A 230,215-nucleotide genomic window follows, 5' to 3' on the forward strand; every position below is an offset into this window, starting at 1 on the left:
CGAGCAGCCGACGCACCCCTCCTCCCAGTCCGGGCCCAGCATGAAGTGATAAACGATCAGTTGGCTGCGGCCGTCGAACAGCTCCGCGAGCGTCTTGCGGCCTTCCGGCGTATCGAACGTATAAACCTTGTCGACCTTGACCCACGGCAATTCGCGGCGCTTGCGCGCGAGTTCGTCGCCGGCGCGCATATGCGCTTTTTCGTCGGCGAGCAGCGCGCGGCTCGCGGCAAGCCACTCTTCCCGGCTGCCGATGCGATGTTGCGGTTCCATCTGCGTCTCCTTTCCTGCGGATGCAGGGCTTGACCTCAAGGTTAAGGTTTAGAGACGCTGACGTGAAAGTCAAGGAGCCGCAACGAAACTCAGATCGCCCAGCCGCCGACATAAAACCCGACCAGCACGACTGCGATCGCCACGGTCCCGACATTGAGCTTGCGATACTCGCCGCTGACGACGCGTCCGATCACGAGCGTCGCGAAGCCGAGCATGATGCCGGTCACGATGTTCGCGGTCAGCACGATGAACACCGCACACACGAGCCCCGCCATCGCGTCGACCATGTCGTCCATATGCAGCTTGCTGACGTTCGACAGCATCAGCAGCCCCACGTACATCAGCGCGGGCGCGGTCGCATACGAAGGCACCAGCGCGGCGAGCGGCGAGAAGAACATCACGACGAGAAACAGCAGACCGACGACCGCCGCCGCCATCCCGGTCTTCGCGCCCGCCGCGACGCCGACCGTCGACTCGATATACGCGGCCGCCGGCGCGCCGCCGAGCAGGCCCGAGAAGATCGAGCTCAGCGAATCGGCGGTCAGCGCGCGGCCGCCGTTGATGATGCGGCCGTTCTCGTCGAGCTGCCCCGCCTGGCCCGCGACCGCGCGGATCGTGCCGGTCGCGTCGAACACGGCGGTCATCACGAGCGCGAGCACGCTCGGCAGCACCGCCATCGACAGCGCGCCCTTCACGTCCATCGCGCCGATTAGCGACGCATGACCCGGCGCACTCAACGACGGCACCGCGAAGATGCCGTGAAACGCCACGGCCGGATCGATCGCGAGCCCGATCGCCGAGATCGCGACGATCACGATCAGGATCGAGCCCGGCACCCGGCGTCGCACGAGCCCGACGATCGCGGCGAGTCCCGCCACCGACATCAGCGCCGGCAACGCCGTAATATTGCCGAGCGACACCGGCAGCCCGGCGCCCGGATTCTTGACCACGAGCCCGACGTCGTTCGCGGCGATCAGCAGCAGGAACAGGCCGATGCCGATCCCGGTGCCGTGCGCGATGCCGACAGGCAGGTTGCGCAAAATCCACGAGCGCACGCCGGTCACCGAAATCGTCGTGAACACGACGCCCATCAGGAACACCGCGCCGAGCGCAACGGTTGGATGCAGGCCCTTGCCGAGCACGAGGCCGAACGCGGTGAACGCGGTCAGCGAGATCGCGCAGCCGATCGCGATCGGCAGACGCGCCCACACGCCCATCAGCAGCGAGCCGAACGCCGTGGTCAGACACACGGCGACGAACACCGCGCTGGTATCGAAGCCCGCCTTGCCGAACATGCCGGGCACGACGAACACGGAATAGACCATCGCGAGGAAGGTCGTGATGCCCGCGACGATCTCCTGGCGCTGCGTGCTGCCGCGCGCTGAAATGTCGAAGTAGCGGTCGAGAAAGCCCTTGCCGCGGAATGATTCGGTGTCGAAGGATTCGCTCGCGACGTCGGAATTCGCGAGGGCCTGGGGTTCCATCATGATGAGTGCCTCCTTTATCAGCGCGCTGAAACGGCCGCTAGAGCGGCCGTCATCAGGTTCGTCTCGTGGATTTGTTGGTGTGGGTAACGCTTTTCTGAGTCGAAATGTAGGTGAAGCGAGCTATGTGTCCAATCGCATGAATGGCATGCCGGACATGTCGCGCGACTTATATCTTTTGCGCGACGGTCGCTCGCGCGAGCGCTGCGCGCGTTTACACCTACGGCACACGAGCAGCCACGAAACGCGCCGATCCCACCTCGGCGATCGCGTTCCAGGCACGCGGCGTGCATCCATATAACGACAGTGCATCGGCGAAACCGCCCGCAACGCAACCGGCGAAAGGCTGCCCGCGCGGCAGCGCAGGTTAAACTCTGGGCCGTACCCCATCCAACCGCGGCGGCTCATCGCGCCCGTCCGCACCTGCCCGTGGAGTTTTTCCTGATGACTGGCGGTTTTCCGCGCCCCGCCGGGCGCCTGCCGATTGTCCCGTTTGGACCGCTTGGATCGCTTCGCCCGCTCGATTCGCCTGATTCGCTCGATGTGCTTCGACTGTTCCGCTGGCTGTGCGCCGTGGTCGCGCTGTTCGCGCTCGCCGCGCTGTCCGGCTGCAGCAGCCTGCTTTGGGGTACGCACCAGGCGCCGATCGTCGAGGCGACGGTGATGCCTGTCGAGCCGGCAAGCGCGCCGGTCGCCGCGTCCGCGTCCGAGCCGGTCGAGAGCGAGGCGAACGAGGGGCCCGAGGAGCCGAAGAAACCGAAGAAGCCGGTCGTGAAGCCGCACAAGGTCGAACCGCCGCCGCCCGTCGTCGTGCCGGCTCCGCCGCCGCCGCCGCCGCCGCCCCCGCTGATCGTGCTGCGCACGATCGAGCGCAGCGACGCGCACGCGCTGCTCGACAGCCAGGTGCAGAAGCCCGACGGCAAGGTGGTCGGCCGCGCGGTCGACTTGATCGCCGACGCGGCCGGCAAGCCGCGCGAAATGGTCGTCAATCTGCAGGGCTTTCTCGGCGTCGGAGCATCCGCCCCAATAGCCGAAGCTCAGTGACACGGATGGTCCGCCCCACCAGGCGGGCCAGCCGTAGTACGGATACGCGACGGGGTAATACGCAGGCGCGACGAAGACGGGCGCGGCTGGTGCGATATAGGTGTTCGTCGATGCAGTTACATCTGACGCGGCCGCACTGGTCGCAGCTGCGTCGGTCATCGAGAAAGGATATTGCTGCTGCGGCGCTGCCGCCGGCACTTCGCCGTACGGAACGTAGCCGTAGGGCATGTAGTAGTAGCAACCGGACAAAGCTGCGGACAGGACCACCACCGCAACGACGCCGCCCGCGCGCGACGTTGCATCCAGCGTCTTCATGACCAGCTCCCGGGTCTGATGCGACGTAACCTGCGCCGCGCCTTTAATACAGTTAGCTTACTTCAGCAAGCAGGATGCCTAGCGTCGCGGGTTCATGCGCATCTGGTTGCGGCCGCCGGGAACGGTCGCGAAACTTTCCTTAACGCTAAAGGGGCCTCAGACGTTCGAGTGAGCTATGCTCCTATTGGACTTCAACGCTGAGAACATTGCGCAACAAGTATTGTTTCGTCAAAGCCGACCAATCCAAAACCGTGGCGAGGACCTGTTGCGTACTTCCCGAGATTCAGACAAAAGGCTTCAAATCGCTGCAGGACAACCAGAAGGTAAGCTTTGACCTGAAGCAAGGCCCGAAGGGTAAGCGGGCGGCAAAAATTTATCCGAGCTGACACCTGAGCGCAACTCGCTGACACGCAAAAGAATGGCCCGCCTCGGCGGACCATTCTTTCTTCAGCTATGTGCCGTGACACGGTCTCCCCGGGTGTGTTGGTCCCGGCGCGAGACTGGTAACAGACGTGGGCGGACATGACGTGCGTCCCAACGACCGACCACCGCACACGAGAGCTGGGCTTGTCCGGTCGAGGCCAGGTCGCATGTGTGGCTAGGCGCGTTAGCTCGCCGCGCCGCGCGACCACGGGTTCAACGTTCCTTCAAATTATTGCTTCGCAGCTTTTGCTGCTTTCTCGACTGCCTCGTCAGCCGCTTCGGTCACCTCCGATGCGGCTTTTGTTGCAGCGTCCAGGTTACTTTGCGCGACTTCGACTGCCTGCTTCGTGGCCTTTTGCACGCTTTCCTGAGTGGTGTCGGCCAGCGTAATAGCTTGTTTCAGAAATGCGATTGTGGCTTCGGAGCCGACCGGGGCGTTTTGCGCGAGATTCTCGACGAACGATTGAACCTGGCGGCTGACCTCCTGGTACCGCGCATTGACGACCTCTGCCAGCTGCGTTTGCGTGGTCGAGGCAATCTCCGCAACCTGACGTTCGTACTTCAGGACCTTCTCCGCCGAGTGCAGCGCCAGCGCGTCTTGCAGACCGGTAACTTCCTGTCGGTCCATTTTCGCCAGCCCGTCCTGCTCGCGTTGCTGCCAATCGGCAAGCGTCGTTCTCGCCGTATCCAGATTCAGTCTGACGAGCTTTTCCTCGCCCTCCAGCATTCTGCTGGCCAGGCCAAAAAAGAAGTCAAGATTGGCTTGCTGGACTGTAGCAGCCTGTCTCTGAAAATCAGTCATGTTCGCCTCCAGGAGATGTATGCGCAACGCCCAGCATGTTCGGCAACGGTGACCAACTGATGAAGCGCGTCGTCTGGAAGCTCCCGGGTCGGCTCCATTTTCGACACCGGCTCCGCAGTCGTATTGGTCTCAGCCGCGAGCCCGTACAACGTCCCCAGCGCTGGGCTGCGTAAGGGGTGCTCTGCGGACGTCGACAGATGCAGGAACTGCAAACGACAAAGTTAAATTACAGGACGGTGGCGGTCGGGGCGCCAATTGAATCTGTCTATCCGGGACACCCTTGAAGAAGGGTGTTTTCTCTCTCGGCGCCACCTGCTGGATGCGTCTGCGTCCTTATTACGATGGCGCTTTCGCCGGAGACCATCATCGCGATGGGCGACGAGGTCGTGGAACAGCACGCCGCTCTTTTCCACGCAAGCAGATATTTCGCCAGTGGAACTTCCGGGACCCGCGGGTGACCAAAGCCGGTGATGCACGAACAGGTGCCGACCTTCGAGTAAGTTTTTTCAGACGGACCTACGTCTGCGAGCGTTGTCATTGCGCTGCTACTTCACTCGAAGAAAGCGGCGGAGTGACTTCTGGCCGTGTACGGGATAGGAAAACGGCATCCGGGTCGATTACTCCGGGCATTTAAAACGTTAACGCAGAGAGGGGAAGAGGCGCCCTGATGGCGTTCGACTACAAGCATCAACCTCGAAGTCGTGTCACATCTTCGTAGCCTGAAGTACCTAGGTTGGGTCACGATGAGTTACAGGAGCATTGCACGTCATGAATCGTCGTCTGAATCTTGATGTCCATCTGCAAGGCACACTCAAACACAACGGCCCCGGGCGGGGCCTTCGCTGCACGACTGGACATGACCATCAGGCGCGCCAAGGTAACCTCCGGTCGGGTGGCCAGGTCACTCGGCGTATCGGAACACGAGGTGACCCTTTGGCGCGCCGGAGTTACCGTTCCAAAGAGTACGGATTGTGCGCGCCTGTCTGAACTTCCCGGCGTGGACGTCGTCTGGCTATGCGCAGGTCAAGCGTAAGCGACAGCATGTCATGGCAGTTCTCATCGGACACGGCCTCGCACGCGGTTCGGCTTGTCGCCACTCACTGGCACCTCGGTCGGGTCACGTGCCTGGCTCCTGCCATTGGCCGGCAGCACGGTCGAAATGGCATGTTTGAAAACAAGTTGCGCACCCGGACCGGACTCGAGCAGAACTGCAAACTGGTCAAAGGCGGCCAGTTGACCGCTCAGTCTGATGCCGTTCACGAGGAACACGTTTACGGTGGTCTTGTCGTTCAGGAGCATCTGCAAAAAATCGTCTTGTACGCTTGGGCGTTCGGCCATGTTCGAAGTCACAGCGATAGGTCCTTGGATTGTACCGGCGATACCTGAAACCGCCAGCCTTTCCGATTTTGGACACGATGATGGCAACCGGTACCGTAAAGTGGTTCAATGCTGCGAAGGGTTTGGGTTTCATCACGCCGGATGGCAGGGGTGAAGACCTTTTCGCTCATTTTTCGGAAATCAGCGCAGAAGGGTCCAAGTCGCCCCAAGAGAATCAGGAGGTCAGCTTCGGCGTGAAGATGGGGCCGAAGGGCAAGCAAGCTGCGAATATCAAGCCAGTCCAGGAGATAGGCTGTCTCTTTGCCGCCTACGGCGCCGGTTCGTCCGGCGTCGTACGTTCAAGGTGGAGTCGAGCAGGAGCGCCTGTCGAAAAAGCAGAATCCGCCACTCAGCGCCGAGATTGGAAGTCAATGCGAAGCGCGCGGTGGCGTCATCACGCATGACTCGGACGCCAATTGCTTCGACCCGTTCGTCGGCGTGGGTCTGTCTGCTCCCGCATCGACGCTTTCACCTTCCGCTGTGAAACTGGCACGCGGAGCAACTTCACGAGTAGCTGCTCGCGAAAAATCTCTGGAGGATTGAGCAATGGACAACGTTTCGCGGGAAGAGAAGATTCGTGTACGGGCCTACGAGCTCTGGGAAAAAGACGGCAGCCCCGACGGTCGCGCCGACGAGTGTTGGGAGCAAGCCCGCGCACAGATAGAAGAGGAAGAATCCGAGGCCGACGGGAGCGGAGCCGACCTGAAGGGTCGGCTGCCGCTGTGACGAAAACTGGAATGGCGCTGACGAAGAGCCGCCATAGACCACATAGTCGAGTCGCAATTATTGAAGGCGGAGCGACAGCGGCGCAATGCTCGCAAGGAGCCTCTTCGGTGTCGCTTTGCGCCGACCACTCGACGTTGCGGACGCTATCCAGCGTCGCTGGTGTCCTGCCGCACCACGCTCCTGACCGCGAGGCTGACCTGGCAGGTTAAACAGCGTGCCTCCGCAGCGACACCCTTCTCAGTAAGTCTTCTTCATTCCGCTGCTGTCAGAGGCGGGCGCATTCATTCCCCCCTTCTTCTGCATTTTCGGCTTCATCTGTTTCTGCGACATCTCCCCCGACTTACCCATGGTGTTGGCGCCGGACGCGCCAGATGGTGACTCTGTAGCGCCGCTCGCATTCGGGGTTCCCATTCCGGTGCCACCCTGGCCTGCACCGGCGCCCCCTCCACCCCCTGTTCCCGCACCCTGCGCGCAGACGGCGCCGGACAGACTCAACATTAACACCGAAGCAAGCAGGATTCCTTTCGCCGCGACTCGCATGATGGTTCCTCCGTATGCAGAGCGACTGGCTGCGACCCAGGTCGGTGCAGCCCGTCGTCCTGGTTACCGCATTTCCCGTGCCGCTTCTGGCCTTGGCATAAGGTCCTTGATTTCATCGAACGGTAACAGCCCAGCTATCGTGGCGCAGCACCCGAGGAGGTTCCCAGCGCGCTCGCGTTTTCAGGGCGGTGAACACAGCGTCTGCAGAATCGGCGGGCGCTGACGAGGAATCACGCCGTTACATGCCGCACCTCATTTCACGGGCGGACATTGTTCACCACCGGTACTGCAGCCGTCTGCCGGCCAAGCTTGTCCTGTGAATCTGGGCGCCGACCGCCTCCCACGAGCCGGCTGACGTCACAGTCACGGCATGTCGTGCGCAAAAAGGGCTTTCGCCGTGGCATGCGCGTTGCGAGCTTCGGGGCATCCCTTTTCAGGAGCGGACAATCCCCGACCCCAAAATACCGTCGCGGACGGGCGGTTCCGGTGCGAACATCGCCGGCGGTGGAGCGGGTGCAGGGCCGGGGCCGGAGGTGATGCAGCGTCGACTCTGGATGGCAACAAGGTGGTCTCGTCGGACGGAGCAGAGATTGGCAAAATATCCGACATCATGCTGGACGTGCGCAGCGGCCATGTCGCATATGCTGTGAGGGGGCTTCCTCAACATGGGAAGCTTCCTGCACGCGATTCCGTGGAGTGCGCTGACACTGGACACTGACGAGCAGTGCTTCTTAGTCGACATAACGGCCGAGCAAATCAAACATGAGCCTGGTTTCGACAAGGACCACTGGCCATCCACGGCGGACGCGCAATGGAGCACCACGGTTCATCGTTAATGCAACCGGGACCCGTACTGGTCTGCGCCCCGCGCTGTTTGCGAAGGAGACGTAACCGACATTTAAGAGTTCCGTCCGCGGTCGGCGGCATACGAAGCTGCCGCCGCCTGTCAGCCAGTCGGACAGGCAGACCCGGTACATCGGGTCGTTGCCTCCCTCACGGAGGACACCATGACGAATCGACGAAAGAGACAGACGCGCGACGTGCGCCGCGACGATGCCAACGATGAGCAGCCAGGCGACGCCCCGAACGCCTCTAGCTCACCGGTGCCTGACAGCGCTCCCCCTGTCCTGCAGTCAGAGGACGATGACTCATTGGTCGACGAAGACGCGCCGGGACAGGAGTCGCCGGGGCGCGGTGTTGCGCCGGAACAGACCGTTTCCAGCCAGGCACGCAACGAGAGGAGATAGCTGCAGTGGACGACCGATTTGACCGACGCGAACCGCTGCTGCACCTCGGGGACATGCTCGAAGTTTTGAGCTGTTTAGCCGGGACTGGTCGGCCGGATGCGCTGGTAGTGGAGCTTGCGAAGGAACAGGATTTGTTACAGGACTTTGAGTTCCTCCGCGCACTTGCGCGGAAGATGACAGTGGGCGAGGTCAGCGCACGCGTCGCTAGTGCGTTCTTCCTGTGGCCAAAGGAGCTGCTCGATACTGAACTCAACCGCAATGCGCTCGCGTCAACCGTTCAGCATGACCTCTTTGACGGCAACCCTGACGGCTGGAAGGCGTACGTCGCTCACATGCAGAAGAAGGTGAAGTGGTTTGGGACCGGGCTTCCCCAGCTGAGAAGGGACGCGTGGGCCGAGCCGTTGCACGACGTCCAGTCGGGGTCGCTTCGCCCGCGGAGCGGGATGCGCCCGGCGAGCTGAAGGGCGGGCCTTGTCCCGAACCAAAGCCGACGACCTGACCGATGCCGTCGCGACGTTTCTGCCAGACTCAAGGTCAACCAGCGCGCCCCGGCTCAGCCTTGGCGACATCATCGTCAACGACGAAGTCTGTCTCGTGAAACGAACCGGCGACAAATTTGACGACCCTTCCGCGGGACGAAGCCGTCGACTGGTCCACGCGTTCACCGAGCCTGCAGGCATGCGCTAGTTGCTTGTCGAGTGAGCCTGTCGCGATGTTAACGCCGCGTGCAGTCCGCTGTTACCACTACTGGCTGTTTTCTTTTGGGCCGTACCGTGGTCTGTTCACGTCGCTGTTCGCGCCGCTACGGGTGCCCATATTCAGACCATTGGCCTTCCCGCGGTTAGAACGTCCGGTCGGAGGGCTGCTCTGCATCGCACCGACGCCACCGCGCGTGACATCCGGCGAACCGTATCCACTGTCGTTCGGGGCTGTCATCGAACCGACCCCCGGTCTTAACGTCCCGCCAGCAGTGCCGCCCGCGTGCGCGTATGTGATTGCCGCCAGCGCCATCACGAGAGCCGAAGCGCAAAACGTCCTATTGTTAAGTTTCATGGTTCACCTCCGAAGAGGGATGTCTGAAAGCGACTGCCGCTGACGAACGAAGTGCTGCAAGGCCCGTGCCTAGGGCCGCTGATTCGTCGCTTTGCAACGGCAGGTAGGCGATAGAACAGACAACGGACGCTCATTCCGTATCCGAAAATGCCCGCCCTCACAACGCCCCTTCGCATAGCTGGCGCTCCGCGGCGGCCTGCCGTGCAGCGGTGTCATTTTTTTGCTTTGCCGTGCCTACAGCAACGCTTGGTGCTCCCGGTACCTTGGCGGCGGAGGCAGAAGTCACCCAGTGCCGCCGTATGCCAAACGGCTTGGGTGAGGACCTCTTTTTTCCTTGCGTTACCTACGCCTGCTTCCTATCCTCTGAACAATGGAATTAAGGAGCTTCTTGTGTCTCAGATAAGAAAAAAGATTTCCGTGATATTCACTGCTGCTCGCCTGAGTGCACTCGACGACCGTTCGGCAAGCCGGTTTCGAGGTCGGGTCGGGCAGGTCATAGCGCATGAGCCCACGGGAAAGCACGTAAGCGTCGAATTCCCGGTGGATGGTGAGCGGCGGCCTGAACGGCTTGAGCGGGTTCCGCTGGAATACCTTGAGGTCGTTCATGCGCACTCTGGCGCGGCAGCCCCCTCTCCGGCACACTCACCGCACGCTAATGCAGCTCGAATGCAGCACTCGGCAAGGTTTAAGCGAGACACCTGACGCTTTCATTAGGCCTTGGAGCCACCGCGCTTGCACTTTCAGGGGCAGCGGTGGCTCACGTCGATGTGGGACAAACTATCGGGTTTCCGGCAGCCGTTTATGTGGCGCCCACCTGTGTATGCGCCACCGCTACCTCTGCCGTCTATGAGCAGCCCGCCCGTACGCGCCAGCGCGAGTCATCGCGGGCCCTGAATAAGTCATCGGCTGGAATGGTGACGGGTGTTGGGACGGACATCGTTACTGGAATAGGTGCGATTGGTGCGCGCGCGGATATCAGCACTATCGCTGCGGCTAACTCGCTCCTCAGGTCAGTTAAGCGACAGGACCACGACCGATGCGACAGTACGAGGTCAGCGTCGAAATGCTACGATGGTCGATGGAAGAGACATTATAAAATAGTTGCAGTTCGCTCAGGACACTCAAAAGCCCGGCAGGTCAAGCGTAAGCAACCTCTTGAGACTGGTCAGATGAGGATGCGCTCCGATTGCGCCGTCTTGCGCCGGTTCTCGATGACGTGCTTAATGCAGGAGAGGTCGAACACGCAGACCAGGCCATGGACCTCGCATTACTGTCCCGGTTATGCTCACAGTTGTTCGACACGTATGACGAGCGACACCGGGTGCAAATTGCGCAAGCGCGAGCCGACGCCGTTGAGTCGCAGTAGCACATACCTGTGGACTGGCTGTTGATTCCCGCTACGGCGTTGAGGGTCGCACTGCACGAGTTCCTGACCGTCATTCGAAAGTTGCCGGCGTCAAGGAACTTTCCATCAGTGCGGCAAAAATCTGCAGGCCGTTCGCGCCAATATCGAAGAAGACAGTGTCCGTCGTAAAAACCGTGCCCAGGCTGGCTGCATTGTCGTAGTTGCGTTTCGGCGATAAACCGGTGAGGGTCTTCACAATCGATTCCCGGCCCAGTACGGTTGCGCGCACCCCGCAATATCAGGTCGGCAAACGTCGTGGCACCTTCGACTGCCTCAAGCCGAAACGCCCGTTTGAAGGCGGCGCTCGCATCACCCAACACATCCTCCGCGCCATACGTCGCCACAATTAGCGAACCGTGGGCCAACGCGCGAACCAGTGCATCCGCCGGCCCGGAACCAGACAGCACGGCGGCTGTTGGGTCCATATTGGCGTAAGGTGAGTCAGCGCGGAGTAGCCAGTCGTGCGCTGCGTGGAGGTTGAGTCTCGCAAAGTTATGTCAATAGGTATCCTAACGATATTACACCTTTTTATGTCGATTTAATTCTTCGGTTTAAGAAGCAGTCAAGACGTTTCTTGACAATGTCTTCAGGCAGAGCAAAAACTGAAATCTCGCGAACCGCATTGACCCATGTGCGCGAGTTACACCCATTGCCAGCCGGCGATTCGTTATCGTCGAAGTTACCGGTGCTGCCCTCAAAGAAGGATACGGAAACTGTGCACCGGCAGCCCGTGTCGACCGGTGCGAATCCCACGCAGGAACGATGGTCATTGGCTGTGCATCAGCCGCGCGGGCTATCGCCTTGGGGAGAATCCCTGCTCGCAAGAACATCAGCCAAACGCCATACCTGACATGGCCTGCGGCACAGGCCGTCGAATCCGGGAAGTCTTGCCTCGTAGGCGTCGCATCCGGCCATGCACCGGTCACGGTAACGACGAGGGCACCGCCATATGCCGGGTCGTCGCGTGCTTTCCGGACGAGCCGGAAGTCGTCGCTCCTGCAAAACCGAATGTCGATTAGCCGCGCGCGGCTTCCCGTTTTCAATCATGAGCTTGAGGGTTTGGAGACTTGGCGCATGTCTAGGCTTTTCACGCTACTGCCATCCAACCCGCGTTGGTCGGAAATCCGTATCGTGGCGGCGACCGGCATAGATGAGAGACAGCAACGACGAACAACGGAAGCCGGCGGATTCGCCCACATGTTGTGCAACACCGCCTCACAGCCAATCGAATCGCCGTTGAAGGGGCGGCGACTCGCGGCAGCGCAAAAAAAGCCCGTTCAACGAACGGGCTGCGAGCAACTGCCCGAAAGTGACAATAGGACGTAGTTTGTGCGGATGCAATATTCGGCGGGCGGATTGTCCGGGAGATGCTACGCGACCTAGCCGGCTTGAAGTGCAATCCCGCCGACCACGATAGCAGCAGCGATGGCGTGCGGGCCGCGCCCTGTTCTGCTCAAACATATCTCCGCTTGTCGATTACCCAATCACACGCGTTCCGCTCGCCTATTACCAAGCGCACGCGCACCCGAATGACTGCGAACGCGGAACGCCACTTGCGTGTACGTTGGACACGTACTTCGGAGTCCACCATGGCGAACCAGCTAAAAGAGCAGCGCGTTCCTGACGACAAATCCGAAAAAAACGTCGACGATGCCGTCGAAGACACGTTTCCGGCAAGTGACCCGCCGTCGACCGGAGGCGTGACTCGAATCGGGTCGGACGACGAAGCTATGGACCCGACGGCTGATGAGCAGAGCGACGTTCCCGGCACCGAGCCGGACGAGGACGTTCCGGACGAAGAAACGCCTGCCGAACCGTCTCCTGGCGACGTACCGCCGGACAAGGAAGCGCCTCAAGGCGATGCACTTGAATGAAAGCACTGATGGCCCTACCGACCTGAGGCGAGCTCTTTCCAGCAACGGCTGCGGTGACTCCGTACAGAGGCACCGCGGTCATTATTTGGTGCGCGCCGAACTCGAGTGATAAGACTAATGGCGTCACGTTTTCAATCTACGAAGAGAAATTTGCCGCCCAGGCTAGGCGTCCGACCAACGACGCTCGTCCGCAGAAGTCAAGCTTGTATCCATGGGTTTCAATAATTTCCGGTTGCGCCCACTCCTTTTCGGGACAGCCCGCGACTCCTTCCTTCGAGAAGGAAAATACGATTTGCAATCTGTCGGTTCGTTGGCCGTGATGCACTACCGTGGAATCGGCTCGCGAACTCGGAGTGCCAAGTTTTCCCATCCGGCAAGGGCTTAAAAACCTGCATTTGCTGTCCTCGCCGCAGACATGCTCGGACTCAATCGGCTAAGCCGGCGGCATCGGCGCATGTAGCCGCATTTATTCCTTTGCCTTCGGTCGCGGGCTGCATACGTTTGCTGTGACAGCCGCGCAGGATTGTCGAATTGACAGCGACATATGCCGTCGTTTAGTGGCTCGACGACTGGGCGACAATGGTATCCATCGTTCGGAAAGACCACTGCGTGGGATGAATGCCCGTGCGCAGTGACGTTGACTAAGTCCGAGCCCTGTTCACGGCGGCCTCGAGGAGGTCACAGCACGGCTTGAAATGTCGCGTGACCTCAGGGGCGCAGTGAGGCACGCATTCATCGCCGGCACCGGCGAACCACTTCGGGGTTCGGCCGTCCAGACTAGCGGTTAACGCTGGGTCAATGCGTTGACCCAGCGCGAAGAACCATGCGGCTAATGGTGACGCGTCGGACGGTCCTTCGCCGCTTCCTTGGCGTCACCGGCGTCTTTCCTGGCTTGTCCCGCGCCTTGCTGAACGTCGCCCTTCAGTTCCCGGGCCGGCCTACCCGTGACCTTGCCCATTGCCTCGTTAACCTTGCCCTTAACCTTGTCAGCAACGCCTTTGACCTGGTCCTTGTTCATGATGCCTTCCTCCGAGTATGCGACCGACGTCGCGATAGTCAAGTCGCGACAAATTCAGTATAGGAAAAGCGCGTCGTTCGCGGACCTTTCGTTCAATTGCGAGCGGATGTTCAGGTCACCGTTGCGGGCATACTCGTTGCGCGCCCTTAGAGCCCTGTTTTGTTATGGAGGTGCATGATGGGCTCAATTAACCCACAAGGCGGTAGTCAAGGCGGCGCTGACATCGTCGGCGTCGGTGTTGGAGAAGGTCCGGGGCCAGAGGTGATGGCTGCAGCGACGCTCGATGGAACGAAGGTCGTGTCTTCGGACGGCGAACATGTGGGAAAGATTACGGACATCATGCTCGATGTCCGTAACGGTCGCATCGCTTATGCAGTACTTTCCGAGGGCGGCTTCCTCGGAATGGGTTCTAACCTGCACGCCATCCCGTGGGGTGCGCTGACTCTCGATACGGACGAGAAGTGCTTCCTCGTCGATATTGCGGCGCAGCGCCTCAAAGACGACCCCGGCTTCGACAAGGACCACTGGCCCGCCATGGCGGACGCGAAGTGGGCAAAGTCAATGCACAGCTACTACAACCGGGAACCGTACTGGTCAGCAACGCAGGACGTGGTGGAAAACGACCCGACCTTCCGGCCGAGCGAGCACTGAGACAGACTAACCGTGAGCTGTCCACGGCATACGGGCAGTGCCACTCCTGGCGCGGATGCCATCGCGGTGGCATCCGCGCATAGCTTCGGCGACCAGCCACGCGGAAGCCGCCATCGCTACAGTCGCCGCATTAATCCGGGCATAGGGAGGCCGTCGCTGGACCGCTCGTGAGCCAGCGCACTTGCGGCGTGCACGTTCACGCAACAGGGCGGCAATTCCGGTGCAGCATTCGGCGCCGTTCGTGGAATTCGGCGACGTTAGTTCACCGGACCCGCTCATCACTAGGGCCAGCAGGGGGAGTCGACCCGCTGCCAGCGCCGGGCCGGCCGGTCCGATTGGTGTTGGTGCCCGGCGTCGCGCTCAGCCGCTGCGCAACGAAACAGTCAAGCGCACGCAACAACGCGGACGGGTCCACTGGCTTGCGGAGATACATTGTCCAGCACGGCGGCCCAACCGTCGGTTCAGGCGCCGCCGACATGAGGGCAATCGGTAGCTGTGCGAACACCGGCTGGCACCGCAACCGTCTGCACAGTTCCGCTCCATCCATCTCCGGCATATCGAGGTCGGTGACGACGAAGCTTGCGGGTTCGTGGGCGAGCCTTCGCAGCGCTTCGCCTGCGCTTTCTGCAAGAAGAACATGATGGCCCTAGGCCCTCCAGCGCAAGCTGCAGCGCCCAGAGACTTTCCAAATCGTCATCGACGAGCAGCACAATGGACATGGCGCAAGCGATACGGTGTCACGTATGCGAGGCGCGCAACCACCGTGCCAAGTAATGCGAGGCGCACTTAGGAGGGCACCATGCCAGACACGTTCAAACCCGGCGAAATCGTCAGGACGTCAGGTATCTATTCGGGCATTCTTGAAGGTGGCGACAACGAGGGCCGTACATTTAACGCCACCTGCGTTGAGGGCGACCGCTTTCCGGGAACACGGACGGGCGCCGGCGCGCACTACGAGCTGAAGTACGGGGCCCCCTATTCATACCGGCACCCGGAGTTGAATCCGGGCAGGTAACGGACATTTGGACGGAAAGCCGTATCGTGAAAATGCATAGATTTGAAGGCAGCGAAGCAATAACTTGAGGAACGTTGAAGCCCATGTCGTCGCGCGGTGCGGCGCTCCGTTGAGGCAGCGATGTGCCGAAGTTGGCGTCGGTGCAATAGGCGTCAGCAGCGAGATGCCAGGCGCATCGCTAAATGCCTCCCGTAACTCCGCCTGAAGGCTCAATCGACTGCAGCGGTCGTCGAATGTTCGGGTCGTCATCACATCGGTATAGGGCTCGCCGCGCTGCCTCAAAACCGATTGATGCACGCGTCAGTAACCGCGCGAGGCTTTCCGCTGTTTCAATGAGTTATCCACCGTGATGCGTGCCTGGCACCCGAGGTGGTCCCGCCCGCGAAAGCGTCGCCGGGGCGCGCCGCATCGGGCTTTTTACGCAGTCAGCAGGCAGCACTGACAGCCGCGCTGCCAGGCTCAAGCGGTCATTGCTGGCTGACAGCGGCGGGATGCCTTTCCATATCCCTCTCGCGACTCCCTCAGCCATTGACCCGGGCATGCGGAGGCCACAGGGTCGCTTGCGGCGTGGGTACACGCTCGCATAAACAAGGTCGTTTTACTGACGCAGCCAACGGCCGTCCGGATGCCCACCCACGCTCCGCGCACGCCGCTCAGGCGGGGCCCTTACGATGAGAACACCGAAGCCGGAGGGATGCGCGGCAGGCAGTTACCAGCATGGACAGGGCATGTCGAATAACAATTATCTTTTCCGCGCAGTTTTGACCTGTTCAACAGCCTGCTGGGTCGCTTTGTTTGTGGCGGAAGTTGCTGCCTCAATGTTGTCTTCGGCAGTTTCCCCTGCTTGTTCGGCGGCCTTTTTTCCGGCTTCAATTGTCGCGTCCGTCGCCTCACTGGCGGCAGTAACAGCCGATTGCATCGCACTCACAGCGGCTTCGCTTCCCGCCGGTGCATTGCTCGCGACCGTGTCTACCAACGCCTGCGTCTTCTGCTGTTGCTGCTTCAGTTGGGCCTCGGCGCTCGCGGCCAGTTCGGCCTGGGTGCTGTACATGATGGTGCTCACGTGCCGCCAGTACGACTGCGCTTCCTGCATGGCGGCTTGCGCACGCCTTGCCTGCAGGGCGAACAGTTCCTGCGGGTCTTTCGTTGACAATGCCAGGTCTGCGATTGCCTGATTTTCGGCAAGCGTCGATTTGACCGCCCGCAGGTTCAGTTCGGTCAGCTTTTCGATGCAGCCAAATGCCTTGGTCCATACATCGGACAGCGTTTCCAAACTGGCTCTTTGCAAAGCAACCATTGGTTGACCAGAAAGACTGCTCATTACAACCTCCATCTGGGTAAGGTAGCGGGTAATCCGGAAGCCATTCTTCTATGGCCGCCCCGAACAAGACTACTGGGCCGGAGTCTGGTTGCGAGCAAGGGCTGGTCCGGGGAATCCGTGCAATGTCAGCTATCCTGAGAATCATAACCGGCAAAACCAGCGGCGCGCCATACAGACCGCTGGCAGGTACAACGATGCACGCGAAGACAGCTGGCATACGAACGGCAGATGTCGTGTTGGCATGCAACTGGGCAAGACTCAGCATCCTGGGCGACACAGGCCGTTGCCGCTGGGCCGGCTCCGGCGCGAATGCCAAGAGCGACGGCCCAACGGCCTTTGTACCTGCGCGCCTTCCTGCGCGTTTTTCTTCGCACAAAGCAGTGCGCGCCGCCGCTGCGAGCCGCCCCTCAGGCTTCGTACTTGAATGACAAAGATACGCGTGCGCGATACTCGACGACTTTGCCGCCATCGACCCTCATGTCGAGCTTGCAGACTTCGGCAACGCGCAAATCTCGTAGTGAATTCGCAGCGAGTTCCACAGCATTCTTCGCGGCATCTTCCCAGGAGTTCGGGCTGGTGCCGATAATCTCTGTGACGCTGTAAACGCTGCATTCAGTGTCCTGCGTGGCCATGATTTCCACTCCTCTCGGTTAGGAGGCGCGATTCCCCACCTCGGTCATTTCATCATAGGCCCCGACGTGCGAACCGTCGTCGCTGCCCTCGGAGCCGCGCGTCTCGGCTGGTTAGCAGCCGGTGGAGATTTTTCGGATGTTGTGCGCCCGTCACCTATATCGCAGGCGTTTGTTCCTAACGAAGGCCGGCGCTCAATGCTCGTGGAGCGATTGGCCTCGTTCCGAGCGCTGTACAGGCAACTATCGCCACTTTTCCCAACGTGATGTTGCCAAGGACGGAGCCGAAACTCTTCGCTCGAGTCGGCATTACCCTTCAAATCTCTACCTGCGCTCCCAGTTCGATGACCCGATTGGGCGGAATCTTGAAGTAATCAGCCGCGTCGCGAGCGTTGCGAGACATCGCGGAATACAAGGCCTCCCGCCATAGCGCCATGCCGGCTTTCGGCGTGGCGAGGACTGTCTGGCGGGCGATAAAGAAGGAGGTTTGCATCGGGTTAATCGAGAGTCCAGCATGCCGACCTTTTTGCAAAGCGCGCGGTATGTCGCGCTCATCCGAGAACCCATAGTAGACGTTGACTTGATAGCAGTTGTGTCCAAGCGGGACCACCTTGATGCGTTCCCTATCCGGAACTCTGGGGATGTCGGTGGCGTACACAGTCAAAAATATCGTTCGTTCATGCAGCACTTGGTTATGCAGTAGGTTATGCAACAGCGCATGGGGTACGCCGTCACCTTCTGCACGGAAGAAGACGGCCGTACCAGGCACGCGTAGCGGTGGATTGATGAAGAGCGACTGGAGGAAGTCGTCGAGAGGGATGAGTTGGCGTTGGAGGCTTTGGAATACCAGTTCGCGCCCCCTTCGCCACGTCAGCATGAGCATGACCATCAGCGCACTGATTGTTAGAGTAAACCAGCCGCCGCTAATGATTTTCAAACTCGTGGAAGAGAACAAAGCGACGTCAATCATCAAAAAGAATCCGGTCGCTGCGACCGACAGCAACAGCGGAAATTTCCAGCCGAAACGAACAACGAAGAACGTCAGCAGCGTCGTCGTCAACATCGTAGCGGTCGCAGCAATGCCATAGGCCGAAGCCAGATTGGAAGACGAGCCGAATCCCACAACGGCCAATATGACAGCCGTGAGCTGGAGCCAATTGACGAGTGGGATGTAGATTTGCCCCTTTTGACTTTCAGAGGTCTGGCGGATGCGCATACGGGGCAGGAAGCCCAGCGCAATAGCTTGCTGAGTCACTGAAAATGCACCAGAGATTGTCGCCTGCGATGCGATAACGGTCGCCATCGTCGAGAGCACTACGAGCGGATAAACGCTCCAAGGGCCAAGTTGCAGAAAGAAAGGATTCGAAACCGCTGCCGGATTCGATAACAACAAGGCGCCTTGCCCGAGGTAATTGAGTGCCAGCGCGGGAGCGACGATAGAGAACCAGGCCAAGCGAACTGTCTTCTTGCCAAAATGGCCCATATCAGCATACAGCGCTTCCGCACCGGTGAGCGCCAGGACAACCGCACCGAGGGCGACGAAGGCCAACCACCCGTTGTGGATGAGAAAGCCGAGGGCGTGGAGCGGATTGAAGGCAATCAGAATGACCGGGTTCTTAGCGATATTAGCAACGCCCATCGCAGCAAGCGTAATGAACCAGACCAGCACAATCGGGCCGAACCATTTTCCGATACCGGCTGTGCCCCTGCGCTGCAACAAGTACAGTGCAACCAGAACGGCCAATGTCACAGAGATAACATACGGCTTAAGAGCCGGCGCGGCCACTTCCAACCCTTCAATGGCCGACAAGACTGAAATGGCTGGCGTAATCACACCGTCGCCGAAAAACAGCCCTGCGCCGACCATGCCAAGCAGCATCACCGGATAGTACCAACGGGATTTCTGAGTGACCGACGATAGCGCTAACGCGGTCATCGCCATAATGCCGCCTTCCCCTCGGTTGTCCGCCCGCAAAACAAGAGTTACGTACTTGAGCGAAATCACGATTATGAGGCCCCACAAAATCAGCGAGACCACCCCCAGCACATTGACAGGGACAAGCGAAAGACCGTGATGTTTCGCGAATACCTCCTTCATTGTGTAAAGCGGACTGGTTCCAATGTCGCCGTACACAATTCCAATGGCAGCCAGCGTCAGCGCAGCAATGCTACTTTTATTGGAGTCTGTAGTCACGACGCCGCCTCATTGTTGAGCCTCAAAGCATGTAACTGCGGAGCAAACTGCTGCTCCAGCTCACTACAACTTCTGCAACCGTCGCATCGCATCCGACCGCAACCGACCTCCGCTTACGTTCCGGCAGTTCGCCGCGACGGCGCTTCCCACCTTGTGATAGTCATTATAGGCGGGTGCCATTCTTGCCCGCTCCGAATCCGTAGCCGCGAAGTTCGCGCAAGTCTATGCATTCGGGTTGGCAGGACGCTGCATGGAAGTATGCGCACTCTAAAGCAAGACGTTGGCTTGCTGATAACTCATGGCGGTGATGGAGGTCTTCTCGGGAGCCCTTTATTAGCAATACGGCTCCGGACTGGTACAAACAAGAGCTCGCATCTCAATTGAATTCCATTCGACAACTGGTCGCAGCTCAGCCGTCACTTTCCGTGACGGCCCAGACCGGCACGAGCCTGGTCCCGGGCACGCTTCGGGCGCGGACGGATACGCGTCGTCCGTAGGTGACTGACAAAACAGCAGGCGTGCCTCCTGGGGACACCGGGGGAATGAGCGTTCCCGCCGCGCTGACAAACTGGTCACCACCTCCGATTTCGTAGCACCTGCGCGCCGTGCGTATGGCGTCGGCGTCCCCCGCCGAGAGCGTGTCCTGGACCGCAAGAGACTCAATTGCCGACCGTTGGTCGGCAATTTTCATGGGTGCGGCTTAGCCGCCCCCGCCAGCACCCGTTCGAGCGCCATCGACCTGGCCGCTTCCTCCGCTTGCTCGGCCGTATCGAACACACTGCCCGACACATACACCCTGTGCCACTCCGGGTTATCAGACGCGTCACGGAAAATGCGAAAGCGCGCGCAGTAGCCACGTGGCGTAGCCGGTATCACGTCGATGTCGACGGACGCACCTTCTATCTGATGCCTGACGAAGCCGTCCATGCCACCCTCCTGACGCCTGCGTTGTACGCAGAAATCCTAGCATGATGGTCGCGATGCGGTAGGTGCGTTGCAGCAAATCACCGGGCATCAAATCAGACGCTCGATGACTTGCACACTCGTTCGACTTGATTGACATCGGTCCACAAGAAGGGCGCGAAGGAGTTCACACTGCCCGGTCTGCTGAAGGTTGTGGCTCAGGGCGTGCCCGCCACGAAGAAGCGCTTCGGCAAGGACCCGTTCACGGGTGAAGACAAGTGGTTCGCCGCGAAACCTGCTTCAATGCGTCTGAAAGTGCGGCCGCTGAAGAAGCTGAAGGACGCCGCACTGTAAGCGAAAGTGTTCCGACGTGATAGCGCCCCTCGCGACCAAAATCCGGGGGGCGTTTTGATTTGCGACGCACGACGTCGGCGTAGCAATTGGATAGCGCGTCGTTTTGAGTGAACCGGTTCTGGTTGAGCGCCCTCCATTTCCTTCTGAAGGACCAGCTCGCGCGTGAGTATGACGCACGACACTTCTCGTCCGGGCCGAAAGCCTCACTACGGTGCGACGTCATTCGACGGCGGCAAGCCTGGCGATGAAAAGCCTTCAGGCCAGCTCTTTAACCTGTCGCGTCGCCTCTCAAGGCAACGGTCAGGTCGGCACGTTAGCACGCTGTGACCCATGACACTGGCTCAAATCCGATGTGTCTTGCAGCTCAAGGCGAGACACGCGCTGGCCGGACTGTTGTCGCCAATGCCAGCTTGACCCGCATGCCGTAATGCGGACGACCAGTTAGATTGGGCCGCGACGCATCGATGCTGGAGTCTTGGTTTGATGCAGGTAGGCCAATCCGCTGTCGGCATGTGCGTCAAAATCATTTTGGCGTCGACAGCAAATCTGCTTGTTCCCTCCCCCTGAGGTTACCGCGTCGTTTTGCCAAAGTACGCCGCTCAGCCGCTTAGCCTCCTGCCAGCGGGCGTCGTGTATTATCGGTGAACACCGACGTTGCCCCGAAACAGGTTTTCCGCACAGGAGGCGCCAATGGACGTATCTTTTCTCATCGACCCACTGCGCGAGACTGTGACAAGTGTCCCGGATGGCTACGCGCGAGCCGCTGAACTGATAGGCACTGATACGGCGAGCGGCTCGCCGCTATGGTCGGAGGCGACTGACCCGGATGCCTCTGTCGAGGTGATTACTGCGGACGACAGCCTGACAAACGAGCCCCTTTCGCGTGGCTTTTTCATGGTCACCTTGACCAGGGACGGTGTACCTTATGAACGCGTATTTGCGGGCAAGGCAATTCTGAACGCCTATGGCAACCCGCCGTCGGACATCAAGGACCAAGTGAAGACGCTGAAAGCTGCACGAGAGCGCGTCAGGTTTCTCGGCTCGGAAGATGCCCTCCTTTGGTTCGAGCAGCACGCAGGTGGTGCCCCCTTCAACCTCGACGGGTCCACGGAAAACTGATTCTCAACGCCGAGCATTTTTGAGTCTGTCGGAGACAGCCCTCGCTATACCTGTAGGTCACCAGGACCCTTAGTGAGGAACTCTATGTCGGCTATTCCTCAGCGAGCGCCGAGATTCCGCGTCACGCGAAGCTTGGGTACAGGCGGCGCCAGCTTGGACTGTCATCGCGGTCGCACGAAGCGGCAACGAAGGAACACCACGCGAGCACCGCGCCGCCGTGCAGTTCGCCAGCAAGAGGAATGTAGTGGCCTGGGTTATGGCTCGGCCACGCACTCAACGGCGTGGCTACTCCTCAGCGCTAGCCGGTTTTCGTCACCCTGGCAGCCGGCCCTTCGGGCCGTCTCCGTTGTCGTCGGCTTCTGATTCTTCCTCATCTATCTGAAACCGCGCTTTTCCCAATACTCGTCGGCGCGTCCCTCCGGGCTGCCGTCTTTTTCCCAGAGCTCGTAGGCCCTTGCACGAATCTTCTCTTCCCGCGAATCGTTATCCATTGCATGCCTCCTGGTAGGTTCCCCACGACCAGCTACTCATCAATTTGCACAGCGACCCTTTCGATGGCAGAAGGCGAGCAAGAGCGAACGAAAGAACAGACCAACTCAAAGTCGGCGAACATATGAAAGCGTTCCGGACGCTATCCTGCGCTCCCGGCAACCTGCCGCGTAACGCTCCCTAACCGCGAGCCTGACCGTGCAGATTGCTGGGTACACGTCCAACAGCACCACCTCGCATCCGGGTTTTCGCTTTCGCGCCCATCGTCCGCATTGTCGCGCAGCATCCCTGACCTTTTCCAGACCGCATATGAAAGTTGACGACCCGGGATGGGACGCCTCAAACCCGACCAATGCGAGCAGGCACCGTGCTTATTGACCGCCATACTCCGCGTTTATGCGGTCGAGTTCGCCCGATTTGCGCGCTTGCAGCAACTCCTGCTTGACCTGGGCCCGGGTCTTTCCCGTTGGAGCGCCAGCGTCACTCCTCGTGGCGGGCACACCACCCAGCGAATCTGACGAAGACACGGTGGGATTTGTGGGCTGCGTTGCAGGTGCCATATTTTGCGCGTGGGCATATCCGAATGCGAGAACGGCGGTGATAGCTGCCGCGACTTTGAGCGGTTTCATATCCATGTACTCCACAAAGTTCGATTGGTTTGGTTTCTTTGAACCGACCACCAGAACCGCTATTTCAAATACGGTCTCCTGGGACTATCCCGTCACGGGCAAAGCGGTCGGACGATAAGCCGCGGCATGACGCTCCCCGGCTGCGCTCTGACTTAATTGCCCAAAAAAACGTCGCACTGAGGCCTCGGCTGACCCACCTACCGCTTAAAACGAGACTCGAGCAATAACGACTCGCTGTCCAATTACGGTGTGGTCATCCAAATTTCCGCATGCGGGTCAAGCTGGCATCGGCGACCTCAGGCGTGCTAGCTGCCCTGATAGATATCGCAGGACAGGCCCACCGTGCACGAGGCACCGTTTCTGGCTTTGCCGCTGCCGCTGCTTCCGCCGGGCTGGGGTCCGTATCCCAGGTCAGGGGTGCGGTCCATAGTCGTGGCCGACTGGGCAGTTGTCATGGGCTGCTGGGCAGACGACGGGTCAGTTGTGCCCGACGGTTGCATTTGCTGCGAGTGGGCGGCGCCGGTCGCAGTGAGCAGGGATACTGCACTGACTACAGCTAAAAGTTGCACTTTCATCTCGTCACCTCTTTTTCGTCAACGGGTTGCGAATAGCACGACCCCGGAATAACAGGGGACTGGCATCCCCACGAGCGCGCGATGGTTGCACTAGACCTTTTCTCGCTCCTTGCTGATTCCTGCTTTCGCTTCACCAAATGCCATACAGCGTCGTCTCCGACGCCGTTTAGCCGAGCAAATGCGAAGTTGGCTTGTGGCACCGTTTGTGCCCAAAGCCGGACTTATTCGATGACTACCTGGGTAATGACGCGAGGCTGGTACCGGGCGGGGCAGAAGTATGCGCAATGAGTGCGCCGGTGACAGGACGTTGTACGCCCATTGACCAATAAGACCGCTGCTGCGTTTATGTTATAGAACGCCAAGGTCATGATTGACAGCGGAATCGACAATCGGCAAATCAGGGGGGCGACAGTCGCGCCTGGTCGCTCGCACGGCCATCGGAAGCAGCGACACACCTGTCACCCCCCGCATCCAGCTACCCGAGGCCCCCGTATATGCAGTCAACGCAGCGCAATCCGTCGCGTCATGAGGAAACCGCTCATGAAACACACCGCTTTTCTCGTTGCTGCCGCGTTGTCAGCCGCAGGGTCCGGGTTTTCGCGGCTAGCGATACCGTCACGGCGGACGGTGCGGCGACGTATCCCGTTGAAGGCATTGTGGACATCGCGATAAATTCGACGGACCACACCACGCCCGTCGTCGCAGTTAAGGCAGTAGGCCTCGTGGGTACGCACAAGCGTGTTGCGCGCCTTATCGTTTTCGCACCGGCCAATGAAGCATTTGCAGCATTGCCGCCGGCCACGGTCGACAGCCTCATCAAACCAGAAAACAAGCCGATGCTGACCTGTATCCTTCCCTGTCCCGTTATCCCGGGGCGTTACGATTTTTAGAAGCTCGACCAGCCCATCAGGGAAGGTGACGGCAAGGTGGAACTTAAAACCGTGAACGGCGAGACGCTCACGTCCCCGGACGGACCACACAACATCGTGCTATTGGACGCTGCGGGGGCACACGGCAGACATCTCGGCCTACGACGTCATCCAGGGTAACGGCGAAGTCGTGATGGTCGACAAGATACCGACGCCGAAGCAGCAGGACCGGCGCGCACGGTCAACTGTTCGAATCCAGCCCGGCTCTGTCATTTTCGGCGCCGAACCACGACTTATCTGCATGCCTGGCGTCCGGATAAGGCAACTGTCTGCCCTGTTCTGGCCCGAGCGGCTGCTTGCGCTTCGCCGCTGCGCAATCAGTCATCCAACGGTCAGGCGTTAGCGGTGCATGAAACTTCGACGCGGCTACAGCACGCGCCGAAATCGCAGGAGCAATGTGATGGAAAAGGTAACGCGGAAAGTCGTGCTGGCGTGCGTCGCTGTCGTCTCACTCTGCGCCTCGAGCGCGACGTTTGCGCAGGGTGGAGGGAATGGGAACGGTGGAAGTGGGGGCGGCGGTGCTCACGGTGCCGCAACAGCAGGGATGACATACCACAGCGAGCCTGTCTCGAGCCCGTGGAACGCGAGACCGGGCAAAATGACAAAGAACACTGGCTCGACCGATACAGGCATGCATAGTATGTCGCCGGACGACGATGTTATGCCGGCAAAAACAGGGCAGTAGTGCCCGCTGCCAGTAAAAGGCTGGCGCGTTTCATACAGTTCTCCTGTCCCGCTCACTGCTGGCGGGTACATGACAGGAGGGAGCGGCTGGGGCTGTACGGGTGGCTCGCCGGACCAGGTAAAGCCGAAACGCGCATTCTGGCCGGCAGCCCCCCGCCGGTCATGTCGGCTTTCACGATGAATCCGACGCCGTCAGAAAGTCGTCGGCGACGTGGACTCGCTCACCAATCTGCAGGGTCGCTGCGAGTCACGGTTAGCACTGGCGTCAAGTCGTCCGCGTACCACGCCAATACTTATTCCTGCCGCGGGCAACGAGTCTGCGCGATGTGCCTCATAGCGTGCTGGCAGCATCTTGCGCTTGGCAAGGGCGGCAGTTGCACCACACAAAACACAAGCGAAGGAAGCCACGCGCGAAAGACGGGTTCAGCGTCTGCGACTCACGACGAGAGGAGTAACGTACGCCATCCCCTTCACGCGTAACGTCTACATCGGCAACGGCGTGATGACGGCAGCAGCGTATGCTACAGGGAGTGTTCAGGAGACGACCATGACCCTTGCCGGCAAGACCATATTCATGTCTGGTGGCAGTCGCGGCATCGGACTCGCCATTGCACTCAGAGCCGCACGTGACGGAGCCAATATCGTGATTGCGGCGAAGACCGGCGACCGGGACCCGCGTCTCGAGGGCACGATTTATACGGCAGCGGCGGCTGTTGAAGCCGCTGGCGGCACGGCGCTCCCGCTTGTTGTGGATATTCGCGACGAAGAACGCGTGAAAGCCGCGGTTGCCGAGACCGTTGGGTTGTTCGGTGGCATCGATATCCTCGTGAACAATGCCAGCGCCATTCGACTGACTGGCACGCTAGACACACCCGTCAAACGGTACGACCTGATGCATGGGGTCAATGGCAGAGGCACGTTCGTGTGCGCGCAAGCGTGCCTGCCGCATCTCCTCAATTCGCCGAACCCGCACATCCTCACGCTGTCACCTCCGTTGGTCCACGACGCAAAATGGTTTAGCGACTTTCCGGCATACACCATTGCAAAATACACGATGAGCCTGTTCACCTTAGCGCTTGCCGGGGAGTTCAAAGACCGAGGTGTCGCAGTCAATTCGCTGTGGCCGCGAACAGCTATCGCGACCGCGGCTGTGCGAAATGAGATTGGTGGAAAGGACATGATTGCAGCGTGTCGCAAGCCTGAGATAGTTGCCGACGCGGCCCACTATATCCTGACGCGCCAAGCCAGGGAGTGTTCGGGAAACCTCTTCCTCGACGACGAGGTTCTGCTGGCAGCGGGTGTGCGCGACTTTGCACAGTACGACGTGCAGGCTGGGGCTGCATTGCAAGCAGATTTCTTTGTGGAGGCCCTGCCGGGCATGTTGCCGGCGGACAATATGACGAAACGTCCATCCCGCAGTCCCCTCCGCTAAATAGCTAGGATGTGCGGAAACGGACTGACGGCACGGCATACGTAGCTACTCTAGTCCCTGTTGAATCCGGAGGAACCATGAATCGAACTGAGACAGCGGTGATTGTGGGCGCAGGCAAGGGATTAAGCGCCTCCCTTGCTCGCCTGTTTGCGGCAGAGGGCATGCAGGTTGTACTCGCTGCCCGCGACACCGGCAAGTTGACAAACCTCGTCGACGAGACGGGCGCTCTCGCCTTGAGTTGCGACGCTAGTCGAGCGGACGAGGTTGCAGCACTCTTTGACCAGGTAGAACGCGCCTTTGACGTCCCCGACCTCGTTGTCTACAACGCGAGTGGCCGCTATCGCGCGGCAGTTGAAGCCATCGAGGCAGAGAGACTTGAAGCCGCCCTTAGGGTCACTGCATTCGGCGGCTTTCTCGTCGCGCAAGCCGCAGCCGTGCGCATGCTGGCCCGCGGCCACGGCACCATCCTGCTGACCGGTGCTACGGCAAGTGTGAAAGGGCTAGCCGGTTCGACACCGTTTGCCATGGGAAAATTCGCCCTGCGGGGAATGGCCCAGTGTATGGCGCGAGAGCTTGCCCCAAGGAATCTCCACGTTGCGCATTTTGTGATTGACGGCGGCATTGCCAGTAGCTGGGCACAATCAGACGATGGCGGGACGGACGACAAATGGTTGAACCCTGACGCGATAGCGCGGGAATACCTTCACGTTCATCGTCAGCACCGCAGCGCGTGGACGTGGGAGGTGGAACTCCGACCATGGGTGGAGAGATTTTAGGAAACACCGCTCGCCTCACAACGCTGCGAAGTTGGCCGCTATGCCAGCCGTGGTCTCCCTGAAGAAACAGTGAGATACACCTCGCCATTCTTTCAAGGACTTCGCATGGACGCTGACGACGAAGATGGGATGCCTGAGACTCGGCTCGTTCGAGTACGCGGTCAGGTACAGGGCATCGGCTATCGGGATAGCGTGCGTACGCCGGGCTCAAGCGCTCGGCGTCTCCGGCTGGGTGCGCAACCGGATGGACGGTTCGGTAGAAACGATGCTGCAGGGCTCATCCCGTGCAGCTTGCCGAAAATGTGCGCCTGGTTGAGCGGCGGGATGTCTGTAGCGCTTGTCGACGAGCTTGAGGTGACCGGGGTTCAGCCGGCGTTTGCCCGCTTAGACCACTTTGAGCGATTGTCCACGCTGTAGTGGCGAGCGAGTTTCGCGAAATTGCTCGACGCTGTGTACGCCGAGTTCTACAGCTGCCCGCCGATGCTGCGCCCCACTTTCTGCGGCGGTCGGACTGTGGCCTACGTTAGTTTTGAAGGAGCACGGGAAAAAGAAAGCGAACTTCCGTGTCGGCAATGAAGTCCTTCGTCGCGTCGTCATAGATGGCCCGATATGGCTTCTCGGGCTGCTCGCTGAGCCATTCGTCTCGGGTGCCGTTCCAAACTTCGAATAGAACCAGTTCGTCCGGTGCCTCCGGGTCTTCGCTGAGCACCGCACTGACGAAAGCTGGTTCTTCGGCCATCGTCTTCATGAGCTCCGCAAGATGTGGCACGAACAGTGACCTGGTCGAGGGGTAAAGCTTGAAACGTACGTAGAGAGACAGCATTTAGCGTGTCCTTAATGTTTGCTACGCAGGGTATGACTGGCGAGCGCGAATGTCTCTGGAAGGTCAACTTGTGGAGCATTCGACGAGTGGAAGTCCTAAGGTGACGGCCGCGTTTGCTCGTTCGCGGCCGTTCACAGCTGGGTCCTATTGACGCTTAGTTCTCGAACTGGCGAATCGTCGCGTTATACGCCCGCGCGGCCATCTCTTCTAGCGGCAGCTTGCGCTCAACTTCGGACAGGATTTCCACGCCCCACGGACCATCGAAGCCGGTCGCCTGGACTGCCTTGATGAAGCCGCGCACGTCGAGTACGCCTTCGCCAGGCAAGCGGCGTTTGTGGCAGGTGTCCATCCACAACGGCTCGATTGCGTAGCGGTCCGCGTCGTCGAGTTCGATGCCCTTGATGAATTCCGGCTTGATTGTGGCAATTTCCTTGAAGTCGACATTGCCGCGACTCAGGTGCCAGATGTCGAGCAGCAGGCCAGAGTTCGCCTTGTTCGCCCCTTCGACAATGGCTTTACCGGTTTCAATCGTACGCACGTTACTGAAGGGCATGATTTCCAGCATGACTTGCGTACCTCGCTTCTCCGCGTCATCGGCCAACTTGCCGAACTCGTCGACCATGAGCGGGACGTTTGCGGTCTCTTCGCCGATGCCCGGGCCGACTTTCACGATGCGCGCGCGGAGTTCTTCTGCAGCCTTGAGGTAGTAGTACCGCATGCTGTCCGACGTGCGGCGGCGCTCGCCAGTTTGATACCAGTCGACCAGGAACTCGAACTCAACGTGCTTGATGCCATTAGCTTCGAGGATTTGGCGCATCTCGCGGAAGCCAATCTTGTCGGCGGTAGCGTAGATGTCCGAGTGAATCAGACCGATACCATCCCAACCTGCTTTCGCTGCCGCTTCAACGCGGTCCTTGAAGCTGAAGGGGCTGATTTCGGTCGGACCAAACGGAAAAACGTCGCCAGACAGAGTGAAGTAAGCAGCAACAAGTTCGACCTTAGATTTGGACATGTAACCCTCGTGAAGGAAGTAGCGACAAGCCCGACGCGGGTATCGCATGAAGACTATGTCCGAACTATTACGTAGAAACGGCGACGGATAAACAGCCCTGAAATCGCCTCACCGAAGAATAAAAATCTACAGTGCCGCCTCCGGCGACTTGGCGGGCTTGTCGGGGGTCAGAAAAAGTGGCGCGCCGCTTGATTGTTCAAAGGCCGTGGGTCTACCGCAGTTCAGGCGCGTTAATTTTTCCGGTGAGTGGAAATAACTTTTCGTTCTGTCGCATTTTTCTTTCGCATAGCAAGCCTTACTGTGCCTCCTCGAGAACACTAAAACCCGGCTCATCCATCTCAGGGCCCTTCAGGAGACACAGCATGAACATCCGCAAATCCGTTATTTCTTGCCTCATTCTCAGCGCTATCGCCAGCGCTTTCGGCAATGGCGCCCAAGCCGCGGACCAGCCGCGCGTCGCTTTGCTCATGCCGACGCAGAGCGTTGAATACTGGGCGCTCTACGTCAAAGGCTTCGAAAAGGAAGCTGCGGCACAAGGCATCAAGCTCGATGTGAAGGTCACCAACTACGACCCGAATGAGCAGGCAACCCAGGTCGACCAGACGCTCGCGCAGAAGCCCGATGTCATCGTCCTTGTACCGGTGGATTCGAGCGCAATGGTCCCGTCGATTCGCAAGATTGACCAGGCGAAAATCCCGCTCGTCATCTCCAACTCGATGCCAGACCAAAAGTACTCGCGGTACTGGAAGGTTTTCACGGGCCCGAACGACATCAGCAACGGCGAGGTCGCGGCGAAGACGATGATTCAGGGCTTCAAGGAAAAGGGATACGGCGATAAGGGCAAGGTTATCGTCATCAACGGGCCGATGGGCACGCCGCCCCAAGTCCAGCGCTATCAGGGCTTCGTCGATGGCCTCAAGAAGAACGCACCCGGCATCGAAGTCGTTGGCTCGCAGCCGGCCGACTGGGATGCCGTGAAGGCGGAAGCCGCAGCTTCGGCACTCTTCACGCAGTTCAAAGACGTGAAAGGCGTCTACACCGAGAACGACTCTCAACTTCGCGGCGCTGTGACTGCCGCGCAGCGACTCGGACTCGACCCTTCGAAGCTCGTCATCGTCGGACATGGGTGCGACTCCGGCGCGGTTGAGGCTATCTTGGCTGGAAAGGCGTACGCCACCGTCGAGCAATCTCCCTTCGATGATGGCGCTTATGCCGCGAAAGCCGCGAAGGAACTTGCCTCCCACAAGTCGCCGCAAGCCGTGCAGTACCTGCCGAACCCGGCGGCTACCAAAGCTACGCTGAATGTCTGCTATTCCCAGAAGAAGTAAGTTGCGCGCCGGCTACTCAGCCTCTGCGTAGCCGGCTGAACGCACGTGCGACCCTGCGGGGTCGCTGTCGCTTTGAGAAGGAGACAGGTATGAGGCGAGAGATTGGCGTTGCGGTGATTGGAACTGGCTTCATGGGTAAAGCGCACGCGCTTGCGTACCGGGCGGTGCCGAATGCTTTCTCTAACTCGTTGAAGCCGCGACTGGTGGCGGTCGCCGATGTAAGCGAGGCAGGTGCGAGGCAAGCGGCAGAGCAATTTGGCTTCGAGCGTGCGACGTGCGACTGGCGTACGCTCCTTGACGACCGTAACGTTCAAGTCGTCTCAATCACGACGCCATGCAGTTTGCATCGGGAGATGGCATTGGCCGCAATCGCTGCTGGGAAGCATGTGCATTGCGAGAAGCCGATTGCGCCGTCCGCATCCGACGCTCACGAGATGATGAGGGCGGCCGAGTCCGCGAACGTCGTCACGCAAGTGGGTTACAACTACATCAAGAATCCCATTCTCAAACTGGCGCAAGAGATGATTGCGTCTGGCGAACTGGGCGAAATCACAAGCTTTCGCGGCATCCATGCGGAAGACTACATGGCCGACCCCGAGATTCCCTACAGCTGGCGAGTCGACCCTCAAAACGGGGCTGGCGCGCTGGCTGAAATCGGCAACCACATTGTCGGAATGTCGCGATTCCTTCTTGGTCCGATTACCCACGTGAACGCACAACTCGAGACCGTCAACAAGACGCGCCCGGCGTCAGTTGGTTCGCCCGAGCGCCGGGAGGTCAAGGTCGATGACATTGCAAGATTGATGATGACCTTCGACCGTGGGTGTTCAGGCTCAATCGAAGCGAACTGGACCGCAACCGGCCGCAAGATGCAGCTTGAGTTCGAGATTTATGGAACAAAGGGTGCGCTGTGCTTTTCCCAGGAGCGCTTCAATGAGCTTCGATATTTCAAGGCCGGCGGCGACCCTCGGACATCGGGATTCACCCGAATTGAAGCCGGCCCGGTTCATCCTCCCTACGAAAACTTCACGGTAGCTGGCGGGCACCAACTGGGTTTCAACGATTTGAAAACTATTGAGATGGCGGAGTTCATCGCGGCAATCGAACATGGGACGCCTACTTTCCCGGACTTCCGGGAAGCGTGGGAAATTCAACGGATTGTTGACGCCGCCATCCGGTCTTCGGCCGAGGCACAGCGAGTCTCTCTGTAAAAGACCAGCAGGCTCCAAGGTTAACGCGCGGTTTGGCAGGCGTCACGTCCTGACTTCCGCGCGTTTTTTTACGACTCCCGCCGGACGCCGATATTTCCGGTGACTGGAAATATCATTTCGCGGCCACGCATTTTTCTTTTCCTGGCGAACGAATAACCTGTGTCTCAACGATAACGAAGCCGCTGAAGCGAGTTTCTGCTGGAGACGACATGCATTCCTGCGCACGCAGCGATTCCTTGCGAACTCCTCTCCTCCTCGACCAACAGCAGCATCACTGATGCGGAAGCGCCCCATGGTTCGTCGCGAGCCTTGGCAAGCATCCGCTTCAGCTTCGATGCAAGCCTTCGCTATTCGAAATGTATGTGTCACCCAGTGTGAGCAATCACGCGGATGAGCCAGGTGACGGTGACGGGGCATCAACCCGTGGCAGCGGACGACCGAAGAGTGTCCGCGTATGGAGGAAGACAATGCTGCAAGACGCTAAAACAGGCGGCGAGACGCTCGCCGCTCAGAGTCTGCTCTGCGCTCGCAATCTAACCAAACACTATGGTGGCGTGAAGGCGCTTACCGGTGTCAGCCTCAAACTGGCACCTGGTGAGATTCACGCACTATGTGGCGAGAACGGTGCGGGCAAAAGCACGTTTATCAAAATTCTCGGTGGCCTCGTGCACCCGGACGACGGCGAAATTACCGTCGACGGACATCAACTGAAACTCGGGCATCGCACAGACCCCAGACTTATCTCCATCGTTCACCAGGAGCTTGCTATCGTCCCGACGCTGTCGGTGCTCGACAACATTCTTCTCGGTGGCGCGGACCAGAGCGAAATCTACCGTCGCAGCCAATACCGGGATTCTGTTCGCGAACATCTGGATTCGGTCGGACTGTCGCATATCAAGCTCGATGTGCCTGCCTCGCGGCTCAGCCTCGCCGAATGCCAGCTCGTCGAAATCGCTCGGGGCATGTCGCGTCAAGCGAAGGTCCTGCTCCTGGACGAACCTACCGCGACCTTGTCGGATGCAGAGATTGTCCGGGTCTTTGACGTCGCGCGCAGGCTTCGTGACCAGGGGACCGCGATGATTTTCGTCAGCCATCGACTCGACGAAGTGTTTGCGCTCACGGACCGGGTAACGGTCTTCCGCAATGGACAGCATGTGCTCACGCAGCGCACCGCGGATATGACGACCGCAGAGGTGGTCAAGGCAATGATTGGTCGCGAGCTGGTGCATAGCAAGGTCATGCCGGCGGAGAACCGCGGCAACATCACGCCGCGTCTCTCGATTTTCAACCTGACGGTCGCGGACAAGGTCAAGGAACTCTCACTGAACGTCGCGCCGGGGGAAATCCTCGCCGTGGTCGGCCAGTTGGGTTCGGGAGCGGAAGTTGTTGTTGAGGCCCTCGCTGGCCTTCGCGGTGATATTTCCAGTGCTGTGAAAATGGACGGTCAAACCGTCAAGCTCGACAGCATCCGGAACTCGCTGCGAGCTGGTATCGCTTACGTGGCGGAAGACCGCGCTGACAAAGGCGTTTTCCTGGATGCGCCGATTGCCATCAATATCACCGCGTCCGTCATGGCGAAGTTCACCCGAGCGGGAATCATGCGGCGAGCCGGTGAACAGGAAGAGGCACGACGCCTGGCCTCAATGTTCACCATCGACCCCAAGCGCCTTCCGCACGAGGTATCCACACTCAGCGGCGGCAACCAACAGAAAGTCTCTCTCGCCAAGGCAGTGGCACTGGCGCCTCGTCTGTTGCTTCTGAACGAACCTACCCGGGGCGTTGATATTGGCGCCCGCAGCGAAATTTACGCGACGCTGCGCAAGATGGCGGATGAAGGGTTGGCGATTGTCTTCTACTCGACGGACCTCGAAGAAATCCTGGAGCTCGCGGATACGGTTCTGACAGTATTCAAAGGCCGGATGGTCCGTCATAAGCCGCGGTTCGAAATAAGCGGCGACACGCTTCTGCATGACATCGTGGCAGGCGACGGCGATGCATCTCATGCCCATGTCTCTTTCCGAAACCAGCCTGTGGAGGTGGGTAATGCATAAGACAGCTCTTGAGCCTACCGCGCAGGTATCAACAACTGCGCTACGACGTTGGGCCGCAGCATTGTTTGGCACGACGAGTATTCACGCTGCGTCGATTCGCATCGCAACCCTTGCTCTTATCGTGGTCGCTGCGGCTATCGTTCCGCACTTCACCGAATTCGGAAACGTGCAGTCACTAATGTACTCGGTGGCCGCGGTCGGCATTGGCGCTATCGGGATGGCGCTCGTGACCCTCAGCGGAAATCTGTTCATGCTTTCAATGGGTGCGACAGCGGCCGTCTCCACTGTGATGTTTGCCGCGCTCATTCATCTGGGCCTTGGCGCAACGCTGCTGCTCGTCGTGCTGAGCGGCCTTCTGATGGGGGCTGTCCAGGGTGGAATCATCGCATTGGGTAAAGCGAATCCCATCATCACCACGATTGCCACCTCTTCAATCATCGTTGGTGCTGGTGTTATCTACACCGGAGGGCTGACAGTCATCGGAAAGGGTGACGCTACGTGGCTCGGTCAAGGAAGGTTGTGTGGCTGGCTGCCGAATCAAATCCTGGTGCTGGCTATCTTTGCGGCCATCGCAAGCTTCATCCTGCAGAAATCTCGTATCGGGCGGGAAATTAGACTGATTGGTATGCGAGCTGAAGTTGCACGCATCGCGGGACTTCGGTTGATGGCAGCAACGCTCGTTTGCTACGGATTCGCTGGTGCCGCAGCTGCGCTTGCCGGTTCGTTGATTTCTTCGTCGTCGGCTCAAGGAAACCTGACCTACGGCATTGACCTGGACTTCAACGCAATCGCTGCCGTGCTCGTCGGTGGAATCTCGATTCGTGGCGGACGCGGACAAATCTCGGACGCGGTCACGGGCGCAATCTTCCTTGCCGTCATAAGCAATATCCTCCTGGTCAGCGGTGTGAGTTACGAGTACCAGTTGGTAGCGAAGGGCATCGTGGTTCTCGCGGCCGTCGTGTTCGGAGCGTTGCTCGCCCGACTCGGCCCGGGACGGAAATAACAGGAGCTTTGAAAATGGAACAGTCTCAACGACTTCTCAATTTGGCCATCCGCCTCGTACTGCTCGTGGGAATGCCTGTTATCTTCGGTCTCTGCGTCGACCACTATTTCTCGCAGGCGAACCTCTACGCAATTTTCCAGGCGTTCGCGTTCCTCGGCATCATCGCGCTCGGCCTTTCAGTCACGATGATTGCGGGCGAGTTCGACCTAAGCGTCGCTGCAATCTCGACAGTTGCCGGCCTTATCACGGTGAAGTTCGGTGGCGATAGTGCGATGCTCGGCATACTGTACGCAATCATCTTTGGCGTGGTGGTCGGCGTCGCTAACGCGGCGCTGCTGCCGTGGCTCGGTGTATCCTCGCTCGTGACGACAGTCGGCTCCATGATGTTCCTTACCGGCGTCGGCTACTGGATTGCGGGTGGTCGCGTATTGAGTTACGCCAACCTCGACGTAAGTGACTTCCTTGACCAGAACGTCGCGGGAATCTTTTCTCCCCGTAGCCTCATCACAATCGTCTGTTTCATCGTCGTGTCGCTCTTCTTACGCTACACCACCCTCGGCCGCGACATCTATGCGTCAGGTGGTCATCGAAAAGCAGCAATTCAGAGTGGCGCGCGTGTGGGTAAGGCGTTGACAGTCGGTTTCGTCATCTCCGGCGGACTGTCGGCACTTGGCGGAGGCCTTCTCTCGCTGAGCCTGGCGACTGCGTCAGCAACGATGGGAAGCAATATCCTGCTTCAGGCGGCTTCGGCCGCGATTGTCGGCGGTGTTGCGTTGGGCGGAGGTATCGGCTCGCCGCTCGGTGTAGCAATGGGCGTTCTGATTCTTACGGTGCTGAACAATGGGCTCGGCCTGTTGAATGCCACGTCTACCCAGATTCTTCTCGTCAACGGACTGTTGCTTCTGATTGTGGTTCTGCTCGATGGGCGCCTGGGCGCGGTATTGGCGGCGCCGCTCGAACGATTCGTTCGGCGAAAGGCGGCCACCGCGGTTTAGCGAAACGATGCTGTTGCAAGGCCGACGCGCTTTTCACGCGTCGGTCATTTTTTTGGGGAGCCAATCTAGAACAGACGTGCCGTCCTGTGCCCCGAGACTCCACGCGACGCTACCCGTAGCTGGAGGGGCCTGCTCGAAAATCGTAAGCCCAGCAGGCCTATGGACAAGGCGAGGTGTCCAGTGGTTACCTTCGACGGCACGCATCGCTAGTTCGACCGACATCCCCGGCTCGATGTTCGCCGGTCCAACCACGTGGATACCGACTGCCGGGCATGACACCTCCAGGTCAAAAGGACCATAGCTACGGCCATAGATTTCCAGGTCGATGCGGTGTTTGAGCGTCATTGCCTCCGGCGTCTGATTTGCGAGGATAGCCTTCAACGGCATGGCTTGGTCGGACGACGCCGCGAGAAAGTTGACTTCGGTCTCTGCGGAGGTTTCGAGGCTAATCAAACCGAGCAGCCAGGCCATGTCGCATTGGAGGAGCAGTACGTCGCTGATGTCGGCAGGCAACGCGAGGTTCAGCTCGAAGAAAGCATCAAGTCGCCGAATAACCGAGATTTCATCCAAAAGCGCGCGCAATGGCCGAAATGTTTCACGTCCATCGAATAGACCCGTCCCGAATTCAGATTCGAGGCCTTCGTGCGTGCATAGGATTTGAACTCGAGTCGGCGCCGTGAGAAGCTGGACAATCTGCTGCAGACGAGAGAAATGGGGTAGCCGGCGAACCGGCTTGCTCGCCCACTGCTGGGTATTGATGTTAAATGTGAAGTCGGTTAAAGCGCCCCGAGTAGTCGGCGGTCAGGGTTGCCGTGAGCATTCCGCCGAACGCCGTACCTTGGAACTTCGCACCTTTATTGCCTCGGGAGCCGTTACCGGCGAACTCGATATACAGCGGCGAGCTTGACCTCTCCGCCACCACAACTGTCATCGTGACCGGGCGTAGGGTTGACGATAGCTGCCAGCGAGTGGCGGCTACCTCGTCCGTCCGAAATAGGGGGGAGCCTTCCATCCGAAGGTCCGCGCCGTCCAGCATCAAGTTGCCGCCATAGTTGAAAAATTCGCGTAGTGCCTGGACTTTGCGCTCGTTGTCCTCGGCGGTGACCACGAGCCGGGCTTCAACTGTCTCCTTTGCCGTGACCTCGTACATGGGGCCCGACTCGCCCATGCGCATACCGACCTTGAAGCGCGGGTCGATGCGCTCTTGGCGCGCCGACTCCCGACTGCAAAACACGTCCACCGCTCGCTTGATTGCGGTGGGGTTCGTCAATGCTGACACCTCGCTGCCAGGTGGTTTGCCTGCTCTTATGTTTGCGACCCACTCAGCGTCCGTCTTGATGCGGAGTAAGTCTGCCACCGAATACGCTTCGGCGTCGCGGTCGATGATGTCCGCGCAGGTGGCGCACGCCCACACACCATTTTCAATGGATTTGCGCTCGGCCGGCGTCTGATTCTTGTCGTAACGCGGACCGTTCTTCGCGGCGGCCTTGATGTGCGCCGCCTTGCCGACCGAAAACCTCTTGTCCGTTGTCCCGGTTTTTGACCCCAGAGTCGGCGCGTCGCAGACCGAGCAATGGAAGTTGACGCGTTCGGCGAGCATCTGCTTCACCGGCTGACTGAAGTCGTCTCTTGTGTTTGTTCCCATCTGGCTTCCGCGGCCCATGCACATGATTGTGGCGGCATTCTAGCGCTGCGCGCCTCCCTACACCTCATCAGGACAACCACACCGAGTATGAAAATAAATCTTCGCTCCCTGGAACACGAGTGTGCTGTCGGACGTACGTCGTAGTCAGCATCGTGGTGCCCGCCTGTATTGTGAGCACGGCGGCTTCCGAGCAGCGGAACAATCCCACAACCGTTCCGTGCGAACGGGCATGGGCCCTCTGGGGAAATCCGGTGCGAAGCGCGGCATTGCCGCGCTCTGCATGGCGGGGATGAAGCGACCGCAGTGGCACTGCAGATGGTTTAGCGCCTGGAAAACAACTTCGGCGACGGGTGTGTGCTTATATGGATTCAAAGGAATGGCAACCGTTCGTTTCGCGGATAGCTTAGCATTCATGCCATAGCTTGATTTTGACGTTGACTCCGCGCCAGAGCAATTTCAAATCCAGAAGGAAAACCTGCCGACATGCTGACCGACATCTTTGCCTATCGATATACGAAGTATCGGGTTTGGTCCCAATATACCGAGGCCGAGCGTCGCCTCCTCAATCAAACAATCGCCCTCGCGAAAGAGATATACACAGTATTCGACGGCTCGGGTAAAAAGGTCGAGGCGAACGAAGCCAAGTGGCAAGAAGCTCACAATCGCCTCGCTCGAGAGTTAGGTGTGAACGAATTGGCGCAGCGCCACTATTCGTTTACGACAAAAGGACCGATGGGTCAGGATTGGCATCAGTCTGGCTATTGGACCTACGACTACGTGTGCGAGCAATTCGTAAACGCCATGCCGCAGGTTGGTCTTTCCAACGCTGACCCCTACATTAAGGAGCGGGTGAGCTTCATTGAACTGGTCATGCGCCTGCGCCACGATGAGGTAGCCAAAGCAAACGCGGACCTCCCACAAGCTCTGCTCGCAGCGAAGCTCCGCCCGACTGCGCGGCAAGGCCTTCGCGTGCCGGGGCTCGCGGAGGACGGAGTTCGGGCGCAAAATGCGTCGCTGAATCAGACCTTCCAAAGGCAGGTCGAAGAGCTCAACGAGCGGTTCCGTCGAGCGGGTGCTCCGTTGACGTTTCACAACGGATTCGTCCAAGTAGCTACCGACGAGGTCATCGAGCGCGAGATTGCTTCTCCCTTCTGGCGTCTCGTCGCGTCTCCTGTGTGGGAAAACGTGAGCATTGACATGGCTGAAGCACTTGACCGTCGCGATTCCAACGACAAGGACCCGGCATTTTTCGCCGGAAAAGCGCTCGAGAGCGCTATCAAAATAGTGTCGGATACCAAAGGCTGGACTCGTGGCAAGGAAAATGGCGCTAGTGCCTACATCGACAATCTTGTGAGGACCAACCTGAGCCCGTCAGTCAGGATTCAGTGCAAATCAGCAGTTATACACGCACACGCGGAAGAATCGTGTTCTACCAGGTTCCTCGACAGTCGCTGCGTGGGCATTGGAGCGGCTAACCCGGAGCACGGTACGGCGAGTCTTTGGCGGAGGAGAGGATTCACAGCTTTTGGGCTGCTTTCAATCAGGTACCCCACCACTACGAATCGACACGCACCCGTGCGTGGAGAAACCTGCCGCTCGCCGCAGTGAACGAAGGTTTGCGACGCACTTCTCCTTGCGGCCCGGCGACAACCGCTGGTCGAGGGAAACGGAATACGGCCGAACAGCGCTGATGCATGCGGGCGCGCATTCGTCGAGCGCCGGCGTGGCGCGTGGCTGCAAAGTGGCGAGTCATCCTTCAAAGGCTCGCGGACCATTACGCCGTTCCTCGCGCAGATGGCGGTCGCTCCGATTGGCTATGGTGACAAAGGCGCGGTGATTATGTGACCGCGCGGAGCAGATAGGGAGGCCCCGACAACTGGTGTTGGGGCTCTTAGAAAAGATTTGGTAGCCCGCGGCCCTCCGACGACGCCAGCGAACTGCTGATACGGTGGGACTCTCTATCCACTCACCGCCTACTTGATTCAGGCCGTTCGATGACTACTGGGCGAGGTATCCGCCGTCGATGACCAATTCGCTTCCCGTTATGAAGGAAGCCTCGTCGCTGGCAAGGAACACGCATCCGGCAGCCACTTCCTCCGGAGTTCCCATCCGACCCATCGGCGTGCTCTTGATGATTCCCGCATTCATGTCGTCGGACTGAGCGTCAACAAGCGGTGTACGAATAAGGCCGGGATGCACTGAGTTCACGCGAATATTCTCAGGCGCGTACGTTACGGCGGCATTCTTGGTCATGTTCCGGACACCGCCCTTAGCTGCGTTGTACGCTGCGGCCCCAGGCACACCCACGTTTCCCCAAATCGAAGAGAAGTTGATAATCGAGCCATGCTTGACGGCTCGCATTGACGGCAGGACGGCCTGCATACCAAGGAAGCTTCCCGTGAGATTCACGGCGAGAACGCGGTCCCAGCTTTCCCTGTCAGTTCCGTGTACCGGCTCGTAGCACTCCACAATGCCAGCGTTGTTGACAAGGACATCAATGCGTCCGTGTTTCGTAAGAATTCCATCAACGACGCGAATCCAGTCATCGTTCAACGAAACGTCGAGCTTCACATGCTCAACCCCGTCCGTCGCGGCTCCGGGTTTAATGTCTCCGGCGATTACTGTCGCTCCCTCTCGTGCAAATGCCTGTGCCACAGCCAGGCCAATTCCCTGCGCTGCTCCCGTGACGAGAGCTACTTTGCCTTTAAGTCTGTCCATATTCATCTCCGGTTCAGCGTCTACGGTTTCTTTTGTCCAGGGTGGAGGCGTCAAGCGCCTCGGTTACGGTTCTAGCGGCCCCTGCGGCGCATCTGGTCGAGGAACACGATGACGATAATGAGGATGCCAGTCACGATTCGTTGCCAGAACGGGTCGATGTTCAGAAGGTTCGCGCCCTGAGCAAGCGTAGTGAGAAGGGCTGCTCCGATAATCGGACCCTGGATGTTTCCGACTGCGCCAAAAAGACTTGCTCCACCGATGACGGCCGAAGCAATCGACTGCAGTTCCCAGCCCTCGCCGGTGGTTGCCATGCCAATGCTGAGGCGACTTGCAACGAGAATGCCGACGAGCGCCGCACATACGGCCGAGACTATGTAGGCCACGTAAATAACGAGGGGCACGTTCACACCAGACAGACGAACGGCCTCTTTGTTCGAACCGACGGCAAAGAGGTAGCGGCCCCACCGGGAACGATGCAGGAGGAAGTATCCAGGGACCGCTACGACCAGAACCGTCCAGAAAAGCGTCGGAACACCCAGGAACGAACCGCGTGCGAATGACGTGAACGCCATGGGTAGTCCCGCTACGGGCTCGCCCCGGGTTATCAGGAGCGTGAACCCGCGCAACGACGTGAGAGTTGCCAGCGTGGTGATAAAAGGCGGGAGGCCGAGTTTGGTGGTGCAAAATCCATGGAACCCGCCAATCACGACTCCAATCAGCAAAGTCAGGACAATCGCGGCGCTGATGGGCATGCCACTCTTAATCAGCATCGAGACCACAACAGAAGAAAGACCCACGACAGCACCGACAGAGAGGTCGATGCCAGCGGTAATCATCACGAATGTCTGTCCGATGGCGATGATGGCCCAGAAGGAGACTTGCCGGAGGAGGTTCGTGATGTTTTCTTCCGTGAGGAAGTTCGGGGTCGCTAACGACAGTCCTATCCATAAGAGCACGAGGACGAGAAAGAGTGTGAGGTCCAGCAGCCAGGTCATCCGACCGAGCCGAGACATCGTCGCGGGAGATTGAATGGTCGACATTTTCATCCTCGAGTAAATCCAAAGATTTGGTTGTGAAGCCATCAAGCGCCGATTGCGGCGGCGAGAATCGCTTCGTGGGAAGTTGAGCCAGGATGAGCGCTGGCCGCCAGCTTTCCCTTGCGGAAAACGTGCAGCATGTCCGCGAGGTCGTAGACCTCGGGCAGATAGGACGAAATCAGGATGATTCCGGCCCCGTCCGCTAGCAGCTTTGCAAAGAGCTTGTAGATTTCGCTCTTGGCCCCGACGTCGACTCCGACGGTCGGCTCGTCCACGATGAAGAGGTCGGCACCCGGAATCAGCCACTTGCCAAGCACGAGCTTCTGTTGGTTGCCTCCGGAAAGCGACGACGCGTTGACTTCGATGCCAGGTGTGCGGATAGAAAGCGCCTTGACCTGGTCGCTGGCGTTCTTGCGTTCGTCACCTCGACGCAGCAGACCTCCGAGTGAAATCGACGGATAACTGGCCAGATTGAGATTCAATCGAACCGACAGATTGAGACATAGCCCTTGGTCCCGGCGGCTCTCGGGCAGCAGCGCGATGCCTGCCTTGACCGCATCTCGCTCAGACCTGATACGCAACGACTCTCCGCGCCACTTGACCGCGCCGGCTATTTGCTTTCGACGGCCGAAGACAGTCTCGACAAACTCGCTCCGACCGGAGCCAATCAGCCCATAGAGCCCGACGATTTCTCCGCGGCGCACTGTCAGGGATATGTCTTCGAATCCTTTCCCCGATAGCCCTTCGACCTTGATGAGTTCTTCGCCGATAGGAACCTTCGCCTTGAAGTGGACGTCTGCCAACTCGCGCGCGACCATGTCTTTGACTAGCCGGGCCGAGAGTGGCGCCGCATCAACACCTTTCACCTGATGCGTCGAGATGAGGCTGCCGTCGCGCATCACGCTGGCGCGGTCCGCAAGCTCGAGAATCTCCTCCATGCGATGGCTGATATACACCACCGTCACGCCGCGCCCATTCAGTTCTCGAACAAGCTTGAACAACTGGTCGGTCTCGCTTCGCGTCAGGTAGGCAGTCGGCTCATCGAAGATGATGAGTCGCGTATCGCCCGCAGCAGCTCGAGCAGTCGCCACAAGCTGCTGCTGTCCTATCGTCAAATCACCGAGCCGTCGCGACGCGTCGATGTCGAAGCCGACGCGTTTGAGCAAGGCACGACCGTCGACGAGCATCTTGCGCCGGCGCATCATGCCGAGTTTTGTCTCTTCATGGCCGAGGTAGAGATTTGCGGCAACGCTTAGATGCGGGCAAAGAACTACCTCTTGATGAATCGCAGCGATGCCAAGCTTCAACGCATCCAACGGACCGTCGAACTCGACTGGTGTGCCTTCCCACACGAGCGACCCCGTGGTCTTCTGCACGGCGCCGGTGAGTATCTTGATGAGCGTCGACTTTCCAGCCCCGTTCTCACCTACGATTGCATGGATTTCGCCCTTGCGGAGCTCGAGGTCTATCGACTTCAGTGCGGTCGTACCTGGATAGACCTTGCTCAATCCGCGTAGCGTGAACAGAGGTTCGTTCATGGCGCTTCTCCCTGTTATCGTTGCCGGGTCTTCACCGGCAGCTGAGGTCCGGATTGAGCAGGCGCTTTCCTTCGGGTGTGTCGAGGTCGGCGGTGCGTATGACGTGGGCTCCGGTGTCAATGAAGGTGTTGACTTTTTCGCCCTTGACCTTCTTGACCGCGGCCTCAATGGACAGGTAGCCCATCTGGAATGGGTCTTGCACAATCATCGCCTTCATGTCGCCGCTGCGAACCAGCTTGACGAGTTCATCGGTCGAGTCGACGGTGACCCCCATCACACGGTCTTTCGCGTGCGTCTCTGCGATACCTTGGCCGACCCCGAGCCCACTGTAAAAGGTGTCGCCAAAAATCCCACGGAGCTGCGGAAACGTCGAAAGCACGTCAAGCGTGGTGTTGAGAGAACCGGTTACGGACCCGTCGCCGATACGGGTCGTGACCACCTTGATGCCCGGGTACTTTTTGGCCATTTCATCCTTGAAACCGTCGACACGGTCCTGAACGGACTTCACGCCTGGTAGGAACTGGAGAATCGCAACTTGGCCTTCGGCTTTGCCGTACTTCTTCTGAATCTCCTGCGCAAGGGTGTCCGCGCCCAGGCGACCGGCAGCGACGTTGTCCGTCATCACAGTCGCGGCAACTTTCTTGGAGTTCGAAGGCGTGTCAGCTACGACGACCGGAACCTTTGTCGCGGCTTCGTCGATGGCCGGTCCGAGCGCCTCAGCGGAGACCGGGGTAATCACGACGGCCGCCGGTTTTCCCGAGACAGCGTTCTCGAAAATGCCGATTTGTCCGGACATGTCTGCCTCGCTGCTTGCGCCAAGTCTGGGCACCGTGACGCCATATTTCTTTCCGGCCGTGCATGCACCGGCGAAGACGGCTTGCCAGAACGGCACGCTCGTGTTCTTCACGATGACGGGGATTGTCATGGTCGGCGCCGCCACCAGGTTCGGTGACACCAATACCGTGGCCATAGCAGCAACGCTTGCAATGAATGCTTTCATGTTTGTCTCCTTCAGTAATACGCTTATGTGATTGCTTTGAGCAACTGACGTTTAGCTCATCGGTTAATGCTGACGAGAATCTTCAGCTTTGCGCTTCCGGGCGCGAGCAATGCGTCAAACCCTCGCTCTTTGACATCGTGCATATCGACTTCTGCATCGACGACTTTCTCGACCGGAAAGAGTCCGCCACGCATCATCGAGAAAATGCGCGGCCAGATGGTTAGGGGGTAGTTCAGCGAGCCCCTGATGGTGAGGTCCTTGACGGTCCAACGGAACGGGTCCGCCTCAATCTTTCCCGGCATCAGTCCGACCTGAACGACCACGCCTTGTGCGCGGACCGCGTCGGTGCAGGTGTTGAATGCTCGGCCGTTGCCTGAACATTCGATGGCGGCATCCACGCCGATGCCTTCGAAAGTCATGCCGCGAACCCGGGATGTGATGTCAGTGGACAGAGGGTCGAAAACGGTTACCCCGATGTCCATGCGCTGAAACCGTTCGCGACGGTTTGCATTCGGCTCGCTTACGAAGATGTTCGTGACCCCGGACGCCCGCGCAGCCAGGGCCACCATCGCGCCGATGGTCCCCGCTCCGGTGATGAGGATGCTGTCCCCAGGCTTGATGCCTGAACGGTCGACCGCGTGTACACCCACGGCAGCAGGTTCGACAAGTGCGCCTTGCTGGTCCGTGATGTCCGGTGGCAGCACGATTGCGTTTGATTCCTGGATGATGGCTTTTTCTGCCATGCCACCCCATGGCCAACTCAGATCTACGACCGAAGCTTTTGGGCCGAGGAATGGTAGATTGCGACGGCCGAAATAGTCTTCGCGAGGCCCAATCTGCGGTTGAATGGAAACGCGGTCACCCGGTGAGACGTTCGTCACGGCGTTGCCGACCGCGAGTACCTCGCCGGAGAACTCGTGTCCAAGAATTTGTGGAAGCGCCGCGCCGCTGTATGGGTTCGATTCTGCGGAGGTCCAGGTAGGTCCGTGGTCGTACTCGTGAAGGTCCGTGCCACAGATGCCGCAGAAAGTGGCACGTACAAGGACCTGGTCGGACTTGAGGTCGCCGGGTTCTTTGACGTCGTCAATGCGAAGGTCGTGCTTGCCATGGAATCGGACGGCTTTCATCTCTATCCTCAAAATGAAGACAACAGGTCACCAGTCGGACAAGACCGAAATGGTCTTCCGCAACAAAAAGCGTGCGCTGTAGATTTGCTACCCGGCCGGCTATGAGCGAAGGGGTGCAGAGGGAGCGCTCGGTGGCGAGGCGAGAAGGATTGGATAGTTCATAGGTGTCTCCTGGGCATCATGGGCTTCGGTTCCCTGAGCGGGATTTTGTTTTTATAGGGTATGGCCGCCTTCCATCGGGAAACATGCCTGATGCCGAAATCATATTTCCACCAGGCGGAAATATCGGTACACGTTAATGGGCTTCGGGTCGGCGAAGCCCCGAGGTCCCGGCCTGCTTCAAGTCGCAAAGGTCATCCATCGTTCCTCGAGATTGAGATTCTTCACGCGCTCGATGAGGAACTCGGTGAAAACTCTGATTTTCGCCGGCTGGTAACGCCTGCTTTGATAAGCCAGGTTGATGGTCAGACGCGGCAGCTGCCAGTCTTCGAGTACTGGAACGAGGCGCCCCGACACGATGTCATCGTGAATGATGTAAAGGGGCTGCACGACAATTCCGAGTCCCGCCCGTCCGGCCGCCACGATGACCTGGCCTTCGTTTGAGTCCAGGGCACTGGTGATGGCGATATTGCGTTCTTCCTTTCCGCGACGCAGGTGAAGCAGACACGGGTCAACGGCGAGGTTGTAGACGAGCATGTTGTGCTGCTCCAGGTCCTCCGGGTTCTGAGGACGACCGTGAGCGGCGAGGTAAGCCGGTGACGCCGCCAGCACTCGCCGGGTCTCAGCAAGACGACGAATGGTGATGCCCGAGTCTCCCTCGTGCTCCTTGGTGCGAATGGCGATGTCTATCCCGGCTTCGATGAAGTTCTGGTACTGATTCGCCGCGACGATTTGCACCGACAGGTTGGGATAGCGCTTGAGGAACTCGGGAAGCGATGGAGCGATGTGCATCATTGCGAATGACACGGAACTCGTCACGCGAAGAACGCCCTTCGGACTGACCGCTTCTTCGGAAGCAATCGAGTCAGCCTCGGACAGTTCAGAGATAACCGCGGTGCAGCGACGATGATATTCACGACCGGCGTCAGTGAGCCACATGCGCCGCGTCGTCCGTTCTATCAATCTCGCGCCGAGGCGCTCTTCCAGCGAACTTAGGGTGCGGCTGGCGGCGGCGTTTGACATGTCGAGCTGCTCCGCAGCCTTCGACAGGCTGCCCAAATCGGCAGTGAGCACGAACAACTGCAGTTGCGTCCAGCGGTCCATCATCTACCTCATCGAGTCCTGCTGGAAAAATCGGAAGGGATTCTTCCACGCCTTCGGGACCAAATATGCCGTAGAAGGGAGGACTGATAAACCGACTTCAGGTAGTCGATTTGTAGAATCACTTTCTACAATCGAGAAGCGAGCACGAACGGGCAAAAGTGCCGTGAAGGCCTGAATTGCGGCAGGCGGGCCGATTCTTCCGGAGGGTGGAAATGTCATTTCACTTCGAGGCATTTTATTTACCCGGTTGACCCTTTACCTTTCGTTCTCAGACGCCTGAGCGCACAACGGAGACACGCACGATGCGCAACATCAACGAAGACACCATTACTCAAGCCGCCATCGCCTCATTCGCAGACTGCACGGACGCGAGATTGAGGACCGTAATGACGAGCCTGGTTCAACACCTCCATGCCTTTGCCCGCGACGTTCATCTCACCGAGGACGAGTGGTTCAAGGCAATCAAGTTTCTGACGGAAGTAGGTCACATCACCGATGACAAACGGCAGGAGTTCATCCTGCTGTCCGACACGCTCGGCCTTTCCATGCTGGTCATGTCGCAGAACAACCGGAAGCCGTCGAATTGCACGGAAGCAACCGTCTTCGGGCCATTCTATGTGGAGGGAGCGCCCCTCTATAGCAACGGCGACGACATCTCGAACGGTGCGAAGGGTGCGCCCTGCTATGTGAAGGGGCAGGTTCGCGGCGCAGATGGCGAAAGCATCGCGAATGCGCAAATTGACGTCTGGCAATCGGACGAGGACGGGTTCTATGACGTCCAGAACCTCGACGAGGCAGGCAACGCCATCCACCGTGCCCGCGGTCGATTGAAGGCCGACGCCGAAGGTTTTTTCAGCTTCCGCTCGATTCTCGCCGAAGCGTATCCCATCCCGCACGATGGGCCTGTTGGTCGCATGTTGGCGGCTACCGGTCGGCATCCGTGGCGGCCTGCTCACCTGCACTTCATGATTGAAGCGCCGGGTTACCAAACGCTCATCACGCATGTGTTTCGTGATGGGGACCAGTATCTCGATTCGGACGTCGTGTTCGGGGTTCGCTCATCGCTGATTTCCGAATGGAAGCGCCACGAGCCGGGTGTGGCGCCGAATGGCCGGGAAATGACGGTCCCGTGGTATTCGCTTGAATACGACTTCGTGCTTAACCCTTCGGAGGTTCACGCATGATTCGGCATATCGTGATGTGGCGAGTCCGTGGTGACACGCCCGCGGAGCGCCTAGCTGCATCTAACCTCGTCAAGACCAGTTTCGAGGGTCTGCGTGGCCGCATCCCCGGGATGCGGCACCTCGAGGTCGGACTTGATGACAGCCAGGTCGCTTACGCTTGTGATGCAGTTCTCGTCACCGAATTCGACTCTTGGGAAGCGTTGGAAGCATATGCGTCTCATCCCGAACATCTGCGCGTGCGTAATGAACTCGGTGACCTGCGCACCGAACGGTTCCAGGTCGACTACCACGCCGATGTCGGTCTAAGTTTCGAGCGTACAGCGGAGTTACTTAATGCAAAAGCGTGAGTTTGTTTATCAGGCACGTGCCGGCCGGGTTGTGTTTGGCCCGGGCAGTTTGCAGCACCTTGAGCGCGAAGTGCTTCAGCTGAATTCCGAGCGAGCACTCATTCTGTGTAGCCCGGAGCAGAAGGAGACGGGCGAAGCCGTCGCTGCGCGCCTCGGGTCGCGCGCCGCTGCCGTTTTCGACCGCGCGGTCATGCACGTGCCACTCGAGTTGGCCAAGGAAGCTCGCGCCCTCGCGAGGGAACTGAAGGCCGACTGCGCGATAGCTGTTGGAGGCGGCTCGACGATAGGTCTGGGGAAGGCTATTGCGCTCGAGTCAGACCTGCCGATTCTCGCGGTACCGACGACTTATGCGGGCAGCGAAATGACGCCTATCTATGGCATCACTGATGCCGGGCTGAAGAAGACAGGTATGGACCTGCGCGTGTTGCCAAAGACAGTCATTTACGATGCGGACCTGACGATGTCGCTTCCGGTCGCGCTGTCGGTCACGAGCGGCATCAACGCAATCGCACACGCTGCCGAAGCTTTGTATTCGCGCGATGCAAACCCTGTCACGAGTTTGATGGCCGAAGAAGGCATCGCTGCTCTCGCTCGTGCATTGCCAGCAATCGTCGCCAACTCGCAGAACATCGAAGCCCGTTCGGACGCCCAATACGGCGCGTGGCTCTGCGGAATGGTCCTTGGCAGCGTCGGAATGGCGCTTCACCACAAGTTGTGTCACACGCTCGGCGGAAGCTTCAACCTTCCCCACGCGCAGACGCACACCATCGTCCTGCCGCATGCGCTCGCTTACAACCGGCAGGCCGCACCGGAAGCGATGCATCGCATTGCTCGCGCGCTTGGCTCGGGCGACGCTGCGCTGGGTGTCTATGAACTTGCCAAGCGCTGCGGCGCACCTTTGGCTCTCAAGGACATCGGCATGTCGGCCGAGGACGTCACGAAGGCCGCCGATATAGCCAGCTCGAATCCCTACTGGAATCCGCGGCAAATTGAACGCGAAGCTCTACTTGAGCTTTTACAGGATGCCTTCGACGGTGTCGCACCGCGTGCAGTGACGAGCTGAAGCGCGCAAGAAAGGAAACGTGTTCGAACGCCTGAATCGAAGCAAGGAGAGGAAAATGAACTTCACTGTCTACTGTCTTGACCACCCCAACATGGTCGAGCGCCGCCTTGAAAACTATGACGCACACAAGGCCTATCTGCAAACGGCACCTGTAAAGACACTCATCTCTGGCCCGCTGACGAAGGCTGATGGTCAGACGATGATTGGCAGCTTCTTTCTCTACGAAGCTGATGGCATCGAAGAAATTAAGAATTTCGTAGAAGCAGACCCGTTCAACAAGGCGGGAATTTGGGACACGGTCGACATCAGGCCGTTCATCAAGCGGGTCGACAACCGCTAAATCCGTCGTATCGCGGCGTCGTTTAATTGCTGCCTCGAAACTGCGAGGCGCGGCTCGCGCTCGTCCTCGAAAAGCAGACGACTTCAATGAAGGAAAACGTCGTCGATTGCTTGGGCGCTCACAAAGTCCAGAACATCAAACGGAGACATCATGGAGACAGGCCTCGAAGGAAAGATTGTGCTCATCACAGGCGGGGCGCAAGGCATCGGACGCGCCACAGCGCTGGGCTTCGCACGCGAAGGCGCACGTCTTTGCCTTATTGACATCGATGCGAATGCGCTCAAAGAAACCGAGTCGGAGTTGCGCTCGTTTGGCGCTAACGTCACGATTGCACAGGCAGATTTGTCCACGGCCGATGGTGTCAAAGGCGGTGTTGACGCGGCCCTGAAGTCACATAACGGCCAGGTGGACATCCTCGTCAACAACGTTGGCGCTAGGAAGGTCCGCACGTTCGAAGAACTTTCGGACGAGGAATGGGACTTCACGATGAATCTCAATTTCATGAGCTACGTCCGCACATGCCGATACCTGCTGCCGGTGCTGCGTACTCGTGAGAAGGCCGTGATTATCAACAACGCGTCGGACCTGGCTCGCCAGCCTGAACCTGTTCCTATTGACTATTCTGCATCCAAGGCAGCGGTGCTCGCTTTGACAAAGGGTTTCGCGCGCGCCGAAGCTCCCAAGATTCGTGTGAACGCAGTTGCGCCGGGTCCAGTCTGGACGCCGTTCTGGACGAAAGACGGCGGATTTGCCGACACGATGGGCAAGTTTCATGGCATGGCTCCAAAAGACGCGGTCGAGCACGAGTTGTCTCGGCGCCAGCTGCCGCTGAAGCGCTTGGGCCAACCCGACGAAGTGGCCAACGTGATTGTTTTCATGGCCTCCGACCTCGCATCGTTCGTTACGTCCGCGGTCTGGGGTGTCGACGGCGGCAGTATCCGCAGTCTCATTTGACGGCGGAAGGACCCGTTGTCGGCATTGTTTCATCCCGAAGTTTCGCGACCGCTTTCACGGCTACATTGTTCTGAGGACCAGAGTATGTCTTCCTACGACCATGTGATTGGGGCGAAAGTGTCGCCGAGAGAGCGCACTTTTCTGGTCGAAGCTCTCGAATTACTGATGCGTGAACGCTCAAATGCGCTTCGCATCGCGACTGCAGTAGCAAAAGCACGCGGAGAGCGAGTACCGGAGGTGCGGGACTTTGGGCTGGATGACATTCTTCGGCTCAGCCGACAGATTGCTGAGGTTCCCTCTGTTGAGTCGACTGAGAACCAGTCCGAGGCGCCGCCGTCGAGCAAGCAAACAGCGCGTGTTGGCGGACGAAAACCGTCCTGACACGTATCAAATGAATGAGTAGTCGGCGTGCCTGATAAGCCGACGGAAATATAGGAGACTCACATGTTGCGTATCGCAGTTCTCGGTGCCGGGCGCATCGGAAAAATTCACGCGGCCAATGTCGCCGCAGACCGTCGAGTGAAACTCGTCGCCGTGGCCGACCCCAACAAGGAGGCGGTCGAGGTGCTTGCAACGGACCTTGGATGCGACGCATCCATAGACTGCAAGGCAGTCGTCGACCGTGAAGACGTTGATGCCATTATCGTCGGCACGCCGACTGATACACATATTGACTTGACGCTACAGGCCGTTCGGCTCGGCAAGCCGGTTCTCTGCGAGAAGCCCATCGACCTTGATATCGCGCGCGCCCTCGCGGCGGTGGAGGAAATCGAGCGTCTCAATGGTCGCGTCATGCTCGCTTTCAATCGACGCTTCGACCCCGACGCAATGCGACTCAAGCGGGCCATCGAAGACGGCGAGGTGGGCGAAGTGAGGCAGGTTGTCATTACGAGCCGCGACCCCGGCTTGGCTCCGCGCGAATATCTTCGGCACTCGGGCGGAATATTCCGCGACATGACCATCCACGATTTCGACACAGCTCGCTGGTTGCTCGGCGAGGAGCCTGTCGAAGTGATGGCTATGGGAAACTGTCTTGTCGACCCTGGCTTGGAAGAGCTTCCGGACTACGACAGCGTGATGGTGTTGCTGCGCACTGCTTCCGGTAAGCAATGTCATATCAATGGTTCGCGCCAGGCGGTGTATGGGTTCGACCAGCGTGTAGAAGTCTTCGGCTCAAAGGGCATGGTGCTGAATGAGAACCATCGTCCGTCTAGTCTACGGCGCTGGACGAGCGAAAGGACTGAGGCACGTGAGCCGCTTCTCAATTTCTTTCTGGAGCGACATGCGGACTCATACAAAGTCGAACTGGACAGCTTCCTGACGGCACTTGAAACGGACGCGCCGATGCCCGCGACGCCCCGAGACGGAATTTGTGCTTTGCGAATCGCGAACTGCGCCATCCAGGCGGCTAGCACGGGGTCCGCCGTCAAAATCTAGCGGCGGACGGCTACAGCCACCAGCCTGGGGCTTTCGCCTCAAGTTGACAATATCCGGTTTTGAGCCCTATATGGAGAACGATACTCTTCAATAGGACAGCCCCATGGCACAGGTCGATTCATTCAGCGGCGTCGTGATTTTCGTCACCGCCGCCAAATCGCGCAGCTTTACCGACGCGGCCGAGCAACTGGGGCTGACGAAGTCTGCTGTGGGGAAGGCAATTGCCAAGTTGGAAGACCGTCTTGGTGCACAGCTGTTCCATCGCACAACGCGAAGCATCTCCCTCACTGCGGACGGCGAAGCCTACCTCGCGGCATGTGCCTCAGCACTCGATGAAATCTCCACAGCAGAGACTGCGCTCGGTCCTGGTCATCAGCGACCGGCAGGCCGCTTGCGAGTTGATATGCCCGCTGCCTTTGGCCGACGGATACTCGTGCCTATCCTGCTGCAAATCGCTCAGAAGAATCCTGATTTGCAGTTGACGATGACTTTCTCGGACCACTTGATAGACCCGATAGAAGAAGGAGTCGACCTCGTCATCCGTTTTGGCGAACTTCAAAGCTCAAGTGGCTTGATAGCTCGTCGCCTAACCCGCCAGCGCATGGTGATTGCAGCATCTCCGGAATATCTCGAACAGCGTGGAACTCCGGGTAGGCTTGAGGACCTGGAACTTCACGCTTGCATCCTCGGCCATCGGCGCGGTCAACCGCTCTCGTGGCGAGTCAATATCAATGGCGAATCTCGTCGCATATCGCCACCTGCAACGCATCAAATCAGCGACGGTGACTCGATTGTTGAGGCTGCTCTCGCTGGTATGGGGCTTTGCCAGATGCCGATGTCGCTGCTACGGCGACATCTGGAATCTCGAGCATTGCTGTCGGTGCTTGACGATTTCTCCAGTGACCTTATCGATGTGCACGCGGTTTGGCCGAAGGTAGCTCACTTGCGACCGAAAGTACGACATGTTGTCGACACCCTGTTATCACTAGCCGAACAAGGCGAGCTTGATTGATTTAGCGCTGCGTCCGGGCGGCGAACACCGGAACTCGCCACATGTTGGAAGCCACCTGCAGCGCAGGCGTGTGGCCTGCGGTTAGCGCCTGCAAAGATGAACTGCGACTTGTTCGCGATGTCGACGCCCATGTGAGCCCTCGCTCAGTTGGCTGTCACCAGCCGAGCAAGACCCGCAGCCGTTGCATAAGCCAGTCCGTTTCAGCGCCCCCCGTCCAATTTTTTCCTACAATCGCTCGCCTCATTCGTCGCAGCGTCACATCGTGCGAATTTTGCGGAAATTTGGCTGCATCTTGTAGGGTTTTTGGCACCAACTGCTGCGCCAAGTCTTCACACATGTCCCAACGTACCCATCGCTCTTCCGCTGTCAAGCCGACGACAAACCTGCCGTCAATTATCCGCCCCGCGAGTTTCGGCTGCGTTCCTGACAGCAATGCAGGCGTTGGGTTCGAGGGAAAGTCTATTGGCACGCACGAGGTTAATCGTTCGTCGCGATGACGACGTTCAGCATCATGCAGCAGTGCGCTCACGCGGATGTCTTCATCGAGCTGGTCCCATCTCAAACCAGCTCCAGAGGCAGAGATGCGAACGTCGCTACGTTGCTCAGGGGCCGCCACCCACAATTTTGGAAACAATCGCAACGGAAGTCGCACCCGGCACCCATGCTTTAGGAGGACGGTCAGATTACTTTCGTCGACGATTACTTCAATGGCTATCGGTCGTATGTGACTTATCATGACGCCGCTCCTTTAGCGGCCTCCGCTTTTCGCGACGGAGTGAGCGATGACTCGCTCTGCAACTTCGACAAAGCTCTTGGCGTTGCCGCTGAGCACAGCTTCTGAATCCAAGTGAGTGCCAGCGGCAGCGATGATGCGGACGCGAATGCATTCGCCGTCGACCAAGATTTGCACGCAAGCCTCCGGCGTCGGCGTAGCGTGTCCAACTGTTTGTCGCTCAACAAAGAGGGTAAATTTTCGGACGTCAGGATATGGACCCGGTGGCCATTCGTATCCGTGAATATGCAGCGCTTCCGATGCGCGCGTCCATATCGGCCTCCTCGGGTCAATCTCTGCAGCAGCTGTGTATAAGGGGTTAATGCCTATGGGCTCAAACTCGTGCTCGCCTTGATACATTTTGACGACAGTGCGCGACCACTTACTTGCCCACGCTGTAGCCGCTTTGCGCGCACGTTTGAAATCATGGTCAGCATCAAGCATCTCAACAGGACTGCGGTCACCCAAGCTTCCTCGCTTTGACGACAAGAAATCTAGTCGAGACCACGATGGAGCAGGAACAATCACTCGGCAGATTTCCTGCAGGCGCTGTTGGTTAAGTGCTGGGTCTGCGAGCAAGACAGGGAAGTACTCTGCACCTTCGACCTCCAGCGCGAAGACGCTGCCGTCTGCGAGCAATTTGCTTAGACGCGGCCGAGGCAGGCCGAGACGTTGGCGGAAATCGGCTTCTGAAATCAATTCGCCATTTGCAACCATATCGCGTCGAGCAGTTAGGGCTTGCTGCCAAAGGTGCGCGCGCACAGTGTCGCCGCCAACATCCTCCCCAGCTTCGAGGTATGCGTCGCGTACGATTTCTTCGATGCGAGCAATCACCTCATCGGATAGCCGCTGAAACTTAACGCGCTCCGTCGGCGGTAGCCGGAATTGGTTCGCCGCGATTTTCCGCACAAGAGCTGACGCCAAAAATTGAGGAAGGTCGTACTCCGCGTCGATTCGACGCATGGCTATTTCCCAGCCACTAGACATAGGGGCCTCCCGGACTGGAGGACAGTATGACTACCCGTTCGGACCATTGCTGGTCAGTCCGTTCGTCCCACCCGAGCGATGGCCCGTGTCCGGATGGATAGTGCACGTCGCTCAAATGTCCGTCTGTCGACAAATGCCGCTCGCAGGTCCACGGCTCCTGCGGACAGGCTATATAACAAATCTCCTCTGCGTCGGTGGCGTCAGCATACGATTGAAGCCACAACACAACTGCCTCCGGGTCTGCATCATGCAAGCACTTGAGAAGCTCGCGTACTTTCATTGCTTTGCCTCCTTTCGTCGCAATGCTCTGTCGCGCTCATACGTCAAGGTTCTGCGTCCAACCTGAATCTTTCGGGTTATGCGACGATTCCCCGTGTTGACGACTGCAAGCATCGGCACCTGCGTCGAGCGGCCTGAGTTGTACTCCAGACCAAGCTTCCCGTGCTTGATAGCAATGCCGAGCTTCCTGAATGTCTCCGCAGCAATTGACTCCAAAGTGCCGGCCGGCGTTAAATCGCCGGTGAATTTGTTGCGTCTCGTCTTCGCATAGACGCCCCGACTGACTCGCACCAGCGCTCCAGTGCCGACAAGTCTTGCCAACACGCGGCTCAGCTGTGCGGGACTTCCAAAGCGTTCCAGCTCGCGACGAAGAATCACGGCGCCCTTGCGCCTGCCAATTGAACGCGTAACGCGGTCCTCGAGTTTCATCGCACAGGGAACGGTCCTTGAACGAACCGCGAGCGTAGTGCTGCGATGCTCGGCTCCCACGGCGCCCCCTCAAACTGAATTGACTGTCCTTCGCACACTGGATGCGAGCGCGATAGCCCGCAAAGTGCACTCATGCTCTCCACATACGAGCGGACACGTGTATCTACGAGCGGCTCCGGTACCTCATAGCTTGTAGTGCTCATGGTGGCTCCGCATGCATGAGAGCGAGTTTTGTGGACAGCTCAGCGAGCACTACGGGCGCACTTATACCCAGTATCTCGTGAGTTTTCACAAGTTTGTCCTTGGCCCATGACGGCCAGTGCAGATAGTCGTCGTCGACGGCAAGCCAATCCGTCGGCTGTCGCCGCAGTACATCGGCCCATATTTGCATTCCTCGGGGCGCCCGTCGAAAAGTCTCCGGGTCCATGCTTGCGTGATACGTCGCGCCCACTATTCGAGCTCGCAGTTCAGGCGGCAATTTGCGCGCGACTCGCGCGACACTTTGGTACACGCGTACCCAACTCGTACTCAACACAATCTTGACGTCGGGGTATGGCAGCAGCACGCGCTCCAGCAGTTCCGCATGCTCAAACAGCTCGTGCCCCTCAGGGGACGCTATGTAAGGGCCCCGACCCGTTCGCATGTAGACATTCTCGGGGTGTAAAACGCCGTCAAAATCAAGGTATAAAACGAGGCCGCCAGTCGTGGCGGGTGGTGGCACTGCCGGAAGCGGAGTCGGGATAGTGCTCATTTTCGTTTGTCGTTGTACAGGCCGACTTCCTGCGAGACGCGCGCGAGTTCTTCGAGCGCCTCGCGGCCACGTCTCCTTGCTCGCAACCGGTACGCCTCTGCATCAGTGCGTGTGATAGCGCGTGTACCGTCCGTGTCTGCGGTTGCGCCCAATTTGCCGCCAGTGATTAACTTCACCACATACGCGGGCGTTACGTTCAGTAGTGCCGCGACCTCTGCGACAGTCATGGTGCTGTTCATTGGTCACCGCCATGGGAATACTGGGCGGGGAGGCAGCCCTTCTTTGCCGGCAGAAGCGGTCGCGACTCCGCGTGCGACGAAATCCCAAACAGTGCCGCCAAAACGGGGGGAAGAGGTCAGCGTTGCTGGGCCCACTTCGTGCTCATCGGCGCCCTCACGGAGCGTGACGGCATAGTCCCCGTAGTTGGCGAAAGAGGTTACGTAGTCAGCGTGCTCTTCGTCACCGCTAACGTTCTCGATTTCCGCGTCCCCCAGGACGTGGCTAGGGCCATGCGGCCGGCACAGCTCGATGGTGATTTTCAGCACTATCTCGCCCCACGCAAAAAGTCTTCCCAATCCCAGGCGTAGACGCAGCCTCGCGGCTCATCGTCTTCCTCGATTAGCGGGCACGTTGAGCTACGCATGTTCCTCGCAAAAAGCGTTCGCGCAGGCTCAGGAATTTCACGCATGCGCACATATGGCGTCGTGCCACTTTTGTGCACAGTCACCTCGGGCATTACGGGGCGGGGCGGTAGCTGCTCGCTACCCGCAAGCGCAGTAGCGATGGCACGGGTGGCGAGGTCGAGCACAGTGCCAGCACAGCGAGGGTATCCCGTCAAAGTTGCAGTGCCGATGTCGCCAAGAACGTCGTCGTATAGCCGGATGGCGTAGTCTGCGAGCGCACCCACTTTTTACCCGGACAATGTCCGCAGTTGCGAGCAGTCGCTTGCCCGACTCTCGGCCGCCTGGCCAAAGCTCCACTGTCACTCTCAGCATTTTTATCTCCTACATCGTGTATTACGCGATGGCCATCAATCAGATTGATTCGAATCACACCATCAGCGGTGGCGCCGTCGACGCTGTGGCAATGGCGTCAACGCGACGTTCTGCCTCTGTGTTTTCAGTAGCTCGTAGCGTTCCGCTACGAAAGTAAAGCGACGGTCATCGCATGGATGCGCTCCGCGAGCTTGCAAGCATCCCTGACGGTTACGCTCGGCAGAGAATGACTTACATTCGCAACCCAACCTGCAAGTAATTTGACGGCATAGCGGTCGCCGGCTGACGGGCTTATTGCAGTTAGCCCCAGCTCTACCACGCCATCATTTGGATGCTCGATTCCCTCTTCACTTTGTGCGCTGCGTGTGGCAGCGATTTCGAGAAAACAAAAGTACATCGAGTCGAAGGCACAGCGCGCAGGGGTGTGCGACGACAGCGATTTATTGTGTGCATCGCGAAGGTATGCTGCGCTGATTGCAAGGCGTGGGTGCTCAATTTCGATTCGAGGACGGCGCCCGCGAATCAGCCTCCCTAACAACAGGCCGACTCCTGCACATGTCGCTGGTATCAGGAGGAGCGGCATGAGTTGGACGAAGTCCGGTCCAGTCATATAGCCATCGACACTGAGTTTCGCCCCATCCGTCGGTCCTGGGCTAGATACGGTTTGCCTCACAAAGCGCGAGTCGTGTCGTCGATACCATCGTGATGTCCTCCTGCTTCAGCGTCACCTCTCGGAGCATTGTCGCCAAGAATGATTTTGTTGTAACGCTGCTCCAACATCGTCCACTCAGATTCGAGGTGTGCTTCGTGAAGCTTGATTGCGTTCATGATGGCGGACGCGTCCTCGTCGGACGCGTCCTTTATTGAAAGCAAAGCACTCTCTGCCACGGCCTCCGCTTCCACCACGTGGAGTCCGGACTTTGCGACCAATCTTTTTTCGATAGCGAGCAATGCCGGAACACGCTCGTCTCGTCGAAGGGATGCGAGATGGAAAAAGACTTTCCTTACTAGCCACCTCAGAAGGTCGACCCGCCATTCGACCTCGCCTGGCAACTCATGCGGCGGAACACTAATGGCCCGTCCATCGATAAAAGCAGTGACGGGAATTCCTAGGTGCGAAAGCGTCGCGCGGGTCGACGCCGGAATGTGCGTCAGATGAGTTGGTTCCATAGGACCTCCAGTGCTCGGCGTTCGCCGCAAGTCGTCTCAAGTTTCGCTGCCCTCCAAATGGCATCTACGGCCCCACCGAAGGCGACACTCCGTGCGCCGGGCCCGACGCAGGGAGTGCCTCAAGAAACCTGACTATTAATATGGAGAGTCTACAATATGTAGAGTTGGGTGTGTGTAGATTTATAGTCGTGTTTTAGACAACCTACGGGCATGTCTAAAATTGCACCAGAACCAAATCTCGCACGCCGCCTAGTAGCGGCAAATTTGAGGCGACTGCGCCGCCAGGCAGGCTATTCGCAGGAAGCACTGGCAACCGCGGCCGGATTTCATCGCACTTACGTAAGCCAGATTGAGCGCTGCAAGTTAAACGTCACCATCGACGCCATGTGGAAACTCTCAGAGTTGCTGGGGGCGCAGGTAAGTGAATTTCTGGCTGAAAACACGAGCGAGTAGCCAGCGACGCCAACTGAACGAAGGTCGACGCCTTCAAGAGTGCTCGGCCGGGTCTCTAAAATTTGAGCGATTTCTTGGAATTCCGGTGGCCCATGTTTCGACCACGTCCTCCCGCCAACGGAGCAGTTCGCGGTCACGAAGCTCGGCGCGAGGCGGCAGCAGCCAGGGGCGGTGTTCTGCTCGCAGGGTAAGTGTGCGCACGGAGACGCCGAGCAAGGCGGCGAGTTCGCTGGCGTCAAGGTAGCGGTGCGTCGGAGAAGCGGAGGCTGATTTCATTCGCTGTATAGCGCAAGCCTCTCGAACGCTAAAAGTTCTTCCGCTCCCCCTCGGCCGCAAGCCCTCTCAAAAATGTGCCGCGCCCGCTTCGAGCGGCCCGAGCGCTCGCCTTTGTCCGCCCCCCCCAAGACTGCTGTCTCTTCCTCCCGCGACATCGAACGCAGCATCGACGGTTGTGTCGCCACTCCGCCTTCGTGCTTTGTACGCAAGACTCGAGGCCCAGACGCGGCGTTCACATGACCGGCCGCTCACCGTCTTGCTCGAAAATCTTGCCGAACTGGCTTCGCTAAATGAATCAGGACCGCGTTGACCTGCCCTTGAAAAAGAGTGCCGCTGGCGAGTCAATGCGTTCCCTGCGCCGGGTGACGCCGCAAAAGCCATAACGGCGGCTTTCCGCACTTCATTCTCCAATTTCGGGTGATTTGCGGTGTCGCCCTGCTAACCGCCGCTACCCTCGCCAGCAGCTTGAATTCTTATCAATGTCGCGCGACTGCCCGGTCTGCCGGCTAGTCCGCGCTTCGGTCGCCGGTGACGTGCGGCCCGTCGACCGCTTCTCCAGGGCTCGATGCACGATGTCCGATTCGCCCGGCCAATTTAGTCCCTGTCGCCAGCTCTTTCCCACCCGGTACCAGCGGCTTACGAATAAAAACTGTCGTTAGACAGGTGACTGTCAACCCTCTCTCGAAGCGCTCCGAGCGTGTAACGGACGATAGACCATCAGTCTGCAAAACCGATGGTCGGAGGTCACATGAAAAATATTTGTGATTTCATTGACTTACAGAAGTTTCGTTATCACGTTAGACTCTGCCATAACGAAAGTGGCGACTCACGGCAGCTCGGCGAGAGCAACACTGAGCCCGAAATGCAGTTTACCTATCAAGACATCATCGCCCGTCGGAAGGGAGAACTTCTCGACACAAAAGAGGCGCTGAGCGCCGCTGACACGCGGGTTTTCCGGAACAATCTCTCAAGCCTGCATTCCTACCTTGCCTTTGTCGGCAAGACCGACGACTCCTCGGTCGGGCGCGAAATGCTTCACGGCTTCAACGAGAAACTGGCGTCTTACCTTGACGCGTTGAACGTCACTCCCCGTACAAAAAGCGACCGGCGCAGCCACCTTCGCGCGTGGCAGCGTACCGTTGAAGCCGTGACTCAATCCGCGACCGACAAAGTCGGCGAAGTCACTGTCGTTCGACCTCTTGCCGGCACATTTCATCAAATCCTGCGCGAAGCCGTGGCCAACTCCGGTGTGGCGCCAAAAACGCTGGCGAAACTGGTCCATTCTTCTCCTGCCGCCATTCAACGCTGGTTGAAAGGCGCCTACCCGAATCCCCAGGCGATTCCGAGTGTGCATCGACTCGAAGCCGAACTTGGCCTGGAACGGGACACGTTATTGAGACGCCTGCCTGACACGTCGCAAGAGGGGGCCCGCCCGTCAATCTCAATCGGTTTTCGCGAGCGGCAGCGCGTGAACACCCGAAGCTTCTACCGATTGAAGGAAGCAGACATCTCCGCCAGCCTCAACGCGGAATGGAACGCATACTTCGAATACAAGACATCAAGAGGCCCTGTGCTTGAGCGGTCAACAAAAGGCGTCTGGCAAATGCTGCCAATGGAAAAGATTTCAGCGACGATTCCGGCCTGTGCGCGAAGAGGAAACCAAGGCTGCGTCACCGCCTCAATCGCAATGGGAAAAGTTCGTGGCTACCTCGGATTCCTGTCTCATCCGGAAACCAAGGGAGGCTTCGGCAAGTTACCGGAAGAGGCACAGACTTTGGCATGGCTTGTTGTCCCTTCCGCAATTGAGGCCTTCCTGAATTTCCTGAAGGACCGCTCCGGCGGCCTGGTTCATTCAGGTCACGCTACCTTTTGTTCTATTGGTGCCAGCATGGTTCACCCGGTTACCGGCTACCTGACGCAGCAACCAGAGTTTGCGAACAAATTGCCAGAGGGCACGCTTCAGGAGAACTGGACCAAGGCATGTTCGAGGGCTCATCGGCTTTACCGACAATGGAAACAGGATGCCAATGATATTTCACGCAAGCCCAATGAACCGATTCAGCAGCTTCTGAATCTATCAGAGCCGCTTGGGCCCATAATCCGCGCGGTTGCCCGAATCGACCAGCTGGCGGCTGAGAGCGCGCCGGGTTCGGTCGAGGAAGCCCTTCACAAACGCGATGCGTTACTACTTTCCATGCTGATGGCTAACCCTCTCAGGGTTCGGAACTTCACGCTGATGACCTGGCGCGAGCACGGGAATGGTTCGTTATATTGCCGGGAAGACGGGCAGTGGCGTCTGCGCTTCGAGGCGAAAGACTTCAAGAACATGAAGTACGCTAAGCAATCGGACTATGACGCACCGCTCCCGGCCGCGCTCAATGAGCGGATTGAAGAGTATCTGGTCGAATACAGGCCACGGCTGACGAAGGACGCGCCCGATTGCAAAGTCGTGTTCCCCACGCAGCACGGGAATATCTGGAAGGGATTGGGCGCGCATTTCCAGAAACTCACAAGCCGTCATGTACCCGAAACTCCGGGCTTTGGACCCCATGCCATGCGCCATCTCGTGGCGACTGACTGGCTGAGGAAACATCCGAATGACTTCCTGACCGCCGCGATGCTGCTGCACGACAAGCTCGAAACTGTGCTCAGGAACTACGCGCATCTTCGCCAGGACGACGCCTTCACCCGATTTGAGGCGCATCTCGAAGCCGTGAGTCGCGCGACGAAAAGCTGAGTCAGACACCTCAAGGCTGCAACGGACCGGCTTCCTTGACTGCGCCACAGGCTGGGCCGTCTCCCCTAGAACGGGCGGCCCCTTTTTCGTCAAGGCGCAGCATTCGGGGGCGACCCGGAACGAGAATGGCCACTTCGGCGCCGACGCCAAAATCGGGCCCGCGCTGAGCCCGTGAGCGCCCCGTTGCGCACTGCGCGGCATCAACCATGCGAGATGAGCGTTTGCCCCCCGGCGCCTCAACGAACAACAGCGCGCGAAAATTTCAGACAACTTTGACCAAACCGTGTGGGCGCTATACATCGTCTACCCACTCCACAAGGCCATCACCATGACGCAACTGACCAAGGACCAGGTCTGTACCGAACTCGGCATCTCGCCCCGCTGCCTGGAACACATGATTGCGCGGGGCGAGTTTCCGCCCCCGGCACGTCTGGGCAAGCGCAACGTCTGGACCGAGCGGGCGCAGGCCTGGCGCGAGCGGTTCTTTCACGCCCAGGAAATGTGGATGCCAGGCGTCTGACCGCTTCGGTGTCCGGGTCGCCTGCACGCGTGTCCTGCAGGCGACCCCAGCACCGAACCCAGCCAGCTTGAGAAAAAACGCCGGGCTCTCACGAGCCCGGCGTTTTGTGCATGAACGACCGCCGCCACTCTCAGGCGGCGTGACGCGCGCGCCACGCGGCGAACGAAATGATGTTCGCCGCTCCCGATACGCCGAGGGACACGTCAGGTGCCACCGCACATCCCTGCCCGAGAACCCGGCCGTTGTCTTCAAGTGACGGCCCGGCGACTTCGTCAGGTGCCGCAGCCGGTTCGCCCGGCCGTACGGGCATCGTCGTTTTAATCGCGCCGTTAGCGGTCATCGGTACCGCCTGCACCGCGTCCATGTCCGGGGCGCTGGCGACCGCCTCCTGAGCGTCAACACGCGACCCGTCTGGCACGTGCGCAGCATCGAGCGCCCTGACCGCGTCCTCGACCATCGGGTGTTTCACCGCACCCCGGGCGTGCAGGGGGGCAGGGTGCCCCGCCTGCGCGGCATCCAGCGCCTCGACGGCGTCATCCGCATTGGCATTGACGTACCGCGCGAGCTGCGCGAGCGTCTTGTGCCCCGAGACGACCTTCAGGAGGAAGATGTCACCCTTCAGCAGTCGCGCAGTCCGCGTCAGGGCACAATGCCGCAGGTCGTGCTTGCGAATATCCTGGATGCCGGCCCGCCCAACCGCCTTGTTCCACGCGGAGTTTATCGCGGCAATGGTCACCGGGAACACGCGGTCTTCATCATTCCCCCGCGGCAATGCCTGCAGGATGGCGATGGCATGCTGGGTGAGCGGAACCTCGCGCCCACCGGACTTGGCATCCCACAGTCGCAATACGCGGCGCGCCCAGTCGATATCCCGCCACTGGGTGGTCACGAGCAGCTCGGACTGCCGCATCGCCGTTTCCAGCAGGAGAGCGATGAACGGTGCAACATGGACATTGCTACTGTCGGCCAGGGCTGCCTGGAGCCGCGCCTCTTCCTCGGAGGTCAGGATGCGATTGCGGGCATTGTCGATGTCGGGCATGTTGAGGTCGGTCGCGGGATTGTCCTCCGGGTCGGTCCAGTTCCAGACGGAACGCGCGTGGTTGAAGAATTCCCGCAGTATCGCCTGCTCGTGCACGACGGTCTGGGTCGCCAGGCCTTCCTCGCGCAGGGCATGCACGAACTGCAGGATGTCATGCCGCGTGATGTCCGCGACTTTCATGCGCGCGAGACGTTCGCGCAGCTTCTCCGACTTTTCGTGACGCCGGGCCTGCTCGTGCCGGAACGGGCCCAGTCCGCGCGGGATGACGCGCTCATGCGCTGCAGGCACCCGCTCAAGCGTGAAGTAGACCGTCGTCTTTTTGTCGGGCCCGCTACCGGACGGTTCGGTGCGGTGCGATACGGGTGTCACCGTATAGGTGGGCAGGCGGCCGTAACGCAGGTAACGGTTCAGGCGCCGGCAGAGCTGGTCGCCGCTCTTGCGAAACGGCACGCGCTGCGGCACGTAGTCGGCCAGCGCCTGCGCGAGAGTGGTCCGGTGCGGACCGAGGCCGAACGGCCTGCCGCGCTCCCTGATGGCCTTCTCATGCCGGTTAAGCCAGGCCTTCGCCTTGTCGCGGGAGGCGAAGCCTGCCTGATAGAAGGCGTCGTTGCGCGAGCGGTTGCGCACGGCCCAGCCCGCGCCTTCCTGGAAAATGCTCGCCATCACAGCCTCCCGCGTGGCACGGACGTGGGAACGGCAGGCCAACGCAGTGGCAGGCGGCGGGAACGGGTGAAAAGGGAAAAGTGGGACATGGCAACTCCTGGAACGTGGAGTTGCGTGTAGTGACCGGACTGGCCGGCGGCGACGCCCTGAAATTTCAGGGCACGCGCCCCGCCCGAGACCGGTGGGCGCCGTGATGCGCAGTCAGCCGCACCCGTGCGCACCGGCCTTGCCAGAAAAGCTGCCAGACCGACGCAGAAAAGGCCTCACGGGGAGGCCTTTTCTGGTGCTGCGGCTGCGCTATCAGGTTGATAGCACAGCACTTTGTTCTGGTGGCCTGGGGCGGAATCGAACCACCGACACGCGGATTTTCAATCCGCTGCTCTACCAACTGAGCTACCGGGCCAACGAAGAACGAAACTATATCAAGCGATCCGAAGTTCAGCAAGTCCTTTCATAAGGAATTTGGCCGAGCCGCGTTTGCATGCAACACGTGGCGCTCACTCCCCTTTGTTCTTGCCGAGATCGACACCGAGTTGCTTCAGCTTGCGATAAAGATGCGTGCGCTCGAGACCGGTCTTCTCCGCGACACGCGTCATGCTGCCGTTCTCGCGCGCGAGGTGATATTCGAAGTACGCGCGCTCGAACGCATCGCGCGCATCGCGCAGCGGAATGTCGAACGAGATCGACGCGGTTTGCGCGACAAGCGCGCCGCCGGCGACGCCATCTGACGACAGTATCGGCAACGCGGCCGCCGACGCGACTGACGATGCGGTGACCGGCAACGCCGGCTTCGCAGCCACGCCGCCAGGCACGGCCGCCGCGTTACCACGCGCGAGTCCCTGCTCGACCGCCTTTAACAGCTTCTGCAACGCGATCGGCTTTTCGAGGAAGTTGAGCGCGCCGATCTTCGTGGCCTCGACCGCGGTGTCGATCGTCGCGTGACCGGACATCATGATGACGGGCATCGTCAATTGACCTTGCGCGGCCCATTCCTTGAGCAGCGTCACGCCGTCGGTGTCCGGCATCCAGATGTCGAGCAGCACGAGGTCCGGCGCCTGACGCAGACGGAACTCGCGCGCCTCCTGCGCGTTTTCAGCGGCCTCCACGACGTGTCCCTCGTCGCTGAGGATCTCCGAGAGCAGTTCCCGGATGCCCATTTCATCATCTACCACCAGGATGGTTGCCATTTACGCTGCCCTTGTCTGCACTGTTGCTTTTGTCGTTCCCTGCGACGCGCCGCCGTGCGCCGGATGCGCACCCGAACCAGGTGCACCCGGCTGCGCGGAGTCGTCCGCCAGCTGAAGGAAGAGAATCGAAATCTGCGCGCCTTCGATCACGTCGCCGGCCTTCATGCGATTGCGAATGTCGATGCGCGCGCCATGTTCGTCGACGATCTTCTTGACCATCGCAAGTCCCAGACCCGTACCCTTGGCCTTGGTCGTCACGTACGGCTCGAACGCGCGCGTGAGGATACGCGCGGGGAAGCCTGCTCCGTTATCCGACACTGTCAGACGGACCGCGACGCGTGCCTTGCCTTGCGCGTCGGGGTCTCCGTATTCTACTGTCCTCGTCTCGAGCAAAACACGCGGATGCGCGACTTCGGCGACCGCGTCCTGCGCGTTCTGCAGAAGGTTGTGGATCACCTGACGCAACTGCGTCGCGTCGCCGCGTATCGCGGGCAAGGCCGCGAGCTCGACCTGGATCGCGCCCTTGCCTTCTTCGATACCGTACAGCGTGAGCACCTCGCTGACCAGTTCATTCAATTGCAGATGCGCGAGTACCGCGGGCGGTGTGCGCGCGTAGTCGCGGAAATCGTCGACCATCTGCTTCATCGCGGCGACCTGATTGACGATCGTCGTCGCGCCGCGCTTCAGCACGTCCGCATCCGACGGCGCGAGCTTGTCGGCGAGCTTCATCTGCAATCGTTCGGCCGACAGTTGAATCGGCGTGAGCGGATTCTTGATCTCGTGCGCGAGGCGCCGCGCGACTTCGCCCCATGCGATCGAACGCTGCGCGGAGATCACGTCGGAGATGTCGTCGAACACGATCACGTAGCCCGCGGTCTGCATGTCTTCAGCGTCGCGCTCGTTCGCCGCGACGAGGCGCGCGCCGCGCACGAGCAGCGTGAGCGGCTCGGTTTCGCCCGGCACCGGCACCGAGAACTGTTGCTGCCAATGGCCGTTGTGGTCATGGCCGTCTTCACTCGCCGCTTCGCGATCGGCGAATGCCTTGCGCACCATCGCGCCGAATTCGCCGAGCACGCCGATCTGATCGAGCGAGAAACCGAGCACCGTCTGGAACGGCTGACGGAAAATCCGCTCAGCGCCTCGATTCGCGGTGGTCAGCCGGAATTGCCGGTCGAACACGAACACACCCGCGGTCAGGTTCGCGAGGATGCTCTCGAGATACGCCTTCGAATGCTCGAGCGCGATACGATTTTTCTCGACCGCCCCGCGCGCTTCCGACAATTGCCGCGTCATCGCGTTGAACGACTGTGTGAGGAAACCGAGTTCGTCGCGCGACTTGATCTCGCGCTTTGGCGTGTAGTCGCCCTCGGTGATTTCCTTCGTGCCCTGCGCGAGCAGGAATAGCGGCCGCGCGAGCTGATTGCCGAGCGCCAACGCGAGCATCATCGCGATGAAGGTCGCGAGAAACAGCGACAGCGTCAACGTGCCGATGTACATCTTGCGCAGGCCGGTGCGGCCGAGCGCCTTCTCCTGATACTCGCGATACGCGCGCTGCACCGAGTCGGCATTGCGCGCGAGTGTCGTCGAGACCGGCTGCGTCAATTGCAGGAAGCGCTCGGCGGGCTGCAATAGCGACGCGTTGGCATCGGGAATACGCTGCACCACGCGCAGACGCAGTGCGCCCTTGCCGCCCTGCGCATTCGGATCGCCGTCCACTTCGCCTTCGATCGCCGCATAGCCGTGGCCACGCGCCTGCTCGATCATCAGCGGCGTCGGCAGATCGTTCGGCAGCAGCATCGCGTAGTTGCCGGACGCCTGCGCGACCACGTGCATGTCCGGCGTCGCGCCAGACATGCTGCGGGTCGGCTCGACGATCGTTGCGTCCTGCACGCCGAACTGGTCGCGCAGACGCAGCAGCGTCAACGTGGTGCCGGCCGCATCCGCGCTCGCGAGCTGCTCGGACATCAGACGCGCCTTCGTCTGCAGATCGGACAACGACGCGTCGAGCATGCCGCGCCCGAGATTGAGGCCGGACGCGAGCGCGGTTTCGACGTTCACGTCGAACCACGACTCGATGCTGCGCGACACGAACTGATACGACACGATGTAGATGATGCCGCCCGGCACCACACCGACCAGCGCCATGAAGAACGCGAGCTTCGCGAGCAGCCGTGTGCCGAATTTACCCGTGCGTAATCGCACGATGATGATGACGACGAGCGTCACCACCACCAGCAGAAAGATCAACGCGACCGCGACGTTGGCCGCATACAGCCACTGGTAATAGCGGTCGAAGAATTCGGTATTCGCGCTGGCGGCGGCCAGCAACACGAGCAGCAACACGGCCGTCACCGCGACCGTCGACACGAGCACGCGCACGACGATGCTGCTGACACTGGTGGAAGATGAGCGCACTTTATTTAGCACGATCGGCGGCCGTGAAAGTGAAGCGCTTCCAATCGGAGGCGAGGTTCCAGTCGCGGTTGTTCACCGCGTCGATCTGGAACGGCTTGGGCATCAGCCCGATGTCGAGTTGCATGCGCACCGACGCGTTATAGGTTTCGCCGACCCGCACCTGATTGCGGTCGATCACGTGCCACGACGTCACGTGCTTGATCACCGCGAGCGCATCTTTGAGCGTGGAAAAGCCGAGCTGCAAGCCGCCCGACTGCACGCTCGACACGCGATATTCGCGCGTGAGCGGCTGGAACGACAGCCGCAAACTTTGCGACACGCTGACCGGCTGCTCGTCGAACCAGTACCAGCGCGGCCGGCTCAGTTCGAAATCGGTCGTGAAATAAAGCGGAATGCCTTTGTTGACCGCGTCTTCGAGATTGCTGTTCAGCTCGAATTCGAAATGCGCGTCGAGACTCCAGCCGCCGTTGTCGGCCTGCAGCGACGCCCGCTGCACCGCGATCGAGTCAGCGTGCGCCGCGCCCGGCGCTGCAAGCCAGACGGCCAGCGCGATCCAGAGCACGGCAGCGAGCCGAAGCGGGAAGAAGCGTTTTATGGTCACCGTTTCTGAAAGCGCGCGTAGAAAAATCCGTCGTGGTCTGAGTTCGTGCCGGCGCTGAATTCAGCGGGTCGTCCAGCATGAGAACCGGCCGATGGGTCGGCGGGCGCGCGGGCAACTGAGGGTAAAAGCTGCCCCGGCGCGTCCAATCGTACCGCATCCTGATGCTGGTTTCCAAACCACTGTGCCTGCAAGTCGCCCTCTTCGGGGAAGATCGAACAGGTAACGTAAAGCAACTCGCCGCCCGGTTTCACGAGCGGCCACAGCGCGTCGAGAATGCGGCGCTGTTCGGCGACGAGCGCGGCGATATCGGACTGGCGGCGCAGCCAGCGAATATCCGGATGACGCCGCACGATGCCCGACGCCGAGCACGGCACGTCGGCGAGGATGCGGTCGAACGGCTGGTCGAGGTCGTCGTGCCATTGCGCGGGGTTGCCCGCGTCGCCGATGCGCACTTCCGCTTCGAGCTTCAGACGCCGCAGGTTTTCGCCGATGCGGCGCGCGCGAGACGCATCGCTTTCGAGCGCGATGAGTTGAATGTTGGCGAGTTCGAGCAGATGGCCGGTCTTGCCGCCTGGGGCCGCGCATGCGTCGAGCACGCGCATGCCGTCACGCACGCCGAGCAATTGCGCGGCGAGTTGCGCCCCTGCGTCCTGTACGGATACGACACCTTCGCTGAAGCCCGGAATGCGCTCGACCGGCATTGGCGTCGCGAGCGTGACCGCGTGCTCGCCAGCCTTGCTTGCGGCGATCTGCTGGCGTTGCAGCACTTGCAGATAGGCGTCGACCGTCGAATGGCGCGCGTTCACGCGCAACGTCAGCGGACCTTGCGTGTTGCCGGCGGCCAGCACCGATTGCCACGCCTCGGGCCATGTGCGCTTCATCGCGTCGATCCACCAGGCGGGATAGTTCCAGCGCGCTACTTCATCGGCTTGCACGGAGGCGAGCAACGTGTCGCGCTCGCGCAAGAAGTTGCGCAGCACCGCGTTGACGAGCCCCTTCGCGAACGCGAACTCGCGACGCGCGCCGATCACCTTGACCGCCTGGTCGACGACCGTGAACGGCGTGTAGGCGGCGCTCGCTTCCTCGTCGACGAGCAGCGCGAGCGCGCCCGCGAGCACATGCGCGACGTGCGGCGGAGGCGCCTTCTTCACCAGCTTCGCGATCAGCCACTCGGCGGTCGCGAGACGGCGCATCGTGCGATAGGCGATATCCTGCACCGCGCCGCGCGCCGCTGCGGCGTTGCCCTCGGGCACCGCCACGAGAACGCTTTGCAGCGCCGCGGGCAAGGCCGCGCCGAGACGCACGGCGCCGACGGCCTGGGCCGCGCAATCGAGTGCGAACCCGAGCGATTCGGGCGACAGATGCAGCGGCGACAAACGGGATTCGCGCGAACGCGCCGACGAGGAAGCAGAACGCGAAGAAGGCTTTGAAGTCATTAAGGGAGCAAGGGCAAGCCGCACGGTGCGCGCGGCGCAATCAGCGCACATTGTAGCGTGGCGCCGGTGGGGCGCCGCCATGCGTGGGTGTTCGCCGTAGACGCTGTCGCGCGGTGGCGACGAACGATGCGAAAAAAAGCGGGCCTCGCGGGCCCGCTCTTCAGTAATTCAGGCTCGACGCGCCGAGCGACGCGGCGCCTCAGTCGAAGCGCCCGGTGCGCGCCATTTCCATCAAACGCGCGATGCGTTCCTCGGTCGCCGGGTGCGTCGAGAACAGACTCGCGATACCGCCGCCCGACAGCGGATTCATGATCATCATCTGCGCGGTGGCCGGATGCGCCTCGGCCGTCGGGAACGGAATGCCGCTCGCATAGCGATGGATCTTGTCGAGCGCCGACGCCAGTGCCTGCGGGTCGCCCGAAATCTGCGCGCCGCCCCGGTCGGCTTCGAATTCGCGCGCACGCGAAATCGCCATCTGGATCAACGCGCCCGCAATCGGCGCGAGCAGCGCAACCGCGATGCTCGCGATTGGGTTCGCGGGACGGCCGTTTTCGTCGCGGCCGCCGAAGAACATCGCGAAGTTCGCCAACGCGGAAATCGCGCCGGCCATGGTCGCCGAAATCGTCGAGATCAGAATGTCGCGATGCTTCACGTGCGCGAGTTCGTGCGCCATTACGCCGCGCATTTCGCGCTCGGACAGTACGCGCAGAATGCCGGTGGTCGCCGCGACTGCCGCGTGCTCCGGGTTGCGGCCGGTGGCGAACGCGTTCGGCGCGTCTTCGTTGATCAGGTAGACGCGCGGCATCGGCAGGTTCGCGCGCGTGGCGAGATCGCGCACCATCCGATAGAACTGCGGCGCGCTGTTTTCGTCGACTTCCTGCGCGTTGTACATGCGCAGGACCATCTTGTCGGAGAACCAGTACGAGAAGAAATTCATCCCAAGGGCGATCACGAGCGCGACCATCATGCCGCGCGAACCGCCGATCATCCCGCCGATCACGATGAAAAGAGCCGTAATCGCGGCCATCAACATCGCGGTTTTCACCCAGTTAAACATGTCTGCAACTCCTTGCCCCGAGCGTGGCCTTCATCTCCGTGCCGCGCGATTGCGGCGCCAGATTGTAAGCTAAATGTTAGATATGGGCGATGCGGGAAAATTCAATTATCGCGAGGCGGTCGCGAGTTTGATGCCGAGGCCGACGAACGCGCTGCCGACGCCGCGATCGAGCCAGCGCTTGACTGCAGCTTTGCCCGCGAAACGCTGCGTGACGCTTCCCGCGATCCACGCGACGAAACTGTTCCAGACCATGCTCATCAGCACGAAGACCGCGCCGAGCGTGAGAAACGCGAAGGTTTTGTGTTCGCTGCCCGTCGCGACGAATTGCGGGAAGAACGACACGAAGAACAGCACGACCTTCGGATTCAGCACGTTGGTCCAGAAGCCCTGTAGGAACAGCTGCCGCAGCGACTTCGGCGTGGACGGCGCGCGCGCGTCGCCGACCGGCGCATCCGCGGCCGGCTTCGCGAAGATCAGGCGCACCCCCAGATAGATCAGATAAATCGCGCCGACGAATTTGACTATGGTGAACGCCGTGGCCGACGCGGCCAGCAGCGCGGTGAGCCCAAACGCGCAGGCAAGCGAGTGAATGCAGCAGCCCGCCGAAATGCCGAGCGCCGACATCAGCCCCGCGCCGCGGCCCTGGGCGACGCTGCGCCCGACGATATAAGCGGTATCCGGCCCCGGGGTGATGTTCAGGAGAAAAACCGCGACGATGAAAAACTCGAAATGGACGATGCCGAACATGTGATGAACCCTCGAAAACCTAGTCTGCTGCATGGAGGATTCTAACGCGCGTCGCGCTCGCGGCGGGCGCGGAGACACCGGCCGAATGGACGATGCTCCGGCGTGCGAGACGCGCTTATTGCGCCTCGGGAAGCTGGAAGCGCTGGCCCGCGGCGAGCGGCGAGCCAGCAAGGAACTCGCGCACCGGCAGGCGCTTGCCGCCGGGCTTCTGCAATTGCGTCAGACGCAGTGCACCTTCGCCGCAAGCGACCAGCACGCCGTCGGGCGCAACCTCGACGATGGCGCCTGGCGCCTTGTTGCTGCCCGACGCCGGCGAAGCCACGGCGGTGGCGGCCCAGATCTTGACGGTGCTGCTGTCGTCGAGCGTGCCGGCGCCGCCGGGGAACGGGTCGAACGCGCGCACCTGACGCGCAAGCGCCTCGGCCGGCCGGCGCCAGTCGAGCGCCGCTTCGTGCTTGGCGATTTTCTCGGCGTAGGTCACGCCGTCGGCCGGCTGCGGGATCGACGTCAGCTTGCCGCTGCGCTCGAGCTCGATCAGTGCGTCGACGATCAGTTGCGCGCCGTTCCCGGCGAGGCGGTCGTGCAGGGTAGCGGTGGTGTCGTCGGCGGAGATGGGGGTGCGTACTTCCGAAATCATCGCGCCGGTGTCGAGTCCAGCGTCCATCTGCATCAACGTAATGCCGGTTTGCGCGTCGCCTGCCTCGATCGCGCGATGAATCGGCGCCGCGCCGCGCCAGCGTGGCAGCAGCGACGCGTGGATGTTGATGCAGCCGAAGCGCGGAATGTCGAGCACTTCCTGCGGCAGGATCAGTCCGTAGGCGGCGACAACCATCACATCGTGCGGCGTCGCGCGCAGTTGCTCGATGCCGGCGGCGGCTTCCTGTGGATATTTGCCAGCGCGGCGCAGCGACGTGGGCTGCGCAACTGCGAGGCCGTGCTCCTGTGCGTAGCGCTTGACTGGACTCGCCTGCAGCTTCATGCCGCGACCCGCCGGCCGGTCCGGCTGCGTCAAGACGAGCGGCACGGCAAACCCGGCGCCATGAATCGCGGCCAGCGCGGCCGCGGCGAATTCCGGTGTGCCGGCAAAGATGACGCGCAACGAATGACTCATGAATGGGGCGGTAGGCAAGTTGAAAGCGCGTTACATCGCGTGGGCGAGCTTCTTCATCTTGCTCTTGATGCGCGTTTGCTTCAGCGGCGACAGATATTCGACGAACACGCGGCCCATCAGGTGATCCATTTCGTGCTGGATGCACACGGCGAGCAGCCCCTCGCAATCGAGCTCGAACGTTTCGCCCTTCGCGTTGAGCGCACGCACGCGCACTTTCTCGGCACGCTCGACGTTGTCGTAGATCCCGGGCACCGACAGGCAGCCCTCTTCCGACAACTTCCTCTCATCGCTCGACCAGACGATTTCCGGGTTGATGAACGCGAGCAGTTCATCGTGCGTTTCCGACACGTCGATCACGATCACGCGTTCGTGCACGTCCACCTGGGTGGCGGCGAGGCCGACGCCGGGCGCCGCGTACATCGTTTCGGCCATGTCCGCGACGAGACGGCGGATACGGTCGTTGACCTCCGGGACTGGCTTCGCCACCTTGTGCAGCCGTTTGTCCGGGTAATTGAGGATGCTCAGTAAAGCCATGATTTCGAGTGTGATTTGAGACGCCGCCAACCGTTGAGGCTCGCGTTGGCCATTTGGCCAGGTTGTGAGCCCGTCGTAATACGCAGAGGATAGATGGTGTCGAACCGGTTCGATTCAACGCGCCTCGTGCGCCCGACGACGAACCCGCGCCGGTAAGCGCGGCGCCGCGATTATTCGCGGCTCATTGCCGTTGTATTTCCGCGTTCTTATTTCGGATGATGAAAATTCTAGCATGGCGCCCGCCTGCCCGCAGGCCCCGCCAGAGGAGCGACCGCATGCAGACCTTGCCCGCAACCCGTATCGAACTTGCCGCCTGGCTGCGGTTGTCACTTGCGCCGGGCCTCAAACCCGCAGCGTTGCGCCTGTTGCTGGGCGCATTCGGGCTGCCGCAGGCGCTGTTGGCCCAGTCGCCGGAGACGCTCGCGGAGGTCGCCGGTGACGCCGCGGCGCGCGCGGTGCTGGCGCCGGCGGGTCCAGCGTTCGACGGCCAGCTCGATGCGGTGCTCGCATGGCGCGAGCAGCCGGGCAACCAGATCGTCACGCTCGACGATCCCGCCTATCCGCCCGCGCTGCTGACCATGCCCGATCCGCCACCGCTCCTATATATAAAGGGCCGGCTCGATCTGCTGCATACGCGCGCGGTCGCGCTGGTAGGCAGCCGCAGCGCGACGCCGCAGGGCATCGAGGATGCGCGGCGGTTCGCGCGAGAACTGTCGGCGGCGGGGGTGACGGTCGTATCGGGGCTCGCACTCGGCATCGACGGCGCCGCGCATCGGGGCGGGTTGGAAGGTGTCGGCGGAACGGTCGCGGTGGTCGGCACCGGCGCGGACCTCGTCTATCCCGCCGCGCATCAAGCACTCTCGCGGCAGATCGCGGCGCAGGGTGCGATTCTCTCGGAGTGGCCGCTCGGCACGCCGGCACGCGCCGCCAACTTCCCACAGCGCAACCGGCTGATCGCTGGGCTGGTCAGCGGGGTCGTGATCGTCGAGGCGGCTATGCGTTCCGGTTCGCTCATTACCGCGCGGCTTGCCAATGAGATGGGGCGCGACGTGTTCGCGTTGCCCGGATCGATTTACGCGCCGTTGTCGCGCGGCTGTCATCGGATGATCAAGCAGGGAGCGCGGCTCGTGGAAACGCCTGACGAGGTGCTGGAGGAACTCGGTTTTGCCCGGCGGCCGGCGGGCGATGCGAGACGCTCGACGAAGCGGGCCGTGCCGCTGGAGCATGCGGGTTTGCACGTTTCGTCGGGTGGGACCGCTTTGCCCGCTACGACCACAGCCTTCGCCGACTCACGGTCGTCCGGGCCGGCCTCGCAGCCGGCGCTCGCCCCTGACGCACAGCGTCTGCTCGCCGCGCTCGGCCATTCGCCGACCACGCTTGAAATTCTCGCCGCCCGTACCGAGATGGAGAACGCCGCCCTGCACGCCGCCTTGCTCCGGCTCGAACTCGCCGGCGAGGTCACGCTGCTGCCCGGCGGCCGCTTCATGCGAGCCCATCATGACTGAGCCGAGACTGACCGGCGTCAATGCAGATTGGCAACTTTTCGCGACCGGCCATGCTACATTCGCGCCAAAGCACCCGACAAAGCACACAAGGAAATCACTTCATGCCCGCGCTGAACCTCGACACCGACCAGGACCGGATCGCCGAGCGCGTCAACGAACCCGACACGCTGTTCGTTGCATGCCTGTGCGCGGAGTGGTGCGGAACGTGTCGCGAGTACCGGGACTCCTTCAACCAACTGGCCGAGCGGCACCCGGAAGTCTGTTTCGCATGGATCGACATCGAAACTCATGCGGATCGGTTCGACGATCTGGACGTCGAGAATTTCCCGACCGTCCTGATCGAAGACTCGGTGACGACACGGTTTTTCGGTACGGTTTTGCCACAGGTGTCGATCGTCGAGCGGATGCTGTCGGATCTGACCGCGCTGCCCGGCGTAACCGGTGCGCCAAAGCTTCGGCCGGCGCTGGCGGTTGCCTGAAGGCGGCCTCGCGCACCGCCCGGTCAAACGGAAAGCCTCGCGGCGCGCGGCATGCGGCACAGGCCCCCGCCGATCGCCTGGGACAGCATCGCGGCTGGCATCACTGTCCGCACGCGGCGTTTGCCGCAGTTGATCAACCGCCGGACGCGCAATTATGATGACGCGCTTTTACGGCACTTGGCCCGTTGGGTTCGCGCCTTGTGCTATAAAGCGGTCGTTATTGGGTCGAAAGAGGTCTCAAAGCGAGCGCCGCGCGCCATGTTGGCGCTCAAGGCCACCAACCCGGATCTACCAACCTCACATCGAGTCATGTCCAAAGCACTGATCATCGCCGAAAAGCCTTCTGTCGCGAACGACATCGCGCGCGCTTTGGGCGGCTTTACCAAGCATGACGAGTACTACGAAAGCGACGACTACGTCATTTCGTCGGCAGTGGGCCACCTGCTGGAAATCGCCGCGCCCGACGACTACGAAGTCAAGCGTGGCAAGTGGAGCTTTGCCAATCTGCCCGTCATTCCTCCGCATTTCGATTTGAATCCGATCGCGAAGAGCGAGTCGCGCCTGAAGGTGCTGACCAAGCTGATGAAGCGCAAGGACATCGACCGTCTGATCAACGCATGCGACGCGGGGCGCGAGGGCGAACTGATTTTCCGCCTGATCGCGCAGCACGCAAAAGCCAAACAGCCGGTGCAACGGCTGTGGCTGCAGTCGATGACGGCCGGCTCGATCCGCGACGGTTTCGCGCGGCTGCGCAGCGACGAAGAGATGCAGCCGCTCGCCGACGCGGCGCGCTGCCGCTCGGAGGCGGACTGGCTCGTCGGCATCAACGGCACGCGCGCGATGACCGCGTTCAACAGCAAGGGCGGCGGCTTTTTCCTGACCACGGTCGGGCGCGTGCAGACGCCGACGCTATCGATCGTCGTCGAGCGCGAAGAGAAGATTCGACGCTTCGTGCCGCGCGACTACTGGGAAGTGAAGGCGGAGTTCGTCTGCGCGGCCGGCTTCTACGAAGGCCGCTGGTTCGACCCGAAATTCAAGCGCGACGAGTTCGACCCGGAGAAGCGCGATTCGCGCCTCTGGGCGCTGCCCACGGCAGAGACAATCGTCGCGGCTTGCCGCGGCCAGCTCGGCACGGTGACCGAGGAGTCGAAACCGTCGACGCAGTTGTCGCCCGCCCTCTTCGACCTGACCAGCCTGCAGCGCGAAGCCAACGGCCGCTTCGGCTTTTCGGCGAAGAACACACTGGGTCTCGCTCAGGCGCTGTACGAAAAGCACAAAGTGCTGACCTATCCGCGAACCGACGCGCGCGCGTTGCCGGAAGACTATCTGGACACGGTCAAGCAGACACTCGGCATGCTCAAGGAGAGCAACAACTACCTGCCGTTCGCGAAGCAGGTGCTCGACAAGGGCTGGGTGAAGCCGAACAAGCGCATCTTCGACAACTCGAAGATCAGCGACCACTTCGCAATCATCCCGACGCTGCAGGCGCCGAAGAATCTGTCCGAGCCGGAGCAGAAGCTCTACGACCTCGTCGTGAAGCGCTTCCTCGCCGTGTTCTTCCCTGCCGCCGAATCCCGAGTGACGACGCGTATCACCGAGGTGGTCGGCCACCACTTCAAGACCGAGGGCAAGGTGCTCGTCGAGCCGGGTTGGCTGCAGATCTACGGCCGTGAAACCAGCGGCGACGACGCGAACCTCGTGCCGGTGCAGAAGGACGAAAAGGTCAAGACCGACAAGATCGCCGCGCAGCAACTGATCACGAAGCCGCCCGCACGCTACAACGAAGCGACGCTGCTGTCGGCGATGGAAGGTGCGGGCAAGCTGGTCGAAGACGACGAGCTGCGCGAAGCGATGGCGGCCAAGGGGCTCGGTACGCCGGCGACGCGCGCGGCGATCATCGAAGGTCTGCTCACCGAAAAGTATCTGATCCGCGAAGGCCGCGATCTGATTCCGACAGCCAAGGCCTTCCAGTTGATGACGCTGCTGCGCGGCCTCGGCGTGAAAGAGCTGACCGCGCCGGAACTGACCGGCGAGTGGGAATATAAGCTGTCGCAGATGGAACGCGGCAACCTGCCGCGCGACGCGTTCATGCAGGAAATCGCGCGCATGACGCAGACCATCGTCAAGCGCGCGAAGGAATACGATTCCGACACGATCCCGGGCGATTACGCGACATTGCAGACACCTTGCCCGAATTGCGGTGGCCAGATTAAGGAAAACTACCGGCGGTTCGCGTGCTCGAAGTGCGAGTTCTCGATCTCGAAGATTCCAGGTGGCCGTCAGTTCGAGATCGCCGAAGTCGAAGAACTGTTGCAGAACAAGACGATCGGGCCGCTGTCGGGCTTCCGCAGCAAGATGGGTCGGCCGTTCTCGGCGATTCTGAAACTGTCGCTCGACGACGAGATCAAGAATTACAAGCTCGAGTTCGACTTCGGCCAGGACGCGGCCGGCGAAGACGGCGAGCCGCCCGACTTCTCCGATCAGCAGCCGGTCGGCGCGTGTCCGAAGTGCCAAGGCCGCGTTTTCGAGCACGGCATGAGCTACGTCTGCGAAAACTCGGTGGCGAATCCGAAGTCATGCGACTTCCGTTCCGGCAAGGTAATCCTGCAGCAGGAAATCGCCCGCGAGCAGATGGCCAAACTGCTCGAGGAGGGTCGCACCGATCTGCTGACGAACTTCAAGTCGTCGCGTACCGGCCGTAACTTCAAAGCTTTCCTCGTCAAGCAGAACGACGGCAAGATCGGCTTCGAATTCGAGAAGAAGGAGCCGGCGGCGGCGAAGACCGCAGCGGCGAAGACTTCGGGTGCTCGTTCTGCGGCCAAGGCGATGCCGGAAGCGGACGAAGGTGATACCGCGGTGGCCGTGAAGGCCGAGCCGGCGGAAAGGAAGGTGGCGGCGAAGAAGGCGCCCACCACCAAGACCGCGGCGGCCAAGAAGGCACCGGCGAAAAAGGCCGCAGCGCGAAAAACCGGCTAGTAAGGCGAGATTCGGATCGGCGGCTCGCGGTGGTAGCAGGAATAGCTACATTAGCCACCGCAGTCGGCGATCCGTGCACAGCCCGCGGTGTGTCCGCGTCGGTCCATGAAAAAAGAAAAGGCGCAGTCACTTGAGGTGACTGCGCCTTTTTAATGCCCGCCCGCATCGCTGCGGGCTTCGACATTCAGAGATTTACAGCGGCGACAACGCCGTCGGGCGTGGGCTGCGATTGGACGACTTCGTCATCGGCTTCGGCACGGCCGGCGACAGCTCGCTATCGAGAAGCCGCGACAGCGGCTCGGCGCCATCGAACGCTTCCGGTGCGCGCGACTCGGCAGTCTCGAGCGCGTCCGAAGTCGCCGGACGCTCAAGACCGTCCTTGATCCACTGCTCGCCGAGCACGCTGTTCGGCGTCTGGTTGAAGTGCTCGACCAGATGGTCGATGAACGTGCGCACCTTGGCCGGCAGGTGACGGCGGCTTGGGTACGCAATATTGATCTCGACCTGCGGCAAACGGTAATCGCCGAGCAAACGCACGAGCCGGCCGCGCGTCATGTCGCGACCGATCAGATAGCTCGGCAGAATCGCGGTGCCCATGCCGAGCAGCGCAAACTGTCTCAGCATCTCCGTGTTGTTCGCGACGATCACGTTCGACGGCCGCACGCGCACTTCGCCTTCCGGCCCCGTGAACACGCGTTCATCGCCCCAGTATTCGGATGGCAGGCTCAGGCACGGGTGCTCGAGCAGATGTTCGGGACGCGTCGGCATGCCATGCTTTTCCAGATAAGCCGGCGTTGCGCAGACGGTCATGCAGCCCGTAGTCAGACGCCGCGTAACGATGCTCGCGCTGCGCATTTGCCGCGCGATCACGACGCCGACGTCGAAGCCCTCCTCGACGAGGTCCACCTGACGATCGACCAGCGTGACGTCGGGAATGACTTTCGGATAGCGCTCCGCGTACGTTTGCAGCACGGGCGCGAGGTTATGCAGCCCGAACACGACGGGCGCGACGATGCGTAGCGTGCCGACGGGTTCGTGATTGCGAGCGACCACCATCTGTTCGACGTCTTCCAGTTCGTCGAGAATCTGACGGGCGCGCTCGAGGTAGACCTGACCGGATTCGGTCAGCGACAAGCTGCGGGTCGTGCGATTGAGCAGCCGCGTACCAAGACGGCCCTCGAGGTCGGCGACGTGACGGGTGGCGACCGCGTTGGAAATATCCATCGCGCTCGCGGCGCGGGCAAAACTGCCGAGATCCGCCACCTTGACGAAAACTCGCATCGACTGCAAATGATCCATAGGACAACTCCCTGCCTTGTTACTGCTTCCTGACAATTGGTGAAAACCAGTGAAGCGAACTTGGAATTCTCCTACGACTCGCAAAATCGTGCAGAAGTTGCCCGCAAAATAGGAAATATTGTCAATTTTGGTACGACTGTATCGATAAAACCGGGGTCTGACCAACGATTATTCCCAAATCAAAAACAATCTGCTGCGCTGCAGCTTGCTCTGTCTTTTTTGTTCGAACAGACGCAACGGCCGTTCGGCCGTTGCGGAATTCGAAAAGACGGAAATAAACCGGGCGCCCAACGAAAAACCGCCCGAGGGCGGTTTTTTATGCTGAGTGAGCACTCACATATTCAAGCTGTGAGTTTTTCCTCGAGCGCGCGCTTCGCCTCAGTCAGTGCCGGCGGCAGACCGTGTTGCAGCGTGTCAAACAGCTCCGTGTGCAACATGAGCTCGTCGCGCCATGCAGCGTCATCGACGGAAATCACCTGCTCGAACTGCTCGCGGCTGAAGTTCAGTCCGCTCCAATCGATGTCCTCATAGTGCGGCGAAATGCCGAACGCATGCTCTTCGCCCTGCGCGGTGCCTTCGATGCGGCCGACCATCCAGCTCAGCACGCGCATGTTCTCGCCGAAGCCCGGCCATACGAACTTGCCGTCCACGCCCTTGCGGAACCAGTTCACGCAAAAGATTTTCGGCAGCTTCGCGCTCAACTGCTGCAGACGCTCGCCGGTCTTCAGCCAATGGCTGAAATAGTCGCTCATGTTGTAGCCGCAGAACGGCAGCATCGCGAACGGATCGCGGCGCACCACGCCCTGCTGTCCAGCCGCCGCGGCGGTGGTTTCAGAGCCCATCGTCGCCGCCATGTAGACGCCCTCGACCCAGTTGCGCGCTTCGGTGACGAGCGGCACGGTGGTCGAGCGGCGGCCACCGAAGATGAATGCGTCGATTGCGACACCGGCCGGATTCTCCCAGTCCGCGTCGATCGATGGGCACTGCGAAGCCGGCGCCGTGAAGCGCGCGTTCGGATGCGCCGCCTTGCGGCCGGTTTTCTTTGCCTCGGCCGGCGTCCAGTCCTTGCCCTGCCAGTCGATCAGATGCGCCGGCGGCTCGTCGGTCATGCCTTCCCACCAGACGTCGCCGTCGTCGGTCAGCGCGACGTTTGTGAAGATCACGTTTTCCTTCAACGTGGCGAGCGCGTTGTAGTTGGTCTTTTCGCTCGTGCCCGGCGCAACGCCGAAGTAGCCGGCTTCCGGATTGATCGCGTACAGGCGGCCGTCCTTGCCCGGCTTGATCCACGCGATGTCGTCGCCGATCGTCGAAATTTTCCAGCCGTTCAGGCCCGCCGGCGGGATCAGCATCGCAAAGTTGGTCTTGCCGCACGCTGACGGGAACGCCGCCGCCACGTGATGCTTGCGCCCTTCCGGCGAGGTGACGCCGAGAATCAGCATGTGTTCGGCGAGCCAGCCCTCGTCGCGGCCCATCGTCGATGCGATGCGCAGCGCGAAGCACTTCTTGCCGAGCAGCGCATTGCCGCCATAGCCCGAGCCAAAGCTCCAGATTTCGCGCGATTCGGGGAAATGCACGATGTACTTGGTCTTGTTGCAAGGCCACGACACGTCCTGCTCGCCCGCCGCGAGCGGCGCGCCGACCGAATGCACGCACGGCACGAACTCGCCGTCCTCGCCGAGCACGTCATACACCTTGCGGCCCATGCGCGTCATGATGCGCATATTGGTCGCGACGTACGGGCTGTCGCTCAACTCGACGCCGATATGTGCGATCGGCGAGCCGAGCGGGCCCATCGAGAACGGCACCACGTACATCGTGCGGCCGCGCATCGCGCCATCGAACAGGCCGTCGAGCGTCGAGCGCATTTCGGCCGGGGCGATCCAGTTGTTGGTAGGGCCGGCGTCCTCGGCGCGCTGCGAGCAGATGAAGGTGCGATCCTCGACGCGCGCGACGTCGGACGGATCGGACCAGGCGAGATAGGAATTGGGACGCTTGGCGGGGTTGAGTTTCTTCAGGGTTCCGGCTTCGACCATCTGCGCGCACAGGCGGTCATATTCTTCCTGCGAGCCGTCGCACCAGACCACTTTTTCAGGCTCGGTCAGCGCGGCGATGCGCTGGACCCAGTCGATCAGCTTGCGGTGTTTGACCCATGTGGGCGCCTCGATAGTTGGCTGCCCTTCGAACGAGGGATGATTCATCGACTTGTCTCCGTTTGAAGCAATAGAAAAACGGTACAAGCCCGCGGGACGCTGCATGCGAGAGGCATTGAATTCATCGCGCCGACGTGTCAATTTTTCCAATGTCGGCGCATGATTGCGCAGATCGTCCTGGGCCACACAGCTTGCCAGGCGGAGGCGCGCTTCCTACAAGGCTTCTGCAACCTTGTGTAAAGCGGCTTGCCTCAACACGCAACAAACTGCTAAAAACGTTCTCAATTCGCCTTCACGTAGCGTTGCCGTTCTTTTGTGTGCGACAGCTTCTACGGTAGGACATCTAGCCAGACTAACGTGTGACCTAAGTCACATGGTGGGACAGTCAGCATAACATTCCGTTCGCACCAACGAGGTGCGCCGCAAATTACATACCATGAAGATTGCCATCCTCGACGATTATCAGGACGCCGTTCGCAAGCTCGACTGCTTTCACTTGCTAGCCGACCAGGAAGTCAAAGTATTCAACAATACCGTGCGCGGTCTCGGACAACTTGCGAGCCGTCTTGCGGAAGTCGACGCCCTCGTCCTGATTCGCGAACGTACCCGCATCACGTCGCAACTTCTAGACAAGCTGCCGCGTTTGCGCATGATCAGTCAGACTGGCAAAGTGTCGAGCCACATCGATCTAGCGGCCTGTACCGAGCGCGGCATTGCCGTGCTCGAGGGCAGCGGTTCGCCGGTCGCGCCGGCCGAACTGACGTGGGCACTCATCATGGCCGCCCAACGGCGTATTCCGCAATACGTGGCAAACCTTAAACAGGGCGCCTGGCAGCAGTCGGGGCTGAAGACGTCGGCGCTGCCGCCGAACTTCGGTTTGGGGCAAGTGCTGCGCGGACAGACGCTAGGGATCTGGGGCTACGGCAAGATCGGCCGACTGCTCGCCGGCTACGGCAAGGCGTTCGGCATGAACGTGCTGATCTGGGGCCGCGAGCACTCGCGCGAAGCCGCTCGCGCCGATGGCTACAGCGTCGCGGCGAGTCGTGAGGAACTGTTCGAGACCAGCGATGTGCTGTCCCTGCATCTGCGTCTGCATGACGACACGCGTGGCATCGTCAAGCAGGACGATTTGATGCGCATGAAACCGACCGCGCTGCTCGTGAACACGAGCCGCGCCGAGCTGCTCGAAGAGAGTGCACTGGTGAACGCGCTGTCGCACAACCGTCCGGGGATGGTCGCGATCGACGTCTACGAAAGCGAGCCGATCCTGCAAGGCTACAGCCTGCTGCGCATGGAGAACGTGATCTGCACGCCGCACATCGGCTACGTCGAGCGCGAGAGCTACGAACTGTATTTTTCGGCGGCGTTCAACAACATCCTCGCGTTCGACGCCGGCGATACCGCCAGTGTCGCGAATCCGGAGGCGTTGCAGGGCGGGCGTCGGCGGTGATTGGTGGGCGAGGCGGCCGGCGGATCAGATGTGTGCCCGCCCCGCCGCGTCGCTCATCGCGCTTCGTGCGCTCCCGCCTCGATCAATGCAGGGATGCGTTCGAGGAAGACCTCGCCGTCGGCGCGGCCAAGGTTATAGGCGTGCACCATCTGCGACGGACTCGTGTAATCCCAACTCGAAATCGGCACCTTGCGCGACGGTTGCACGTAAAGCCGCTGCTGCACGCCGTGTGGCACGACGAACATCTGCGGCCGCGGATAAAGACGCGTGACCATCACGAGCACGTTGCCCGACGCGTCGGCATCTAGCGCGCCGACCGGCACGTTGTCGACCATGCCGCCGTCCAGCACCGGCCGGCCGTTGCGCCGCAGAACCGGCGTGAACGGCGGTGTACTCGACGATTGCAGGATCAGGTCCGCCAACTCGTCGACGCTCGCGCAATCCTGCGCGCGCACGAATTCCGGATGAAAACCGAGCGTCCGACCGAGCGTCGGATGCAGCGTCTTGCGCACGTATTTTTCGATGTTGTACGCGACCAGCCCCGCCGCGACCGCACTTCTCGCGCCGAGCCAGCGCGGCAGATGCGACACGCCGATGCGGATTTCCGGCGCCTGCGCGAGCCTGGAAAACTTGTCGCCATAGATATCGAGCAGCGCCTGACGGTAGATCCGGTAATGCGGGAACACCGACTCGCCGCGCAGCAGATTGCCCCAGTAGGCGTTGCGCGTGTTGTGGCGCAGTGCGTCTTCGTAATAGCGCATAACCCAGTCGGAGTCGCCGCGCGTGTAAATCATGCACGCGGTTGCGGCGCCGGCCGAAATGCCGGTGATCACGCGCGGACGGATGTCGAGCTGCGGCTGCACGACGTCCCAGAAACCCGCCTGCCACCAGCAGCGGTTGCCGCCGCCGGCGAATACGACCTGATCGAACATGCTGCTTTTCCTTCGCGCAGATTGTGTTGGCGGCCCGCTCGGGTCCGACGCGCATTCACTCGAGCAGCGCGTAAGTGGTAGTGGCTTGAACCGCCATGTTGCCGCCTTCGTCGAACAGTTCGACTTCGCCAAACACGAGATTGCGGCCCATGCGCAGCACGCGCGCCTTGATCAGAACATCGCCCTTGCGGACCGCGCGCATGAAGTTGATGTTCAGCGACACCGTGCTCATCGGCTTGAAGCCGCCGAGCGCGGCGGTAATGGCGACGACCATCGCCGTATCCGCGGCCGCCATGAATACCTGGCCGCTGATCATGCCGCCCGAGTGTCGCCACTCGCCAGAGAACGGCAGACGCAGCGTGGCGCTTTCCTCGTCGACTTTGATCGGCGTCAACGTGAGCGCCCGGACCCATGGGGCGAGAACTCGATCGAGCAGCTCGGTAATCTCTTTGTCATCCATGGGAATCCCCGGGCGAAAGCCGCGATGCTGCGTGCGGGAGGGTGTCCGCGACATGATACCGGCAGCGTTGGACGCGTCGATGTTTTCGGGATGGCGGCTTCGTCGAGGGAACGCTCAAGTTCGGACGATGCGACCTTTTTAATAGCACTGCGAAAAGGGCTTGGCAATCTCAAAAAGATCCTGCATAATTTCGCTTCTGTTGGGGCGTTAGCTCAGTTGGTAGAGCAGCGGACTCTTAATCCGTAGGTCGAGTGTTCGAGTCACTCACGCCCCACCAAAGAATTCAAAGGGTTGCACGCGAGAGCGTCGCAACCCTTTTTCGTTTTTTCGCGTAATGTAACCCCTGTGTAACCGGATTTCGTCTATAAGAACCAGCGGCGCGGCTCGTTATCTACGCCTGCGCACCAAAAACGCTCCCCGACGTGCTCACAGACATCCGTTTTTTAAACGGCTGAACTATCTGTTGAAGCCGGGAATTTGTTTCGGAAGCCCAACACGCATGAAGTACCGCCCGAAGGCCTGGGAGAAATGTTCTAGGTATCTGCGAAGAAATTAATTCAAATGATTGGCCAGCGTGCAGCAGGGGACCAGTGATCTGCTGCAGAAACACAGGGGAAGTTATGAAATTGAACAAACTTGCACTTACAGCAGTTCTTCTGGCTACGGCCGGCACCATCAGCTTGCTGACCGGCTGTGCGGCGACCCAGTTTGCGATCAGCAAGCACGACCTGGATGTCACAGCGGCGTAGCGAGCCACGAAAACTCACACACAACCTGCACCAGGGCAACAGTGGCGGCACAACCGTGACCTACAGCGAAGATACGAACTATCGTACGTATCAGACCCGCATCTTGAGCGTCGCCAACAAGGTGAATCTCGAGTTCGCTGAAGCAGCGCCGCCGCTGCGCAGTGGGCTGGTGCGCGTTATCGCTGGTTCGTTTTGAGCCAAACATCGACAACCAGCGCGAAGTAGCACATCGCTGAAATACAGAAAGGGTTGCACGCGAAAGCGTCGCAACCCTTCTTCATTTCCGGCGCAGAAAAAAACAGGAGCGACCGGTCACCCAACTCCCATTTGCGCGACCCTATTCCTGCCACCGGCCTTTGCCGTATACAACGCCTCATCGGCAGCCCGAACGACGACGCTGACATCCCTCACCCGATCCGACCGCGACGTGGTCGCGCCGATGCTGACCGTCACGCGACCGAACTCGCAGCCCAGGTGCGCGATGCCCAACTCGCCGATCGCCACGCGGATGTTCTCGCCGACCACCCCGGCACCGGCGGCGTCGGTATCCGGCAGCACCACGACGAACTCCTCGCCGCCGTATCGACCGACGCAATCGCCCGGCCGCTGGATCGCCCTGCGGATGCAGCGCGCGACGGCGGTCAGCGCGACGTCGCCGGCCTGGTGACCATACGTATCGTTGTAGGCTTTGAAGTGATCGATATCGACGAACAGCAGCGACAACACGCTGCCCGTGCGGCGCGCGCGCAGCCATTCGCGGTCGAGCGTTTCGCACAGCGCGCGGCGATTGGGCAGGCCGGTGAGTCCGTCCGTGCCGGCAAGCCGTTCGAGCTCGTGCTCCACCCGCTGTCGCCGCCGCAACTCGGCGCCGAGCCACGCCGCCAACACGATCACGCCGATCCCGAAGATCAGCATCAGCGAACCGATCGTCAGCGCGCGCCCCCACCAGCTCGCATAGATATCGTCGGTCGCCTCGGCGACCAGCACGATCAGCGGCAATTGCGGAATCCGTCTGAACGAGTAAAGCCGCTCGGCGCCATCGAGCGACGAAGACGCGATAAAGCTGCCCTCGTCTTTCGCGAGCAGGTGCTGGAAGAACGCCGTCGTGCTGATGTCGCTGCCCGTCACGTGTCGATCGTCGGGCCGTCGCACGATGACCGTGCCGTCCGTTCTGACGATCGACACCGAGCCATGCTGCCCGATCCGCAGATCCGCGAACAGGCTCGTGAAATACTCCTGATCGATACCGAGCGCGACGATTCCCGCAAACGATCCGTCGGGCCGGGACAGTCGCCGGCTCAGCGCGATGCTGCGCGAACCGGGTCTGAGTCTCGAGTAGTACGGCGCGCTGACATCGAGCCCGAGATCCGGATCTTCGCGATGAATCCTGAAGTACGGACGGTCCGAGAGGTTTCCCCCGCGCGGCACGTCGCTATCCGAATCGATCACGACGTTGCCCACTGCGTCGATCACCACTATCGCGCCGACGTATTGCCCGGTCGCCGCGCGATCGAACAGGATCTCGCGCCGCAAACGCGGCGAATCGAGCACGCCCGGACGCCCGAGGCCATCGGCGACGGCCTGCAGCGACAGCGCGTACAGCTCGAAATTGCGCGCGATGTCGCGCTCGGTGATCGTCGCGACATCGCGCGTCGAATCGAGTGCGCGCGCAATCGCATCCTCGCGGCTCTGATACAGCGCGTAGCCACACAGCGCGAGCATCGCGAGCACCACGCCGCATCCCGCGTAGATGACGCCATCGCGTGGCATCCGCCATCTGTGCGCCCGTGCGATCAGCACGCAAAACCGGCCCTTTCTTTTGTGGATCATGTGCTCTGCGTTTCCAACGGCGGGAGTCAGTTTGTCGAAGTGCTCACTACGCTTACGGTTTGTTGGGACAGAGCACCCAGCAGATAGCGAATCCATACGCAAGTGGAATCACGCATTTGCTCTCGCACCAGCCGCCGAATAACGCGATACACAGCTCGCTCGTTTCTTCCGCAGTTTTCTGCCTGCTCACATGGAGACCCACACGCACTCCCTTTCGACTGCGCGTTTCCAGCGGAAACGGACCGGTCTATCGATACTGATGCAAGGCATTCACCGCGCGCCGAATCCATTGGTTTTTTGCTCGAAGGTCGTTAAATCCTGTATCGCCGGTTTTTCGAGGCTTCGGACTGTTTATCGGGCCGAATAATCGCCCGCTGCATAGGGGCACATCATAAGTTTCGATAAGCAGAATTTACCTGATAATTCAAAAATTGTTCTTCCTCGGCAACGTTTGCGCGTGTTTATTTTTAAATTCAAACGCGCGTTTGTTATCGAATTATCGCGTCGTCGCATTATGTTTTTGTGATCCGTTGAAGCCGCATGCGGATTTACCCAGCTTTTCGATTGGGCAATTTCCTTCAATACATGCCCTCGCCGTCTCGTTACCGTTGAGCGTCGCAATCCATTCGCACACTCACGTTTCGAGGCATCCGATGACCGCATTACTCTCGATGGCCGCGTTCGCGCTCGCCAGTTCCATTTCTCCCGGCCCGGTCAACGTCGTCGCACTGAGCGCCGGCGCGCAGCACGGGCTCGCCGCGAGTCTGCGGCACGTCACTGGCGCGACGGTCGGTTTCACGTTGCTGCTTCTGTTGATCGGCCTTGGCCTGCACGAATTGCTCGCGCGCTTTCCCAATCTGATCGAGATCGTCAAATGGGCGGGCGTGGGCTTTCTGCTCTACATGGCCTACAAGCTCACCATCGACAACGGCCAGCTCGGCGCGGACAAGCCCGCGCGCGGGCCGTCGTTCGCGCACGGTGCGGCCATGCAATGGCTCAATCCAAAGGCGTGGCTCGCGTCGCTGGCCGGCATGAGCGCGTATGCGGCAGGCGGCGACGGCGGGCTCGTCTGGCAATTCACGGCGCTGTACTTCGTGATCTGCTATCTATCGATCGCGAGCTGGGCGTATGCCGGCACGTTTTTGCGCAGGCATCTGCGTGAAGCGAAGCGGGTCCGGGTGTTCAATCGCGTGATGGCGGCGCTGCTCGCGCTCAGTGCGATGTATCTGCTCGTGGAATGACGCGAGCCGCGCCTGCTTCCTGACGCGGCTTCATGCCGCGTCACGCTCAGCTGCGATATTGGCCCGGCGTCGCCGCCACCAGCCGCTTGAAGGTGCGCTGCAAATGCGCCTGATCGGCGAAGCCGGCATCGAGCGCGACATCGGCGATCAGTGCGCCGCGCCGCAGTTGCGCGCGACTGTACTGGATGCGTCGGTTGATCAGATACGCGTGGGGCGTCATGCCGTAGCGCAGCTTGAACGCGCGTATCAGGTGCGACGCGGACAGCCCGGCGGCTTCGCACACATCGTCGAGTTTCAGCGCGCGTGTGCAGTTTTCGGCGATGTACTCCGCGGCACGCGCGAGTTGGCCGCTCACGGCACGCTCGGGCACGCTCGCCGGATTGAGCGTTTGCTGCACGCTGGAGAAGAAGGTGATGGCCGCGCCTTCCTTGCGCAGGGTGTCGTTGTCGTCGTCGTTACTGGCGAGAATCGCGCACAGCCGGTTCAGGCCGTCGAACAGCGCGGCATCGAGCGTCATGATCTGCGAAAACGCGCGGAACGCATGGTTCTCGTTGAAGCCCAGCTCGTGCTGCAGTTTCGTGAACCACGCAACGTCGACGTGCAGCATCCGATACGACCACCGCTCGCCGGCAACCGGGTTGCACGCGTGCACATCGTCGGGGTTCATCATCACGACGGCGCCTGCGCCGACCCATTCCCGCGCGTGGCGGTTCAGATACACGCTGCGGCCTCCCGTCACCGCGCCGATCGAAAACGTTTCGTGCGAATGTTTGGCGTAGCAGACTTTGCGGCCATCGTCGATGGAACGCGCCTCGATGAACGGCAGCGCCGCGCTGCGCCAGAAGCGCGGCGCGTCTGCGCCTTTTGCGCGTGCGGTGTTCGCAGCGCTTGCCCCTTCGATCGTCTCGCTCATGCGCGCTCTCCGGTTGATCCGCCGACTTCGCCGTTGTCTTCGACTTCGCGAAGTCTACGTATCGTAGCCGTCAAACGCATGGCCAACAAGCGAACGCGCGGCGCCGCTCGTAAACGGCGCCGCCGCCCGAACGCTACGCGATTACTTCGCGCTGACGTCGATATTGCCGAGATATTTTGCGGCAAGCGTCTTCACCGTGCCGTCGGCTTGCACCTTAGCGATCGCGGCGTTCAGCTGATCGCGCAGCGCGGTATCGCCCTTGCGAATGCCGTATGCGATGCCGCTGCCGAGAATCTTGTCGTCACGCACAGGCTGACCGACGAACGCGTAGCCCTTACCTTCGGGCTTCGACAGAAAGCCCGTTTGTCCGGCCGGCGCGAGCACGAGCGTGCCGTCGAGACGGCCAGCCGTCAAATCGGCATAGACCTGGTTCTGATCCTGATACGGCAGCACGATCACGCCGGCCGGTTCCCAATGCACCTTAGCGAAGGTCTCCTGAATCGAGCCTTGCAGTACGCCGATGCGCTTGCCCTTCAGCGACTCAGGCGTCGGCTGCAAACCGCTGTCGCTGCGCGCGATCAGCTGCGACGGCACGCGATAGACGACGGTCGTGAAATCGATCGCCTGGCGGCGCTGCTCGGTCGCATTCATCGCTGAATTGATCGCGTCGAACTTGCGGCCTTGCAGCGCCGGAATCAGGCCGTCGAACGAGGTTTCGACCCACTTGCACGTCATGTGCGCGGCCGCGCAGACCGCGTTGCCCACGTCGATATCGAGCCCTTGCAGTTCGCCGTTCGGTCCTTTCGACTCGAACGGCGGGTACTGCGCTTCGAGGCCGAAACGCAGCGTCGCGGTATCGGCGGCGCTTGCGGCCGACGATGTTGCGAGCGACGCGCCGGCACAGGCCAGCGCCAACAAGCACTTGAGCAACTTCATAACATCTCCCTTCATACTTCGAATACTTCGACGACTTCGATACTTCGAGTGGCTCTCGCGCGCTCAGATTTCACACAAACGCCGCGCGCCTTCGAGCAGCGTCGCGTCGTCCTTCGAGAAACTCAGGCGAATCAGCCCCGAATCCGTGCCGTCGGTGTAGAACGCCGACAATGGAATCGTCGCGACACGCGCATCGCGGATCAGGCGCAGCACGAAATCGCTGTCGCTTTCATCGGAGAAGCCGCGGAACCGGGCGAGCATAAAGAAACTGCCTTCGCTCGGCAACAGCTCGAAGCGCGACTCGCGCAGCGCATGCGCGAGCAGATCGCGTTTCTTCTGATAGAAGTCGGACAGGCCGAGGTAGCTGTCGCGATTGGCGAGCGCGTCGACGAACGCGTGTTGCATCGGCGTATCGGCGGAGAACACCATGAATTGATGGACCTTGCGGATCTCGTCCATCAGCGCGGCGGGCGCGAGGCAATAGCCGACGCGCCAGCCGGTCACGTGGTACGACTTGCCGAACGACGACACGATCACGCTGCGCTCGGCGAGTTCCTGATGGCGCGCCATGCTCTGATGCTTCGCGCCGTCGAACACGACGTGTTCGTAGACCTCGTCGGACAGAATCACGATGTCGGTGTTGCGCGTGAGCGCCTTCAGCCGCTCGATATCGGCGTCGCTAAAAATCGTCGCGGTCGGATTGTGCGGTGTGTTGACGATGATCATGCGCGTCGTCGGCGTGATCGCGGCGGCGACTTCATCCCAGTTCACGCGGAAGTGATCGAGCGACAGCTTGATCGCGACCGGCTTCGCGCCCTGCAGGCGCACGATCGGGCCGTAGCTGTCGAACGACGGCTCGAAGTAGATCACTTCGTCGCCCGGATGCACGAGCGCGCTGATCGTCGAATAAAGACCTTCGCTCGCGCTCGCGAGCACGGTCACCTCGCTGGCGGGGTCGTAGCGCACGCCGTACAGCGTTTCGACCTTATCTGCGAGCGCTTCGCGCAGCGCACCGATGCCGGCCATCGGCGCGTACTGGTTGTGGCCGGCGCGCATCGCCTGCGCGACGCCGTCGACGAGCTTCGGGTCCGGCGCGAAATTCGGCGCGCCCTGCGACAGATTCAACGCATCGTGTTGCGCGGCCAGTTGGCCGATCACGGTAAAAATGGTGGTGCCGACGTCCGGCAGCTTCGAGCGGGCTTGCATGGCGCTCTGCATAAGACTTTCTCCCTTTCTACACCCGCCGGCGGCCGCGCGAATGGCGGCGGCGGGGCGTTCCTTCCGGTGGGGTGATTAGGCATCAGTCAAAGAACGCTCACAATCGAAACTTTGTCATGCGCGGCATGCGTTTTCTTCATGGCGCGCGCGAAGCCGCTCTACGCAGGCCTAAGCCGGCGGGTTCATGGCTTGCGGGGACGCGGTGTGGGTTTCGGGGAATGCGGGTAACTGCGTAGGTATGAAGGAATGTGATGCTGAGCGGCGCGGTTGCGAAAACGGCCGCTGACGCGGCCGTTTTTCGAGTTATTGGACTTTCAAGGAAAGTCGGAGCTTCGGGGAATCAGGCTTCGTCCATCAAACGAACCTTGACCTTGCGTCCCTTCAGCTTGCCCGCGCTAAGCCGGCGCACCGCCTCGCGCGCGATGCTGCGCTCCACCGCGACATAGGTCGACATGTCGGTCACGTTGATCTTGCCGATCTGCGAGCCGGCGAAACCGGCGTCGCCGGTCAGCGCGCCGAGCACGTCGCCGGGACGGATCTTGTCCTTGCGGCCGCCGAGGATCTGCAGCGTTTCCATCGGTGGCAGCAGCGGTTCGTTGCTGCCCGCCTTCAGCTCGGCCAGCTTGTGCCATTCGACGTCGCGCTTGTGTGCCTGCTCGATCCCGCCGACCCGCCCCATCTCGTCCATGCTCGCGAGACTCAGCGCCCAGCCTTCCTGATCGGCGCGGCCCGTGCGGCCGATGCGATGCGTGTGCACTTCCGGGTCCGGCGTCACGTCGACGTTGATCACCGCTTCGAGTTGCGCGATGTCGAGGCCGCGCGCGGCGACGTCGGTCGCGACGAGCACCGAGCAGCTGCGGTTCGCGAACTGGATCAGCACCTGATCGCGCTCGCGCTGATCGAGTTCGCCGTGCAGCGCAAGCGCATGGAAGCCCTGCGCGCGCAGCACGTCGAGCAGATCGCGGCACTGCTGCTTCGTATTGCAGAACGCGATCGTGCTGACCGGACGATAGTGATTCAACAGCAGACCGACCGCGTGCAGACGCTCGTCTTCGGTCACTTCGTAGAAGCGCTGACGGATCTTGCTGTCGCCGTGCCGCTCGGCGAGTTTGACTTCCTTCGGGTTTCGCAGGAATTGCTGGCTCAGCTTCGCGATGCCCTCGGGGTACGTCGCCGAAAACAGCAGCGTTTGGCGCTCTTTCGGGCATTGCCTGGCGACCTTCGCGATGTCGTCGAAGAAACCCATGTCGAGCATGCGGTCGGCTTCGTCGAGCACGAGCGTGTTCAGCGATTGCAGATCGAGGCTGCCGCGTTCGAGGTGATCCATGATGCGGCCCGGCGTGCCGACCACGACGTGCGCGCCGTGCTCGAGACTCGCCGTCTGCGGACGCATCGGCGTGCCGCCGCACAAGGTCAGCACCTTGATGTTTTCTTCCGCGCGCGCGAGACGGCGGATTTCCTGCGTGACCTGATCGGCGAGTTCGCGCGTCGGGCACAGCACCATTGCCTGCGTGCCGAATTTGCGTGCGTCGAGACGCGCGAGCAGCGCCAGCGAAAACGCCGCGGTCTTGCCGCTGCCGGTTTTCGCCTGAGCGATCAGATCTTGACCGGCGAGCGCGATCGGCAGGCTCGCGGCCTGGATCGGCGTCATCTCGACGTAGCCGAGCTGCGTCAGGTTCGCGAGCGTAGCGGGCGGAAGCGGCAGCTTGCTGAATGCGGCGCCGGCGGGGGTGGGACTGTTCATAGGATCGTCTGTAGGAATCGCGATTACTCGGCCATCGGGCCCTGATCGGGGCGGCCCGGCAACTGCTCGTACACCACCTCGCCGTCGTCGCCGTCGAAACGCTCGACGTAATTGCGCGCGCCGCACAGCGGGCAGCGGAACAGCAGCCCCTGGCCTTCGTTCTTGATGACGACGTCGGATTGCTCCCACTGCGCCCCGCAGGACTGGTTTCTACAGGTGAACACGTTGATTCTCCAACTGGATTCGATGATCGATCGGCAAGGTCGCGCGCGCGGCCTTGCCGTGTATGGGGTTGCCGCGCCGGCGCTGCGTCGTGACGCGATAGCGCTCGACGTCAAGCATGGCGTCAGCCGAGATGCGTATGCCGCGGAGACGGCACGGCCACATCCATGTCGGTCAGGCCGTGCACGATGCCGCAGTCTTCGACCGGATGCTCGCCGTGGCATTGGTCGCGCAGCATCGTCAGTTGCGCCTTCAGCTGCTGCAGTTCTTCGATACGCGTGTCGACGTGCGCGATGTGCTCGTCGACCAGCGTATGCATGCCGCCGCAGCCGTTCGCCGGCGCGTCGGTCAGACGCAGCAATGCGCGGATTTCGTCGTGAGTCATGTCGAGCGCGCGGCAATTGCGGATGAAGCGCAGGCGCTCGACATGCTTTGCCGTGTAACTGCGGTAATTGGCTTCGGTGCGCTCCGCCTCGGGCAGCAGGCGCTCTTTTTCGTAGAAACGGATGGTTTCCGTCGTGCAATGGGCGATTTTCGCCAGTTCGCCGATTTTCATGGACCCTTCCTCCACGCGGCCTTGACCTTGTAGTGGCTTCAGGGTGTTTACTAGACCACAAATCGCACGAGGAAGCCACCAATGCCTGACACCAGCCGTATTGCCACCGATTGTCCGGAACGGGACGAAGCCTGTACGCACGGGGGTTGTGGCGACGTTGATGCGCGGCGCGGCCATGCTTATGGCAGGGGCACGGGTGAGGGATGCGGGCATTCGCATGGCGGTGAACATGCTTGTGGCGCCGACGTGGGCGGCGGTGATCGGCATGAAGGGCACGACCATCAGGACGGTCATGATCACGGCCACGCCCATGATCACGCTGCTGTCGCTTGCTGCGCCGCTAGCGCTTTTGCGCCTGCGTCGCTGCGCCTGCCTCCGTCCGAAGCCGTCGGCCACGACCTTCGCACCGCAATCCGCATCCTGCAGATGGACTGCCCGACCGAGGAAGCGCTGATCCGCAAGAAGCTCGGCCGTATGCCGGTCGTGCGTAGCATGGACTTCAACCTGATACAGCGCGTGCTGACTGTCGTCCACGCGCCGGAGGCGCTCGAGTCGGTGCTCGCCGCCCTGCGCTCGCTCGACTTCACACCCGAACTGGCAAGCGACGCCGGAAAGGGTGGGAACGCTGACGCGGTGCCCCAAGCAGCCACTGACGCAATGCGCAAGCCGTGGTGGCCCCTGATCCTCGCCGGCATCGTCGCGGGAGCCTCAGAAGCCGCTAGCTGGCTCGGCGCACCGGTCTGGGTGGTGGCGGGTATGGCGATCGTCGCGATTGCCTCCTGTGGCCTCACGACATATCGCAAGGGCTGGGTCGCGCTGCGCAACGGCAACTTGAACATCAACGCGCTGATGAGCATCGCCGTGACCGGCGCGGCGCTGCTCGGCCAGTGGCCCGAAGCCGCAATGGTGATGGTGCTCTTCACGATCGCCGAGCTGATCGAGGTGCGCTCGCTCGACCGCGCACGCAACGCGATCGAAGGACTCATGCGGCTCACGCCCGAACAAGCCAGCGTGCAGCAGCCCGATGGAGCGTGGCAGCCCGTCCGCGTCGACGCGATCGTGCCCGGGACGCTCGTGCGCGTGAAGCCGGGCGAGCGGATCGCGCTCGATGGCGAAATCGTCGCGGGCCGCTCGAGCGTCGATCAGGCGCCGATCACCGGCGAGAGCCTGCCCGTCGACAAGGCGATCGGCGACGCCGTTTTCGCCGGCACGATCAACCAGGCGGGCTCGTTCGATTATCAAGTTACGGCGGCCGCCGGCAACACGATGCTCGCGCGGATCGTCCACGCGGTCGAGGAGGCGCAGGGCACGAAGGCGCCGACACAGCGCTTCGTCGATGAATTCGCGCGCGTTTATACGCCGATCGTGTTCGCGATTGCGCTCGCCGTCGCTCTGGTCCCACCACTCGTGTTCGGTGGAGCGTGGCACGCGTGGGTGTACAAGGCGCTGGTGCTGCTCGTGATCGCGTGTCCATGCGCGCTCGTGATTTCGACGCCCGTGACGATCGTCAGCGGGCTCGCGGCCGCGGCGCGCAAGGGGATTCTGATCAAGGGTGGCGTTTATCTCGAACAGGGTCGCAAGCTGACCCGGTTGGCACTCGATAAGACCGGGACGATTACGCACGGGAAGCCGGTCCAGACGGAGTTTGAGGTGGTCGGTGACGCGGGTGAAACGTTCCGATACCGCACGGTCGCGGCAAGCCTCGCGGGCCGCTCCGACCACCCTGTTTCGATGGCGATTGCTGCCGCCGCCAATGACGACGGCGTCGAACACCTGCATGTCGATGCATTCGAAGCGATCGCTGGACGTGGCGTGCGCGGCGATATCGACGGTATCGGGTACTGGCTCGGCAATCATCGCTTGGTCGAGGAACTCGGCCGCTGCTCGCCGCAACTCGAAGCGCGTCTCGATGCGCTCGAAGAGCACGGCAAAACCGTCGTGATGCTCGCCGATGCGCAGCGCGTGCTCGCGCTGTTTGCGGTCGCTGACACAGTGAAGGAAACGAGCCGCGCCGCCGTCGCCGAATTGCGGCGGCTCGGCGTCGGCACCGCGATGCTGACCGGCGACAACCGTCATACCGCCGAGGCGATCGCGCAGCAGGTCGGCGTCGATGAAGCGCGCGGCGATCAGTTGCCCGAGGACAAGCTCGACGCGGTCGCACAATGGTCGAGCGATGGCGCGACGGTCGGCATGGTCGGCGACGGCATCAACGATGCGCCCGCGCTCGCGCGCGCCGACATCGGCTTCGCGATGGGTGCGATGGGTACCGACACCGCGATCGAAACCGCCGACGTCGCGTTGATGGATGACGATCTGCGGAAGATTCCGGCGTTTATCCGGTTGTCGAAGGCGACGTACGGGGTGCTGGTGCAGAACATCGCGCTCGCGCTTGGCATCAAGAGCGCGTTCCTCGTGCTGACGTTGATGGGCTTCGGCACGATGTGGATGGCGGTGTTCGCAGATGTCGGTGCGAGTTTGCTGGTGGTGGGGAATGGGTTGAGGTTGTTGCGCAAGTGAGTGGGCGTGCGAGGTTTACGCTCGTTTCGTCCTACTCTGAACCGTCGTTCACGGCAGGATGCGTCGGAGTGCTGGCTAGCGGCTCATCGCTGTCGTCTTTCAAGCCCACCCCTGTAAATCTCAGCTTCCTCGCCTGCGTGAGCAGGTAGTGCAGCTTGTGCGCGGCCTGCGGATAGTCGAGGCCTTGCGGGCGCACGTTGGAAATGCAGTTGCGCTGGGCGTCGCTGCACCCCGTTTTCGGCGCGTACGTGACGTAGATGCCGAGGCTATCCGGCGAACTCAAACCCGGTCGCTCGCCGATCAGCATCACGACGATCTTCGCGTCGAACAATTCGCCGATCTCGTCGCCGAGTGCGACGCGTGCCTGACGCGCGACCACTACGGGACCGATGGTCCAACCCGCGAGCTTTGGATGTATAGCTTGCAGCAACGGTACAGCCTGCTTCGATGCGGCGAACGCCGATAGACCATCGCCGATCACAAACAGCACATCGCTTGATTGCGATGGCAGTCGGGCAAGCGTCGCGCGACTCTCCTCCGACAGACGCCGCCCAAGATCAGGGCGCCTCAAATAATGCTCGCGATCCGGCGCGGCGCTATGCACGTCGAGCGTGTTGAAACCTTGCGCGCGCAGTTGTGCGTGCAGCGGGTCCACGTCGAGCGGATGGTGCACAGCGTCGCGCGCCTGCGCATGCGCGAGATTGAACGCGAGCAACGGCGCGGTCGGCAGGCTGTGGCCCGCGCGGCCCAACGCGATGCGCGCCTGCGTAAACTGACGCAGTGCGCTCCACGGGTCCTTGTCGAGTGCGTCGTTCTCGCTCATGCGATCCCCATCCAGTCGCGCGCGCCTTCGAGCAGCGGTTGCCGCGCCGATGCGCCGATCAACGCGCCGCGTGCATCGATGATCTGCATCGACTCCAGCCATTCCTCGAATTCCGGCGCGCGGCGCAAACCGAGCACGTCGCGCACGTACAGCGCGTCGTGAAAGGACGTGCTCTGATAGTTGAGCATCACGTCGTCCGCGCCCGGCACGCCCATGATGAAATTGATGCCCGCTACGCCGAGCAGCGTCAGCAGATTGTCCATGTCGTCCTGGTCCGCTTCGGCGTGGTTCGTGTAGCAGATGTCGCAACCCATCGGCACGCCGAGCAGCTTGCCGCAGAAGTGATCCTCGAGACCCGCGCGCGTGATCTGCTTGCCATCGTACAAATACTCGGGGCCGATGAAACCGACTACCGTGTTCACCAGAAACGGCTTGAATTTGCGCGCGACCGCATAGGCGCGCGCCTCGCAGGTCTGCTGGTCAACGCCGAAATGCGCATCCGCCGACAACGCGCTGCCCTGCCCCGTTTCGAAGTACATCAGATTGCTGCCGACGGTGCCGCGTTGGAGCGACAGCCCCGCCTCGTACGCTTCCTGCAGCAGCGCGAGCGAAATGCCGAAGCTCGCGTTCGCTTTTTCGGTACCAGCGATCGACTGGAATACGAGATCGACCGGCGCGCCTTTTTCTATCGCGGCGATCGTGCTCGTCACGTGCGTGAGTACGCACGACTGCGTCGGTACCTGATAGCGCTGGCGGAAGTCGTCGATCATCTGCAGCAGCTTCGTGATCGCGGCGAGGTTGTCGCTCGCGGGATTGATGCCGATCAGCGCGTCGCCGCAGCCGTACATCAGGCCGTCGAGCATCGAGGCGGCGATGCCTTTGACGTCGTCGGTTGGGTGGTTCGGTTGCAGGCGTACGGACATGCGGCCCGGTAAACCGACCGTGTTGCGAAAGCGGGTGATGACCGGGCGTTTACGGGCGGCGGTGATCAGGTCCTGGTTGCGCATCAGCTTTGAGACTGCGGCGACCATTTCTGGTGTTAGGCCCTCGGTGATGCGGGTGAGTGCGTCTATGTCGGTTGTGGTGCTGAGTAGCCAATTGCGGAAGTCGCCTACTGTCAGATGGGAGATTTCGGCGAAGGCTTGGGGTGAGTGATCGTCGATGATCAGTCGGGTGACTTCGTCGGTTTCGTAGGGGATCAGCGGTTCGTTCAGGAACGTGCGCAGCGGGACCTCGGCGAGCGCCATTTTGGCGGCGACCCGCTCTTCTTCGCTCGCTGCCGCGATGCTGGCGAGTTCGTCGCCTGAGCGTTGCGGGCTCGCTTTCGCGAGCAGGGTCTTCAGGTCGGCGAAGCGGTACGTGCGACTGCCGACCGACTCGGTGTAGCTCATGTTTGCGGCTCCATCGCCTCGCGCGAACGCGGGTAGGAATGGGACCGGCGGTTACATGCTGCAGGGTGCTGGCTGCCGGTGCTGGTGCTGGTGCTGGTGCTGGTGCTGCGCACCACACGATAGCGCCAAACGGCGGCAGCGTCACGTTGCGGAAATTGGGGCTGTTTGCCGATGCTGTGTTTGGCGCTCCTGCTCGCGTCCACGGGGCGCGGTCAACAGGCGCTTAATTCGCTTCGTGCGCACCGCTTGATATCCGCAGGATTTGGTAAACGGCAGATACTCGCTGACGTGATACTTTGTTCGTATCCTCTCGCGCCAATTTTCTGCGGTCCAGTCATGAACGAATCAGACCATCGGGCTCGATACGAGACGCGACTCGCACGCGTGCTCGACCATCTCTACGATCACCTCGACGAACCACTCGATATCGGACGGCTTGCGGAGATTGCGTGTCTGTCGCCGTATCACTGGCACCGGATTTATCAGGCGATGTATGGCGAGACGGTCGCGACGACCGTGCGGCGCCTACGGTTGCATCGCGCAGCGGGTTTTCTTGCGAGAAGTTCGATGCCGATTGCCCAGATTGCCGAGCGTTCGGGGTATAGCAGTTTGCAGTCTTTTTCGCCGACGTTCCGCGCGGTGTTTGGTGTGCCGCCGGCGCAGTATCGCAGGCAAGGCAGGCATAGCGGGTTTCGGCCGGCGCTTTCAGGAGACGATCAGATGACGATGATTCGTGAGGTCGTGATTCGTTGTGTGGAGCCGATGGAGATTTTGTCGGTCGATCATGTCGGACCTTATATGCAGATCGGAAGGGCTTTTGATGCTTTGTTTGGGTGGCTTGCGAAACATGATCTGCTCGAGGCGCAGATGCGGATGATCGGGGTTTACTTCGATGATCCGGGAGTGGTCGAGGAGAAGGCGTTGCGGTCGAAGGCGGGTGTGTTGTTGCCGGGGCCTGTGATGGCTGAAGTGGCTTCGGCTGTTGGGACGGGTGGGGAGGTTTCTGTCACGCGTATACGCGGTGGGGAATATGCGGTGTTGCGGCATGTTGGGCCATATAGCGATATGCGAGCGGCTTATGAGTGGTTGTACGGGATCTGGCTGGTGCAGTCTGGGAGGGAGGCAGCGGATGCGCCGGTGTTTGAGGAGTATGTGAATAGTCCCAAGGAGACTGCGCCTGCGGAGTTGGTTACGGAGATTGGTTTGCCGTTGGGGTGAGGTGTGGGTGGCTGGGTTGGTGCTCGCTGGTTCTGCGTCCTGCGATGTTGCTGTTGTTATGTGCGTATACGTTGCGCGTGTTCGGCGTGCTTCTCCGGTTTTTATAGTCTTTGTATATGTACACGTAGTAATAGTTAAGGAAGGTCTGCAAAAGTCCTGGCATTGCGTTGCTGCTGAGCTATCCTGGAAACAGAGCGAATTAGGCGAGGAGCAGTGTGATGGCGCAACTTGGTCTTGGTCTGGATCTGTCAACGAAGCGCACGCGCAAACGGGAATTTCTCGATGAGATGCGGCGTGTTGTGCCCTGGTTGAAGCTGATTGCGCTGATCGAGCCGCACTATCCCACGGGCAAAACCGGTCGGCCGCCGTTCCCGATTGCGACGATGTTGCAGATTCATTTCATGCAGCAATGGTTCGGTCTGTCAGACCCTGCAATGGAAGAGGCACTCTATGACGTGCCGCTTTATCGCGAGTTCGCGGGTCTCGACGGCGGGATGGTTCGCTTGCCGGATGAAAGCACGATTCTCCGGTTCCGCCATCTGCTGGAAACGCACGGACTGGCAGTGCAAATGCTGGCGCTGGTCAATGAAATCCTGACGGAGAAAGGCCTGATGCTCAAGACTGGATCGGCAGTCGACGCCACTCTGATTGCCGCACCCAGTTCGACAAAAAATGGCTCCGGCACACGTGATCCGGAAATGCAATTAACGCAGAAAGGTGGCAACTGGTACTTCGGGATGAAGATGCATATCGGCGTGGACGCCGAGTCGGGCCTGGTTCATACGGTCATTGGAACGGCGGCCAACGTTCACGACATCAACGTAGCCCAGGCGTTGCTACATGGTAAAGAAACGGACGTGTACGCGGACGCCGGATATCAGGGTATCGAAAAGCGCTGTGAGGCAGGCGCGGTTCGTTGGCATGTTGCAATGCGACCGGCAAAGCGCAGGAAACTGGATATGAGTGATTCGTTGGACGCGATATACGATCAAATCGAACGCCTGAAGGCGAGTATTCGAGCCAAGGTCGAACACCCGTTTCGCATCCTTAAGCGGCAGTTCGGTTACATGAAGACCCGCTATCGTGGTTTGATGAAGAACACCGCCCAGATCACCACGCTGTTTGCTTTGGGCAATCTATGGATGGCGCGTAGAGCTTTGCGCAAAGCTTGAAACACCGGGTCGATAAGGGTCGTATGTCTGGTTGAAGAGCTCCGGCGCGCGAAAAAAACGGCGATCAACTCACCAAAAAATATCTGAACGCAGAGGCTGCGCTGGATGTGAACGCGTGAAAAGCGGGTTGTGCAGACCTTCCTTAACAAGTGGGGCGTTCGGCTGTGGATAACCTGGAAGTTCGTTTACGGATCAACGCGCTGCAGAATCGATAACCCTTGGGAGCGCGGGCGGACAGGATAACGGAGCCAGGGAGAAGTTTTAGCCGACCAGTTAACGCGGCGCATTTATCAAGATTTCGCCCACAATGTGTTCGGCTGTTTTTACAAAAGTTGTCCAAAGGGGATGTGGATAAGTAGCCTCGAGTGAAAAGGCCATTTTTTGAAGATCTCGTTAGCGGCAACTGAATAGCGGCGACCCGCGGATCTCCAACGGCAGACTATCCAAAGTCGAGACTCGCAAACCGGAATTTCTCCATGAGGGGCGTTGCAACTGCCACTCGATGCGATTCGCAGATCGTTGATTGCGTTTGGTATTTGCGGCGATGCGTTGGTCTTCGATCAGGACGAACGCGGGTCCGATGAAACGTTGCGAAATGGCTTTTTGATAAGACTCAATCGACGCTGTGTTGCGCAATCGACACTTACCACCAGCCGGTAGCAGCAAGCCCAGCCCTTCACTTAACGTGTTGATGAACACCTGGGCGCAGCGGGGCTCATTCGAAGCGCAGAAAGCAAATCTCCGCGCGTTTTTCGTAACAGCCCAAAGCAATGCTGTTCCCGCCGGTCTCAACGGAATTACGGGGCACGTGTCGGTGTGGGCTTAAGCGTAGTGGTAACCAGGTTGGCTATTGCCTTCTTCGTTTGCTCCGTCGCGCTTTCGTCGTACCCGATTGTCACGCCCCGTTCGACACAGGGGTCCGCATATGAGAACGGCAGGTTGCTTTTGACGTTAAGCAATTGTCCCACGCTGTGTTCTTCCCATGCACAATTGCGCACTGTTTGCGCTTTCGGCAGGGGGGTTGGATGTGCGAAGGCGCGCGCATCGAAAATATGATTAACCCCGGCAAACTCGGTCAGCTCTACGTCCGCCCCCTTGGCTTTCAGCCGTTCCACATAGGCCTTGCAAGGCGCGACCGGGTCGTAGTTGTCTGCGCTTCCATGGAATATGCGAATGGGAGCCTTTGATACGTTGTCGTCATCGAGGTAGTGGGCACTGCAGTCTGGGTAAAGCGGAACATAGGCTGCAAATCCTGGAGTGGACGCATCGGCATGCGCTTTCTGGAAGCGCACCATGCTCGCGTAGAGCGTGTCTTGTCCTCCACGGGAAAAGCCCATTAGCATCACGCGGCTCGCGTCGACATGAGGGTTTTTGGAAATAAGGCTGAGCGCGCGATACGCGTCTTCTGTCTGGGCAAGTCTGCCAAGCTGACTCTGGTCATTAATTGTGTTTTCTATGCCTCGGCTCGTGAAACTGTCGACAACGAAAGTGGCAACGCCCAACGACAGGAACCACTGCTCCCAGTCCGCTATCTGGCCGCCGATACCCCCAGACGGGTGCAGCAGTATGACGGCGGGCAGCCTGTCGGTCCCGGGTCGAGGCAGCCGCAATTCACCCGCTATCGTCACGCGCTTGCCGTCTTCGCTTCCGGCCAGAAATTGCTCGTCTGTGAGCGTCATCGACTCGAATGGAATGACTTCCATTCGCGCCACCTGCGCGTAGGGGACGCGCGGAATGCAAAGGAGCACGAGGACTAGCAAAAGGAACGGCAAGCCTTTCACACTTGCGAACATGGCCGTCTCCCTTGAGTACGGACGGAGTTATTTATGCAGCGTTATAGGCGGTCCGGGCAGGAATGCAATGCAAATGACGGAATTGTCGTGATATGACAGACGGTGACGGCAGATGGCAGATGGCTTTTAGCCGTCCGGAGTCGCCGAGCGCGGTCGGCGCGCCGCCTTCCGGTAGGGCTGGGTTGCCGAAGCCGGATAGGCGCGCGACCTGATGACGCGCAGCGTGGCCAAACTACTATCTGAATCACGCACGGCATTTGACCGGCGTCAGCCGCCCCGCCTCCCTTTCGGAAAAATCGCATTCGGGTTTGCGTCGGCTCGTCGCGTTCATGTCGTCGCACCCTCCGCGCGAGGTCGCTGCGCTATCGATAAAGCGACCGTGGCAGATGAATACAGCAGTATCAGCACGTCGACGTATTGTTCATCAGCCTGACTATTAATAAAAAGACCCATAAGTTTCTCAACTTATGGGCCCGTTTTTCTCAGGTTATGCGTCTACCTACAACAACCCTCAAACGTCGATATTCCCCGCCCTCAACGCATTCGACTCAATAAAGGCCCTGCGCGGCTCCACATCATCCCCCATGAGCGTAGTAAAGATGCCATCAGCAGCAATAGCATCCTCAATCTGCACCCGAAGAAGACGCCGCACCGCAGGATCCATAGTCGTCTCCCAAAGCTGCTCCGGATTCATCTCCCCGAGGCCTTTATAGCGCTGCTTGGACATATTCCTCTCAGCATCAGCCAGCAGCCACTTCATCGCACTCTTAAAGTCGGTGACAGCCATACTCCGCTCCCCACGCTTGATCACAGCGCCAGAGCCAATCAACCCCTTGAACGTATTAGCGGTATTCACAAGCTGCTGATAATCCGCAGTCAGCTGAAACTCTTCATCGAGCACGGAGATCTTCTGATTTCCATGATGCGTCCGCGCGACGCGCAGCGAGCGCAACTCCCGCACCGGGTCATACATCGTGGTCACCTTCACCTCAGGCTTCAGCGCATCATCCCGCAGCTTCGTTTCGAGCGCGCGAGCCGATGTCTCGGCCGCCTGCTCGCTGGAGAGATCGATAACAACGCCATCCATCACCGCCTCAAGCGCACCAGCGTCATACAGACGGCTGAGTCGATTAACCACCGCCTGCGCCAACAGATAAGCCCGCGCCAACTCACCCAACGCATCCCCAGTAATCGGAGTCGCGCCTTCAGCAGCAAGCAACTCCGACCCTTGCAACGCGAGCCGAAGAATATGAGCGTTCACTTCCGACTCATCCTTCAGATACCGCTCATCCTTACCCGCCTTGATCTTGTAAAGCGGCGGCTGCGCGATATAGATATACCCGCGCTCGATCATCTCCGGCATCTGCCGGTAGAAGAACGTCAACAACAGCGTCCGGATGTGCGCGCCATCGACGTCCGCATCGGTCATGATGATGATGCGGTGATAGCGCAGCTTGTCGAGGTTGTAGTCTTCCTTACCGATCCCGCACCCAAGCGCGGTAATCAGCGTAACGATCTGCTCGGAAGAAAGCAGCTTGTCGTAACGCGCCTTCTCGACGTTCAGCACCTTCCCGCGCAGCGGCAAGATAGCCTGAAACTTCCGATCACGCCCCTGCTTCGCCGATCCACCCGCCGAGTCACCCTCGACGATATAAATCTCGGACTTCGCCGGATCCTTCTCCTGGCAATCCGCGAGCTTCCCAGGCAAACCAACACCATCGAGCACGCCCTTGCGCCGGGTCATCTCACGCGCCTTGCGCGCCGCATCGCGCGCACGCGCCGCATCGACGATCTTGCCACAGATGATCTTCGCGTCGCCCGGCGTCTCGAGCAGGAATTCCTCGAGCGCCTTTGCGACCACTTCTTCGACCGGCGCGCGCACTTCCGACGACACCAGCTTGTCCTTCGTCTGCGAGCTGAACTTCGGCTCCGGCACCTTCACCGAGAGCACACACGACAGCCCTTCACGCATGTCATCGCCCGACGTTTCGACCTTCGCCTTCTTCGCGACCTCATGATCGGCAATGTACTTGTTCAACACACGCGTCATCGCCGCGCGCAAACCTGTCAGGTGCGTGCCGCCGTCGCGCTGCGGAATGTTGTTCGTGAAGCACAGCACGTTTTCGTTGTAGCTGTCGTTCCACTGCATGGCCACTTCGACGCCGACGCCATCCTTCTCGCCCATGATGTGGAAGATGTTCGGGTGCAGCACGGACTTGTTCTTGTTGATGTACTCGACAAAACCCTTCACGCCGCCGACGAATGCAAAATCCTCTTCCTTGCCCGAGCGCTGATCCGTCAAACGAATGCGCACGCCATTATTGAGGAACGACAGTTCGCGAATCCGCTTCGCCAGAATGTCGTAGTGATATTCGACGTTGCCGAAAATCGTTTCATCGGCCATGAAATGCACTTCGGTGCCGCGGTTTTCGGTGTCGCCGATCACCTGTATCGGCGAGACGGTCACGCCGTCGATTTCTTCGAGCACGCGGTTCTGCGGCACGCCACGGTGGAATTCCATGAAGTGCTTCTTGCCGTCGCGGCGCACGGTGAGGCGCAGCCATCCCGACAGCGCGTTCACGCACGACACGCCCACGCCGTGCAGGCCGCCCGACACCTTGTAGCTGTTCTGGTCGAACTTGCCGCCGGCGTGCAGCTCGGTCATCACGATTTCGGCGGCGCTGCGCTTCGGATCGTGCTTGTCGTCCATCTTCAGGCCGGTCGGCACGCCGCGGCCGTTGTCGGTGATCGAGATCGAGTTGTCCGCGTGGATGATCACCTGGATGTCGTTGCAATGCCCGGCGAGCGCTTCGTCGATCGAATTGTCGAGCACTTCGAACACGAGGTGGTGCAAACCGGTGCCATCCGATGTATCCCCGATGTACATCCCAGGCCGCTTGCGCACGGCGTCCAGACCTTCGAGGATCTGGATGGACGAGGCGCCGTAGCTGTTATCGGGCTGCGTATTGTTCGTTTCAGTCATGGATTTTTTCCGGTTCTGCGCTACTGCAAGGTTGCTGCTCTGTACTTTTCAAAACGCCATAAAAACGCCAAAGGGGCGCTGCGCCCCTTGGTGTTTTTCTTGATGTTGGACGTGTCAGATGCGCATCGGCATCACCACGTACTTGAATTCGTCGTTCTCGGGAATCGTGATCAACGCGCTGGAGCTGGCATCACCCAGGCTCACCTGCAGCATGTCGACCTTCAGATTCGCGAGCACGTCGAGCAGATACGTGACGTTGAACCCGATATCGACGCTGTCGCCGTCGTAAGCGATTTCAAGTTCTTCCTGCGCCTCTTCCTGATCGGCGTTGGTCGACATGATCTTCAACTGGCCCGGCTCGACGATGCAGCGCACGCCCTTGAACTTATCCGACGTCAGAATCGCCGCGCGTTGCAGCGAACGCTGCAGTTCCTCGCGGCCAATCTGGAATTTGTTCTTGTGCGACTTCGGAATCACGCGCTGGAAGTCGGGGAACTTGCCTTCCACGAGCTTCGATACGAGTTCAACCTGACCGAACGTGAACTTGACCTGCGTCTGCGCGATGTCGATCTTCAGCGTATCGTCGATGTCTTCGAGCAGGCGCTGCAGTTCGAGAATCGTCTTGCGCGGAATGATCACTTCCTGGCGCGCGAACGAGCCCTCGATCTTCATCGACGAGAACGCGAGACGGTGACCGTCGGTCGCGACCGCCATCAACTGGTCGCCGTCCACCACCAGCAGCATGCCGTTCAGGTAGTAGCGGATGTCCTGCTGGGCCATCGAGAAATGGACCATGCCGAGGAGCTGGCGGAACGTCTTTTGAGGAACCACCAGGCTCGCGCCGTAGTCTTTGGCCTGAGCGACGGTCGGAAATTCGTCCGCGGCGAGCGTTTGCAGTGCAAAGCGGCTCTTGCCGGATTGCACGGTCAGGCGCTTGTCGTTCAGCGTCAGCGTGACCTGGCCGTCAGGCATCGCACGCAGAATATCGAGGAGCTTGCGCGCCGCCACCGTGGTCGCGACCGAATCGCCGCCCACACCGAAATCGGCGCGCGTGGTGATCTGCAACTCCAGGTCGGTCGACAGGAACGATACCTCAGGACCGTTCTTGGTGATCAGCAAATTGGCGAGGATCGGCAACGTATGGCGGCGTTCGACGATGCCGCTCACGGTTTGCAGCGGCCTGAGGAGGTTATCGCGTTCGGTCTTGACCAGTTGCATAGGGTTCCTTCGTTGATATAACGGCCTGCACGCCTTACGGGACAAGCTTTTCAGCGTGCAGCCACGGCTCCCCGCCGGCGCCCTGAAAAGCGCCCGACACGGCGTGAAATCCGCCCGTCGCCGCCGGGCGGTTAAACTTGTATTGTGCCTGAAAACGGGACCGCCTCACTAAATTGGGGGCGAGTTCGGGAATAAACAGGTCGATTTTGTAGGGCGTGGTCCGGGTTGCCGCCGGTTTGTCGCGCCGCTGCGCGGCGCTACCGGTTCGCAGGCTCGTTTTTCCGCCACTTCTGGCCGGTTGCGCCGCAAATTCGTCACGGGTTTGCCGCGCCTTTTACGTCGCTTCTGCACGCTTACCGTCGCGTTCCTTGTCCTTTCCCCTTCGGACCCGACAGCGGCGCCGGGTTGTGAGTCCCCTGCCCGTTTCTCTATTTCACAGCGTTTTCGCGGCCTCATTCAACCGCTGCGTAGCCGCTTCCAGCGTTTCCTGCCGCCGACGTCCATTTCACGGTCGCGTGCCGCCAGCCCGTTTAGCCCTTCAGCGTCTGCTCCAGCACATGCAGTTCGTGATTCAGCTGCGCGTCCTTGCTGCGCTCGTCGGCGATCTTGCGCACCGCGTGCAGCACCGTCGTGTGGTCGCGCCCGCCGAAAAGCTCGCCGATTTCCGGCAGGCTCTTCTGCGTCAACTCCTTCGCGAGGTACATCGCGATCTGCCTCGGCCGCGCGATGTTTGCCGGACGCTTCTTCGAATACATGTCCGCGACCTTGATGCTGTAAAAGTCGGCGACCGTTTTCTGGATGTTTTCCACTGAAATCTGCCGGTTCTGCACCGTCAGCAGGTCTTTCAGCGCTTCCTTGGTCAGTTCGATCGTGATTTCGCGGCCGTGGAACTTCGAATACGCGAGGATTTTGCGCAGCGCGCCCTCGAGCTCGCGCACGTTCGAGCGGAGATGCTTCGCGACGAAGAACGCGACGTCCTCATTCAGGCTCACGAACTCCGATTGCGCCTTGCGCATCAGAATCGCGACGCGCATTTCGAGTTCGGGCGGCTCGATCGCCACCGTCAGGCCGGAGTCGAAGCGCGAGATCAGACGATCGTCGATACCCGAAATTTCCTTCGGATACGTATCGCTCGTGATGATCACTTGCGCCTTGTTGGCGACCAGCGCCTCAAAAGCGTAGAAGAATTCCTCTTGCGTGCGCGACTTGCCCGAAAAGAACTGAATATCGTCGATCAGCAGCAGGTCGAGCGAGTGGTAGTAGCGCTTGAAGTCGTCGAACGCCTTGCGCTGGTACGCCTTCACGACATCGGACACGTACTGTTCCGCGTGGATGTAGCGAATCCGCGCGCCGGGTTTGTCCATCAGCAACTGATTTCCGATAGCGTGGATCAGGTGAGTCTTGCCGAGGCCCACGCCACCGTACAGGAACAGCGGGTTATACGAAATGCCGGGGTTGTCGGCGACCTGGATCGCCGCGGCGCGCGCGAGCTGATTCGCCTTACCGGTCACGAAGTTGTCGAAGGTCAGCACGGGGTTCAGCTTCGAGCGCTCGTACATCGAGTCGCTCTCGCTGGATGCCACCGCGCCCACGCCTTGGCCTGGGCGCCACGTGCGGCGTCCGGCGGCGGCTTCGTTCGCGTCCAGGCTCGGCAAATCGAGGTCTGCGGCGTCTTCGGCGGCGTTGCGCGAATTCGCGTTTTGCGCTGCGAGCGCCGCAGCCGCGGCTGCGGGATTCGCGCGCGCGGCATGCGCGGCCTGCACGGCGCCGACAGCCGCATCGACGGCCGCGCCGCCGCCGGCATTACCGCCCTGTGGCGCGGCCGAAGTCGGGCGTGCCGACGACGGAGCCGGCGCCCCGGCCGCTGGGCCACGCATGCCGGCCTTCGGATCCAATACGAATTGCACGTCCACCGGCGCATGCCAGAAATCGCGGGCCATATCCGCGATGCGGCCGGAGAACTGGCTCTTGACCCAGTCGAGCTTGAAGCGGTTCGGCGCGGCAATGCTCAACGTGTTCGCATCGGCGTCGAAGGCGACCGGGGCCAAGGGTTTGATCCACGTCACGTACTGCTGGGGCGTAAGCTCACGCTCCAGCAATGCGGAACAGTGTTGCCAGAATTCGTTCATCAAGTTGCTATCGTTATGGTGTGCACGGCGGTCGCCGCTGCCCCAGTCGCGCGCGCGCAACAAGGCCCTGAGCAGCCAGGCGTAACGGCCCCAGGCGCCTGTGCCACAAGGGTCTGCGGGACAAGCGTGCCGGAGCGGCGTGCAACATTTTTGGGAAGTAAGGCGAGATTCTAACGCCAAAACGGACCCGAAAGTGAGTTATCCACAGGGACCGATCGCCCGGTCCGGCAAACCCCGGCTGCGCCGGACGACGGCTAAACTATTGACGGCCAACGGAAAACCAGTTTAAATAGCGGGTTCCGCGAAAACCAATTTCAGCAAACCACCGGCCATTGCGCTTTCAGCGATGATCGCGCGGTTTTTTTCGATCAAGTGAGAGCAACATGAAACGTACTTACCAACCTTCCGTTACCCGTCGCAAGCGCACCCATGGCTTCCGCGTTCGCATGAAGACCGCTGGCGGCCGCAAGGTCATCAACGCACGTCGCGCGAAGGGCCGCAAGCGCCTCGCGATCTAAGGCAAGCGGATTGCGCGCTGTGACCGAAGCCTGCGGCGAAGCGGGAGCGGCCGGGGCGCAGCAACCGGGCTCGGTTCCGTTGCGAGCGCAAGCCGCTTTCCCCAAAGCCGCAAGGCTGCTAAAAACGGATGAATTTTCATCCGTTTTTCGTTTGCGGCCGTGGCGCCGTACCGCGCACTTCGTCGTGTACGGCCGGCCCACCGGCAACGAGGCGCGTCTTGGCCTCGTGATCGGTAAGAAGTATGCGCCGCGCGCGGCCACGCGGAATCTGGTGCGCCGGATCGCGCGCGAAGCCTTCCGGCTGCGTCGCGCGGAATTCGGCGGTTGGGATGTGCTGCTGCGTCTACACACGCGTTTCGACAAAAAAGCTTTGCCGAGCGCGTCGTCGTCGCCGTTGAAGGCGCTGTGCCGCAGCGAAATCGAGGCGCTGCTCGACAAGGCAGCGCGCGAAATTACCCGTCGTCAGGTGCCGCCCGCGGAGGCGCCCAAGACGGAATGACGCAGTGACCGCCCGCACCACGGTCGCCGCAACGGGCGTTGCGCCGGCAGCTTCAGAGCGCGGGCGCCGTCCTGTACTTCACGTTGCGCGGCGCCATACCGCCGCACCAGTCATGCAAACGGTACTCTTCGCTTTATTGCGCTTTTACAAGCTTGCCGTGAGCCCCATGCTCGGCAACCGGTGCCGTTTTTACCCTTCCTGCTCTGATTACGCGCGCGAGGCAATCCAGTATCATGGCGCCGCGCACGGGACTTATCTCGCCGTGAGGCGTGTTTGCCGCTGCCACCCGTTTTCCGCGGGCGGCATCGATCTCGTCCCGCCACCCACTTCTGAAAAGCGCTGACGCGCCGTTCCATCGACACTGAGACAACGCATGGATATCAAACGCACCGTCCTATGGGTCATCTTTTTCATGTCAGCTGTCATGCTGTTCGACAACTGGCAACGCGACCACGGACGCCCGTCGATGTTCTTCCCGAGCACGACGCCGACCCAGACCGCCGGCAGCGCCGCGCCGGGCACCACGACACCAGGCAGCCAGCCGGCCGATCTGCCGGCCACCAACGCGGCCGCGCCGGGCAACGCGCCAGCGGCCGAGCAATCGCAGCTCGTGAAGTTCGGCACCGACGTCTATAGCGGCGAAATCGACACCCGCGGTGGCACATTGTCGCGCCTGTCGCTCGTCAAGCAGGGCGACGGCAAGCAGCCGGATCTCGTGATCACGCTGTTCGACAAAACGAACAATCACACGTATCTGGCGCGCACCGGCCTGCTCGGCGGTGACTTCCCGAATCACAACGACGTCTTTACGCTGATGCCGAATCAGCCGACCCATCTGGCCGACGGCCAGAACTCGTTCCAGATGAGCTTCGAGTCGCCGGAAAAGGGCGGCCTCCGGGTCATCAAGACGTATACGTTCACGCGTGGCAGCTACGTGATCGGCGTTGAGACGAAGGTCCAGAACGTCGGCACCACGCCGGTGACGCCGCAACTCTATATGGAGCTCGTGCGCGACGACCAGCCGGTCGAAACGCCGCGCTTCTCGCACACGTTCATCGGACCGGCTGTCTACACGAACGAGCATCACTTCCAGAAGATGACGTTCAGCGATCTCGACAAGAACAAGCAAGATTTCGCGACGTCGGCCAACGACGGCTGGGTCGCGATGGTCCAGCACTACTTCGCGTCGGCCTGGATTCCGCAGGAAGGCGTGAAGCGCGAGTTCTACGCCGAGAAGATCGATCCGTCGCTGTATCGCGTCGGCATAAAGCAGGCGATGCCGACCATCCAGCCGGGCCAGACCGTCAGCGTGTCCGCGCGTCTGTTCGCCGGTCCGGAAGAAGAAAAGATGCTCGCAGGTATCGCGCCGGGTCTCGATCTGGTGAAGGACTACGGCTGGGTCACGATCATCGCGAAGCCGCTGTTCTGGCTGCTGTCGAAGATTCACAGCTATGTCGGCAACTGGGGCTGGTCGATCGTGCTGCTCACGGTGTTGATCAAGGCGGTGTTCTTCCCGCTGTCGGCCGCGAGCTACAAATCGATGGCGCGCATGAAGGCGATCACGCCGCGCATGCAGGCGCTGCGCGAGCGTTTCAAGGGCGATTCGCAGAAGATGAACGCGGCGCTGATGGAGCTGTACAAGACCGAGAAGGTCAATCCGTTCGGCGGCTGTCTGCCGGTCGTGATCCAGATTCCGGTGTTCATCTCGCTGTACTGGGTGTTGCTGTCGTCGGTGGAAATGCGCGGCGCGCCATGGATTCTATGGATCCAGGATCTGTCGCAGCAGGACCCGTATTTCATCCTGCCGGTCCTGATGGCCGTGTCGATGTTCCTGCAGACCCGCTTGAACCCGACTCCGCCCGACCCAGTTCAGGCGAAGATGATGATGTTCATGCCGATCGCGTTCTCGGTGATGTTCTTCTTCTTCCCCGCAGGTCTCGTGTTGTACTACGTCGTGAACAACGTGCTGTCGATCGCGCAGCAGTACTACATCACGCGGATGATGGGCAGCTCGAAGGCGAAGCCGGCCTGATGTTCCGTCCGGCGGCGGCCCGCAGGGCCGCCTTGACGCAAGCTGAAAACGAAAAGCCGCCCGGTGCGAACCGGGCGGCTTTTTTTATGGTGCGGTTGAAGAAAATGCGGCGGGCGGCTGCGCTTGAGTTTCGTCGTTCACTCTTCGTCGGAATCTTCGCCGTAAAAACGCACGATCATTTCCTCGACCAGATTCCGGTCCTTCGGGGTCAACGATGCGATCTTCGAAGCGAGTTCGATCGTTTCGGGTGTCGGTGGATATTTTTCGCCACGTGCCATCGGTCGTGCGCTGGCGCCGGGCGGTGGTCCGTAATGGAGCCAGTGCTCCTTGACGTTCAACCATTCGGCGAGGGTCCGCAACTTGTCCGGCTTCGGAATCGTCGTGCCCGTCAGCCATTTGTGGGCGGTCTGGGGCGTCACGGGCCGCTCGCCGTAATAGCGAAGATTGAATTGCTCGGCGAGTTTGGTCCCGCCGCGGATTTTCAGCGGCTCGAGCAGATCCTTCAGCCTCTTGGCGAAGGCGGCTTTTTCTTTGTCGGTCGGCATGGGCCAGATTGTGCAATTCAGAGTTCAGCCAGTTGACAACCGATCAAGCTTTGCTTTCTCTTATTTGAGATAGTTTTAGCTTGCAGCGCGCGCCCCATAACGCGTTGCGCGAATTTGATTTTTTTCATCTCTCGATTGCCAGGCTTGGCTTTGCCCGAACTGCAGTTCCTGCCGAGTCTCAACTGTTCCTAAGTAGGGCGGTAATGATCCTAGCTTAATTGGGATAAATCCGAGTTGTTCAAACGAAAGGTGCAAACGGGCACGTCATCCGCTTCGCGTCCTGGTCGCCAGCCCTTCAGTGCGAGGCGCGCGCGTTACAATGCCTCGCGCCGGCTCGACCGACGCGGCCCTGCCCTGCCCCTCCCGTTTCGCCCGACTTCACATGCTCACGACCGACTCCGATTCCATCGTTGCCATTGCTACCGCGCCCGGCCGGGGAGGCATCGGCGTCGTGCGCATTTCGTTCGGCCGCGCTGGCGCGGCGGCGGCCCAGCCGTTGATGCAGGCCCTCACCGGCCAGACGCTCGCGGCACGTCACGCGAGCTACGTGCCGTTTCTCGACGCGAGCGGCAATCCGCTCGATCGCGGCATCGCGCTGTACTTTCCGGCGCCGCACTCGTACACCGGCGAGCACGTGCTTGAACTGCAAGGTCATGGCGGCCCGGTCGTGCTGCAATTGGTCCTGCAGCGCTGCATCGACGCCGGCCGCGCGTTCGGTCTACGGCTCGCCGAGCCCGGCGAATTCACGCGTCGCGCGTTTCTGAACGACAAGCTCGACCTCGCGCAGGCCGAGGCCGTCGCCGATCTGATCGAGGCGAGCACCGAGGCCGCCGCGCGTTCGGCCGGCCGCTCGCTCGACGGCGCGTTCTCGCGCGACATCCACGCGCTGGTCGAAGAGGTGATCACGCTGCGGATGCTGGTCGAAGCGACGCTCGACTTCCCGGAAGAGGAAATCGACTTCCTCGAAGCCGCCGACGCGCGCGGCAAGCTCGCGCGCATACGCGAGCGTCTCGCGCACGTGCTGAGCGAGGCGCGCCAGGGTGCGTTGCTGCGCGAGGGTTTGTCGGTCGTGCTGGCGGGGCAGCCGAACGTCGGCAAGTCGTCGCTGCTGAACGCGCTCGCCGGCGCCGAACTCGCGATCGTCACGCCGATCGCCGGAACGACGCGCGACAAGGTCGCGCAGACGATCCAGATCGAAGGCATCCCGCTGCACGTGATCGACACGGCCGGTCTGCGCGAGACCGAGGACGAGGTCGAGAAGATCGGCATCGAGCGCACCTGGGGCGAGATCGAGCGCGCGGACGTGGTGCTGCATCTGCTCGACGCGCGCGCCGGAATGACGGCCGACGACAAAACGATCGCCGGACGCTTTCCGCGCGGCGTGCCCGTCGTCCGCGTGCTGAACAAGACCGATCTGACAGGGCTCGCGCCCGCGACGCAGGCGCTCGACGCCGACCTCGAACTTAGCGAGGTGCGGCTGTCGGCGAAGAAGGGTGACGGCGTCGCGCTGCTGCGCGACGAACTACTGCGGATTGCCGGCTGGCAGGCGGGCGCGGAGAGCGTCTATCTCGCGCGCGAGCGGCACCTGATCGCGTTGCGCGCGGCCGACGAGCATCTGGCGACCGCCGCCGCGCATGCGGAACAGAACGCGCAGGCGCTCGATCTGTTCGCCGAGGAATTGCGGCTCGCGCAGGATCAACTAAACTCGATCACCGGTGAGTTCAGTTCGGACGATCTGCTCGGCGTGATTTTCAGCCGATTCTGTATCGGCAAGTAACGCCGAACTTGTGCGTCGGCGCAATCGGGCCGTCATATAACCTCTCGTGGCCGAATCGGCGGCGCCGCTGCGCACGCGAAAATCGCGCTCCGTCGACCAAAAACCCACCGGATTTTTGGTACACAACCGGGCAAAGGTTTAAAATCCACGCTGTCCGAGCCTGAACGTCCAGCGTCCCCAAAGCATGCCTCGCCTCGCCACTCCGCTCACCGAATCCGAGATCCGCGCGCTCGAACCGCGCGCGACCCGCTACTGCGTCGCCGACGGCAACGGCCTCGTGATCGAGGTCATGACGACCGGCACCAAGGTCTGGCGCTTCCGCTATACGTTGAACGGCAAGCGTCAGCCGCTCGCGACCATAGGCGATTACCGGATGATTTCGCTGCGCGTCGCGCGCGCGAAGGCGCAGAGGTACGCGGCGCTCGTCGCGCAGGGCATCTCGCCGGTCGCCACCGCGCGGCGCGATCGCGGTGTCGAGAGCAAGGCCGACGTGCTGCGCGAAGCGGCCGAGCTTTATCTCGCGACGGCGCTGGCCGGCAAGTCGGATGAATATCGCCGCACCACGCGGCGCGCGCTCGACAAGGACGTGCTGCCCGCGATCGGCAACAAGCCGATCGGCGCGGTCACCGCTGACGACGTCGTCGCGATCTGCGAGCGCATCAAAAGCCGCGGCTCGCCGAAAATGGCGCTGCACACGCGCAACGTCGTGAAGCGCCTGTACGCATACCTGATCGGGCGCCAGCTCGCGACCAGCAATCCCGCGGAAGTCGTACCGGCGCGCTCGATCGCGACCTTCGACAGCCGCACCCGCGTGCTGTCCGGCGCCGAGATCGGTGTCATGCTGCGCGCGATCGACACATCCAATATCCGCCGTCCGCTGAAGCTCGCGCTGCATCTGCTGGTGCTGACGATGGCACGCAAATCGGACCTCGTCGAATCGACATGGGCCGAGTTCGATCTCGACAACGCGCTGTGGACGATCCCCGCCGCGCGCCTGAGCGCGCGCGAGGACCGCGTCGTCCGTCTGCCGCGCCAGGCGGTTGCGCTGCTGCGCGAGCTGCAGCGCGGGCGCACCAGCGAGACGTTCGTGTTCCCGAGCGTCAGGGGCGACGATCGGCCGATCGCGAAAAGCACGCTGAACCAGGCGGTCAAGGCATTGGGGCTCGACGTGGAGCATTTCGTGCTGCATGACTTTCGTCGCACCGCGTCGTCGCATCTGCGCGACATGGAACAGCAATCAGCCGCGGGGGGCGATATCGCGAAGCATGAAGCAACCGACGAAGCGGCGTGGCAGCGTCGCATGCTTCAGAGTTGGGCGGACTTTGTCGATAGCCAGATGGAAGTCGCGCGGCAGACGGCGAACGGGACGGCTTGACGGCTTTGTCATGGGTTTTGGCGCCATGTGACGCTTGCCGTCAGGCCGGTAACAGGCTGGTACACAGGCTAATGCGAGCTCGCCCAGACGCTAAGCAAATAAAGGAAAAATCATCAAAAAAGGTTTCCAAACCGGGCGCAAATGCGCCTTTTTTCGCTTCTCTGGACCGTTTGACATCGTCGTTCTTTCCCCGCTTCCTTCGCCTACACTGAGAGATGGATGCAAGCCGATACGGAGGTTCCGATGCCTGAATCAATGCTCGCCTATCTGATGGGGCCCGCCGTCATGCTGGTGGTCGGCTTTGCCATCTGGATGGCGTCGCGTCACCGCGACCCGTCCAGGCCGCCCAGGCTTGAGCGCTGGCTCGACACGCATTACGCGGAGTGGCTGCATCACAAGCATTAAGCCGTGCCTCAAATGGAAAAGGCCGTCGCATTGGGCGACGGCCTTTTTGTCTGCGCGTTGTTCGGCTGAATCATCCGCGCATCAGAGCCGTGCCGCGCTCACCACTGCGGCTCGGGTTGCGGTTGCGCGTAGCCGTACCGTCCGGGCGGCGGTGCGCCGCACGCGACATAGGCGCGCTGATACTGGTCGTAACAATATCCGGGCGGCGGTGCCGCGTAAGCCGGCGCGGGCTGGTACGCAGGCTCGGCATAGACCGGCTGCGGATACGCGACCACCGGCGCCGGCGTCAACGCCGAGGTGACCACCGCGCCCAGCACCGCGCCGCCAATCAGCGCACCCACCACATCACCGCCGTGTCCGTGCGCGGACGCCTGGCCCGCCACCGTCAAACTACCCGCCATTACCAACGCCACTGCGATCTTTTTCATATTGAGCTCCCGCCGTTCAGGCATGGACGAATTGTCGCCGGCGCGCGCGGAAATAGATGCTGCAGTTGGTAACCGGACATTAACTCTGTAACAGGTGCATAACATTGGACACGTTAACCCACGCAGGGCATTGCGCTGCTTTTCATCCAGGCATCGCGGCGAAGATCGCCGCGCTGGCCTTGATCCGGGCGCCGACTATTATCTGACCAATGGCAGCGGTCAACGAGCGCCTCGCCTCCCCGCAACCTGACGTGCCCTTCCTGAACTTCACTCTGGCCGAACCACATGGACACCTCTAAACCGCCCCAGAACGCCACAACGCTGCATCCCGCAGACGACGCGAACGCGCGGGCGCACGCGCTCGTCGCTGAGGATGAGCCCAGTCTCGGCTGCGACGACGCGCTCGCGCGCATCCTCGCCGGCCCGCCGGCGGCCGAGTGCCCGATCATGGTGCTGCTGGTCGACGACCAGGCGGTCATCGCCGAGGGGTGCGCGAGGCGCTCGCCGACGAGCCGGGCATCGACTTTCGCTACTGCGCGTCATGGGAAGACGCGGTGCGCTGCGCCGAGGAAACGCGCGCGACGGTGATCCTGCAAGATCTCGTGATGCCGGACGGCGACGGTCTGATGCTGGTGCGGCAATACCGGCTGAATCCCGCCACTCGCGACATCCCGATTGTCGTGCTGTCGACCGACGAAGAGCCGCTCGCCAAAAGCGCGGCGTTCGCGGCCGGTTCGAGCGACTACCTTGTGAAGCTGCCCGACCGCATCGAGCTGATAGCGCGCATCCGCTATCACTCGCGCTCGTATCTACACCTGCTGCAACGCGACGAGGCGTATCACGCGCTGCGGCAATCTCAGCGGCAAGTGCTGGCGACGAATCTGGAGTTGCAGCGGCTCACGCATCTGGACGGTCTGACCGGCCTGTCGAACCGCCGCTACCTCGACCAGTATCTGGCCGCCGAATGGCACCGCGGCAGCCGCAACAAGACCGGCCTCGGCCTCCTGATGATCGACGTCGATCACTTGAAGGGCTACAACGACACCTATGGGCACGTCGCCGGCGACGAAGTGCTGAAGAGCGTCGCGCATACGATCGAAGCGTGCCTCGGCCATTCACTGGATCTCGCCGCGCGCTTCGGCGGCGAGGAGTTCGCGGTGGTCGTGCCGGACACGTCGGCGGGCGGCTTGCGCCTGCTCGCGGAGAAAATCCGCATCGCGGTCGAAGACCGCGCGATCACCCATGCGGGCTCGGCAGAGGGCGTCGTCACGATCAGCATCGGCGCGGCGATGGTGGTGCCGTCGGCCGCCGAACCGGTCACGACGCTGATCGAGGCGGCCGGCGTCGGCCTGTATCGCGCGAAACACGACGGCAAGAATCAGGTGGCCGTGAGCGGCTGAGTCTGGCGCCGCCCTCCTCAACCTTCGGTTTACGCCGCCACGGCGCGCGTATAGCGCTCAGCCGGCGCGCTGCGCGACAGATTCGGCTGCAGATGCAAACGCGCGCTGTTCAGACGCTCCCAGTCGGCGGCATCGGGCAACGACGGGATCGTCACCAGCTCGCCCTGGTCGAGACCGGCAAGCGCTGCGTCGACCATGTCCTCGGCGCTCATCACGATCTGCGAAGGCAGGTTCTCGACCGCTAGACCCGCGCGATCCCAGAATGCGGTGCTCGTCGCACCCGGCAACACCGCTTGCAGCCGCACGCCCTTGTCGCCCAACTCGTGATGCAGCGACTGCGTGAGGTTCAACACGTACGCCTTGGTGCCGCTATAGGTGCCGTTCAACAATTCCGGCGCCAGCGCGACGATCGACGAGATATTGATCACCGTACCGGCGCCGCGCGCGATGAAGCCCGGCAACACTGCCGACGTCAGGCGCGTGAGCGAGGTCACGTTCAGCTCGATCATCTGCTCGAGTTCATCGATGTCGGAGTCGATCAGCGTCGCGGTCGCGCCGACGCCCGCGTTGTTGACCAGCATCGTGATGCCCCGCTCGGCGCGCAACTGGTTCTCGATGCGGCGCACGTCGGCCTTGTCGGTCAGATCGGCGCTGACGGTGCTCACGCGGCGGCCGGTTTCCTTCGTCAGCCGGTCGGCGAGGCTGCTAAGGCGCGCGCCGTCGCGCGCGATCAGCAGCAGGTCGTAGCCGCGTCGCGCGAGCCGGTCCGCGTAGACCGCGCCGATACCCGACGATGCGCCCGTGACCACCGCCGTACCCTTGCCTTCGTTCGAATTGCCTTGTACGCCCTTGTCTGCCTGCGTTGCCATTGAAGCTCTCCTTGCGGGCTGCGCATGATGCGGCCGCCCTGTCCGGTGAATGGGACCATCCGTGAACTCGCCGCCTGGCGGCTTTGCGCTGATACGGCGGTGTTGACGAGCTGAGTTTACGCGCGTACCGTTTTGTCTCAAATGTCGTATTTACCTCGTTTAAGGACATCACACATGAAACGCATCGGCGTGGTGGTCTTTCCGGGCTTTCAGATCCTCGACATGGTCGCGGTATCGATTTTCGAACTCGCCAATCAGGACACCGACGAGCCCGCGTACGACGTCGCGGTGATCTCCGAGCACGGCGGCATGGTGCGCAGCTCGGCGGGCGTCGAGGTCGCGACGCGGCCGTTCGGCGATCCCGCCTACGACACGGTGATCGTCACCGGCGCGATGGAGATCGCGCCGTCGTCGCCGGGGCTGCTCGCGTTTCTGAACGACGCCCTCGCCGCCTCGCGCCGCACCGCAAGCATCTGCACCGGTGCGTTCGTGCTCGCCGAAGCGGGCATCCTCGACGGCCGCCAGGCGACTACGCACTGGGCGCATGCGCGCGATTTGCAACGGCGCTTTCCGCGCGCGCGGGTCGACGAGGACCGCATCTTCATCGTCGACGGCTCGGTGTGGACGTCGGCCGGCATGACCGCGTGTATCGATTTGTGCCTCGCGCTCGTCGAGAACGACCTCGGCGTCGCGGTTTCGCGCGTGATCGCGAAAAAGCTCGTGGTCTATCACCGGCGCACCGGCGGGCAATCGCAGTACTCCGCGATGCTCGATCTCGAACCGAAATCCGATCGGATCCAGAACGCGCTGTCGTATGCGAAGAGCCATCTGCGCGAGCCGCTGACTGTCGAGCAACTCGCCGACGTCGCGCATCTGAGCCCGCGCCAGTTCAGCCGCGCGTTTCGCGACGAGACGCGCCAGTCGCCGGCCCGCGCGATCGAGGCGCTACGTGTCGAAGCGGCTCGCACAATGCTCGAAACCGGCCGTCATTCGATCGAAACCGTCGCAGCCGACACTGGCTTCATCGACCCCGAGCGGATGCGGCGCGCGTTTTTGCGCGCGTTCGGCCAGCCGCCTCAAGCGATCCGGCGTGCCGCACGCGTGACGTAAGCGTTCGGGTAGAGAATAGGAAACCCGCGGTGCGAAGCTACGCAAAAAACAGTATCCCGCTCGACCCGTGAATCGAACCCAGCCCAAATGAAAGGAAACGCGATGAGCTACAACGACAGCAACCCGTTCGCCAAAATCTTGCGCGGCGAACTACCGTGCATCAAGGTGGCCGAAAACGACCAGGCGCTGGCTTTCATGGACTTGATGCCGCAAGCCGACGGCCATCTGCTCGTCGTGCCGAAGGAAGCGGTCGCGGAAATTTTCGATCTGTCGGATGCGGCGCTCGTCGCGTCGACGCGCATGGCGCAAAGGCTTGCGATCGCGGTGCGCGCGGCACTGCGTCCTGACGGCGTGTTCATCGGCCAGTTCAACGGCGCGGCGGCGGGACAGACAGTGCCGCACGTCCACTTCCATGTGATTCCGCGCTGGGAAGGCCAACCGCTGAAGCTGCATGCGCGCGAGGTCGCCGATCCGGACACGCTCGAGGCGCTCGCCAAACGGATTCGCGCGCACTGGCGCGCCCATTGACGCGCGACGCGAGGGCTGCCGACGCAACGTCGCGCCCCACATTACGGTCACGCCCGGTAACAACTGTAAAAGCCGTTGAAACCACCGATTGGCGCGTCGCGACTAGACTGCTATTGCCTTGTGTTCAAGGCATTGAGTGTGGATCTCTTTTTTCAGCCTGCCCCTGTGGCAGGCTTTTTTTCTTTGGGACCCGCTTCGCAATCTCAGAGCCGCTTGCGCGAACGGCGTAGCGGATGCCGCCAGTCGATGCGTCTGGGACGCGCTGGCAACGGCCGTCCGTTGTGCAGGTCTCGATGCTCCTGCCACAGTTCGTCGGAAAAAAGAAACATGACGATCAGCAACGGAACGACCAGAAAAATCCCGAGTATTACGTGCTCGTTCACGATAGCCTCCAATGTCGGAGATTCGTTTTCATTGTAGAGCACCGCCTGTACCCGCATGTCGGCTCAACGAAGATCGACTTGGATTCAGGCGGCACGCGAAGGGTACATCGCACTGCGATTGCGCCCCCTCGCCTGTCCATGTGGCTTTGCGCCGCGCGGCTTTTTTCGTGCGTTTTCGGCAATGGCGCGTTGCAAGCGTGTCACCGAAACCCGTGATAGACGGCTGGCACTGTTTATTTTCTGCACCTGCCGCGTTATTGCGCATCGCAGCTTTTGCCTGCGGATTGACTTTGTGTGCGATGCACAAACCATTGATTAAATTGTATTAAATTTCTTAATTGACGCTACGCGTTTACGTGAATGCGCGCGCAAAGCTTTACCAGCTAAAGCCATGCAAGGATCGGCTTTTTAGTTATTCGTTTCATTGCCATTCGATTACGCGCGTGCTCAAGCTTTAATCAGCTTCGACAGGAGGTGCGACAATTCGCCACTGTTGCGACCGCACACAAGATGTGCTTGTCGTTCTCATCGGTTCTCCTAGAGTGCGAGATGCGGGTCCACCGTTAAAGTTAAATACATAGCTAACCGAGATTTTTTCGGCCCGCCCGGAGGAACGAATGAAAACTCGAATTGCCGTTGTTTTCGCCATCGCGGGTTTGGCTGCCGCTAGCGTTCAGGCGCAAGACGTCGTGATCAAGCCGCAGCAAACGATCCAGTTCAAGGCCAATGCCTATGGCTGCGTATCGAAGGACAAGCTCGATGCCGCCGATCACCACGCGCAAGCCGGTGAACAGCAGCAGATGCAGGAATTCTTCTCCGGATATCAATGCGTGTCGACTCCGACCGACTCGAGTTTCCGCGTGGTGCGCGTGGTCGGCCACGACGTCGAGTTCGTGAATTCAGCCAATAGCGATACCGAGGGGCTCTGGGCGAACGACCGATTCATCAAGCAATAAGTACAACACCGGTATTCCGGCAAAAGCCGGAATACGGTCGCATGCGTATCCGCTGCGGCTTTAAAAGTCGCAGGCGTGAACGCGTGAGCTAAAGGAAACGGCTTGGGCATTCCGATGCCAAGCCGTTTTTTATTGCTTTTGATACTGCCAGGCTTCCTGCAATAAAAAAGCCGATGCGGGTTTTATCGACCCGCATCGGCAGTACGCCTTCTCGCAAAGCGCAGGAAACCGGCCACGAGCAACGGCGCGTCAGTGCACGCGCTTGCTGCGGCGGAACTGGTCGAACAGAACCGCGAGCAGCAGGATGCCGCCGCGAATCAGATACTGATAGAACGTCGGCACGTTCAGCAGGCTCATGGCGTCCTGCACGGAGCCCATGATCAGCACGCCGACCAGCACGCCGGAGATCGTCGCGACACCTCCCGTCAGCGACACACCACCGAGCACGCACGCGGAAATCACGCCGAGCTCGAGCCCGACCGACGTCTTCGGATCGCCGAGGCTCATGCGCGACGCGAGCATCACGCCTGCGAAGCCGGTCACGAGGCCTTGCAGCACGAACACGGTGATCTTGATCCGCGTGACGGGTAGCCCCGCGAGCACAGCCGCTTCGCTATTGCCGCCGACGGCCAGCACGTTCTTGCCGAACACGGTCTTTTTCAGCAGGAAGCCGAACAGAACGAAGCCGACGATGTTGCTCCAGATCGGATAAGAAATGCCGAGGAATGAGCCGCCGCCGAGATCGAAAAAGCGCTCCTCGGAGATCATCACCGCGTCGCCGTTCGACGTGATGTACGCGAGGCCGCGCACGACCTCCATCATCGCGAGCGTGACGATTAGCGAGTTGATCTTGTAGCGTGCCACCAGCGTGCCGTTGACGAGCCCGACCGCGCCGCCCGCGAGCACGCCGGCCGTGATGCCGACTAACACGCTGTGCGTCGCGGTGATCAGCACGGAAGCCACCACGCCCGAAAACGCGACGATCGACGCCACCGACAGGTCCACCTCGCCGAGCGCGAGCACGAACATCATCGTGACGGAGATCGAGCCGATCAGCGTGACCGACAGCAGCAGGCCCTGGATATTGCGCGTGCTCAGAAAGTCTGGGACCGTGAACGACAGCACCGCGAACAGGATGACGAACACCATCACGATGCCGGACTTGTTAATGAGGTCCCAGATGCGCGCGGCGCGCGCGGTCAAGCCCACGGAGGCGACGGCGGGGGTCGAGGAATCGGTGGAAGGTGTATTCATGATGTCTGTTCCATTCAATGCCGTTTTCGTTGCGGTATTCGGTAAGAGGTCTGGTGGCGCGATCCGTTGGGCGATCAGCGCGGCAATGCCAGCTTGATCAGCGCATCCGGCGTGGCCTGCGCCTTCGGCAGATCGCCGACAATGCGGCCTTCCTTCATCACGATCACGCGATCGGTCACGCCGATCACCTCGGCGAGATCGCTCGACACGACGATGACCGTGCGGCCTGCCTCGGCGAGCCCATACAGCAGTCCATAGATCTCGCTGCGCGCCCCGACGTCGATGCCGCGCGTCGGCTCGTCCATCAGGAACACGTCGATCTCTTCGGCGAGCCAGCGCGACAGGATCACCTTCTGCTGATTGCCGCCGGACAGCGTCCCGATCGGCGTATCGCCGTTGCGCGTCTTGATCGCGAGCTTGCCGATGAACTCACGCGTGGTCTGCGCTTCCTTGCGGCTGTTGAGCACGTTGAAGCGGCTGAAGTGGCGGCGGCAGCTGATGTTCAGGTTGTCCGACACCGACGCGATCGACACGATGCCTTCCTGCTTACGATCCTCGGGACACAGCGCGACACCGGCGCGCACCGCGTCGCGCGGCGTGGCGAACTGCACGCGCTTGCCCTTCAGCGCGACCTCGCCGGCGCTCGGCTTGACCGCGCCGTAGATCAGCTTCATCAACTCGGAGCGGCCCGCGCCGACGAGCCCGAAGAAGCCGACGATCTCGCCCTTGCGCGCCGAAAACGATGCCGGTTCGCGCAGGCCCGGTCCCATCAGGCCGTCGACCTGAAGCTGCACGTCGCCGTGCTCGCGCGCGCGATAGCCGTACACATCGGTGATCGAGCGGCCCACCATGCAGCTGATCAGCCGATCGCGATCGAGTCCCGCGCCGGCCTCGAAAGTGTCGATGCGGCGGCCGTCGCGAAACACGGTGACGCGATCGCACAGTTCGTAGACTTCATCCATCCGGTGCGTGACGTAGACGATCGCGCGGCCTTCGGCCTTCAGCGCGCGGATGATGCGGAACAGTTGCGTGGTTTCGCGCGACGACAGCGAGCTGGTCGGTTCGTCGAACGCGATCACGCGCGCGTCGCGCATCAGCGCCTTGCCGATTTCGATCATCTGCCGCTGACCGATCGACAGATGCTTGACCTGCTGCGACGGATCGAGCTTTTCGCCGAGCCGTTCGAGCTCACGCATCGCACGCGCGACCAAAGCCTTTTCGTCCAGTACGCCGAAGCGATTCGGCAGGGCGCCGAGCATCAGATTCTCGGCGACCGTCAGCTCCGGCACCAGATGCAGTTCCTGATAGATGATCGCGATGCCCGCGGCGATCGCCGCCTTGGTCGTCGCGAACTGCTGCTCGATGCCGTCGAGCGACAACGCGCCCGAGACAGGATGATTGACGCCGGACAGCACCTTCAGCAGCGTCGATTTGCCGGCGCCGTTTTCGCCCATCAGGCCGTGCACCTCGCCGCGGCGCACTTCGAGCGAGACCTGGTCGAGCGCGAGCACGCCCGGAAAGCGCACGGTGATGCCGTCGAGCCGGAGATAGGGGGCGTCGGATGCGGGCGTCGATGCACGCGAGGGCGCGAGCGCCGCCTCGCTGGCATGAGACCCGGTGAATAAGGACGTCATCGAAAAACCTCGAACGGATGAAACCTGAGCGGGCCGCGCTCGCGCTAAACGCGAGGCACGAGGCGGCCCGCCGTCTGCTGCGAGAACTTCGCTTAAATACCCAGTTCCTTGCGCACGTCCTGCCAGTTGCCGCGCACCATCAGCTTGCCGGTGGTTTGCGTGTCGGCGGGCGGCTGCTTGCCGTCCTTGATCCACTCGATAAGGTTCTCGGTGCTTTCCTTGCCGTGGTTCGTCGAGCTGACCGCGATCGTGCCGTAGAAGCCCGTCGGTTCCTTCTTCTGGAACTCGGCGAACGCCTCGCCCGCGCCGTTGATGCCGACGCCGATCACGTCCGCGGCCGGAATATGCAGCTGTTCGGTCGCGCGCACGCCGCCAAGCACGCTTTCCTCGTTGAGCGCGAAGATCACCCACTTCTTGATGTTCGGATGCTGCGCGAGCACCGGCGACACCGCGTTGAAGCCGCCTTCGTCGTCGGTGGTTTTCTGCGGCGCGTCGAAGACGTTTTCCTTCTTGAAGCCGCCGGCGAGCAGCGACTGCGTCGCGCCGTCGGTGCGCAGCTTCGCGGTCGGCAGTTCATAGTCCGTGATACGCAGCGCGCCGACTTCCTCAGGCTTCCAGCCGCGGCGCTTGATTTCGTCGGCGATCGCCTGGCCCACCTGGTTGCCGATCTTGAAGGCCGACATGCCGAGGTGCGGCACGTTCGCAAGCGGCTTGCCGGTCGAATCGACCAACTGGTCGTCGACGGTCACGAACTTCATGTTGTAGCGCTTCGCGCGCGCCTGAATCGCCGGTCCGAGACGCACGTCGGGCGCGCAGATCACGAAGCCTTTCGCGCCTTGCGCGCCGAGGTTGTCGATCGCGGCCAGCACCTTTTCGCCGTCGGGCGTGCCGATGTTGACCACCGAGAATCCGTCCTTCTTACCGAGCGCGGTCGCGGCTTTCTGTTCGTTGATGAACCACGCCTGTTCGGGCATCTTCACGAGGAAGCCGACTTTGAGCGGCTCATCCGCGTGGGCGGACAGTTGTGCGGCGAACGGGGCGGCGAGGGCGGCGGCGGCCATCGCGGTCAGGGTCAAACGGCGAAGCTTGCTGGTCATCTACTGTCTCCTGTGGGTGAAAAGCTGCATTGATGTCGTGTAGTCGCAGCGGGGTAACGCGGGCGGCGTCAGCCGTCGCGCGAATCGGGGCGGATCTGCGCGCGGCATGCCGGGCGGTTCGCGCAAGTCGCGGTGAAAACGGTGGCGCGGCTCATTGCTTGTAGCTCGCCAGGTACGCCGTTTTCGCGGCGGTCCAGAACGCGGCATCGCTCGCGCCATAGGCCGACGCCTTGCGCCCGCCGCTGGGTCCGTGATGCTCGACGGCCGTGGTCGGCAGATTGATCGTGACGAGACCGCCCTGCACGTGGCGGCGAAAATGCCGCGCGCGTTCCAGCGAGCGCGTGCAGATGCCGGCGCACAGTCCGTAGGCGGTGTCGTTCGCGAGATGTAGCGCTTGTTCGTAATCGTCCGCGCGCAGCACGACCGCGAGCGGCCCGAAAATCTCTTCACGCGCGATGCGATGCTCCGATTCGCCAATAAACAGCGCCGGCTCGAAAAAATAGCCGCGCGTCGCGCGCTCCAGTTGCCGCCCGCCGCGCAGCAACTGCGCGCCTTCCTGCTCGCCGACACGCACGTAGTCGAGGTTGCGTTCGAGCTGCGCGGCGTTCGCCACCGGACCGATATCGGTGCCGTGCTTCAACGCGTGATCGACGGTGAGTTTCGCGAGCTTCGCCTGCAACGCGTCGACGAACGGCGCGAACACCGCGCGTTCGACGATCAGCCGTGCGGCCGCCGTGCTGCGCTGGCCGGTCGCGCTGAAGGCACCGGTGAGCGCCGCGTCGACCGCGCTGTCGAGATCGGCGTCGGCCAGCACGACGAACGGATTCTTGCCACCCATCTCGAGCTGCACGCGCGCCTGGCGCGTCGCGGCGGCCTGCAGCACGCGCGTGCCGGTATCGGACGAACCGGTGAAGCTGATCGCGGCGACGAGCGGATGCGCGACGATGCGCGCGCCGACCTTGCGTCCGCTGCCCATCACGAGATTGAACACGCCGGCCGGCAAGCCCGCGCGACTGACGATCGACGCGAGCGCCGCCGCGCAAGCCGGTGCGGACTCGGCCGGCTTGTAGACGACGCAGTTGCCGTGCGCGAGCGCGGCGCCGATCTTCGCCGCGGCGATCGCGAGCGGCGCGCTCCACGGCGCGATGATGCCGACCACCCCGAGCGGCTCGCGCGTCACGTCGATTTCGACGCCGGCACGCGCCGACGCGAGCGGCTCGACGAACGCGCGCAGCGCCTCGGCCGCGAACAGCTTGAACAGTTGGCCCGCGCGTGTCGCTTCCGCGAGCGCCTCGGGCAATACCTTGCCGACTTCACGCGCCAGCAACCGGGCCAGTTCCTCGCGGCGCGCGAGCATTTCGCTGCCGATCGCGTCGAGCGCGTCGGCGCGGCGCTGCGCAGAGGCGAGCGACCAGTCGCGAAACGCTGCGTGCGCGGCCTCGATCGCGCTGTCGGTCTGCCGCACGTCCGCGCGCACGTATTCGCCGACCGGCTCGTCGAGATCCGATGGATTGAGCGACACGCCCGCGGTCGCGCCGGTCTCCCATCCGCCATTGATGTAATGGCGAAACGGGCTGGCAACGAGGGGGACGAGCGGATCGCGGTTCATCGGCGGGAAAAGGCGCACCGGAAGTTCACAAAAGTCCACGAATGGTATGAGCGGTGCCAATAACTTTCCAATCCCTTTTTAGGCTTATCCGATATCAGTTTCGGTATGGCATCATGGGAACTTCCGAGGAAGAACGTACAAACATCGCTCGTAAAAACCTAGGAGACCCTGCGATGACGCGTAGCTATTCGAACTGGTTCGTGCGCGCGCGGCTAAAGACGCGCCAGTTGCTGCTGCTTGCCGCGATGGAGGAGGAGGGCAACGTGCGCCGCGCGGCCGACGTGCTCGGCATGACGCAGCCGGCCGCGTCGCGCCTGTTGAAAGAGCTCGAGGACATGCTCGGCGTGAGCCTGTTCGACCGCACGCCGCACGGCATGCACGCGACGCTGTACGGCGAGGTGATGATCCGCCATGCGCGCATGGTGCTGTCGAACCTGAGCCAGGCGCACGACGAAATCTCGGCGCTGCGCTCGGGGCTCGCGGGTCAGGTGCGTATCGGCGTGATCGCCGCGGCCGCCGCGACGATGGTGCCGCGCGCGATCGCGAGCGTGAAGGAGCGTTATCCGCAGTTGCAGATCTGGACCGAGGTCGAGACCTCCGACGTGATGCTGCCGCGGCTCGCCGAAGGCGATCTCGACATCATGATCGGCCGCGTGCTCGAACGGCAGAACCAGTTCAAGACCGACGTGCGCTACGAACCGCTCGCCGACGAACCGCTCTGCGTGGTCGCGCGTCCCGGCCATCCGCTCGAAAATGAAACGGGATTGACGCTGCGCGGTATCGTCAACGCGGCGTGGGTGCTGCATCCGCCGGGCAGCGTGCTGCGCCATCGCTTCGATCTGATGTTTTCGCAGATCGGCCTGAATCCGCCGCAGAACGTCGTCAATACGAACAACTTCCTCGCGATTTCGAGCCTGCTGCTGCAAAGCGACATGTTGGCGGTATTGCCCGATGAAGTGGCGCGTCAGTACCAACAGTACGGGGTATTGAAGCGCGTACCGATCGATTTGCCTTGCAGGATGGATACATTCGGTATCATCACGCGCCAGTCGCATCTGTTGTCGCCGGCGGCCGCCGTCGTGCTCGACGCGCTGCGAGATGCGGCTCGCGACGTGTACGGCACGGCCACGGAGCCCGCGGTGGCCCGGTAAATGCTTCCTTCTGTGTCATAGGCACCGGCTGACGGCGCGGGAGGAACATACGATGTACAGCAAACACAAGAAACGGCAACGCGCCGTCGACGATTCATTTTCGCTGCGCTCCGGTGGAGCGAGCGCCTGGTTTAGCAACGGCATGGCTCTCAAATCGACGATATACAAGGCGGAACTGCAGATCGCTGACATGGACCGGCACTATTACGCCGACCATTCGCTGACGATCGCCCGTCACCCCTCCGAAACCGACGAACGGATGATGGTTCGCGTCGCCGCGTTCGCGCTGTTCGCGCAGGAACGGCTGGAGTTCTGCAAAGGTTTGTCGGATGTCGACGAACCGGATCTGTGGGCGAAGGATCTGACCGGCGCGATCGACACGTGGATCGAGGTCGGCCAGCCCGATGAACGCCGCATCGCCAAGGCGAGCGGGCGGGCGAATCACGTGGTCGTGATCGCGTATGGCGGGCGTACTTCGGAAATCTGGTGGCAGGGCGTGCGCAACAAGGTCGAGCGTCTGCGCAACGTGACGGTCTGGACGCTCGGCGAAGACGTCGCGGCATCGCTCGGCTCGCTTGCCGAACGCACGATGCGGCTGCAATGCACAGTGCAGGACGGCGAAGCATGGCTCGGCAGCGCCGAAGCCGATGCGGTGAAGATCGACTGGACCGTACTGAAGGCGCAAGCCGATGCATGATGGCTCAGGTCTGAACCGGTTTTTGCGCCGCTTCGTTCTCGCATTCAGAGCGACGTGACCCGCGCCGCTTCCGGCGCCCCCTTCAGTTCGACCATATTGCCCTCCGGGTCGAACAGATACAGCGACGGCCCGAATCCGTCCGCGCCATAACGAACTCCCTGTTCGCCGAGCCGCGCACCATGCGCGCTCAGATGCGCCTTCAGCGCGTCGGCGTCGAACGACTCGACGCGCAGACACAGGTGGTCCATGTTGCGCCCCGTGCCCGCCGCGCCGTTTTCCGCGCGATCGAGCTTCGCGCCGACCTGCAGCAGATCGATCAGCGATCGGCCCGCGCGCAGTTGCGTGAGGCCGAGTTCGCGCTGCTCCTTTTCAACGCTGCAACCGAGTACGTCGCAGTAAAAGCGCGCGAGGGTTTCGACGTGCGTCGCCCGGATCACGACGTGGTCGATCTCGCGAATGTGGATTTTCATGTCGAACGCCCTTTCGCTAGTTCGGAGATCCGATTAGGAAGTGTAGGAGAAAGGGCGGGGGTAGATCGGCGGGAAGTCGTGGGCGAACCGGACCAAATGCGGACCAGGCGCGGACAAAAAACGTAGGCAAAAAAAAGCCCGCTCAAGTGGAGCGGGCTGAATCCATATCAGGAGGAGACATGGAGGAGACAGGTACTAATATACACATCGGCTTGGTGCGACGCAATAACTTTTTAAGGGAAAACCCGATATCGTGCGAAATTGCCGCACTTCGAGGCAAAACGCCCGGCCGCAGGCATTCCAAGGCGCTTCGGATTGTGGTTTGCCGGGTTCGACCCCACCATGGGTAAGGACAAGCGCGTCCGAATGACAGAGCAAGAACCGGCGCGTACTGTGTAGCGATCGGGCCTAAATTGATGAGCATCGACACTGCCTGCCCGTCTGGGCCCCAGGACATCATGAACGCCTCCACTCGCCGTTCCGCCCTCATGCGCACCGCCGCCGACGTCGACACCACCCAGTGGCGCACCGACGACGAACGCTGGGACGCCGTCATCCACCGCGACCGCGATGCCGACGGTGCATTCTTCTACGCGGTCAGGACGACCGGCGTGTTCTGCCGGCCGTCGTGCGCGTCGCGCCAGCCGCGCCGCGAAAACGTCGCCTTCTTCACCGATGCCGCCGCCGCGCGCGCCGCGGGCTTTCGGGATTGCAAGCGCTGCCAGCCCGGTGGTCTGCCGCGCGAGCTCGACATCGTCGCCAGAGCGTGCGCCGCGCTCGACGCCGATCCGCAGCAGCGCCTCACGCTCGCGCAACTGAGCGATGCCGTGCACGTGAGCCCGTTCCATTTGCAGCGCCTGTTCAAGCGCGTGGTCGGCGTCTCGCCGCGTCAGTACCAGGCCGCGCAGCGCGGCGCCGCGTTGCGCGATGCGCTGCAGGGCGGCGCCGACGTCACGCGCGCGACGCTCGACGCCGGTTTCGGCTCGCCGTCGCGAATGTACGACAGCGCGCCGGCCGAGCTCGGCATGGCGCCGTCCGCGTATCGCCGCAAGGGCGCGGGCCTGACGGTGCGCTATGCGAGCGCGCCGACCTCGCTCGGCTTCGTGCTGGTCGCCGCGACTGACAAGGGCATCTGCAAGATCGGTTTCGGCGACGACACCGCGCTGCTGATCGACGAATTGCGCGGCGAGTTCGCGAATGCCGAGCTGCGTGAAGACGCCGGCCGGCTCGCGCCGTTCATCGCGCAGATCGACGCGTATCTGCGCGGCACGCGCCAGGACTTCGAGTTGCCGCTCGATATCGCGTCGACCGCATTCAAGCAGCGCGTGTGGGAGGCGCTGCGGCGGATCCCGTACGGCGAGACACGCAGCTATTCGCAGATCGCCGAGGCGGTCGGCTCGCCGCGGGCGGTGCGCGCCGTCGCGAGCGCATGCGCGACCAACCCGGTCGCGCTCGCGATTCCTTGCCATCGCGTCGTGCAGAAGGGCGGGGCGCTCGCCGGCTATCGCTGGGGGCTGCCGCGCAAGGCTGCGTTGCTCGACAATGAGGCGCAGCACGCAGGCAGCGTTTCAGTCAGCGACGCGCCCCGCCGCGACGCAAGCCGCACAGACGCCGACTCCCACAACTCCCAACTGGATCAAGCCGCTTGAGCACGCTTAACGAGGTTGCAACTCTCGAATTACCGTTCAAGGCACCGTTCGACTGGCCGCGGCTGCTGCGCTTTTTCAGCGGCCGCGCGACGCCTGGCGTCGAAGCCGTCGAGGACGGCGCGTATCGTCGCGCGATCGACTGCAACGGCGACGGCGGCACACTCAGCGTGCGGCTGCATCCGCGCAAGCGCTGCATCGTCGCGAGCATCGAAGGGCCGGCGAGCCGCCACGCCGATGCACTGGCCGCGCCAATCGCAAGAATGTTCGATCTGCGCGTCGATCCAAAGAAGATCGCCGCCGGACTCGCGGCGGACCCGTGGCTCGCGCCGCTCGTCGCCGCGGTGCCCGGCCTGCGCGTGCCGGGCGCGTGGTCCGGCTTCGAACTTGTGGTGCGCGCGATCGTCGGTCAGCAGGTCAGCGTGAAGGCCGCGACGACCATCATCGGACGGCTCGTGCAGCGAGCGGGCGAACGCATCGACGCGCATCCGCACGAAAACACCGCGTGGCGTTTTCCGACGCCGGCCGCACTCGCCGAAGTCGATCTCGCGCAGATCGGCATGCCGGGCAAACGCGTCGCCGCGTTGCAGGGCTTCGCGCGTGCGGTCGCGAGTGGCGACGTGCCGCTCGACAGCAGCGACACCGTCGACGCCGCGAGCCTGCGCGCCGCATTGCTCGCGCTCGCGGGCATCGGCCCATGGACTGTCGAATACGTCGCGATGCGTGCATGGCGCGATCCCGATGCATGGCCCGAGTCGGATCTCGTGCTGATGCAATCGATCTGCGCGCGCGATCCTTCACTCGTACGGCCCGCGCAACAGCGCAGCCGCACCGACGCGTGGCGGCCGTATCGCGCGTATGCCGCGATGCATCTGTGGAACGAGGTGGCGGATCGGGCGGGCGCGGCGCGCGGGGGATGAGGTGAGGGTCGTCGCGACGTGCTGATGGGGATGGCGTAGTTCAGCGCGAACTCGACATGCCCGCTGAAACTCCGGCGAAGCGACCGCAAGCAGCGGTTCTGGCGAGATGTTAAAGTGCCCGCTACTGAAAATTCCGCCGAACGTTGTCAGCCGCTATACCGTCTGTGAATCGTCCGGCGATACACGGCGACCGGCAACGCGCGACTTGCATCAATGCCAAACACCACACCCTCCTGCACGACCGACGCGCTTTCGCACCGCCTGTCCGTGCTCGACTCGAGCCCGCATCGCGATGTGCTGATACGCGGCCTGCGCGGCATCGAAAGGGAAAGCCTGCGCGTGACACGCAACGGCCAACTCGCGATGACTCCGCATCCGCGCGCGCTCGGCTCGGCGCTCACGCACCCGTCGCTGACGACCGACTACTCCGAGGCGCTGCTCGAGCTGATCACGCCGGCTGAGCAGGACGCCGCCGAAACCCTCGCGCAACTCGACGTGCTGCATCGTTTCGTCTACGCGGAGCTCGGCGACGAGATCCTGTGGAACCACTCGATGCCGGGACTATTGCCCGCCACCGACGATGGCATTCCGATCGCGCACTACGGCACGTCGAACATCGGCAAGCTGAAGTACGTGTACCGCGTCGGCCTCGCGCTGCGCTATGGCCGCACGATGCAGTGCATCGCGGGCATCCACTACAACTATTCGCTGAGCGAAGACGTGTGGCGCCTGCTGCACGCCGATCAGCAATCCACCGCGAACGCCGTCGACTTCCAGTCCGACCGCTACCTCGCGCTGATCCGCAATTTCCGCCGCACGAACTGGCTGCTGATGTACCTGTTCGGCGCGTCGCCGGCGCTCGATCGGCGCTTTCTCCGCGATCGCAAACACTCGCTCGACACGTTCGACGCCGACACGCTGTACCGCCCGTACGCGACCAGCCTGCGCATGAGCGATCTCGGCTATTCGAACACGACCGCGCAAGCCGCGCTGCACGCCGACTACGACACGCTGCCCGGCTATCTCGACGCGCTCGCGAAAGCCGTGAGCCAGCCGTATCCCGCCTACGAGCAGATCGGCACGCAACGCGACGGCGAGTGGGTGCAGATCAACACCAACGTGCTGCAGATCGAAAACGAGTTCTATTCGACGATTCGCCCGAAGCGCGTCACGTATCCGGGTGAGCGGCCGTTGCACGCGCTCGCCGCGCGCGGCGTGCAATACGTCGAAGTGCGTTGCATGGACATCGATCCGTTCGAGCCGATCGGCATTTCGCTCGAAACATCGCGCTTTCTCGACGCGTACCTGCTCGTGTGCGCGCTCGACGACAGCGCGCCCCTGCCTCCGCCCGCGTACACCGAAGCGAACCAGAACTTCGGCCGCGTGACGATGGAAGGTCGCAAGCCAGGCCTCGAACTGGTTCGCGACGGCAAGCCGGTCGCGATGATCGACTGGGCCGACGAACTGCTCGTGAAAATCGACGCCGCTGCGGCCGTGCTCGACAGCCTGAAGGGCGGCGACGAACACGCGCGTGCGGTCGCCGCGCAACGCGCGAAGCTCGCGGACGTGTCGCTGACGCCATCGGCGCGCGTGCTGCAAACGATGCGCGACCAGCAGCAAAGCTTCCTCGCGTTCGGCCTCGCGCAAAGCGAAGCCCACGCCGCGTACTTCCGTGCACGTCCGCTCGATGCCGCGCAGTCCAAGGCGTTTGCCGACCTCGCGGTGCGATCGCTCGACGAACAGGCGAAGCTCGAACGCGACGAGGTTGGTTCGTTCGATGCGTTCGTCGCTGCGTATCGGGCCTATACGCTCAATCGCTTCAGCGTCTGAGCGTTCGGACCACAGCATTTCGGAAGTGCTTCAAGCGGCCCGCGTGGCCGCTTTTTCTTTGCCCCGAGTAACGCGCAGGTAACCTCTACGGATTGCGCTTTCCTGGCGTCCGCGGAATCGGCAAATACTCCGCGCGACGTCGCGATTCTCTGATCTGGGTGAAACACCGCTTCGATGAGGTGGTCCAAAATGTTATGACGTGCTCCACAGGGGAGGTATCGACGTGAAGAACAAAGCTCTGTTGGCCGCGCTTTGTCTCGTGGCGACGGCGGCATGCTCGACCCAGGGTCAGGTCGATCCCGATGTCATGCAGATCGCGACCAGGCCGTTGACGTGTTCGAACAAGGCCGAATGCGACCTCTGGTGGCAACGGGCGCAAACGTGGGTCGCGAGTCATTCGAAGTACAAGATCGAGACCGCTAACGACTCGCTGATCCAGACCGCCGGCCCGGACGGCGGCAAGCGCGCGCTCGCGTTTCAGATCACGCGCGCCGCAGGTCCCGATGGCACCACCACGATCGGCTTTTCGGCGCATTGCGACAGTTCGCTCGGCTGCAAGCCGAATCCGTGGGGAGCCGGTGCGGATTTCAAGCAGTATGTGAGAGGCACCACGGGCACAGCCGCCAGCGCGCCGCAAGGCAGCGCGACGCCATCGCAGAACGCGCCCGATGCGACGCATCCGGAGACGATGCCCCGTAACACGACCAGGCTGCCGAATGGCGAGGCGATGTCGCAATAGATCGAGCGGTGGCCGCAGCCGCGATGCATTCGCCGCTGCCGCGCATTTGCTTCAGTGTCCTAATGAAGGCCCGGTGCCTTCACGCGGCTTCGTGATCCACACGAGTACCGCCAGCACGATAAACGCCGCGCCCGAGATGCGGAAGAAGTCGTTGGTGGCCATCATGTACGCCTGACTCGTCACCACCTGGTTCAGCTGCGCGGTCAGGCTGTCGCCGGACAGCCCGGCGCCCGCCAGCGCATTCGTATAGGCGTTGGTGTTCGCCGAATACGTGTTGACCGTATCTGCAAGCATCGCGTGGTGATAGATCGTGTCGTTTTCCCAGAACGTCGTGCTGATCGCGGTGCCGATCGCGCCCGACAACGTGCGGAAAAAGTTCGACAAACCCGACGCGCTTGCAAGACGCTCGTCGGACACGCTCGACAGCGTGATCGTCGTCATCGGCACGAAGAAGCAGGCGACGCCGATTCCCTGCACGAGCCGCGGCAGGATCACGTGGCCGAACGGCACGTCGAGCGTGAACGTCGAGTTCCAGATCGATACGATCGCGAAAACGATGAACGCGAAGCTCGCGACCATGCGCAGATTCAGCCGATGCATGTTCTTGCCGATCATCGGCGATAGAAACAGCGCGAGCAATCCGACCGGTGCCGTGGCGAGACCCGCGAGGCCGGCCGTGTAGCCCATCACCGTTTGCAGCCATAGCGGGAAGATCACCACCGAGCCGAAGAACGCCATGAAGCCGAACGAGATGATCACGACGCCGAGCGCGAAGTTGCGATCCTTGAACAGCGACAGGTCGACGATCGGCTCTTTCTCCGTCAACTCCCACACGAGCAGAAACGCGATCGATACGAGCGCGATCACGGCGAGCGCCACGATGAACGTCGAGTTGAACCAGTCGCGGTCCTTGCCGAGGTCGAGCATCATCTGCAGGCACGACACGCCGGTCACGAGCAGCACCAGGCCCACCGCGTCGATGCGCTGGCGCGTCGTCTGCGTCTCGCGGCCACGCAGCAGCAGATACGCGCAGAACGCCGAGAACAGGCCGATCGGCACGTTGATGTAGAAGATCCATGGCCACGTGAAGTTATCGGTGATGTAGCCGCCCATCACCGGGCCGAAGATCGGCGCGCAGATCACGGTCATCGCCCATAAGCCGAGCGCGAGTCCACGTTTGGCGGGCGGGTAGGAGCGCATCAGAATCGTCTGCGACAGCGGCACCATCGGCCCGGACACGAGCCCTTGCACGAGCCGGAAGGCGATCAGCGATTCGAAGTTATGCGCGAAACCGCAGGCCGCCGACGCGATCGTGAACAGCAGCACGGACAGCGTGAAGAGTCGTACCTCGCCGACGCGTCGCGCGAGCCAGCCGGTCAGCGGCACGGCGATCGCCGAGGCGACCGAGTACGACGAGATCACCCAGGTACCCTGGCTTGCGGCAACGCCGAGGCTGCCGGAAATGGTCGGCACCGCGACGTTCGCGATCGAGGTGTCGAGCACCTCCATGAAGGTGCCGAGCGCAAGGCCGACGGTCAGCAGCGCGAGCGTGCCGCCCTTGAGCGGGGCGAGTTCTGCTGCGGGCAGCGTGGCGTTGGAAGCCGTGGCATCCATAGGTTTGTTCTCCTCAGGCGGCGAAAGCTTGTCACGGCAGCCTTATCGTGTGTTTCATACACGATGCTTGCATGCCGCATCACCCTCTGCCCAGACAGATATCTGATGACAATGACGCCTTGGAAAAGCGCCTCGTGATTGTCCTGCTAGTACTTCGTGATGACGCGCCGTCGCCATCCGACGACGACCGTTGTTTGACACATGCTTCGGCTCATCCCGGCGGCTCGTCCGGCGGTGGCGCCGGGCCGCAACCCACGTCGGCATCTCCCTCGGGACCGTTTGCGATGAAACGGGCGAGCAGGTGAATCAGCGTCGCGTGCTCCTCGGCGGTAAAGCCGCGCAACTGGTCGTTCAGCACAGTTGCGCCGAGGTTCGGCAACTGGCGCGCGGCCTCGTGGCCCTGCTGCGTCAGCTCAAGTTTCACCATGCGTCGGTCGTCGCTGCTGCGCGTGCGCACGACGAAGCCCTTCTTTTCCAGCCGGTCGAGCAGACGCGTCATCGAGCCGCTGTCGTACGACATTGCGCGCGACAGCTCGAATGGCGTGCTCGCGCGCCGCGACGACAGCATCAGAATCACGCCGATCTGCTGCGCGGTGAGCCCGAGCGGCTTGACCGCACGGTCCGTGCGCTCGACCAGCACGTTGCGCGCTTTCGTCAGGTAGTAGCCGAGACTGCTCGTGAGCTCGACCTCGTCCGCTTTATAGGGACCATCAGTCATGGGGTATCCGCAACATCCAGGCAAGACGAAGTTTAGCTGCCTAAGCAGACAAGTCAAACCGCATTTTGCGGTGCGCAACGAGGCCCACCGAAATACAACAGTCGAATCATTTGCGCCGCACAGTATCTTGAAATTTGATTGCATAGTCAATATTATGACAAGCAATGAGTTTCGCGCATCCTGCGTCATTCGAGACCATGTTCTGACCGATCGACCGCACGCCGCCCGCCTTGCGACGCGCGCCAAGGGATTTCACCGATGCTGTACCTCAAAAACACGCTTGGCGGCCTCAGCCGCTCACTGACCGATTCCGCACTCCATAGCTTCCAGGGCCCGCACCGCTGGTGGAAGCTCGCGCTGTTTGCGGGACTGTTCGTGCTGCCGGGTGGGTCGGTTGGTGTCGCGTTGCTCGCGTGGACCGCGCATCGAAGGGGGACGAAGCGGGCGAGGAAAGGCAGGGCCAACTCAACGCCAGCAGACCCAATCCACGGAATCGCGGCTCTGAGGGTGCACCGATTCGCAGCGCGCTTTTCGGCACACAGTTTCGCTTCGTCTCGCCATCTGAACCAGCGCGAACCCGCAGCCCCTCGCGCCGCCGGTAACAACGCGTAACCATCGCGTCACCGCAAGTAACACACCTGCGCACCGCCTCGCATTAACCTTTCGGCTTTCAGTTTCCCGCGCTCGCGCGGGCTCATACGCTAACATTCCGGCAGACCACGATCTCGCCCGGCCGGTTGCGCCATTCCCGGCCGCGCCGCGGCGTCCAGAAGGAATTCATTGCATGCAGTCTGATCGAATCTCGCGCGCGCGGGCGCTTGCGCCGCGCGTCCTGTCCCTTGCCGTGAGCGCGGCCTGCGCGACGCTCCTGGCCGCCTGCGCGGTCGGCCCGAACTATCAGCGGCCGGCCACCGAGATCCCCGCGTCGTTCAAGGAAGCCGCACCCGGCTGGAAGGTCGCCGAACCCGCCGATCAACACGACCGCGGCGACTGGTGGGCGATCTACGAAGACCCGAAGCTCAACGAACTCGAAGACAAGCTCAACACCGCGAACCAGACCATCGCGCAATTCGCCGCGAGCTACCGGCAGGCGCGCGCGCTCGTCGGCGAAGCGCGGGCAGCGTACTTCCCGACGATCGGTGCGTCGGCGGGCGCGACGCGCTCGGGCAACGGCACGCAAACCAGTGGCAATGCGACTACGGCGACCAGTCGCGAGGGCATCACCAACAGCTTCAACGTCCAGATGACGGCGAGCTGGGAGCCCGACCTGTGGGGCTCGGTCACGCGCTCGGTCAATGCGCAGAAAGCCGGCCAGCAGGGCGCGGCCGCCGACCTCGCGAACGCGCGCCTGTCCGCCCAGGCCACGCTCGCGCAGACCTACTTCCTGCTGCGCGCGCTCGACTCCACGCAGAAGCTGCTCGACGACACCGTGATCGCCTATCAGCGCTCGCTGCAACTCACGCAGAATCAGTACGCGGCCGGCGTCGCCGCGCGCTCGGACGTGATCCAGGCGCAAACGCAGCTGCAATCGGCGCAGGCCGCCGCGATCGACAACGGCATCCAGCGCGCGCAGGACGAGCACGCGATCGCGGTGTTGGTCGGCGTGCCCCCGTCGATGTTCTCCCTGCCGCCGATGCCGCTCACCGCGACGCCGCCCGCCGTGCCTGCGCAGATGCCGTCCGCGCTGCTCGAACGCAGGCCGGATATCGCATCGGCGGAACGCAAGGCCGCGGCGGCGAACGAGCAGATCGGCGTGGCGATCGCCGCCTTCTTCCCGTCGCTGACGCTGTCGGCGACCGGCGGCTTCGAGAACTCGGTGTTCTCGCAATTGTTGACGTTGCCGTCGCGCTTCTGGACGCTCGGCCCGCAACTGGCCGGGACGATCTTCGACGCCGGCCTGCGCAAAGCGCAAACCGAGGCCGCGCGTGCCAGCTATGACGCGGATGTCGCGACCTATCGGCAGGCGGTGCTCGCCGCGTTCCAGGACGTCGAGGACAACCTCGCGTCGCTGCGCATCCTCGAACAGGAAATCGTCGTGCAGCGGCAGGCGGTCAACTCGGCGCGCCAGGCGCTCGCCATCGTGACGAACGAGTACAAGGCGGGTACGGTCGGCTTCGTCAACGTGCTGACCGCGCAGACCACGGCGTTCACGGCCGAACAGAAGCTCGAGAATATCGCCGGGCAGCGGATGGTGTCGTCGGTGGGGCTCGTGAAGGCGCTCGGCGGCGGCTGGGACGCGTCGCAGATGAATCGCGAGACCGGCGATGTCGCGGCGCCCGCGCCGCTGCCCGCATCGGCGCCGACGGCTGCGGCCACGTCAGTCGGCGCGCCGTCCATCGCACAGAGCACCGCGTCGGGCACAGACGCGCCGCAAGCGCGGGTGCAGAGCAAATAATGTCCGCTGCGCTCGCCGCGCAGCAACGCCACAAAATAGAAGAGGCATGGTCGCAACTCGCGGCCATGCCTCTTTTTTCGTCGCGCCACGCGCGCGAAACACGCGCCTCGGCACACATCAGCGCGCGTCAGCCCCACCTCAGTGCACGAACGTCAGCGCCACCGTATCCGGCCCGCTAGGCCGGCCAAGCAGATTCAGCAGGCCGGCGAGGTTATCGTGCTGTTCCGGCGCGGCGCTCGCCGTGCCACGAAACGACGTCGATGCGGCCGACACCGTGCCGCTGCCGGTCAGCGTCAACGGACCCTTGATCGTGCTCAGATCGAGCGCCGACGACGTACCCTGCGCCTGAAACCTGACCCGGTACGACCCGAGCGGCTTCACGAGCGACACTCGCGAGCTGACGTTGTCGAGCATCATCGTCAGCTGGCCGAACGCTTCGCCGTTGAAACTGCGCCAGTCGGACCACGACAGCTGCACGTTGCCCTGCAGATCGAGCGTGTTGAATGGCGCGCCAAGCCCCGCGAGCAGCGACGCCGGCACCGCGAGCACGCCTGGCGTGACGGTTGCGCCGCGCGGCGTCGCTTCGACCGTGACCGGGTCGGGCATCGCCTCGCTATGGCGCATGACCATGCGCACGCGTCCGGTGAAAAGCGGCCAGAACGCCGTGCGCCATTCGATCCGGCCAGGCAACAGCGTCGCCGCGCTCATATCGGCGCCGGCGGCCAGCATCACGGTCGCCGAGCCGTGCCACAGCGAGCCCTCGGCGTCGACGAGATTGACGTGCCCGTGCGTTTGCCGCGCGAACTGCGGCGTAATCCAGGCGGCCGGCAGTAACGCGAGCGTCACGGCCGCCACCGACAAAACGGCGACCACCAGCCACGGCAGCGCCGCACGCAGGCGCCACATCCAGTAATTCATGCGAGATCCTGTAGCGAGCGGGGCGTTGCTATTTCGCGGTCGACGGTTGCAGCGCGACCGTCAGATCGACCTGGCCGTCGTCTTTCAACGCGGTGATGTGCGCCTCGGAGACCTGCACCTTGAACTGCTTGCGCACGTCATCGACCCACGCGGTCCAGGCCGGAAACGCCACGTTTTTCATTTGCACCTGCACCGCGTTGCCGACGAACTGCACCTGCGTCGCGGCGAGGCCATGTTCGCCGAGCGATGCGGAAAGCGCGTCCTTCAGCGCCGCGCCGGTCGGCGCGACACCTTGCGCGGCCGCCGACAGCGAGCGCGCCTCGTTCGACTGCGCGGTCATCTGCGCGAGCTGCCGCTGCAGGCTGGGCAGCGATTCACGCAGGTGCGCGCGGCCGTCCTGCGCGGGCGCCCACAGCACCGACCAGGCAATCGCCACGGCGAGCGCGGCGCCGCCCCACGTCAGCAGCGCCTTTTCGCGATCGGTGCGCTGGTCCCAGAAGCCAGCCCAGGCTTGAGCGAGTTCAGCTTTCATTGTCCGTTCCTGATGGTCCACTTGCCGGTACTGCTGTCGATCGCGCCGGTGAGGCCGTTGCGCGCGAGGCGCTTGGCGAAGTCGGGGTCGACCTTGACCGCGGGTTTGAAGGTCACGTCGAGGCGGTGCTCGTGATAGTCGAGCGCGGCAATGCCGTTGACCGGCAGCGGCGACAGCGAGCGCGCGAGGCCGTCGGCGAGCGACAGGAAATCCTCCGGCGACAGCTCGCCCGCCGCCACGCGCAACTGTTGCACTTGACGCGCCATCTGACCGGGCGCGTCGAGTACGACGGTCGTCTTCGGGAACGTATTGAGCAGCAGCTCCGTCATCTGCGTGTTGATCGCGTCACGCTGACGCGCAAGCATCAGCCACTGCACGTTCGCGCCGATGATCGCGACGACGAGCGCGGCGACCGCGAGCACGATCGGCAGACGCAGACGCCGCAGCGTCGCACGATCGAGACGCCACGGCTGCGACGCGAATTCGAACTGGCACAGGTCGAAGCGGCATTCGAGCGCGCGCCGCGCGAGCTGCTCGAACGGCAGCGGACTCGCGCCGTGAATATGCGAGGCGAGCCGCGCGGGACTCATCGTGGATTGGTTCGGCTCGTTGCCGGGCACCTCGGTCAGCATGTACAGCGACACCGGCGCCGCACCCGCTAGCGCGGACAGCGTCGCGTTCACCGCATTGGCCGGCGCCGCGAAACCCTCGCCCTGGACACCGCGTGCAATCGCCAGTTCTACGCGCGGCACGCCGCTGTCGAGCGCGCCTTCGATGAGCAGCGCGGGTGCGGTCTGCACGACCGCACCGAGCACCGCGGCCACCATCGGCACGACGGACGGCGCTTCGGGCGCGACCACCGGCGCGACGCCCGGTAGCGACGTCGCGACGCTCGCCGCGCCGGCCATCGCCGGCTCGCGCGCTTCGGCTGTTTCATCGGCGTTCGCGGCAATATCGGTCACCGGCGCCAGCGGCAGGCAACGCGTGACCGGCACCGCGCGCAGACTGCGATGACCGGCCGCCGTGAACGCCTCATAGATGAAACGGAACCAGCCGCGATCAATGACCGCGAGCAGGTGCCGACCTTCACCAAGCCCCTGCGGGTCGACCGCGATATGGCAGGTCTGCGGGTCCTGGATCAGTTGATCCTCGACGATATTGGGCAGCGCCTGGCGCAGCTTCGGGCCACGCAGCGGCGGCAGCGTCGCGGGCATCAGCAGCAGGTCGCGCGCGGCGAGCATCAGCACCGTCGTGCCGCCGCGCGGCAGCAGCGCGAGCGCCGAGCGGCCGGCGCGCTGCGTGCGCCCCGTCTTGTCGAGCAGCACGAACGGCAGCTCGGGCAGTTGCCATTCCTGCGAGGGCACCGCCGGATCACGCGGCGGCAATAGGACGATCAGCGTGCTCAAAGGCCACTCTCTCTATGGATTGCGTTGTTCATAGTTGGTCTTGTACCCGCACGATACGCGTGGTGTGAGTTAGCGGATCGCGATAGACGAGCGTCGTGCGATCCACTTCGGCCCGCTCGTGCTGCACACTGCCGTGGACTAAAAAGTAGCTCGAATTGACGTCGAACTGATTCGGATCGATCGACACCGATTGCACGCCGGCTGCGGTCAGCGCGAGCTGCACGTCGCCGACGTTGCGGAAAAACACGGTCTGGCGCCGCGCGACGAGTGCTTGCGCCTGCGACACGGTCATGCCCGGCACAACCGCCGCGATCACTTCGGCCGACGCGGTGTTCATGTTGATCGCGGTGGTCGTAGGCAGCACGGTGACGAACGGCCGCAGCTTCGCGACGATCTCCGGTGTATAGCCCGGAATGTCGAGCAGCGAATCGACGCTCGTCATCAGCAGCGGCGCGACCGCCACGTTGTCGTCGCCGTCCTCGATGCCGGGCTGGTTCGTGAAGTTGCCCCCCGTCATACCGCCGCCGCCGCCCACCTGCGGCGTGCTGCTGATCGACGTGCCGGTCTGAAAGCGCGTCGCCGATTGCGACAGCCCCGCGCGCACGTGCAGCGCGGTCGCTTTGGCGAGCTGCCCGCTCAGGCCGAGCGACACCAGCAGGCGCTGATACGCGGCCATCTGCTCGGCGCTGATTTGCGTCACGCCGGGCGCCGGACTTGCGACCAGATTGCGCAGATTGAATCGGGACTGCGCGTCCTCGATCGAGCCCGACAGGTAGGTGGCCGCGCCTTGTTCAGCGCGTACCTCGCCAATCTGGCCGAGAAAATCCGACAGCCGGGTTTTCGCGATCGGCACGCCCCACAAGCCGCCCAGATACGTGATGCCAGCCGATGTATCGCCTTCGGAGCGCAGAATCAGCCGGGTCCAGTCGAGCGCGCCACGCGCGACCCATTGCGCCTGCGACAACAGCCGCTGATTCTCGATGCGCCGGATTTGTACCTGCTGGCGCCACAACATGCCGGACACGAGGATCGCCGACAGCGCGACGACGAGCAGCGCGCTGATGATGGCCACACCGCGCTCGCGCGCGCCGGCCACGCGCGAACCGGATGCCGGCTTTTTCGACGACGACGAGGAGAACGTCATGTCATTCTCCGACCAGAAAAACGCGCGTGACCGGCCGCGCGAGCGATGTTGCGCCGATGCTGACCTCGAGCCCCGTCACCGAGCGTGGCATCGGCGCGTTGCCGAGTTGCGGCACCTTCAGGTTGTTGACGGCCTCGTTCATCGCGGTTTGTACGTCGTTCATCCGTATGGTCCAGCCGAGCTTCGGCACGTACATGCGCGCCGAGATCGAGCCGACGCCAGCCATCAGCGGCACCGCGCTCCAGCCTTCGTCGCTGCCGTGCAACGCGCGCCGCAATTCGCCGACGTTGCCGAGCGGCGGCGACGCGTAGCGCACCACGCGGCCGTTCGAGATCTGATAGCGCACCACCTGCAGACGCGGCGCGGTGGCCGGCAGCATCATGTGCCGCACGATCTGCAGCGCGTTGCCGGACACCGAGACCGCGGCCTGGCTGGATTCGTCGTCGCTGGCGGCCTGGCGCGCATCGATGCGCATCTGATCGAACAGCTGCGCGAACACGCGTTCGTCTTCCATCGCGTTCGTGATCGTCGTGCGGCCGCGGATGATCTGATCGAGCCCGCGCCATGACAGCACGGCGATCACCGCGAGGATCGCGATCGCGACCAGCAGTTCGATCAGCGTGAAGCCGCGCTCGCCATAACGGCGGCGGCGCTCACAGCGAGCGGTTGTTTTCATTCGCGACCACCGTGACCATCTGCGCGAGATTGCCGGACTGCCCAGGCATCGTCACCATCACTTCGACACGGCGAAACACCGGATTCGGCGTCGCCGTCACATGCTCGGTACAGCGCAGTTGCAGATTGCCTTGCGAGCAATCGAAGCTCGTTGAGCCGACGTTGGGCCATGCATGCTTCAGATGAAGATCCGCGAGCGCGTTGTCCGCGCTCCAGCCGGCGAGCAGACGCCGGTGCAGATCGGCTTCGCCGCTCGCGAGACTGCCGACCGCGCGCAGCGACGCGGCAAGCGCGACCGCGATGATGGCGAGCGCGACCAGCACCTCGATCATCGTGAAGCCGCGCTCCTTGCGGCACCCGACATCGCGCATCGTGAAGAGGGAAGGGGCACGAACCGACCGGCCATAGCGAAGCATCCGCATCTCAGCGCACCTCGTAGCGGCCATTGCCGGTACCGACGATCGTCGCCTGGCCGGCCGCCGAAAACAGCGTGACCTGCACCGGAACGTCGATCGCCTCGGTACCGAACACGATGCGATCGGCGTGCGAATCCGAGCCCGGGTAACTGATCGCGACACTGGTCACGCCGCCTTCCCACTGACGCGGTCCGAGCAGATCGTCGCGCAGCGGACGCCAGCCGTCCTGGGTGCGCTGATCGAAACGGAAGCCGCCCTCGAACGGCTGCCACGCGATCGGCCGCGCGCGAACCTGCGCTTCATCGCCAGCCGATTCGAACAGCAGCGCGAGACGCTGCGCTTCCTCGTTCAGATCGGTGCGCGGATTGCGGGTCATCGTGACCGCGGTCAGCGACACGAGCAGGCCCGCGATCATGAGCACGACCATCATTTCGAGCAGCGTGAAGCCTGCCGCGCGGCGCCGGCGCAGGTGGGAGCGCGGCCGCGAAGCCGTGCACGGAGTGTCCACACGGGACTTGCAAGCGGACGTGCGCATAGTGCCGGCCATCGACGATCAACGGAAATTCATACAGCAATGCATCGGTGAAGCATGCGCACTTGCACGCGCCGCGAACATAACGGCGTGACGGGCAGGGCGCCTGGCGAAACAAGCGGCCGAACCGGTGGCAAGGAGGGCGCGTGCATGAACATCATCGAGCCTGACGGGATGCCACGTTCATCCTGTTCATTGCCAGGACCCGACGTCGGAGTCGTTGCCTTCGCCGCCCGGTTTGCCATCGGCGCCGTAGCTGAACACATCGATCTCGCCGTGCACGCCCGGATTCAGGTACTGATACGAATTGCCCCACGGATCGTTCGGCAGACGCTCGAGATAGCCGCCGTCCTTCCAGTTGTTCGGCACCGGGTCGGTGGACGGCTTTTCGATCAGTGCGCGCAGGCCTTGCTCCTGGGTCGGATAGCGGCCGTTGTCGAGGCGATAGAGCTTCAACGCCTGCATCACGGTGCCGATGTCCTGCTTCGCGGCAACACGCCGCGCTTCGTCCGGACGGCTCATGATCTTCGGCACGATCAGCGCGGCGAGAATGCCGAGAATGGCGATCACGACCATGATTTCGATCAGCGTGAAACCGCGTTGACGACGGCCGCGCGAACCCGCGTTGTCAGCGCGGCGAATGGTCGACAGTTGCATAGGTTGCTACCTCTTTCAGGTGAAATTTTCGGCCCGGGTCATCAGATTGAACACGCCGGGCCGTCATTTTAATGTCATGCAGTTGAAGGGTTTCAACCCACCGCAATTTTCACAATAGTCCGTACAATGTGCACATGAACGCCATCCAAATCCGCCTTCTGTCGCTCGCGCTGTTCGCCGCTTTCTGCGCGACGCTGACCTACTGGGTCATCACGCTCACCACGCTGTCCGGCGCGCCGTTGCCGGCGGCGGCGGCGCATGCGCAGGTCTCGACAGATCAGGCCGCGACGCTGTTCGGCGGACAGCTCACGCGCAACGTCAATCAGGACATCCATCTCTTCGGCATCCTCGCGTTGAGCGAAGGCGCCGCGGCGATCGTCAGCGTCGGTGGCGAGCCGCCGCGCGCGGTGTCGCTCGGCAGCACGCTGATGCAAGGCACCAGGCTCTCCGAAGTCCGCGCCCGCTCGATCATCATCGACCGCAACGGCGCCCACTCGGAAATCTTCCTGCCCGCAAACACCAGCGGTCCCACCATTTACGTGCGCTGAAACCCGAAGCGGTTGCGCGGCTGATACCGCACGCCGCGCAAATCCTTTCTCTTCCTTCCTCGCGCTACGACGACTACTACTGCACGAGGTTGTTCAGTTCGATGATCGGCAGCATCACCGCGAGCACGATCACCAGCACCACGCCCCCCATCGCCAGGATCAGCAGCGGCTCCAGCAGGCTCGTCAGGAACATCGTGCGACGCTCCAGCTCGCGCGCTTCGCCATCGGCCGCGCGATCGAGCATCGTCGTCACGTCGCCGGTCGCTTCGCCCGAGCGGATCAGGTGCACGAGCACCGGCGGAAACGTCTTCGTGTTGCCGAGCGCGCGCGACAGCGACGTTCCTTCGCGCACTCGCACGATCGCGTCGTCGATGTTCTCGCGCATCGCATTGTTGCTGAGCGTTTCGGCCGCGGCTTGCAGCGCGCGCAGAATCGGCACGCCCGCCGCGGTCAGAATGCCGAGCGTGCTAGCGAAGCGGACCGTGTTATAGCCGCGCACGAGCTTGCCGATCAGCGGCGCGGTCAGCAGCCAGCGGTCGAAGGCGAGCCGCGGGCCCGGTTGCCTGAGCGTCGCGCGAACCAGATAGACGATCACGATCACGCCGATCAGCATCGCCCACCACCAGTGCCGCACGAAGCCGGACAGCGCCATCATCACGATCGTCAGAAACGGCAATTGCTGTTTGGTGCTCGCGAACACGTTGACGACCTGCGGCACCACATAGCTGAGCAGGAACGTGACGATGCCGAACGCGATGATCGTGACGATCGTCGGATACGTGAACGCCAGCACGATCTTCTGCTTCAGTGCATTGCGCTGCTCGATGTAGTCGGCGAGCCGCGACAACACCAGGCCGAGCTTGCCCGTGTGTTCGCCGGCCGCGACGAGCGCCCGGTAGATCTCGGGGAAGTCCTTCGGATGCTGCTGCAGCGCATTCGCGAGCGAATGACCGCCGAGCACCTCGGCGCGAATCGCCGCCATCAGCTCGCGGATGTAGTCGCGCTCCGACTGCTCGGTGAGCACCGCGAGCGCTTCGTCGAGCGGCAGGCCCGCGATCAGCAGACTCGCGAGCTGCCGCGTCAGAATGGCCTGCTCGCGCTGCGACAGACGACGCCCGAGCGCGAGCCGCTGATTGCGCTCGCCGCGCGTACGCGACGCCGCCGGTTCGACGACGAGCGGAGTGAGTCCCTGCGAGCGCAGGTTGGTCCGCGCGCCGCGTGCACTGTCGGCGTCGAGCACGCCCTTTTGTGCCTTGCCCGCCGCGTCGATCGCTTCGAAACGGAATGCCGGCATGCGCTTATGCTCCGCCCGTCACGCGAATCACTTCTTCGAGCGACGTCAGTCCCGATGCGAGCCAGCGCTCCGAATCCTCGCGCAGCGTGCGCATGCCGTGCGCGCGGCCCGCTTCGAGAATTTCGGCGTCCGCCGCGTTGCGGTGGATCAGCGAACGGATCGTTTCATCGATCAGCAGCAGCTCGTAGACGCCGCGCCGTCCCGCGTAACCGGATTGGCCACAACGGTCGCAGCCGACCGGATGCCAGCGCTTGCTGCCGTCTTCCTCGGTGCGCTCTTGGCGGCACACCGGGCACAGACGCCGCACCAGCCGCTGCGCGAGCACGCCGAGCAGCGACGACGCGAGCAGATACGGCTCGACGCCCATGTCGGTCAGACGCGTGACGGCGGATGCCGCGTCGTTCGTGTGCAGCGTCGCGAGCACCAGGTGGCCGGTCAGCGAGGCCTGCACCGCGATCTGCGCGGTTTCGAGGTCGCGGATTTCACCGATCATGATGATGTCCGGGTCCTGACGAAGGATCGAGCGCAACGCGCGCGCGAAGCTCATGCCGATCCGCTCGTTGACCTGGGTCTGGCCGATGCCGGACAGGTCGTATTCGATCGGGTCTTCCACCGTCATGATGTTGGTGGTCGCCGTCTCCAGTCGCGACATCGACGCATACAGCGTCGTGGTCTTGCCGGAGCCGGTCGGGCCCGTCACGAGCACGATGCCGTGCGGCTTGCCGATCAGCTTGTCGAACTTGCCGAGCGTGTCGGATGCCATGCCCAGCGCTTCGAGATTCAGTCGCGCCGCGTCTTTTTCAAGCAGACGCAGCACCGCGCGCTCGCCGTGGCCGGTCGGCAGCGTCGATACGCGCACGTCGACCGGACGACCGCCGACGCGCAGCGTAATGCGGCCGTCCTGCGGCAGACGTTTCTCCGCGATGTCGAGCTGCGCCATGATCTTGATCCGCGAGATCAGCGCGCCGTGCAGCGCTTTTTTCGGCCGCACCACGTCGCGCAGCGTGCCGTCGACGCGAAAGCGCACCACGGACGCATTCTCGAACGGCTCGATATGAATATCCGATGCTTGTTCGCGCGCCGCTTGTGTGAGCAGCGCGTTGATCATGCGGATGATCGGCGCGTCGTCTTCCGATTCGAGCAGATCCTCGACCTCGGGAATGTCCTGCATCAGACGCGATAGATCGACTTCGCCTTCCACTTCACCGACCACCTGCGCGGCGCTGCCGTCCTGGCGCGCATAGGCCTGGTTGATCGCCTGCGCGAGATCGTCGGCGGGCATGCGCACGACCGATAACGCGCCGTAGTTGCGCGCGACTTCCGCAAGCGCGGCTTCGCTCGTGCGCTCGCTGATCCAGACTTCGAGACTATCGGCATACTGATGCGCGACCAGGATCTGGCCGCTGCGCGCGAAACCGTACGGCACGAGCCGGGCGGCGAGCGGCGAGGGCGCCGCGCGCTCGCCGGCGGCGTCGCCGTTCAACAGACCTTGCGATGGCGCGGTTTGCGCGGGCGCCTGCGTCACGGATGCGCTCCCGGCGACACCGTGCTCGGTACTACGCCGCTGGCCGGATTGACGACCGCCGGTTGCGGCACGGTTTGCGGCATCGTTTGCGGCACGGGTTGCGTCGTGGGCTGCGCGTTGGCTTGCGGCAGGGCCTGCGGCGGTACCTGTTGAGGCACCTGTTGCGGTGCCTGCTGCGGCATCATCTGCTGGCGGCGCATCTGGTTCAGATCGAACAGGTTCAGCGCCGGCACACCGCCCTGGCTCGGGCCGAGCGGCATCGGCGGCACGACCGGATCGTCGTGATCCTTCATGATGTTGTTGTCCGAACGGTACGCACCCTGCACGCCCTGGATGTAGTCGTAGCGGTTCGCCGTGACGGCCTGGGTGGTGTCGTGATCGGCGAGAATGACCGGGCGCAGGAATACCATCAGGTTAGTCTTGTCGCGCGTCTTTTGCTCGGAGCGGAACAGCTGGCCCAGCCACGGAATGTCGCCGAGCAGCGGTACCTTGCTGTTGCTGACCTGGTAGTTGTCCTGCATCAGGCCGCCGAGCACGATGATCTCGCCGTTATCGCACAGCACGGTCGACTGGATCGAACGCTTCGTGAATTCCGGGCCCGCCGGGTTCGTCGCCGCGTTGTTCGTACCGTTCACGATCGCCGAATCTTCCGTGTAGAGCTGCAGCTTCAGGATGCCGCCGTCGGTAATCTGCGGCTTCACGTGCAGCGTCAGACCGACGTCGACACGGTCGAACGTGTTGAACGCCGCGCTCGTCGTGCCGCTCGTCAGGTTCGAGTAAGAACCGGTCTGGATCGGCACGTTGGTACCGACGATAATCTTCGCTTCTTCGTTATCGAGCGTGATCAGGTTCGGCGTGGACAGCACGTTCGCGTCGGCTGTCTGCGACAGCGCCTGCAGCAGCGCGCCGAGACCCTGCACGCCGAAAATGTTGTGAATCCAGCCAACGTTCAGGCCCTGCTGCAGGGCTCCGTTGCCGAGCGCCGTGGCGAGACCGCCGGTCGAGCCGGCAGCGGCCGCGGCCGCCGTCAGGTTGATGATGCTGTTGCCCGAGCCAGTCGCGAGGTTGGTACCGGCAAACAAGTTACCGTTCGCGACCTGCCACTGAATCCCGAGGTTGCCGCTCGTATTCGAGTTCAGCTCGACGATCAGCGCCTCGATATACACCTGCGCGCGACGTGCATCGAGCTGGTCGATCACCGCGCGCAAGTTGCGGTACGTCGCTTCGGGCGCCGTGATGATCAGCGAGTTGGTTGCGGGATCGGCCGTGATCATGCCGCCGCCCTGGTCTTCGCTCTTCTCCTTCTCTCCGCCGAGAAAGCCGCCACTACTATTCGAGCCCGAGGCGCCGCCGCCCATCGGCGAGTTCATCGAGCTGCCGCCGAGTCCGCCTGACGGCAACGGTGGCGTCCCCGACGTGCCCGTCGAATTGCTGGCGTTCGACAGACCGCCCCCGCCGCCACCACCACTGCTGTTCTGGTTGAACGAGTTCGCCTCGTTCGCGCCGCCCGACGAGCCTTCGCCGCCGCCCTTGCCGAGCATGTTGCGCAGCGTGCGCGCGAGCTTGGTCGCGTCCGCGTTGCGCAGCGGCACGACGTGAATGTTGCCCGGCATCGTGGTCGGCACGTCGAGCTGTTTCGCGAGCTCCTTTGCCGCCGCGAGACGTGCGGTGTTCGACGCGCGCATCAGTAGCGAGTTGGTGCGCGGATCCGACGCGATCGACACCTTCAGCGTCGCGTCCGTGCTGCCGATCGCGCCCGGATCGAGCATCTTGTTCATCTGCTGCGCGATGTCGATCGCATTCGCATTCTTCAGCGGTACGACCGCCACCGACTGGCCTGCCGCGCTATCGATGCCCGCGATGATCTGCGCGATGCGCCGCACGTTGTCGGCGTAGTCGGTGACGACGATCGTATTGTTGGCGGGGTAGGCCGCGACGGTGTTGTTCGGCGAAATCAGCGGACGAAGTACCGGCAGCAGGTTGTTGGCCGATTCGTTCCTCAGCGTGAAGACCTGCGTGACGACCTGGTCGCCGCGCGCCGTCGGCGCGTTGCCGACGTACGTCGGCACGCCTTGCAGCTTGGCGTCGGCCTCGGGCACCACTTTCAGCACGCCGTGATCCTGCACGAGCGCGAAGCCCTGCATGCGCAGTGCGGACTGCAGGGTTTTGAGCGCCTGGTCCTCGGGTACCGCGTTTTCGGACACGAGGTTCAGTTGCCCCTTCACCCGCGGATCGACGATGATCGTCTTGCCGGTCGCCGCGCCGATCGCCTTGGCGACCTGGTCGATGTCGGCGTTGACGAAGTTGAGTGTCACGTCTGCCTGTGCTGTGTGCGCGGTGATCAGTCCAGCCACCAGCAGCGCCGTTGCCACGCGACGCAAAGCCATACAATTTCTTCTCATGGAATGTGATATCGATGCCGGCAGCCTCTGCCACCGACGGTCATGCGATGCGGACCTGGCAGCAAGCCACCGCCCGGTCGGTCTGTGAGCCGGCCCCAAAAGCGAGTTTCGCTTCGAGCACCAGCGTCCCGACGTCCGAAAAAAACGAACAGTAACAGCTTTTCATGTCGGATTTGAAACAAAACAAAGGGCCCCATGCGAATCCTTAGGGAATCGCAGGGTTGTTATTAAATTGAAAGCTAACGGCACCGTACACAGACGCCATTACCCGGCTTTGTACGGTCTTATGTCGGTTAGCCAACTTGACGAAGGTCGGACTGCCGGTATGATACGAGCCGTTCGACTCACTGCTATGTGTTTGCTGACACGGGTTTTCCCCGATGCTCGACAAAGCCCGGCCAGCTTGCCGTTGCGGCCGAAATGCGGCCGGCAAACTGCCTTACCGATTCTTACCTCGGGTTTATCTAGTCCTGTTGACCGATGAAACGTCCGCTCGTCACCGTCGCCGCCATGCTCACGCTGCTCGTCGCAGCCGGCTCCGCGCGCGCCGACTGCTTCGACGAAGCGGCGAAGTATCAGAAGGTCAACCCGTTGATTTTACGGGCTATCGCGTGGCAGGAGTCACACAACCGGCCGGATGCGCAGCACAAGAACGCGAACGGCTCGACCGATTACGGTGTGATGCAGATCAATTCGGTGCATCTGCCGGTGCTCGCCCAGTACGGGATCTCGCAGGGCACGCTGATGGAGCCGTGCAAGAACGTTTATATCGCGGCGTGGCATCTGCGCCGCCAGATGAACAAGTACGGCAATACCTGGCAGGCGGTCGGAGCATACCACTCTGAGACGCCGGCGTTGCGGGACAAATACTCGCAACAGATCGCCGCGATTCTGCGCAGCTGGAAGTTGATGCCCGCGCGGTAGGCTTCTCCAGCGCTGTCGCTCGCGCAGGCCGCGCCCGTTTTAATGCACAATGCGGCTTCATGCTGCTGTCGCGCCGTCGCAGCGACGCCGACCATTTGGCCCCGCCCCCGGCACGCCTTTCAATCCTCCCGTATTCCGTACCGCGATGAACCAGCCGCTATTGCCCATCACCGTGCTCTCCGGTTTTCTGGGCGCCGGCAAGACCACGCTCCTGAATCACATCCTTGCGAATCGCGCCGGTTTGCGCGTCGCCGCGATCGTCGACGATCTCGCCGCGGTCAATATCGACCCGACGCTCGTGCGCAAGGCGGCCGATCTGTCGAGCGCCGACGAGCAGGTCGTTGAACTCAAGAACGGCTGTATCTGCTGCGCGCTGCGCGACGAGCTGCAAAACGAAATCCGTCGCTTCGCCCGCGAAAATCGCTTCGACGCCATCGTGATCGAATCGAGCGGCATCGCCGAGCCGATGCCGAGTGCCGAAACCATCACATTCGAGGGCCACGAAGGCGCGTCGCTCGGCGACGTCGCGCGGCTCGATACGATGGTCACGGTCGTCGATGCGTTCAACTTCCTGCGCGATTACGCGTCGGCCGACGCGCTTGCCGAACGCGGCATCACGGGCGACGAAGACGACGACCGTACGATCGTCGAATTGCTGATCGAGCAGATCGAGTTTTGTGACGTGCTCGTCGTGACCAAGATCGATCTCGTCAGCGCCGACGAGCTCGCGCGTTTGCAGCGCATCCTCGCACGCCTGAACCCGCGCGCGGTGCAGCTCGTGAGCCGCTTCGCCGACGTGCCGCTTGATCAGATCGTGAACACCGGACGCTTCGATTTCGACGAAGCGTCGAATGCGCCGGGCTGGCTCGCGGCACTCGAGCACGAGCACGGCGGTGAACACGGCCACATGCATCGCAGCGAAGCCGACGAATACGGCGTCGGCCATTTCGTCTATCGGGCACGCCGGCCGTTTCATCCGCAGCGGCTGTGGGAGCTGCTGCATCAGGAGTGGAAGGGCGTACTGCGTAGCAAGGGATTCTTCTGGCTCGCGACGCGCAACGATATCGGCGGTTCGCTATCGCAGGCCGGTGGCGCGTGCCGGCACGGTCCGGCGGGCATGTGGTGGGCCGCGCAGGATCGCAGCGAATGGCCGGCAGGCGACGAGGAGCTGGCGGCCGAAATCGCCGCCGACTGGTACGGCGCGCCGGACGATACCAGCATCGGCGATCGTCGTCAGGAGTTCGTGCTGATCGGCGTGAATATCGACCCCGCCATCTGGCGCGCGAAGTTCGACGCCTGTCTGCTCACCGACGACGAATACGCGCTCGGGCCGCAAGCCTGGCAGCAGTTCCCTGATCCGTTCCCGGCGTGGGAGTTCGACGACCACGATCATGGTCATGATCGCGGCCATCATCATCACGGGCACGGCGACGACTGCGAACATTACGGACACGACCACGACGAGAACGCACATCGTCATGACTGAACGAAGCACCCCCGCGCTTGAACCACAATGCGTGGACGAAAAAAAACCCGCCGCTGGCGGGTTTTTCTCGCGAGTGTCAACTGCCCGGCAGGAATCTGCCTAGCGCTTGTTGACCGAGTCCTTGAACGCCTTGCCTGCCGTGAATTTGACGGTCTTGGCAGCCGGGATCTTGATAGTTTCGCCGGTCTTCGGATTACGACCCGTACGCGCTGCGCGCTTGCCCGAACCAAAGCTACCGAAGCCAATCAACTGGACCGCCTCACCCTTCGACACAGACTTCTTGATCACTTCAAGCAACGTGTCCAGCGTTTCACCGGTTTGAGCCTTGCTGGCGCCCGTCTGTCCTGCGACAGCGTCGATCAGTTCCTGTTTGTTCATTAAGGTTCCTTTCTGAGTTTAGGTTGATACGAACAGCGCGACCGCGCCGATTATACGTGCGCGCACCGCGCCGTCGAGCAGCTGCGGCCCTGATCCTGAAGATCTCCCGCGCCGGACGGAACACCGTTCGGCGGCCGTGCTGCCGCTCCCTTCGCGGCGCTTGCTATGATAGCGCAGCGCAAACCCAATCAGGATAAGGGTTTCGAGGAATTGCACGGTTTTCGGGCCGTTCTTGCAAGGAAATCGAAATTTTGCCCTCAGCACCCCCTAAACGAGGGCTGAAACCCAGTCCTGGCGGGGGGTTAGCGTTGGTTTTTGCCAACGCAGCAAAGCGTCTAGACGCGTCCTGTTGGGTCTTTTACGGCGACTCGCGCGCAGCGCGCGCCGGCTCGAACCATCGAACCCGCTCTTTCGAGCGACCTTTTGAGCGTGTTTTCCCGTCGCGCATGACCGATCCGCTGATCCCCGCCGTCCTCGCTTTCCGCGACAACGGCAGCCCCTTTTCACCACACTACGACGACATCTATCACAGCGCCGTCGGCGCGCTCGAGCAGGCTCACTACGTCTTTCTGCGCGGCAACGAATTGCCCGAAAGATGGCAGAGCCGCCGTACGTTCACCGTGCTCGAAACCGGCTTTGGCATCGGCATCAACTTTCTCGTCACGTGGGCCGCATGGCGCGCCGATCCGGCTCGCTGCGAGCGGCTGCATTTCGTGTCGACCGAAAAGCATCCGTTTAGCGCCGCCGATCTGCGCCGCCTTCACGCAACGACAATCTCCGATCCGCTGATCGCCGAGCTCGCGGACACGCTCGCGATCGCTTGGCCGATGCTCGTGCCCGGCACGCACCGGCTCGAATTCGAAGGCGGCCGCGTCGTGCTGACGTTGATCTTCGCCGATGCGCTCGACAGCCTGCCCACATTGCGGCTGCGTGCCGATGCGTTCTATCTGGATGGCTTTGCGCCCGCGAAAAATCCAGAGCTGTGGAGCCCGGCGATCTTCAGGTCGCTCGCGCGCGTCGCGGGCGATGACGCGACCTTCTCCACCTATAGCAGCGCGGGCGACGTCAAACGCGCGTTGACGCAATGCGGCTTCGAGTATCGCAAGGTCGACGGCTTCGGCTGGAAACGCGCGATGCTGGTCGGTCGCTTCGCGCCGCGCTGGCGTGTGCGCCGTTATGAGCCGCCCGCGCCGTTCGGGCACGACGAACGTCACGCGGTCGTGATCGGTGCGGGACTGGCCGGCTGCGCGGTGATCGAGCGGCTCGCGGCGCGCGGCTGGCGCGTGACTTCGCTCGAGCGGCATGCGTCGGTCGCACAAGATGCGTCTGGCAATCCAGCCGGCGTATTCCACCCAATGATTTCGCGCGACGACAGCGTCGCGTCGCGCGTCACGCGGGCGGGCTTTCTGTACGCGCTCAATCGTTGGGCCGCGCTCGAAAGTGCAGGGCATCGGCTCGCGCGCGGCGATCGCGGTCTGCTGCAGATCGCCGCGGACGACGACGAGGCGCGCGCAATCGGCGAGGCCATCGGCGCGTTCCGCTATCCGTCCGACTACGTGACGCCGGTGTGCGCGTCCGATGCCGAGCGACTCGCCGGCGTGCCGCTCGCGCGTGGCGGCTGGTTCTTTCCGCGCGGCGGCTGGATCGATCCGGCTTCGCTGTGCGCGGCGCAATTCGCATCGGCAGGCGGCTTGCTCGAACGACGCTTCGGGGTCGACGTCGCGCGGCTCGAACGTTCCGGCGATCAGTGGAGCGTCTTCGATATCGCTGGAAACGTGGTCGCGCGAGCGCCGGTCGTGATCGTCGCCGGTGCGCATGAAGCTGCGCGCATCGCTGGCTTGCGTCATGCGCCGACACGCAGCATTCGCGGCCAGTTGAGCTTGCTGCCGGCGGGTAGCGTCGCGCCGCTCGCGCTGCCGGTGATCGGCGAGGGCTACGCCGTGCCGCTCGCGAACGATGTCACGCTGACAGGCGCGACCTATGAACTCGACGACCCCGACACGTCGCTGCGCGCGGACGGTCATCGCGAGAATATCGAGCGCGTCGCGCAGATGTTGCCGTCGTTCGCAAGCGCACTCGATGCCGCGCCGCTGACCTCGCTCGCCGGACGCGTTGCGTTTCGCTGCGTGACCTCGGATCGCATGCCGATGATCGGCCAGCTCGCCGACGAAGCCGCTGCCGCCCGCGATGCTGCCCGCCTGCGCGGCGCATGGCCGCTCGATCTGCCGCGCCTCGACGGTCTGTACGGCGCATTTGCTTATGGCTCTCGCGGGCTGGTGTGGGCCGCGCTCGGCGCTGAACTGATCGCCTCGCAGATCGAAGGCGAGCCGTGGCCGCTCGAACGCGATCTCGCCGAAGACATCGACCCTGCGCGTTTTCTGCTGCGGTCGTTGCGGCAGGGAACGATCGGTTAACCGGCTTCGACCATTGCGAAGTTATCTCTGCGCCCCGCACGTTAACTCCGCCCGCCTGTAAACCTGGTTAACCGGGACTCCGGCTTATCCACCGCGACTTGTGGATAACCGCGCGGTTAACCGGCGCAAGTCGTGTGGAACCGTTGTGGACGTAAACGGGGTAACTCGGACACCGCGAAAAAGTGCGAAAAGTTGCTCGCGTATACCGGCAGCCGCCGCACATGCTGTGCATCCGGTTATGCGGCCGGGAAGTCGATGATTTGTTTCGGTAAACGCAGGTTATCCACAGAAACCGGGGCAGCTTGTTAACTGTTACTACGTATACATACAGTAAACAAGTAAACAGCAAAAACGGGGGCTAACGCCCCGCCTATCGGGCTAGTGAATTTCATTTGAGTTCGCCTAAAACGGATCGCTCAAGGCGCTGCGTTAACGACAAACCCGCGCATCGAAATCACCGACGCAGCGGTAACGCCTTGGGAACGGATTCGCCGTCCGCGAGGTAGTCGAAACTGACGCGATACCTCGGAAAAAGGTCGCTTTTTCCGTTCATTGAGAAAATAACGTACTTTTTTACCGTTTTGCCTGCGAGTTAACGTCTTTTCGGTTAACGCGGAAAAAGCTATGGCACAATCCCCGTTCTTTTTCGCGTCGTGCCACGGCAACTGACGGCACGCGCAGCAATGGAACGGTGCCGGTCAAACAGAATCTGATTCAAGGTCGACGGCGTTCCTTCACCGTGCCTGTTGCTACTGTCGCATCCCGTGAACGTGCCCGACTCCGTGCGGTTTTTCGCGGCCGCGGCGCATTCCGATCATCCGATCATTGAAACCTCGCAACGCTGATTTCGCGAAGCGCTTGCGACAACGAGCGCTCCCGGTGCGCTCGCGACGGCGTGCGTGTGCGCCAGTTCGTGTTGTCTGCCGTTGCTGCCAAGGAGAACCCATTACGATGAATTCGGCGTTTTCGTTTTTGCCAGCGTGGCCGCTTTCGCCCGACGCCATTTTCTGGGCGGGTCTTGCATTGCTTGCCGCCGGTCTGTGCGGCGAGCTTTGTTTTCGCGCGTGGCGTTTACCGCGCATTTCCGGCTATGCGGTGATCGGACTCGTGGCCGGCTCGGCAGGCTTTGGCGTGATCGATGCGGATTCCGCGAGCGCCGCGCGGCCGCTGCTCGACGTCGCGCTCGGCCTGTTGCTGTTCGAACTCGGCAGCCGGCTCGATCTGCGCTGGATCCGTCGTAATCCGTGGCTGATTCTGTCGAGCGTCGCCGAAGCCACGCTGACTTTCGCGCTGGTGCTGCCCGTATTGCTGTTTCTGCACGTGCCGCTGATGGTCGCGACCGTACTCGCCGCGATCGCGATGGCGACATCGCCCGCGATGGTGATCCAGCTCAAAACCGAACTACGCGCGGAAGGCCAGGTCACGCAGCGTCTTCTGACCTTGACGGCGCTGAATAGCATGTACGCGGTCGTGATCGAGAAGCTCGTGTCGAGCTGGCTGCATCAGGAGGTTTACGGCAACGTGTTCGCGACCATCCTGCAGCCGTTGTACCTGCTGGTCGGCTCGCTCGTGCTCGCATATCTGCTCGCGCGCACCTGCACGTTTTTCTATCGGCGTCTGAACATGCAGGACGAGCATTCGTTCGTGGCGCTGTTCGGTCTCGTGCTGCTCGCGATCGCGATCGCGCATCTGTTCAAGCTGTCGACGATTCTCGCGCTGCTCGCCGCGGGCATCATCGTGAAGAATCACGAAGTGCGTCCGCAGTTGTGGCCAGAGCATTTCGGCACGGCGGGCTGGCTGTTGACAGTGATTCTGTTCGTGCTGACGCTGACGTCGTTCGAATGGAAGCACATCGCGTTGGGCGGACTCGCCGCGCTGGGTCTGATCGTTGCTCGCCTCGTCGCGAAGCTGGTCGGCGTGCTGGCGTTCGCGAAGCCGAGCGGTCTGAACTTGAAGCAGGGCATCGCGCTCGGCCTGTCCTTGTCACCGATGTCGGCGCTCGCGTATCTGCTCGTCGACGACACGTACAACCTGTATCCGAACTTCGATCCACAGCTGCGCGCAATCGTCATGTGTTCGATTTTCGTGCTGCAGATTCTCGGGCCGTGGCTCGTTTATCGCAGCCTCGCGCTCGTCGCCGAGCGGCGCGAGGGGTAAGCGTGAAACGCGCGTGGGCTGCCATGCGCGTTTCACGAACCCATCTTTCAATTCCTTCGCCTCAAACGACCTGACTCAGGGGACGCCATGTCACTCGAACCCTTCATCGACTCGAAACCGTTCACGTTCGGTATCGAGCTCGAAATGCAGATCGTCAATACGCACGACTATGATCTGACCAAAGCCGGCACGGATCTGCTGCGCCTCATCAAGGACGAAAAAATCCCCGGCAATATCACGCCGGAAATCACCGAAAGCATGATCGAGCTGTCGACCGGCATCTGCACGTCGCACGAACAGGCGGTCACCGATCTGCGCAAGATTCGCGACACGCTGGTGTCCGCGGCCGATCATCTGAACGTCGGTCTGTGCGGTGGCGGCACCCATGCTTTCCAGCAATGGAGCGAGCGGCAGATCGTCGATACGCCGCGCTTTCAGTATATTTCCGAGCTATACGGCTATCTCGCGAAGCAGTTCACCGTGTTCGGCCAGCACGTGCACATCGGTTGCCCGAATCCGAACAGCGCGCTGTATCTGCTGCATTCGATGTCGCGCTTCATCCCGCATTTCATTGCGCTGTCCGCGTCGTCGCCTTTCGTACAGGGCGTCGATACCGGATTTCATTCGGCACGACTGAATTCCGTGTTCGCGTTTCCGCTGTCGGGCCGCGCGCCGTTCGTGCTGACGTGGGACAGCTTCGAGGAGTATTTCTCGAAGATGGTCCACACGGGCGTGGTCAACAGCATGAAGGATTTCTACTGGGACATCCGTCCGAAGCCGGGCTTCGGCACGATTGAGGTCCGCGTGATGGATACGCCGTTTTCGGTGGATCGCGCCGCGGCGATCGCCTGCTACATCCAGACGCTCGCGCGTCATTTGTTGCTCGATAAGCCGATCATGCCGCAGGAAGACGACTATCTGGTCTACACGTTCAACCGTTTCGAAGCCTGCCGCTTCGGACTCGGTGGCACCTGCATCAATCCGCAAACCGGTGAACGCAAGACGATTTCCGAAGATATTCTCGAAACGCTCGAACAGATCCGACCGCATGCGGAAGCGCTCGGCTCGGTGAATGCGCTGGCCGAAGTCGGCGCGATCGCGCGCGGTCAGGTCAACGACGCGACGTGGCTGCGCAGTGTGTTTGCGCAGGAAAAGTCCTTGCACGAAGCGGTACGCCAGCAGTGTCTGCAGTGGCGCGCCTAGTCGCGAAGAGCTTCATGAAACCGTTTGCGTGCGCCAGGTAGGCGACGTTCCGACGAAACCCGCCGCGTGCGGGTTTTTTTTCGTAAGAAAATTTTTATGATTTTTCGCGCGCGCAACCCTTCAGATTTTTCGAAAGTTTACGTATACCAGCGTAGTAGTCGTAAGCAGGCATTGCCAAAGGCTGTGGACAACTGAATAATTTCCTGCAAAGTCAATGCGCTGGGGAAATGATAACTGGGCTCTAAAACGGGCTCCGGCCACGCCTGGCAAGCGCAACCGAGGGAAACGTTCAACACGCTGCAAATGCTTGTTGCAAAACGGTACACAGGCTGTCCAAACGTTTTCCCCTGCTTATCCACAGCTTGCGTTGGATAAGTTAGCTGTACGATTCGCCGCTGTCGCATAGAATGTCGTTTTTTCGCCGCCTTCGGCTTCCAAGACGGTGTATTTTTGAGATAGTACAAACGGTTTCATCCGCGGTTGGACGAAGCTACCCCACACACGCAACGGGTGTACCCCGGCAGGCAGCCGCCGGCATTGCACCAAAGCGGTAAATAAACGAATCGAAGATTATGAGCGAAGGCGTATACGGAGAACAGGCTAAGGGGCGAGTGACCCACAGCCTCTTGCGATTGAGCACGGCGATGCGAAGCCAGGCTTGGGAATGGGCGGAAGGCGCGGGCCTTACGCCGACCCAGGGCGAAATCCTCGTGCTGTTGATGCAACGTAAGGGGCCGATGCGTCTCGGCGAAATCGCGCGTGAAACGGCACTGACCGCCGCGACCACCAGCGATGCGGTCAGCACGCTCGAGACCAAGGGCCTCGTCGAAAAGCGTCGCGCACTCGACGACGGTCGCGCGCTCGCGGTACGTCTGACCTCGCGTGGTCGCACCGCTGCCAAACGCGCCGCGCAATGGCCGGACTTCCTCTCGAAGGCGGTCGGTACGCTGCGCGACGACGAGCAGTCCGTGTTCTATCGCACGCTGCTCAAGACCATCTATCAGCTCGAAGCGCAAAACACGATTCCGTCGCATCGTATGTGCCTGAGCTGCACGCATTTCCAGCCGAGCAAGAATCCGAAGAAGACGCCGCATCACTGCGCGCTGCTCGACCTGAACATGTTGGACACCGATGTGCGTCTCGACTGTTCCGTGCATGAAACGGCGGACGTCGCCACCCAGAAGAAGACCTGGAAGATCTTCGCCCAATAACCGGCGTCTTCCTGGGCAATCCGCTAACATGGCCTGGCCGGCGACGGCGCGCGGTATGCGCCGCCTGCTTGCCGGCTGGTGCCGTGCAAGGATAAAGTCGTTGGCGGCAGGTCGTTAGTCAACCTGAAGATAGGGCAGGCCGATGAATCGGGAAGTACTCGCCATCCGCCATGTGCACTTCGAGGATCTGGGCAGTCTCGAGCTCGTGCTCGGCGAGCGCGGGCGTCCGGTCCGTTATCTCGATGTGGGCGTCGCCCGTATCGAGGCGCCCAATCCGGTTGCCGCGTCGCTGATCGTCGTGCTGGGCGGCCCGATCAGCGCTACCGACGACGCGCTGTACCCCACGCTCGCACCGCTGCTGTCGTTGATCGAAAAACGCATCGCGGCCGGTCTGCCGACACTCGGTATCTGCCTTGGCGCACAACTGATCGCGCGGGCGCTCGGTGCGCGCGTCTACGCCGCGGCTCAGGCCGAACTCGGCTGGACGCCGCTCAAGCTGACCGATGCCGGCCGCGCCTCGCCGCTGCGTCATCTCGATGGCGCTCATACCTCGATGCTGCATTGGCACGGCGACACTTTCGATCTGCCGGCCAACGCGACCCGTCTGGCATCGACTCCGGCTTGCGAGAATCAGGCCTTCGCATGGGGCGGTCACGTACTGGGCTTGCAGTGTCATCCCGAGATCCGCACCGATCGGTTCGAACGTTGGCTGATAGGGAATGCGAACGAACTCTCGGGCCACGGCATCGACGCGCGTCAGTTGCGCGCCGACACCGGCCGATACGGTCCCGTGCTCGAAGCCGCCGCGTGCCGCATGTTCGGCGAATGGCTCGATCACGTCGAGACAAAACCCTGAATGGCTAGCCGAATGGCGACGTGAGCGGCCAGCCAGGTGCCGCGTTCATGCAGTAAACCGCGTGCGGTGCTATGCTCGATCGCTCTCGGGCTTTCACTGGGCGTAATCCATGAGCGCGCTTTTCTCTCCGCTCACGCTGCGTAGCGTGACGCTTCCCAATCGTATCGTCGTCTCCCCAATGTGCCAGTACTCCGCCGAACGCGGCGAAGCGACCGCTTGGCACATGATTCACCTCGGCGGTCTCGCGCTGTCCGGCGCGGGCATGCTGTGCATCGAAGCAACCGCCGTCGAGCCGGACGGGCGCATCACCCCCGGCGATCTCGGCTTGTGGGACGACGCGACCGAAGAGGCGCTCGTGCCGGTGCTGGCGGCGATCCGCAGGCATTCGCACATCATCGTGACGATGCAACTGGCGCACGCGGGCCGCAAGGCATCGAGCCACGTGCCGTGGGAAGGCGGCCAGCTGATTACGGTGTCGCAAGGCGGGTGGCTGCCGCATGCGCCGTCGGCGTTGCCGCACAAGCCGGGCGAGGAGCCGCCGCTCGCGCTCGATGTCGCCGGCCTGAACCGGATTCGCGAGGCGTTCGCCGCGGCCGCGCGGCGCGCCGCGCGTCTTGGCATCGATGCGCTCGAAGTGCATGCCGCGCATGGCTATCTGCTGCATCAGTTCCTGTCGCCGATCGCCAATCAGCGCACCGACGACTACGGCGGCTCGCTCGAAAACCGCATGCGGTTTCCGATCGAAATCTTCGACATCGTGCGTGCCGCATTTCCTGCCGACAAACCGGTTGGCGTGCGCGTGTCGGCGACGGACTGGGTCGAAGGCGGCTGGACGCTCGAAGACACGATCGCGTTTGCACACGAGCTGGAAAAGCGCGGCTGCGACTGGATCGACGTGTCGTCGGGCGGTGTCTCGCCGCTGCAGCGAATTCCGCTCGAGCCGGGCTATCAGATTCCGTTCGCGAAGGCGGTCAAGCACGCAACCGGTCTGACGACGATCGGCGTCGGACTCATCACCGATCCGCTGCACGCCGAGCAGCTGATCGAAGCGGGCGATGCCGATCTGATCGCGCTGGCTCGCGCGCTGCTCTATAACCCGCGCTGGCCGTGGCATGCCGCCGCTAACCTTGGTGCGACCGTCGAAGCGCCGCCGCAGTACTGGCGTTCGCAACCGCGCGAGCAGAAAGCGCTGTTCGGCGACATTACGTTCGGTCAACGGTGACGCCCGGCGCGCGTTGAACGAACGCATCGGCTGACGGTTGAAGGAAGCCGTGGACAGCGTGTAGGATGCCGGTTGTGGCGCGGTGCGCGTCGCAAGTCGACGCGGCGCTCGCAGGGCGCCGCGTTTGCTATTCGCGTCAGAAAAATCTGCGCGCATGACGCGCCTGACGATTGCCAGATTTGATTCCCCAGTTCTTCACAAGGATTCATTCAATGAATTCACGCAGGATCGCCGTGCGCCGTTCGGGTGTGCACGGCAAAGGCGTGTTTGCTCTCGAACCGATCGCGGCCGGCGAGCGACTGATCGAATACAAGGGCGAGCGGATTACCTGGAAAGAGGCGTTGCGCCGCCATCCGCATAATCCGGCTGAACCGAATCACACGTTTTATTTCGCGCTGGATAACGGCAAGGTCATCGACGGCAAGGTGAACGGCAATAGCGCGCGCTGGATCAATCATTCGTGCGCGCCGAACTGCGAAGCCGAGGAAATCGACGGACACGTGTACGTGCATGCGCTGCGCGATATCGCGGAGGGCGAGGAAGTCTTTTACGACTACGGCCTCGTGATCGACGCGCGTCAGACGAAGAAGCTGAAAAAAGAATACGAATGCCGCTGCGGCGCGCGCAAGTGTCGCGGCACGATGCTGGCGCCGCCGCAGAAGGGCAAGGGCGGCGGCAAGTCGGGCAAAGGTGCCGACAAGGGCGAGAAGTCGAGCAAATCGGCGAAGAAATCGAAGAAGAAATGAGCCGCGGGCCGGTGCACGGCGGTAGCTGTCTGCGCTGATCGAAGCGCTGAGGCGAACGCCGCCGCGGCAGCCGGGCAAACCTTCTACAAATCGACCGGCGCCGAGTGCGCCGGTTTTTTCGTGGCGCGCCGAGCGTTGGCATCGTTGGCGGTGGCAGCGCCTGCCGACGCACCGGGCGGCAGCAACGGAATCCTGACGATAAAGCGTGCGCCGCCCTCCGGTGCGTCCTCGTAATGCACGCTGCCATGATGCAGCACCATGATGTCGTGGACGATCGCGAGGCCCAGACCCGCGCCGCTGTCGACGCCCGCCTCGGTCTGCCCGTCGCCGCGGAAGAATCGCTTGAACAGATCCGCCTGCTGCGAACGCGGCACGCCCGGGCCGTTGTCTTCGACGACGATCTCGGCCATGCGCAGATCGTCGATCAGGGTCTGCGAAACTGTGACCGTGATACGCCCGCCGTCGGCCCGCGAAGGCGGCACGTACTTCAGCGCGTTATCGAGCAGATTCGCGATCACTTCATGGAGCAGCACAGGGTTGCCGCGCGCCATCAGCGGGTCATCGTTCGACGGATCGTCGAGGCGCTGGAAGCCGAGGTCCACGTGTACCGGTAGCGCGCGCGGCACCCATTCGGCGCCGGTGTCGAACGCGAGCGCGGCCATGTCGACATTGACGAAGCGGGCCGCCTGTTCGCCAGGCTCGGCGCGCGCGAGCGACAGCAATTGATTCGACAGCCGCACGGCGCGGTCGGCCGCGGCGCGCAGTTCGCGCACGGCAGCGAGCGTCTGCTGCGGATCGCGCGCGACGACCGCCTGCTCCGCATGCAGCTTCACGGCGGTGAGCGGCGTGCGCAACTGATGCGCGGCATCGGCGATGAATTTACGTTGCGCATCGAGGGCGGCTTTCAGACGATCGAGCAACGCGTTCAGCGCGCCCGTCAGCGGACGGATCTCGACCGGTACATAGGTTTCGTCGACCGGCTCGAGCGACGTGTGCGTTTGCCGGTTCAGCGAATCGGCGAGCGCGGTCAGCGGATTGAGCTGCTGATTGACGACGCGCCACACGATCACCCAGCCGGCCAGCAGCAGCAGCAATAACGGCATCATGATCGCGATGAGGAACTCGGCGGCGATGCGGAAGCGGTGATGCACGGGCTGGCCGACTTCGACGACGATCGGATTACCGCTCGGCTGATCGACGCGCACCTGAGCGACCCGCACGGCTACGCCTTCGTGCTGCGTCTCGAACACGTACGCGTAATGCATGCGGCGCACGTTGGTGCCTTGCAGCGGCAGATTGTGGTCGCCGGCGATTTCGGTGTCGCCGGTGCTGATCCGGTAGACCAGATGTTCGACCGGGTCGGAGAACATCGCCTGCGCGAGCGGCGGCACCGTGATCGGCGCTTCCGCTCCGGCAATCTGGATCTGTTTGGAGATCGCGGTCGCTAGGTCCGCGAGCGAACGGTCGACCACGTGCTGCGTGTACTGCCATGCGAGCCAGTAAGCGATCAGACCGCTCATCAGCGCGAGCAGCGACAGGGGAGCAGCGAGGCGCCGCAGCAGCGTGCGGCGCAGACTATTGGCGGCCGGCTGGTGCATGATCGAACGCGCGGGAAGGTTGTGACTGCGGTGGCAACTGCGGTAGTAATGGCGCGAACCGCCCTGAGACGGTCCGGAGCCCCGCACAACGCGCTGCGGGTACAGCCGGTCTGCGGCGCCGCTCCGGCGCCGTCAGGCCGCGACGCAATGCGCGGCTTTCACGACGATCATGCGGCCTGGCGAATTTCCTGCAACAGGTAGCCAAAGCCACGCACGGTGACGATTTCGACACGGCAGTTCTCGAGCTTCTTGCGCACGCGGTGCACGTAGACTTCGATCGCGGTATCACCGAGGTCGCCGCCGAAGTGCGTCAGATGATCCTGTAGTTGCGCCTTGCTGACGACGCGGCCGTGACGCAGCAGCAGCATTTCGAGCACCGCGAATTCGCGCGGCGACAGTTCGAGCGGTTTGTCGTCGTTGAAGATGCGGCGGTCGACGCCCGACAGCCGCACGCCGCCCAGCGACACTTCCGGACGCGGCATGTCACCGTGCGGACCGCTGCGGCGCATCACCGCGCGAATACGCGCTTCGAGCTCGGCCGGCTCGAACGGCTTCAGCATGTAGTCATCCGCGCCTGAGTTCAGGCCTTGCACGCGGTCGTTCAGTTCGTCGCGCGCGGTCAGGATGATCACCGGCGTGTGACGGTTGCTCTGGCGGAAACGCGACAGCAGCGTCATGCCGTCGATGCCCGGCAGACCCAGATCGAGGATCACGAGTTCGTGGCGATTTTGCGTGAGGGCCTGCTCCGCAAAGATGCCGTCATGGACCATGTCGACGGTGAAGCCGGCTTGTTCGAGACTGCTTTGGATGCCGCGTGCGATGGGGCGGTCATCTTCGATCAGAAGGAGTCGCATGGATTTCGCTCAAGTACAATGGGTTTAGGCGTTTGGGCAAGCGGTTCGCCGGGGCGCCTGCTACACAGCCAGCGTGCGAAGCGGCGGCAGACGTGCCACGAAGCAGCTGTCGAGCCGAATCGAAGCACCGTGCCAGCCATCACGAAGTCATGTCCGAGATCAGCATTCACGAACTGGAAGCCGCGATCAACTTCTGGCGCACCCGCTCACCTTCAAGCGGCGACGAACACGTTCTGTGCAAGGAGGCAAGCGCGCTCTCCAAGCCGTATGCGCTGCTGATTGTACAGCGTCAGCAGTCGCTATCACTCGATCGTTTCGACCCGATTGCAAGGCAGGCCTGGGAAGCTTACGTTCAACTTAAGGATAGCCTGTAGAACTGAAGGTTTGCCTAGGGAATTGCCTGCATTGTCCTTTCAAGGTCGCCTGATTACGCGGAGAGTATGCATAAACACGCATAAAAGCCCGTAATTATTTGTATTACGTAGTAATACCATCGATGAATGCGGCAAGCGCGATGTCGCGTTCGGTCACGCCGTTCGCTTCATGGGTTGACAGCGTGATGTCGACCTTGTTGTACACGTTGAACCACTCGGGATGGTGGTCCATCTCCTGCGCCTTGATCGCGACGCGCGTCATGATCATGAAGCCGAAGGCCTCGTTGAAGTCGGCGAACTCGAACGCGCGGCGAATCGCATCACGCTCAGCCACGCTTTGCCAGCGATTCAGTTTCGCCAGTTGCTGGGTTCGCTCGTCGGACGTCAGTTTCTGAATCATGGTGTTACCTCGCTCGTCGAACTCGCTCGCCGGCAGGCGGACGAATCCGTCATTTTTTCATGGATGCGCAACGGTCGCCGCACGCAGGTCCGGATCGGTTTGCGATGGCTTTTCGTTCAAACGTCGCCGCCGGTGTTCCAACCCTCGCGGGTTCCACGCGTAATCACGCAGTCGCCGTCGAACAGGTCGCCCGCCGCGTAGGCAGGTGCGTTGGCGAGCTTCGTCAACAGCGGCGTGAAGTCGGTTTGCGCGACGTGGAAAAGTTGCGCGAAGTCATCGATGACGAAATAGGTTTGTTGGAACGTATCGATGCGATAACGCGTGCGCATCACGCGTTCCAGCACGAAGCCGAGTCGGTTCGGCGCTGCGCTGCGCTGGCTAGGCAGCGTCTCCGCCTTGCTCGAGACGATGCCCGCGCCGTAGATCTTCACGCCGTTCGGACTCGCGTCATCGCGGATCAGCCCGAACTCCACTGTGTACCAATAGAGCCGCGCGAGCAGCGGCAGCGCGCCCGCGTCATTGGCAGCGAGCGCGGCGCGGCCGTACGCGTGCATGTAGTCCGCGAACACCGGGTCGATCAACAACGGCACATGGCCGAACAGATCATGAAAACAGTCGGGCTCTTGCAGGTAGTCGAGTTGGTCGGGGCGGCGCATCCACCACGTGACCGGCAAGCGGCGATTCGCCAGATGCTCGAAAAATACCTGATCCGGTACGAGGCCAGGCACCGCGACGATGCGCCAGCCGGTTGCGGGCGTGAGCTTCGCGTTGACGTCTTCGAAGGACGGCACGCGCTCGGACGCCAGGCCGATGCGCTCGACGCCCGCGAGGAATTCATTGCAGGCACGGCCTTCGAGCAAGGCTGTTTGGCGCGCGTACAGTTGTTGCCAGACCGCATGGTCAACCGTGCCGTAACGCTCAAGCGGCTGATCGATCGTGAAGTCGGCGCGGGGTCTCGAGACCGGCGTCGAACTGTTCCTTGAGTTCGGCAGTGCTGGCGGTGGACATGGCGAGGCTGCTGTAAAAAGACGAATTGCATGAAATCGGTGTATGCGAGTTTAGAGCGGAGCACATGCGGAAGGGGCGCAGGCTTCGCGTGTAAGCAGTTCGATATGTGATAATCGTGCGTTAAATGACCGATTAATGCGGGACATCACCATGCTTGAACTCGACCACTTCGATCTCGCGCTGCTCGACGTGCTGCAGCGCTTCGGCCGCGCCACGCATCAGCAGTTGGCGGAGCAGGTGCCGCTGTCGCCGTCGCAGATCGGGCGACGCCTGCAACGGCTGGAACAGGTCGGTGTGGTGGATGGCTATCGCGTCGTGCTGCGGCCCGAAAAGCTTGGGCTCGGCGTCACCGCTTTCACGAGCCTGAAGCTGAAGCATCACGGCGATTCGATCATCGAGCAGTTTCAGCAGCAGATCGACGTGCTGCCCGAAGTGCTCGAATGTCACGCGGTCGTCGGCGATGCAGATTATCTGCTGCGCATCGTCGCGCCGGATCTGAATTACCTGTCGACCTTCGTGATGAAGAAGCTGATGCGCGTGCCGGGTGTCGATAGCGTGCGCTCGAATATCGTGCTGACCACGTTCAAGCGCAATGGGCCGTTGCCGCTCGGGCATCTGGCGCCGGGAGCGGCGGCGGTTTGAGGATTTGAGGCCGTTGCCGGCAGTGCCGACTGACTGGAAGAGGGAGCCGCGCATGCCGTGCCGCGGCCCCTACGGTGACGGGATCTTTATGCCGCCCGCTTCGGCTCATCGTCGGCATTCAGCAGATCCACATACGCGACCGGCACCAGATCCGCTTCCGATACGCCGAGGCTCTTGAACATCGCTTGTGCTTCCGCGTGGCCGCCTTCTTCATCGTCGTCCTGCGCGAGCACCACTTCGAGTTCGACGAAATCGCCGAGACCGTCGACGCGATCCAGATGAATCCGCGTGCGCCCGCTCAGATATACGTGCCGCTCTTTCGAGACGATGCCGCGCGTGGTCAGCGCGGTCGCGAGCAGCGCATGCATCGCTTCGGGATTCGTCACCGGACTGCGCGTGTAGTACGACGCCTTCGGGCCGTCGCGGTCGTCACGCTGATAGAAGATCAGCTCGGCCGGCGTGCCGTCGTCGAACTGGCGCAGCTTCAGGCGGCCGCGCGGCACGTCGTAGAAAAAGTCCTGCTGGCGGAAGATCAGCGGCGCGTCCGTCGCAAGCTGTGCGGCGCGCTCGCGCAGTTGGTCGAAATGCTGGGCGCGGGCTTTGATTTCGATGTTGCGTGCCATGTCAGGCTCCTGTGGATGGGGGAAGTGACCGGCGGCTCCGGAGTTGCTGGCGTTGCCGGGCGGACGCCGCCGGGAAGGACGAAGCCAGGCGGAACGAAAAGCTGCCAAGGCGCTGCGCGAGCGCAAACCGACAATCTAGCAAAATCTTCGTGACGGAGCGGTTTCAGCTCGGCGGGCGAGTGGGAGAGGGCGGGCATTAGCGAGACTCATATCGCAACGCGTCAGACCGTCCCCGCTCAAATCGTCCACTGCTGTTCGATCAGCTTCAACGCCGCCGCGATCGCTGGCTCGTCCTTGCGCTCGTCGAGCGTGATGAAGCTCAGCTGCGTCGGCACCGTTATGCCATCGACGATCGTCAGCGCGTGCGCATGCGCCTCGGCGATCGCGGTCGCGTCGCGCGCAAGCGTGAGACCGACGCCCGATTTGACCAGATCGAGCATCGACGGCTCCTGGTCCACCTCGGCCACCTTGACCGGCTTCACACCCGCTTCGCCGAAACAGCGCGACAGCAGCCGGTTATGCGCGGACGCCGGCGGCGTCCAGATCCACGGCAGCGCCGCGAGCGAGCGCCAGTCTCGCGCACCCTTCACGCGATCTTTCCAGCCCGCCGGCGCGAGCACGCGATACTGGAAATGCGTGAGCGTGACCGCGTGAAACGTGGCGCCGTCGCGCGTGTCGTCGTCGGCGGGCAGGCCAATGTAATAGCCGACGTCGAGCTCGCCCGAGCAAATCTGTTCGCGCACCCAGCCCGACATGCCGTGGCGCAGCGCGGTTTCGATCTGGGGCCAGGTCTCGACGAGCTGCTTCAGGAAACCGCCAAGGCGCAAAAACTCCGGGTCGAGAATGGTGCCGATGCGCAGACGCCCGCGTACTTCCTGGCGCAGCGTCTGCGCCGCCCGCTGCACGTCGGCTGCCGCGCCGAGCGCGCGTTCGGCATGCGGCAGTAGCGCCTGGCCGTCGCGTGTCAGCGCGAGTCCGTGCGAAGTCCGCGTGAACAGCGTCACGCCGAGGGTCTCCTGCAAGTGCTTGATTTGCAGGCTGACGGCAGGTTGGGTCAGATGCAGTTGCACCGCGGCACGCGTAAGGTTGCCCTCGCGTGCGACGGTGACGAAGGCCCTAAGGAGAGTCAGTTCCATATGCTGATATTAGCGTGGCTTATAGCGCAGTTGAGCATTACTCATTGGATTTGTCGCTCGTAAGGGCCGTACGCTTGGTTTTCAGCACGCTTGTGCGCGCGGCATCGAGCGCGAAGCGGAAGAATTCACAGGAAAGAGGAACGAGATGAGCGAGACATATTCCGACGCAACCGCGCAGGACGAAGCCGCACGCAGCGCGGCGAGTGCACGCGCGCTGAGCCATTTCATCAACGGCAAGACCGTCGAAGGCACGAGCGGACGCTTCGGCGACGTCTTCAATCCGGCGCTCGGCAGCGTCAGCGCACGCGTGCCGCTCGCGAGCGTCGCCGAGGTGGACGCCGCGGTCGCTGCCGCCAAAGCCGCGTTTCCCGCCTGGAGCGAAACGGCGCCGATCAAACGCGCGCGGGTGCTGTTCAAGTTCAAGGAACTACTCGACCGTCATCACGATGAGCTCGCGGAGCTGATCACGCGCGAGCACGGCAAGGTGTTTTCCGACGCCAAGGGCGAGGTGATGCGCGGCATCGAGATCGTCGAATTCGCGTGCGGCATCCCCAATCTGCTGAAGACCGATTTCACCGATCAGATTGGCGGCGGCATCGACAACTGGAATCTGCGGCAGCCGCTCGGCGTGGTCGCGGGCATCACGCCGTTCAATTTTCCGATGATGGTGCCGTGCTGGATGTTCCCCGTCGCGCTCGCATGCGGCAACACCTTCGTGCTGAAACCGTCCGAACGCGATCCGTCCGCGTCGAACCGGCTCGCCGAACTGCTGAAGGAAGCGGGCCTGCCGGACGGCGTGTTCAACGTCGTGCACGGCGACAAGGTCGCGGTCGACGCGCTGCTCGGGCATCCGGAAGTCAGCGCGCTGTCGTTCGTCGGCTCGACGCCGATCGCCGAATACATCTACACCGAAGGCACGAAGCACGGCAAGCGCGTGCAGGCGTTGGGCGGTGCCAAGAATCACCTCGTCGTAATGCCCGACGCCGATCTCGACCAGGCCGTCGACGCCCTGATCGGCGCCGCCTACGGCTCGGCCGGCGAGCGCTGCATGGCGATTTCGGTGGCGGTCGCGGTGGGGCATATCGCCGACGAGCTGATCGAGCGTCTGGCGCCGCGCGTGAATAGCCTGAAGATCCTCAACGGCATGGAAGCGGCCGCCGAGATGGGGCCGCTCGTCACCGGCGCGCATCGCGACAAGGTGCTCGGCTATATCGACGCCGGCGTCGCCGCGGGCGCGAAGCTCGTCGTCGACGGGCGCGGTCATCAGGTCGCGGGGCACGAGAAGGGTTTCTTCCTCGGCGGCACGCTGTTCGACGACGTGTCGCCCGACATGAAGATCTACCGCGAGGAGATTTTTGGACCGGTGCTATGCGTCGTGCGCGTGCCCGACTTCGCCTCCGCAGTCGAATTGATCAACGCGAATCAGTTTGCGAACGGCGTGTCGCTGTTCACGTCCGACGGCGGCATTGCACGCGCGTTTTCCCGGCAGATCGAGATCGGCATGGTCGGCATCAACGTGCCGATTCCGGTGCCGATGGCCTGGCATTCGTTCGGCGGCTGGAAGAAGTCTCTGTTCGGCGATCATCATGCGTACGGCGAGGAAGGCGTGCGGTTTTACACGCGCTACAAGAGCATCATGCAGCGCTGGCCTGACAGCATCGCGAAGGGCGCCGAATTCACGATGCCGGTCGCCAAATAAGCTGGCGGCTTTGCGCGGCATCAAGTCGGCAAGCGCGCCAGGAAAACAATAAAAGCGCTTCGCGGCGCACGCGTGGAAGCGATCCAGCAGCCACGCATGCGCCGCAAAAATGCTTGGGAGACTGAACGATGAGTCATACCGACAGTACGCCTCGCGCCGCACGGCGACTCGAAGGCGAGTTCGACTACGTCATCGTCGGCGCGGGTACCGCCGGCTGCGTGCTGGCGAACCGGCTCACCGAAGATCCCGACATCCACGTGCTGCTGCTCGAAGCCGGGGGGAAGGACGACTATCACTGGATTCACGTGCCGGTCGGCTACCTGTATTGCATCGGCAATCCGCGCACGGACTGGCTGTACAAGACCCAGGCCGAGCCGGGTCTGAACGGCCGCACGCTGTCGTATCCGCGCGGGCGTGTGCTCGGCGGCAGTTCGTCGATCAACGGCATGATCTACATGCGCGGTCAGCGGGAAGACTACGACGAGTGGGCGCGTGTGACGAACGACGGCAAGTGGTCCTGGAACGCGGTGCTGCCGGTCTTCAGGCGCAGCGAGGATCACCACGGCGGCGCCAACGAAGCGCACGGCGCGGGCGGACCGTGGCGCGTCGAGAAGCAGCGCCTCAAATGGAAGATTCTCGAAGAGTTCGCGCAAGCCGCGCAGCAAACCGGCATCCCCGCCACCGACGATTTCAATCGCGGCGATAACACCGGTGTCGGCTACTTCGACGTCAACCAGAAGCGTGGCATTCGCTGGAATGCGTCGAAGGCATTTTTGCGGCCCGCGTTGAAGCGGGAGAACCTCACTGTCATCACCGGTGCCCACACGCAGCGTGTCGTGTTCGATGGCCGCCGCTGCACCGGAGTCGAATATCGTGGCGGCGAGGTCGACTATCTCGCCAAAGCGCGTTGCGAAGTGATCCTTTCCGCCGGCGCGGTCAACTCGCCGCAACTGCTCGAATTGTCCGGTGTCGGCAATGGCGCGCATCTGCAGAATCTCGGCATCGAGGTCGTTCAGGATCTGCTCGGCGTCGGGGAAAATCTGCAGGACCATCTGCAACTGCGCATGGCGTATCGGGTGCAGGGCGTGCGCACGCTGAATACGATGTCCGCGCACTGGTGGGGCAAGCTGATGATCGGCATGCAGTACGCGTTGTTTCAGAGCGGACCGATGTCGATGTCGCCGTCGCAACTCGGCGCGTTCGCGAAGTCCGACGCCGACGATCGCTCGCTGTCGCGACCCGATCTCGAGTATCACGTGCAGCCTTTGTCGCTTGATCGCTTCGGGGAACCGCTGCATCGCTTCAATGCGTTCACGGCTTCGGTGTGTCAGCTGCGCCCCACGTCGCGCGGCAGCATTCATATCGCGTCGGCCGATGCTTCCGCACCACCGTTGATCGCGCCGAATTATCTGTCGACCGACTACGATCGCCACGTCGCGGCGAACGCGCTACGTCTGACGCGTCGCATCGTCGCGGCGCCCGCGCTCGCGCGCTATCAGCCGCGGGAGATCCTGCCGGGCCTCCAGTATCAAAGTGAAGAAGAATTGCAGCAGGCCGCGGGCGCGGTCGGCACGACGATCTTCCATCCGGTCGGCACCTGCCGCATGGGCACGACCGACGATCCCGCCGCGGTCGTCGACAACCGGCTACGAGTTATCGGAGTCGAGGGCTTGCGTGTCGTCGATGCGTCGGTGATGCCCAACATCACGTCAGGTAACACCAATTCGCCGACACTGATGATCGCCGAGCGCGCCAGCGACATGATCCGCGAGGATCGTCGCGCGCGCGTGAGCGGCAGCATGGCCGCGCATACCGGTGTTGACGCGTCGATGTCAGCTGTGTGACATGACTCGGTGAGCGCATCGGTGAGGTTTTCCGCCGCTTACGTGAAGCGTGTGAACCGCGCGTCACATACGCACGGCGCGGGCCTCGTTCCCTAAGTGCAAATCCCAATGATTGCGCTGCATCATTGGCGCGACAATGGCAGCCATGCTGCGTGCCGCGCCATGGCTCACCGTCCGGATTGGTGCAGCACGCCAACGAGCGGCACGGGGTGCCGCAAAAATAACAAGTCGCGCAGAGCTTCGCGCGGAAAGATCGTAGTGCTTCGCCTTACTCCGTATGGAAGGGAACATGATTCTCGGCGATACGATTCTCGAAACGCGCGGTCTCACCCGCGAGTTCAAAGGCTTTGTCGCCGTGAACGGCGTGAACCTGCGCGTGCGCCGTGGCTCGATCCATGCGCTGATCGGCCCCAATGGAGCGGGCAAGACCACCTGCTTCAATCTGCTTACCAAATTTCTCGAACCCACCGCGGGCCAGATCGTTTTCAACGGTGTCGATATCACCGGCGAACGGCCGGCTCAGATCGCGCGGCGCGGCATCATCCGTTCGTTCCAGATTTCCGCGGTATTTCCGCATCTGACGGCATTGCAGAATGTGCGCATCGGGTTGCAGCGCTCGCTCGGCACCGCGTTTCATTTCTGGAAGAGCGAGCGTACGTTGCGCCGTCTGAACGATCGCGCGATGGATCTGCTGACCCAGGTCGGCCTGACTGATTTCGCCGATGTGTTGACGGTCGAGCTCGCCTACGGCCGCAAGCGCGCGCTCGAAATCGCGACCACGCTCGCGATGGAGCCGGAATTGATGCTTCTCGACGAGCCCACCCAAGGCATGGGTCATGAGGACGTCGACCGCGTGACCGCGCTGATCAAGAAAGTATCGGCCGGCCGCACGATCCTGATGGTCGAACACAATATGAATGTGATCGCCGGTATCTCCGACACGATCACCGTGCTGCAACGGGGTGAAGTGCTCGCCGAGGGCAGCTATGCGGAAGTGTCGAAGAATCCGCTCGTGATGCAAGCCTACATGGGCAGCGCCGACGCGGCGCTCGCCGGAGCCCACGCATGAATACGACGGTCGAGCGCGAAGGCCTCGAAGCGAACCAAACGAAAAGCGGCGCACCCGCGCTGGAAATCGCGGGACTGCAAGCCTGGTACGGGGAATCCCACATTCTGCACGGCGTCGATCTGGCGGTCGGCCGCGGCGAGGTCGTGACGCTGCTCGGGCGCAATGGCGCGGGCCGCACCACGACGCTACGCGCGATCATGGGCCTCACGGGTCGCCGTACCGGCTCGATCCGTATCGACGGACGCGAAACCGTCGGCTTGCCCACGCATCGCATCGCGCATTGTGGCATCGGCTATTGCCCAGAAGAGCGCGGCATTTTTTCCAGCCTGTCGTGCGAGGAAAATCTGCTGCTGCCGCCGCCCGTCGGCGACAAGGCGCGCATGATGTCGCTCGAGGAAATCTACGCGATGTTCCCGAATCTGCACGAGCGGCGCATGAGTCAGGGCACGCGGCTCTCGGGCGGCGAACAACAGATGCTCGCGGTCGCGCGGATTCTGCGCACCGGCGCGAATCTGCTGCTGCTCGACGAAATCTCGGAAGGGCTCGCGCCCGTGATCGTGCAGGCGCTCGCGCGCATGATCGTTACGCTGAAGGCGCGCGGCTACACGATCGTGATGGTCGAGCAGAACTTCCGCTTCGCCGCGCCGCTCGCGGATCGTTTCTATGTGATGGAGCACGGCATGATCGTCGAGCATTTCGGGGCTAGCGAGCTCGAAGGCAAGATGCCGGTGCTGCATGATTTACTGGGCGTATAGACACGGACACACGTGCGCCCGACTGCCTCTGATAACCACAAGCGAAGAACCAGGAGACATGCATGAAAAAGAACCCACTCGCGCGAGTTGCCTCACTCTGTTTCGCGGTCGCCGCCGGCACCGCACTGACGCTGGGCAGCGCGCAAGCGGCCGACGATGCCGTGAAGATCGGCTTCATCACGGACATGTCGGGCCTGTACGCGGATATCGACGGGCAGGGCGGTCTTGAAGCGATCCGGATGGCTGTCGCCGACTTCGGCGGCAAGGTCAACGGCAAGCCGATCACGGTGCTGTACGCGGATCACCAGAACAAGGCGGACATCGCGGCTTCCCGCGCTCGTGAGTGGTTCGACCGCGACGGCGTGGACATGGTGATCGGCGGCACGAACTCGGCGACCGCGCTATCGACTAACACCGTCGCGGGCGAGAAGCACAAGGTCTATATCAGCGTCGGCGCCGGCGCCGATACGTTGACTAACGAGCAATGCACGCCGTACACGATCCACTACGCATACGACACGACCGCGCTCGCGAACGGCACGGGCTCGGCCGTGACGAAGCAGGGCGGCAAGACCTGGTACTTCCTGACGGCAGACTACGCATTCGGCAAGGCGCTCGAAAAAGCGACCGCGGAGGTCGTGAAGGCGAACGGCGGCCAGGTGCTCGGCGAGGTGCGTCATCCGCTGTCGGCGTCGGACTTCTCATCGTTCCTGTTGCAGGCGCAGGCGTCGAAGGCCCAGATCCTCGGTCTCGCGAACGCGGGCGGTGACACGATCAATGCGATCAAGGCCGCGAAGGAATTCGGCATCACCAAGACGATGAAGCTCGCCGCGCTGCTGATGTTCATCAACGACGTGCACAGCCTCGGTCTCGAAACGACGCAAGGCCTGGTGCTGACCGACAGCTGGTACTGGAACAAGGACGCCGACACGCGCAAGTGGTCGCAGCGCTACTTCGACAAGATGAAGAAGATGCCGTCGAGCCTGCAGGCTGCCGACTACTCGGCGACGATGAACTATCTAAAGGCGGTGCAGGCGGTGGGCTCGACCGATCCGGACAAGGTGATGGCGCAGTTACACAAGACGAAGATCGACGACTTCTACGCGAAGGGCTACATCCGTCAGGACGGCAGCATGATCCACGACATGTACCTGATGCAGGTGAAGACGCCGGCCGAATCGAAGGAGCCGTGGGATTACTACAAGATCACTGCGACGATTCCGGGCGATCAGGTCTTCACGACCAAGGCGCAGACCCGCTGCGCGCTGTGGAAGTAAGCGCGGGCGCAGTAAGCGGTCGAGGATCGCGCAGACCTGAGAGAACCGCCGGCGGTGCAGGGGCACGCGCTGGCGGATGACCGTTTCAGATGCCGCACGTGATGGGCAGCGTCGCCGCTCGTCGCGTGCCGGCCGGATCGTGCGTCACCGATCTCACCTTGACGATGGCTTGAAGGGCTAAGGGCTTCAATGGACATCTTTGGCGTTCCGCTACCGGCGATGCTGAGCCAGCTTCTGCTCGGGCTCGTGAACGGCTCGTTCTACGCGATTCTGAGCCTCGGGCTGGCGATTATTTTCGGCCTGCTCAACGTGATCAACTTCGCGCACGGCGCGCTGTTCATGCTCGGGGCGATGCTCGCGTGGATGGGGCTGTCGTATTTCAATCTGCCGTACTGGGTGATGCTCGTGCTCGCGCCGCTGATCGTCGGACTGGTCGGCGTCGCGATCGAGCGCTCGATGCTGCGCTGGCTTTACAAGCTCGATCATCTGTACGGCCTGTTACTGACGTTTGGCCTCACACTCGTGATCGAAGGCGTATTCCATTCGATCTACGGCTCGTCGGGCCAGCCGTACGAGGTGCCGTCGGCGCTGTCGGGCGCGACCAATCTCGGCTTCATGTATCTGCCGAACTATCGCGCATGGGTGGTGGTCGCGTCGCTGGCCGTGTGCTTTGCGACATGGTTCGTGATCGAGAAGACGCGGCTTGGCGCGTATCTGCGCGCGGGCACCGAAAACCCGAAGCTCGTCGAGGCGTTCGGCGTCAACGTGCCGCTGATGATCACGCTGACCTACGGCTTCGGCGTCGCGCTCGCGGCGTTTGCCGGCGTGCTCGCCGCGCCGGTGATTCAGGTGTCGCCGCTGATGGGCCAGTCGATGATCATCACCGTGTTCGCGGTGGTCGTGATCGGCGGCATGGGCTCGATTATGGGCTCGATTCTGACCGGCCTGATGCTCGGCGTAGTCGAAGGACTCACGCGTGTGTTCTACCCCGAGGCGTCGGCGACCGTCGTCTTCGTGATCATGGCGCTCGTGCTGCTCGTGCGTCCGGCGGGTCTTTTCGGCAGGGAAAAATGATGCAGAGAAAAGTGCTCTACGGTCTGCTGCTGATCGTGCTGCTTGCGGTTCCGGTGCTCGGCATCTATCCGCTCTTCGTGATGAAGGTGCTGTGCTTCGCGCTGTTCGCGGCCGCCTTCAATCTGCTGATCGGCTATACGGGCTTGCTGTCCTTTGGTCATGCGATGTTTCTCGCGTCGGCCGGTTACGTGACCGGCTATGCAATGCAGACGCTCGGCTTTTCGCCGGAGCTCGGCGTGTTGAGCGGCACCGCGGCGGCGACGCTGCTTGGGCTCGTCGTCGGCTTCTTCGCGATTCGCCGTCAGGGTATCTACTTCGCAATGGTGACGCTCGCGCTCGCGCAGATGGTCTACTTCGTGTTCCTGCAGGCGCCGTTCACGCACGGGGAAGACGGTCTGCAAGGCGTGCCGCGCGGCAAGCTGTTCGGCGTGCTCGATCTCTCTTCGGATGTCGCGCTATATTTCGTCGTGCTCGCGGTGATCGTTGCGGCTTTCCTGCTGATCGTGCGGATCGTGCATTCGCCGTTCGGGCAGGTGCTGGTCGCGATCAAGGAAAACGAGCCGCGCGCGGTGTCGCTCGGCTACGACACCGACCGTTTCAAGCTGCTCGCATTCATTCTGTCGGCTGGCATTGCGGGTCTCGCGGGTTCGCTGAAGGTGCTGGTGCAAGGCTTCGAAACGCTCAGCGATGCCTATTGGACGATGTCCGGCCTCGTGATCCTGATGACGCTGGTGGGCGGCATGGGCACGCTGTTCGGGCCGTTGCTCGGCGCCGCGTTGATCGTGTCGCTCGAAGACAGGCTCGGCGATATCGGCGCGGCACTCGCGTCGATGACCGGCATCGACTGGTTCCGCTCGCTCGGCGAATCGGTGACGATCGTCACGGGGCTGATTTTCATCGCGTGCGTGCTGGCGTTCCGGCGCGGCATCGTCGGTGAGATCGTCGCGCGAGTGCGACCGTTGCGGGCTTGAGATTGGCTGTTTGATCCCGCCCGCGTGTGTGTGGTCGCCCGCTTGATGCAGTGCGATACGAAATCGCTTCGACGTCCGATCTAATTGCGGCTCGTGCTGAAGGTCCGCTGGATCAAGGGCTCAGGCGAACCTGTGGCAAACCATGTGACGAAATGCCCCTACGTGCCCCAATCCGGTGCCGCAGTGCACCGCTAGGGTAATTGCTAGTTGTGACTGCTGGGGTGGTCGTTTAATCTTCACGCAGTTCTGATGCACCCCGAATTTGCAGGTGGAGAACGAGGAGACAATTGAGGCACTCAGTGCCCAGAAGAAAGCGCTGTTGGATTGATATCCAACAGCGCTTTTTTATTTCTGTTTATCGAATTTTGACTTGATCTTTGGGCTATTTCGCGCGCCATTTTTTATTCTCCGCGAACCGCTGCATGTAACGTGACAAGCCTGCGAAACGCTTGCAGCACGGCGCTTGCGTCCGTTACACTCGCTATTCACCGACCACTGGGTTGGCAATTAAATCCGCGGGATTTAATTGCATTTGAATAACGGGGTTAATAGAGGAGCAGGATGAAGTCGGCATTGCGTTGGATCAGCGCGGCATTGGTCGCCACAGGGGTCTCGGCTGCATGGAGCGGCCATGCATTCGCGGACGTGAAAATCGGCGTCACCGTGTCGGCAACAGGACCGGCCGCATCGCTCGGGATTCCGGAAAAGAACACGATCGGGCTGCTGCCGAAAGAAGTGGCGGGCCAGAAGATCGACTACATCGTCCTCGACGACGCAACCGATTCCACCCAAGCGGTCAAGAACGCCCGCAAGCTCACTAGCGAAGACCACGTCGATGCACTGATCGGCTCGACCGTCGTGCCGAACTCGCTCGCCATGATCGACGTCGCCGCCGAAACCTCGACGCCGATGATCTCTCTGGCCGCGGCTGCGGGCATCGTCGAGCCGATGGACGCGAAGCGTGGATGGGTCTTCAAAACGCCGCAAAACGACATTCTGATGGCCACGGCGATCGCGCAGAACATGGCCCATCACGGCGTGAAAACGGTCGCGTTCATCGGCTTTTCCGACGCGTACGGCGAGAGCTGGTTCAAGGAATTCAGCAAAGCCGCCGACCTCGCGAAGATCAAGATCGTCGCGAACGAGCGCTTCGCGCGCAACGATGCATCGGTCACGGGCCAGGTGCTGAAGATGATGTCGCAGAACCCGGACGCGGTGCTGATCGCCGGTGCGGGCACGCCGGCCGCGCTGCCGCAGAAAACGCTGAAGGAGCGCGGCTATAAGGGCAAGTACTATCAGACGCACGGCGTCGCGAACAACGACTTCCTGCGCGTGTGCGGCAAGGATTGCGAAGGCACGTGGCTGCCCGCTGGCCCGCTGCTGGTCGCCGAGCAACTGCCCGAGGCGAATCCGGTGAAGAAGAGCGCGCTCGCGTACAAGCATGCGTATGAAACGGCGTATGGCGCGGGGACGGTGTCGACGTTCGGCGGTCACGCGTGGGACGCGGGTCTGCTGCTGCAGCATGCGATCCCGCTCGCGTTGAAGAAGGGGCAGCCAGGCACGCCGGCATTCCGCGAGGCGCTGCGTGCCGCGCTCGAAGGCACGAAAGATCTGTCCGCGTCGCACGGCATCTTCAACATGAGCGCGAACGACCATGCCGGTCTCGATCAGCGGGCGCGCGTGATGGTGCAGATCGTCGACGGCAAGTGGAAGCTCGCCGGCGACTGAGCGAAGGCTCTGCGCCACGGGACCTCATCGAAAAAGACGCGTGCAGTTGACGCGTCTTTTTTATTACCCGAGCCGGGCGTCTGCATCGCGCAAAAATGTGGTTTCGCTGCTTCAGGACAAACCCGCATTTGGCGCACGCTCTCTTGACCGTCGATAATGCAGAACGCAAACTACTAACATATTAGTGGTCTATGCAATGCCTGATTGGAATAAAGCCGCGGCACAGAAACGGGGCGTATGACGCGAATGCGCACTCGCGCGACGCGAGAGGAGCGGTACCCAACGCAGCGGGGGAAGCTATGCGTGCCGAGCAGGGAAAACCATGCTTGGCACACCTGAACCCGCTCACTAGATTCAAACACCCGGCCCAGCAAGCCGGTTTATAGATAGGCGCTTTTCAAAGCGTTTGGAGACTCGCAATGAAAAAAACAAGGCATTGGGTACGCACCGGCATCGCGATGGCGCTGATGTGCGGCGCGGGGGCTGCATTCGCGCAGGTGAAGATCGGCGTCACGTTGTCGACGACGGGGCCGGCCGCGTCGCTCGGGATTCCTGAAAAGAACACGATCGCGTTGCTGCCGAAGGAGATCGGCGGCAAGAGCGTGCAGTACATCATCCTCGACGACGCGTCGGACACCAGCAAGGCCGTGCAGAACACGCGCAAGCTGATCGACGAAGACCGCGTCGACGCGATCATCGGCTCGACCGTCACGCCGAATTCGCTCGCGATGCTCGATCCGGCCGCTGAGGGCAAGACACCGGTGATCTCGCTCGCGGCATCGGCCGCGATCATTCAGCCGATGGATGCGAAGCGCGCATGGGCATTCAAACCGCCTCAGAACGACAGCCTGATGGCCGACGCGATCGCCGATTACATGCAGCATCACGGCGTGAAGACGGTCGGCTTCATCGGATTCTCGGACGCATACGGCGACAGCTGGAACACGACGTTCGACGCCGCCGCGAAAGCGCACAACCTGAAGATCGTGTCGAACGAGCGCTTCAACCGCACCGATGCATCGGTGACGGGCCAGGTGCTGAAGACGATGGGCGCGAATCCCGACGCGGTGCTGATCGCGGGCTCGGGCACGCCGTCGGCGCTGCCGGCCAAGACGCTGAAGGAGCGTGGCTACAAGGGCAAGGTCTATCAGACTCACGGGGTCGCGAACAACGACTTCCTGCGTGTGTGCGGCAAGGATTGCGAAGGCGAACTGCTGCCGGCCGGTCCGATTCTCGTCGTCGATCAATTGCCGGATTCGAACCCGGTGAAGAAGTCGTCGGAAGCCTATAAGAACGCCTATGAGAAGGCTTATGGCGCGGGTTCGGTCGCGACCTTCGGCGGCCACGCATGGGATGCCGGCCAGATGTTGCAGGCTGCGATTCCGGTTGCGCTGAAGACCGCCCAGCCGGGCACGCCGGAGTTCCGCGTGGCGCTGCGCAACGCGCTCGAAAACATCAAGGAGCTGCCAGTGTCGCACGGCATCATGAACACCACCGCGAACGACCACAACGGCCTCGACCAGCGCGCACGCGTGATCGTGCAGATCGTCGACGGCAAGTGGAAGTTGCAGAACAACTAAGACTATTTACACAAACAAGTAGCGGTACGCGCCTCTCGCGCAATCATGCGGTGCATGACGCCGCATTGCCATTGTGTTCGACGACAATGGCATCGACCGCCGCGCCGCGTCCCGGCGCGGCGGTTGTCTTTTCAGACATGCAGATCGATGGCCGGCTTCGCACCGCGCCGTCGCGACCGTTTCCCGGTTTTTCGATTTCGACGCTTCAGGACGAGGAAGTATGGATCTATCAATTGCGGCGATCCTCGCGCAGGACGGCATCACGACCGGTGCGATCTACGCGCTGCTCGCGCTTGCGCTGGTGCTGGTGTTTTCCGTCACGCGGGTGATCTTCATCCCGCAAGGGGAGTTCGTTTCGTACGGTGCGTTGACGCTCGCCGCACTGCAAACGCAGAAGTTTCCGGCCACGTGCTGGCTGTTGATGGCGATGGGCGCGGCATGCTTCGTCGTCGAGACGGCGGCCGTGTTACGGCATGCTGAGCGGCGTCGTCACGCGGCGCGCACGCTGCCCGTGCTGGCGGGGAAGTACCTGCTGTTTCCGATCGCGGTCTACGCGCTCACGCGCGGCATCTTCCTGCAACCGCTGCCGATGATCGTGCAGATCGCGCTGACGCTGCTGATCGTGATTCCGATGGGTCCGTTCGTGTATCGCCTTGCCTACGAGCCGATCGCGGAGGCGACCACGCTGGTGCTGTTGATCATCGCGGTGGCCGTGCATTTCGCGATGGTCGGTCTCGGCCTCGTGATGTTCGGCGCCGAAGGCTCGCGCACCAACGCGTTTTCCGATGCGACGTTCAACATCGGCACGTTGTCGATCTCCGGGCAGAGCCTGTGGGTGATCGGCACCGCGGCCGTGCTGATCGGCGCGCTGTATTTGTACTTCGATCGCTCGATCTCGGGCAAGGCATTGCGCGCGACGTCGGTGAACCGGCTCGGCGCACGGCTTGTCGGCATCGGCACGACGCAGGCGGGACGTCTCGCGTTCACGCTTGCGGCGGGGCTCGGCGCACTGTGCGGCATCCTCGTCGCGCCGCTCACGACGATCTACTACGACTCGGGCTTCCTGATCGGTTTGAAGGGCTTCGTGGGCGCGATCATCGGCGGTCTGGTCAGCTATCCGCTGGCGGCGGCCGGCTCGATTCTCGTTGGTCTGCTGGAGTCGTATTCGTCGTTCTGGGCGAGTGCTTATAAGGAAGTGATCGTATTCACGTTAATCATCCCGGTGCTGTTGTGGCGTAGTCTTGCGAGCCCGCACGCCGAAGAGGAAGAGGAGTGACACGATGAAACGAATCATGCAAATGAAGTTCTTCTGGTTGTTCCTCGTGGTGCTGTTCGCTTTGCCGGTTCTGCCGCATCCGATCCATGTACCCGAGTACTGGGTCACGCTGCTGAACTACATCGGCCTCTATTCGATCGTCGCAATCGGCCTCGTGCTGTTGACGGGTATCGGCGGAATGACGAGCTTCGGGCAGGCCGCGTTCGTTGGCATCGGCGCGTATGCAACCGCGTATCTGACGACGAACTTCGGCGTGTCGCCGTGGCTCGCGCTGATCGCGGGCGTGATCGTCACTGCGCTCGTTGCGCTGATGCTCGGTCTCGTGACGATGCGCCTATCCGGCCACTTTCTGCCGCTCGGCACGATTGCGTGGGGGCTCGCGCTGTTCTACCTGTTCGGCAATCTCGACATGCTCGGCAAGTACGACGGCATCAACGGCATCCCGGTGTTGAATGTTTTTGGGATCAATCTCGAGTCCGGCCGCCATATCTATTACCTGATCTGGGTGGTCGTGCTCGGCGCGGTCGTCTCTGTTCAGAATCTGCTTAATAGCCGGCCGGGTCGCGCAATCCGCGCGTTGCGCGGCGGTGGTCTGATGGCCGAGGCGATGGGCGTCAACACCGGCTGGATGCGCGTCGTGATTTTCGTCTATGCGGCGGTGCTTGCCTCGGTCTCGGGTTTTCTGTACGCGCACTTGCAGCGCGCCGTGAATCCGACGCCGTTTGGACTGAATCACGGCATCGAGTTCCTGTTCATGGCGGTGGTGGGCGGCGTCTCGCACGTCTGGGGCGCGGTGCTCGGCGCGGCGATCCTGACCGTGCTGCAGGATTATTTGCAGACGCTGCTGCCAAAACTGCTCGGCGAGAACGGCAACTTCGAAGTGATCGTGTTCGGCATCATCATGGTGCTGCTTCTGCAGTACGCGCGGCAGGGCGTCTGGCCGTTCGTCGCGCGCTTTTTCCCGCGTGGCCCGCGGGCGCATCTCGCAGATCACGCGGATCCTCTGCCGCAGCGCAACAAGCCACAGACCGGCGAAGACCTGCTGACGGTGAGCAAGGCGCGCAAGCAGTTCGGCGGTCTCGTCGCGGTGAACGACGTCAGCTTTGAGGTCAAAGCGGGGCAGATCATCGGGCTGATCGGACCGAACGGCGCAGGCAAGTCGACGACCTTCAATCTCGTGACCGGTGTGCTGCAGGCGACGAGCGGCGAGATCACGTTCCGCGGCGAGCGCATCGATGCGCTGAGTTCACGTGAAATCGTCAAGCGCGGGATCGGCCGCACGTTCCAGCACGTGAAGCTGCTGCCGGGTATGAGCGTGCTCGAGAACGTCGCGATCGGTGCGCACCTGCGTGGCCATGCGGGCGTATGGCGCAGTGTCGTGCGGCTGAACAGTTCCGAAGAGGCGCGGTTGATGGCCGAAGCCGCTCGGCAGATTCGCCGCGTCGGCCTCGAACAGCACATGTATGACGAAGCGGGCAGCCTGGCGCTTGGTCAACAGCGGATTCTCGAAATCGCGCGCGCCCTGTGCTGCGATCCGACTCTGCTATTGCTCGATGAACCGGCCGCTGGTCTGCGGTATCAGGAAAAGCTTCAGCTCGCCGAACTGCTGCGCAGACTGAAGACAGAAGGGATGAGCGTACTGCTCGTCGAGCACGATATGGATTTCGTAATGAATTTGACGGACCGGCTCGTGGTGATGGAGTTCGGCACGCGGATCGCAGAAGGCCTGCCCCAGGAAGTCCAGCAGGATCCGGCGGTGCTCGAAGCATATCTGGGTGGGGTGGAATGATGGACAACATGACAACGAGCGGCGTGGCGGCAGCGGGGCCGATTCTCGAAGTGAGTCATTTGTCCGTCCGCTACGGCAAGGTTGAAGCGCTGCACAATGCGGCGATCAAGGTGCGGGCGGGGCAGATCGTCTCCGTGATCGGCCCGAACGGCGCGGGAAAGTCGACGCTGCTGAATGCGATCATGGGCGCGTTGCCGACGTCCGGTCATGCGAAAGGCGCGGTTTCCTATCAGGGCGACGACGTCAGCGCGATGCCGGTCGAAAAACGTGTTGCGCTTGGGATGTGCCTGGTGCCGGAAAAGCGCGAGCTTTTCGCTTCTATGACCGTCGAGGACAATCTGCTGCTTGGCGCCTACCGGCGCAAGCGAGCAGGGGAGCGCAACTTTCTCGATCAGCTGGAATCGGTGTTCGAACTGTTTCCGCGGCTGAAGGAGCGGCGCAAGCAGGCGGCCGGCACGCTTTCGGGCGGCGAGCGGCAGATGCTCGCGGTCGGCCGCGCCCTGATGGGCAAGCCCGATCTGCTGATGCTAGACGAGCCGAGCCTCGGTCTCGCGCCGCTGATCGTGAAGGAAATCTTTCATATCATCAGCGCCTTGCGGCAGACGGGCGTCGCGACGCTGCTGATCGAGCAGAATGCGCGCGCTGCATTGCAGATCTCGGACTACGGCTACGTGCTGGAAACCGGCGAGTTGGCATTGGAAGGACCGGCAACCGACCTCGCGCAGAATCCCCGGGTGATCGAAACCTATCTCGGTCTTGCCAAAAAGGTGGCATAAGCCTGCACTAATTTCGCTGGTCGCTGTTTCTGGAAGCGGTGTGTTTCACGTGAAACACACCGCTTTTTCTTGTTTCACCATGGCGACGAAATTCGGGTCGCAACTGAACCCGTTATAATTCGCCCATACATTTCCTTTGAAGGCTCACGCGACGATCTGGCGTGAGATCCCCGATGCTTTTTCCCACAGAATTTGACGTAATCGTCGTCGGCGGCGGTCATGCCGGCACCGAAGCTGCGTTGGCGTCGGCGCGCATGGGCAACAAAACGCTGCTTTTGACCCATAACATCGAGACCCTTGGTCAGATGAGCTGCAATCCGTCGGTTGGCGGCATTGGCAAAGGCCATCTGGTCAAGGAGGTTGACGCGCTAGGTGGCGCCATGGCGGCCGCCACCGACGAAAGCGGCATCCAGTTTCGGATCCTGAATTCGTCGAAAGGACCGGCGGTCCGCGCGACGCGCGCTCAGGCCGACCGCGTGCTGTACAAGGCCGCGATCCGCCATCGTCTAGAGAATCAGCCGAACCTCTGGCTATTTCAGCAGGCGGCCGACGATCTGATGGTCGAGGGCGACCGCGTGGTCGGGGCCATCACGCAAGTGGGTATTCGTTTCCGGTCTCGCGCAGTGGTGCTGACGGCGGGCACGTTCCTCGACGGCAAGATTCACGTGGGCTTGAACAACTACACCGGCGGACGCGCCGGCGACCCGGCTGCGGTTTCGCTGTCGGCGCGGTTGAAAGAGCTGAAGCTACCGCAGGGCCGGCTTAAGACCGGTACGCCACCGCGAATCGACGGTCGCACGATCGACTATTCGCAGCTGGAAGAGCAGCCCGGCGATCTGGACCCGGTGCCGGTGTTCTCGTTCCTCGGGCGTGTCGAGCAGCACCCGCGCCAAGTGCCGTGCTGGGTCACGCATACGAATCAACGGACACACGACATCATCCGCGGCGGTCTCGATCGTTCGCCGATGTACACGGGCGTGATCGAGGGGGTGGGACCCCGCTATTGCCCGTCGATTGAGGACAAGATTCACCGGTTTGCGTCGAAGGAATCGCATCAGATCTACCTCGAGCCGGAAGGTCTGACGACCAACGAGTTCTATCCGAACGGGATTTCGACGAGCCTGCCCTTCGACGTGCAGCTCGAGCTGGTGCGTTCGATGCGCGGCCTCGAGCATGCGCATATCCTGCGGCCGGGCTACGCGATCGAGTACGACTATTTCGATCCGCGTGGGCTGAAGGCATCGCTAGAAACGAAGGTGATCAGTGGTCTGTTCTTCGCCGGACAGATCAACGGTACGACCGGCTACGAAGAGGCAGCTGCACAGGGCGCTCTGGCCGGCATCAACGCCGGTCTGTTCGTGCAAGGGAAGGAAGCATGGTGTCCGCGTCGCGACCAGGCGTATCTCGGCGTGCTCGTGGACGATCTGGTCACGCGCGGGGTGTCCGAGCCGTACCGGATGTTCACGAGCCGCGCGGAGTACCGTCTGAGCTTGCGCGAAGACAACGCCGATATGCGGCTGACGGAGATCGGGCGCGAATTCGGCGTGGTCGATGACGCCCGCTGGGACGCCTTCAGTCGCAAGCGTGACGCTGTTTCACGTGAAACACAGCGCTTGCGTTCAACCTGGGTTAATCCTAAGACCTTATCGGCAGAAGAGGCGACCGCTTTGCTTGGCAAGCCAATCGACCACGAATACAGTCTCGTGGACCTGCTGCGTCGTCCGGGCGTCAGCTATGACGGCGTCTGCGGGCTGCGTGACGGCACTTGTGGCGCGCCCGAAGCACTTGCGGAAGACCGCGTGCTACTCGCACAAATCAAGGAACAGATCGAAATCGGCGTCAAATATCAGGGGTACATCGACCGACAGGCCGGTGAGATCGAACGCAACGAGGCGCAAGAGAACACGCGTCTGCCTGAAGGGCTGGACTACACCGAGGTGCGTGGGCTGTCGTTCGAAGCTCGCCAGAAGTTGATGCAGTTCCGGCCGGAAACGATCGGACAGGCGTCGCGTATTTCGGGCATCACGCCTGCCGCGATCTCGCTGCTGATGGTCCATCTCAAGCGCGGCCTCGGGCGTCGTCCGTCGAAGTCCGCCGAGCCCGGCGCCGACAGCACGCCGGTGGTTCAATGACGGCAGCGCAGAGGGGAATCGACCAGCAGGCCTTGGCGTCATTGCTGGCGGACGGTGTTCGTGAACTCGGTCTCGAACTCAGCGATGCGCAGCAGCGCAGGTTGCTCGATTACGTCACGCTGCTCGCGAAGTGGAACAACGTCTACAACCTGACAGCGATCCGCGATCCGCAGCAGATGCTAATCCAGCACATTCTCGATTCGCTATCGATCGTGCCGCATCTGGCGCCGCGCGGGCCGTCGTCGGCGCTCGACGTCGGTTCGGGCGGGGGGCTGCCAGGCATCGTGCTTGCGATCGTGCTGCCCGATTGGACCATCACGACGAACGACATCGTCCAGAAGAAGACTGCCTTTCAGTCGCAGGCGAAGGCGGAACTGGGCCTCGCGAACCTATCGGTTGTGACCGGTCGGGTGGAGACGCTGCGGCCTGGCGCCGAAGTACCGGCAAAGTTCGACGTAATCGTCTCGCGCGCGTTCGCAGAACTCTCGGATTTCGTTACACTGGCCCGTCATCTGGTTGCGGAGCAGGGCGCGATCCTGGCGATGAAGGGTGTGCGGCCGGATGCCGAAATCGACCGTCTGCCGGCGGGCGCTCACGTGGAGCAGATTATCCGGCTGAACGTGCCGTCGCTGGACGCCGAGCGGCATCTGATCGAGGTGCGAGTGGACCCCGAAAGCTGACGGCCGCTGCGACCTGTAAGCACACTCAACGATTTTCACTTCATCCAAGCAGCAAAAGGGACACTCCAACGATGGCAAAAATCTTCTGCGTTGCGAACCAGAAGGGCGGCGTCGGCAAGACGACCACCACAGTCAATCTGGCCGCGAGCCTGGCAGCGCAGGGACAGCGAGTCCTTCTCATCGATCTGGACCCGCAAGGCAACGCCACGATGGGCAGCGGTATCGACAAGGCCGAATGTACGAACACGGTCTACGAGGTGCTCGTGGACAACGTGTCGGTGGCCGATGCGCGCGTGCGGCCCGATGCGGTCGGATACGACGTGCTTCCCGCGAACCGTGAGCTCGCGGGCGCCGAGGTCGAACTCGTCAGCATGCAGAATCGCGAGCGTCAACTGAAGGCGGCGCTCGCCGGGGTCGAGGGCGAGTACGATTTCGTGCTGATCGATTGCCCGCCGGCTTTGTCACTGCTGACGCTCAACGGACTATGCGCCGCGCACGGCGTCGTCATTCCGATGCAGTGCGAATACTTCGCCCTCGAAGGGCTGTCCGACCTCGTCAACACGATCAAGCAGGTCCACGCGAATCTGAATCGAGACCTCAAGGTGATCGGTCTGCTGCGCGTCATGTTCGATCCGCGCATCACGTTGCAACAGCAAGTCTCGGATCAATTGAAAGAGCACTTTGGCGACAAGGTCTTCGACGCCGTGATTCCACGCAACGTGCGATTGGCCGAGGCGCCCAGCTACGGGCTGCCCGGTGTGGTGTTCGACAGGGCGTCGCGAGGCGCGCAGGCGTACGTGCAGTTCGGCGTCGAAATGATTGAGCGGGTGCGCGCGCTGAATGACGCGCCCCAGGCATCCTAAGCGGATCGAGGAAGCACGATGAACGCAGTAGCAAGAAAGAAGGGACTGGGCCGCGGTCTGGAGGCATTGCTCGGCGGCACCGCCGATATCACCGAGGCAGCGGTGATCGACGGCGCGCCGAACGTATTGCCGCTCGGCAAGATGCAGGCGGGCAAATACCAGCCGCGCATGCGCATGGACGAAGGCGCGCTGCAGGAGCTTGCGGCCAGCATCCGCGCGCAAGGGCTGATGCAGCCGATTCTCGTGCGTCCGATCGCGGCAGATCGCTATGAGATCATCGCGGGGGAGCGGCGTTTTCGCGCGGCGCGGCTCGCAGGCCTCGACGAGGTGCCGGTGCTTGTGAAGGACGTGCCCGACCAGGCCGCCGCGGCGATGGCGCTGATCGAAAACATCCAGCGCGAGGATCTGAATCCCCTCGAAGAGGCCCAAGGTATCCAGCGCCTGCTCGACGAGTTCAATTTCACGCATGAGCAAGCGGCAGAGTCGGTGGGCCGTTCGCGCAGCGCGGTGTCGAACCTGCTGCGTCTGCTGAATCTTGCGACACCGGTACAGACGATGTTGCTCGCCGGCGATCTCGACATGGGCCACGCTCGCGCGCTGCTCGCCGTCGACGCTGCGACGCAGATCACGCTGGCCAACCAGGTCGTCAACAAGCGCCTGTCTGTGCGCGAGACGGAAAAGCTGGTTGCGATGACCACGAAGGTGACGCCGGCGGTCAAGGCCCGCGCGAATCCGGACGGCGGCCGTGACACGCGACGCCTGGAAGAGGAACTGTCGGACCTGCTGTCCGCGACGGTGAAAATCAAGCTCGGCCGACGCGGTCGCGGCCAGGTGCTGGTGGACTTCGGCGATCTCGACGCGCTGGAAGGCATTCTGGTTCGTTTGCGCGGGAACGCGAACGTCTGAGCGCAGATTGGCGCTCAGCAGGCAAGGGTGATGAACGGCTGGCGGCCTGTGCATGAGCACTGCCGCGAGTTGGTCTACCTCGGTGCGAGCGACTATTGTGGATTCCAAAACAACCGATGCACGAATAATCAGGAATCCTAGCTTCAGGCACTCCACATCCGCGCGATAATAATCCTGACGAGCCGCTGTCAAAAGCGGCGCGATCATCATCGAAATTTGCCGTGAGGTTGATTCAGCTCAATAGAAGAGCTGTCCCGTAAAAGAGGCATTTGTTGCATTTTCGAGACGTCTGCCGCAGCGTCGAAACGCACCGCCAACGAGCTTCGATCCACGCGACCACCCGCCCGGGTTTTGCCGCCCCTCGCCCGCCTTACATTTGACGTGTTTCGCGTCGTTAGCGTACGTTTTACCGCATCGTGAGGGGAAGTTTCACGCGATTATAGGCTGACCTAAAGCCTTGAATTGCCTGCAACTATCGCTTACAATCGCCCGGATTTAATTGCACGGCAACCCCGTAAGCGCTGCGTAAACTCGCGGGCTGAACGAGACTTTCGGAACATTGCGATGGCGGTCAAAACGTCGAATCTGTCGCCGGAGAATGGTGACGACAGACACCGCGCTGAACGCTCCGCACCCGAGATGTCCTCCAGTCGGCAGCTCGATCCGGCCGAAGCGTGGGATGACGCGCAGGAAGATAACAATATCGTTCCGCTCACGCGGGCCGAGGCGGAAAAGCTGTTTGGTCCCGGCGTGGGTCGTCCATCGCGCGTGACCCCGTTCAAGGTCGTCGCAGCGCAAATGGTTTTGTCCCTGGTTGCAACGCTGTTGTGGTGGCTGTTCTACAAGCCGCCGGGCGCTGCTGCGCTGTCCGCGTTCCTCGGGGGGGCGATCTGCTGGGTGCCGGGCGCGTTGTTCGCGGCACGACTGAAAAAGCAGGGCGGCGCCGAGACCGTGATGAGCTGGATGATCGGCGAAGCACTCAAGATGGGGACAACGATTGCGATGTTTGTCGCAATCGCCTTCTGGTATCACGACGTACGCTGGATTCCGCTGCTCGTGACCTACCTCATCGCGCTGAAGACTTACTGGATCGCCTTGGCGTGGCGCTAAGGTAGCAGCACAAAAAATAGCAGCAAAAAGAATTTAAGGCCGGCGCGTAGCGCCGGCACGGGTGTGCGGATGAGACAGGGCCCGCACCCGGTGCGTTCCCGCAACACAGTATTCCGGCGGGAGCGGCCTCGAACGATTTTCGACAATTTGGGTGGCTTTAACGATATGGCAGCTAGCGAAGGCACGCGCGCAATGGATCCGTCCGAGTACATCGCGCACCACTTGCAGAACTTTTCCACCGCACACCAGACGTCGATTTTCGACATCCATGTGTGGAATCTCGACACCCTTTTCTGGTCGATCGTGTGCGGCCTTGTCACGATTTTCGTGCTGCATCTGGCAGCCCGCAAGGCAACGGCCGGCGTGCCGGGCCGCTTCCAATGCGCGATCGAAATGCTGGTCGAAATGGTCGAGGATCAATCCAAGGCGATGATCCACGGCTCGCGCACCTTCATCGCGCCGCTCGCGCTGACCGTGTTCGTCTGGGTCGCGCTGATGAACTCGCTCGACTTCATTCCCGTCGACCTGCCGGGCCGTGTGATCGGCTGGCTGGGTCTGTCCGAAGCCATCCCGCACCACCGCATCGTGCCGACCGCCGACCTCAACGGCACGATCGGCATCGCGCTCGGCGTGTTCGTGCTGATGATTTACTACAACTTCAAGATCAAGGGCGCTGGCGGCTTCGTGCATGAACTGCTGTCCGCTCCGTTCGGCGCGCATCCGCTTCTGTGGATCCCGAACCTGGCACTGAACATCATCGAGTTCGTCGCGAAGACGGTCTCGCTCGGCATGCGGCTGTTCGGCAACATGTACGCGGGCGAACTGTTGTTCCTGCTGATTGCCCTGCTCGGCAGCCTCTGGAGCTTCGGCGCGGACACGACGGTGCTTGGCTTCATCGGCCACGTGGTCGCCGGCACAGTGTGGTCGATCTTCCACATCCTGATCGTTCTGCTGCAGGCGTTCATTTTCATGATGCTGACGCTGGTATACATCGGCCAGGCACACGACACGCACTAACCTGCGCTGTCGGCAAAGAATCGTAGTTTTCTAAATCCCAGTTCCAACCAGTTCTAAAAGACTTTTCACAAAGGAGTGATCATGCAAGCTTTCATCGCCAACATCCAGGGTCTGACCGCCATCGGTATCGGCATCATCATCGGCCTGGGTGCTATCGGCGCCTGTATCGGTATCGGTCTGATGGGCGGCAAGTACATTGAAGCGTGCGCCCGTCAACCGGAACTGATGAACCCGCTGCAAACCAAGATGTTCCTGCTGGCTGGTCTGATCGATGCGGCGTTCCTGATTGGCGTTGGTGTGGCAATGCTGTTTGCGTTCGCGAACCCGCTGCTCTCGAAGCTGGCAGGCTGAGGTTCCTCGGAGGTTTGCGCCTGAGCTATAACTGGTAAAGGCGCAGGGCGGGACGGGTACTGGGGCGCTGATCGAGCAGAATCGATGAGCGCCTTGCCGTTTCACTTTCCGAACAAGCAACGTTTAAGGAAACACCGTGAATCTCAACGCAACCCTGTTTGCGCAAATGGTCGTGTTCCTGATCCTCGCGTGGTTCACGATGAAATTCGTGTGGCCGCCGCTGATCAACGCCATCGACGAGCGCGCGAAGAAGATCGCCGACGGTCTGTCCGCCGCGGAAAAGGGCAAGCAGGAACTCGAAGCCGCTCACAAGCGCGTCGACCAGGAGCTGGCTCAGGCTCGCAACGACGGCCAGCAACGCATCGCCGACGCTGAAAAGCGCGCGGTCGCAGTCGCCGACGAAATCAAGGCTCAGGCGCAGTCGGAAGCCGCCCGCATCATTGCGCAGGCGAAGGCCGACGCGGACCAGCAAGTCGTGAAGGCGCGCGAGACGCTGCGTGGCGAAGTCGCTGCACTCGCTGTGAAGGGCGCTGAACAGATCCTGAAGCGCGAAGTCGACCAGGCGGCTCATGCTGACCTGCTGAATCAACTGAAAGCAGAGCTCTGATCATGGCCGAACTTGCAACCATCGCCCGTCCGTACGCGGAAGCGCTGTTTGGCGTGGCCGAAGCTGGTGACATCGCCGCCTGGTCCACGCTCGTGCAGGAGCTGGCACAGGTTGCGCGTCTGCCCGAAGTGCTGTCGATCGCCTCGAGCCCGAAAGTGAGTCGCGCCCAGGTTAGCGATCTGCTGCTGGCTGCGGTCAAGTCGCCGCTCAAGGACAACGCGCAAGCGAAGAATCTGGTGCAGATGCTGGTGGACAACCATCGCCTGCAGCTGCTGCCGGAAATCGCCTCGCAGTTCGAAGAGTTGAAGAACGCCCGCGAAGGGGCAGCAGATGTGCTGATCGTCAGCGCATTCCCGCTCGAAGGTGCGCAGTTGAACGAACTCGTCGCAAGCCTCGAACGCAAGTTCAAGCGTAAGCTGAAACCGACGGTCGAAGTCGATCACTCGCTGATCGGCGGCGTACGCGTGACGATCGGCGACGAAGTGCTCGATACCTCGGTCCGCGCGCGGCTCGCCAGCATGCAAACGGCTCTGACGGCCTGAAGCGCTTCGCGTTTTGGCGGCTGGCACGCAACAGAATTGACTATCAGGAGCGAATAATGCAACTCAATCCCTCTGAGATCAGCGAGCTGATCAAGAGCCGGATCCAGGGCCTTGAAGCGAGCGCAGACGTTCGCAACCAGGGCACCGTGATCTCCGTGACCGACGGTATCGTGCGCATCCACGGCCTGTCGGAAGTGATGCAGGGCGAAATGCTCGAATTCCCGGGCAACACCTTCGGTCTCGCGCTGAACCTCGAGCGCGACTCGGTCGGCGCCGTGATTCTTGGTGAGTTCGAACACATTTCGGAAGGCGACATCGTCAAGACGACGGGCCGCATTCTCGAAGTGCCGGTGGGTCCGGAACTGCTCGGCCGTGTGGTCGACACACTCGGCAACCCGATCGACGGCAAAGGCCCGATCAACGCGAAGAAGACCGACGCAATCGAAAAGATTGCACCGGGCGTGATCTGGCGTAAGTCGGTTTCGGAACCGGTCCAGACCGGTCTGAAGTCGATCGACGCGATGGTGCCGATCGGCCGTGGCCAGCGTGAGCTGATCATCGGCGATCGTCAGTGCGGCAAGACCGCGGTCGCAGTCGACGCGATCATCAACCAGAAGGGCAAGAACCTCGTTTGTATCTACGTCGCGATTGGCCAGAAGGCTTCGTCGATCGTGAACGTGGTGCGTAAGCTCGAAGAATCGGGCGCGCTCGAATATACGATCGTCGTGGCCGCTTCGGCTTCGGATTCGGCCGCAATGCAATACCTCGCGCCGTACGCCGGCTGCACGATGGGCGAATACTTCCGCGATCGCGGCCAGGACGCGCTGATCGTTTACGACGACTTGACCAAGCAGGCTTGGGCATACCGTCAGATCTCGCTGCTGCTGCGCCGCCCGCCGGGCCGTGAAGCTTACCCGGGTGACGTGTTCTATCTGCACTCGCGTCTGCTCGAGCGCGCTGCTCGCGTCTCGGAAGAGTACGTCGAGAAGTTCACCAATGGTGAAGTGAAGGGCAGGAGCGGTTCGCTGACGGCATTGCCGGTCATCGAAACGCAGGCAGGCGATGTGACCGCATTCGTTCCGACGAACGTGATCTCGATTACCGACGGCCAGATCTTCCTTGAAACCGACCTCTTCAACGCAGGTATCCGCCCGGCAATTAACGCTGGCGTGTCGGTGTCGCGTGTGGGTGGCGCGGCTCAAACGAAGGTCGTGAAGAAGCTGTCGGGCGGTATCCGTACAGACCTCGCGCAGTACCGTGAACTCGCTGCGTTCGCGCAGTTCGCATCGGACCTCGACGAAGCGACCCGCAAGCAGCTCGAGCGCGGCCGCCGCGTGACGGAACTGCTGAAGCAGCCGCAGTATCAGCCGCTGCAGGTGTGGGAACTGGCTGTGTCGCTGTTCGCGGCGAACAACGGCTATCTCGACGACCTCGAAGTTGCTCAAGTCCTGCCGTTCGAAAAGGGCCTGCGCGACCACCTGAAGTCGAGCCATGCCGACCTGGTCAAGCGTATCGAAGATACCAAGGAACTCTCGAAGGACGACGAAGGCCTGCTGCACACGGCCGTCAAAGACTTCAAGAAGTCCGGCGCTTATTGATCCGCGAGTGATCCGCAAGGCATAAACGGACCTTGAAGCGGCGCGGGCCGCATGCGAATGCTCCCGCGCTACTTCGGCCGCATTGCATGGGACCCGAGTAAGCGCTAAAGCGCTAACTCGGGCCGACAAAGGAGCAAGCAATGGCTGGAATGAAGGAAATTCGCGGCAAGATCAAGAGCGTGCAAAACACGCGCAAGATCACGAAAGCGATGGAGATGGTGGCCGCATCGAAGATGCGCCGCGCTCAGGAGCGCATGCGCGCTGCTCGCCCGTATGCCGACAAGGTCCGCGATATCGCCGCGCACATGAGCCGTGCGAACCCGGAGTATCGTCACCCGTTCATGGTGTCGAACGAAGGCGCGAAGGCGGCCGGCGTCATCCTCGTCACGACTGATAAAGGTCTGTGCGGCGGGATGAACACCAACGTGCTGCGTGCGTCGGTGCAGAAGTTCAAGGAACTGGAAGGCCAGGGCAAGACGATCGAGGCAACCGCGATCGGCAGCAGGGGCTTGGGCTTCCTGAACCGACTGCAGGCGAAAGTCGTGTCGAACGTCGTGCAACTGGGCGATACGCCGCATCTGGAAAAACTGATCGGCGCTGTGAAGGTGCAACTCGACCTGTATTCGGAAGGGAAGATTTCGGCGGTGTACCTCGCGTACACGCGCTTCGTCAACACGATGAAGCAGGAGCCGGTGATCGAGCAACTGCTGCCATTGTCGGCGGACCAGTTCGAGCGCACGGAAGAAGACGGTACGACGCCGAGCACGCAGTGGGACTACATCTACGAGCCGGATGCGCAGGCAGTGGTTGACGAACTGCTGGTGCGTTATGTCGAAGCGCTGGTCTATCAGGCCGTCGCGGAAAACATGGCATCGGAGCAGTCGGCCCGCATGGTCGCGATGAAAGCCGCTTCGGACAACGCGAAGACGGTCATCAACGATCTGCAGTTGGTCTACAACAAGAGCCGTCAGGCCGCGATCACGAAAGAACTGTCGGAAATCGTCGGTGGAGCGGCGGCCGTCTGACCCCGGTCGGCAGGTCGTTGCGTGTGCGCCCGAGCGGCGCACCCATCGGAGAAACTGCGCCTTTGCGCGAGTGAAGAATTGAGTATCTAAAGGAAAAGCGATGAGTACTACTGCTTTGGTAGAAGGCAAGATCGTACAGTGCATCGGCGCGGTGATCGACGTGGAATTTCCGCGTGAAACCATGCCGAAGATCTACGACGCGCTCATTCTGGAAGGTTCGGAACTGACGCTCGAAGTCCAGCAGCAGCTGGGCGACGGCGTGGTCCGTACCATCTGTCTGGGTGCTTCGGATGGTCTGCGCCGCGGCACGATCGTCAAGAACACGGGCAACCCGATCAGCGTGCCGGTCGGCAAGCCGACCCTCGGCCGTATCATGGACGTGCTTGGCCGTCCGATCGACGAAGCCGGCCCGATCTCGAGCGACACCACGCGTGCGATCCACCAGAAGGCTCCGGCGTTCGACCAACTGTCGCCGTCGACCGAGCTGCTCGAAACCGGCATCAAGGTTATCGACCTGATCTGCCCGTTCGCAAAGGGCGGTAAAGTGGGTCTGTTCGGTGGCGCCGGCGTGGGCAAGACCGTGAACATGATGGAACTGATCAACAACATCGCGAAGGAACACGGCGGTTACTCCGTGTTCGCCGGTGTGGGCGAGCGTACCCGCGAAGGGAACGACTTCTATCATGAAATGAAGGACTCGAACGTTCTCGACAAGGTCGCGCTGGTGTACGGCCAGATGAACGAGCCGCCGGGCAACCGTCTGCGCGTCGCGCTGACCGGCCTGACGATGGCCGAGCACTTCCGTGACGAAGGCCTCGACGTGCTGTTCTTCGTCGACAACATCTACCGTTTCACGCTGGCCGGTACGGAAGTGTCGGCACTGCTCGGACGTATGCCGTCGGCAGTGGGCTATCAGCCGACGCTGGCTGAAGAAATGGGTAAGCTCCAGGAGCGTATTACGTCGACCAAGACTGGCTCGATCACCTCGGTGCAGGCCGTGTACGTCCCTGCGGACGACTTGACCGACCCGTCGCCGGCTACGACCTTCGGCCACCTCGACGCAACCGTCGTGCTGTCGCGTGACATCGCCTCGCTCGGTATCTATCCCGCGGTGGATCCGCTCGATTCGACCTCGCGTCAGATCGACCCGCACGTGATCGGCGAAGAGCATTACTCGATCACGCGCGGCGTGCAGCAAACGCTGCAACGCTACAAGGAACTGCGCGACATTATCGCGATTCTGGGCATGGACGAACTCGCGCCGGAAGACAAGCTCGCCGTCGCGCGCGCTCGTAAGATTCAGCGTTTTCTGTCGCAGCCGTTCCACGTCGCCGAAGTGTTCACGGGTTCGCCGGGCAAGTACGTGCCGCTGAAGGAAACGATCCGTGGCTTCAAGATGATCGTCGAAGGCGAGTGCGACCACCTGCCGGAGCAAGCGTTCTACATGGTCGGCACGATCGACGAAGCCTTCGAAAAGGCCAAGAAGATCCAGTAAAGGTCGGGTGTAACGAAGCGAGCGCCGGCCTCGCGCATCACGGCCGCCAAAACGGTAGTGTTGCGCAAAGCCAGCGTCTCTCATTACGCTCAACCCGCCTTGCATGGGACGGGAGTCAGCACTAAAGCGCTAACTCTCGTCGACAGGAGTCGACACATATGGCAACCATTAAAGTAGACGTCGTCAGCGCGGAAGAGGAAATCTTCTCAGGCCAGGCGAAGTTCGTCGCGCTGCCAGGCGAAGCGGGTGAACTCGGCATTCTGCCGGGCCACACGCCGCTCATCACGCGGATCCGTCCGGGTGCGGTGCGCATCGAAGTTGAAAACGGCGAAGAAGAGTTTGTGTTCGTCGCCGGCGGCATCCTCGAAGTCCAGCCGGGCGCAGTGACGGTCCTCGCCGACACCGCGATTCGCGGCAAGGATCTCGACGAAGCCAAGGCCGAAGACGCACGCAAGCGTGCGGAAGAGGCGCTGCAGAACACGGGCTCGAACCTCGAGTACGCGACCGCACAGGCGGAACTTGCGTACGCGACGGCGCAACTCGCGGCAATCCAGCGTCTGCGCAAGCTGCGCGGCCAGCACTAAAGCAGCACGTAGTAGAAGAAAGCAGCCCGCGCGGCTGCTTTTTTTTTGATATCTAGTTGACGTTTACGTAAAGGTCGGCAAAATCCAAAGGGATGGAGATACGGACGGTCGCCGCGGTCGATGCGACGCGGTGCGGGTAAGACTTGATGCCGGCCGGATACGCGCCGGTGCACAATCGATTTCAAATTCATTTCAATCGAGCGCGCTTGCGCTCACGGAGACAACACCATGGCAACGCATAGCCCAGGAGAAGGTGCGCTCATCGAACCCGCGGATGGACTGTCGTATGTGCGCGGGTCGACTGAAAATCCGTTGAGCGAAGCGACCGTCGGCGAGCTTCTGCGCGATACCGCGGTGCGCTTTCCCGATCGGCCGGCCGTGGTGTTTCGGGAGCAGCGCATCCGCTGGACATGGAGCGAATTCGCACAGGAAGTGGATGTGCTTGCGTCCGGGCTGCTTGCACTCGGCATCGCGAAGGGCGATCGCGTTGGCATATGGTCGCCGAACCGCGTCGAGTGGCTGCTGACGCAGTTCGCGACCGCGCGCATCGGCGCAATCCTCGTCAACATCAATCCTGCCTATCGGCTCGCGGAACTCGAATACGCGCTGAACAAGGTCGGTTGCAAGGCGATCGTCACCGCCGAGCGCTTCAAGACGTCGATGTACCTCGAGATGCTGCAGGAACTCGCGCCCGAATTGGCGACGCAGCCGCCGGGCGAACTGCATGCCGCGCGGCTGCCGGAACTGCGCTACGTGATCCGCATGTGCGACACGGAGACGCCAGGCATGCTGAGCTTTTCCGACGTAATCGAGCGTGGCCGTGCGTCGTTCGACGCCACTCGGCTCGATGCGGTCGACGCGACGCTGTCGTGCCGGGAGCCGATCAACATCCAGTTCACGAGCGGCACGACGGGCAATCCGAAGGGCGCGACGCTGACGCATCGCAACGTCGTGAACAACGCGCGCTATATCGCGATGGCGATGCGGCTCAGCGAGCAGGACGGCCTGTGCATTCCAGTGCCGCTGTACCACTGCTTCGGGATGGTGCTGGCGGTGCTCGCGTGCGTGTCGGTCGGCGCGAACATGGTGTTTCCGGGCGAGGGCTTCGATCCGGCCGCGACACTCACCGCGACCGCGGAGGAGAAGTGCACCGCGCTGCACGGCGTCCCGACGATGTTCATCGCAGAACTCGACCATCCTACCTTCGCCTCATACGACTTCTCGCGGCTGCGCACCGGCATCATGGCGGGCTCGCCGTGCCCGATCGAGACGATGAAGAAGGTCGTCTCGAAGATGCACCTGAGCGAGATCACGATCGCCTACGGCATGACGGAAACCAGCCCAGTGTCGTTCCAGAGCTCGACGACCGATCCGCTCGACAAGCGTACGACGACAGTGGGGCGCATCCAGCCGCATCTCGAAGTGAAAATCGTCGATCCGCTCGGCAATATCGTGCCGGTCGGCGAAACGGGCGAGCTATGCACGCGCGGCTACTCGGTGATGCTCGGTTACTGGGGGGACGACGCGAAGACGCACGAAAGTATCGTCGACGGCTGGATGCACACGGGCGACCTCGCGACGCTCGACGCCGAAGGCTATTGCAACATCGTTGGCCGGCTGAAGGACATGCTGATTCGCGGCGGCGAAAACATCTATCCGCGCGAGATCGAGGAGTTTCTGTTCCGCCACCCGAAGATCCAGAGCGTGCAGGTGTTCGGCGTGCCCGATACCAGGTATGGCGAAGAAGTATGCGCGTGGATCGTGCTGCGGACCGGCGAACAGGCGACCGCAGAAGAAATCCAGCAGTTCTGCCAGGGACAGATTGCGCACTACAAGGTGCCGCGATATATCCGCTTCGTCGATGAACTGCCGATGACCGTGACCGGCAAGGTGCAAAAATTCGTGATGCGCGAACGGATGATCGGCGAGTTGAAACTCAGAGAGGACAAGACGGCATAACGCCGCCGCAGCACACTGCGCAGCCAAATATGCCAAATAGGTACGATAGAACAGGAGTTGCGCGGCGAGGATTCGTCGCGCGCAAACGTTTGAGCAGGCGAAAAAAAAGCGGGCCTGGAGCCCGCTAAAAACCACACGCTACGGGGTTAGCGCGAGGAGACCAAAGATGGGACGGTTGTCACGACGACCCTGCGTCGATGACGGCCCCAGCAGGGATGCCCCTTCACAGGGCTTCGGCAAGCGCCGACCGGCAAGTGCATCGTATCCGCTCACACCACGCACACAGCCACATCCGTGTTGAAACCGTTGAGGGCATTGTGGGCGAATTACCCTATGAACGCGGTAACAAAGTGTTTCAGGTTGTAACGCCCGCCAGATAAGGCGCTGCGGGATTTATTGCCAAAATGAGACCTTTAAATCGTAGTTATTACCGATGACTACGCCGCAATTTAATACGCATGATTGATACCATTCATGACGCTTGGTGCAGCAGAGATTGGGTCACTCATCAGCGTGAAATGGTTGCGTCTGCAGCGTTCGAGCGACGAATTTCCTGCGGAACCAGCGCTGTGACCCTGCCCCGAAATACGTCGCAATCTGATGAAAAACCTGTGATGCAATGCAGCAAAGCGAATCCGCTTGTGCGGCGTATTGGAAAGGGGCGCATCGCTGCACCCTCGACCTGATCCGGACAGTTATTAACCCGTCGATGTCGCCCCTCGTTACATCATCGCCGGCACCAAATCTCCCAGGCGTGCGCAGGCCGCCCCCGCGATCAGTCAGCAGCTGACGGCCTCCAACGGACACGGTCGGCTTACTTCAACCACTTGTCCGAGATAGCCTGATACTCGCCGGACGCTCGAGCGAGATGCAGCCACTGATCGACGTATTGCTGGAACGCGACATCCCCGCGCGGTAGCAACCAGGCCTTCTCGCCGTACTGGAACGGCTTGTCCGGATGCACCGAGCAGAGGCCGGGATTGAGTTTCTGCTGCAGCAGCGTTTCCGACGCATCCGTCACCATCACGTCCGCCTTGCCCGCGAGGATCTGCTTGAAGATCGTCACGTTGTCCGGATAAACGGTGAGGTTTGCGTGCGTGAAGTATTGCTTCGCGAACTTCTCGTTGGTGCCCCCCGGATTGACGATCACTCGTGTGGACGGTTGATCGATCTGCGCGACCGTCTGATATTTGTTGACGTCGTCGCAACGGACGATCGGCGTTTTGCCGTCGATCATGTAAGCCTGTGTGAAGAACGCATGCTTCTGGCGCTCGAGCGTCGGCGACACACCGCCAATGCCGATGTCGCACTTTGCGACGAAGTCGTTCATCAGGTTCGACCACGACGTCTTGACGAACTCGACCTGCACGCCGAGCGACTTCGCGAGCGATTCCGCCATGTCGATATCGATGCCCTCGAAGTGGCCATCGCCCCTGTAGAACGAATACGGCTTGTAGTCGCCGGTAGTGCAAGCGCGCAGCGTGCCGCGGCTGATGATGTCGTCGAGCCTGGACGGCGCGGGCGTGGCGTTTTGCGCGCTGGCGACGCCGACGTGCATCAGGACGCCGGCGAGCGCGCCGAGCATTGCGAGTGCTGCCTTCTTCATCGAGTCTCCCGGTGTGTAGTGTGTAATTCATCGGTAAAGCTGTCGGATAGTAGCTTGGCAGCGCGGGCTTGAACATCGGCCGTTCAGCCAGGGCGACCCAGGCAGCGGAAGGCAGCGACCCTGACCCGTGCGCGCAGCGGCGGCCGGTAGCTGATCGAGGTGCGTCCGAGCTGCTTCCCGCCCGCTTCCCACGAGGTGCCATCGCAACATTGATTACCCCGCGACGCGCGATGTCCGGAGCCGCCTCCGGTAAAATGCTCCTTTGCCCTCAGCTCTTCAGTCGCACGCAACGTGGCCCATCAAATCCTGAACGACACTTTTCTGCGCGCGCTGCTGCGCCAGCCCACCGACTACACGCCAGTCTGGCTGATGCGGCAGGCTGGCCGCTATCTGCCGGAATACAACGCCACGCGCGGCCGCGCGGGCAGTTTCCTCGGTCTCGCGAAGAACCCGGCTTTCGCGACGGAAGTCACCTTGCAGCCCCTCGATCGCTACCCGCTCGACGCCGCGATCCTGTTCTCCGACATCCTGACCGTGCCCGACGCGATGGGTCTCGGTCTCGAGTTCGTCAACGGCGAAGGGCCGAGATTTTCCCGTCCAGTGCGCACCGAAGACGACGTCGCGCGCCTCGCGGTGCCCGACATCGACGCGACACTGCGCTACGTGACCGACGCCGTGCGTGAAATCCGCTCGGCGCTGAAGGACGCGCAAGGCCGCCAGCGCGTGCCTCTGATCGGCTTCTCAGGCAGTCCGTGGACGCTTGCGTGCTACATGGTGGAAGGCGGCGGCTCGGCGGACTTTCGCACCGTCAAATCGATGCTGTACGCGCGTCCCGATCTGCTGCAACGGATTCTCGAGGTCAACGCGCGCTCGGTCGCGGCATATCTGAACGCGCAGATCGAAGCTGGCGCGCAAGCGGTGATGATTTTCGACACATGGGGCGGAGCGCTCGCCGACGGCATCTATCAGCGCTTTTCGCTGCGCTACATCGAGCAGGTGGTCAGTCAGCTGAAGCGCGAACACGACGGCGAAAAAGTGCCCGTAATCGCATTCACGAAAGGTGGCGGCCTGTGGCTCGACGACATCGCCGCAAGCGGCGTCGACGCGGTGGGCCTCGACTGGACCGTGAACCTCGGCAAGGCGCGCGAACGTGTCGGTGGCAAGGTGGCGCTTCAGGGCAACATCGATCCGTCGGTGCTGTTTGCGCCGCCTGCCGCGATCCGCATGGAAGCGCGCGCGGTGCTTGACAGTTTCGGCAATTATCCCGGCCACGTTTTCAATCTGGGTCACGGCATTTCACAGTTCACGCCGCCAGAGCATGTTTCTGAACTGGTCGACGAAGTGCATCGTCACAGCCGCGCTATTCGTAGTGGTGCACATACGCCCGCGTGAGACTGTAATCATTACCGTTTCTTGTTGCATTGCAGCGAATTGGGCTCTCGCCCTAAGGACCGCAGGTCCGCGAAGAGGCCGCCAGATGGTGGTCTTAGGAAAGTCAAGAGCCGACTTATGCACACTTCGCACGCTGCGGCGCGGCAGAGACTTTAATCCTGCCCCGACCCTTGCACATACTCGGCGCATTTGATCTGAGCCTTGTCCGGCAAGGGTTTGCGGGGCGCGTGATGAAATGTGCGGAACCCCACACAAGGCCGTCGTGACGCCGTTTGCGGCCCGTCGAAGTGAAGTTCTCAACAAAGTTATCCACAGGGCAGCGAGCCGAGCGCAATTGTTCAGTCGAATCCAAAACTTAGCGGTGAAATTAAGGTTTTACTTTAACTTCGACGGCTTCGCGTCCCGTGCGACCCACCCCGCGCCGCGAGCTGGCCTCGTGCCGGCTCATCCTCAGCGCCACGCCGAGTGAACCAAATGTTCGTCCGCGTCGCGCTCGACCATCCGCTGCCGACCCTGTTCGACTACCGCTGCGACATATCCGGGGCGGCTGTCGTAGGCACGCTCGTCAGCGTTCCGTTTGGCAAGCGGCACGTGGTGGGGCTCGTTTGCGAAGTGACCGCTCACAGCGACGTGCCGGCCGAGCGCCTGCGTGATGTGGATCAGGTCTGCACGGCGTGTCCGCCGGTGTCGGCACATTGGCTCGCGCTCGCCTCATTCGCCGCGGACTACTATCAGCGCGGTCTCGGCGAAGTGGCGCTGCCGGGGCTGCCCCAGGCGCTGCGCGACGCGTCGCGCTGGTCGCGGCTGTTCGCGCCGGAAGAGCGCTATCGGTTGACGGCCGAGGGCCGCACGGTATTGCCTGACGCCTTGCCGGCCCGAGCGACGGCGCTCCGAGCGCTCGCTCAAGCACTCGCTCAAGCCGACTTCCTCCTCGCTGCCGACGCCCGCGCGCTGCATCCGAAGGCGCTGGCGACACTCGACACATGGCAGACGGCAGGCTGGGTCACGCTCGATGTGATCGACGCCGCCACGGTGCCCGCCGCCGCGTCGCTGCCGAACATGCCCGCGCCTGCCCTGCCAACCCTCACCGACGAACAGGCGAGTGCCGTCGAAGCGATCCGCGACGCCCACGGCTTCGCGCCGTTCCTGCTGCACGGGGTGACGGGCAGCGGCAAGACCGAAGTGTATTTGCGCGCGCTCGCCGCGATTCTGGCCGGCAAGCCCGCTGCGCAAGCGCTCGTGCTGGTACCGGAAATCAACCTGACGCCGCAGTTCGAGGCGGCGTTCCGCGCCCGCTTCGCCGCGCTCGACGCCAGCGCGATCGTCACGCTGCATAGCGGTCTCGCCGAAGGCGAGCGCGCCCGCAACTGGTTCGCCGCGCACACCGGCCGCGCGCGCATCGTGCTCGGTACGCGGCTAGCGGTGCTCGCGTCGCTGCCGCGGCTGGCGATCATCGTCGTCGACGAGGAGCACGATCCGGCCTACAAGCAGCAGGAAGGCTTGCGCTATTCGGCGCGCGATCTCGCGATCTATCGGGCGAAGCAACTCGGCGTGCCGGTCGTGCTTGGCTCGGCGACGCCGTCGCTCGAGAGCTGGTGGCAGGCAGATCAGGGCCGCTACGAGCGGCTCACGCTGTCGCGCCGCGCCGTCGCCGAGGCCGCGCTGCCGAGCGTGCGTCTCATCGATCTCGAAGACGAGCGCCGGCGCGGGCGGGGATCGATCGAAGGTTTGTCGGGCCCGTTGATCGCCGCGATGAAGGCGCGGCTCGAACGCGGCGAGCAGAGCCTCGTGTTCCTCAACCGCCGTGGCTACGCACCGCAACTCGCTTGCGACGCGTGCGGCTGGGTGGCCGGTTGTCCGCGCTGCAGCGCCTACGTCGTGCTGCACAAGCCCGAGCGCGCGCTGCGCTGCCATCACTGCGGCTGGGAGTCTCGTATCCCGCGTTCGTGCCCGGAGTGCGGCAACGTCGATATCGCACCGCTCGGGCGGGGCACGCAGCGCGTCGAGGAAACGCTTGCGAGCGCGGTGCCGGGCGCCCGCGTGCTGCGTATCGACGCCGACAGCACGCGCCGCAAGGGCAGCGCGCAACAGTTGTTCTCGGACGTGCACGCGGGCGAGGTCGATATTCTGGTCGGAACGCAGATGATCGCGAAGGGACACGATTTCCAGCGCGTGTCACTGGTTGGCGTGCTGAACGCCGATACCGCGCTGTTTTCGCATGATTTCCGCGCGAGCGAGCGCCTGTTCGCGCAGCTGATGCAGGTGAGCGGCCGCGCGGGCCGCGCCGGTCTGCCGGGCGAAGTGCTGGTGCAGACGCGCTATCCGCGCCACGCGCTGTATCACGCGCTGTGCCGTCATGACTACGTCGGCTTCGCCAATGCGACGCTCGCCGAGCGACGCGACGCGCACCTGCCGCCGTTCGTCTACCAGGCGCTGTTGCGCGCCGAAGGCCGCACGCTCGAAGCGGCGCTCGCGTTTCTGCAGCAGGCCGCCGCCGAACTTGCGCGGATTCCTGCCGCCGAGCGCGTCACCGTCTACGACGCAGTGCCGCTCACGATCGTCAAGGTGATGCACGTGCATCGCGCGCAACTGCTGATCGAAAGCGCGTCGCGCGCGGCGCTGCAGGCTACGCTGCGCGCGTGGCAGCCACTGTTGCGCGCGCTCAAGGGCGTGCTGCGCTGGAACCTCGAAGTCGATCCGCTCGACATCTGACGCCACGGGCCAGATGACGCCCGCCATACTTCTTTGAGTCATATCCATAGAGCGAATGATCGTTTCGCTTTGCGATCGCGCTCGCCTATAGTCGCCAAATCGGCGCATTTTGGGGCTAAACGACAATAACTTCGCGCCGATGCCACTCAACTTTCTCGGGGCATCTGCAATGAGCGACAGCCATCACACCGTGCCGGCGGACGCGCCGGGTCAGCGGCAAGGTACACAAGACGCGCAAACCGCACGAGGCAGCGGCTTTTCGCTGACCGAAGACTGGCTCGCCGCTGGCGTCGGCCTGCTCGTGATCGTGATCGCTTGGGCGCTGTTCGCGTCGGGTAGCAGCATCAAGTGGCTCGCGGTCGCGCCGGCCAAATGGTCGAGCGTCGCGCAGGCCGCGCAGGACATCGGCAAGCATCTACCCAACTACCTCGCGCTATTCGCCACATTCGCGGTGCTGTTCGGCGCGAGCGTCGCCCTGCTCCGGCAGCGCGTCGGCGCGTTTCTCGCCGCGTTCATCGTCGTGTTCGTCGCTTCCGCGCTGATTCTGACGCTCGGCGCATGGGTAGACGCGTCCAGGTACAACCTCGAGCCGCCGCTCGTCGCGCTCGCGCTCGGGCTGCTCGTGTCGAACCTGTTCACGCTGCCGGAGTGGCTCGCGGCCGGGCTGCGCGTCGAGTTCTACATCAAGGTCGGTATCGTGCTGCTCGGCGCGACGCTGCCGTTCACGCTGCTCGTGTGGGCCGGTCCGGTCGCGGTCGTCCAGGCGAGCATCGTCTCATTGGTGACGTTCTTCGTGATCTTTTTCGTTGCGCGAGCATTCGGACTCGATCGACGCTTTGCCGCCGTGCTCGGTGTCGGCGGCGCGGTGTGCGGCGTGTCGGCGGCGATCGCGATTGCCGGCGCGGTACGGGCGAAGCGCGAGCAGGCGTCGGTCGCGATCACGCTGGTCGTGCTGTGGGCGATCGTGATGATCTTCGTGCTGCCGTTCGCGTCGCGCTCGCTTGGACTGCCGACGGCCGTCGCCGGCGCCTGGATCGGCACCTCCGAATTCGCCGACGCCGCGGGCATCGCCGCCGCCCAGGCCTACGGCGATTTCGCGCGCCACGCGGGCGGCGCGATCGCCGGCGCGCCGGAAGCGTCGTTGCAGGCCTTCACGCTGATGAAGGTGGTCGGCCGCGACATCTGGATCGGCATCTGGGCGTTCGTGCTCGCAATCGTCGCGACGACGCGCTGGGAAGCGCAGGACAGCGGAGTCGCCGCGCGCGCGAATGCCGGTGAGATCTGGGCGCGTTTTCCGAAGTTCGTGATCGGCTTCGTGATCGCGTCGGCGTTGGTCACGTGGATCGCGAGCCATTATTCACTCGCCGATTACCGTAAGGTCGTCACGCCGGAGTTCGTCGCGCCGATCACGGTGCTGCGCACGTGGGCGTTCACCTTCTGCTTCCTGAGCATCGGTCTGACGACGCGCTTCCGCTCGCTTGCCGCGACCGGTCTGAAGCCGTTCCTCGCGTTCACGGCGGGCGTGGTGGTCAATATCGCGATCGGTTACGCGCTGTCCGCACACGTGTTCGCGTCGTACTGGAACAGCCTCGGATAACGCCGTGAAGATTTCGATGGATCGAGGCGCGGGCGCTGCGCCATACATAGGCGCCGCAGAGCGCAGCAGCGCGGCGGACGCGCCCTGCTGCGCCGGATGCCGGCATCGCGTGAACGAACGGGATGCGCTCGAGCAGCGTATCCCAGGGCTTGCCGTGTTCAGTTCAGGGTTCGGCGCGAGCGTCGCCGATAGCCGGCTGTGTGGTCTGCATGACCAGTTGGTATCGCCCGGCGATGTCTGTGCGCGGTTCGAGCCGGTTGCGCCGTCGCTCAGGCCGCGCTAACCCAACAGCGATCTTCAGGCGCAAATCCCCGCGCCAATCCAGTCGCGCATCCCCACATTCGCGCGCATCCGGCTTCATGAGCCGTTGCGCGCTCTCTCTTGATCTCAGTCGTTCAGCGCGTTTCGCGTATTCTCCGCCGATCCACGCGAGGCCGCGCTCGCACGCTTGCGCTCCTCTTCGCGCCGATTCGAGGCCCTGGTCGCGCCTCGAATGAAAAACACCGCACAGGCCGCGCACATCGCCCAGACGCCCAGTATTACCAGCCACTTTTCCATTACACCAACCCTCGGGAACCCCGTTTATCTTTTCTGCGTGCCCTGAAACCGACGTTTCGGGCCGTCCGTCTTCGTGCTTCTGTATATCGGCGCGCGAAGTCGTTTGATAAGGCTTATTTCAAAAAGAATCACGCCAGGGAAAATACCGATCGCAAACACCCCGGTTCGACTGTCGGTCACCGCCCGGAAACCCATGCTCCATAAGGCTTCCGGCGGGGTGCAACCAACGTGCCGATTTGGTTGCACCTTTTTATTTGGAGGCGTACGATTCGCCCAACTTTTAGTCTTTCGCCAGGCTCGCGCCCGGTATCAAAGAAGGAAACATGGCTAGCACCACTCTTGGCGTCAAGGTCGACGACCTCCTGCGTTCCCGGCTCAAAGATGCCGCCACCCGCCTCGAGCGCACCCCGCACTGGTTGATCAAGCAGGCGATTTTCGCCTACCTCGAAAAGATCGAGCACGGCCAGTTGCCGGCCGAACTGTCGGGCGCGACCGGCACGGCCGATCTCGCCGACGGTGCTGCGGTCGAAAACGACGAAGACGGCGCGTCCCATCCGTTCCTCGATTTCGCGCAGAACGTGCAACCGCAGTCGGTGTTGCGCGCGGCGATCACCGCCGCGTATCGCCGCCCTGAACCCGAGTGCGTACCGTTCCTGCTCGGCCAGGCGCGGCTGCCGGCCAACCTCGCCGGCGACGTGCAGGCGATGGCCGGCAAGCTCGTCGAAACGCTGCGCTCGAAGAGCAAGGGCGGCGGCGTCGAGGGGTTGATCCACGAATTTTCGCTGTCGAGCCAGGAAGGCGTCGCGCTGATGTGCCTCGCCGAGGCGCTGCTGCGCATCCCCGACCGCGCGACCCGCGACGCGCTGATCCGCGACAAGATCAGCAAGGGCGACTGGAAATCGCACGTCGGCCAGGCGCCGTCGCTGTTCGTCAACGCGGCGACCTGGGGTCTGATGATCACCGGCAAGCTGGTGACGACCAATAGCGAGACGAGCCTGTCGTCGGCGCTCACGCGCCTGATCGGCAAGGGCGGCGAGCCGCTGATCCGCAAGGGCGTCGACATGGCGATGCGCCTGATGGGCGAGCAGTTCGTGACCGGCGAGAACATTTCCGAAGCGCTCGCGAACAGCCGCAAGTACGAGGCGCGCGGTTTCCGCTATTCCTACGACATGCTCGGCGAAGCGGCCACCACCGAGGCCGACGCGCAGCGCTACTACGCGTCGTACGAGCAGGCGATCCACGCGATCGGCAAGGCCGCGGGCGGCCGCGGCATCTACGAAGGTCCCGGCATCTCGATCAAGCTGTCGGCGCTGCACCCGCGCTACTCGCGCGCGCAGCAGGAACGCACGATGAGCGAGCTGCTGCCGCGCGTGCGTTCGCTGGCGATCCTCGCGCGCCGCTACGACATCGGCCTCAATATCGACGCCGAAGAAGCCGACCGCCTCGAACTGTCGCTGGATCTGCTCGAAGCGCTGTGCTTCGATCCGGAGCTGCAAGGCTGGAACGGCATCGGCTTCGTCGTGCAGGCGTATCAGAAGCGCTGCCCGTTCGTGATCGACTACCTGATCGATCTGGCGCGCCGCAGCCGTCACCGTGTCATGGTGAGGCTCGTGAAGGGCGCGTACTGGGATACGGAAATCAAGCGCGCGCAGGTCGACGGCCTCGAAGGCTATCCGGTCTACACGCGCAAGGTCTACACCGACGTGTCGTACCTCGCCTGCGCGAAGAAACTGCTCGGCGCGCCCGACGCCGTCTATCCGCAGTTCGCGACGCACAACGCGCACACGCTGTCGGCGATCTATCACCTCGCGGGCAACAACTACTACCCCGGCCAGTACGAGTTCCAGTGCCTGCACGGCATGGGCGAGCCGCTGTACGAAGAAGTCACCGGCCGCGACAAGCTGAACCGCCCGTGCCGCGTGTACGCACCGGTCGGTACGCATGAGACGCTGCTCGCGTACCTCGTGCGCCGGCTGCTTGAGAACGGCGCGAACACGTCGTTCGTGAACCGCATCGCCGACGAATCCGTCGCGATCAAGGACCTGGTCGCCGATCCGGTAGAGGAAGCGTCGGGGATCGTGCCGCTCGGCGCGCCGCACGCGCGCATTCCGCTGCCGCGCAATCTGTATGGCGCGGAACGGCTCAATTCGATGGGCTTCGATCTGTCGAACGAGCATCGGCTCGCGTCGCTGTCGTCGGCGCTGCTCGCGAGCGCGCATCACCCCTGGCGCGCCGCGCCGATGCTCGAAGACAACGAGATCGCGGTCGGCGCTGGGCGCGACGTGCGCAACCCGGCCGACCAGCGTGATCTCGTCGGCACGGTCGTCGAAGCGACGGCGGAGCATGTGAGCGCCGCGCTCGGCCATGCGGTGGCCGCCGCGCCGATCTGGCAGGCGACGCCGGTCGAGGCGCGCGCGGATTGCCTCGCGCGCGCCGCGGATCTGCTCGAAGCGCAGATGCACACGCTGATGGGCCTCGTGGTGCGCGAAGCGGGCAAATCGCTCGCCAACGCGGTCGCTGAAATCCGCGAGGCGATCGACTTCCTGCGCTACTACTCGACGCAGATCCGCGACGAGTTTTCGAACGATACGCATCGTCCGCTCGGTCCGGTGGTCTGTATCAGCCCGTGGAATTTCCCGCTGGCGATTTTCATGGGCCAGGTGGCCGCCGCGCTCGCGGCCGGCAACACGGTGCTCGCGAAACCGGCCGAACAGACGCCGCTGATCGCAGCTCAAGCGGTGCGAATTCTGCGCGAAGCGGGCGTGCCGGCGGGCGCGGTGCAACTGCTGCCGGGCAATGGCGAGACGGTCGGAGCCGCGCTGGTCGCCGATCCGCGCACGCGTGCGGTGATGTTCACCGGCTCGACCGAAGTCGCGCGTCTGATCAACAAGACGCTGTCCGGCCGACTCGATCCGGATGGCAAGCCGATTCCGCTGATCGCCGAAACCGGCGGCCAGAACGCGATGATCGTCGACTCGTCGGCGCTCGCCGAGCAGGTCGTCGCCGACGTGCTGCAGTCGTCTTTCGACTCCGCCGGTCAACGGTGTTCGGCGTTGCGCGTTCTTTGTTTGCAGGACGATGTCGCGGACCGCACGCTCGAAATGCTGACGGGCGCGATGCGCGAGCTCGCGCTCGGCAACCCGGACCGGCTGTCGACCGACGTCGGCCCGGTGATCGACCTGGACGCGAAGCGCGGCATCGACGCCCACATCGCCGCGATGCGCGACAAGGGCCGCAAGGTCGAGCAACTGCCGCTGCCGGAGGGCGCGACGCAGGGTACTTTCGTGCCGCCGACGCTGATCGAGCTCGACAGCATCGACGAGCTGAAGCGCGAAGTGTTCGGTCCGGTGCTGCACGTGGTGCGCTACCGCCGCAGCCAGCTCGACAAGCTGCTCGAACAGATTCGCGCGACGGGTTACGGTTTGACGCTCGGCATCCACACGCGCATCGACGAAACGATCGCGCACGTGATCAGCCGCGCACACGTAGGCAACATCTACGTGAACCGCAACGTGATCGGCGCGGTGGTCGGGGTGCAGCCGTTCGGCGGCGAAGGACTGTCGGGTACGGGGCCGAAGGCCGGCGGTGCGTTATATCTGCAGCGTCTGCTCGCAACGCGTCCGGCTGGTTTGCCGAAGTCGCTCGCGCAGGCGCTGGTGATCGAAGTACCGCAGGCGGCAGAAAAGGGCGACAATCCGGCGGCCGCGCTGACCGCGTTGCGCGACTGGCTGATCGCCGAGCGCGAGCCGCAGCTCGCCGCGCGTTGCGACGGCTATCTGTCGCATGTGCCGGCGGGCGCGACCGCGGTACTGTCGGGGCCGACCGGCGAGCGCAATACGTACACGCTGGGCCCGCGCGGCACGGTGCTGTGTATCGCGTCGACGGCGAGCGGCGCGCGCGTGCAGTTCGCGGCGGCGCTGGCTACGGGAAATCGTGCGTTGTTCGAGGGCGCGGCCGGTGAACAATTGGTTTCGCAATTGCCGGCGTCTCTGAAGGCCCACGCGAGCGTGAAGAAGAGCGCCGACGCGCCGTTCGACGCCGTGCTGTTCGAAGGCGACAGCGATGAACTGCTCGCGCTCGTGAAGGAGGTCGCGAAGCGCGCGGGGCCGATCGTGTCGGTGCAGGGCGTCGCGGCCCGTGCGCTCGCGAGCGGCGACGAGGACTATGCGCTCGAGCGTCTGCTCACCGAGCGCTCGGTCAGCGTGAATACCGCGGCGGCAGGCGGCAATGCGAATTTGATGACGATCGGTTGAGCGAACCTCGGCGATTTATTCAATAGAAAGGAAGCGGCACGGCGACCCCGATACCGCTTCATCCACACCTGGTATCAAGGAGAAGCTATGCAACACAAAATGAAACAGCTGGCAGGCGCAGCTCTGGTTGCTGCCATGTCGCTGGCGGGGACGGCCAACGCTCAATCGACGGAAGACGTGAAGATCGGTTTCGCCGGTCCGATGACGGGCGCACAGGCGCACTATGGCAAGGACTTCCAGAACGGCATCACGCTCGCGGTCGAAGAGTTCAACGCGACGAAGCCTGTGATCGGCGGCAAGCAGGTTCACATCGTGCTCGACTCGGCCGACGACCAGGCCGACCCGCGCACCGGCACGACGGTCGCGCAGAAGCTCGTGGATGACGGCATCAAGGGCATGCTGGGCCACTTCAACTCGGGCACGACGATTCCGGCCTCGCGCATCTACGCGAACGCGGGCATTCCGCAGATCGCAATGGCGACCGCGCCGGAATACACGCAGCAGGGCTTCAAGACCACCTTCCGCATGATGACGTCCGACACGCAGCAAGGCTCGGTCGCTGGCACGTTCGCGGTGAAGAATCTTGGCATGAAGAAGATCGCGATCGTCGACGATCGCACCGCTTACGGCCAGGGTCTTGCGGATCAGTTCGAGAAGGCTGCGAAGGCGGCAGGCGCGACGATCGTCGATCGTGAATACACGAACGACAAGGCCGTCGACTTCAAGTCGATCCTGACCAAGCTGAAGTCGTCGAACCCGGATCTGATCTATTACGGCGGCGCGGATTCGCAAGCAGCACCGATGGTCAAGCAGATGAAGCAGCTCGGCGTGAAGGCGCCGCTGATGGGCGGCGAAATGGTCCACACGCCGACCTTCATCAAACTCGCCGGCGACGCGGCGAACGGCACGGTGGCCTCGCTCGCCGGTCTGCCGCTCGAAGAAATGCCGGGCGGCAAGGCATACGTCGAGAAGTACAAGGCGCGCTTTAACGAAGACGTGCAAACGTACTCGCCGTACGCGTTCGACGGCGCGATGGCGATGTTCACCGCGATGAAGACCGCGAACTCGACCGATCCTGCCAAGTACCTGCCGGTGCTCGCCAAGACGTCGAAGCCGGCCGTGACCTCGGCCAACCTCGCGTACGACGCGCGCGGCGATCTGAAGAACGGCGGTATCACGCTGTACAAGGTCGTCGATGGCAAGTGGACGACGCTGCAAAGCGTGGGCGGCAAGTAAGTTTTTTGCTGACTACGGTTGATAATAGAAAACCCCGCTCTGGCGGGGTTTTTTTATGGGCGGCGCATTCGACACGCTGTCGGGCCACTTGGCGATTTTCACTGCCCGCGCATCTTCCTCCCCTGCTCACGAATCATCTCGAGCGTCGCCGCGGGCGTGCTCGCTTCCTGCGGCATGCGAATTTCGATCACGGCCGGCAACTGCGATTCGATCGCGCGTTGCAACGCCGGCAGAAAATCCCCGGTACGTTCAACGGTTTCGCCATGCGCGCCGAACGATCGCGCGAATGCCGCGAAGTCCGGATTCGTGAGGCCGGTGCCATGCACGCGATGCGGATAGTGTCGCTCCTGATGCATGCGGATCGTCCCGAATTGGCTGTTGTTGACGACGATGAACAGCACGCGCAGGTCGTACTGCATCGCTGTCGCGAGCTCCTGCGCGGCCATCATGAAGCAGCCGTCGCCGGCGAGCGCGACCACCGCGCGCTGTGGATACAGCGACTTCGCCGCGAGCGCCGCCGGCACGCCGTAGCCCATCGCGCCGCTCGTCGGCGCGAGCTGAGAACGGAAGCGCCGATACGAGAAATGCCGATGCAGCCACGTCGCGTAATTGCCCGCGCCGTTCGTAAGGATCGCGTCGTCGGGCAAGTGGGCGCGTAACTGTTGGATCACTTCGCCCATCTGCACGTCGCCGGGAATTGGGCGCGGCTTGCGCCAATCCAGATACGCGCGATGCGCTTCCTCAGCGGCACCCGCCCAGGCGAGCCTGCCGGACGACGACGGTTTCAGTTCCGCAAGCATCGCCGCAAGCTCAGGCATGCCCGAGACGATCGGCAGATCGGCCGCATATACGCGGCCCAGTTCTTCCGTGCCCTGATGCACGTGCACGAGCGTCTGCTTGGTCTTCGGGATGTCGAGCAGCGTGTAGCCGTTGGTCGTCGCTTCGCCGAGGCGCGGACCGAGCGCGAGCAGCAAGTCCGCGTCGCGAATGCGCTGAGCGAGCGCCGGATTGATGCCGAGACCGACGTCGCCCGCGTAGTTCGGATGCTCGTTGTCGAAGGTGTCCTGGAAGCGGAACGCGAGGCCAATCGGCAACTGCCAGTTTTCGATGAAACGCCGCAGGTCCGCGCATGCGGCCTCTGTCCAGCCGCTGCCGCCGGCGATCACCATCGGCCGTTGCGCGCCTTCGAGCAACTCACGCAGCTTCGCGATCTGCGCGGCCGATGGCGACGCCGCCACGCGGTGATAAGCGGGTGCGCCAGGTACCGCGTCGCAGGCATCGCTCAGCACGTCTTCGGGCAGCGCCAGCACGACCGGCCCCGGGCGGCCCGACGTAGCCGTATGAAACGCATGACTCAGATATTCGGGGATGCGCTTCGGGTCGTCGATCTGCGCGACCCACTTCGCCATCTGACCGAACATGCGCCGGTAGTCGATCTCCTGAAATGCCTCGCGATCGAGATGTTCGCGCGCGCACTGACCGATCAGCAGAATCATCGGCGTGGAGTCCTGAAACGCAGTGTGAACGCCGATCGACGCATGCGTCGCGCCCGGCCCGCGTGTGACGAGCGCGACACCCGGGCGGCCGGTCAGCTTACCGAGCGCTTCGGCCATGTTCGCGGCCGCGGCTTCGTGACGGCAGACGATCGTCTGGATGCGCCCGGTTTCGTCGTGCAGCGAATCGAGCACGGCGAGAAAGCTTTCGCCGGGGACGCAGAACACGCGCTCGACGCCGTGTGTGAGCAACGCCTCGACGACGAGGCGCGCGCCGGTCGTGCGTGCGGGATGGGAAGCGATGACGGAATTGGCAGCGGAATCGGCAGCGGGAGCATTCGGCAGCGACATTGCGAAGAAGCCTCCTGGCAGTGCGTGGGTGCGTTGGGATGGAGCCGCATCGGCGGAACGTGCAACAGCGGCCGATGGGCGCTTCGACAGCTTACGCCGAGCACATGGGCGTTGTCATGGCGCAGCGCAACCGTTCGATCGGCGTACGCGCAACACGATCGCGCAAATGAAAACGCGAGCCGCAGGGCCCGCGCTTTTCCGATGCGATCGCACGCAATTGAATGCCGCGCTCAACGACTCAACACTCGACGATATTTACCGCGAGTCCGCCGCGCGACGTTTCCTTGTACTTGGTCTTCATGTCCGCGCCGGTTTCGCGCATCGTCTTGATCACCGAATCGAGCGACACGTAGTGGCTGCCGTCGCCGCGCAACGCCATGCGCGCGGCATTGACCGCCTTCACGGATGCCATCGCGTTGCGCTCGATGCACGGAATCTGCACCATGCCGCCGACCGGATCGCAGGTGAGCCCGAGGTTGTGCTCCATGCCGATTTCCGCGGCGTTCTCGACCTGCTTCGGCGTGCCGCCCATCACGGCGGCCAGCGCGCCCGCGGCCATCGAGCATGCGACGCCGACTTCGCCCTGACAGCCCACCTCCGCACCGGAGATCGACGCATTCAGCTTGTACAGGATGCCGATCGCGGCGGCCGTCATCAGGAAGTCGATCACGCCCTGCTCGTTCGCGCCCGGCATGAAGCGCGTGTAGTAATGCAGCACCGCCGGAATGATGCCGGCCGCGCCATTGGTCGGCGCGGTGACGACGCGGCCGCCCGCCGCGTTCTCTTCGTTGACGGCGATCGCGTACAGGTTGATCCAGTCGACCATGGACAGCGGATCCTGCAACGCGCGCTCCGGGTTGCCCGTCAACGCGCGATAGAGCTGCGGCGCGCGCCGCTTCACCTGGAAAGGTCCGGGCAAGTGACTATCGGCATCGGGATTGTTGATGCCGCATCCGCGCGCGACGCATGATTGCATCACGTCCCAGATCTTCAGCAGACCCGCTCGCGTTTCTTCCTCGCTGTGCCAGACGCGCTCGTTTTCCCACATCAACTGCGCGATGCTCTTGCCGCTCGCCGCACACAGCGCGAGCAATTCGTTGCCGGTACGGAACGAATGCGGAAGCTGATCGACGGCGCTCAATACCTTCGTGTTCGGCGCGCCGGCCGTCACGACGAAGCCGCCGCCGACCGACAGATAGGTCGACTCGCGTAGCGTTGCCCCTTGCGCATCGAAGGCGAACAGCTTCAGGCCGTTCGGGTGCTCGGGCAGCGCCTGACGATAAAACGCGATGTGCTCTTTCTGCACGAAGGGCACCTCGTGCGTGCCGAGCAGCGCGAGTCGGCGCGACGTGCGCACTGCTTCGAGCCGTTGTGCGATCGTCTCGGGATCGACGGTGTCGGGCGCGTCGCCCATCAGGCCCAGCATGACGCCGCGATCGGTGCCGTGTCCCTTGCCGGTCGCGCCGAGCGAGCCGTACAGCTCCGCTTTCACCGATGCAGTGGAAGCGAGCAGCCCGTCGCGCTCGAGTCCCTGGACGAACATTAGCGCCGCGCGCATCGGCCCGACCGTGTGCGAGCTCGACGGACCAATGCCGATTTTGAAGAGATCGAAGACGCTGACTGCCATGTACTGCTCCCTGCCTATAGAAAGAGTTTAGCGCGCCGGCAGCGGCAAGCACACGGCGAGCCACGCGGGCGGCGTGGGTGCGAGCTGCAGGGCGACTGGCGTAAAGCGTCCGTCGAGACGGGCCGCCAGGTGAAACAGTTCCGTCGCGTTCTTCGGATCCCACTGACCCGAATAGCCGGGCAAGCCGGCCTCGCGACGTTTTGCATCGAACGCGACGTTCGAATGCACGAATTCCTCATGCGTCTGGCCGCCGGTAGCAAACGGCACGAGCCAATTCAGCGCGGCGAGCAGCGTCGCGCCGTTCGCGCCCTTCTCCTGCAGCCAGTTGCGGTTGTGGCGGCGCGCGGCGAGCGCGGCCGTCACCAGCGGTTGCAGATCGTAGGTCACGTAGTGCAGCGCATCGCGCTCGCCGAAGTCGATCGTCGAGCCGTCCGGGGCGATGTTGTCGCCGATATGCTCGACGAACAGCCGCTGCGCGGCGTTGATCATCTTGCGGTTGTCGAGCGTGAATGCCGCCATAGCGATCAGCTTGATGCGGTGGCTTTGCCAATTGTTGCGGAACGTGCCAGTGAGCGGCCGCGGCTGCGCGTCGATCTGCGCGATGTAGCCGTTCGCGAGCTTCGTCAGAAACGCCATCGCCGCGTTGCGCGTTTTGACGGGCAACGCGCTCGCGGTCATGTCGTACGCGAGGATCAGACCTTCGAAACGCGTTTCGTCGATCGGATTGAAGCTCGGCTGATAGGTCGTGACCCACGCGTACAGCAGACGGTCGACGAGCTTCAGGAAGCGGTCGTCGCTGGTCGCGCGCCACGCGAGCGCGGCGTCGCGCAGCAGGTCGAGATCCTTCTCCGCTTCGACGCTCTGATCGTAGATGCCCTCGTGCGGCAGCGTGCCCTCGGTGTGCAATTTGGCGAGCGCATGCGGCTGCTCGTTCAGATGTGCCTGCACGTTGGCGACGAGCGCCTTGACGCCGGGATCGGCATTGGTGCGCTCGCTCGTTTGCAGCGCCGGCGCCGCGCAGAAATTCATCGCGGCCTGCGCCGCGCGCAGCGGCAGCAACGCGGCCGCTGCGGCCAACAGTACCGCGTAAGCGGGCCGCCACGGACGGACGCCTGCCGCTTCGGCCCGGCTTTGCATCAATCGCACCTTTCGCGCCATGCGAAACTCCTCGTTAGGCTGATTCGGTGTGTGATGTTAGCCGGTTGCGGCTTTCAACGACAGGACCGCGGGTGGACCGCTCGCAAACGCCGACGGACCTTCACGGCGCCGCGCATGACGTCTCGCCGACTCGCGCCGCTTACTCGTAATCGGCGATCGGCACGCACGAGCAGAACAGGTTGCGATCGCCGTACACGTTGTCCGCGCGACCGACCGGCGGCCAGTACTTGTTCGCGATCAGCGTCTTCAGCGGGTAGGCGGCGGTCTCGCGCGCATACGCATGCTTCCAGTCGTCAGAAATCACGACCGCCGCCGTGTGCGGCGCGTGCTTCAGCGGATTGTCCTCGCGGTCCGCGCGGCCTTCCTCGACCGCGCGGATTTCCTCGCGGATCGCGATCATCGCCTCGATGAAGCGGTCGAGCTCTTCTTTCGACTCCGACTCGGTCGGTTCGACCATCAGCGTGCCCGGTACCGGGAAGCTCATCGTCGGCGCGTGGAAGCCATAGTCGGCGAGGCGCTTCGCGACGTCGTCGACGGTAATGCCGCTCGTGTCCTTGATCGGACGCAGATCGAGAATGCACTCGTGAGCGACGAGGCCGCCCGGGCCCGAGTACAACACCGGATAGTGCGGCGCGAGCTTGTTGGCGACGTAGTTCGCGTTGAGGATCGCGGTTTCGGTCGCGGCGGTCAGGTTCTTCGCGCCCATCATCGCAATGTACATCCACGAGATCGGCAGGATCGACGCCGAGCCGTACGGCGCGGCCGACACCGCGCCGATGCCATCGTCCGCGCGCTGGTAGCCCGACGAGGTCTGGTTCGGCAGGAACTGCGCGAGATGCGCGCCGACCGCGACCGGACCGACGCCCGGTCCTCCGCCGCCGTGCGGAATGCAGAAGGTCTTGTGCAGGTTCAGGTGCGAGACGTCGCCGCCGAACTGACCCGGCGCGCACAGGCCGACCATCGCGTTCATGTTCGCGCCGTCCACGTACACCTGGCCGCCGTGCGCATGCACGATCTCGCAGATTTCGCGGACGTTCTGTTCGAACACGCCGTGCGTCGACGGGTACGTGATCATGATCGCCGCGAGCTTATCGGCGTGCTGCGCGGCCTTCTTCTTCAGGTCTTCGATATCGACGTTGCCCTGCGCGTCGCATGCGACGACCACGACCTGCATGCCGGCCATTTGCGCCGACGCCGGGTTCGTGCCGTGCGCCGAAGCGGGAATCAGACAGACATCGCGATGCGCTTCGCCGCGCGACGCGTGATAGGCGTGGATGATCAAAAGGCCCGCGTACTCGCCCTGCGAGCCCGCGTTCGGCTGCAGCGACACGGCCGCATAGCCGGTCGCGGCGACCAGCATCTCTTCGAGCTGATCGATCATCTCGCGGTAGCCGACGGTCTGTTCGGTCGGTGCGAACGGATGGATCTGGCCGAACTCGGGCCACGTGACCGGCAGCATTTCCGACGTCGCATTCAGCTTCATCGTGCAGGAGCCGAGCGGGATCATCGAGCGATCGAGTGCGAGGTCCTTGTCCGACAGACTGCGCAGATAGCGCAGCATTTCCGTTTCCGAATGATGACGGTTGAACACGTGATGCGTCAGGTACGCGCTCGTGCGTTCGAGCGCGGCCGGCACCGACGCAGAGTTCGATGCGTTGAGCGCGGTGTCGAGCGCGTCGACTTGCGGCACGTCGCTCGCGAAGGCCGCTTGAGCGAACACCGCGAGCAGGTCGGCCAGATCGTGGCGCGTGGTGGTTTCGTCGATCGACAGGCCGACTTGCGTCGCGCTCACGTGGCGCAGGTTGATGCACCTGGCCGTAGCCGCGTCGTGCAGCGCTTGCGTGCGGGCGCCGGTGTCGAACGTGAGCGTGTCGAAGAAAGTTTCGTTGACGAGCTTATAGCCAAGCTGCTTCGCGCCTTCGGCGAGCAGCGTGGCGATGCGATTGACGCGCAGTGCGATCGTCTTCAGGCCACGCGGGCCGTGATAGACCGCGTACATGCTCGCCATGATCGCGAGCAGCGCCTGCGCGGTGCACACGTTCGAGGTCGCCTTCTCGCGGCGGATGTGTTGCTCGCGCGTTTGCAGCGCGAGACGCAGCGCGGGGTTGCCTTGCGCGTCGACGGTTACGCCGACCAGACGTCCCGGCATTTGCCGCTTGAATTCGTCGCGCACCGCGAGGTACGCGGCATGCGGGCCGCCGAAGCCGACCGGCACGCCGAAACGCTGCGTATTGCCGACCGCGACGTCCGCGCCCCATTCGCCCGGCGGCGTAAGCAGCGTCAGCGCGAGCAGGTCGGCGGCGACGACGACATGGCCGCCCGCCGCGTGGATCGCTTCGGTCAGCGCGCGGTAGTCGCGCACGTCGCCGTTCACGCCCGGGTATTGCAGCAGCACGCCGAATGCGTTGGCGTCGGCGGCTTCAGCGGCCGGGCCGACTTTCACTTCGATGCCGACCGGCGTCGCGCGCGTCTTCACTACTTCGATGGTCTGCGGCAGCACGTCGTCGGCAACGAAGAACACGTTCGACTTCGGTTTGCCGACGCGTTGCAGCAGCGTCATCGCTTCGGCGGCGGCGGTCGCTTCGTCGAGCAGCGATGCGTTCGAGATCGCGAGGCCGGTCAGGTCGGTGACCATCTGCTGGAAGTTCAGGAGCGCTTCCAGACGGCCTTGGGAAATTTCAGGCTGGTACGGCGTGTACGCGGTGTACCACGCCGGATTTTCGAGCACGTTGCGCAGGATCACCGTCGGCGTATGGGCGTTGTAATAGCCCTGGCCGATGTAGGAGCGGAACACCTGGTTCTTGTCCGCGAGCTCGCGCAAGGCGGCGAGCGCTTCGGCTTCGCTCTTCGGTTGCGCGAAGGGGCCGAGCGGCAGCGTTTCGGTGCGGCGGATCGTCTTCGGGATGACGGCGTCGATCAATGCCGCGCGCGACGCGAAGCCGAGCGCTTCGAGCATCGCTTGCTGGTCGGCCGTATCCGGGCCGATATGCCGTTCGGCGAAGGCGTCGTGCACTTCGAGCGCGGCGAGCGAGAGAGGAGTGCGGTTCATCAGACGATCCGGGTGTTCGAGCTTCATGGGTGTTCCTGGCGGCGCGGCGCGCCGTTGTGCGAGCGCCGCGCCTGACGGTTAAAACAAAAGGCGACTCAGGCGCCGATCGACTTCGCGTACGCCTCGGCGTCGATCAGACGGTCGAGCGACGCATCGGCGGCCGGCTTGATCTTGAACAGCCAGCTGTCGTACGGCGTGCTGTTGACGGTTTCGGGCGAGTCCGCGACGGTCATGTTCGCCTCGATGACTTCGCCCGAAACCGGCGCGTAGATATCGGAAGCGGCCTTCACCGATTCGATCACGGCGACGGTGTCGCCCGCGGTCACGGATTTGCCGAGTTCCTGGACTTCGAAGAAGACGATGTCGCCGAGCGCTTCCTGCGCGTGATCGGTGATGCCGACCGTCAGCGTGCCGTCCGCTTCGGTGCGGACCCATTCGTGCGATTCGGTGTATTTCAGTTCGGCCGGGATGCTCATTGGATGCTCCTGAACGGTATGTTCGGTAGTGTTTGAATGTAGGGGCGTGCGCCGGCCGCCTAGACCGCCAGCACCTTGCCGTTGCGCACGAACGGCAGTTTTACCACGCTTGCGGGACAGGCTTTGTCGCGAATCTGGACGTGCACGGTGTCGCCCGACCGCACGCCTTTCGGCACGCGCGCGAAGGCGATCGATTCCTGCATGGTCGGCGAGAACGTGCCGCTGGTGATTTCGCCGTCGCCGTGCGGCGTGACGACTTTCTGATGCGCGCGCAGCACGCCCGCGGCCTTGCCGTTTTCCTTCAGCAGCATCAGGCCGACGAACGCGGCGCGCGAGCCGTCGGCTTCGAGGCTGCTCTTGCCGACGAACTCGCGCGGCGAGGCCAGGTCGACGGTCCATGCGAGGCCGGCGTCGAGCGGCGAGACATTGTCGTCCATGTCCTGGCCGTACAGGTTCATGCCGGCTTCGAGGCGCAGCGTATCGCGCGCGCCGAGACCGGCCGGGCGCACGCCGTGGGCCGCGAGCGCATTCCACAGCGCTTCGACGTGGGTAGCCGGCACGATGATCTCGAAGCCGTCTTCACCGGTATAGCCGGTGCGCGCGACGGTCAGCTCGCCGAACGGCGTGCCGTCGACGCGCGCGGCGTTGAACGGCTTCAGCGCTTCAGTCGCGGCGCGCGCGGCCGGCACGGTTTGCCAGGCCTTTTCGCGTGCGTTCGGGCCTTGCACGGCGACGATCGCCAGATCGCGGCGCGGCGTGATGGTGAGACCGAAGCCGCCCGCGTTGAGCTGGCCGAACCAGGCGATGTCTTTGTCGGCGGTGCCGGCGTTGACGACCACGCGGAAGTGGTCTTCGGCGAAGTAATAGACGATCAGATCGTCGATCACGCCGCCGTTCGGATTCAGCATGCAGGAGTAGAGCGCGCGGCCCGGCGTTTGCAGCTTCGCGACGTTGTTCGCGAGCGCGTATTCGAAGAACGCGCGGACGCGCTCGCCGGTGAAGTCGACCACGCACATGTGGGACACGTCGAACATGCCGGCGTCGGTGCGCACCGCGCGATGTTCCTCGATCTGCGAGCCGTAGTTGACGGGCATGTCCCAGCCGCCGAAGTCGATCATGCGAGCATTGAGCGCGCGGTGAGCGGCGTGGAGCGGGGTGTGTTTGAGTTCGGTCATGGGGCCTCGGGCATCTCGCGAAACAAAAAAGGTCATGCGGCGCACTGCCTCGCGGCCGTGTGCCTGCGAGCGTGCTTCTGCATGACCCCTCTGTCCTCGATACCTGAGAGATTGCGCCGCCGCGACTGGCTCAATGAGCTCGATCCATCACGGTGAAACGCGCGCCCCTTCGGTGGGCAGCCGGCCTGCGGTGCACGACGTGCGACGCGGATGGCTACTGCCGCTCTCCAGAGTGCGAAAAAGCCGCCGGAAGACGGGTTTTTCGACGCGGTCGGTCCTTTTGCCTGAGAGTTTGCGGGTGTGCCCCTTCGGCGGCGCGGCCTGCGATTTTTCGCCTGCCAGCACGCTCTCCCGACGCGTGCGGCGAATGTACGCGACGGGCCGGGGCTTGTCAAATAAAGGCCCGGGAGCGGTGTGGGGCCGGCTGTGGCTGTTCGGGGGCGTCAAAAAGAAAAGCGCGGACCGTGGTGCCCGCGCTTTTCAGTTGCTTCTCCCGGTGCCATCCGTGACCGCACGATGAGCGGTAGTGGGGGCTCACCTGGTGGCTCGTTTGCCGATTCGGTTTGCCCACTTGCTCGCAGACTCACTCGCCGATCGCATGAGCCGCATTGTCCAGTTCCTGATTCAGCACGCGCTGTTCTTCCGCGGACAGACCGCCGCCATGCTGTGCGGCCATGTCATGCGCTTCCTGGCGAATCGTCTCGAGACGGTGATGCAGCGCGGCGCCTTGCGGCGGCGGGTAATAGCCCTGATTCACGCGGTTATCGATACGGTGCGCGAGATTGTCGATGCGGCCGTCGACCTGATGCAGACGCTGGTCCGCGATCTGCTGCGGAGTCGGGCCCGGATGCGGCGCCGGCGGGGGCGTTACCACGCAGGCGGCGACGGAGCCGAGCAGCGCGCATGCAACAAGGGCACGGATGATTCGAGACATGGATTCTCCCGGAGTCGTTGTCGTGTTGGGTTGCTACCTCACTAGCAACGGCTGACGAAGAACGCCCGCTGACTCTGCAGCGGGCGAATTTGTAACGTTATGTTCCTTTCCGGAACGTCAGGAAAGCCCGCGCCGACAACCTTCGCGGCGCTAAAGGCGGTCCCGTTTTTGGTACACAGCTCGTGGTGTCGCGGTGTCGACGCGCAGCGCGGCGGGGCTCAGCGAATCCGCTCGAACGGCAGTCGCACGCCCTGCTCGGAACTGCGCGCGGCTAGGTCGATGATCGTCATCACGTCGACCGCGTCGCGCGTGCTGATCGGAAATGCGACGCGGTTCTGGATCGCGTCGGCCAACGCAATATAGAAGCCTGCGTACTCGCCGTTGCGGGTCGGCAATTCGCACTCGACTTCCTCGTCGCCTTCGAGCACGCGCAGCACGCCGGGGCTGTTGCCGGCGCCGAAGCCTGCGTCGCCGGGGCGCAGGCCCGCTTTCAGCTGATCTTCCTGGGTGTCGAGGCCGTACTTCACGTAGCTGCCGCGCGTGCCGTGGATAGCAAAGCGCGCTCCCGGCAACGCGGTCAGCGCGCTTGCGTGCAGCACGACCTCGAACTCGTCGTAGCCGAGCTGGATGTGCACGTAGTCGGGTGCACTTGCGTCGTCGCGATGGGTGCGCACCGTCGCCGATACGGTCTTCGGCGCGCCGAAGAGGGCGAGCGCCTGGTCGATCAGATGCGGACCGAGATCGAACAGCAGACCGCCGCCGCGCGTCACGTCTTCGCGCCAGCGCTGACGCACGCCCGGCCGGAAGCGGTCGAAATGCGATTCGTACTGCGTGAGGCGACCCAGTTCCACGCGCGCGAGCAGATCGCGCACGGTCAGAAAATCGCCGTCCCAGCGGCGGTTGTGAAAGGGCGCGAACAGCTTGCCGCGCGCGAGCGCGATATTGGCAAGCGTGTGGGCGTCGGCGGCGCTCAGCGTGACAGGCTTGTCGACGACCACATGCTTGCCGGCTTCGAGGGTGCGGCGCGCGAGGTCGAAGTGGGTGTCGTTGGGCGTCGCGATCACGACGCAGTCGATGTCGTCGAGCGCAAGCAGCGCGTCGAGATCGGCGACGATTTTCGCGTGCGGATAGTCGGCGTGCGCGCGCTCGGATTGCCCGGTCGCAATCGCGGCGACCCTCGCGCGTCCGCAGTGTTCGATCACCGGTGCGTGAAACGTCGCGCCGGCGAAGCCGTAGCCCATCAATCCAATTTTCAGCGTTGCGGACATGCGAGTCTTCCTGGAGGAGCGGCGCGCCGCCTTGCCACCGCGGCGGCGGCGCGCAATCTCATCATTGTGGCATTTGTGGGCTGGACTGGGGGCTGAGCATGACGGCCGGCCTTGCGCGCAGCCCGTCGGGGCGTCCGAACCATCGAGGCATCCAACGAGGGCGTCCATCGCGGTGGCCATCGCGGTGGCCATGTTAACATCGCACCTCTCGCGCGCATTGCGCCGCGCAGCATGCCCCGGGCCTTCGGCCGGCGCCACCCGCCGGTCCGAGCTCAGCGGCCCTCAACCGTATTACCCATCCACAAACGATGTCCGCAGGCCTGAACCCCGCTCAAAGTGAAGCGGTCCGTTATCTCGACGGCCCCTGTCTCGTGCTCGCCGGCGCCGGCAGCGGCAAGACGCGCGTGATCACGCAGAAAATCGCGCACCTGATCGAAGCGAAGGGCTTCGAGCCACGCCACATCGCCGCCGTCACGTTCACGAACAAGGCCGCGGCGGAGATGCGCGAGCGCGTCGGCAAGCTGCTCGAAGGCAAGACGCTGACCGCACCCGGCAAGGAAGGCCGCAAGGTGCCCGTGAACCAGCTGACGGTGTGTACCTTCCACTCGCTAGGCGTGCAGATTTTGCGTCAGGAGGCGGAGCATGTCGGCCTGAAGCCGCAGTTCTCGATCATGGATTCCGACGACTGCTTCGGCATGATCCAGGAACAGGTCGGCTCGACGGACAAGGGCTTCATTCGCAAGATCCAGTCGATCATCTCGCTGTGGAAGAATGGCCTGATCATGCCCGAGCAGGCGATCGCGACCGCCTCGACCGAGGACGAGCATCAGGCGGCGATCGTCTATCGCAACTACGTGGCGACGCTGCATGCGTACCAGGCGGTCGATTTCGACGATCTGATCCGCCTGCCCGCCGAACTGTTCGCGAGCAACGAGCAGGTGCGCGACCGCTGGCAGAACAAGCTGCGCTATCTGCTGATCGACGAGTATCAGGACACCAACGCGTGCCAGTACGAACTGGTGAAGCTCCTGGCCGGCAAGCGCGCGGCGTTCACGGCGGTCGGCGACGACGATCAGGCGATCTACGGCTGGCGCGGCGCGACCCTCGAAAACCTCGGCCAGCTCGGCAAGGATTTTCCGAACCTGCATCTGATCAAGCTCGAGCAGAATTACCGCTCGACGGTGCGGATCCTGACCGCCGCGAACAACGTGATCGCGAACAACCCGAAGCTGTTCGAGAAGAAGCTGTGGTCCGAGCACGGCATGGGCGACACGATCACGGTGACGGGCTGCAACGACGAGGAGCACGAGGCGGAGTCCGTCGTGTTTCGGCTGTCCGCGCACAAGTTCGAGCGGCGCGCGAATTTCCGCGACTACGCGATCCTCTATCGCGGCAACTTCCAGGCGCGCATCTTCGAGCAGGTGCTGCGCCGCGAACGGATTCCGTACGTGCTGTCGGGCGGCCAGTCGTTCTTCGATAAGGCCGAGATCAAGGACATCTGCGCGTACCTGCGTCTGATCGCCAACGCGAACGACGATCCCGCGTTCATCCGCGCGATCACGACACCGCGTCGCGGCGTCGGCAATACGACGCTGGAGGCGCTCGGCGCGTTCGCGGGTCAGGCGAAGGTGTCGCTGTTCGAGGCGGTCTACATGGGCGGCATCGAGGCGCGTTTGTCGCCGCGTCAGATCGAGCCGATGCGCGCGTTCTGCGACTTCATGCAGCGCCTGACCGACCGCGCGGAGAAGGACGCGGCGGGCACGCTGCTCAATGAGCTGATGGAGGCGATCCACTACGAAGCGTATCTGTACGACGCGTTCGACGAACGCCAGGCGCAGGCGAAGTGGCAGAACGTGCTGGAGTTCATCGAGTGGCTCAAGCGCAAGGGCACGAAGGAAGAGCCGGAGCACGGCAGTGGCAGCGAAGCGACCGGCTACGACACCGCCGACGGCTTCGGCGACACTGGCAAGAACCTGCTCGGGCTGATCCAGACGGTCGCGCTGATGTCGATGCTCGAAGGCCGCGAGGAAGATCCGGATGCGGTACGGCTGTCGACCGTGCATGCGTCGAAGGGGCTCGAGTATCCGCACGTGTTCCTGGTCGGCGTCGAGGAAGGCATCATGCCGCATCGCGGCGGCGCGGACGACGAGCCGATCGACGACGCGCGCATCGAGGAGGAACGCCGGCTGATGTACGTCGCGATCACGCGCGCGCAGCGCAGCCTGCATCTGAACTGGTGCAAGAAGCGCAAGCGGGCGCGGGAGACGGTCGTCTGCGAGGCGTCGCGCTTCATCAACGAAATGCTGCTCGACGATGCGCCGCCGCCGACACCGGAAGAAGCGCCGATGTCGCCGAAGGACCGGCTCGCGAGCCTGAAGGCGTTGTTGCAGAAGTTGTGAGCGGGCGGGACTGCAAGTGCCCGCCAGTTGCGGTTGCTTGCGATTGCACATAAAAAATCCCTGCATCGCGTTAGCGCATGCAGGGATTTTTCATTTCAGCGACGGCCGATGCCGCGTGCTTTACTTCACCGCGCTGACCATATAGTCGACCGCGGCCTTCACGTCCGCATCCGATGCATTCGAGCCGCCCTTCGGCGGCATCGCGCCCTTGCCGTGCAGCGCGTAGTTATAGACGGTGTCCATCGGGTCCTTCAGGCGTGGCGCCCATGCTTCCTTGTCGCCGAACTTCGGCGCGTTCAGCACGCCGGCCGCGTGACAGGCCTGGCATACCGACTGATACAGCGCCTTGCCGGCCTGCGAGGCGTCCGCGCTTTGCGCGCCAGCTGCTGCCGGGGCGGGAGTCTGCGGCACGCTGGCCATTGCGGCCATCGCCGCGGCGGCCTGGGCCGCGCCCGCATCCGATGCACCTGCTGCACCGGACGCCGCTGTCGCGCCGGATGCCGCGGCCGCGCCCGCCGCCGGCTGGGCCGGCTCGGGGAAGCTCGCGCCCGAATTGTTCGCCATATAGACGACCGCGCGCGCGATCTCGAAGTCACTGTAGTCGTCGGGGCTCGTGCCGCCGCGCGGCGGCATGGCGCCCTTGCCGGACAGCGCGGTGTGCCACAGCGTGTCGAAGCCCTGCGCGATGCGCGGCGCCCAGTCGGCGGTGTTGGTGAATTTCGGCGCGCCTGCGGCACCCGACGCGTGACACGCCGAGCAGACCGCCTTGTAGACTTCCTCGCCGCTCTTGTAGACGCGCGGTGCGTTGGCGTCGCGGATCTCGACTTGGGCGATCGGATGGATGCGGGAGGTGACTTCGGCTTCCGAGAGAGAGTCGGTGCCGGCGCCGGTGCGCGTCGAATTATCGACGTAGACGGCGAGCAGAACGATGATGACGATCGGCACGGCAAACCCGGCGATGACCGCGGCGATGAGCTGTGCTGGGGTTTTGATCGGGGCTCCGTGTGGTGCTTCGCTCATGCTTGTCTAGTCTCCGTGGGTGTGTGAGCGGTACAGCGCGACGGCAACTTCTTGTTCTTTATCAGCCACGGACGATTATAGACGCAAGCTTTCGGCGGCGGCGAGGTGCCCAGGACGGTGTTCAGCAGGCGTTTACCCGGATCGGCATGGACGATGGCAGGGGTCGGGGAAGACGCTGGGATGGGCGTCGGAGGCCGTCCTGTGGACGGTTCGGCCGAAACCGGGTATCCTTGCGGTCTCTCGCGTTGGCGTCGCGTCCGTTCTGGTTGGCGCGCTTTCGCGTAGATTCCCCGCAGTTTTGTGGTGAAGCGCCCGTAGCTCAATGGATAGAGTACTGCCCTCCGAAGGCAGGGGTTGCTGGTTCGATCCCAGCCGGGCGCACCAAATAGAATCAAGGGATTAGCAAGAATTCCGAGATTCGTTCCTCGCCCACTTCCCGAGGCTCCCGTAAATTTTCCGCACTAGCGTTGCGGAGGGGAACGGGAAGCATGCCAAGCATCATCAAGCGCTCCAGTCGGGGCACCACTAAATACGAAGCCCAGATCAGAAAAAAGGGCGGCGTATCGATCTCCAGAACATTCCCGTCGCGTCGCGAAGCGCAAGTTTGGGCTGCGACCATCGAGAGCGAGATCGTGCGGGGAGTGTTTGTTGATCGCACCAGCGCGGAGCGCACTACGCTCGCGGACCTCTTGGAACGCTATGGACGGGAGATTTCGCCATACAAAAAAGGTGGCGACCTCGAAATCTTACGTATCCAGTGCCTTATCAGCGACCCCTTGGCCCGGATCAGGATCGCCGCGCTTACGGGTACGCATATCGCCCAATATCGCGACCGACGATTAGCCGGAGACACTAAGCGTAAGCCAGTTTCCGGGTCCACAGTCAATCGCGAACT

The 230,215-nt window shown here is 62.2% G+C and carries 196 protein-coding genes, 3 tRNA genes, 9 pseudogenes and 2 riboswitches (2 of these 210 only partly in view); of the genes and pseudogenes, 109 read left to right on the plus strand and 99 right to left on the minus strand.

What is annotated here, in order from left to right; translation table 11 throughout:
* Both OKW44_RS29000 and OKW44_RS29005 read right to left on the minus strand, forming a co-directional pair.
* Positions 1-270: the 5' end (the start) of a DUF899 domain-containing protein gene (locus OKW44_RS29000; protein ID WP_018418562.1), read on the minus strand. 477 nt of this gene lie to the left of the window's left edge; the window shows 270 of its 747 coding nt (coding positions 1-270); its start codon is at positions 268-270; the stop codon falls past the left edge of the window.
* A gap of 89 nt (positions 271-359) precedes the next feature.
* A complete protein-coding gene (locus tag OKW44_RS29005) occupies positions 360-1,754 on the minus strand; it encodes an NCS2 family permease (RefSeq protein WP_409259207.1) in 1,395 nt (464 codons plus the stop codon).
* Between the two features lie 444 nt (positions 1,755-2,198).
* On the opposite strand from OKW44_RS29005, the pseudogene OKW44_RS29010 reads away from it, so the two are divergent.
* A pseudogene (locus OKW44_RS29010) lies at positions 2,199-2,768 on the plus strand (PRC-barrel domain containing protein); the annotation flags it as partial.
* Here OKW44_RS29010 and OKW44_RS29015 read toward each other — a convergent pair.
* Positions 2,769-3,113 (minus strand): annotated as a pseudogene (locus OKW44_RS29015) (hypothetical protein); the annotation flags it as partial.
* A 278-nt stretch (positions 3,114-3,391) separates the two neighbouring features.
* Here OKW44_RS29015 and OKW44_RS29020 point away from each other — a divergent pair.
* Positions 3,392-3,499: pseudogene (locus OKW44_RS29020) on the plus strand (cold shock domain-containing protein); the annotation flags it as partial.
* Positions 3,500-3,765: 266 nt separating this feature from the next.
* Here OKW44_RS29020 and phaP read toward each other — a convergent pair.
* Together phaP and hfq are read right to left on the minus strand one after the other, a co-directional pair.
* Positions 3,766-4,338 carry a TIGR01841 family phasin gene (gene phaP, locus OKW44_RS29025; protein WP_018419027.1) on the minus strand — a complete coding sequence of 191 codons (573 nt, stop codon included), beginning with the start codon at positions 4,336-4,338 and terminating at the stop codon, positions 3,766-3,768.
* A 1,056-nt stretch (positions 4,339-5,394) separates the two neighbouring features.
* Entirely contained in the window at positions 5,395-5,676 is a 282-nt protein-coding gene (gene hfq / locus OKW44_RS29030) for an RNA chaperone Hfq (RefSeq protein ID WP_018419025.1), read from the minus strand.
* Between the two features lie 80 nt (positions 5,677-5,756).
* Here hfq and OKW44_RS29035 point away from each other — a divergent pair.
* Positions 5,757-5,957, plus strand: a pseudogene (locus tag OKW44_RS29035) (cold-shock protein); the annotation flags it as partial.
* Between the two features lie 304 nt (positions 5,958-6,261).
* On the plus strand, positions 6,262-6,441 hold the full coding sequence (locus OKW44_RS29040) for a DUF2934 domain-containing protein (protein WP_018419023.1): 180 nt from the start codon (positions 6,262-6,264) through the stop codon (positions 6,439-6,441).
* 237 nt (positions 6,442-6,678) lie between these two features.
* Here the strand turns inward: OKW44_RS29040 and OKW44_RS29045 are convergent, their stop codons facing one another.
* A complete protein-coding gene (locus tag OKW44_RS29045; RefSeq protein WP_018419022.1) occupies positions 6,679-6,981 on the minus strand; it encodes a hypothetical protein in 303 nt (100 codons plus the stop codon).
* A 446-nt stretch (positions 6,982-7,427) separates the two neighbouring features.
* On the opposite strand from OKW44_RS29045, the pseudogene OKW44_RS29050 reads away from it, so the two are divergent.
* Positions 7,428-7,817 (plus strand): annotated as a pseudogene (locus tag OKW44_RS29050) (PRC-barrel domain-containing protein).
* Between the two features lie 416 nt (positions 7,818-8,233).
* The gene (locus OKW44_RS29055) at positions 8,234-8,689 is read left to right on the plus strand and encodes a hypothetical protein (protein WP_018419019.1); all 456 of its coding nucleotides are present in this window, start codon (positions 8,234-8,236) and stop codon (positions 8,687-8,689) included.
* A 2,028-nt stretch (positions 8,690-10,717) separates the two neighbouring features.
* Here OKW44_RS29055 and OKW44_RS29060 read toward each other — a convergent pair.
* Positions 10,718-10,882, minus strand: coding sequence for a hypothetical protein (locus tag OKW44_RS29060; protein WP_162633914.1), 165 nt, complete (start codon positions 10,880-10,882; stop codon positions 10,718-10,720).
* Positions 10,883-12,275: 1,393 nt separating this feature from the next.
* On the opposite strand from OKW44_RS29060, the gene OKW44_RS29065 reads away from it, so the two are divergent.
* A complete protein-coding gene (locus tag OKW44_RS29065) occupies positions 12,276-12,560 on the plus strand; it encodes a hypothetical protein (protein WP_018419015.1) in 285 nt (94 codons plus the stop codon).
* An 829-nt stretch (positions 12,561-13,389) separates the two neighbouring features.
* Here OKW44_RS29065 and OKW44_RS29070 read toward each other — a convergent pair.
* Positions 13,390-13,578: a CsbD family protein gene (locus OKW44_RS29070; protein ID WP_026225549.1), complete on the minus strand. Its 189-nt coding sequence runs from the start codon at positions 13,576-13,578 to the stop codon at positions 13,390-13,392.
* A gap of 177 nt (positions 13,579-13,755) precedes the next feature.
* Between OKW44_RS29070 and OKW44_RS29075 the strand changes: the two genes are divergently transcribed.
* Complete coding sequence (locus OKW44_RS29075) at positions 13,756-14,229, plus strand: PRC-barrel domain-containing protein (protein ID WP_026225548.1); 474 nt, start codon at positions 13,756-13,758, stop codon at positions 14,227-14,229.
* 262 nt (positions 14,230-14,491) lie between these two features.
* On the opposite strand, the gene OKW44_RS29080 is transcribed toward OKW44_RS29075, so the two are convergent.
* Positions 14,492-14,836 carry a response regulator gene (locus tag OKW44_RS29080; RefSeq protein ID WP_239499046.1) on the minus strand — a complete coding sequence of 115 codons (345 nt, stop codon included), beginning with the start codon at positions 14,834-14,836 and terminating at the stop codon, positions 14,492-14,494.
* A 192-nt stretch (positions 14,837-15,028) separates the two neighbouring features.
* Here OKW44_RS29080 and OKW44_RS29085 point away from each other — a divergent pair, with 192 nt between their 5' ends.
* Positions 15,029-15,244 (plus strand): hypothetical protein, encoded by a 216-nt coding sequence (locus OKW44_RS29085; protein ID WP_018419012.1) that lies wholly within the window; start codon positions 15,029-15,031, stop codon positions 15,242-15,244.
* A 742-nt stretch (positions 15,245-15,986) separates the two neighbouring features.
* Here OKW44_RS29085 and OKW44_RS29090 read toward each other — a convergent pair.
* From OKW44_RS29090 to OKW44_RS29105, 4 genes are all read right to left on the minus strand, one after another.
* Positions 15,987-16,565 (minus strand): phasin family protein, encoded by a 579-nt coding sequence (locus OKW44_RS29090; protein WP_026225547.1) that lies wholly within the window; start codon positions 16,563-16,565, stop codon positions 15,987-15,989.
* 407 nt (positions 16,566-16,972) lie between these two features.
* Positions 16,973-17,197, minus strand: coding sequence for a dodecin family protein (locus OKW44_RS29095; RefSeq protein ID WP_018419010.1), 225 nt, complete (start codon positions 17,195-17,197; stop codon positions 16,973-16,975).
* Positions 17,198-17,510: 313 nt separating this feature from the next.
* The gene (locus tag OKW44_RS29100; protein ID WP_018419009.1) at positions 17,511-19,388 is read right to left on the minus strand and encodes a potassium transporter Kup; all 1,878 of its coding nucleotides are present in this window, start codon (positions 19,386-19,388) and stop codon (positions 17,511-17,513) included.
* 687 nt (positions 19,389-20,075) lie between these two features.
* Positions 20,076-20,315, minus strand: a complete 240-nt coding sequence (locus OKW44_RS29105) for a hypothetical protein (protein WP_018419007.1) — start codon at positions 20,313-20,315, stop codon at positions 20,076-20,078.
* A 129-nt stretch (positions 20,316-20,444) separates the two neighbouring features.
* Between OKW44_RS29105 and OKW44_RS29110 the strand changes: the two are divergent.
* Positions 20,445-20,645, plus strand: a pseudogene (locus tag OKW44_RS29110) (HU family DNA-binding protein); the annotation flags it as partial.
* Between the two features lie 690 nt (positions 20,646-21,335).
* Positions 21,336-21,764 carry a hypothetical protein gene (locus OKW44_RS29115; RefSeq protein ID WP_018419005.1) on the plus strand — a complete coding sequence of 143 codons (429 nt, stop codon included), beginning with the start codon at positions 21,336-21,338 and terminating at the stop codon, positions 21,762-21,764.
* A gap of 374 nt (positions 21,765-22,138) precedes the next feature.
* Here the strand turns inward: OKW44_RS29115 and OKW44_RS29120 are convergent, their stop codons facing one another.
* Together OKW44_RS29120 and OKW44_RS29125 are read right to left on the minus strand one after the other, a co-directional pair.
* Positions 22,139-22,255, minus strand: a complete 117-nt coding sequence (locus tag OKW44_RS29120) for a DUF2934 domain-containing protein (protein ID WP_018419004.1) — start codon at positions 22,253-22,255, stop codon at positions 22,139-22,141.
* Between the two features lie 369 nt (positions 22,256-22,624).
* On the minus strand, positions 22,625-22,882 hold the full coding sequence (locus OKW44_RS29125) for a DUF4148 domain-containing protein (protein ID WP_026225546.1): 258 nt from the start codon (positions 22,880-22,882) through the stop codon (positions 22,625-22,627).
* A 1,069-nt stretch (positions 22,883-23,951) separates the two neighbouring features.
* Between OKW44_RS29125 and OKW44_RS29130 the strand changes: the two genes are divergently transcribed.
* Positions 23,952-24,347 (plus strand): fasciclin domain-containing protein, encoded by a 396-nt coding sequence (locus OKW44_RS29130; RefSeq protein WP_239499021.1) that lies wholly within the window; start codon positions 23,952-23,954, stop codon positions 24,345-24,347.
* Between the two features lie 915 nt (positions 24,348-25,262).
* Here OKW44_RS29130 and OKW44_RS29135 read toward each other — a convergent pair.
* Positions 25,263-25,478: a hypothetical protein gene (locus OKW44_RS29135; protein ID WP_275426071.1), complete on the minus strand. Its 216-nt coding sequence runs from the start codon at positions 25,476-25,478 to the stop codon at positions 25,263-25,265.
* 139 nt (positions 25,479-25,617) lie between these two features.
* Here OKW44_RS29135 and OKW44_RS29140 point away from each other — a divergent pair, with 139 nt between their 5' ends.
* From OKW44_RS29140 to OKW44_RS29150, 3 genes and pseudogenes are all read left to right on the plus strand, one after another.
* Complete coding sequence (locus tag OKW44_RS29140) at positions 25,618-26,502, plus strand: SDR family oxidoreductase (protein ID WP_018419002.1); 885 nt, start codon at positions 25,618-25,620, stop codon at positions 26,500-26,502.
* 77 nt (positions 26,503-26,579) lie between these two features.
* A complete protein-coding gene (locus tag OKW44_RS29145) occupies positions 26,580-27,278 on the plus strand; it encodes an SDR family NAD(P)-dependent oxidoreductase (RefSeq protein ID WP_018419001.1) in 699 nt (232 codons plus the stop codon).
* Positions 27,279-27,383: 105 nt separating this feature from the next.
* A pseudogene (locus OKW44_RS29150) lies at positions 27,384-27,695 on the plus strand (acylphosphatase).
* Between the two features lie 106 nt (positions 27,696-27,801).
* Here the strand turns inward: OKW44_RS29150 and OKW44_RS29155 are convergent.
* Both OKW44_RS29155 and OKW44_RS29160 read right to left on the minus strand, forming a co-directional pair.
* Positions 27,802-28,101, minus strand: a complete 300-nt coding sequence (locus tag OKW44_RS29155) for a putative quinol monooxygenase (RefSeq protein ID WP_018419000.1) — start codon at positions 28,099-28,101, stop codon at positions 27,802-27,804.
* A gap of 154 nt (positions 28,102-28,255) precedes the next feature.
* Entirely contained in the window at positions 28,256-29,161 is a 906-nt protein-coding gene (locus OKW44_RS29160) for a sugar phosphate isomerase/epimerase family protein (protein ID WP_239499020.1), read from the minus strand.
* Positions 29,162-29,475: 314 nt separating this feature from the next.
* Between OKW44_RS29160 and OKW44_RS29165 the strand changes: the two genes are divergently transcribed.
* From OKW44_RS29165 to OKW44_RS29185, 5 genes are all read left to right on the plus strand, one after another.
* Complete coding sequence (locus tag OKW44_RS29165) at positions 29,476-30,441, plus strand: sugar ABC transporter substrate-binding protein (RefSeq protein WP_018418998.1); 966 nt, start codon at positions 29,476-29,478, stop codon at positions 30,439-30,441.
* An 89-nt stretch (positions 30,442-30,530) separates the two neighbouring features.
* On the plus strand, positions 30,531-31,652 hold the full coding sequence (locus OKW44_RS29170) for a Gfo/Idh/MocA family protein (protein ID WP_018418997.1): 1,122 nt from the start codon (positions 30,531-30,533) through the stop codon (positions 31,650-31,652).
* Positions 31,653-32,119: 467 nt separating this feature from the next.
* Positions 32,120-33,703 (plus strand): sugar ABC transporter ATP-binding protein, encoded by a 1,584-nt coding sequence (locus OKW44_RS29175; protein ID WP_018418996.1) that lies wholly within the window; start codon positions 32,120-32,122, stop codon positions 33,701-33,703.
* The gene (locus OKW44_RS29180) at positions 33,696-34,706 is read left to right on the plus strand and encodes an ABC transporter permease (protein WP_018418995.1); all 1,011 of its coding nucleotides are present in this window, start codon (positions 33,696-33,698) and stop codon (positions 34,704-34,706) included. The genes OKW44_RS29175 and OKW44_RS29180 overlap by 8 nt, the downstream gene beginning before the upstream one ends.
* A gap of 14 nt (positions 34,707-34,720) precedes the next feature.
* Positions 34,721-35,701: an ABC transporter permease gene (locus tag OKW44_RS29185; protein WP_018418994.1), complete on the plus strand. Its 981-nt coding sequence runs from the start codon at positions 34,721-34,723 to the stop codon at positions 35,699-35,701.
* 33 nt (positions 35,702-35,734) lie between these two features.
* Here the strand turns inward: OKW44_RS29185 and OKW44_RS29190 are convergent, their stop codons facing one another.
* Complete coding sequence (locus OKW44_RS29190; protein WP_429412058.1) at positions 35,735-36,271, minus strand: hypothetical protein; 537 nt, start codon at positions 36,269-36,271, stop codon at positions 35,735-35,737.
* Between the two features lie 190 nt (positions 36,272-36,461).
* Positions 36,462-37,346: a hypothetical protein gene (locus OKW44_RS29195; protein WP_429412060.1), complete on the minus strand. Its 885-nt coding sequence runs from the start codon at positions 37,344-37,346 to the stop codon at positions 36,462-36,464.
* Between the two features lie 483 nt (positions 37,347-37,829).
* Between OKW44_RS29195 and OKW44_RS29200 the strand changes: the two genes are divergently transcribed.
* A complete protein-coding gene (locus tag OKW44_RS29200) occupies positions 37,830-38,954 on the plus strand; it encodes an AbiJ-NTD4 domain-containing protein (RefSeq protein ID WP_018418992.1) in 1,125 nt (374 codons plus the stop codon).
* 390 nt (positions 38,955-39,344) lie between these two features.
* Here OKW44_RS29200 and OKW44_RS29205 read toward each other — a convergent pair whose 3' ends face one another.
* From OKW44_RS29205 to OKW44_RS29230, 6 genes are all read right to left on the minus strand, one after another.
* On the minus strand, positions 39,345-40,064 hold the full coding sequence (locus OKW44_RS29205; RefSeq protein ID WP_018418991.1) for an SDR family NAD(P)-dependent oxidoreductase: 720 nt from the start codon (positions 40,062-40,064) through the stop codon (positions 39,345-39,347).
* Between the two features lie 71 nt (positions 40,065-40,135).
* A complete protein-coding gene (locus OKW44_RS29210; RefSeq protein WP_018418990.1) occupies positions 40,136-41,104 on the minus strand; it encodes an ABC transporter permease in 969 nt (322 codons plus the stop codon).
* Between the two features lie 41 nt (positions 41,105-41,145).
* Positions 41,146-42,639, minus strand: a complete 1,494-nt coding sequence (locus tag OKW44_RS29215) for a sugar ABC transporter ATP-binding protein (RefSeq protein WP_018418989.1) — start codon at positions 42,637-42,639, stop codon at positions 41,146-41,148.
* 31 nt (positions 42,640-42,670) lie between these two features.
* A complete protein-coding gene (locus tag OKW44_RS29220) occupies positions 42,671-43,639 on the minus strand; it encodes an ABC transporter substrate-binding protein (RefSeq protein ID WP_018418988.1) in 969 nt (322 codons plus the stop codon).
* A gap of 56 nt (positions 43,640-43,695) precedes the next feature.
* Positions 43,696-44,766, minus strand: a complete 1,071-nt coding sequence (locus OKW44_RS29225) for a zinc-binding dehydrogenase (protein ID WP_018418987.1) — start codon at positions 44,764-44,766, stop codon at positions 43,696-43,698.
* A 339-nt stretch (positions 44,767-45,105) separates the two neighbouring features.
* Entirely contained in the window at positions 45,106-46,029 is a 924-nt protein-coding gene (locus OKW44_RS29230) for a LysR family transcriptional regulator (RefSeq protein WP_026225542.1), read from the minus strand.
* 302 nt (positions 46,030-46,331) lie between these two features.
* Between OKW44_RS29230 and OKW44_RS29235 the strand changes: the two genes are divergently transcribed.
* The 8 genes from OKW44_RS29235 to OKW44_RS29270 all read left to right on the plus strand — a co-directional run bounded on the left by OKW44_RS29235 (position 46,332) and on the right by OKW44_RS29270 (position 52,366).
* Positions 46,332-47,213 (plus strand): intradiol ring-cleavage dioxygenase, encoded by an 882-nt coding sequence (locus OKW44_RS29235; protein WP_026225541.1) that lies wholly within the window; start codon positions 46,332-46,334, stop codon positions 47,211-47,213.
* On the plus strand, positions 47,210-47,560 hold the full coding sequence (locus tag OKW44_RS29240; RefSeq protein WP_084754000.1) for a Dabb family protein: 351 nt from the start codon (positions 47,210-47,212) through the stop codon (positions 47,558-47,560). Before OKW44_RS29235 ends, OKW44_RS29240 begins: the two co-directional genes overlap by 4 nt.
* On the plus strand, positions 47,547-48,623 hold the full coding sequence (locus tag OKW44_RS29245; RefSeq protein ID WP_018418983.1) for a maleylacetate reductase: 1,077 nt from the start codon (positions 47,547-47,549) through the stop codon (positions 48,621-48,623). Before OKW44_RS29240 ends, OKW44_RS29245 begins: the two co-directional genes overlap by 14 nt.
* A 55-nt stretch (positions 48,624-48,678) precedes the next feature.
* Positions 48,679-48,963, plus strand: a complete 285-nt coding sequence (locus tag OKW44_RS29250; protein WP_018418982.1) for a YciI family protein — start codon at positions 48,679-48,681, stop codon at positions 48,961-48,963.
* A gap of 150 nt (positions 48,964-49,113) precedes the next feature.
* Positions 49,114-49,917, plus strand: coding sequence for an SDR family NAD(P)-dependent oxidoreductase (locus tag OKW44_RS29255; protein WP_018418981.1), 804 nt, complete (start codon positions 49,114-49,116; stop codon positions 49,915-49,917).
* 84 nt (positions 49,918-50,001) lie between these two features.
* Entirely contained in the window at positions 50,002-50,298 is a 297-nt protein-coding gene (locus OKW44_RS29260) for a hypothetical protein (RefSeq protein WP_162633913.1), read from the plus strand.
* Between the two features lie 63 nt (positions 50,299-50,361).
* On the plus strand, positions 50,362-51,354 hold the full coding sequence (gene iolG / locus OKW44_RS29265) for an inositol 2-dehydrogenase (RefSeq protein WP_018418980.1): 993 nt from the start codon (positions 50,362-50,364) through the stop codon (positions 51,352-51,354).
* A gap of 103 nt (positions 51,355-51,457) precedes the next feature.
* Complete coding sequence (locus OKW44_RS29270) at positions 51,458-52,366, plus strand: LysR family transcriptional regulator (protein ID WP_018418979.1); 909 nt, start codon at positions 51,458-51,460, stop codon at positions 52,364-52,366.
* A gap of 154 nt (positions 52,367-52,520) precedes the next feature.
* On the opposite strand, the gene OKW44_RS29275 is transcribed toward OKW44_RS29270, so the two are convergent.
* The 6 genes from OKW44_RS29275 to OKW44_RS29300 form a co-directional block, all read right to left on the minus strand.
* Positions 52,521-53,102: a DUF2442 domain-containing protein gene (locus OKW44_RS29275; RefSeq protein ID WP_204357105.1), complete on the minus strand. Its 582-nt coding sequence runs from the start codon at positions 53,100-53,102 to the stop codon at positions 52,521-52,523.
* 12 nt (positions 53,103-53,114) lie between these two features.
* Positions 53,115-54,101, minus strand: a complete 987-nt coding sequence (locus tag OKW44_RS29280) for a hypothetical protein (protein WP_239499019.1) — start codon at positions 54,099-54,101, stop codon at positions 53,115-53,117.
* Positions 54,102-54,401: 300 nt separating this feature from the next.
* Positions 54,402-54,833, minus strand: coding sequence for a DUF6088 family protein (locus OKW44_RS29285; protein WP_018418977.1), 432 nt, complete (start codon positions 54,831-54,833; stop codon positions 54,402-54,404).
* Positions 54,834-55,032: 199 nt separating this feature from the next.
* On the minus strand, positions 55,033-55,584 hold the full coding sequence (locus tag OKW44_RS29290; protein ID WP_018418976.1) for an HAD domain-containing protein: 552 nt from the start codon (positions 55,582-55,584) through the stop codon (positions 55,033-55,035).
* Positions 55,581-55,823: an excisionase family DNA-binding protein gene (locus OKW44_RS29295; RefSeq protein WP_018418975.1), complete on the minus strand. Its 243-nt coding sequence runs from the start codon at positions 55,821-55,823 to the stop codon at positions 55,581-55,583. The genes OKW44_RS29290 and OKW44_RS29295 overlap by 4 nt, the downstream gene beginning before the upstream one ends.
* Positions 55,824-57,248: 1,425 nt before the next feature.
* Positions 57,249-57,749: a hypothetical protein gene (locus OKW44_RS29300; RefSeq protein ID WP_018418973.1), complete on the minus strand. Its 501-nt coding sequence runs from the start codon at positions 57,747-57,749 to the stop codon at positions 57,249-57,251.
* A gap of 210 nt (positions 57,750-57,959) precedes the next feature.
* Between OKW44_RS29300 and OKW44_RS29305 the strand changes: the two genes are divergently transcribed.
* From OKW44_RS29305 to OKW44_RS29315, 3 genes are all read left to right on the plus strand, one after another.
* Positions 57,960-58,202 (plus strand): helix-turn-helix domain-containing protein, encoded by a 243-nt coding sequence (locus OKW44_RS29305; protein WP_084753998.1) that lies wholly within the window; start codon positions 57,960-57,962, stop codon positions 58,200-58,202.
* Between the two features lie 1,024 nt (positions 58,203-59,226).
* On the plus strand, positions 59,227-61,215 hold the full coding sequence (locus OKW44_RS29310) for a site-specific integrase (protein WP_018418971.1): 1,989 nt from the start codon (positions 59,227-59,229) through the stop codon (positions 61,213-61,215).
* Positions 61,216-61,543: 328 nt separating this feature from the next.
* On the plus strand, positions 61,544-61,735 hold the full coding sequence (locus tag OKW44_RS29315) for a helix-turn-helix transcriptional regulator (protein ID WP_018418970.1): 192 nt from the start codon (positions 61,544-61,546) through the stop codon (positions 61,733-61,735).
* A 130-nt stretch (positions 61,736-61,865) separates the two neighbouring features.
* On the opposite strand, the gene OKW44_RS29320 is transcribed toward OKW44_RS29315, so the two are convergent.
* The 10 genes from OKW44_RS29320 to def all read right to left on the minus strand — a co-directional run bounded on the left by OKW44_RS29320 (position 61,866) and on the right by def (position 72,525).
* Positions 61,866-63,437, minus strand: a complete 1,572-nt coding sequence (locus tag OKW44_RS29320) for a tyrosine-type recombinase/integrase (protein ID WP_018418969.1) — start codon at positions 63,435-63,437, stop codon at positions 61,866-61,868.
* Between the two features lie 327 nt (positions 63,438-63,764).
* Positions 63,765-63,840, minus strand: a tRNA-Phe gene (locus OKW44_RS29325).
* Between the two features lie 94 nt (positions 63,841-63,934).
* Positions 63,935-64,624 carry a response regulator transcription factor EsaR gene (esaR, locus tag OKW44_RS29330; protein ID WP_018418968.1) on the minus strand — a complete coding sequence of 230 codons (690 nt, stop codon included), beginning with the start codon at positions 64,622-64,624 and terminating at the stop codon, positions 63,935-63,937.
* The gene (locus OKW44_RS29335) at positions 64,625-67,051 is read right to left on the minus strand and encodes a sensor histidine kinase (RefSeq protein WP_026225538.1); all 2,427 of its coding nucleotides are present in this window, start codon (positions 67,049-67,051) and stop codon (positions 64,625-64,627) included. It abuts the gene before it with no gap.
* Positions 67,041-67,640 (minus strand): DUF4390 domain-containing protein, encoded by a 600-nt coding sequence (locus OKW44_RS29340; protein WP_013088051.1) that lies wholly within the window; start codon positions 67,638-67,640, stop codon positions 67,041-67,043. Before OKW44_RS29340 ends, OKW44_RS29335 begins: the two co-directional genes overlap by 11 nt.
* The gene (rsmB, locus tag OKW44_RS29345) at positions 67,637-69,076 is read right to left on the minus strand and encodes a 16S rRNA (cytosine(967)-C(5))-methyltransferase RsmB (protein ID WP_026225537.1); all 1,440 of its coding nucleotides are present in this window, start codon (positions 69,074-69,076) and stop codon (positions 67,637-67,639) included. Before rsmB ends, OKW44_RS29340 begins: the two co-directional genes overlap by 4 nt.
* A 199-nt stretch (positions 69,077-69,275) precedes the next feature.
* Positions 69,276-70,133 carry a zinc metalloprotease HtpX gene (gene htpX, locus OKW44_RS29350; protein ID WP_018418965.1) on the minus strand — a complete coding sequence of 286 codons (858 nt, stop codon included), beginning with the start codon at positions 70,131-70,133 and terminating at the stop codon, positions 69,276-69,278.
* Positions 70,134-70,238: 105 nt separating this feature from the next.
* Entirely contained in the window at positions 70,239-70,880 is a 642-nt protein-coding gene (locus OKW44_RS29355) for a LysE family translocator (protein ID WP_018418964.1), read from the minus strand.
* Between the two features lie 115 nt (positions 70,881-70,995).
* Positions 70,996-71,991 (minus strand): methionyl-tRNA formyltransferase, encoded by a 996-nt coding sequence (gene fmt / locus OKW44_RS29360; RefSeq protein WP_018418963.1) that lies wholly within the window; start codon positions 71,989-71,991, stop codon positions 70,996-70,998.
* A gap of 30 nt (positions 71,992-72,021) precedes the next feature.
* Positions 72,022-72,525, minus strand: coding sequence for a peptide deformylase (gene def / locus OKW44_RS29365; protein ID WP_026225536.1), 504 nt, complete (start codon positions 72,523-72,525; stop codon positions 72,022-72,024).
* Positions 72,526-72,800: 275 nt separating this feature from the next.
* Here def and dprA point away from each other — a divergent pair, with 275 nt between their 5' ends.
* The 3 genes from dprA (at position 72,801) to OKW44_RS29380 (ending at position 77,485) form a co-directional block, all read left to right on the plus strand.
* Positions 72,801-74,030 (plus strand): DNA-processing protein DprA, encoded by a 1,230-nt coding sequence (gene dprA, locus OKW44_RS29370; RefSeq protein WP_018418961.1) that lies wholly within the window; start codon positions 72,801-72,803, stop codon positions 74,028-74,030.
* Positions 74,031-74,131: 101 nt separating this feature from the next.
* Positions 74,132-74,509 (plus strand): thioredoxin family protein, encoded by a 378-nt coding sequence (locus OKW44_RS29375; RefSeq protein WP_018418960.1) that lies wholly within the window; start codon positions 74,132-74,134, stop codon positions 74,507-74,509.
* 309 nt (positions 74,510-74,818) lie between these two features.
* The gene (locus tag OKW44_RS29380) at positions 74,819-77,485 is read left to right on the plus strand and encodes a DNA topoisomerase III (protein ID WP_018418959.1); all 2,667 of its coding nucleotides are present in this window, start codon (positions 74,819-74,821) and stop codon (positions 77,483-77,485) included.
* A 192-nt stretch (positions 77,486-77,677) separates the two neighbouring features.
* Here OKW44_RS29380 and OKW44_RS29385 read toward each other — a convergent pair whose 3' ends face one another.
* Together OKW44_RS29385 and OKW44_RS29390 are read right to left on the minus strand one after the other, a co-directional pair.
* A complete protein-coding gene (locus OKW44_RS29385; RefSeq protein ID WP_018418958.1) occupies positions 77,678-78,784 on the minus strand; it encodes a LysR family transcriptional regulator in 1,107 nt (368 codons plus the stop codon).
* A 341-nt stretch (positions 78,785-79,125) separates the two neighbouring features.
* Positions 79,126-80,982, minus strand: coding sequence for a phosphoenolpyruvate carboxykinase (GTP) (locus tag OKW44_RS29390; RefSeq protein WP_018418957.1), 1,857 nt, complete (start codon positions 80,980-80,982; stop codon positions 79,126-79,128).
* Positions 80,983-81,370: 388 nt separating this feature from the next.
* On the opposite strand from OKW44_RS29390, the gene OKW44_RS29395 reads away from it, so the two are divergent.
* On the plus strand, positions 81,371-82,384 hold the full coding sequence (locus OKW44_RS29395; protein ID WP_018418956.1) for a D-2-hydroxyacid dehydrogenase family protein: 1,014 nt from the start codon (positions 81,371-81,373) through the stop codon (positions 82,382-82,384).
* 53 nt (positions 82,385-82,437) lie between these two features.
* On the opposite strand, the gene OKW44_RS29400 is transcribed toward OKW44_RS29395, so the two are convergent.
* Entirely contained in the window at positions 82,438-83,316 is an 879-nt protein-coding gene (locus OKW44_RS29400) for a patatin-like phospholipase family protein (RefSeq protein ID WP_018418955.1), read from the minus strand.
* Between the two features lie 55 nt (positions 83,317-83,371).
* A complete protein-coding gene (locus OKW44_RS29405) occupies positions 83,372-83,776 on the minus strand; it encodes a PaaI family thioesterase (protein WP_018418954.1) in 405 nt (134 codons plus the stop codon).
* A 201-nt stretch (positions 83,777-83,977) separates the two neighbouring features.
* On the opposite strand from OKW44_RS29405, the gene OKW44_RS29410 reads away from it, so the two are divergent.
* The 3 genes from OKW44_RS29410 (at position 83,978) to traT (ending at position 84,721) form a co-directional block, all read left to right on the plus strand.
* Positions 83,978-84,053: transfer RNA gene (locus OKW44_RS29410), tRNA-Lys, on the plus strand.
* Positions 84,054-84,396: 343 nt separating this feature from the next.
* A complete protein-coding gene (locus OKW44_RS29415; protein ID WP_275426070.1) occupies positions 84,397-84,525 on the plus strand; it encodes a hypothetical protein in 129 nt (42 codons plus the stop codon).
* Complete coding sequence (gene traT / locus OKW44_RS29420; protein WP_018418953.1) at positions 84,509-84,721, plus strand: complement resistance protein TraT; 213 nt, start codon at positions 84,509-84,511, stop codon at positions 84,719-84,721. Before OKW44_RS29415 ends, traT begins: the two co-directional genes overlap by 17 nt.
* Before the next feature lie 116 nt (positions 84,722-84,837).
* On the opposite strand, the gene OKW44_RS29425 is transcribed toward traT, so the two are convergent.
* Positions 84,838-86,355, minus strand: a complete 1,518-nt coding sequence (locus OKW44_RS29425) for a sensor domain-containing diguanylate cyclase (RefSeq protein WP_018418952.1) — start codon at positions 86,353-86,355, stop codon at positions 84,838-84,840.
* A 653-nt stretch (positions 86,356-87,008) separates the two neighbouring features.
* Here OKW44_RS29425 and OKW44_RS29430 point away from each other — a divergent pair.
* Positions 87,009-87,596, plus strand: a complete 588-nt coding sequence (locus OKW44_RS29430; protein ID WP_018418951.1) for a LysE family translocator — start codon at positions 87,009-87,011, stop codon at positions 87,594-87,596.
* 46 nt (positions 87,597-87,642) lie between these two features.
* On the opposite strand, the gene OKW44_RS29435 is transcribed toward OKW44_RS29430, so the two are convergent.
* The 7 genes from OKW44_RS29435 to cadR form a co-directional block, all read right to left on the minus strand.
* Positions 87,643-88,509 carry an AraC family transcriptional regulator gene (locus OKW44_RS29435; protein ID WP_018418950.1) on the minus strand — a complete coding sequence of 289 codons (867 nt, stop codon included), beginning with the start codon at positions 88,507-88,509 and terminating at the stop codon, positions 87,643-87,645.
* Positions 88,510-88,650: 141 nt separating this feature from the next.
* Complete coding sequence (locus OKW44_RS29440) at positions 88,651-89,445, minus strand: ABC transporter substrate-binding protein (protein WP_018418949.1); 795 nt, start codon at positions 89,443-89,445, stop codon at positions 88,651-88,653.
* A gap of 63 nt (positions 89,446-89,508) precedes the next feature.
* Positions 89,509-90,663, minus strand: coding sequence for a pyridoxal phosphate-dependent aminotransferase (locus tag OKW44_RS29445; protein WP_018418948.1), 1,155 nt, complete (start codon positions 90,661-90,663; stop codon positions 89,509-89,511).
* 340 nt (positions 90,664-91,003) lie between these two features.
* Positions 91,004-92,407, minus strand: coding sequence for an ATP-dependent RNA helicase DbpA (dbpA, locus tag OKW44_RS29450; RefSeq protein ID WP_018418947.1), 1,404 nt, complete (start codon positions 92,405-92,407; stop codon positions 91,004-91,006).
* A gap of 23 nt (positions 92,408-92,430) precedes the next feature.
* Complete coding sequence (locus OKW44_RS29455; RefSeq protein WP_018418946.1) at positions 92,431-92,631, minus strand: hypothetical protein; 201 nt, start codon at positions 92,629-92,631, stop codon at positions 92,431-92,433.
* Positions 92,618-92,749 (minus strand): hypothetical protein, encoded by a 132-nt coding sequence (locus OKW44_RS29460; protein ID WP_018418945.1) that lies wholly within the window; start codon positions 92,747-92,749, stop codon positions 92,618-92,620. Before OKW44_RS29460 ends, OKW44_RS29455 begins: the two co-directional genes overlap by 14 nt.
* A gap of 4 nt (positions 92,750-92,753) precedes the next feature.
* Complete coding sequence (gene cadR, locus OKW44_RS29465; RefSeq protein ID WP_018418944.1) at positions 92,754-93,185, minus strand: Cd(II)/Pb(II)-responsive transcriptional regulator; 432 nt, start codon at positions 93,183-93,185, stop codon at positions 92,754-92,756.
* Between the two features lie 81 nt (positions 93,186-93,266).
* Here cadR and OKW44_RS29470 point away from each other — a divergent pair, with 81 nt between their 5' ends.
* Positions 93,267-95,702: a heavy metal translocating P-type ATPase gene (locus tag OKW44_RS29470; RefSeq protein ID WP_035470419.1), complete on the plus strand. Its 2,436-nt coding sequence runs from the start codon at positions 93,267-93,269 to the stop codon at positions 95,700-95,702.
* A gap of 31 nt (positions 95,703-95,733) precedes the next feature.
* Here the strand turns inward: OKW44_RS29470 and eutC are convergent, their stop codons facing one another.
* Together eutC and OKW44_RS29480 are read right to left on the minus strand one after the other, a co-directional pair.
* Entirely contained in the window at positions 95,734-96,525 is a 792-nt protein-coding gene (gene eutC / locus OKW44_RS29475) for an ethanolamine ammonia-lyase subunit EutC (protein WP_018418941.1), read from the minus strand.
* The gene (locus OKW44_RS29480) at positions 96,522-97,916 is read right to left on the minus strand and encodes an ethanolamine ammonia-lyase subunit EutB (protein WP_018418940.1); all 1,395 of its coding nucleotides are present in this window, start codon (positions 97,914-97,916) and stop codon (positions 96,522-96,524) included. Before OKW44_RS29480 ends, eutC begins: the two co-directional genes overlap by 4 nt.
* 336 nt (positions 97,917-98,252) lie before the next feature.
* On the opposite strand from OKW44_RS29480, the gene OKW44_RS29485 reads away from it, so the two are divergent.
* Positions 98,253-99,134 (plus strand): AraC family transcriptional regulator, encoded by an 882-nt coding sequence (locus tag OKW44_RS29485; protein ID WP_026225532.1) that lies wholly within the window; start codon positions 98,253-98,255, stop codon positions 99,132-99,134.
* Positions 99,135-99,352: 218 nt separating this feature from the next.
* Positions 99,353-100,306: an IS5 family transposase gene (locus OKW44_RS29490; RefSeq protein ID WP_280784537.1), complete on the plus strand. Its 954-nt coding sequence runs from the start codon at positions 99,353-99,355 to the stop codon at positions 100,304-100,306.
* 797 nt (positions 100,307-101,103) lie between these two features.
* Here OKW44_RS29490 and OKW44_RS29495 read toward each other — a convergent pair.
* From OKW44_RS29495 to dnaA, 4 genes are all read right to left on the minus strand, one after another.
* Entirely contained in the window at positions 101,104-102,099 is a 996-nt protein-coding gene (locus OKW44_RS29495; protein WP_018418937.1) for a dienelactone hydrolase family protein, read from the minus strand.
* A 511-nt stretch (positions 102,100-102,610) separates the two neighbouring features.
* On the minus strand, positions 102,611-105,082 hold the full coding sequence (gyrB, locus tag OKW44_RS29500) for a DNA topoisomerase (ATP-hydrolyzing) subunit B (protein WP_018418936.1): 2,472 nt from the start codon (positions 105,080-105,082) through the stop codon (positions 102,611-102,613).
* A gap of 114 nt (positions 105,083-105,196) precedes the next feature.
* A complete protein-coding gene (gene dnaN / locus OKW44_RS29505) occupies positions 105,197-106,300 on the minus strand; it encodes a DNA polymerase III subunit beta (RefSeq protein ID WP_018418935.1) in 1,104 nt (367 codons plus the stop codon).
* A gap of 530 nt (positions 106,301-106,830) precedes the next feature.
* A complete protein-coding gene (gene dnaA / locus OKW44_RS29510) occupies positions 106,831-108,429 on the minus strand; it encodes a chromosomal replication initiator protein DnaA (RefSeq protein WP_026225531.1) in 1,599 nt (532 codons plus the stop codon).
* Between the two features lie 383 nt (positions 108,430-108,812).
* On the opposite strand from dnaA, the gene rpmH reads away from it, so the two are divergent.
* The 4 genes from rpmH (at position 108,813) to yidC (ending at position 111,478) form a co-directional block, all read left to right on the plus strand.
* Positions 108,813-108,947: a 50S ribosomal protein L34 gene (gene rpmH / locus OKW44_RS29515; protein ID WP_004198824.1), complete on the plus strand. Its 135-nt coding sequence runs from the start codon at positions 108,813-108,815 to the stop codon at positions 108,945-108,947.
* A 19-nt stretch (positions 108,948-108,966) separates the two neighbouring features.
* Positions 108,967-109,446: a ribonuclease P protein component gene (gene rnpA, locus OKW44_RS29520; protein WP_035470493.1), complete on the plus strand. Its 480-nt coding sequence runs from the start codon at positions 108,967-108,969 to the stop codon at positions 109,444-109,446.
* Positions 109,447-109,558: 112 nt separating this feature from the next.
* On the plus strand, positions 109,559-109,789 hold the full coding sequence (gene yidD / locus OKW44_RS29525) for a membrane protein insertion efficiency factor YidD (RefSeq protein WP_084753997.1): 231 nt from the start codon (positions 109,559-109,561) through the stop codon (positions 109,787-109,789).
* A 30-nt stretch (positions 109,790-109,819) separates the two neighbouring features.
* Positions 109,820-111,478: a membrane protein insertase YidC gene (gene yidC / locus OKW44_RS29530; protein ID WP_018418932.1), complete on the plus strand. Its 1,659-nt coding sequence runs from the start codon at positions 109,820-109,822 to the stop codon at positions 111,476-111,478.
* A 137-nt stretch (positions 111,479-111,615) separates the two neighbouring features.
* On the opposite strand, the gene OKW44_RS29535 is transcribed toward yidC, so the two are convergent.
* Positions 111,616-112,023, minus strand: a complete 408-nt coding sequence (locus OKW44_RS29535; protein WP_018418931.1) for a helix-turn-helix domain-containing protein — start codon at positions 112,021-112,023, stop codon at positions 111,616-111,618.
* A gap of 382 nt (positions 112,024-112,405) precedes the next feature.
* Between OKW44_RS29535 and mnmE the strand changes: the two genes are divergently transcribed.
* The 3 genes from mnmE (at position 112,406) to OKW44_RS29550 (ending at position 115,580) form a co-directional block, all read left to right on the plus strand.
* A complete protein-coding gene (gene mnmE, locus OKW44_RS29540; protein ID WP_018418930.1) occupies positions 112,406-113,800 on the plus strand; it encodes a tRNA uridine-5-carboxymethylaminomethyl(34) synthesis GTPase MnmE in 1,395 nt (464 codons plus the stop codon).
* A 184-nt stretch (positions 113,801-113,984) separates the two neighbouring features.
* Positions 113,985-115,175, plus strand: a complete 1,191-nt coding sequence (locus OKW44_RS29545) for a tyrosine-type recombinase/integrase (protein ID WP_018418929.1) — start codon at positions 113,985-113,987, stop codon at positions 115,173-115,175.
* Between the two features lie 243 nt (positions 115,176-115,418).
* Positions 115,419-115,580 carry a cytochrome c-type biogenesis protein CcmH gene (locus tag OKW44_RS29550; RefSeq protein WP_162633912.1) on the plus strand — a complete coding sequence of 54 codons (162 nt, stop codon included), beginning with the start codon at positions 115,419-115,421 and terminating at the stop codon, positions 115,578-115,580.
* A gap of 98 nt (positions 115,581-115,678) precedes the next feature.
* Here OKW44_RS29550 and OKW44_RS29555 read toward each other — a convergent pair whose 3' ends face one another.
* A complete protein-coding gene (locus tag OKW44_RS29555) occupies positions 115,679-116,008 on the minus strand; it encodes a hypothetical protein (RefSeq protein ID WP_018418927.1) in 330 nt (109 codons plus the stop codon).
* A gap of 285 nt (positions 116,009-116,293) precedes the next feature.
* Here OKW44_RS29555 and OKW44_RS29560 point away from each other — a divergent pair.
* Positions 116,294-117,408: pseudogene (locus OKW44_RS29560) on the plus strand (diguanylate cyclase).
* 29 nt (positions 117,409-117,437) lie between these two features.
* On the opposite strand, the gene OKW44_RS29565 reads toward OKW44_RS29560, so the two are convergent.
* Positions 117,438-118,277, minus strand: coding sequence for an SDR family NAD(P)-dependent oxidoreductase (locus OKW44_RS29565; RefSeq protein WP_018418925.1), 840 nt, complete (start codon positions 118,275-118,277; stop codon positions 117,438-117,440).
* 174 nt (positions 118,278-118,451) lie between these two features.
* Between OKW44_RS29565 and OKW44_RS29570 the strand changes: the two genes are divergently transcribed.
* Entirely contained in the window at positions 118,452-119,387 is a 936-nt protein-coding gene (locus OKW44_RS29570; protein WP_018418924.1) for a GlxA family transcriptional regulator, read from the plus strand.
* A gap of 102 nt (positions 119,388-119,489) precedes the next feature.
* On the plus strand, positions 119,490-119,915 hold the full coding sequence (locus tag OKW44_RS29575) for an HIT family protein (protein WP_026225530.1): 426 nt from the start codon (positions 119,490-119,492) through the stop codon (positions 119,913-119,915).
* Positions 119,916-120,118: 203 nt separating this feature from the next.
* Here OKW44_RS29575 and OKW44_RS29580 read toward each other — a convergent pair whose 3' ends face one another.
* Positions 120,119-120,298, minus strand: coding sequence for a hypothetical protein (locus tag OKW44_RS29580; protein WP_026225529.1), 180 nt, complete (start codon positions 120,296-120,298; stop codon positions 120,119-120,121).
* A 617-nt stretch (positions 120,299-120,915) separates the two neighbouring features.
* Here OKW44_RS29580 and sap1 point away from each other — a divergent pair.
* Entirely contained in the window at positions 120,916-121,254 is a 339-nt protein-coding gene (gene sap1, locus OKW44_RS29585) for a surface attachment protein Sap1 (protein WP_018418921.1), read from the plus strand.
* Between the two features lie 249 nt (positions 121,255-121,503).
* Here the strand turns inward: sap1 and araH are convergent, their stop codons facing one another.
* From araH to OKW44_RS29605, 4 genes are all read right to left on the minus strand, one after another.
* Complete coding sequence (gene araH, locus OKW44_RS29590; protein WP_026225528.1) at positions 121,504-122,508, minus strand: L-arabinose ABC transporter permease AraH; 1,005 nt, start codon at positions 122,506-122,508, stop codon at positions 121,504-121,506.
* 74 nt (positions 122,509-122,582) lie between these two features.
* Positions 122,583-124,142 (minus strand): L-arabinose ABC transporter ATP-binding protein AraG, encoded by a 1,560-nt coding sequence (gene araG, locus OKW44_RS29595; protein ID WP_018418918.1) that lies wholly within the window; start codon positions 124,140-124,142, stop codon positions 122,583-122,585.
* Between the two features lie 92 nt (positions 124,143-124,234).
* Complete coding sequence (locus OKW44_RS29600; protein ID WP_018418917.1) at positions 124,235-125,239, minus strand: arabinose ABC transporter substrate-binding protein; 1,005 nt, start codon at positions 125,237-125,239, stop codon at positions 124,235-124,237.
* A 151-nt stretch (positions 125,240-125,390) separates the two neighbouring features.
* Positions 125,391-126,848 (minus strand): aldehyde dehydrogenase family protein, encoded by a 1,458-nt coding sequence (locus OKW44_RS29605; protein WP_018418916.1) that lies wholly within the window; start codon positions 126,846-126,848, stop codon positions 125,391-125,393.
* Positions 126,849-127,021: 173 nt separating this feature from the next.
* On the opposite strand from OKW44_RS29605, the gene OKW44_RS29610 reads away from it, so the two are divergent.
* Positions 127,022-127,999 (plus strand): LysR family transcriptional regulator, encoded by a 978-nt coding sequence (locus tag OKW44_RS29610; protein WP_018418915.1) that lies wholly within the window; start codon positions 127,022-127,024, stop codon positions 127,997-127,999.
* Positions 128,000-128,141: 142 nt separating this feature from the next.
* Entirely contained in the window at positions 128,142-128,696 is a 555-nt protein-coding gene (locus tag OKW44_RS29615; protein ID WP_026225527.1) for a YaeQ family protein, read from the plus strand.
* A gap of 44 nt (positions 128,697-128,740) precedes the next feature.
* On the opposite strand, the gene OKW44_RS29620 is transcribed toward OKW44_RS29615, so the two are convergent.
* Positions 128,741-129,166, minus strand: a complete 426-nt coding sequence (locus OKW44_RS29620) for a VOC family protein (RefSeq protein ID WP_018418913.1) — start codon at positions 129,164-129,166, stop codon at positions 128,741-128,743.
* A gap of 488 nt (positions 129,167-129,654) precedes the next feature.
* Here OKW44_RS29620 and ada point away from each other — a divergent pair, with 488 nt between their 5' ends.
* The 4 genes from ada to OKW44_RS29640 all read left to right on the plus strand — a co-directional run bounded on the left by ada (position 129,655) and on the right by OKW44_RS29640 (position 134,301).
* A complete protein-coding gene (gene ada / locus OKW44_RS29625) occupies positions 129,655-130,815 on the plus strand; it encodes a bifunctional DNA-binding transcriptional regulator/O6-methylguanine-DNA methyltransferase Ada (protein ID WP_018418912.1) in 1,161 nt (386 codons plus the stop codon).
* Positions 130,812-131,732 carry a DNA-3-methyladenine glycosylase family protein gene (locus tag OKW44_RS29630; protein ID WP_018418911.1) on the plus strand — a complete coding sequence of 307 codons (921 nt, stop codon included), beginning with the start codon at positions 130,812-130,814 and terminating at the stop codon, positions 131,730-131,732. The genes ada and OKW44_RS29630 overlap by 4 nt, the downstream gene beginning before the upstream one ends.
* Positions 131,733-131,945: 213 nt before the next feature.
* Entirely contained in the window at positions 131,946-133,562 is a 1,617-nt protein-coding gene (gshA, locus tag OKW44_RS29635) for a glutamate--cysteine ligase (protein ID WP_018418910.1), read from the plus strand.
* Positions 133,563-133,785: 223 nt separating this feature from the next.
* Complete coding sequence (locus OKW44_RS29640; RefSeq protein ID WP_018418909.1) at positions 133,786-134,301, plus strand: hypothetical protein; 516 nt, start codon at positions 133,786-133,788, stop codon at positions 134,299-134,301.
* 51 nt (positions 134,302-134,352) lie between these two features.
* On the opposite strand, the gene OKW44_RS29645 is transcribed toward OKW44_RS29640, so the two are convergent.
* Both OKW44_RS29645 and OKW44_RS29650 read right to left on the minus strand, forming a co-directional pair.
* A complete protein-coding gene (locus OKW44_RS29645; protein ID WP_018418908.1) occupies positions 134,353-135,915 on the minus strand; it encodes a DHA2 family efflux MFS transporter permease subunit in 1,563 nt (520 codons plus the stop codon).
* 211 nt (positions 135,916-136,126) lie between these two features.
* Positions 136,127-136,633: a MarR family winged helix-turn-helix transcriptional regulator gene (locus OKW44_RS29650; RefSeq protein ID WP_018418907.1), complete on the minus strand. Its 507-nt coding sequence runs from the start codon at positions 136,631-136,633 to the stop codon at positions 136,127-136,129.
* A 258-nt stretch (positions 136,634-136,891) separates the two neighbouring features.
* Between OKW44_RS29650 and OKW44_RS29655 the strand changes: the two genes are divergently transcribed.
* Both OKW44_RS29655 and OKW44_RS29660 read left to right on the plus strand, forming a co-directional pair.
* On the plus strand, positions 136,892-137,245 hold the full coding sequence (locus tag OKW44_RS29655) for a hypothetical protein (protein WP_085952322.1): 354 nt from the start codon (positions 136,892-136,894) through the stop codon (positions 137,243-137,245).
* A 172-nt stretch (positions 137,246-137,417) separates the two neighbouring features.
* Positions 137,418-139,028 (plus strand): efflux transporter outer membrane subunit, encoded by a 1,611-nt coding sequence (locus OKW44_RS29660; RefSeq protein ID WP_018418906.1) that lies wholly within the window; start codon positions 137,418-137,420, stop codon positions 139,026-139,028.
* A 138-nt stretch (positions 139,029-139,166) separates the two neighbouring features.
* Here the strand turns inward: OKW44_RS29660 and OKW44_RS29665 are convergent, their stop codons facing one another.
* From OKW44_RS29665 to gspG, 8 genes are all read right to left on the minus strand, one after another.
* The gene (locus OKW44_RS29665) at positions 139,167-139,946 is read right to left on the minus strand and encodes a type II secretion system protein N (protein WP_018418905.1); all 780 of its coding nucleotides are present in this window, start codon (positions 139,944-139,946) and stop codon (positions 139,167-139,169) included.
* A gap of 28 nt (positions 139,947-139,974) precedes the next feature.
* On the minus strand, positions 139,975-140,478 hold the full coding sequence (locus OKW44_RS29670; protein WP_018418904.1) for a type II secretion system protein M: 504 nt from the start codon (positions 140,476-140,478) through the stop codon (positions 139,975-139,977).
* Positions 140,475-141,884, minus strand: a complete 1,410-nt coding sequence (gene gspL, locus OKW44_RS29675) for a type II secretion system protein GspL (protein WP_018418903.1) — start codon at positions 141,882-141,884, stop codon at positions 140,475-140,477. The genes OKW44_RS29670 and gspL overlap by 4 nt, the downstream gene beginning before the upstream one ends.
* A gap of 28 nt (positions 141,885-141,912) precedes the next feature.
* Entirely contained in the window at positions 141,913-143,028 is a 1,116-nt protein-coding gene (gene gspK / locus OKW44_RS29680; protein ID WP_018418902.1) for a type II secretion system minor pseudopilin GspK, read from the minus strand.
* Between the two features lies 1 nt (position 143,029).
* Positions 143,030-143,704 (minus strand): PulJ/GspJ family protein, encoded by a 675-nt coding sequence (locus tag OKW44_RS29685; RefSeq protein WP_018418901.1) that lies wholly within the window; start codon positions 143,702-143,704, stop codon positions 143,030-143,032.
* Positions 143,682-144,074, minus strand: a complete 393-nt coding sequence (gspI, locus tag OKW44_RS29690) for a type II secretion system minor pseudopilin GspI (protein ID WP_018418900.1) — start codon at positions 144,072-144,074, stop codon at positions 143,682-143,684. Before gspI ends, OKW44_RS29685 begins: the two co-directional genes overlap by 23 nt.
* A 52-nt stretch (positions 144,075-144,126) precedes the next feature.
* Positions 144,127-144,666: a GspH/FimT family pseudopilin gene (locus OKW44_RS29695; RefSeq protein WP_018418899.1), complete on the minus strand. Its 540-nt coding sequence runs from the start codon at positions 144,664-144,666 to the stop codon at positions 144,127-144,129.
* A gap of 177 nt (positions 144,667-144,843) precedes the next feature.
* Positions 144,844-145,308 (minus strand): type II secretion system major pseudopilin GspG, encoded by a 465-nt coding sequence (gspG, locus tag OKW44_RS29700; RefSeq protein WP_018418898.1) that lies wholly within the window; start codon positions 145,306-145,308, stop codon positions 144,844-144,846.
* Positions 145,309-145,442: 134 nt separating this feature from the next.
* Here gspG and OKW44_RS29705 point away from each other — a divergent pair, with 134 nt between their 5' ends.
* Complete coding sequence (locus tag OKW44_RS29705) at positions 145,443-145,856, plus strand: type II secretion system protein N (RefSeq protein WP_018418897.1); 414 nt, start codon at positions 145,443-145,445, stop codon at positions 145,854-145,856.
* A 76-nt stretch (positions 145,857-145,932) separates the two neighbouring features.
* On the opposite strand, the gene gspF is transcribed toward OKW44_RS29705, so the two are convergent.
* The 3 genes from gspF to gspD are packed head-to-tail and all read right to left on the minus strand — an operon-like array spanning position 145,933 to position 151,062.
* Positions 145,933-147,150: a type II secretion system inner membrane protein GspF gene (gene gspF / locus OKW44_RS29710; RefSeq protein WP_018418896.1), complete on the minus strand. Its 1,218-nt coding sequence runs from the start codon at positions 147,148-147,150 to the stop codon at positions 145,933-145,935.
* Between the two features lie 4 nt (positions 147,151-147,154).
* Positions 147,155-148,675 carry a type II secretion system ATPase GspE gene (gspE, locus tag OKW44_RS29715; RefSeq protein ID WP_018418895.1) on the minus strand — a complete coding sequence of 507 codons (1,521 nt, stop codon included), beginning with the start codon at positions 148,673-148,675 and terminating at the stop codon, positions 147,155-147,157.
* On the minus strand, positions 148,672-151,062 hold the full coding sequence (gene gspD, locus OKW44_RS29720) for a type II secretion system secretin GspD (protein WP_018418894.1): 2,391 nt from the start codon (positions 151,060-151,062) through the stop codon (positions 148,672-148,674). The genes gspE and gspD overlap by 4 nt, the downstream gene beginning before the upstream one ends.
* Positions 151,063-151,557: 495 nt before the next feature.
* Between gspD and OKW44_RS29725 the strand changes: the two genes are divergently transcribed.
* Both OKW44_RS29725 and OKW44_RS29730 read left to right on the plus strand, forming a co-directional pair.
* Positions 151,558-152,001 carry a lytic transglycosylase domain-containing protein gene (locus OKW44_RS29725; protein ID WP_018418893.1) on the plus strand — a complete coding sequence of 148 codons (444 nt, stop codon included), beginning with the start codon at positions 151,558-151,560 and terminating at the stop codon, positions 151,999-152,001.
* Between the two features lie 145 nt (positions 152,002-152,146).
* The gene (locus tag OKW44_RS29730) at positions 152,147-153,487 is read left to right on the plus strand and encodes a GTP-binding protein (RefSeq protein WP_018418892.1); all 1,341 of its coding nucleotides are present in this window, start codon (positions 152,147-152,149) and stop codon (positions 153,485-153,487) included.
* Positions 153,488-153,586: 99 nt separating this feature from the next.
* Here the strand turns inward: OKW44_RS29730 and OKW44_RS29735 are convergent, their stop codons facing one another.
* Positions 153,587-153,865, minus strand: a complete 279-nt coding sequence (locus OKW44_RS29735) for an HU family DNA-binding protein (RefSeq protein ID WP_018418891.1) — start codon at positions 153,863-153,865, stop codon at positions 153,587-153,589.
* A gap of 446 nt (positions 153,866-154,311) precedes the next feature.
* Between OKW44_RS29735 and mnmC the strand changes: the two genes are divergently transcribed.
* The 7 genes from mnmC (at position 154,312) to OKW44_RS29770 (ending at position 163,674) form a co-directional block, all read left to right on the plus strand.
* The gene (mnmC, locus tag OKW44_RS29740; RefSeq protein WP_018418890.1) at positions 154,312-156,279 is read left to right on the plus strand and encodes a bifunctional tRNA (5-methylaminomethyl-2-thiouridine)(34)-methyltransferase MnmC2/FAD-dependent 5-carboxymethylaminomethyl-2-thiouridine(34) oxidoreductase MnmC1; all 1,968 of its coding nucleotides are present in this window, start codon (positions 154,312-154,314) and stop codon (positions 156,277-156,279) included.
* A 951-nt stretch (positions 156,280-157,230) separates the two neighbouring features.
* Entirely contained in the window at positions 157,231-158,436 is a 1,206-nt protein-coding gene (locus OKW44_RS29745; protein ID WP_018418888.1) for a cation:proton antiporter, read from the plus strand.
* 87 nt (positions 158,437-158,523) lie between these two features.
* Complete coding sequence (locus OKW44_RS29750) at positions 158,524-159,639, plus strand: YbdK family carboxylate-amine ligase (protein ID WP_018418887.1); 1,116 nt, start codon at positions 158,524-158,526, stop codon at positions 159,637-159,639.
* 572 nt (positions 159,640-160,211) lie between these two features.
* Positions 160,212-160,850, plus strand: coding sequence for a MarR family winged helix-turn-helix transcriptional regulator (locus OKW44_RS29755; protein ID WP_026225525.1), 639 nt, complete (start codon positions 160,212-160,214; stop codon positions 160,848-160,850).
* Positions 160,851-160,992: 142 nt separating this feature from the next.
* Positions 160,993-161,706 carry a glutamine amidotransferase gene (locus OKW44_RS29760; protein WP_018418885.1) on the plus strand — a complete coding sequence of 238 codons (714 nt, stop codon included), beginning with the start codon at positions 160,993-160,995 and terminating at the stop codon, positions 161,704-161,706.
* A 109-nt stretch (positions 161,707-161,815) separates the two neighbouring features.
* A complete protein-coding gene (locus OKW44_RS29765; protein ID WP_018418884.1) occupies positions 161,816-162,928 on the plus strand; it encodes an NADH:flavin oxidoreductase/NADH oxidase in 1,113 nt (370 codons plus the stop codon).
* Between the two features lie 212 nt (positions 162,929-163,140).
* Positions 163,141-163,674 carry an SET domain-containing protein gene (locus OKW44_RS29770; RefSeq protein WP_018418882.1) on the plus strand — a complete coding sequence of 178 codons (534 nt, stop codon included), beginning with the start codon at positions 163,141-163,143 and terminating at the stop codon, positions 163,672-163,674.
* 83 nt (positions 163,675-163,757) lie between these two features.
* Here OKW44_RS29770 and OKW44_RS29775 read toward each other — a convergent pair whose 3' ends face one another.
* Both OKW44_RS29775 and OKW44_RS29780 read right to left on the minus strand, forming a co-directional pair.
* Positions 163,758-165,272 carry a sensor histidine kinase gene (locus OKW44_RS29775; protein ID WP_018418881.1) on the minus strand — a complete coding sequence of 505 codons (1,515 nt, stop codon included), beginning with the start codon at positions 165,270-165,272 and terminating at the stop codon, positions 163,758-163,760.
* A 167-nt stretch (positions 165,273-165,439) separates the two neighbouring features.
* Positions 165,440-166,126, minus strand: coding sequence for a response regulator (locus OKW44_RS29780; protein ID WP_013090980.1), 687 nt, complete (start codon positions 166,124-166,126; stop codon positions 165,440-165,442).
* Positions 166,127-166,275: 149 nt separating this feature from the next.
* Between OKW44_RS29780 and OKW44_RS29785 the strand changes: the two genes are divergently transcribed.
* A complete protein-coding gene (locus tag OKW44_RS29785; RefSeq protein WP_018418880.1) occupies positions 166,276-166,500 on the plus strand; it encodes a DUF3717 domain-containing protein in 225 nt (74 codons plus the stop codon).
* A 103-nt stretch (positions 166,501-166,603) separates the two neighbouring features.
* Here OKW44_RS29785 and OKW44_RS29790 read toward each other — a convergent pair whose 3' ends face one another.
* Entirely contained in the window at positions 166,604-166,936 is a 333-nt protein-coding gene (locus tag OKW44_RS29790) for a 4a-hydroxytetrahydrobiopterin dehydratase (protein ID WP_429412511.1), read from the minus strand.
* A gap of 80 nt (positions 166,937-167,016) precedes the next feature.
* Positions 167,017-167,908 (minus strand): annotated as a pseudogene (gene phhA, locus OKW44_RS29795) (phenylalanine 4-monooxygenase).
* Positions 167,909-168,058: 150 nt separating this feature from the next.
* Here phhA and OKW44_RS29800 point away from each other — a divergent pair.
* Positions 168,059-168,550 carry an Lrp/AsnC family transcriptional regulator gene (locus tag OKW44_RS29800; RefSeq protein WP_026225524.1) on the plus strand — a complete coding sequence of 164 codons (492 nt, stop codon included), beginning with the start codon at positions 168,059-168,061 and terminating at the stop codon, positions 168,548-168,550.
* A gap of 86 nt (positions 168,551-168,636) precedes the next feature.
* Here OKW44_RS29800 and OKW44_RS29805 read toward each other — a convergent pair whose 3' ends face one another.
* Positions 168,637-169,173, minus strand: a complete 537-nt coding sequence (locus tag OKW44_RS29805; RefSeq protein WP_018418876.1) for a class IV adenylate cyclase — start codon at positions 169,171-169,173, stop codon at positions 168,637-168,639.
* Positions 169,174-169,409: 236 nt separating this feature from the next.
* Entirely contained in the window at positions 169,410-170,309 is a 900-nt protein-coding gene (locus OKW44_RS29810; RefSeq protein WP_018418875.1) for a LysR family transcriptional regulator, read from the minus strand.
* Positions 170,310-170,454: 145 nt separating this feature from the next.
* On the opposite strand from OKW44_RS29810, the gene OKW44_RS29815 reads away from it, so the two are divergent.
* The 26 genes from OKW44_RS29815 to OKW44_RS29940 all read left to right on the plus strand — a co-directional run bounded on the left by OKW44_RS29815 (position 170,455) and on the right by OKW44_RS29940 (position 201,016).
* Positions 170,455-172,008 carry a CoA-acylating methylmalonate-semialdehyde dehydrogenase gene (locus tag OKW44_RS29815; RefSeq protein WP_018418874.1) on the plus strand — a complete coding sequence of 518 codons (1,554 nt, stop codon included), beginning with the start codon at positions 170,455-170,457 and terminating at the stop codon, positions 172,006-172,008.
* Between the two features lie 128 nt (positions 172,009-172,136).
* A complete protein-coding gene (locus OKW44_RS29820) occupies positions 172,137-173,852 on the plus strand; it encodes a GMC family oxidoreductase (RefSeq protein WP_018418873.1) in 1,716 nt (571 codons plus the stop codon).
* A gap of 289 nt (positions 173,853-174,141) precedes the next feature.
* Positions 174,142-174,921 (plus strand): ABC transporter ATP-binding protein, encoded by a 780-nt coding sequence (locus OKW44_RS29825; RefSeq protein ID WP_018418872.1) that lies wholly within the window; start codon positions 174,142-174,144, stop codon positions 174,919-174,921.
* Positions 174,918-175,676 carry an ABC transporter ATP-binding protein gene (locus tag OKW44_RS29830; protein WP_018418871.1) on the plus strand — a complete coding sequence of 253 codons (759 nt, stop codon included), beginning with the start codon at positions 174,918-174,920 and terminating at the stop codon, positions 175,674-175,676. The genes OKW44_RS29825 and OKW44_RS29830 overlap by 4 nt, the downstream gene beginning before the upstream one ends.
* Positions 175,677-175,738: 62 nt before the next feature.
* Entirely contained in the window at positions 175,739-176,953 is a 1,215-nt protein-coding gene (locus tag OKW44_RS29835; RefSeq protein ID WP_018418870.1) for an ABC transporter substrate-binding protein, read from the plus strand.
* Between the two features lie 189 nt (positions 176,954-177,142).
* Positions 177,143-178,027 carry a branched-chain amino acid ABC transporter permease gene (locus tag OKW44_RS29840; RefSeq protein ID WP_018418869.1) on the plus strand — a complete coding sequence of 295 codons (885 nt, stop codon included), beginning with the start codon at positions 177,143-177,145 and terminating at the stop codon, positions 178,025-178,027.
* On the plus strand, positions 178,027-178,998 hold the full coding sequence (locus OKW44_RS29845) for a branched-chain amino acid ABC transporter permease (RefSeq protein WP_018418868.1): 972 nt from the start codon (positions 178,027-178,029) through the stop codon (positions 178,996-178,998). The genes OKW44_RS29840 and OKW44_RS29845 overlap by 1 nt, the downstream gene beginning before the upstream one ends.
* A gap of 561 nt (positions 178,999-179,559) precedes the next feature.
* A complete protein-coding gene (locus OKW44_RS29850; protein ID WP_018418867.1) occupies positions 179,560-180,726 on the plus strand; it encodes an ABC transporter substrate-binding protein in 1,167 nt (388 codons plus the stop codon).
* A gap of 419 nt (positions 180,727-181,145) precedes the next feature.
* The gene (locus OKW44_RS29855; RefSeq protein WP_018418866.1) at positions 181,146-182,306 is read left to right on the plus strand and encodes an ABC transporter substrate-binding protein; all 1,161 of its coding nucleotides are present in this window, start codon (positions 181,146-181,148) and stop codon (positions 182,304-182,306) included.
* A gap of 220 nt (positions 182,307-182,526) precedes the next feature.
* Positions 182,527-183,582, plus strand: a complete 1,056-nt coding sequence (locus tag OKW44_RS29860; RefSeq protein ID WP_018418864.1) for a branched-chain amino acid ABC transporter permease — start codon at positions 182,527-182,529, stop codon at positions 183,580-183,582.
* A gap of 4 nt (positions 183,583-183,586) precedes the next feature.
* A complete protein-coding gene (locus OKW44_RS29865; RefSeq protein ID WP_063713706.1) occupies positions 183,587-185,371 on the plus strand; it encodes a branched-chain amino acid ABC transporter ATP-binding protein/permease in 1,785 nt (594 codons plus the stop codon).
* Entirely contained in the window at positions 185,371-186,147 is a 777-nt protein-coding gene (locus tag OKW44_RS29870) for an ABC transporter ATP-binding protein (RefSeq protein WP_018418862.1), read from the plus strand. Before OKW44_RS29865 ends, OKW44_RS29870 begins: the two co-directional genes overlap by 1 nt.
* Before the next feature lie 173 nt (positions 186,148-186,320).
* Positions 186,321-188,279, plus strand: coding sequence for a tRNA uridine-5-carboxymethylaminomethyl(34) synthesis enzyme MnmG (gene mnmG, locus OKW44_RS29875; protein WP_018418861.1), 1,959 nt, complete (start codon positions 186,321-186,323; stop codon positions 188,277-188,279).
* Complete coding sequence (gene rsmG, locus OKW44_RS29880; protein WP_018418860.1) at positions 188,276-188,959, plus strand: 16S rRNA (guanine(527)-N(7))-methyltransferase RsmG; 684 nt, start codon at positions 188,276-188,278, stop codon at positions 188,957-188,959. The genes mnmG and rsmG overlap by 4 nt, the downstream gene beginning before the upstream one ends.
* 71 nt (positions 188,960-189,030) lie before the next feature.
* Positions 189,031-189,822: a ParA family protein gene (locus OKW44_RS29885; RefSeq protein ID WP_018418859.1), complete on the plus strand. Its 792-nt coding sequence runs from the start codon at positions 189,031-189,033 to the stop codon at positions 189,820-189,822.
* 18 nt (positions 189,823-189,840) lie between these two features.
* Complete coding sequence (locus OKW44_RS29890) at positions 189,841-190,728, plus strand: ParB/RepB/Spo0J family partition protein (RefSeq protein WP_018418858.1); 888 nt, start codon at positions 189,841-189,843, stop codon at positions 190,726-190,728.
* A gap of 564 nt (positions 190,729-191,292) precedes the next feature.
* The gene (locus tag OKW44_RS29895) at positions 191,293-191,838 is read left to right on the plus strand and encodes an ATP synthase subunit I (RefSeq protein WP_018418857.1); all 546 of its coding nucleotides are present in this window, start codon (positions 191,293-191,295) and stop codon (positions 191,836-191,838) included.
* A 165-nt stretch (positions 191,839-192,003) separates the two neighbouring features.
* Positions 192,004-192,855 carry a F0F1 ATP synthase subunit A gene (atpB, locus tag OKW44_RS29900; protein ID WP_026225522.1) on the plus strand — a complete coding sequence of 284 codons (852 nt, stop codon included), beginning with the start codon at positions 192,004-192,006 and terminating at the stop codon, positions 192,853-192,855.
* Between the two features lie 81 nt (positions 192,856-192,936).
* Positions 192,937-193,206: a F0F1 ATP synthase subunit C gene (atpE, locus tag OKW44_RS29905; protein ID WP_007180033.1), complete on the plus strand. Its 270-nt coding sequence runs from the start codon at positions 192,937-192,939 to the stop codon at positions 193,204-193,206.
* 136 nt (positions 193,207-193,342) lie between these two features.
* Entirely contained in the window at positions 193,343-193,813 is a 471-nt protein-coding gene (locus tag OKW44_RS29910; RefSeq protein WP_018418855.1) for a F0F1 ATP synthase subunit B, read from the plus strand.
* 2 nt (positions 193,814-193,815) lie between these two features.
* Complete coding sequence (locus OKW44_RS29915) at positions 193,816-194,355, plus strand: F0F1 ATP synthase subunit delta (protein WP_018418854.1); 540 nt, start codon at positions 193,816-193,818, stop codon at positions 194,353-194,355.
* 56 nt (positions 194,356-194,411) lie between these two features.
* The gene (gene atpA / locus OKW44_RS29920) at positions 194,412-195,953 is read left to right on the plus strand and encodes a F0F1 ATP synthase subunit alpha (protein WP_018418853.1); all 1,542 of its coding nucleotides are present in this window, start codon (positions 194,412-194,414) and stop codon (positions 195,951-195,953) included.
* A gap of 140 nt (positions 195,954-196,093) precedes the next feature.
* Positions 196,094-196,978, plus strand: coding sequence for a F0F1 ATP synthase subunit gamma (gene atpG, locus OKW44_RS29925; protein ID WP_026225521.1), 885 nt, complete (start codon positions 196,094-196,096; stop codon positions 196,976-196,978).
* A gap of 100 nt (positions 196,979-197,078) precedes the next feature.
* On the plus strand, positions 197,079-198,473 hold the full coding sequence (atpD, locus tag OKW44_RS29930) for a F0F1 ATP synthase subunit beta (RefSeq protein ID WP_026225520.1): 1,395 nt from the start codon (positions 197,079-197,081) through the stop codon (positions 198,471-198,473).
* Between the two features lie 158 nt (positions 198,474-198,631).
* Positions 198,632-199,057 carry a F0F1 ATP synthase subunit epsilon gene (locus OKW44_RS29935; RefSeq protein WP_008917918.1) on the plus strand — a complete coding sequence of 142 codons (426 nt, stop codon included), beginning with the start codon at positions 198,632-198,634 and terminating at the stop codon, positions 199,055-199,057.
* Between the two features lie 228 nt (positions 199,058-199,285).
* Complete coding sequence (locus OKW44_RS29940; protein WP_018418850.1) at positions 199,286-201,016, plus strand: AMP-binding protein; 1,731 nt, start codon at positions 199,286-199,288, stop codon at positions 201,014-201,016.
* An 814-nt stretch (positions 201,017-201,830) separates the two neighbouring features.
* On the opposite strand, the gene OKW44_RS29945 is transcribed toward OKW44_RS29940, so the two are convergent.
* Entirely contained in the window at positions 201,831-202,622 is a 792-nt protein-coding gene (locus OKW44_RS29945) for a transporter substrate-binding domain-containing protein (RefSeq protein WP_018418849.1), read from the minus strand.
* A 291-nt stretch (positions 202,623-202,913) separates the two neighbouring features.
* Between OKW44_RS29945 and hemE the strand changes: the two genes are divergently transcribed.
* From hemE to OKW44_RS29975, 6 genes are all read left to right on the plus strand, one after another.
* Positions 202,914-204,014, plus strand: coding sequence for a uroporphyrinogen decarboxylase (gene hemE, locus OKW44_RS29950; protein WP_018418848.1), 1,101 nt, complete (start codon positions 202,914-202,916; stop codon positions 204,012-204,014).
* Positions 204,015-204,488: 474 nt separating this feature from the next.
* Positions 204,489-206,726 (plus strand): primosomal protein N', encoded by a 2,238-nt coding sequence (locus OKW44_RS29955; protein ID WP_018418847.1) that lies wholly within the window; start codon positions 204,489-204,491, stop codon positions 206,724-206,726.
* Between the two features lie 169 nt (positions 206,727-206,895).
* Positions 206,896-208,323, plus strand: coding sequence for a YeiH family protein (locus tag OKW44_RS29960; RefSeq protein ID WP_018418846.1), 1,428 nt, complete (start codon positions 206,896-206,898; stop codon positions 208,321-208,323).
* A gap of 109 nt (positions 208,324-208,432) precedes the next feature.
* On the plus strand, positions 208,433-208,606 hold the full coding sequence (locus OKW44_RS29965; RefSeq protein ID WP_239499017.1) for a hypothetical protein: 174 nt from the start codon (positions 208,433-208,435) through the stop codon (positions 208,604-208,606).
* Positions 208,607-209,204: 598 nt separating this feature from the next.
* Positions 209,205-213,134, plus strand: coding sequence for a trifunctional transcriptional regulator/proline dehydrogenase/L-glutamate gamma-semialdehyde dehydrogenase (gene putA, locus OKW44_RS29970; RefSeq protein WP_018418843.1), 3,930 nt, complete (start codon positions 209,205-209,207; stop codon positions 213,132-213,134).
* Between the two features lie 87 nt (positions 213,135-213,221).
* A complete protein-coding gene (locus OKW44_RS29975) occupies positions 213,222-214,370 on the plus strand; it encodes a branched-chain amino acid ABC transporter substrate-binding protein (RefSeq protein WP_018418842.1) in 1,149 nt (382 codons plus the stop codon).
* Positions 214,371-214,468: 98 nt separating this feature from the next.
* On the opposite strand, the gene OKW44_RS29980 is transcribed toward OKW44_RS29975, so the two are convergent.
* From OKW44_RS29980 to OKW44_RS30015, 8 genes are all read right to left on the minus strand, one after another.
* On the minus strand, positions 214,469-216,214 hold the full coding sequence (locus OKW44_RS29980; protein WP_018418841.1) for a thiamine pyrophosphate-binding protein: 1,746 nt from the start codon (positions 216,212-216,214) through the stop codon (positions 214,469-214,471).
* A gap of 238 nt (positions 216,215-216,452) precedes the next feature.
* On the minus strand, positions 216,453-217,841 hold the full coding sequence (locus OKW44_RS29985; protein ID WP_018418840.1) for an L-serine ammonia-lyase: 1,389 nt from the start codon (positions 217,839-217,841) through the stop codon (positions 216,453-216,455).
* Positions 217,842-217,868: 27 nt separating this feature from the next.
* Positions 217,869-218,999, minus strand: coding sequence for an alginate lyase family protein (locus tag OKW44_RS29990; RefSeq protein WP_018418839.1), 1,131 nt, complete (start codon positions 218,997-218,999; stop codon positions 217,869-217,871).
* 139 nt (positions 219,000-219,138) lie between these two features.
* Positions 219,139-222,075 (minus strand): aminomethyl-transferring glycine dehydrogenase, encoded by a 2,937-nt coding sequence (gene gcvP / locus OKW44_RS29995; RefSeq protein WP_018418838.1) that lies wholly within the window; start codon positions 222,073-222,075, stop codon positions 219,139-219,141.
* A gap of 68 nt (positions 222,076-222,143) precedes the next feature.
* Positions 222,144-222,524, minus strand: coding sequence for a glycine cleavage system protein GcvH (gene gcvH / locus OKW44_RS30000; protein ID WP_018418837.1), 381 nt, complete (start codon positions 222,522-222,524; stop codon positions 222,144-222,146).
* Between the two features lie 59 nt (positions 222,525-222,583).
* Positions 222,584-223,699: a glycine cleavage system aminomethyltransferase GcvT gene (gene gcvT / locus OKW44_RS30005; RefSeq protein WP_018418836.1), complete on the minus strand. Its 1,116-nt coding sequence runs from the start codon at positions 223,697-223,699 to the stop codon at positions 222,584-222,586.
* 80 nt (positions 223,700-223,779) lie between these two features.
* A riboswitch (glycine riboswitch) is annotated at positions 223,780-223,940 on the minus strand.
* A 21-nt stretch (positions 223,941-223,961) separates the two neighbouring features.
* Positions 223,962-224,063, minus strand: a riboswitch (glycine riboswitch).
* A gap of 219 nt (positions 224,064-224,282) precedes the next feature.
* Positions 224,283-224,633 (minus strand): hypothetical protein, encoded by a 351-nt coding sequence (locus tag OKW44_RS30010; protein WP_018418835.1) that lies wholly within the window; start codon positions 224,631-224,633, stop codon positions 224,283-224,285.
* 218 nt (positions 224,634-224,851) lie between these two features.
* On the minus strand, positions 224,852-225,901 hold the full coding sequence (locus OKW44_RS30015) for an oxidoreductase (RefSeq protein ID WP_018418834.1): 1,050 nt from the start codon (positions 225,899-225,901) through the stop codon (positions 224,852-224,854).
* A gap of 308 nt (positions 225,902-226,209) precedes the next feature.
* Here OKW44_RS30015 and OKW44_RS30020 point away from each other — a divergent pair, with 308 nt between their 5' ends.
* Entirely contained in the window at positions 226,210-228,300 is a 2,091-nt protein-coding gene (locus OKW44_RS30020) for a UvrD-helicase domain-containing protein (protein WP_018418833.1), read from the plus strand.
* Between the two features lie 120 nt (positions 228,301-228,420).
* On the opposite strand, the gene OKW44_RS30025 is transcribed toward OKW44_RS30020, so the two are convergent.
* Positions 228,421-229,320, minus strand: coding sequence for a c-type cytochrome (locus tag OKW44_RS30025; protein ID WP_018418832.1), 900 nt, complete (start codon positions 229,318-229,320; stop codon positions 228,421-228,423).
* A gap of 308 nt (positions 229,321-229,628) precedes the next feature.
* On the opposite strand from OKW44_RS30025, the gene OKW44_RS30030 reads away from it, so the two are divergent.
* Both OKW44_RS30030 and OKW44_RS30035 read left to right on the plus strand, forming a co-directional pair.
* Positions 229,629-229,704, plus strand: a tRNA-Arg gene (locus OKW44_RS30030).
* A gap of 104 nt (positions 229,705-229,808) precedes the next feature.
* On the plus strand, positions 229,809-230,215 hold the start of the coding sequence (locus OKW44_RS30035) for a site-specific integrase (protein WP_018418831.1). It continues 661 nt past the right edge of the window; only the first 407 of its 1,068 coding nucleotides appear in the window; the start codon lies at positions 229,809-229,811; the stop codon falls past the right edge of the window.

Origin of the sequence: Paraburkholderia lebeckiae (genome assembly GCF_050436325.1) — a bacterium.
GTDB lineage: Bacteria > Pseudomonadota > Gammaproteobacteria > Burkholderiales > Burkholderiaceae > Paraburkholderia > Paraburkholderia tuberum.

What these genes read in the sequence shown, in the direction of transcription:
- OKW44_RS29290 (WP_018418976.1), bottom strand. Translation starts at nt 55,584, where the DNA reads ATGAGCACTATCCCGACTCCGCTTCCGGCAGTGCCACCACCCGCCACG.
- OKW44_RS29840 (WP_018418869.1), top strand. Translation starts at nt 177,143, where the DNA reads ATGGACATCTTTGGCGTTCCGCTACCGGCGATGCTGAGCCAGCTTCTG.
- mnmG (WP_018418861.1), top strand. Translation starts at nt 186,321, where the DNA reads ATGCTTTTTCCCACAGAATTTGACGTAATCGTCGTCGGCGGCGGTCAT.
- gshA (WP_018418910.1), top strand. Translation starts at nt 131,946, where the DNA reads ATGCCAAACACCACACCCTCCTGCACGACCGACGCGCTTTCGCACCGC.
- OKW44_RS29180 (WP_018418995.1), top strand. Translation starts at nt 33,696, where the DNA reads ATGCATAAGACAGCTCTTGAGCCTACCGCGCAGGTATCAACAACTGCG.
- gyrB (WP_018418936.1), bottom strand. Translation starts at nt 105,082, where the DNA reads ATGACTGAAACGAACAATACGCAGCCCGATAACAGCTACGGCGCCTCG.
- traT (WP_018418953.1), top strand. Translation starts at nt 84,509, where the DNA reads ATGTCACAGCGGCGTAGCGAGCCACGAAAACTCACACACAACCTGCAC.
- araG (WP_018418918.1), bottom strand. Translation starts at nt 124,142, where the DNA reads ATGACGTCCTTATTCACCGGGTCTCATGCCAGCGAGGCGGCGCTCGCG.
- OKW44_RS29270 (WP_018418979.1), top strand. Translation starts at nt 51,458, where the DNA reads ATGGCACAGGTCGATTCATTCAGCGGCGTCGTGATTTTCGTCACCGCC.
- OKW44_RS29865 (WP_063713706.1), top strand. Translation starts at nt 183,587, where the DNA reads ATGAAACGAATCATGCAAATGAAGTTCTTCTGGTTGTTCCTCGTGGTG.
- OKW44_RS29440 (WP_018418949.1), bottom strand. Translation starts at nt 89,445, where the DNA reads ATGAAGTTGCTCAAGTGCTTGTTGGCGCTGGCCTGTGCCGGCGCGTCG.
- OKW44_RS29305 (WP_084753998.1), top strand. Translation starts at nt 57,960, where the DNA reads ATGTCTAAAATTGCACCAGAACCAAATCTCGCACGCCGCCTAGTAGCG.
- OKW44_RS29195 (WP_429412060.1), bottom strand. Translation starts at nt 37,346, where the DNA reads ATGGGAACAAACACAAGAGACGACTTCAGTCAGCCGGTGAAGCAGATG.
- OKW44_RS29320 (WP_018418969.1), bottom strand. Translation starts at nt 63,437, where the DNA reads ATGGCGAGCATTTTCCAGGAAGGCGCGGGCTGGGCCGTGCGCAACCGC.
- OKW44_RS29390 (WP_018418957.1), bottom strand. Translation starts at nt 80,982, where the DNA reads ATGAATCATCCCTCGTTCGAAGGGCAGCCAACTATCGAGGCGCCCACA.
- OKW44_RS29295 (WP_018418975.1), bottom strand. Translation starts at nt 55,823, where the DNA reads ATGAACAGCACCATGACTGTCGCAGAGGTCGCGGCACTACTGAACGTA.
- OKW44_RS29205 (WP_018418991.1), bottom strand. Translation starts at nt 40,064, where the DNA reads ATGGACAGACTTAAAGGCAAAGTAGCTCTCGTCACGGGAGCAGCGCAG.
- OKW44_RS29285 (WP_018418977.1), bottom strand. Translation starts at nt 54,833, where the DNA reads ATGAAACTCGAGGACCGCGTTACGCGTTCAATTGGCAGGCGCAAGGGC.
- OKW44_RS29130 (WP_239499021.1), top strand. Translation starts at nt 23,952, where the DNA reads ATGCAGTCAACGCAGCGCAATCCGTCGCGTCATGAGGAAACCGCTCAT.
- OKW44_RS29240 (WP_084754000.1), top strand. Translation starts at nt 47,210, where the DNA reads ATGATTCGGCATATCGTGATGTGGCGAGTCCGTGGTGACACGCCCGCG.
- OKW44_RS29210 (WP_018418990.1), bottom strand. Translation starts at nt 41,104, where the DNA reads ATGTCGACCATTCAATCTCCCGCGACGATGTCTCGGCTCGGTCGGATG.
- OKW44_RS29730 (WP_018418892.1), top strand. Translation starts at nt 152,147, where the DNA reads ATGAACCAGCCGCTATTGCCCATCACCGTGCTCTCCGGTTTTCTGGGC.
- dnaN (WP_018418935.1), bottom strand. Translation starts at nt 106,300, where the DNA reads ATGCAACTGGTCAAGACCGAACGCGATAACCTCCTCAGGCCGCTGCAA.
- OKW44_RS29485 (WP_026225532.1), top strand. Translation starts at nt 98,253, where the DNA reads ATGAACGAATCAGACCATCGGGCTCGATACGAGACGCGACTCGCACGC.
- atpD (WP_026225520.1), top strand. Translation starts at nt 197,079, where the DNA reads ATGAGTACTACTGCTTTGGTAGAAGGCAAGATCGTACAGTGCATCGGC.
- OKW44_RS29215 (WP_018418989.1), bottom strand. Translation starts at nt 42,639, where the DNA reads ATGAACGAACCTCTGTTCACGCTACGCGGATTGAGCAAGGTCTATCCA.
- atpB (WP_026225522.1), top strand. Translation starts at nt 192,004, where the DNA reads ATGGCAGCTAGCGAAGGCACGCGCGCAATGGATCCGTCCGAGTACATC.
- OKW44_RS29800 (WP_026225524.1), top strand. Translation starts at nt 168,059, where the DNA reads ATGCTTGAACTCGACCACTTCGATCTCGCGCTGCTCGACGTGCTGCAG.
- OKW44_RS29750 (WP_018418887.1), top strand. Translation starts at nt 158,524, where the DNA reads ATGTCACTCGAACCCTTCATCGACTCGAAACCGTTCACGTTCGGTATC.
- OKW44_RS29760 (WP_018418885.1), top strand. Translation starts at nt 160,993, where the DNA reads ATGAATCGGGAAGTACTCGCCATCCGCCATGTGCACTTCGAGGATCTG.
- OKW44_RS29405 (WP_018418954.1), bottom strand. Translation starts at nt 83,776, where the DNA reads ATGGATGACAAAGAGATTACCGAGCTGCTCGATCGAGTTCTCGCCCCA.
- gspG (WP_018418898.1), bottom strand. Translation starts at nt 145,308, where the DNA reads ATGCAACTGTCGACCATTCGCCGCGCTGACAACGCGGGTTCGCGCGGC.
- OKW44_RS29245 (WP_018418983.1), top strand. Translation starts at nt 47,547, where the DNA reads ATGCAAAAGCGTGAGTTTGTTTATCAGGCACGTGCCGGCCGGGTTGTG.
- rsmB (WP_026225537.1), bottom strand. Translation starts at nt 69,076, where the DNA reads ATGACTTCAAAGCCTTCTTCGCGTTCTGCTTCCTCGTCGGCGCGTTCG.
- OKW44_RS29890 (WP_018418858.1), top strand. Translation starts at nt 189,841, where the DNA reads ATGAACGCAGTAGCAAGAAAGAAGGGACTGGGCCGCGGTCTGGAGGCA.
- OKW44_RS29985 (WP_018418840.1), bottom strand. Translation starts at nt 217,841, where the DNA reads ATGGCAGTCAGCGTCTTCGATCTCTTCAAAATCGGCATTGGTCCGTCG.
- OKW44_RS29415 (WP_275426070.1), top strand. Translation starts at nt 84,397, where the DNA reads ATGAAATTGAACAAACTTGCACTTACAGCAGTTCTTCTGGCTACGGCC.
- OKW44_RS29065 (WP_018419015.1), top strand. Translation starts at nt 12,276, where the DNA reads ATGGCGAACCAGCTAAAAGAGCAGCGCGTTCCTGACGACAAATCCGAA.
- OKW44_RS29830 (WP_018418871.1), top strand. Translation starts at nt 174,918, where the DNA reads ATGAATACGACGGTCGAGCGCGAAGGCCTCGAAGCGAACCAAACGAAA.
- OKW44_RS29250 (WP_018418982.1), top strand. Translation starts at nt 48,679, where the DNA reads ATGAACTTCACTGTCTACTGTCTTGACCACCCCAACATGGTCGAGCGC.
- putA (WP_018418843.1), top strand. Translation starts at nt 209,205, where the DNA reads ATGGCTAGCACCACTCTTGGCGTCAAGGTCGACGACCTCCTGCGTTCC.
- hfq (WP_018419025.1), bottom strand. Translation starts at nt 5,676, where the DNA reads ATGGCCGAACGCCCAAGCGTACAAGACGATTTTTTGCAGATGCTCCTG.
- araH (WP_026225528.1), bottom strand. Translation starts at nt 122,508, where the DNA reads ATGAATACACCTTCCACCGATTCCTCGACCCCCGCCGTCGCCTCCGTG.
- OKW44_RS29385 (WP_018418958.1), bottom strand. Translation starts at nt 78,784, where the DNA reads ATGGATCATTTGCAGTCGATGCGAGTTTTCGTCAAGGTGGCGGATCTC.
- OKW44_RS29255 (WP_018418981.1), top strand. Translation starts at nt 49,114, where the DNA reads ATGGAGACAGGCCTCGAAGGAAAGATTGTGCTCATCACAGGCGGGGCG.
- OKW44_RS29850 (WP_018418867.1), top strand. Translation starts at nt 179,560, where the DNA reads ATGAAGTCGGCATTGCGTTGGATCAGCGCGGCATTGGTCGCCACAGGG.
- OKW44_RS29070 (WP_026225549.1), bottom strand. Translation starts at nt 13,578, where the DNA reads ATGAACAAGGACCAGGTCAAAGGCGTTGCTGACAAGGTTAAGGGCAAG.
- rsmG (WP_018418860.1), top strand. Translation starts at nt 188,276, where the DNA reads ATGACGGCAGCGCAGAGGGGAATCGACCAGCAGGCCTTGGCGTCATTG.
- OKW44_RS29605 (WP_018418916.1), bottom strand. Translation starts at nt 126,848, where the DNA reads ATGAACCGCGATCCGCTCGTCCCCCTCGTTGCCAGCCCGTTTCGCCAT.
- OKW44_RS29895 (WP_018418857.1), top strand. Translation starts at nt 191,293, where the DNA reads ATGGCGGTCAAAACGTCGAATCTGTCGCCGGAGAATGGTGACGACAGA.
- OKW44_RS29075 (WP_026225548.1), top strand. Translation starts at nt 13,756, where the DNA reads ATGGGCTCAATTAACCCACAAGGCGGTAGTCAAGGCGGCGCTGACATC.
- OKW44_RS29755 (WP_026225525.1), top strand. Translation starts at nt 160,212, where the DNA reads ATGAGCGAAGGCGTATACGGAGAACAGGCTAAGGGGCGAGTGACCCAC.
- OKW44_RS30020 (WP_018418833.1), top strand. Translation starts at nt 226,210, where the DNA reads ATGTCCGCAGGCCTGAACCCCGCTCAAAGTGAAGCGGTCCGTTATCTC.
- OKW44_RS29470 (WP_035470419.1), top strand. Translation starts at nt 93,267, where the DNA reads ATGCCTGACACCAGCCGTATTGCCACCGATTGTCCGGAACGGGACGAA.
- OKW44_RS29980 (WP_018418841.1), bottom strand. Translation starts at nt 216,214, where the DNA reads ATGTCGCTGCCGAATGCTCCCGCTGCCGATTCCGCTGCCAATTCCGTC.
- sap1 (WP_018418921.1), top strand. Translation starts at nt 120,916, where the DNA reads ATGAAAACTCGAATTGCCGTTGTTTTCGCCATCGCGGGTTTGGCTGCC.
- OKW44_RS29550 (WP_162633912.1), top strand. Translation starts at nt 115,419, where the DNA reads ATGCCTGAATCAATGCTCGCCTATCTGATGGGGCCCGCCGTCATGCTG.
- OKW44_RS29425 (WP_018418952.1), bottom strand. Translation starts at nt 86,355, where the DNA reads ATGATCCACAAAAGAAAGGGCCGGTTTTGCGTGCTGATCGCACGGGCG.
- OKW44_RS29355 (WP_018418964.1), bottom strand. Translation starts at nt 70,880, where the DNA reads ATGTTCGGCATCGTCCATTTCGAGTTTTTCATCGTCGCGGTTTTTCTC.
- OKW44_RS29260 (WP_162633913.1), top strand. Translation starts at nt 50,002, where the DNA reads ATGTCTTCCTACGACCATGTGATTGGGGCGAAAGTGTCGCCGAGAGAG.
- OKW44_RS29810 (WP_018418875.1), bottom strand. Translation starts at nt 170,309, where the DNA reads ATGGAACTGACTCTCCTTAGGGCCTTCGTCACCGTCGCACGCGAGGGC.
- OKW44_RS29490 (WP_280784537.1), top strand. Translation starts at nt 99,353, where the DNA reads ATGGCGCAACTTGGTCTTGGTCTGGATCTGTCAACGAAGCGCACGCGC.
- atpA (WP_018418853.1), top strand. Translation starts at nt 194,412, where the DNA reads ATGCAACTCAATCCCTCTGAGATCAGCGAGCTGATCAAGAGCCGGATC.
- OKW44_RS29005 (WP_409259207.1), bottom strand. Translation starts at nt 1,754, where the DNA reads ATGGAACCCCAGGCCCTCGCGAATTCCGACGTCGCGAGCGAATCCTTC.
- OKW44_RS29565 (WP_018418925.1), bottom strand. Translation starts at nt 118,277, where the DNA reads ATGGCAACGCAGGCAGACAAGGGCGTACAAGGCAATTCGAACGAAGGC.
- OKW44_RS29275 (WP_204357105.1), bottom strand. Translation starts at nt 53,102, where the DNA reads ATGATAAGTCACATACGACCGATAGCCATTGAAGTAATCGTCGACGAA.
- esaR (WP_018418968.1), bottom strand. Translation starts at nt 64,624, where the DNA reads ATGGCAACCATCCTGGTGGTAGATGATGAAATGGGCATCCGGGAACTG.
- OKW44_RS29225 (WP_018418987.1), bottom strand. Translation starts at nt 44,766, where the DNA reads ATGAAAGCCGTCCGATTCCATGGCAAGCACGACCTTCGCATTGACGAC.
- OKW44_RS29655 (WP_085952322.1), top strand. Translation starts at nt 136,892, where the DNA reads ATGCTGTACCTCAAAAACACGCTTGGCGGCCTCAGCCGCTCACTGACC.
- OKW44_RS29125 (WP_026225546.1), bottom strand. Translation starts at nt 22,882, where the DNA reads ATGAAACCGCTCAAAGTCGCGGCAGCTATCACCGCCGTTCTCGCATTC.
- OKW44_RS29805 (WP_018418876.1), bottom strand. Translation starts at nt 169,173, where the DNA reads ATGGCACGCAACATCGAAATCAAAGCCCGCGCCCAGCATTTCGACCAA.
- mnmC (WP_018418890.1), top strand. Translation starts at nt 154,312, where the DNA reads ATGACCGATCCGCTGATCCCCGCCGTCCTCGCTTTCCGCGACAACGGC.
- OKW44_RS29115 (WP_018419005.1), top strand. Translation starts at nt 21,336, where the DNA reads ATGGACGTATCTTTTCTCATCGACCCACTGCGCGAGACTGTGACAAGT.
- OKW44_RS29915 (WP_018418854.1), top strand. Translation starts at nt 193,816, where the DNA reads ATGGCCGAACTTGCAACCATCGCCCGTCCGTACGCGGAAGCGCTGTTT.
- OKW44_RS29665 (WP_018418905.1), bottom strand. Translation starts at nt 139,946, where the DNA reads ATGAATTACTGGATGTGGCGCCTGCGTGCGGCGCTGCCGTGGCTGGTG.
- OKW44_RS29090 (WP_026225547.1), bottom strand. Translation starts at nt 16,565, where the DNA reads ATGAGCAGTCTTTCTGGTCAACCAATGGTTGCTTTGCAAAGAGCCAGT.
- OKW44_RS29695 (WP_018418899.1), bottom strand. Translation starts at nt 144,666, where the DNA reads ATGGCCGGCACTATGCGCACGTCCGCTTGCAAGTCCCGTGTGGACACT.
- phaP (WP_018419027.1), bottom strand. Translation starts at nt 4,338, where the DNA reads ATGACTGATTTTCAGAGACAGGCTGCTACAGTCCAGCAAGCCAATCTT.
- mnmE (WP_018418930.1), top strand. Translation starts at nt 112,406, where the DNA reads ATGCTCACGACCGACTCCGATTCCATCGTTGCCATTGCTACCGCGCCC.
- cadR (WP_018418944.1), bottom strand. Translation starts at nt 93,185, where the DNA reads ATGAAAATCGGCGAACTGGCGAAAATCGCCCATTGCACGACGGAAACC.
- dbpA (WP_018418947.1), bottom strand. Translation starts at nt 92,407, where the DNA reads ATGAACAGTCCCACCCCCGCCGGCGCCGCATTCAGCAAGCTGCCGCTT.
- atpE (WP_007180033.1), top strand. Translation starts at nt 192,937, where the DNA reads ATGCAAGCTTTCATCGCCAACATCCAGGGTCTGACCGCCATCGGTATC.
- OKW44_RS29935 (WP_008917918.1), top strand. Translation starts at nt 198,632, where the DNA reads ATGGCAACCATTAAAGTAGACGTCGTCAGCGCGGAAGAGGAAATCTTC.
- OKW44_RS29835 (WP_018418870.1), top strand. Translation starts at nt 175,739, where the DNA reads ATGAAAAAGAACCCACTCGCGCGAGTTGCCTCACTCTGTTTCGCGGTC.
- OKW44_RS29575 (WP_026225530.1), top strand. Translation starts at nt 119,490, where the DNA reads ATGAGCTACAACGACAGCAACCCGTTCGCCAAAATCTTGCGCGGCGAA.
- OKW44_RS29885 (WP_018418859.1), top strand. Translation starts at nt 189,031, where the DNA reads ATGGCAAAAATCTTCTGCGTTGCGAACCAGAAGGGCGGCGTCGGCAAG.
- rpmH (WP_004198824.1), top strand. Translation starts at nt 108,813, where the DNA reads ATGAAACGTACTTACCAACCTTCCGTTACCCGTCGCAAGCGCACCCAT.
- OKW44_RS29300 (WP_018418973.1), bottom strand. Translation starts at nt 57,749, where the DNA reads ATGGAACCAACTCATCTGACGCACATTCCGGCGTCGACCCGCGCGACG.
- OKW44_RS29765 (WP_018418884.1), top strand. Translation starts at nt 161,816, where the DNA reads ATGAGCGCGCTTTTCTCTCCGCTCACGCTGCGTAGCGTGACGCTTCCC.
- OKW44_RS29160 (WP_239499020.1), bottom strand. Translation starts at nt 29,161, where the DNA reads ATGCGATACCCGCGTCGGGCTTGTCGCTACTTCCTTCACGAGGGTTAC.
- OKW44_RS29480 (WP_018418940.1), bottom strand. Translation starts at nt 97,916, where the DNA reads ATGAGCTACACCGAGTCGGTCGGCAGTCGCACGTACCGCTTCGCCGAC.
- OKW44_RS29395 (WP_018418956.1), top strand. Translation starts at nt 81,371, where the DNA reads ATGAAGATTGCCATCCTCGACGATTATCAGGACGCCGTTCGCAAGCTC.
- OKW44_RS30025 (WP_018418832.1), bottom strand. Translation starts at nt 229,320, where the DNA reads ATGAGCGAAGCACCACACGGAGCCCCGATCAAAACCCCAGCACAGCTC.
- OKW44_RS29975 (WP_018418842.1), top strand. Translation starts at nt 213,222, where the DNA reads ATGCAACACAAAATGAAACAGCTGGCAGGCGCAGCTCTGGTTGCTGCC.
- gspD (WP_018418894.1), bottom strand. Translation starts at nt 151,062, where the DNA reads ATGGCTTTGCGTCGCGTGGCAACGGCGCTGCTGGTGGCTGGACTGATC.
- OKW44_RS29825 (WP_018418872.1), top strand. Translation starts at nt 174,142, where the DNA reads ATGATTCTCGGCGATACGATTCTCGAAACGCGCGGTCTCACCCGCGAG.
- OKW44_RS29610 (WP_018418915.1), top strand. Translation starts at nt 127,022, where the DNA reads ATGACGCGTAGCTATTCGAACTGGTTCGTGCGCGCGCGGCTAAAGACG.
- iolG (WP_018418980.1), top strand. Translation starts at nt 50,362, where the DNA reads ATGTTGCGTATCGCAGTTCTCGGTGCCGGGCGCATCGGAAAAATTCAC.
- OKW44_RS29545 (WP_018418929.1), top strand. Translation starts at nt 113,985, where the DNA reads ATGCCTCGCCTCGCCACTCCGCTCACCGAATCCGAGATCCGCGCGCTC.
- gcvT (WP_018418836.1), bottom strand. Translation starts at nt 223,699, where the DNA reads ATGACCGAACTCAAACACACCCCGCTCCACGCCGCTCACCGCGCGCTC.
- eutC (WP_018418941.1), bottom strand. Translation starts at nt 96,525, where the DNA reads ATGAGCGAGAACGACGCACTCGACAAGGACCCGTGGAGCGCACTGCGT.
- OKW44_RS29435 (WP_018418950.1), bottom strand. Translation starts at nt 88,509, where the DNA reads ATGAGCGAGACGATCGAAGGGGCAAGCGCTGCGAACACCGCACGCGCA.
- OKW44_RS29400 (WP_018418955.1), bottom strand. Translation starts at nt 83,316, where the DNA reads ATGTTCGATCAGGTCGTATTCGCCGGCGGCGGCAACCGCTGCTGGTGG.
- OKW44_RS29770 (WP_018418882.1), top strand. Translation starts at nt 163,141, where the DNA reads ATGAATTCACGCAGGATCGCCGTGCGCCGTTCGGGTGTGCACGGCAAA.
- OKW44_RS29620 (WP_018418913.1), bottom strand. Translation starts at nt 129,166, where the DNA reads ATGAAAATCCACATTCGCGAGATCGACCACGTCGTGATCCGGGCGACG.
- OKW44_RS29600 (WP_018418917.1), bottom strand. Translation starts at nt 125,239, where the DNA reads ATGACCAGCAAGCTTCGCCGTTTGACCCTGACCGCGATGGCCGCCGCC.
- OKW44_RS30015 (WP_018418834.1), bottom strand. Translation starts at nt 225,901, where the DNA reads ATGTCCGCAACGCTGAAAATTGGATTGATGGGCTACGGCTTCGCCGGC.
- OKW44_RS29705 (WP_018418897.1), top strand. Translation starts at nt 145,443, where the DNA reads ATGAACGCCATCCAAATCCGCCTTCTGTCGCTCGCGCTGTTCGCCGCT.
- OKW44_RS29955 (WP_018418847.1), top strand. Translation starts at nt 204,489, where the DNA reads ATGTTCGTCCGCGTCGCGCTCGACCATCCGCTGCCGACCCTGTTCGAC.
- OKW44_RS29535 (WP_018418931.1), bottom strand. Translation starts at nt 112,023, where the DNA reads ATGCCGACCGACAAAGAAAAAGCCGCCTTCGCCAAGAGGCTGAAGGAT.
- OKW44_RS29845 (WP_018418868.1), top strand. Translation starts at nt 178,027, where the DNA reads ATGCAGAGAAAAGTGCTCTACGGTCTGCTGCTGATCGTGCTGCTTGCG.
- OKW44_RS29220 (WP_018418988.1), bottom strand. Translation starts at nt 43,639, where the DNA reads ATGAAAGCATTCATTGCAAGCGTTGCTGCTATGGCCACGGTATTGGTG.
- yidD (WP_084753997.1), top strand. Translation starts at nt 109,559, where the DNA reads ATGCAAACGGTACTCTTCGCTTTATTGCGCTTTTACAAGCTTGCCGTG.
- OKW44_RS29430 (WP_018418951.1), top strand. Translation starts at nt 87,009, where the DNA reads ATGACCGCATTACTCTCGATGGCCGCGTTCGCGCTCGCCAGTTCCATT.
- OKW44_RS29040 (WP_018419023.1), top strand. Translation starts at nt 6,262, where the DNA reads ATGGACAACGTTTCGCGGGAAGAGAAGATTCGTGTACGGGCCTACGAG.
- OKW44_RS29375 (WP_018418960.1), top strand. Translation starts at nt 74,132, where the DNA reads ATGCCCGCGCTGAACCTCGACACCGACCAGGACCGGATCGCCGAGCGC.
- OKW44_RS29555 (WP_018418927.1), bottom strand. Translation starts at nt 116,008, where the DNA reads ATGAAAAAGATCGCAGTGGCGTTGGTAATGGCGGGTAGTTTGACGGTG.
- OKW44_RS29815 (WP_018418874.1), top strand. Translation starts at nt 170,455, where the DNA reads ATGAGCGAGACATATTCCGACGCAACCGCGCAGGACGAAGCCGCACGC.
- OKW44_RS29310 (WP_018418971.1), top strand. Translation starts at nt 59,227, where the DNA reads ATGAAAAATATTTGTGATTTCATTGACTTACAGAAGTTTCGTTATCAC.
- OKW44_RS29820 (WP_018418873.1), top strand. Translation starts at nt 172,137, where the DNA reads ATGAGTCATACCGACAGTACGCCTCGCGCCGCACGGCGACTCGAAGGC.
- OKW44_RS29735 (WP_018418891.1), bottom strand. Translation starts at nt 153,865, where the DNA reads ATGAACAAACAGGAACTGATCGACGCTGTCGCAGGACAGACGGGCGCC.
- OKW44_RS29660 (WP_018418906.1), top strand. Translation starts at nt 137,418, where the DNA reads ATGCAGTCTGATCGAATCTCGCGCGCGCGGGCGCTTGCGCCGCGCGTC.
- OKW44_RS29615 (WP_026225527.1), top strand. Translation starts at nt 128,142, where the DNA reads ATGGCTCTCAAATCGACGATATACAAGGCGGAACTGCAGATCGCTGAC.
- OKW44_RS29945 (WP_018418849.1), bottom strand. Translation starts at nt 202,622, where the DNA reads ATGAAGAAGGCAGCACTCGCAATGCTCGGCGCGCTCGCCGGCGTCCTG.
- OKW44_RS29445 (WP_018418948.1), bottom strand. Translation starts at nt 90,663, where the DNA reads ATGCAGAGCGCCATGCAAGCCCGCTCGAAGCTGCCGGACGTCGGCACC.
- gspF (WP_018418896.1), bottom strand. Translation starts at nt 147,150, where the DNA reads ATGCCGGCATTCCGTTTCGAAGCGATCGACGCGGCGGGCAAGGCACAA.
- OKW44_RS29990 (WP_018418839.1), bottom strand. Translation starts at nt 218,999, where the DNA reads ATGGCGCGAAAGGTGCGATTGATGCAAAGCCGGGCCGAAGCGGCAGGC.
- OKW44_RS29185 (WP_018418994.1), top strand. Translation starts at nt 34,721, where the DNA reads ATGGAACAGTCTCAACGACTTCTCAATTTGGCCATCCGCCTCGTACTG.
- gcvH (WP_018418837.1), bottom strand. Translation starts at nt 222,524, where the DNA reads ATGAGCATCCCGGCCGAACTGAAATACACCGAATCGCACGAATGGGTC.
- OKW44_RS29860 (WP_018418864.1), top strand. Translation starts at nt 182,527, where the DNA reads ATGGATCTATCAATTGCGGCGATCCTCGCGCAGGACGGCATCACGACC.
- gcvP (WP_018418838.1), bottom strand. Translation starts at nt 222,075, where the DNA reads ATGAAGCTCGAACACCCGGATCGTCTGATGAACCGCACTCCTCTCTCG.
- OKW44_RS29145 (WP_018419001.1), top strand. Translation starts at nt 26,580, where the DNA reads ATGAATCGAACTGAGACAGCGGTGATTGTGGGCGCAGGCAAGGGATTA.
- ada (WP_018418912.1), top strand. Translation starts at nt 129,655, where the DNA reads ATGCGCACCGCCGCCGACGTCGACACCACCCAGTGGCGCACCGACGAC.
- OKW44_RS29495 (WP_018418937.1), bottom strand. Translation starts at nt 102,099, where the DNA reads ATGTTCGCAAGTGTGAAAGGCTTGCCGTTCCTTTTGCTAGTCCTCGTG.
- OKW44_RS30010 (WP_018418835.1), bottom strand. Translation starts at nt 224,633, where the DNA reads ATGTCTCGAATCATCCGTGCCCTTGTTGCATGCGCGCTGCTCGGCTCC.
- dprA (WP_018418961.1), top strand. Translation starts at nt 72,801, where the DNA reads ATGCAGACCTTGCCCGCAACCCGTATCGAACTTGCCGCCTGGCTGCGG.
- OKW44_RS29165 (WP_018418998.1), top strand. Translation starts at nt 29,476, where the DNA reads ATGAACATCCGCAAATCCGTTATTTCTTGCCTCATTCTCAGCGCTATC.
- OKW44_RS29460 (WP_018418945.1), bottom strand. Translation starts at nt 92,749, where the DNA reads ATGCTTGACGTCGAGCGCTATCGCGTCACGACGCAGCGCCGGCGCGGC.
- OKW44_RS29175 (WP_018418996.1), top strand. Translation starts at nt 32,120, where the DNA reads ATGCTGCAAGACGCTAAAACAGGCGGCGAGACGCTCGCCGCTCAGAGT.
- OKW44_RS29785 (WP_018418880.1), top strand. Translation starts at nt 166,276, where the DNA reads ATGTCCGAGATCAGCATTCACGAACTGGAAGCCGCGATCAACTTCTGG.
- atpG (WP_026225521.1), top strand. Translation starts at nt 196,094, where the DNA reads ATGGCTGGAATGAAGGAAATTCGCGGCAAGATCAAGAGCGTGCAAAAC.
- OKW44_RS29685 (WP_018418901.1), bottom strand. Translation starts at nt 143,704, where the DNA reads ATGAAAACAACCGCTCGCTGTGAGCGCCGCCGCCGTTATGGCGAGCGC.
- OKW44_RS29745 (WP_018418888.1), top strand. Translation starts at nt 157,231, where the DNA reads ATGAATTCGGCGTTTTCGTTTTTGCCAGCGTGGCCGCTTTCGCCCGAC.
- yidC (WP_018418932.1), top strand. Translation starts at nt 109,820, where the DNA reads ATGGATATCAAACGCACCGTCCTATGGGTCATCTTTTTCATGTCAGCT.
- gspK (WP_018418902.1), bottom strand. Translation starts at nt 143,028, where the DNA reads ATGACGTTCTCCTCGTCGTCGTCGAAAAAGCCGGCATCCGGTTCGCGC.
- OKW44_RS29780 (WP_013090980.1), bottom strand. Translation starts at nt 166,126, where the DNA reads ATGCGACTCCTTCTGATCGAAGATGACCGCCCCATCGCACGCGGCATC.
- OKW44_RS29200 (WP_018418992.1), top strand. Translation starts at nt 37,830, where the DNA reads ATGCTGACCGACATCTTTGCCTATCGATATACGAAGTATCGGGTTTGG.
- OKW44_RS29670 (WP_018418904.1), bottom strand. Translation starts at nt 140,478, where the DNA reads ATGAAAGCTGAACTCGCTCAAGCCTGGGCTGGCTTCTGGGACCAGCGC.
- OKW44_RS29960 (WP_018418846.1), top strand. Translation starts at nt 206,896, where the DNA reads ATGAGCGACAGCCATCACACCGTGCCGGCGGACGCGCCGGGTCAGCGG.
- OKW44_RS29855 (WP_018418866.1), top strand. Translation starts at nt 181,146, where the DNA reads ATGAAAAAAACAAGGCATTGGGTACGCACCGGCATCGCGATGGCGCTG.
- def (WP_026225536.1), bottom strand. Translation starts at nt 72,525, where the DNA reads ATGGCTTTACTGAGCATCCTCAATTACCCGGACAAACGGCTGCACAAG.
- OKW44_RS29315 (WP_018418970.1), top strand. Translation starts at nt 61,544, where the DNA reads ATGACGCAACTGACCAAGGACCAGGTCTGTACCGAACTCGGCATCTCG.
- OKW44_RS29775 (WP_018418881.1), bottom strand. Translation starts at nt 165,272, where the DNA reads ATGCACCAGCCGGCCGCCAATAGTCTGCGCCGCACGCTGCTGCGGCGC.
- OKW44_RS29045 (WP_018419022.1), bottom strand. Translation starts at nt 6,981, where the DNA reads ATGCGAGTCGCGGCGAAAGGAATCCTGCTTGCTTCGGTGTTAATGTTG.
- OKW44_RS29870 (WP_018418862.1), top strand. Translation starts at nt 185,371, where the DNA reads ATGGACAACATGACAACGAGCGGCGTGGCGGCAGCGGGGCCGATTCTC.
- OKW44_RS29140 (WP_018419002.1), top strand. Translation starts at nt 25,618, where the DNA reads ATGACCCTTGCCGGCAAGACCATATTCATGTCTGGTGGCAGTCGCGGC.
- gspI (WP_018418900.1), bottom strand. Translation starts at nt 144,074, where the DNA reads ATGCGCGATGTCGGGTGCCGCAAGGAGCGCGGCTTCACGATGATCGAG.
- OKW44_RS29170 (WP_018418997.1), top strand. Translation starts at nt 30,531, where the DNA reads ATGAGGCGAGAGATTGGCGTTGCGGTGATTGGAACTGGCTTCATGGGT.
- OKW44_RS29725 (WP_018418893.1), top strand. Translation starts at nt 151,558, where the DNA reads ATGAAACGTCCGCTCGTCACCGTCGCCGCCATGCTCACGCTGCTCGTC.
- OKW44_RS29570 (WP_018418924.1), top strand. Translation starts at nt 118,452, where the DNA reads ATGAAACGCATCGGCGTGGTGGTCTTTCCGGGCTTTCAGATCCTCGAC.
- fmt (WP_018418963.1), bottom strand. Translation starts at nt 71,991, where the DNA reads ATGAGTCATTCGTTGCGCGTCATCTTTGCCGGCACACCGGAATTCGCC.
- OKW44_RS29095 (WP_018419010.1), bottom strand. Translation starts at nt 17,197, where the DNA reads ATGGCCACGCAGGACACTGAATGCAGCGTTTACAGCGTCACAGAGATT.
- OKW44_RS29085 (WP_018419012.1), top strand. Translation starts at nt 15,029, where the DNA reads ATGCCAGACACGTTCAAACCCGGCGAAATCGTCAGGACGTCAGGTATC.
- OKW44_RS29120 (WP_018419004.1), bottom strand. Translation starts at nt 22,255, where the DNA reads ATGGATAACGATTCGCGGGAAGAGAAGATTCGTGCAAGGGCCTACGAG.
- OKW44_RS29235 (WP_026225541.1), top strand. Translation starts at nt 46,332, where the DNA reads ATGCGCAACATCAACGAAGACACCATTACTCAAGCCGCCATCGCCTCA.
- OKW44_RS29155 (WP_018419000.1), bottom strand. Translation starts at nt 28,101, where the DNA reads ATGCTGTCTCTCTACGTACGTTTCAAGCTTTACCCCTCGACCAGGTCA.
- OKW44_RS29230 (WP_026225542.1), bottom strand. Translation starts at nt 46,029, where the DNA reads ATGGACCGCTGGACGCAACTGCAGTTGTTCGTGCTCACTGCCGATTTG.
- htpX (WP_018418965.1), bottom strand. Translation starts at nt 70,133, where the DNA reads ATGTTTAACTGGGTGAAAACCGCGATGTTGATGGCCGCGATTACGGCT.
- OKW44_RS29105 (WP_018419007.1), bottom strand. Translation starts at nt 20,315, where the DNA reads ATGGACGGCTTCGTCAGGCATCAGATAGAAGGTGCGTCCGTCGACATC.
- OKW44_RS29650 (WP_018418907.1), bottom strand. Translation starts at nt 136,633, where the DNA reads ATGACTGATGGTCCCTATAAAGCGGACGAGGTCGAGCTCACGAGCAGT.
- dnaA (WP_026225531.1), bottom strand. Translation starts at nt 108,429, where the DNA reads ATGAACGAATTCTGGCAACACTGTTCCGCATTGCTGGAGCGTGAGCTT.
- OKW44_RS29645 (WP_018418908.1), bottom strand. Translation starts at nt 135,915, where the DNA reads ATGGATGCCACGGCTTCCAACGCCACGCTGCCCGCAGCAGAACTCGCC.
- OKW44_RS29380 (WP_018418959.1), top strand. Translation starts at nt 74,819, where the DNA reads ATGTCCAAAGCACTGATCATCGCCGAAAAGCCTTCTGTCGCGAACGAC.
- OKW44_RS29940 (WP_018418850.1), top strand. Translation starts at nt 199,286, where the DNA reads ATGGCAACGCATAGCCCAGGAGAAGGTGCGCTCATCGAACCCGCGGAT.
- OKW44_RS29280 (WP_239499019.1), bottom strand. Translation starts at nt 54,101, where the DNA reads ATGCGTCGAATCGACGCGGAGTACGACCTTCCTCAATTTTTGGCGTCA.